The following is a 224,075-nucleotide window of genomic DNA, read 5'->3' on the forward strand; positions in this document are numbered from 1 at the left end:
GTGGTCTACGCCAGCCTGGGTGACGTTGCGCGTTCGCCGATCGGCTGGGTCGAATTCTGCGCCGACAATCCCGCCGAGTGCCGCGGCGGCAAGACGCAACCACGCGACATCGTGTTGTCGCAGACCGCCTGGCGCGACCTCGTGCGGGTCAACAAGTGGGTCAACGAATCCATCAAGCCGATGACCGACATGGATCATTGGGGCGTGATCGAGAAATGGTCGTTGCCGACAGACGGCTACGGCGACTGCGAGGACTACGTGCTCCTGAAACGCAAGATGCTGATGGACGCCGGCTGGCCGCGCGAGGCGCTGTTGATCACCGTGGTCCGCGACAAGAAGGGCGAAGGCCACGCGGTGCTGACGGTGAAGACCGACAAGGGCGAGTTCGTGCTCGACAATCAGAACGAGAGCATCGTCGCCTGGACGGAGACCGGCTACCGCTTCGTCAAGCGGCAATCGCAGAGCGATCCCAATGTGTGGGTCTCGCTCGGCGACAACCGCCCCGCAGTTTCAACCGCAAGCTCGCGCTGAGCGGCAACAAGGAATCGAGTTCGCGACCCGGTCACATCCCCACCCCTCCCCGTCCCAGACCGGTTCGCGCGCGGCCAGGCTTCCCCCAAAGCCTGGCCGCAACTTTTTGCGGGGGACGCGGTGACCGATCAGAAGAACCGATCGAGGAACGCCGCCGTCTCGTCCGAGATGCCGACGATCTTGTTGGTGGCCTGGCGATAGAACTTGAAATTGAGTTCGGTCTCGGGCCGGCCGTCGTCCCAATCCTTGAAGCGCTTGAGCGCGTCACGTCCCAGCGGCCGCTTCGCCAACGCAACACGCCTGACCGCGATGCTGACCCGCGGCGTTTGCCTGGCGATGCCAGGCTTGCGCGGCACCGGTTCGACGGAGGTCACCACCGCGCGGGCGATCAGGCCCGTGCCGCCCTCGCTCTCGCTCGCGAACACGATGTCACCGGCCGCGATCAGCTTGCCGCCGTACATGGTCTTCTGCGCGGTGAAGACGAACGCCTTCGCCCGCGGTTCGGAGATCTCGGTCTTGATCGCAAACGCCATCGCATGCCCTGCACCGGCACGCTCGGCCATCCGGCGCCCAGGCTTGACATCCTAGCATCCGCCCGATTGAATTGAATTCAATTCAACTCGCAGACGAACTGACGATGAGTGCAACGAGCCAGGGGACACGCGAGCGTCTGCTATCGGCAGCCCAAGAGGAGCTGATCGAAGGCCAAGGGCATCTCGAGATGCAGGCCGTCGCGCGACGGGCGCAGGTCTCGATCGGGCTCGCCTATCACCATTTCGGATCGAAAGCCGGCCTGATCGCCGCCGTGGTCGAAGACTTCTATGAACATCTCGATGAGGCGGCATTCGGCGGCGCCAAGCTGTCCGCCAGCAACTGGGCGGACCGGGAGAAGGCGCGGATCGGCGCCTATGTCGCGTTTCACTATGAGCACCCGTTCGCGCCGCTGGTGATCGGACCGCTGAGCCGGGCGCCCGAAGTGCTTGATGTCGAGACCGCCTTCACCAGCCGCCAGCTTGCAGCCGGTGCGCGCATGCTGGAGGCCGCGCAGCGCGACGGGATCGTACCCGGCAACCTCGACCCTCACCTCACCATCGCGCTGATGATCGGCGGCATCCGCCAGGCGTTGATCGGTGCGCTTACGGCCGACCGGCGACCGGATCCGGCAAGGCTGACCGGCAACATCTGGGCCTTCATGGCCGCGGCGCTGCGCCTGACTGCCAAGTCCCCGCCGGCGAAGCCGAAAGCCGCGCGGCGCGGCCGCTTCTAATGTTCAACTATAACCCCAAGGTCGGTGGCCATCTTGTTCAACCCGCATGATTTTCACACGCCGCAATCATCCTACAGCAAGCCGGATCTGCTGCGCTCGAGCACGGGCGGCTATTTCGGCCCCGGCAATGCGCAGCTGCCGGCGCCACCGATGCTGATGATGGACCGCATCACCGACATCGGCATCGACGGCGGCGCCTTCGGCAAGGGCCATGTCGCCGCCGAGCTGGACATTGCACCGGACCATTGGTTCTTCGCCTGTCACTTTGCCGGCGACCCCGTGATGCCCGGCTGCCTCGGTCTCGACGCGATGTGGCAGATCATCGGCTTCTGGCTCGGCTGGTCGGGCTCGCCGGGCAAAGGCCGCGCGCTTGGGGTCGGTGAGGTCAAGTTCAGGGGCCACATCACGCCGGACGTCAGGCTCGTGCGCTATGAGGTCGACATGCGTCAGGTCAGGCGCGGCCGGCTGGTGCTGGGCATCGCCGACGGCCGTGTGCTCGCCGACGGCGCTTGCGTCTATCTGGCGAAGGACATGAGGGTCGGCCTGATCGCGCCGACGGGCTGAGCCACGGACGCGTGCCGGACAGTCCCGTTTTGAGGCAGAAGCCCCGGAGTTTGCGGCGAGTTTTGCACTCCCCCCGCCACCTGCTTGAATCCCCGGGGGTTTTGCCCGCATCGCGGTTGTGCTATTCGAAACCTTTCAATTGATGTCCGGTTCTGGTCGCATGGTCGAACTTGCCCCCCGGAATGCACAAGCCAGCAGCCTGATCGGCGTGCAGCCGATCGCGATCGGTGCCGTGGCGCTGGTGCTCGTGCTGTTCGGGATCGGCTCGATCGCACTGTGGCGCGCCTTCAGCGGCACTGTGCCGGAGACCGACCGGATGGTCGCCGTCCGTCAATTGCAGGCGCGGACCGCACAGGTCTCCGAGGCCCTGGTGGAAAAGACCAAGGGCATGGAGGCGACCCAGCAGGAATCCATCGACCAGTTGCAGGAAGTGCAGGACCAACTGCTGGCCATGCGTAAGCAGTTCGCCGCACAGCAGGCCGACGCCAAGAAGCTCTCCGACCAGGTCGCCGCGCTGACCGAACAGGTCGAGGGCCTGCGCCAGTCGCTCGCGAGCGCGCAGGCTAATGAGCCGGCCGCCGAGCCCGAGCCGCGCAAGCGGTCGAAGGCCGCCCGGAGCGCCAACCGGAAGCGCCGCGGATCGCGCGGTTGAGGACCGATGGCAGCCGAGCGCCCCGTCACCGGCCCGGCCATCAAAAAGCGCCAAATCCCGAACAACATCAGGACCTAAGGTGGAACTTCCAGCTCCAGGCCTGCCGATGGCAGCCTCGCATGAGTGCCCGTTACCGTGAATTAATCCGGACTTTGTGAACTGGTTCACATATCCGACTTCGAATCCGAGTCATCTTTAATCACCGGATGGCGTGAGCCGATTTCAATATCCGGGGCTGGCAAGGTCGTTGACGGTATACTACGTCGACGGCCTTGTTTTTTGTGACCGTGAATCCCGGTCTCTGGACTGCCCATCCCGAAACGCGGCGTGCTCGGATGACGGCTCTGCACGCGCGACATCGCTGCAGCTGAAGTCGCAGCGATCCGTGTTGCCGCCTACTTGGTGCGGTCGCGCAGGACGCGATCGCTTCGCTGCCGCAGCCGTGCAAGCTTCGGCTCGAGCTCGTGGAGCATGTAGACGAATGCGACTGCGAGGCCCGAAACAACAACCATGAACAGCAATGTCAGATCAGGAATGGTCAGCATCTCTGATATCCTCTGAGGCCCGGCTCCAATCGTAGCCGGACCGTTTGTTTTCGCGACGCGTTCACACACAGACTGCTGCAATGCGCTGCAAGCCGCGTACCAATGCGCGACGGCCCCGACATCAAGACGCCGAGGCCGTGCCGATCATTCCAACACCATCAGCATGGCGATCCGATGGACCGGCCATGCATCAGCAGATGTCTCAGTTGCAAACCTGCACCGGTCGCACCTGCCAGCCATACGGCGTCAGCATGCGACGACGCACGACATAACAGCCGCCGTCACCGTAACCATCGCCGTAGCCATACCCGTCGTCGTAGCCGTAACCGGCGTAGTACGGGTTGCCGTAGTAGCCGTCATAGTAATCGTAGGCGCCGTAGCCCAGGCCGAAGCCGATCGCGGCCGCGGCGAACGGATAGCCCCAGCCGCGCCGATGCCAGCCTCCGCCGTGCCAGCCTCCACCATGCCAGCCGCCGCCGTGCCAACCGCCACCGATCGCGGCCGACCGGAAGCCACCGCCCGCGCCCATGGCGCGGAAGGCGCCGCCGCCACCGTGGAAGCCGCCAAAGCCGCCACCACCGTGGAAGCCACCACCGCCGTGGAAACCGCCACCACCAAAACCACCTCGAGCCGACGCGGCATCGACCGTGAACAGGCCGACCGTGGCCGTCGCCAGCAAGGCAATCATCGTTTTACGCAACATCACCCGTCACTCCTCTTTCCAAGGCTTTTCCTTGCAAGCCTCCTCCGCCGCGTCCCGCGCATGCTAACTCAATGTAGGACCGTGGCTTCGACCGCGCGCTCATGTCGCGCTCACTTCTGCGCGACCCGCGTTCATCAAGGCGCAGCCGTCAAAAGTTAGCAGCCGCGGCAGATGCCGTTGACCCGGCGATCGACCGTCCTGTTCTCGTCGGCGATCGCCTTGTCGAAGCTTTCGCTCGACGCCGCACCGGTGGTGACGCCCTCACCGGAGTTCAGCCGGCTGGACGGTTGAGCGGTGCTGGGCGGCGGTGATGCGAGTTGCGGCGACGTCGGGCCGGCTGACGAAGGGCTGCCGCTCCTGGTGCCGGTGCCTTGAGCAACGGTAATCGTGGGTGCCAGCAGAATCGCGATTGTCGCTGACGCGACGGTGACGGATAATTTGCGCATGGCAATTCTCCCTTGCGGACATCAACGGGTCCGCAAAACGCCGGTTCCCACAGGCGTTGGGGCAATACAGTTTGGGAGCAATGCAATTTGCGCAAGCTGATCGAGTTTGACGACGATACCGCCGACAAGCTGAAGCAGCTTGGGCGCGACCGGATGGCGACGCTGCAGGAGCTCGCGGACGAGGCCTTCGCCGACCTGCTCAAGAAGCACGGCATTCCGATCGACCTGAAGGATGCGCTGCGCAAGAGCGCAAGACTTCAGGAAGCAGCGAGACCGCGGGAGGCGGCAAAGCCAGGCCCCGCAACACCGAAGCGCGCACGCAGCCAGGGCCGGAAGCGCTGAGCCTTCAGCCGATCTTCTTCAGCCCGGCTTTGTACTGGGGGCCCCTGATCGCGTAGGACTTCGCCGGCCGCGACAACGCCTCCGCCTGTGCGGCGTCCAGCGTGCGCACCACGCGTGCGGGCGCGCCGATGATCAGGGAATTTTCCGGAAACTCCTTGCCCTCGGTGATGACGGAGCCGGCGCCGACGACACTGCCGCGCCTGATGCGCGCACCGTTCATCACGATCGATCCCATCCCGATCAGCACGCCGTCTTCCAGCGTGCAGCCGTGCACGATCGCATTGTGGCCGATCGTGACGTTGTTGCCGATGGTCAGGGGAAAGCCGGGATCGACATGCAGGGTCGAATTGTCCTGGACGTTGGAGCCTTCGCCGATCTCGATCCACTCATTGTCGCCGCGCAGCACGGCGCCGAACCAGACGCTCGCCGCGGATTTGAGGCGCACCTTGCCGATCACGACGGCATTGTCGGCGATGAAGTAGCTGCCGTCGGCGGGAAGATCGGGCCCCTGCCCGTCGAGTTCGTAGATCGCCATGGAGGTCTCCCTGGAGCGTTTTCGAGCGAAGTGGACACCGGTTCGCGTGAAGAAAACGCGTCGAAGCTCAGATCAGGGTGACCTTGGCACAGCGGACGATACCGTTTCAAGCAAGCACGGCCATGATCCGGACACGGATCAGGATCCGGCGCGGATCACCCGATCACGCCCGCAGCGCGCAGCGTCATCACGAAGAAGGTGCCCGACATCAGGCTCCAGAAGCCGGAGATGACGGTTGCCATCATCACGAACTCGAAACGGCGGCGCTCGATGCGCGCACCGCGCAGCGTGTTGCGCATGATGATGAAGGGTGCAGCGAAGACGAGAAACGGGACCGCGGCAAAGGTCCTCGGCGCCACGCCCTCCTGCAGCAGGCCGAAGCCGGCCGGACGCTCCGCCATCGCCTGATAACCGCTGGCCAGCGCGCCGGCGAGCGCGAAGCCGATGAAGAGCGAGAACAGGGAATTCAAGGTATCGGGCGACATCGGAACTTCCGCTACGCAACAGGCCACTCACCCTGCTTCGCAGAATTGGCGGCAGGCCGCCACATCATCCTTAAGGAAAGGTTAACCGGCAGCGCCCGGCGCGGCGTTTGCGCATGGCCATTCGCTCGGGGATTCCATTGGAATCGTACGGAAATTCCGCGTCACGTGGCATATTCGGCAGGTGATTCGGCCACTCCCGACCTGCTCTTTGCCTCGCTCATGACGCTTCTCTCGACTGCCCAGCATCTCGCCCGCGACACCCGCCGCAATCCGCGCGCGCATCTCGTTCCGATCATCGCCTCGGCGGTCATCGCGGCCGGTGCGATTGCGCTCGTCGCCTATCTGCTGTGGCCGACCTATACGACCGTCCCGCCGAGCGATCCGTCGCGGCTGCCGGTGAGCGTCGGCGGCACGCTGTTCAACGTGCCGACCATGGCGGTGCGCATGAAGATCCAGCGCCACTCCGGGCCGCAGGAGCGCGTCGATCTGAGCTTCCTCTATCCGTCGCTGGAGGCGCCAGCCGCGCCGAAGCACTACAGCGCCGATACGGTCGAGGACAAGGTGCAGCCGATCGACAGGATCTTCGTGTCGATCGCGGCACATCACGATTCACTCGCGCCGGACATGCGGCTGCGCACGATCTATCCGCGCTATCTCGACGACCGCGCGAACACCGATGACGGCCTGACGGCGCGCGCGTTCCGCGACGGCACGCCCTATGGCGGCGAGGACCTGTTCACCGCGACCGAGCCGCAGCTGATCGCGCGCTGTACGCGCGATACCTCGACGCCCGGCATGTGCCTGAGTGAGCAGCGCATCGAGGGCGCCGACCTGACCTTCCGCTTTCCACGCAGCTGGTTGGCGCAATGGCGTGACATCGCCACCGCGATGAACCGCCTCTCCGCGCAGATGCACAGCGCGAAGGGGTAACGCCGTCATTGCGCCGGAGCGACGCGCGCTCCGCGGGGTTCCCGGCAATGACGGCCTTAGGCCGTTCAGCCCTGCTCACCCAGATCTTCTTCCAGGATGGCCATCTGGAACTGGAACGAGCGATCATCGTCCTCGTCGTCGACGAACAGCACGCCGATGAACTCCTCACCGATATAAACCTCGGCCGAGTCGTCCTTCTTGGGCCGCGGCACCACGCGGATCTTGGGATTGCTGAACACGCGTTTGAGATACGCGTCGAGCTTCCTGACTTCCTGAACGTCCACAGCCGTCTCCAATCGGGTCGATGATTTTCGGCGGAGTTTTAGGACGAGACGGCAAAGATCGCCAGAGCCTTTTCAGGCTTTGGCGACGTGATGTTGCGCACACGAGCGCGGTACCGATCAGAAAGCGAGTGAAATCAAAGCCCGATCGCGTTGAGCATCTGATCCATGGTGCGCGACGGCTCGGCACAGCCGGCCTCGCCGACGATTTTCGCCGGCACGCCCGCGACCGTGACGTTGTGCGGCACGGGCTTGACCACGACGGAGCCCGCCGCGATCCGCGCGCAATGACCGATCTCGATATTGCCGAGGATCTTGGCGCCGGCGCCGATCAGCACGCCGTGGCGGATCTTCGGATGGCGATCCTCATTCTCCTTGCCGGTGCCGCCGAGCGTGACGCCATGCAGGATCGAGACATCGTCGTCGATGACAGCGGTCTCGCCGCAGACGAAACCGGTGGCGTGATCGAGGAAGATGCCGCGACCGATCCTGGCCGCCGGATTGATGTCGGTCTGGAACACCGCCGACGAGCGGCTCTGCAGGTAGAAGGCAAAATCCTTGCGGCCCTTCTGATAGAGCCAATGCGCGAGACGATGGGTCTGCAGCGCGTGGAAGCCCTTGAAGTAGAGCAAGGGATCGATGAAGCGCGAGGTCGCGGGATCGCGGTCATAGACGGCGACGAGATCGGCGCGGAAGGCGTTGCCGATATCGGGCTCATCGCGCAATGCCTCGCCATAGGTCTGGCGGATCAGGTCGCCCGACAGCGCGGCGTGGTCGAGCCGATCGGCAATGCGATGGACCACGGAATCTTCCAGGCGCTCATGATGCAGCACGGTCGCATAGATGAAGGATGCGAGCTCCGGCTCGCGGCGCAGGATGTCTTCCGCCTCGCCGCGGATTCGATCCCAGATCGGATCGAGTGCCGCCAGCTTGCTCCCCTGCGGATTGACCTGATGAACTGCCATAGCTGCTCTCGCAATTCGGTTGTTCTGATGTGCGTTATAGCACGGTGACCCCAGCGCGTCCCGGGACGGCTCGGTACGGTAAACCCCAGCCGAACGCCCCCCGCGCCGATGTCTAGGGGAATTGGTCGGGATTTTGCCGAAATCAAGCCGCGCTTCTGCAACTATTGGCGGATTTCGTCCCGAGTGTGGTTTTGGGCATGGTCGGCCCCAATAAAAGGGGGAAATACCATCAATACCCGGACGTTACGTGGGCGCCTGACCGATGCACGGTCGGTCTGGATCGCCACCATTGCCATTCCCCTCCTGCTGATCGCGCCTGCCTTCTGGAACGGCTATCCGCTGCTCCAATGGGATACCGGCGGCTATCTGGCGCGCTGGTACGAGGGCTATCTGGTGCCGAGCCGATCCACGGTGTTCGGCATCTACCTGCATGTCGGCGAGACATCGGGCTTCTGGCTCAACCTCGGCATCCAGACCCTGGCGACGCTGTGGATCCTGCAACTGACCCTGCGCATGCTCGAGCTCGCCCGGCCGGTCCGGCTGATCGCGATCAGCCTTGTGCTGATCGCCACCACCGCCCTGCCCTGGCTCGCCAGCATGCTGCTGACGGACATCTTTGCCGGCCTCTCGGTGCTCGCGCTCTTTATCCTCATCCTGCACGGCGACAGGATTTCGACCCTGGAGAAGGCGGTGCTGTTCGGATTCACAGCGTTTTCCGCCGCCACGCACAGCGCGACGCTCGCGGTGCTGCTCGGTCTGTGCTGCGTCGGCTGGATGCTGCGTCCGTGGCTCGGCCGCCGCGTCCCGGTCGCGGGGCTCATGCAAGGCAGCCTGACCATCGTCACCGCCGCCGTGATGCTGCTGGCGGCGAACTTCGCGCTGTCGGGTCAGCTTGCCTGGACACCCGGCGGCTATGGCGTCGCCTTCGGCCGCATGCTGCAGGATGGCATCGTCGCGCAATATCTGCGCGATCATTGCGCCAAGGAGAACCTGAAGCTCTGCCCCTATCGCGACGAGTTGCCGCCGACCGCCGACGACTTCCTGTGGGGTCACAGCATGTTCAACACGCTCGGCCGCTTTCAGGGACTGAATGACGAGATGGGCCACATCGTGGTGCGCTCGCTGGCCGAATATCCGACATGGCAGGCCAAAGCGGCGCTGACGGCAACCGCCGACCAGCTGTTGGATGTCGCGACCGGCGAAGGCTCCTCGGGCTGGATCCCGCATACCTACGGCATCATCGAGCGCTATGTTCCCAAGCAGGTCGCGCCGATGCGCGCCGCGCGGCAACAACAATGGGCCCTCGACTTCACCGCGATCAATCGCATCCACGTGCCGGTCGCGCTGGCCTCGATGCTGCTGGTCGTGATCCTGTTCGGCCGCGGACTGTGGCAGCGGCGGCTCGACGATTTGACGCTGCTGGCGGGCACGGTGACGCTCGCTCTGCTCGGCAATGCCGCCGTCTGTGGCGTGATCTCGGGACCGCACGACCGCTATGGCGCGCGCATGGTGTGGGTCGCGACCTTCGTGGTGTTGATCGCGGCGGCGCGCGCCTTCGCCAAGGACGATGCCGATGATGATGCCGACGAGCTATTGTCGTTGCGACAGGAAGTCGATGACGCCGGTCTTGTAGACCTTGTCACCGACCGCCCGCATGTGGTCGCGGTTCGGAATGTCGAGCACTTGCGAACCCGGAATGATCCGGCCGAGCGCTGACGCCGAGCCCGCGATCTCATCGTTGGTGCCGACCGCGATCAGAACCGGCACGCCGATGCCGGCGGCCTCCTCGCGCGTCATCAGGCGGCGCGAGCCGCGCAGGCAGGCGGCGAGCGCGCGGCGGTCGGAACGGGTCTGATCGGCGAAGGCGCGGAAGGTGCGGCCGACCGGATCGGTGACATCGTCGAGCGACGGCGCCTCCAGCGCCAGCGCGACGGCCTCGCCGGGACCGCCGCCCTCGATCAGCCCGATGCCGATGCCGCCGAGGATCGCCGAACGCACCCGCTCGGAATTCTCACGCGCCAGGATCGCCGTCATCCGCGAGCCCAGCGAATAGCCCATGATGTCGGCGCGCGCGATTCCGAGATGATCCATCAGCGCGATCACGTCGCTTGCCATGGTCGCGATCTCGTACTGCGCGGCATCGTAGCGCTTGGCGGATTCACCGTGGCCGCGATTGTCGAGCGCGATGACGCGCCGGCCGGCCTTGACGAGCTCCGACACCCAGGTCGGATAGATCCAGTTGACGTTCTTGCTCGACGCGAAGCCGTGCACGAGCACGATCGGCTCGCCCGCGCCTTCGTCGATATAGGCAATCTCAACATCGCCGTGGTGGAAACTCGGCATCTTCGATTCCGTTTTTTGGATTTGGATTTGGGATTTGCGATCGACCGGCGACCGCAAGCTTAGCGTGAAACCTAGCCTTGGGCGGGCATACTCGCCAGCGCGGCCTGCGCGGTCATCTGCCGCTTCAGGCGCAGCGCCTTGCTGCGTCTGAGCCACCATGCCGTGGCTCGCTCGGTGGTGGCCTTGATCGACGACAGGAAGCCGAACAGCGCGAGCAGCGCGCCGAACAGCCACATCGTGAGATTGAATGTGCCGGCCACGAGCAGCAGCGCGCCGCGGCCGAGCAGCTTGATGATCGCGCGGGTCTGGCCGCCCTTCACCTCGGCGATGCGGGCCGCGCGCGCGATCTCCTGCGGGTTCTCCGCGACCTTCAGCGTGTCCCGCGCGGCACGAACCCCGGCCGCCTCGCCGATGCGCCCGACGTCCTTGGCGACGCGCACCAGCGCACCGGCCTTCTCGGCGCGGAACGCCGCGCGGATCGCGGTTGCGGTTTCCGCCGGCCGCAGCACCGAGCCGGATGCGACCGCATCACGGAGCGCCGGCTGATCGACCACCTCGCGGGTCGAGCGCCCGGCCCATTCGATCATCCCCTCGCTCAGCCGTCCGGCCTTGCGCGTATCCTTGACCAGCGTCAGTCCGGCGCGCAGCGGCGCGGCGCCGCCGACCGACACATAGGTGGCCGCAGTCACGGCGAGCCCGGCGGCCGCAAGGCCAAGCACCAGTCGGTCGGTGTCCTCGCCCATCGCGAGGTGCTTACCCTCGCGCACGACGTCCCTGACGTCGCCGAACACGAACAGATCGCCGGCGACGGTGCCGGACAGGCTTGCGACATCGTCGGCATTGCCGGTCACGAGACCGGTGGCAAATCCCTTGGCGAAATGCGTGGTGGACGACTGCTCGGCGCGCGCATCGTCGACACGCTTTGTGAGTTCATCACCGAGCGCGATGTTCTTCTCGCTTGCGAGCGCGACAAAGCTGGTCGCAAGATCGGCATCTCCGGAGGCGAGTGCCGCCTCGATATTGTCCGATATCAACGCCGGGTTGTTGCGCAGGACGGAATTGAGCCTGAGCTCGGCGAGTGCAGCCGGATCGTTCCGCGCTGACAGCACCGTTCCGGCGTCCCGGGCGTGTGGCCAAATGGCCGCGCCCACGGCAGCGCTCGCTGCCAGGCCGGCCACCGCAAAACTGAGGCGCACCCCGTTCATTCCGCTAAAAACCTCTAGTTTTATTCGCCTTGTTCAGTTCGCTTGGAAATGGTGTGCCGTTTTTGCGACACAACGGCTCCGACCAAAGAAGGGCTTCTCTGGGACGACAAGATTGTGTCGAATTTGCATGAGCAAATGAGCCATCGGGGCTCTAGGAATCAACTGTTCCCGCCAGTATGGTGCGCGGCATTTCGCGATGCCGCATGCTGTTGATTGCGTCTGCCCATCGTTGCCACCAAGGTGAGAATATGTCCGACCACGTCGTCCCGCACTTCCATAACGATGCCGGTGTCACGGTGATCGAGATCGGGTCGCAGGAGTTCATGTGCGTGGGCGCCAACCCTCCGTTCGACCATCCGCACGTGTTCCTCGACCTCGGCAACGACAGCGAGATCATCTGCCCGTATTGCTCGACGCTCTATCGCTTCGCGTCCGACCTCGCTGCCGGCGAAGCGCGGCCGCCGGAATGCGTGCTGAAAGACAAGGTCGCCTGACCGCTCCGTGGCGCTGACGCGAACCGTCATCGTTGCCGGCGCCGGGATCGGAGGACTGACGGCGTCGCTGACCCTGGCGGCACAGGGCTTTCGCGTCGTCGTGCTGGAAAAGGCCGAGCGGCTCGAGGAAGCCGGCGCCGGCATCCAGCTCTCTCCCAATGCCAGCCGCATCCTGGTCGGACTCGGACTCAAGGAACCGCTGGCGCGGCGTGCGGTCACGCCGGAATCCGTCAACATCCTGAGCGCGCGGGCCGGTGGCGAGATTGCGCGGATGCCGCTCGGGCAGGCCGCCGAGTTCCGCGCCGGTGCCCCCTATTGGGTGATCCACCGCGCCGATCTGCAGGCCGCGTTGCAGGCCGCCGTCAACGACCATCCCGATATCGATCTGCGGCTCGGCTGCCAGTTCGAGGACGTGACCAAGCACGCCAAGGGGCTGACGGTGGTGCAGCGCCGCGGCAACGCACGGCAGGAGGAATTGGCGGTTGCGCTGATCGGCGCGGACGGCATCTGGTCGTCGGTCCGCGGACATTTGTTTCCGGATGTACAACCGCAATTCTCCGGCCTGATCGCCTGGCGCGGCACGCTGGACGCGACCGCCCTGCCGCGTGAATACACCGCGCCGCGCGTACAGCTGTGGATGGGGCCGGACGCACACCTCGTGGCCTATCCGATCTCGGCCGGACGGCAGGTCAACGTGGTCGCGATCGTGTCGGGCACCTGGAACCGGCCGGGCTGGAGCGCGCCCGGCGACGTCAACGAGATCAAGGGCGCGTTCGCCACCGCGCGCTGGCCCGCCACGGCGCGGATGCTGATCGGCGCGGTCGACGGCTGGCGCAAATGGGCGCTGTTCACCCTGCCCGACATCGGCCGCTGGAGCGAAGGCGCAGTGACGCTGATCGGCGACGCCGCGCATGCGATGCTGCCGTTTGCCGCGCAAGGCGCCGGCATGGCGATCGAGGATGCGGCCGTGCTCGCCAAGACCCTGGCCGACTGCACCGGCGAAAACACCGCAGGCATTCCCGCCGCATTGAAGCGCTACGCCGAGATGCGCCGCGGCCGCGTGCTGAAGGTGCAGCGCATGGCGCGGCAGCAGGGTCGCATCTATCATTTGAGCGGCCCCCTGGCGATCGCGCGCGATCTTGCGATCCGCGCCATCGGTCCGGAGCGCATGCTGGCGCGGCAGGACTGGATCTACGACTGGCGCGCCTGAGCCGAGCGCGGCTGCGCGCACAGCTACCGGTTCTTCCGGAATCGCTGACTTAGTGAACGAGGCCTCGCGGTGCGCGCGGGCCGCTTGCTGCCGGCGCAGGCACTGCGGGTGCGGCCGCCGCAGGCGTGTCCGGCGGGCTCTCATGGCACTTGTTGGCGCGCCAGGCCTGATCCGCCAGCCTCTGCTGGGCGTGGATCGAGATCAGCTCGTTGCGATAGACCATCTCGGAGACCACGGTACCGCCGACGCCGGTCTCCGCCTTGGCCATCAACTTTTCCTGAGCCGTCGCGCGGGCCGCGAGATTCGTGCGCTCGGTCTCGAGCTGCTTGCAATCATACAGATCGTATTTGGCGGGATCGGCGAATGCCGACGGCACGCTGTCGCCGATCTGCGCGCAGCCGGAAACGCCCGCGGCCGAGGCGAGCAGCGCAACGATGGCTGCCGCGCGCAACAGATTTGGGCGGCGTGGGAGACGAACAGACATTCAGCTTTCTTAGTCCGACAGGGTTGAGATTGCCTAAAGCAGCCGCCGGTGTCCGGATTGAGGCTCAATCGCGGCGGCGCGCTGCTTATCCCAATGCTCGGCCGCTGAAGCAAATGGAATTGCAGGCTGAAGGCTAAGCCTTTGAAAGCGCGCTGGTAGCAGCGGATCGCGGAGCGCGGGGCGCGGGGCTAAGCCACGGCGCATCTTTGTGTCCTGCCGAGCGCGCCCTGGTTTGTCCTTGCGATCCTGGGCTTCAAATCGTGGCCACCGGTCACCCCTCGCAACAACATCAAGCATCCCAGGATGGGAGATCGCGGCTCTGACATACCGTATCAAGGAGTTGAAGACGTGCGCCCTGCATCTTCGAAAGTTTGTTCTGATGCGTGCGCTCGGATCGGCATCAACGTCGTTCACTCAGCCGGCCCGCGACCGAAGGCGAGCAGCGGGCAGATATCTAAGCTGGCGGTTGCGTGGATTTCCTGACGACCAGCTCAGGAGGAAGTACGACGTGCCGGATCTCGGCCGACCCGCTCTGGAGCATATCGATCAGCATTCTGGCGGCGATCCGCCCCATCTCGCGGTGCTCGATGCGCACGGTGGTGAGCGGCGGCGAGACGACATCCACGAGTGGCATGTCGTTGTGGCCGACGAGCGAGACATCCTCCGGGCACCGCAGGTGCCGCTCCTTCAGGGCGTCCAGCGCACCGATCGCCAGCAGGTCGTTCGCGGCAACGATCGCAGTCACCCGATGCGGCCCGCCGACGAGATACGTCGCCGCCAGCGCGCCGCCTTCGCGCGTGTATCCCGCGGCTTCGCGTACGACACCGGTCAATCCGTGCCGCGCCATCGCGCGCGCGAAGCCATCACGCCGCAGCGCGCCGGTTGATGTCGACAGCGGCCCTGCGATATGCGCAATGCGGCGGTGTCCGATCTCGACGAGATGATCGACGGCAAGGCGCATTCCCATTTCGTCGTCCGAGACGACTGAGGAGACGCGATCGCGCGCTTCGGATCGGTTGACCAGGATCACGGGAACGCCGCGCCGGATACAGAAACCGACGAGTTCGTCATCCTGCGAAACCGTCGCCAGGATCAGACCGTCGACCCGCTGGCTGAGCAGTCGCTCGACAAAGGAGATCTGCTGCGACGATACATTCCCGGCGTCCGCGACGATCGGCGCGTAGCCTTCCGCGGAGAGAACCTCCGTAATGCCGCCAAGGATCGGAGCGAACACCGGATTGGTGATGTCGGGCAGCAGCACACCGACGAGATCGGATCGCCCCAGTCGCAGGTTGGCGGCCAGCCGGTTCGTTTGGTAGCCCAGCGCCTCCGCTTGGGCGGAGATCCTCTTGGCGACATCGTCCGCGACCAAATGCCGTTTCTTGGGATCGAGGGCCCGCGACACGGTCGATGGATGAACGCCAACGGCGTCCGCGATCTGCTTGATTGTCGTGACAGGTCGATTCACCCAGCGATTCCTGCTGCTTAGCTCGTTTGCAAAATGATCATAGCGGCTCCCTTGACTCGTTGCAATCGATTGCAATATCTCATGCAAACGATTGCAACCTGAACAACCGATTGGAAGCACACCGATGTCTCACGGCATTATCGAGAAGCTCGAGGACGTGACGCCGACCGTGTTGCGGGCGATGGCGTCGACCGACAATGCGCGGCTCCGAACGGTGATGGAAGCCTTCGTCAGGCACCTCCATGCCTTCGCCCGCGAGGTGAAACTCACCGAGGCGGAATACGATCTCGGCATCGATTTCCTGAATCGGATCGGACAGGCCACCCACGACAGCCACAACGAGGGCATCCTGTTCGCGGATGCGACCGGCTTCTCGACGCTGGTCTGCCTGCTGAACAACGGCAACGCCGGTGCGACCGAAACCGCGGCAGCATTGCTGGGCCCGTTCTGGCGGGCCAATTCTCCCAAAACAGAGAACGGAGCATCGATCGTTCGTTCTGCGACACCCGGCCCCGAACTCTTCGTCGCGTGCGAAGTCGTCGACATCGCGGGCAAGCCCCTCGCCAATGTCGAGGTCGACGTCTGGCAATCCTCGCCGGTCGGCCTCTACGAGAACCAGGACGAAACGCAGGCCGACATGAACCTGCGCGGCAAGTTCACCACCGACGCCGCGGGTCGGTTCTCATTCAGATCGGTCAAGCCCGCCGGCTATCCCGTGCCGACCGACGGCCCGGTTGGCGACATGCTGCGCGCCCAGAACAGGCATCCCTACCGGCCGGCACACATGCACTTCCTGGGCTTCAAGCCCGGCTACAAGACGCTGGTCACGCAGGTCTTCGTCGACCACGACGAACACCTGGACAGCGACGTGGTGTTCGGGGTGACGCGCGCGCTGGTCGGCGATTATCGCCGGCATGACGACGGCGATCCACCGGCGCCCGGGGTCCGCGCTCCCTGGTACGCGCTGAACTATCGCTTCACCATGGAAAATGGTGAAGCGATCCTCCCCAAGCCACCGATCAAGTGAGGCTGACGATGAATCAATCCATGAAGGACAAGGTCGTGCTCGTCGTGGGCGGGGCCGGCAGCATCGGAGCCGTGACCGCCAAGCGCTTCGCCGAACTCGGTGCCCGCATCGCAATCAGCCACCGCGACGCTCCGGACGAAGCCGCCGCCGCGGCAACGGTGGTGCAATCCTTGCCTGGAGATGGCCACGCCGCGTTGATCGCCGACGTCGCACAGACCGCAACACTGACGGCGCTGCGCGCCGAGATCGAGCGGCGCTTCGGCCGGCTCGACATCCTCGTCAACGCCGCCGGCTTTACCAAGCCGGTGCCTCACGCCGATCTCGACGCGCTGGACGACGACCTGATTGACCGGATGTTCGCGGTCAACTGGCGCGGACAATTTGCGGCGATCCGCACCTTCGCTCCGCTGCTGAAGGCATCCGGTGACGGCCTCGTCGTTTCGATATCATCGATCGCGGGCACCAACGGGATCGGTTCCTCGATTGCCTATTGTGCCGTCAAGGCCGGCATCGACGTGATGACGAAATCGCTGGCTCGCGTGCTGGCCCCCGAGGTGCGGGTGCTCGCGGTCGCACCCGGCGTGGTCGACACCGGCTTCGTTCCGGGGCGCGGCGCGGACTTCAATGCCAAGACCGCGACGACGACACCGCTGAAGCGGATTGCGACCGCAGAGGACATCGCCTCGGCCATTCTCGCCTGCGCAACCCAACTCGGCTTCGCGACCGGAACGACTTTCGTCGTCGACGGCGGCCGCTCGCTCTGAAGGAACAAGTCTATGCGATCTCCCCGCGAAAAGGTCATCATCACCTGCGCCGTCACCGGCAACCTGACGACACCCGAGCAGACCCCTCATCTTCCCATCACGCCGGCGCAGATCGCAGACGCCTGTCTCTACGCCGCCGATGCCGGCGCCGCCATCGTCCACATCCACGTTCGCGACCCGCTGACCGGCCGACCCTCGATGCTGCTCGACCACTATGTCGACGTCGTCGAGCGTATCCGCGCGCGCAACCCCGCGTTGATCCTCAACATTACGACCGGACCGGGCGGACGCTTTGTTCCATCCAGGGACGATCCGAAGGTGGCCGCCGAAGGCACGACGCTGACGGCGCCGGAGAAGCGGGTCGAGCACATCGCCGTGCTGCGACCGGACATCTGCACGCTCGATCTCAACACCATGAACTCCGGAGGCGAGGTCGTGATCAATACGCCGGCGAACGTTCGCCGGATGGCGAAAGTGATCGCAGACGCCGGCGTCAAGCCGGAGATCGAACTGTTCGATTCCGGCGACATCGCCCTGATGCGCGATCTGCTGGCCGACGGCTCCCTGCAAGGGCCGGTGCTGTGTTCCTTCGTGATGGGCGTTCGTTACGGCTTTCAGCCTGCCCCGGAAACCGTATTGTACGCGCGCGGCCTGCTGCCGTCGGACGCGGAGTTCACCGCGGTCGGCATCGGCAAGGCCGCATTCACAACGGTTGCACAATCCTATCTTGCGGGCGGTCACGTGCGGATCGGCCTGGAAGATGCGGTCTATCTCACGCGTGGCCAGCTCGCGACCTCCAACGCGGAAATGGTCACAAAGGCGCGCCGCATCGTCGAGGATCTCGGAGGCGCGATCGCGACGATCGAGGACAGCAGGCGGATCGTCGGCCTGCCCTCGCCCACGAAGACAATCAAGGCTTAGGAGCGAGCTATGAATGCCATCACCGGATCGGGGACCGATGTCGTGATCGAGGCGACCTGCGTGCGGCTCAATGCCAAGGCCGCCGATGCGGCGGCGATCGCGCCGTCCATCGAGAAACATTCGCTCACGCGGCAACCGCACGAAGTCGTGGTTGCGATCGAAGCTGCGGGCGTCAATCCGTCGGACGTCAAGGCCGCCACGGGATTGATGCCCTATGCGGTGTTCCCAAGAACTCCGGGCCGCGATTTTTCCGGGCGGGTGGTCGAAGGGCCGGACGCATTGATCGGAAAAGCCGTGTTCGGCTCGTCCGGCGATCTTGGAATCCGCCGCGACGGTACGCACGCCAGCCATGTCGTCGTCGAAGCCGCGGCCCTGGTCGAAAAGCCGGACGGCATTTCAATGGATGAGGCTGCAGGGATCGGCGTACCGTTCGTGACAGCCATCGAAGGCTTTCGGCGAGCCGGCGCGCCGAGACCCGGTGAACATGTCCTCGTCATGGGCGTCAACGGCAAAGTCGGGCAGGCTGCGGTCCAGCTTGCGACCTGGCAAGGCGCCAAGGTGATCGGCGTGGTGCGCAAGGACGAACCCTACGAAGGCCACGCCGACGCCCCGATCGAGATCATCAATTCCGCGACGGCCGACGTCGCGGAACGTGTGCGCGAACTGACCGGCGGCCACGGAGCCGATATCGTCTTCAATACGGTCGGTGATCCCTATTTCGACGATGCGCATCATTCGCTTGCAAAGGCCGGGCGGCAGATCCTGATTGCGACGACCAACCAGACGGTCAAATTCAACATCCTGGAATTCTATCGCGGACGGCACACGTATGTCGGCGTCGACACCCTCGCGTTTTCCACGATCGAAAGCGCAGAGCTGTTGCGCAGCGTGCTACCAGGGTTTTCCGGCGGCTTCCTGCGCCCCTATCCGATCATCCCGTCCTCGATCTACCCGCTTGCCGAGACGAAGGCGGCCTACACCGCCGTGATCGGATCATCGCGCAACCGCGTCGTACTGCGACCGGGAGCCTGATCATGAATGTCGTTCGCTTCGGCGAGGCGCCCGCCTACGCAAGCTCCCCGACCGCGGGCGCGATCGGGGAGCTCGGTCACGGATGGCTGCGTCACTTCTGCTTGTCGCCGACGCCCTTGGCGGCTTGCTCGATGACCTTTGCCACGGCCTCCGGCTTCGAGACATACACGGCGTGGCTGCCGGCCTGATCGACGGTCTTGGCACCGGCGCGCTTCGCCATCATCCGCTGCGCATCGACCGGGATCATCTTGTCGTTGGTCGCCACCAGGTACCAGCTCGGCTTGCTCTTCCAGGCCGGCGCGGTCACCTCGCCATTCAAGGCGGCGACACCCCAGGGCACCTGCGAGTCAGCCATGAATGCCGCGACATCGGGCTTCACATCGGCTGCGAACGCGGCGGCGAACTTCGCGTGATCGAGCGACAGGAAGCCGTCCTTCGGCGGCAGGATCGGCGGCACCGGCGCGCCGGGAGGAGGATTGGCGATCAGCTTGCCGACCGATTCACCCTGGTCGGGCGCGAACGCCGTGATGTAGACCAGCCCCGCGACCTTCGGATCGGTGCCCGCCTCGGTGACGACGACGCCGCCATAGGAATGACCGACCAGAATGACATTGCCGTCGGCGCCGGCGATGGCACGCTTGGTGACGGCGACGTCGTCCGCCAGCGAGGTGGTCGGGTTCTGGACGATGCTGACCTTGTAGCCATCCTTCTTCAGGACCTTGTAGACGCCTTCCCATCCCGAACCGTCGACGAAACCGCCGTGGACGAGGACGATCGACTTGACCGGGGCGGACTGGGCCTGGGCCGCGGGGATCGTTGCGGTGGCGAGGCCCAGCGACGCTGCGGCGGCGAGCAATTTGGTGACAACAGACATTGAAGTTCTCCTGGATGTTTATTTCGCGATAATCTTTATCGCGATAATCATCGTATAGCTGCCCTCGATTTGCTTGTCCAGATATTTTTTATCGCGATAATGATTTTTGTGGTATGCTGGAGAAACCACATCGAAAGGGCCCCTCCCATGCCGAATCCGGGACCAATTCCGCTGGATAGCCAGCTTTGCTTCTCGCTTTACGGGACGACCATTGCGATCAACCGTGCCTACAAGCCCCTGCTCGACGGCCTCGGCCTCACCTATCCGCAATACCTCGTTCTCAGCGTGCTTTGGGAAAAGGACGGACAGATGATTTCCGCGATCGCCGACCGGCTCGCCCTCGAGCCCAGCACCATCACGCCACTGGTCAAGCGGCTCGAAAGCGCCGGCTTCGTGGTGCGCCGGCGCAGTGTGGAGGATGAACGGCAGGTCGGCGTCCATCTGACCGACAGCGGCAAGGCGATGCAATCGCGCACCGGCTGCCTGACCGACACCTTGCTGGAGCGGTCCGGCCTGACGGTCGACGAAATCATCTCACTCAACAAGCGCGTCCAGGCGCTTCGCAACGCGTTGACGAAATCAGGAACGGGCTGACGGACAAACCGCGCCGTTCAGTCCTGCGATACGCTATCCCGGCGTTTGCCCGGCTGGCGACGAAGAGCTAGAAGATGCGCCCGCCGGGATTTTGTCCGGAACAGAACGAAGCCAGATTTGGAAAACCGCCGAGGGATTTTGGAAAACTTCTCGGTCTAGATTGCGAAAACTCAATAGAATCATGCGGACGTGGCGGAACTGGTAGACGCAAGGGACTTAAAATCCCTCGACGGCAACGTCATGTGGGTTCGAGTCCCACCGCCCGCACCAGCCTGTTGCGCACCGCTCTTACTTCTTGGCCTTAGCCTTTTTTGGCTTGGCCTTCTTTGCCTTCGTCTTCTTCGTCGTCTTGGCCTTGGTTTTCTTGGCCTTTGCGGCCTTAGCCGGCTTCCTCGCCTTCTTCGCCGATTTCTTGGCTGACGTCTTGGCGACCTTCTTGGCCGATTTCTTCGGAGCTTTCTTGGAGGTCTTCTTGACGGCTGTCTTCGTTGACGCCCCGGCAGCCGCGCTGGGCTGTTGCGCCGCGCCGCCACCGCCTCCGCTGCCCGTCGCGCGCGGCGGCACCGGCTCCTCCATCCAGAAATCCAGTTCCTGCTCCTTGCCGCCGCCCGGCTTCCAGCCGTCGAGCGAATAGATCTGATCCGGATTGCCGCCGCTGCCGAGATAGCCGCGCCAGGAATAGTGGTCGTAGACGCCGTTGATGTGCAGCGCATAGGCCTGGGCAAGCTGCTTGTTGCCGCGGATGATCACGAGATTCTCGTCATTCTTCTCGGAGGCGGCGACCGAGAAATTGTGCGATCCGGTGATGACGGCGCAATTGTCGGAGAACGGATCGATCACGATGGTCTTGGAGTGAACGATCGCAATCATTCCCGCGTTGCGGATCTGCTGGACGCTGAATTCGACGTCGGCCCATGAGGGTTCGTTGGTCGCGCTCACGCCATGCGGCAGCTGGACGTCGTCATGAAAGGATTGCTGCGGCGCGCCCGATTTGACGACCTCCCCGCCGACCGAAACGATGTTGCCGTTCTTGCTGGGCATCATGGTCGACACTACGCCGCGGACATAGATGTCGTTCTGCTGTGCGCGGTCCAGCAGGGAATCCAGCAGCGGCGATTGACCCGGCATGAACATCAGGAAGAGCGCGCCGCCCTTGGCGTTCTTGATCAGGTCCAGCACCGGCTTGAACTCGGCCTCGCCGTTGGTCGCGGCGAAGAAGACCGAAATGTTGCTGTCGCTGGTCGGACTGGAATTCGACGTCTTGAGCGCCGGCGGCATGGCATTGCCCGCGGCGACCAGCTTGCCCCACTGATCGAGGTAGCGCTTGGCGATCACCGCATTCTCGATGATCAGCACGTTGTTGAGCTGCGTGCACAGCCCGGTGGTGGTCCAGTTGGTGCTGCCGGTCAGCACGCGGATGGCGTTGCCATGCGCGTCGCTCTCGACCACGAACTTGTTGTGGACGCTGGGCGACGACCTGCCCGCATTCGACAGATCGCGATGCTTGACGGTCAGGCCGGCGCCGCTGAGCTCGCCCGCGATGTTCGGCTTGGTCGCACTGCCATTACCGAGCAGGACGTTGCCGCGGCTGCCGAACGGTTTCAGCGCGCCGACCAGCTCCTCGTCATTCATCTCGTAGATGGCGGCATGGACCTGGCTGCCGCGGAGATCGGCATCGTGCAGGAAGGCCAGGATCTCGTGCAGGGCGTCGCCTGAAAGGTAGCGGCGCGCCTGGTTGGCCGGGTCGGACAGGCCCTTGACGAAATTGCGCAGCGAGTCGTCTGAGGTATCGCCCTTCACGAAGCGGCTGACGATCTGCGACATCAGGGTGCCGCGGTTGAAATAGGCCGACAAGCCGCCGCCCGCATCGCCCGAAGCGACCGCCGGCGTCGTCCAGGCCGACACCGAGGCGGCATCGGGCGTGAACGTCCCGTTCGCGCCGCCCTTCATCGCGGTGACGCGATACGAGACATTCTCGGTGTCGACGACGCTGTGATCGGTCCAGATGCAGCGCCGGAACGGCGATTGCGTCGAGGAGATGCCGGCGTCCGCGACCGGCTTCTGGCCCGGCTTCGGCGGAATGCGGTTGGACAGCACGGTCGTCTGCTGCGTGATGTTGTTGCGCCGCTCGAGCTGGAAACCGACCCAGTCGTTGGACCAGGTGTCCGGCTGCCAGGCGATCAGGATATCATCGGCGTTCGCGTAGGCCTTGACATTGATGGTCATCACAATTTCCCCGAGGCTGGGTATCGGCCCGGCGGACAATACCGCGGTAACCTTGGGTAGTTTGTGAAATAGACGACAACTGTTCGTGCAAATCGGCGCGGCGCGCCGGCCTGGCGTCGAGCCTTACTCGAACGCCAGTCCGAGCCGCTTCTGCTTCTTCCATGCGATGCGGCACGGCCACCGCCGGCCGTCGGCGGCGAGGGTGAAGCGGTCGGGAAACCACAGCGGCGAGATCACTTCGATGCAGGCGCCCTGAGGCGAGAGATTCCGGACCGTGCAGGCGATCACTTCATTGCCGAACTCGATCGCTCCCGACTTGAGGACGCGGCGGCGTGCGCCGGCACGGCGCTGCTCGGTCGGCATTGGCTGTTGCGCGCTGGCCGGTGCGGGCCTGCTAAGGTCGTCGGCCATGGGCCCGTCACGGGTGGTACACAGACTGGCGGTCAGGTTACGATGCAATACTAACGGGAACCTTAAGGCCGCCGCTATCCAAATTGGTATGCCACGCGCCCGCCCACGGCTTGAGCAGGCAGCCGGGGCATCACGATGCCTGCATCACCTCATCGTGTTTTGCGGGTGTGGCAGGGTTCACATGCCGCGATCGCCGCGTGGTGTAGTGTCGTCGCATTGGAAATTCCGGCCGCACATTTCGCGGCCCTCAGATTTCGAGATCAATGAGTTGGAGATAGGCGATGACGATTGCGGATCGCAATCGGATTGCCGGTCGCAATCAGATTGTCGGCAATACCGCGCCCGATCATGGCGCTTCCGCCCTTGAGCACGGCGACGACGCGGCTCATTGCAGCAACGGGCTCAACGCACAGAGATTCTTCGATGCGACACCCAACGAGCGCGCGATCTACCGGCGCTGGATTCGCAGCGCGATCGTGCTGTGCGGATTGTTGGCGTTTGCCGCGGGAGCGATGGTCTGGATGAACGGCGACGGCGTCGGACAGACCCAGCTCACGAGCCTGTCGAGCACGAGCAACGCGAAATCAGGCCACTAGATTAGCCGCCGTCGCGGAGCGACGGCGCGAAACGAAAATGGCCGGGACAGGTCCCGGCCATTTGTGTTGCGTGAAGCCTGAAGCCTACTCGGACTTGTCGATATTCCAGAAGATCGGCGTTGCCGGACCATCGAGCACACCGGACAGCGACTTACGCCAGGCGCTCGGACCCTGATACTGACCGAGCGGAATGTAGATGACCTGCTCGTAGGCTTCCTTCTGGATATCGGCCGCGATCTTCTTCTGCTCGTCGAGCGACGGCGCGCGAACGAAGGCGTCCTTCAGCTTTTCGATCTTCGGATCGTCGGCCCAGCCGAACCATCCGCCATTCTTGCCCTGGCCGCCGATCGAGAGGTTGGCGATCGGGTTGGAGACGTCGGCACTGACCCAGTTGGTGAAGAACATGTTCCAGCCGCCATCCTTCGGCGCCTTCTGGCTGGCGCGGCGGGTCACCACGGTCTGCCAGTCGGTAGCCTGCAGGTCGACCTTGAAGCCGGCGTCGCGCAGTTGCTGGGCGACAACAACCGGCTGCGCCTTGAGCGTGGTGACGTCGCCCGGCGCCATGATGACGACGGGCGTGCCATCATAGCCGGACTCGGCAAGCGCCTTCTTGGCGGCCGCCATGTCGCCGCCCTTCAACAAGGTCTCGCCGCCGACCTCGGACGCGAACGGCGTATCGCAGATGAAGAAGGAGACGCAGGTCTTGTAATACTTGGGATTGCCGACCAGCGCGTCGAGCACCTGCTTCTGGTTGATCGCCATCAGCGCCGCCTGGCGAACCTTGATGTTGTCGAACGGCGGATAGAGGAAGTTCATGCGGCCGAGCGTCTGGAAGCCGAACTTGTTCAGCGTTTCGACCTTCAGGTCCTTGTCGCCTTCCAGGATCGACAACGTGTCGAACGACGGGTTCTCCAGGAAATCGATGTCGCCGGACTGCAGCGCGTTCATCGCCGTCTGCGCGTCGGCCATCGTCACCCACTCGACGCGGTCAACCTTCACGACCTTGCCGCCCGCGGTCCAGCTCGCCGGCTCCTTGCGCGGCACGTAGTCCGTGTTCTTGACATAGACCGCCTTCACGCCCGGCTGGAATTCGGCCTGAACGAATTTGAACGGACCCGAGCCGATCTGCTCCGGGATCGGCTTGTCGGGCGGGGTTTCGGCCAGCCGCTTCGGCATCATGAAGGCAACGCGCGACGACGGCTTGCCGATCGAATCCAGCACCAGGCCGTAGGGCTCCTTCAGCTTCAGCGTAATCGTCTTCGCATCGGTGGCCTCTAGGCTCGCCGTGAAGTCCATCAGCTTCTGGCCCATGCCGTCGACCTTGGCCCAGCGCTTCAGCGAAGCGACGCAATCTTCCGCGGTCACCGGCGTTCCATCGTGCCACTTCAGGCCGTCGCGCAGCGTGAACGTGTAAGTGAGCTTGTCATCGGACACCTTCCAGTCCGCCATCTGCGGCTGGATCTTGAAGTTGGAGTCGGTCGCGACCAGCGTGTCGTAGACCATGTAGCCATGGTCTCGCGTGATATAGGCGGTGGTCAGGATCGGATCGATGACGCGCAGATCCGAATGCATCACCGCGGTGATGGTCTTGCCCGCGGCCATGGCCTGCGGCGCAAAGGACAATTCCTGCGGCGCGAACGACAGCGCGAGCGCCGTCAACGCAGCCGCTAGCGTGCGGTGCTTCCAACGCGAGATAGGGAACATGCAATTTCTCCTGACGTGTAACTGGTCAAAGCCGGCTTATTCGTTATGCATGCGGTTCGTTATTTAAGCGAACTAACATGCTGTATGGCTTGTGAAATCGAGACTTGCATCAAGCGCAATGCGCGTCAATCGGTTTTGGGCAGGATCAAACGTATACGAACGAATGAGCGGCAGGTGCAGCGCATTTGACTTTACAAACTCGTCTTCCGAGCTTTTCGTACGGCACGCGAACGCGTATCGGCGCGCACAAACAACAAGAGAGAAAAGACATGAACCCCGCCAATCTTCCTTTTGATTCCGAAGCGATGCTGCAGGGGCTGCGCAGCTGGGTGGAATGCGAGAGCCCGACATGGGATGCGGCCGCAGTCGAGCGCATGCTCGACCTCGCGGCGCGCGAGATGGCGGTCATGGGTGCGACGATCGAACGCATCGCGGGACGCCAGGGCTTCGCCGGCTGCGTCCGTGCCCGTTTTCCCCATCCGAAACAAGGCCAGCCCGGCATCCTGATCGCCGGCCATCTGGACACCGTGCACCCGGTCGGCACCATCGAAAAGCTGGCGTGGCGGCGCGAGGGCAACAAGTGCTTCGGGCCCGGTATCTTCGACATGAAGGGCGGCAACTATCTGTCGATCGAGGCGATCCGGCAGTTGGCACGCGCGTCGTTTACGACGCCGCTGCCGATCACGGTGCTGTTCACGCCCGATGAAGAGGTCGGCACGCCGTCGACGCGCGACATCATCGAGGCGGAAGCCGCGCGCAACAAATACGTGCTGGTGCCCGAGCCCGGCCGGCCGAACAACGGCGTCGTCACCGGCCGCTACGCCATCGCGCGCTTCAATCTGGAAGCTGTCGGCAAGCCGAGCCATGCCGGCGCGACGTTGTCCTCCGGCCGTTCCGCGATCCGCGAAATGGCCCGGCAAATCATTGCCATCGACGGCATGACCACCGAAGACTGCACCTTCTCGGTCGGCATCGTGCATGGCGGGCAATGGGTCAATTGCGTCGCGACGACCTGCACCGGCGAAGCGCTCAGCATGGCCAAGCGCCAGGCCGATCTCGACCGCGGCGTCGAGCGCATGCTGGCGCTGTCGGGCACGGCAAATGACGTGACATTCAAGGTGACGCGCGGCGTCACTCGCCCGGTGTGGGAGCCGGATGCGGGCACCATGGCGCTCTATGAAAAGGCAAAGCGTCTCGCCGCCGATATGGGTCTTGATTTGCCGCACGGCAGCGCCGGCGGCGGCTCTGACGGCAACTTCACCGGCGCGATGGGTATCCCCACCCTCGATGGCCTCGGCGTACGGGGCGCCGACGCCCACACTTTGAACGAACATATCGAAGTCGAGAGCCTCGCCGAGCGCGGCCGCCTGATGGCGGCACTACTGGCGACGCTCGATTAACTCGATTTGCACTGCACAACACGTTGGCACTGCCGGACCGAAATTTAGCCTTGTCCAATTTTTTGGCTTCGCCTACGGTCCGGCCGTCCAACGCGACGATGCGGGAGAGATCGAAGCGACAACATTCGTGTTGTTGTTTCGGCGCCGACGGAGCAACCGCCCCGGAAACTCTCAGGCAAAAGGACTGTATCGTCAGGACGATCTGGAGAGAGACGGCATGGCCAAATGGAAACGGCCATGACGTCCACCGAAGGGGATAGTCTGCTTTTGGGCCGAGGCCCGATGCGGATCAAGCTCTCAGGTACCGTGACAGATGGGGCGTCGAAGCTGCCGGTTTCACCGGTGGTTCGGCGACTCTAACCCACGGGAGCCTGAAGACCACCATGCCCCACATCGCGATCATTGGCGCCGGCATCACCGGCGTGACGACGGCCTATGCCCTGCTCGAACGCGGCTACCGGGTGACTGTCCTCGACAGGCATCGCTACGCCGCAATGGAAACCTCATTCGCCAACGGCGGACAGCTTTCCGCCAGCAACGCGGAGGTGTGGAACAGCGCCGCGACCATTCTCAAGGGGCTGCGCTGGATGCTTCGAAGCGACGCGCCGCTGCTGATGAATCCGAAGCCGAGCTGGCACAAATATTCCTGGATCGGCGAGTTCGTCGGCCACATCGGCCGCTATCGCAGCAACACCATCGAGACCACGCGGCTCGCAATCGAAGCGCGCAAGCATCTGTTCTCGATCGCCCAGCGCGAGAATATCGCCTTCGATCTCGAACGCCGCGGCATTCTGCACGTCTATCACGACAAGGCCGGCTTCGAGGCGGGCCTGCGCGTCAACACGCTGCTGCAGCAAGGCGGGCTCGACCGCCGGCCGGTGACGGCGGACGAGATCCGCAGCATCGAGCCCGCGCTGCAGACGACCTGCTATGGCGGCTTCTTCACGCCGTCGGATGCCACCGGCGATATCCACAAGTTCACGCGCGGGCTGGCCGACGCCTGCATCCGCCGCGGCGCAAGCTTCGTCCATGAAGCCGACGTCGATGCGATCGCGCGCGGCGACGACGGCTTCCGCATCGGCTGGAACGACACCGCTTCGCACGATGCCGAGGTCGCAACGCGACACGAGTTGCAGGCGGACGGCATCGTGATTTGCGCCGGTGTCGCGAGCCGCCACTTCGCCGGCCTGCTCAATGACCGCGTCAACGTCTATCCGGTGAAGGGCTATTCGATCACCGTGCAGCTCGATGCGCCGCAAAGCCGGGACGCTGCGCCGACCGTCAGCCTGCTCGATGAAGCCGCGAAGATCGTCACCAGCCGGCTCGGCGCCGACCGCTTCCGCGTCGCCGGCACGGCCGAGTTCAACGGCTTCAACCTCGACATTCGCGCCGACCGCATCCAGCCGCTGGTGGATTGGGTGCGGCAGCATTTCCCCGGCGTCGACACGTCGAAAGTCGTGCCATGGGCCGGCCTGCGCCCGATGATGCCGAACATGATGCCGGTGGTGCGCGCCGGACGGATTCCGGGCGTGTTCTACAACACGGGCCATGGTCATCTCGGCTGGACGCTGTCGGCTGCGACGGCGCAGATGGTGGCAGGCGCGATCGATGACTGGCGCGACCTCGACACGCCTTCGATGGTGCCGTCGCAGGTCGATGCGACCGAGACCGCCCGCGCAGCTTTCCCCTAATTATCCGGCCGACGAGGAAGAATATGTGCGTATTTGCGTGTGGCCAAGTTGGAATTCGCTGAGAAACACCGCATGACAACGACTAGCGTCATATTGGGGAAAAGCGCTTCAGCTCGGGAGGGGACAATGCGCAGTGGGGTAGCGGGCACGCGTGAGACGCTGACCAAGCCGGATCAGATTGCCGCGGAGCTGTGCGCGGCCGTCGATCGAAACTTCGACGATCAGATCGCGTTCCTGTCACGCATGGTGCAGTTCCGCAGCTTGCGCGGACAGGAAGCGCCGCAACAAGCTTGGCTGGCCGAGCAATTCGCAAAGCGCCGCTACGACGTCGATACGTTCAGCCTTGCCGACGTCAACCTGATGAGTCATCCGAAGGCTGCACCGATGGACGGCATCGACCTTGCCGGATCGCAGCAGGTCGTTGCGACGCTCGACAGCAAAGGCAGCGGACGCAGCCTGATCCTGCAAGGTCATATCGACGTGGTGCCGGAGGGGCCCGCCGATCTTTGGGAACAACCGCCGTTCTCGGGCGCCGTGCACGACGGCTGGATGTTCGGGCGCGGCGCGCAAGACATGAAGGCCGGTGTCTCGGCAATGATCTTCGCGCTCGATGCGATCCGCGACGCCGGCTATGCCCCGGGCGGACGCGTCCATCTGCAAACCGTGACCGAGGAAGAGAGCACCGGCAACGGCGCGCTGTCGACCTTGATGCGCGGCTATCGCGCCGACGCCTGCCTGATTCCCGAACCGACCGGACACACGCTCACGCGCGCCCAGGTCGGCGCCGTCTGGTTTCGACTGCGCGTCCGCGGCACGCCGGTGCATGTCGCCTATTCGGAAGCCGGTACGAGCGCCATCCTGTCGGCGATGCATCTGGTGCGCGCATTCCAGGATTACACCAAGGCGCTCAATGCCCGGGCGCTCGACAACAGCTGGTTCCGCAGCGTCAAGAATCCGATCAAGTTCAACGTCGGGATCATCAAGGGCGGCGATTGGGCCAGTTCGACCGCGGCCTGGTGCGAGCTGGATTGCCGGCTTGGTCTCTTGCCGGGCGAAACACCCCAGCAGGCGATGCGCGGCATCGAGGAATGCCTGACGGAGGCGCACAAGGCCGACGACTTCCTGTCCGATAATCCGGCCGAGCTCGTGTGGAGCGGTTTTCAGGCAGACGCAGCGGTGTGCGAGCCTGGCAGCGAAGCGGAAGCAGCCCTGTCGGCAGCACATCATTCCATCTTCCAGGCTCCGATGCAGGAGCGCCTGTCCACCGCCGTCAACGACACCCGCTACTATTGCGTCGACTACGGCATCCCTGCCCTTTGCTATGGTCCGTACGGTATCGGCCCGCATGCGTTCAACGAACGTGTCGAGCTCGACAGCCTTCGCAAGACAACGCAGAGCATCGCACTGTTCGTCGCCAATTGGTGCGGCGTGGTGAAAGCGTGAATGGACTTGCCGTTTCAGGTCGGTGGCACATGGCGACATGTGCAATTCGAAATAGCAACTTCAGACCAAAGGAGGCCGCCAACGGCCTGAACCGCGCCTTGATATGACGTCTCCATTGGCACAGTATTTGCCTGCAAATTCATCACGTTCGCGCTAGCCTTGAGACAAGACGCAGAAGCGCATGAGACACATCACGGGGACACCATGAGTATGATGCGGCCCAGCCTTCGCTTCGCACCATCTGACGGCAGGAGATAGCAGCGATGATCGGCTATCTCCTCCGCCGCATCCTCGCCGCCATTCCCGTGATGGGCGTGGTGGCTCTGTTCGTGTTCCTGTTGCTGCGGCTGACGCCGGGTGACCCGGCCGCAATTCTTGCCGGCGACAATGCGACACCGGAACAGCTCGACCGTATACGCACCTCGCTCGGTCTCAACGAGCCGATCTACATCCAGTTTTATACCTGGGTCGCCAAGCTGCTGCACGGCGACCTCGGCGTCTCCCTGATCTCGAACAAGCCGATCCTCGAGATGATCGGCCCGCGCCTCGAGCCTTCGATTTCGGTCGCGCTGGCCACCATCGTCCTGTCGATCCTGGTGGCGGTGCCGCTCGGCGTGATCGCGGCGTGGAAGCACGGCACCTGGATCGACCGCTGCGTGATGGGGCTTTCGGTGCTCGGCTTCTCGGTGCCGGTGTTCGTGATCGGCTATGTGCTGATCCAGGTGTTTGCGATCGATCTGCGCTGGGTGCCCGTGCAGGGCTTCAAGAGCATCTCGGCTGGCTTCGGTCCGTTCTTCGAGCGCATCATCCTGCCGACCTGCACCCTCTCCTTCATCTATGTCGCGTTGATCGCACGCATGACGCGGGCCTCTATGCTCGACGTGCTGGGTGAGGATTACGTGCGCACCGCGCGCGCCAAGGGCATCGGCGAGACCGGCGTGCTGCTGCGTCATGCGCTGCGCAACGCCGCGGTCCCGGTCATCACCGTGATCGGTTCCGGTTTCGCGCTGCTGATCTCGGGCGTGGTCGTCACCGAGAGCGTGTTCAACCTGCCCGGCATCGGCCGCCTCACCGTCGATGCGGTGCTGGCGCGCGACTATCCGGTGATCCAGGCCATGATCCTTTTGACATCGGGTATCTATGTCGCGGTCAATCTCTTGATCGACCTCGCTTACACCCTGCTCGATCCTCGTATCCGGTACTGAGCAATGGCGATCGAAACCCTTCCCGAATCCTCTATCCCGGTCACCCGGCCGTTCCGCGTCAAGTTCGGCTTCCTGGCGTCGACGCCGATCATCGCGGTTGCAACGATCTGCCTCGTCCTGATCATCCTGATGGCGAGCTTCGCGCCGCTGATCGCGCCGCACGATCCGTTGTTGCTGACGCCGTCGCAGCGGCTGAAGCCGTCGAGCGCGCAATACCTGCTCGGCACCGACGCCTATGGACGCGACCTGCTGTCGCGCGTCATCTATGGCGCACGGATCTCGCTGTTGATCGGGCTCGGCGCCGCCGTCTGCTCGATCGCCATCGGGCTGCTGATCGGCCTCGTCGCCGGCTTCTTCCGCTGGGTCGATGCGGTGATGATGCGCGTGATGGACGGCTTGATGGCGATCCCCGCTATCCTGCTCGCGATCGCCGTGGTGTCGCTGTCCGGCGCCAGCATCTGGACCGTGATGGTCGCGATCACCATCCCCGAGATCCCGCGCGTGGCGCGGCTGGTGCGCTCGGTGGTGCTGACCGCGCGCGAGGAGCCCTATGTCGAGGCCGCGATCTCGCTGGGCTCAAGCCTGCCGAAGATCATGTGGCGGCATTTGATGCCGAACACGATCGCGCCGCTGATCGTGCAAGGCACCTATGTCTGCGCATCCGCGATCCTGACCGAGGCGATCCTGTCGTTCCTCGGCGCCGGCATCTCGCCGGAAACGCCGACCTGGGGCAACATCATGGCCGAGGGCCGTGCCTATTTCCAGGTCAAGCCGTCGCTGATCTTCTGGCCGGGGCTGCTGCTCTCGATCGCCATTCTCAGCGTCAACCTGATCGGCGACGCCGCGCGCGACGCGCTCGATCCCCGCATGAAACAGCGTGAGGGCAAGTGACGGCTTCAATACCAATTGAAGCCGTCATTCCGGGATGGTGCGTTAGCACCAGACCCGGAATCTCGAGATTCCGGGTTCGATGCCTCGCATCGCCCCGGAATGACGCAAGATGAAATCTGTCGCTATCACTCGCAACGCCGGTGGAACCAGCCTGATGACCAACGTCGTCCTCGACATCAACAATCTCGTCGTCGCTCTCGGCCGCAAGGCGGACGCGCACCGCATCATCGACGACCTGTCGCTGCAGGTGCGCGAGGGCGAGACGCTCTGCCTTGTCGGCGAAAGCGGCTCGGGCAAGTCGGTGACCTCTTTGACCACGATGGGCCTGCTGCAGAAGGGCACGCTGGTGCCGTCCGGCGGCAGCGTCAAACTGGTCGGCGAGGAACTGCTCACCGCGACCGACCGGCGGCTGCGCCAGCTGCGCGCGACGCGGATGGCGATGATCTTCCAGGAGCCAATGACCGCGCTCAATCCGGTGGTGCCAGTCGGCCGCCAGATCGACGAGGTGCTGCGCGCCCATACCGATCTCGACTCCCGCGCGCGGCGTCAGAAGATCCTGGCGATGATGGAGCATGTGCGGCTGCCCGATGTGGAGCGCATCTTCTCCTCCTACCCTCACCGCCTCTCGGGCGGACAGCGCCAGCGCATCATGATCGCGATGGCGCTGGTGCTGGAACCAAAGCTCCTGATCGCGGACGAGCCGACCACCGCGCTCGACGTCACCACCCAGAAGCAGATCCTCACGCTGATCCGCGACCTGCAACGCGATCACGGCACGGCGGTTCTGTTCATCACCCACGACATGGGCGTGGTGGCCGAGATCGCCGACCGCGTCGCGGTGATGCGGCACGGCCGGCTGGTCGAGACCGGCCAGCTGCAAGATGTGCTGCGCAACCCGACGATGGAATATACCCGCAACCTGCTGTCCGCGGTGCCGAGCCTCGTGCCGCGCGCGCCGCGGCCGGAGACGAAGGAGCCGGTGGTGCTGGAAGCCAACGAACTCAGCAAGGTCTACCGGGAGCGGTCGCTGTACGGCAAAGCCCGCGAGGTCGCCGCCGCCAGCAACGTCACGCTCACCCTGCGCAAGGGCCGCACGCTCGGCATCGTCGGCGAAAGCGGTTCCGGCAAATCGACGGTGGCGCGCTGCATCGTCCGCCTGATCGATCCGACCTCGGGCGGGGTGCGCCTCGCCGGCCGCGAGATCTCCGACCTGTCGCGCCGGCTGTTGCAGCCGCATCGCCAGAAGATCCAGATCATCTTCCAGGACCCCTACCGCTCGCTCAACCCGCGCGTCACCGTTGGCGAGAGCATCGCGGAAGGCCCGATCAATTACGGCATGCCGCGCAAGGATGCGCTGGCGCGGGCCCGCGAGCTGCTTGAGCTCGTCCATCTGCCGCCCGACGCGATTTCGCGCTATCCGCACCAGTTCTCCGGCGGTCAGCGCCAGCGCATCGCGATCGCGCGCGCGCTGGCGCTCGATCCCGACGTGCTGGTGGCGGATGAGGCGGTGTCCGCGCTCGACGTCTCGGTGCAGGCGCAGGTTCTCAATCTGCTCGACGAAATCCAGCGGCGGCTCGGCATCGCGCTGTTGTTCATCACGCACGATCTGCGCGTCGCCGCACAGATCTGCGACGACGTCGCCGTGATGCAACATGGCCGCGTCGTGGAACAGGGACCGGCGGCCGAGGTGCTGACCAATCCGCAACAGGCATACACCCGTGCGCTGCTCGAAGCAGCACCGGGGCGCGGGTGGGATTTTGCGAATTTCCGCCCGGTTTCGGAAGGCCTCGTGGCAACGGCCTAGGTCTTTAGACTTAACCTGACGACGTACCTTTGGGCCTTTCAATACGCCCATAGGGCATGCAAATCCGGAGGTGCTCCCCGGCTTGCGCTTGGCGCGACGACACGCTTAACGTCGCGCGCTAGGGCATGGCCTGGAAGGTGGACGCCGGTCTTCCCGAAAGAACACGCTCAAACCAACGAGATCGTGGCGCGAACCCGTTCCGATCGCACCGTGATCGAAGAAACGTATCGAGACCAACTTGATGACCCGCATTGCCGTTGGCGGCTTCCTGCACGAGACCAACACCTTCGCACCGACGAAGGCAACCTATGACGACTTCGTGCACGGCGGCGGCTGGCCGTCGATGACGCATGGCACTGAGGTGCTCAAGGTCATGCGCAAGATCAATGCGGGCCTCGCCGGCTTTGTCGAGGCGGCGGAAGCCAATGGCTGGGAGCTCGCCCCGACGGTCGCGGCCGGCGCAACTCCGTCGGCCCATGTCACGAAGGATGCCTTCGAGCGCATCGTGACGGAGATGGTCGACGGCATTGCCGCGGCCCGTCCGATCGACGGCGTCTATCTCGATCTGCACGGCGCGATGGTGACCGAGCACCTCGACGACGGCGAAGGCGAAATCCTTGCCCGCGTCCGCAAGGCGATCGGTCCGGATGTGCCGCTGGTCGCGAGCCTCGACCTGCACGCGAACGTCTCGCCCGAAATGATCGCGCATGCCGATGCGCTGATCGCCTACCGCACCTATCCGCATGTCGACATGGCCGACACCGGCCGCGCCTGCGCCAGGCATCTGGCCTTGCTGCTCAAATCCGGGCAGCGCCTCGCCAAGGCGTTCCGCCAAGTGCCGTTCCTGATCCCGATCAGCTGGCAATGCACCAACGACCAGCCGGCCAGGGGCATCTATCAAAAGGTCGTCGCGCTGGAGAGCGAGGCGGTGCCGACGCTTTCGTTTGCGTTCGGCTTCCCGGCCGCCGATTTCAGGGATTGTGGTCCGAGCGTGTTCGCCTATGGCCGGACCCAGGCTGATGCGGACGCCGCAGCCGACAATATCCTCGCGCTGGTCGAAGGCCATGAAGACGACTTCGACGGCCGCATCTATTTACCCGACGATGGCGTCCGCCATGCGATGGAACTGGCGCGCTTGGCGACCAAACCGATCGTCATCGCCGACACCCAGGACAATCCCGGCGCCGGCGGCAATTCCGACACCACGGGCATGCTGCGCGCGCTGGTGCGCAACGGCGCGAGTGCCGCCACCGGCGTGATCTGCGATCCGGCATCGGCGCAGGCTGCCCATGCGGCTGGCGTCGGGGCATCAGTCACGCTCGAGCTCGGCGGCAAATCAGGCATTCCCGGCGACACGCCGTACCGCGAGACCTTCGTCGTCGAACAACTCTCGGACGGCAAGTTCGTCGCGCCAGGGCCGTTTTACGGCGGCCGCGACATGGACATGGGGCCCTCGGCCTGTCTGCGGGTCGGCGACGTTCGTGTCGTCGTCGCCTCCTACAAGGCCCAGCTTGCCGACCAGGCGATGTACCGCTATGTCGGCATCGAGCCCACGACGCAGAAGATCCTGGTCAACAAGAGCTCGGTGCACTTCCGCGCCGATTTCGAGCCGATCGCCGGGAAGCTGCTGATCTGCGCCGCGCCCGGCCCGATGCCGGCCGATCCCGCGACGCTTCCTTGGAAACATTTGCGTCCCGGCATTCGTATCAAGCCTAACGGCCCCACTTTCACCCCCTCCTCCCCATCACGCACAAACGGATAGAGAGCCATGCCGACCATTGAGCGCATCGACAGTTTTGCCGACGAACTCACCGCCATCAGACGGGATCTGCATGCGCATCCCGAGATCGGCTTCGAGGAGGTCCGCACCTCAGGCATCGTCGCCGACAAGCTCACGAGCTGGGGCATCGAGGTGCATCGCGGCCTTGGCGGCACCGGCGTGGTCGGCGTGCTCAAGGGCAAGGGCAACAGCACCAAGAAGATCGGCCTGCGCGCCGACATGGACGCGCTGCCGATGGAAGAGAACACCAATCTGAAGTGGCGCTCCACCATCCCCGGCCGCTTCCACGGCTGCGGCCATGACGGCCACACCACGATGCTGCTCGGCACGGCGCGCTATCTCGCCGAGACCCGCAATTTCGACGGCACCGTGCATTTCATCTTCCAGCCGGCCGAGGAAGGTCTCGGCGGCGCCCGCGCCATGATCAAGGACGGCCTGTTCAAGCAGTTCCCCTGCGATGAGGTCTACGGCCTGCACAACGCGCCCGACCTTAACCATGGCGAGATCGCGATCCTGCCGGGCCCGGCAATGGCCGCAGCCGACTTCTTCGACATCAGGATCCAGGGCTACGGCGCGCATGGCGCGATGCCGGAGCGCTCCAAGGACGCGGTCGTGATCGCAATGACGCTCGGACAAGCGTTGCAGTCGATCGTCAGCCGCAACGTCGATCCGCTGCAGGCTGCGGTGCTGTCGATCACGCAGATCCATTCCGGGTCGGCGTACAACGTCATTCCCGGCGAAGCCTGGATGTGCGGCACGGTGCGCTGCTTCTCCGACGAAATTCGTGAGCTGATCCGCAAGCGCATGCGCGAAATCGCCGCCGGCTTTGCGGTGGCGTATGGCGCCGAAATCTCGGTCGAGATCCGCGACGGCTTTAGCGTCCTGGTGAACCAGGAAGAGCAGTCCCGCGTCGTCGAGGAAGTCGCGCGTACGGTTGTCGATCCGGCCAAGGTGATCACCCGCTCGACGCCCAAGATGGGCAGCGAAGACTTCGCCGACATGATGCAGGCCATTCCCGGCGCCTATTTCTGGGTCGGCCATGACGGTTCGGTGCCCGTGCACAATCCCGGTTACGTTCTCGACGACAAGATCCTGCCGATCGGCGCCAGCATGTTCGCCCGCATCATCGAGAAACGTATGCCGGCAGGTGCGCATGCATAAGCCGAAAGCGGACGCCATCACGTCGCTGCACGCTCTCTCGGCCGTCGACCTGCTCGCCGGCTACCGTGCCAAGCAGTTCTCGCCGTCCGAGGTGCTCGAGGAAATCATCTCCCAGGTCGCGACCTGGGAGCCGCACATCAAGGCGCTGTACCTGTACGACCCCGAAGGCGCGCGGAAGGTCGCGAAGGCTGCGACCGAGCGTTGGCAGCAGAGCGAGCCGGTCGGCACGCTCGACGGCGTGCCCGTCACCATCAAGGACAATGTCGCGACCAAGGGCCAGCCGGTGCCGCTGGGTGCGGCCAGCGTCAAGCTCGCGCCTGCGGAAAAGGATGCGCCGCCTGCCGCGCGGTTGCGCGAAGCCGGCTGCGTGATCTTCTCCAAGACCACGATGCCGGATTACGGCATGCTGTCGTCGGGGCTGTCGTCGTTCCATCCCCTCACCCGCAATCCCTGGGATGTCAGCAAGAACCCCGGCGGCTCGAGCGCAGGCGCCGGCGCGGCCGGTGCGGCCGGCTACGGGCCGCTGCATCTCGGCACCGACATCGGCGGCTCGGTGCGGCTGCCGGCCTCCTGGTGCGGCCTCGTCGCCCTGAAGCCAAGCCTCGGCCGCGTGCCGATCGATCCGCCCTATGTCGGCCGCGTCGCCGGGCCGATGACCCGCACCGTCGACGACGCCGCGCTGATGATGAGCGTGCTGTCGCGCCCTGATCGCCGCGACGGTATGAGCCTGCCGGCGCTCGAGGTGAACTGGAAGGCGCTGGAGAAGTCGCCGCGCAAGCTGCGCATCGGGCTGATGCTCGATGCCGGATCCGGCCAGAAGGTCGAGAAGGAGGTTCGCGAGGTCGTCGTCAAGGCGGCGAAGGCGTTCGAATCCGCCGGTGCCGTCATCACCGAGATCGACGGCATCCTGACGCCCGAGATGCTCGAGGGGCTCGACAATTTCTGGCGTGCACGGACCTGGGACGAACTGTCGAAGCTGTCGCAGGCCGACCGCGGCAAGACCCTGCCCTATATCCTCAACTGGGCCGAGGCCGGCGCAAAGCTCTCCGGCGTCGATGTGGTGCGCGGCTTCAACCAGACGATGGCGATCCGCGCCGCCGCCGCAAAACTGTTCTGCGACGTCGACTACGTGATCTCGCCGGTGTCGCCGGTCGTGAACTTCCCGGCGGAGTTCGCTGCACCACTGAACGACCCCGCAAAGCCGTTCGAGCACATCTGCTTTACCGTGCCGTGGAATATGTCGGAGAATCCGGCGCTGTCGATCAACGGCGGCTACGACAAGAAGGGCTTTCCGATCGGCGTCCAGATCATCGGCCGCCGCTTCGACGACATCGGCGTGCTCGGCATCGGCAAGGCGTTCGAAGGGCTGCGCGGCCCGCAGAAGCCGTGGCCCACGCCGCCGAAGAAGTAGCGCCTCAACGCAAGTCAGGATGCGCGGAACCACACCGCGCATCCCTCTTCTTCACAAGGGATGATTGCCGGGTTAACTGAATGGCGACGCGCGCCAGCGCCGTTCAGTCAAGAAAACCGAGAGGAAATCATCCCCATGGCGTATGAGACGATCAAGTACGAGGTCGCCGAGCAGATCCTGACCATCACGCTGAACCGGCCCGACAAGCTCAACGCCTTCAACGCCACGATGCAGCAGGAGCTGATCGACGCGTTCGACAAAGCCGACAAGGACGACGACGTCAGGGCCATTATCGTGACCGGCGAAGGCCGCGGCTTCTGCGCCGGCGCCGATCTGTCCTCCGGCGCCAACACCTTCGACCGCGATGCGCGTCGTGGTCCGGTCAAGCGTAATGCCGACGGCAGCGTCGACTACAGCGATCCGCAGGTGCGCGACGGCGGCGGCCAGGTGACGCTGCGCATCTTCAAGTGCCTGAAGCCTGTCATCGCCGCGGTGAACGGCCCGGCGGTCGGCATCGGCGTCACCATGCAGCTTGCGATGGATATCCGCATTGCGTCGGAAGCCGCGCGCTTCGGCTTCGTGTTCTCCCAGCGCGGCATCGTGCCGGAGGCCGCCTCGAGCTGGTTCCTGCCGCGCATCGTCGGCATCTCGCAGGCGCTGGAATGGTGCTACTCGGGCCGCGTGTTCCCGGCGCAGGAAGCGCTCGCCGGCCGGCTCGTCAGCAAGGTGGTGCCGCCGGCGGATCTGTTGCCGACCGCGCGTGCGCTCGCCAAGGAATTCGCGGCCAAGACCGCGCCGGTGTCGGTGGCGCTGATCCGCCAGATGATGTGGCGCATGATGGGCGCCGACGATCCGATGGAAGCGCACAAGGTCGACAGCCGCGGCATCTATGCCCGCGGCCGCTCCGAGGACGTCAAGGAAGGCGTGGTGTCGTTCCTGGAAAAGCGTCCCGCGCAGTTCAAGAACAAGGTGTCGTCGGACATGCCCGACTATTTTCCGTGGTGGCAAGAGCGCGACTATAAGTGAGCGAACGGCGTCCCGCGGCGTCCACACCTGACGGCGTCGTCCTGCTGCACGGCATCAGCAGGACGGCGCGCTCGTTTCGCAGGATGGAGCTGACGCTGCGCGATGCCGGCTTTGCCACCCTCAATCTCGACTATGACAGCCGGCGCAAAGGGCTCGATGCACTGGCCGAGGATATCCACCCCTCACTCGATCGCTTCGCGCAAAGCCTCGACGGCTCCGTGCATTTCGTCTGCCATTCGATGGGCGGCCTGCTGGCCCGCGTCTATCTGGCCAGATATCGCCCCGCGCGGCTCGGCCGCGTCGTGATGCTGGGCACGCCGAATGGCGGCAGCGAGATCGCGGACCGCCTGAAACACCTCGCAGCCTATCGCGCCTTCTTCGGTCCGGCCGGCCAGCAGCTCGTCACCCGCCGCGATGCCGCAACCAGCGCGCTGCTGCCGGCGATCGATTATCCCGCCGGCATCATCGCCGGCAACCGCTCGGTCTATCCGATCACGTCCATGGGCCTGCCGCGGCCACATGACGGCCGGGTGTCGGTCGCCAACACCCGGCTCGACGGCATGGCGGATCACATCGTGATCCGCACCTCGCATCCCTGGCTGGTGCGAAACCGGGAGGCGATCGTGCAGACGATTGTGTTTTTGCGGGAGGGCAAGTTCACACCGCACTAGCCGTCATTGCGAGGAGCGAAGCGACGAAGCAATCCATACCGCCCACACGGTGACTATGGATTACTTCGCGGAGCCTGCCATCGGGCGCGCGTTCGCGCGACCCGTTGGCTCGCAATGACGAACTACTGCATCATCAACGCCACGCGGCCGATCGCCTTGCGTTCGATCAAGAGCCGCATCGCCTTCGCATAGTCCTCCAGCGGCAGCCGGTGCGAGATATTGGGCCGCACCCGGCCGGCCTCGGCCCATTCGCTCAGCGCCTTGAACCTGACCTCGCCGAGCTCAGGGTCCTTCCGCACCGCCTCGCCGGCGCGGACGCCGAGCACGCTCGCGCCCTTGATCATCAACAGATTGGTGCGGGCAAGGCCGATGCCGCCGGTGAAGCCGACCACGAGAATGCGCGCGCCCCAGTTGATGCAGCGCATCGAGTTCTCGAACACCTCGCCGCCGACGGGATCGAACACGACGTCGGCGCCGCGGCCGTCGGTGAGACGCTTCACCGCATCGCGGAACGGTTCGCGCGCGTAGAGCACGAGATGATCCGCGCCACGTTCTTTCGCAACCGCGAGCTTCTCCTCGCTCGAGGCCGCCGCGATCACGGTTGCGCCGAGCAGCTTGCCGATCTCGACCGCGGCAAGCCCGACGCCGCCGCCGGCGCCGTGTACCAGCAGCACCTCGCCCGGCTTGATCTGCCCACGGTCGATCAGTGCGTGGTACGCGGTGCCGTGTGCGGCAAGGAAGGTCGCCCCTTCCGCATAGTCGAAGGTCGACGGCACCGGCACGAGCTGCGACGGTGCGACGACCGTCTCGTCGCAATAGGCGCCGAAGCGCATCTTGACGATCACCTTGTCGCCAACAGCGACACCGGCCGCGTCATTGACTTCGACGACATCGCCGGCGGCTTCCGAGCCCGGCGTGAACGGCAGCGGCGGCTTGAGCTGGTACTCGCCCGCGGCCATCAGGATGTCGGGGAAATTGATCCCGGCGGCGCGGATCGCGACCCGCACCTGTCCCGGCTGCAAAGCCACCGCGGCAAAATTCTCGAGCTGAAGGCGCTCGGGCGGGCCGAGCTCGCGGCAAACGACGGCTTTCGGCATCAGGCAGCTCTTGCCTTGAGGCGGGCCAAAGCCTCGCGGATCAGCGGCAATCGGTCGTTGCCGAAATACATATCGGTCTTGTCGAGATAGATCGTGGGCGAGCCGAAGCCGCCGCGCGCCATCACCTCCTCGGTGTTGGCCTTGAGCTGATCCTTGATCGCCTGGTCGCCGATACCGGCAAGGAATTGCGCCGGATCGATCCCGAGCCTGGTGCAGATTTCGGTCAGCACGGCATCCTGCGAGATGTCCTTGTCGTCACCCCAATAGGCCTCGAACACCGCACGCGCGAACGGCACCATCTTGTCGTTGCCGAGAAGGATGCAGCCGCGCATCGCCTTGACGCTGTTCACCGGAAACACGGTCGGCGGCATCTTGATCGCAAGACCCGCCGAGCGCGCCCAGTCTCCGAGATCCTTCTTCATGTAGCGTGCCTTCAGCGGCACCGGCGTCTCGCGCTGCGCGTAGACCGACGGATTGACGGTGTTGAAGATGCCGCCGACCAGGATCGGCCGCCAGCTGATCGGTGCGTCGAACTCCTTCGCCAGCGGCTGGATGTTGTGCCAGGCGAGATAGGTCCACGGGCTGGAACAGTCGAAGAAGAATTCGATCATGGCGTTTCCTTGTGTTGTGGTTCTCTTACTTTCGTCATTCCCCGGTGCGCGCCATTTGGCGCGAGCCCGGAATCCATACTCACGATGGTGGTTATGGATTCCGGGTTCGCGACTTCGTCGCGCCCCGGAATGACGCTCAATTATTTCCTCTCGACCAGCTCCTTCGCACGCTGGCCGAACATGTTCTTGCGTGATTCCTCGTCGAACGGCTCCTTGACGAATTTTCCGATCGCAAGCCCCGCCTGCACCTGCGGCCGGGCGCGCACGGTGGCGTACCAGCGCTTGATGTTCGGGAAATCGTCGAGGGTGAAGCCCTGCGCCTTGTGGGTCATGGTCCAGGGGAAGCAGGCGATGTCCGCGATCGAATAGTCATCGCCGGCGATATAGGCGCCGGTCTTGCCGAGCTGGCGGTCGAGCACGCCATAGAGCCGCGCGGTCTCGTCGCGATAGCGCTCGATCGCGTAGGGAATTTTCTCGGCCGCATAGAGCGCGAAATGACCGTGCTGACCGAGCATCGGCCCAAGGCCGCTCATCTGCCACATCACCCATTGGATGACGTTCGACCTCGCACGCAGCTCCCGGGACAGGAAACGGCCGGTCTTGTCGGCGAGATAAATCAGGATCGCGCCGGTCTCGAACACCGAGAACGGCCCGCCGCCGTCGGCAGGCGCATGGTCGACGATCGCGGGGATGCGGTTGTTCGGGCTGATCGCCAGGAATTCGGGCCGGAACTGCTCGCCGGCGCGGATGTTCACCGGGATCACCTGAAAGGGCAGCCCCAGTTCCTCCAGCATGATCGAGATCTTCCAGCCGTTCGGCGTCGGCGCGTAGTGCAGGTCGATCATCGGCGTCCACTTCCCCATCACAAAGACTTTTGTTGTTCTGTACGTCCACCTTAGGACATGGCACACAGGCGCTCAATCAGAACCCAGCGGGAGGCACCCATGCTGTTTCCAACCACGATCGCAGGCTCCCTGCCGAAGCCGGAATGGCTCGCCGAGCCGAACATGCTGTGGGCGCCGTGGAAATCCGAAGGCGCCGAACTCGCCCGCGCCAAGCGCGATGCCACGGTGCTTGCGGTCAAGCTGCAAGAGGATGCCGGCGTCGACATCGTCACCGAGGGCGAGCAGGCACGCCAGCACTTCGTGCACGGTTTTCTGGAGCGGATCGAAGGGATCGATTTCGCCCACAAGGTCGAGATGGGCATCCGCAAGGACCGCTACAAAGCAATGGTCCCGCAGGTGGTCGCGCCGCTGCAGCTCAAGGGCCGCGTCCATGAAGGCGAGGCGCGTGCCGCGCGCGCCCACACCAGGAACCGGCTGAAATTCACGCTGCCCGGTCCGATGACGATCATCGACACCATCGCCGACCAATATTATGGCGACCGCGTGAAGATGGCGTTCGCCTTCGCCGAGCTGTTGAACCAGGAGGCCAAGGCGTTGCAGGCCGACGGCGTCGACATGATCCAGTTCGACGAGCCTGCCTTCAACGTCTACATGGATCAGGTGCGCGACTGGGGCATCAAGGCGCTCGAGCGCGCCGCCGAGGGCCTCTCCTGCGCCACCGCCGTGCACATCTGCTACGGCTACGGCATCAAGGCCAACACCGACTGGAAGCAGACGCTCGGCGGCGAGTGGCGGCAATATGAAGAGACCTTCCCGGTGATCGACAAGAGCACGATCCAGCAGGTCGCGATCGAATGCCGCAATTCGAAGGTGCCGATCGAACTGCTCGCCGCGCTCCCCGGCAAAATCGTGCAGGCCGGCGTCATCGACGTCGCCAGCGACGAGATCGAGACCGCGGAGGATGTCGTCAAGGTGATCGAGGCCGTCGCGAAACACGTGCCGAAGGGCAACATCATCGCGACCACCAATTGCGGCATGGCGCCGATGCGGCGGGATATCGCCGAAGCCAAGCTGATCGCGCTCGGCGCCGGCGCAAAACTGGCACGGCAGCGACTGGCGTAAGGGCCGTGCCGGCGGCTCAGCCCAAAGCAGCCGCCGCGCTCGGATGCAGCACTGGCCGATAGCCGGCCTGAAACGCACGGACGGTCGACGGCGGCGTCAGCAGCATGGCGGGAGCGATGACGTCGGCCCGCTCGTAGCCGGCGAACGACCAGCGCAAGGTCTTGCCACCGGCAACGAGGTAGCTCTCGCCGTTCGCCTGCACCATCGCGCCGTCAGGTAGCGCGGCGAGCGGCAGCGGCAGCGGATGCAGCCGCTTCTTGCCGCGGTCGAGCCGCTCGGCATGCAGCACTGCATCCATCGCCTTGGCGCTGAGATCGCTCGTGCCGTTGCCGTCCTCCCACGCCGCGCGAAACCGCTTGGCGTCGTCGCGGCGGCAGTAGAAGCAGGGCCGGTGGCCGGCTGCGAATGCGGTCGCTTCATCGAGGAAGAACAGCTCGGTCCAGCTCTGCCGGCTCATCACCTCGCGTCGCCGTCCCCTGAACTCGCAGACGCAGGTGAGCCAGGCCGGGCTCGACCAGCGCTTGTTCAAAAGCGTCCGCGTCGCGGGATCGTGGATGATGCCGCGATTGCCGGTGAAGGTGCCGCGATGTTCTGACGCGACGATGTCGCCGGTGGGCGTGACGCGGTTTTGCAGGGGCATGCTTCTGACTTCCCCCTCGCCCCGCTCTTGCGGGGAGAGGGTCGGGGTGAGGGGCTATATCCGCAAAGATAGTGAGAGATGAACCCGTGGTGAATCCCCCTCACCCGGATCGCATTGCGCTACGCTCCGTGCGATCCGACCTCTCCCCGCACGCGGGGCGAGGTGACTAGCTACGCCGCCCCGTCGCGGATCGGCGGCTGGAACGACAGCGCGGTGTCCCAGGGAAAGAAGATCCAGGTGTCCTGCGACACCTCGGTGATGTAGGTGTCGACCAGCGGACGGCCCTTCGGCTTGGCGTAGACCGTTGCGAAATGCGCGTCGGGCAGCATCTCGCGCACCAGCTTGCCGGTCTTGCCGGTATCGACGAGGTCGTCGACGATCAAGAGCCCCTTGCCGGTGCCGCCGCCGAGCTTGGCGGTCTGCTCCGAAATGCCCTTGAGCACTTTCAGGTCGCCCTGCTTGTCGTGGTCGTAGCTTGCGACGCAGACCGTATCGATCACCCGCACGCCGAGCTCGCGCGCCACGATCGCCGCCGGCACCAGCCCGCCGCGGGTGATCGCGATCACCGCGTGGAACGGGCCGACCTCGTTGAGACGCCAGGTCAGCGCCCGGCAATCCCGATGGAATTGATCCCACGAGACCGGGAACGGCCTGCCGGCCCGATCCTGCGCATTCTGTTCAGAGTTTCGTTCAACCATGTCGCCTCAACCCGCCGGCTTCTTCTGCGCGGCCTGCACCAGCTTCAACATCTCCTTCACCGCGGCCATCGCGGCGGCGAGCTTCTCGGGATCGCGCGAGCGCACCACCAGATTGGTGTTCGGCTTCTGGTTCTCGTCCTGGAACGGATAGCTGCCGATGATGGTGTCGGGATTGGCTTCCGCGATCGCCCGCAGCGGGCCGCCGATGTCGCCTTCCCGCGCGTCGGCGCGGACCGAATCCGACAGCATCCGCACGCCGGATTTGAGGGTCGGCGCCACGATGTCCATCATCGCCTGCATGATGGTGGGGATGCCGGCCATCACGATGACGTTGCCGAGCTTGAAGCCCGGCGCCAGGATGGTCGCGCTCTGGATCAGCTCGGCGCCATCGGGCACCCGGGCCATCCGCAGCCGCGCCTCGTTGAGGTCCTGCTCGGTCCAGCGCTCCCTGAACCGCGCCACCACGTCGGGATGATGGTGGATCTCGACCCCGAACGCCTTCGCCACGCTGTCGGCGGTGATGTCGTCATGGGTCGGCCCGATGCCGCCGGTGGTGAACACGTAATTGTACCTATGCCGCAGCGCATCAAGGGCGGACACGATGTCGGCTTCGTCGTCGGCAACGACGCGGACCTCTTTCAGGTCGATGCCGATATTGGTCAGGTATTCGGCGATGAAGCCGATGTTCTTGTCCTTGGTCCGGCCGGACAGGATCTCGTCGCCGATCACCAATATCCCCGCCGTGACGATCTCGCTCATGGTCTCATTTCCTTAAACTTGATCCCCTGACATTGCCGTTCCAATGCCTTGATGTCACGGGGTTTTGCCGCCGAATTAAGCAGACCTCAGCCGGTTTTTCGGGCAGGCCTTCCGCCTCCCCCTTAGCAAATGCCAGAAGCCAATGCATATCGCGCTGGCCCGCCCCTTGCTACCATCCCATCAAGTCATGCACTGTGTCACATGGCTTGGGAGGGCAATCGGGATATATGGCAGTCGCGTTCGATGAGATGAACGGCCTCGGCGAGGATCTCCGCCCGGCCTACCAGGAGCTCTCCCGCTGGCTCAAAGAGACGCCGCCGGATGCGCTCGAATATCGGCGCCAGGAAGCGGAGCTGCTGTTCCGCCGGATCGGCATCACCTTCGCAGTCTACGGCGATTCCGAGGCCCAGGAACGGCTGATCCCGTTCGACGTCATTCCGCGGATCATGTCGGCGACCGAGTGGACGCTGCTGGAGAAGGGCCTCAAGCAGCGCGTGCTCGCGCTCAACATGTTCCTCAAGGACATCTATCACGGCCGCGACATCCTGCGCGCCAACATCATCCCCGAAGACCTGATCTTCCAGAACCCGGTGTTCCGGCCCGAAATGAACGGCCAGGACGTGCCGCACGATATCTACGTCCACATCGCCGGCATCGACATCATCCGCACCGATCCGGACAATTTCATCGTGCTGGAGGACAATGCGCGCACGCCGTCCGGCGTCTCCTACATGCTGGAAAACCGCGAGATCATGATGCGGCTGTTTCCGGACCTGTTCGCGCGGCACCGCGTCGCGCCGGTGGAGCGCTATCCGGACGAGCTGCTGTCGGCGCTGCGGTCGGTGGCGCCGCACAGCGCCTCGGCCGAGCCGACGGTCGCGCTGATGACGCCCGGCGTCTACAACTCGGCCTATTACGAGCACTCCTTCCTGGCCGACAAGCTCGGCATCGAGCTGGTCGAGGGGCGCGACCTCATCGTGAAGAACGACGAGGTGTTCATGCGCACCACCGAGGGGCTGAAGCGGGTCGACGTGATCTACCGCCGCGTTGACGACGACTTCCTCGATCCCCTCACCTTCCGTCCGGATTCCGCGCTCGGCGTCCCCGGGCTGATGTCGGCCTATGCGGCCGGCAACATCACGCTCGCCAACGCGGTCGGCACCGGCATCGCCGACGACAAGGCAATCTATTCCTACATGCCTGATATCGTGAAGTTCTACCTCAGCGAGGAGCCGATCCTGAAGAACGTGCAGACCTGGCGCTGCCGCGAACCGCAGGATCTGTCCTACGTGCTCGACAACCTCGCCGACCTCGTCGTCAAGGAGGTGCACGGCTCGGGCGGCTACGGCATGCTGATCGGCCCGGCCGCCACCAAGGCGACCATCGAGGCGTTCCGCGACAAGCTCAAGCGCGAGCCGGAGGGCTTCATCGCCCAGCCGACGCTGGCGCTGTCGACCTGCCCGACCTGCACCGACAAGGGCCTGGCACCGCGCCATGTCGACCTCCGCCCGTTCGTGCTGACCGGCTCCAGCCACACCACCATCGTGCCAGGCGGCCTGACCCGCGTCGCGCTGAAGGAAGGCTCGCTGGTGGTCAATTCGAGCCAGGGCGGCGGCACCAAGGACACCTGGATATTGAGCGAGTAGTTGAAGCATGCTGTCGCGCACCGCCGAAAACCTGTTCTGGCTGGCCCGTTATGTCGAACGCGCCGAGTATCTCGCCCGCACGATCGACGCCACGCTCCGCGTCACCGCATTGCCCGCGGCCTATGTCGGCAAGACCAATGAGTGGGATTCCGCGCTGCTCACCGCCGGTGTCGGCTCGGCCTTCTACGACCATTACGAAGAAGCCAACGAGCGGAACGTCGTCGAGTACCTGTCCTTCTCGTCGGAAAATCCGTCCTCGATCAAGAACTGCATCGAGGCTGCGCGGCTCAATTCGCGTTCGGTGCGCACCGCGCTGACGTCGGAGATGTGGGACACCATCAACTCATCGTGGATCGAGCTGCAGGCGGTCTGGAACAAGGGTCCCGCCAACCGCGAGGAGCTGGCGAAATTCCTGCGCTTCGTGCAGGAGACCTCGCTGCGCTTCGACGGCTCGGCCTACCGCACCATGCTGCGCAACGACGCCTACTGGTTCTCGCGGCTCGGCGTGCATCTCGAGCGCGCCGACAACACCGCCCGCATTCTCGACGTCAAGTATCACATGCTGCTGCCCGAGGAAGAGCATGTCGGCGGCCCGCTGGATTACTATCAATGGACCTCGATCCTGCGCTCGGTGTCGGCAACGACCGCCTATCACTGGGTATACCGCGAAACCCTGAAACCCTGGCTGATCGCCGACCTCCTGATCCTCAACGACACGCTGCCGCGGTCGCTTGCCAGCTGCTACAGCAACCTGGTGCGCAACCTGGACCAGATCGGCGTCGCCTATGGCCGCCAGGGCGCCGCCCAGCGCCACGCCCGCGGCATCAGGAACCGGCTCGAGCACAGCCATATGGACGATATCTTCCAGCACGGCGTGCACGAATTCATCCAGGAATTCCTTGCGGATAATTCGCGGCTGGGTGAGATCGTCGCCAAGCAATATTTGATCTGACTGCCACGGCGGGAAAAGTGCTCAAAATGTTGTCATGACCGGGTCGATCCCGGTCACCCATGTCTTGCTTTCGCGGCCGATTAGGAAGAAAGACGTGGATGCCCGGGGCATGATGTTCCTGCCCCAGAAGACCGACTGAATCCCGGTTGAACCATGCGCCTGCGGATAGCCCACACCACCACCTATCGCTACGAGCCGGCGGCCTCGGGCGTGATCCAGATTCTGCGGATGACGCCGGGCAGCCATGACGGCCAGTATGTCGCCGATTGGCAGATCGACGTCTCGACCGATTCCCGGCTCGACACCCACGAGGACGCGTTCGGCAACGTCACCCATGTGCTGACGCACGGCGCGATCACCGACCTCACCATCCATTGCGAAGGCCTGGTCGAGACCCAGGACACCGGCGGCGTGCTGAAAGGCACCGACGAGCGGTTTCCCCCGAGCCTGTTCCTGCGCCCCACGCCGCTGACCGATCTCAACCCGGCGATGACGAGTTTCGTGCGCGAGCTGCGCGCGGAAGCCGGCGCCGACGTGCTCGGCTTCCTGCACGCGGTGATGGTGCAGATCTACGAGCACATGACCTTCGACGAGGACCCGACCAACAGTGCCACCTCGGCCTCCGAGGCGTTCGCGCTGAAGCGCGGGGTCTGCCAGGACTACGCGCACATCCTGATCGCCTGCGCGCGCGCCGGCGGCGTTCCGGCGCGGTTCGTCTCCGGCCACTTCCTGCGCTCCGACGGCATGGTCAACCAGCAGGCCGGCCACGCCTGGGCCGAAGCCTTCGTGCCCGACCTCGGCTGGATCGGCTTCGACGCCGCCAACGGCATCTGCACCACCGACGCCCATGCCCGCGTCGCGATCGGCCTCGACTATCTCGGTGCCGCCCCGGTCCGCGGCACCCGCTATGGCGGCGGCAACGAGACCCTGTCGGTCGCGGTCAAGGTCGATCAGGCCGGCCGCCCCGGACAGTGGCAGAGCCAGACGCAGTCGTAGGCCCCGCTCTTTCCCCGTCGTTCCGGGGCTCGCGAAGCGAGAGCCCGGAATCCATCGTGCCACCAACTATGCGGAGTAATGGATTCCGGGTCGCGCCAAGAGGCGCGCCCTCAGGTGCGCAATTGCGCACCGGGGAATGACGGCGGCGAATTGGAGCATGCTATGATCGCTGCCGCAAACCGGATCAGCGAGAGAAACCATGGCAACCGTAAAACTGCTCTCCGACGACGAACTCTCGGCCGACGCCCGTGCCGTCTTCGACGACATCCGCAAGACGCGGAACTCGGACTTCATCAACAATTTCTGGCGCGCGCTCGCGCATGATCCGAAGACGCTGCGGCGAACCTGGGAGAGCATCAAGGAGGTGATGGCGCCGGGCGCGCTCGACCTGAAGGTCAAGGAGATGCTCTATGTTGCGGTCTCGGTGGCCCATGGCTGCAGCTACTGCATCCATTCGCACACCGCGAGCGCCCGCGCCAAGGGCATGACCGACGTCGAATATCAGGAAATGCTCGCGATCGTCGGCATGGCCGCCGAAACCAACCGGCTGGTCACCGCGCTCGGCGTGCCGGTGGATGAGGCGTTCCTCGTCGATGCACCGGCGGGACGAGGCCAGGAGCCGTAACGGCCCAGACCTCGCCTCTACGCATCCGTCACTTGTCCAGCCAGACATCCTCGAAGCGCAGATTGTTGTACTGGCTGTTGTCGTGTGGGTGAAAATTCCTCACATAGGGCTGCCAGCAATTGCCGGCCGATGAGTGCAGGATGACCGGCCGCGCCGCGTCGTCGACCAGCAGACGCTCGATGTCGAACACGATGTTGCGGCGCTTGTCCTTGTCGACCTCGCGCGACTGCGCAGCGAGCAGCTTGTCGACCTCGGCATTGCAATACTGGGTATAATTGCGCTCGGAGTTGCAGGAATAGTTCTCGACCAGATTGCCGTCGGGATCGTCGACGCTGACGCCGGTGACGTTGAGGCCGATCGTGTAATCCTTGCGTTGCAGCCGCGAGTACCAGCGCGGTGTGTCCAGGATATCGAGCTCAGCGACGATATAGATCTTCTTGAGCTGGTCGGCGAGGATCACCGCCGGGTCGCGATAGGTCGGCAGGTTGCGGGTCTGGATCTTGATCGACAGCGGCTTGGCGTCGCCGTAGCCGAGCTTCTGCATGATCGCCTGCGCGTCCGCGAGGTTCTTTTCGGTATCCGCGCCGTAGCCCATCAGCGTCGACAATGTCTCCGGCGGCATGCCCCACTCGCCTTCGGGCTTGGCCTGCATCGCGCCGCCGAGCCGGCCGGTGCCTTCGAACAGGATACTGTTGAACGCTTGGCGATCCAGCGCCAGCGACATCGCCTTGCGGATCTCCGGATTGTCGAACGGCGGATTGACCCGGTTGACGAGCAGGTTGATCTGCAGATTGGTCGAGGTCATCTCGCAGATCGCGTTCGGCGCCCGCGCCTTGACGTCCTTCATCAGGGGAATGCTGACGTCGGACGGAAAGGTGATGTCATAGTCGCCGGTCGCGAACGCCAGCATGCGCGTGGCGCGGCTGTCGATCGAGCGCACCGTGATCTCGTCGAGATACGGCCGGTCCTTCTTGAAATAATCGGGATTGCGCACGAGACGGATCGAATCCCCGCGCCGGAATTCGACGAACTTGAACGGTCCGGTGCCGATTGGCTTGGTGCGCATCACCTGCTGTGGCACATGGCAGGGATAGACCACCGAGAACGCGCTGGCGAGCAGCGCCAGCAGGCCGGGTTGCGGCTCGGTCAGCTCGAAGGTCGCTTCATCGTCGCCGTTGATGCTGATGTCCTTGAGTTTCGAGTACCAGACCTTGCGCGGATTGCGTTTGAAATCCTGGGTTTTGGAGTCCTGGGTTTTGGAGTCTTGGGTCTCGCTCTTGCCGATCAGCATCCGCCAGGTGCATTGCACGTCCTTGGCCGTGAACAGCTGGCCGTCATGCCACTTCACGCCGTGGTGCAGCTTGAAGGTGAGCTTCGTGTTGGTGGAATCCCACGACCAGCCCTCGGCGAGATCGGGGATCACAGTGTCGATGCTCTCGTGCACCTTGGCCGGATCGAACACCACGAGGTTGTTGAAGACCGCCGCGAACGGCATCACCGAGGCGATAGTCGATTCCTCAAGCAGCGAGGTCGAGGGCGGATTGTCGTTGTGATAGAGCCGCAAGGTGCCGCCCTTCTTCTGCGCCGATGCAGGGCTCGCAGCCATCACTGCTGCGCCCAATGCCACGATGCACCTGGCCAGTTTGAACGACATTCTCGCCTCCCGGAATTTCTTGTTCTTGTCGATTGCAGGCAGTCGACCACAACGCCAGGTGCCCCGCAATGAGACGGGGCGCAGATCATTGCCGGCTGCGTGCAACGCAGAACGAGGCCGGGGCGCGGAGCGGGATTTTCAGTCGGCCAGCGGTGGAAACAAGTCCTGACACGGACCGCCGCCGGCCCCTCTTGACCGGCCATCGCATGTCCCGTCACGGGGAATTAGGGTTGGATGCGACCTCGAAATTGGCTACACGTTTGGCGCCGAGAAACTCGGACCGTTTGAGGGCTGCAAATGACCTATTGCTGCGGAATTCTGGTGCGCGACGGCCTCGTCATGATCGCCGATACCCGCACCAATGCCGGGCTCGACAACGTCTCGACCTTCCGCAAGCTGCACATCTTCGAAAAGCCCGGCGACCGCATCATGGCGATCGCCAGCGCCGGGAATCTCGCGATCAGCCAGTCGGTGCTGTCGACCCTGACCGAGGGCATGGAAGACCCGCACACCGGCGAGCTCGAAACGCTGATGAACGCGCCGACCATGTTCCAGGCAGCGCAGCGGATCGGTCGCGCGATCCGGTCGGTGCATGCGACCGAGGGCGATGCGCTGCGTTCAGAAGATATCTCCTTCGACGTCTCGTTCCTGTTCGGCGGCCAGATCAAGGGCTCGCGGATGCGCCTGTTCATGGTCTACACCGCCGGCAACTTCATCGAATGCACCACCGACACGCCCTACTTGCAGATCGGCGAGCACAAATACGGCAAGCCGGTGCTCGACCGCGCCATGCATTACGATGTCGAGCTCTATGAGGCGCTCAAGACCGGTCTGATCTCGATGGATTCGACGATGCGCTCCAATCTCGGCGTCGGCCTGCCGATCGACGTGCTGGTGGTGCGCACGGATGCCTGCGAGGCCGACCTCAATCACCGGATCGAGGCCGGCGAGCCCTATTTCCACGATCTGCGCTCGCGCTGGTCGGCGGCGCTGCGCGCGGCGCACCAGAACATTCCACGCCCACCCTACAAGAACGAAACCGAAGCAAAAACCAAGTAAGAGGAAACTCGGATGACCGAAGCAACCAGCAAGATCGCGCTCGTCACCGGCGCCGGCACCGGCGTCGGCCGCGCAGCATCGCTCGCTTTGATGGACAAGGGCTACACCGTGGTGCTGGTCGGGCGCCGCCTGGAGATGCTGGAAGAGACCAGCAAGCTCGGCCCCGCCGGCAAGAGCCTGTGCGTCACCGCCGACATGGCCAACCCGGCCGCGATCGCCGCGCTGTTCGACAAGGTGAAGGCAACCTACGGCCGGCTCGACGTTCTCTTCAACAATGCCGGCATGGGCGCGCCGCCAGTAAATTTCGAAGACTTGGCCCTCGAGCAGTGGCAGGCCGTGGTCAACACCAACCTCACCGCACCGTTCCTGTGCACCCAGCACGCCTTCCGCATCATGAAGGACCAGACACCGCGCGGCGGCCGCATCATCAACAACGGCTCGATCTCGGCGCACGCACCGCGGCCGTTCTCGGCGGCCTACACCTCGACCAAGCACGCCATCACCGGCCTCACCAAAGCGTCCAACCTCGACGGCCGCATGTATGACATCGCGGTCGGCCAGGTCGACATCGGCAACGCCGCGACCCCGATGACCGACCGCATGGTCAACGGCCCCGGCGTGCTGCAGCCGGACGGCACCACCAAGCACGAGCCGCGCATGGATGCGAAGGCAGTCGGCGACGCCGTCGCCTACATGGCCGGCCTGCCGCTCGACGCCAACGTGCTGTTCATGACGGTGATGGCGACCAAGATGCCGTTCGTGGGCCGGGGGTGACTCTCGCGCCCGGGCGCAGCGCGGCATGTAATGACGCGCTGCTGAACCGGGGCCCAGGCTCGATCCGTCGTAACCATGAGATGGGTCCCGGCTCTGCGGCGCACCGCTCCGCGCTGCACCGCATCCGGGACACGAGACCGCGCGGCGGGCTTGTCCCGGCCATGCCGTTGCAGGGGCGCACGGCCAAAATATCGAAAACAACCCCATGCAAAGTAGCCGGCAGCTACCGGCGTTCGACACGGCAACTTGACACGTCGGGCAAATCAGCGATATTTTTCCATTATTCCGAAATCATGCAGGCGCCCTCACCCCCGGGCTATCACATCTGTTGCAGCCGCAGCCAATTCCGTCATTGCGAGGAGCGTCAGCGACGAAGCAATCCATATCTCCGCATGCGGTGGGATAGATTGCTTCGCTTCGCTCGCAATGACGGGCGCGAAAAGCGCCCTACTCCAGCTTCTCGACATCCCGCAGCGTCGGGAACAGCTTCATCCAGGTATGTTCGGCAGCATGGGCTTGATGGCAATCCATTCATAAACGGCTAGTTCGTAGCGTATGATTCGAGCCCCCAGTTTTGGAGGCGCTTACCGAGTGGAAGCGGACATCAGCCAGCCGACCATCGAAGATGACCCAAAGCGGTCAGTAGTCGGAAATGGGATGGGACCTATTACTGTCGCGGCTTCACCCCACTTCCAAGAATGGCAGGCATGGGGACCTGGAAGCCGTCCCCCCTTCGGAATAGCTGATCCATTCCTTCAGCGACGGCGATGTTGATTGCCGAGAGAGCAGCGCTGTCTTGTGCAAGAAGCAGGGCCCTTATCCGTACTCCCCCCTGCAACGGCAGATTGATCAATCCGGTCGCAGTTTTCAGCAGTAGCGTCTGAACCACAGTAGTTGCGGCGACATTGGAGAAGTCCGCTTGCGCAAGCGCGGCCTTCATATCCTCCGGATCGCCGAACTGGAAAAAATCGGGCCCGTGCGGCAGGGAAACGTCAACACGCCCGTGAGCTTTCACCGTCCGCAAGAGGAGACCGAAGCCATTGGCTGGTGAGGGTCGTTCCCAAACGCTAATCGCCACGCGGCCTCCGGGACGAAGAACTCGACGCATTTCCGCCAAAGCGCGATCCGGCCCGGGCACATGGAGTATGCCGTAACCGCAAACGACGGCATCGAACGTATTATCGTGATATGGTAGATCTTGCGCGTCCCCTTGGCGACAATCCATCGTCGGAACGTTCCGACGGGCCGCGGCAACCATGGCCTCCGAGAAGTCGATAGCGGATACCTTCGCACCGCGCTCGCTAGCAGCCAGCGCGAGCACGCCGTGTCCCGTGCAGACATCGAGCACGTCGCAACCGCCAATGACCCCAGCTGCGTCGAGCGTGACATCAACCGTCTGCGCGGTCAGCGGACCAAAGACAGCTTCGTAACCTTCGGACACCGCGTTCCACCCGCGTCGTTCAAAGTCTCGAAAAGCGTCCGGTTGGTTCGACACCTGAATTGGCATATCCCACCCCCTATCGGGGTTTCATTGTCGCGTTCAGAAAGAGCAGCGGCAGTTGAAGATATTGCCCGGCGAAACGTAGCAAACAGAAGCTGGCCCTCACAAGGAACAAATGACCGCTTGGTGCCCATCGCGGCACATTGCACTGCCGCACGAACTCGGTTGCTATGGGTGCAAAGCGGACATAGCGTCCAGTCGCATCAAGCCGCCAGCTTTGTGGGTACACAGCCTAGTAGCGCTGTCCCGCACGATGAAGATTTGAACGGTTACTCCGTGCAGTTTATTGGCGCGATGCAAACGCGCCCTACTCCAGCTTCTCGACATCCCGCAGCGTCGGGAACAGCTTCATCCAGAGCAGCGCGATCGCGACCGTCGCGACGCCACCGAGCACGGCCGATGGCACGGTGCCGAGCAGCGCCGCGGTGACGCCGCTCTCGAACTGGCCGAGCTGGTTCGAGGCGTTGATGAACAGGAAGTTCACCGCGCCGACGCGGCCGCGCATTTCGTCGGGGGTGGCGAGCTGCACCAGCGAGAAGCGGATCACGACGCTGACCGTGTCCGCAGCGCCGAGCACCGCGAGCGCCAGCGCCGACAGCCACATCCATTGCGACAGCGCGAACACGACAGTCGCGACGCCGAACACGATCACCGCCTGGAACATGCGCATGCCGACGCGGCGGTTGATGGTGTGCCGCGCGAGCACCATCGTCATCAAGAGCGCGCCGACCGCGGGCGCGGCACGCAGGATGCCGAGCCCAAGCGGGCCGGTTTGCAGGATATCGCGCGCGTAGATCGGCAGCAGCGCGGTGACGCCGCCGAACAGCACCGCGAACAGATCGAGCGAGATGGTGCCGAGGATCGCCGGATTGCTGCGAACGAAGGTGACGCCGGCATACAAATCATCCGACACCTCGCCGTTCTTCGCCGCCGCCTGCTGCAACCGGCCGATGCCGCCGGTCAGCAGCGCGCCGAACAGCCAGAACACCATCATGATGCCGTAGGGCGCGCTCGGCATCAGCGCATAGGCGAAGCCGCCCAGCGCGGGTCCGGTGATGGTCGCGACCTGGGCGGCGCCGCTCGAGATCGCGGTCGCCCGCTGCAGCGCGCCTTGCGGCGCGATCAGCGGCAACAGCGCGGCGGTCGCCGGGCTCTCGAACGCGCCGGCTATACCGAGCACGAAGGTCGCAGCGAAGATCTGGATCTCGGAGATGGTGCCGGCGAATGTGCTTCCGGCGAGAAACAATGCGGTCAGCGCTTCCGCCACCTGGCAGGCCTGCACCACGCGCTTGCGCTCGAAGCGATCGGCGGCGTGACCGGCAACGAACACCAAAAGCGCCGTCGGCAGGAACTGCACCAGGCCGACCATGCCGAGGTCGAACGCGCTGCCGGTCAGATCATAGACCTGCCAGCCGATCGCGACCGCGCCAATCTGGCTGGAGAAGCGCGACAGGCTGCGCGACGACAAGAAGAACAGGAACGGTCTGTGGCCGAGCAGATCGCGGGCGCCGGCCGGCGTGGTGGAGGACATGCATGATTGCGTGGCTGAGCCCCTGCAACTTGTCAATGGATTCGGGATCAACGCGCAACAGCATTGCGCTGCGCGAGGCCCCTGCCCATAATCGCCCGAGGGTTCTTGGGGGCGTGATGCTGCAGTTGCAATCGGCGTTCGGCGTGGTGGCGTTGCTGGTGATCGCCTGGGCGTTGAGCGAGAATCGCTTGAAGGTGTCACTGCGGCAGGCGGCGATCGGGCTCGTCGTCACCGTCGTGACTGCGCTGGTGCTGATCAAGGTGCCGCTGGTGACGCAGGCCTTCGGCGCGATCAACGATGCCGTCGGCGCCATCGCGGCGGCGACGCGCGCCGGCACCGCCTTCGTGTTCGGCTATGTCGGCGGCGGCCCCGCGCCGTTCGATCCCAAGGCACCGGGTTCGGACTTCATCCTCGCCTTCCAGGCGCTGCCGATCGTGCTCGTGATGAGCGTGCTGACGACGTTGTTGTTCTATTGGCGCGTGCTGCCGCCGGTGGTGCGCGGCATGGCCTGGATCCTCGAGCGCACGCTCGGCGTCGGCGGCGCGGTCGGGCTCTCGACCGCCGCCAATATCTTCCTCGGCATGGTGGAGGCGCCGCTGTTCATCCGCCCCTATCTTGCACAGCTAACGCGTTCCGAATTGTTTCTGGTGATGACCGGCGGCATGGCCGGGATCGCCGGCACCGTGCTGGTGCTGTACGCGACGCTGCTCGCGCCGCTGATATCAGATGCGGCCGCGCATTTCGTCATCGCCTCGGTGCTCGGCGCGCCGGCCGCGATCCTGGTGAGCCTGATCATGGTGCCGGAAACATCCGACAAGCGCACCGGCGGGTCGCTCGATGATCCCGATGTTCAGGTGTCGTCGACGATGGACGCCATCGTGAAGGGCACCGCCGCCGGGCTCGAGCTGCTGATGAACATCATCGCGATGCTGCTGGTGCTGGTCGCGCTGGTGTATCTCGCGAACGCGATCATCGGCCTGCTGCCGGAAGTCGGCGGTGCGAAGATCTCGCTGCAACGGCTGCTCGGCTACGTGATGGCGCCGGTGTGCTGGCTGATGGGCCTGCCGTGGCCGCAGGCGATCACGGCGGGAAGCCTGATGGGCACCAAGACCGTGCTGAACGAGCTGATCGCCTATGTCGACCTCTCGAAGCTCGGGCCCGACGCGCTCGATCCGCGCTCGCGGCTGATCATGCTCTACGCGATGTGCGGTTTTGCCAACTTCGCGAGCCTCGGCATCATGATCGGCGGCCTCGGCATCATGGCGCCCGAGCGGCGCGACGAGATCAACGCGCTCGGGCTGAAGTCGGTCGTATCAGGGACGCTGACGACGTGCCTGATGGGGGCGATCGTGGGGATGCTGACAGCGCCGTAGCCCGGATGGAGCGAGTCCACCTCGTCATGCCCGGGCTTGACCCGGGCATCCATCGATCAACCACGACTCTTGCGAAGCTGGATGGATGGCCGGGTCAAGCCCGGCCATGACGGCCCGTGGCTACGCCTTCAACTCCACCGTCTTGAACTCGGCCGGCAGGATCACTTCCAGCAGTTCGACGTCGTCGGAGTAGTCCAGGATCATGTGCCGGATGCGCGGCGGCTGGGTCCAGGCGCTGCCTTCCCTCATCAGCGTCTCGCCTTCGCCTTCCATGTAGGTCTTCACCCAGCCCTTGAGCACATAGACCATCTGGAATTCGACGTCGTGGAAGTGCAGCTTCGACACCTCGTCCGGATTGCACGGTCCCTGCAGCCGGATGACGTGGGCCTGCGCGAGACCATGGGATGCTGCGGCAATGCCGAGATCGCGGTACTTGGCATAGGCGCGCAGCCCGTCGGCCTTGAAATCCTCTTCGCGGTGGTGGCTGATGGCGACGCGCTGCTTCGGCCGTGCCTTGCTTGCCGCCTTGGTCGCTGCTTTCGGCGCGCTCTTCTTGGCCGCGGTGACGCGACCCTTGGACTTGATGGTCTTGCGCGCGGACGATTTCGCGGACGATTTCACCGACGATTTTTTGGCGCCGGCGCCGAGCCCCGACCATTTCTTCTTCACCGCGGTCTTGGCTGCGGATCTCGATGCCGTCTTCTTGGCCATTGTTCGCCTCCCGTCTTTTTGTGACGGGCGAACGCTAACACAAGTCGCGCCGCGCGAGGTGGGCAAAGGCACATGCCGCGCCGCGCCCCCTTGCCCTGCCCCCTTCAACGGATCAATGCAGCCGGAACACGCCGTCGACGGCGCGCAGTTCGGCCGGCTTGACCAGCTTGGAATGCGCCACCGTCACCGAGAACAGCGGGCCCTCGAGCTTTTCCTCCCAGAAGGCGAGGAAATCGCGCAGCGCCGGAAATTTCGGAAACAGGTCGTAGTTCTGCCAGACATAGGTTTGCAGCAACGAGGGATGGTCCGGCATCCGATACAGGATTTGCGCCGTCGTCAGTCCATACCCCAGCAACTGCTTCCGGAAATCGTCGGAAACAACCCCACCAACTCGCGAGACCATGCCAACCTCCTGTGACGGAGCGCATTCACATGGCGGCCGACCCCCGCCGGACCACCGGCAATGGATGCGCTCACATGATACAAATGTGACGCACGCGACTAACCCATCTCAAGCCTAAATGTTTAATAGGTTGTTGAAATTTCTTGCGTTAGCAGCAGCTTACCGCATCTGCTAATAGCCCCGGCGCCCCCGGGGCCGGCATTAAGGATGCCGAAATGATCTCGAAATGATCCTGGCAGCCGTCATTCGCGAGTGCCAATTTTTCTGCTAGAGCCACTTGCCCGCCGCCTAGGCTTGGCCTATCTCCTGCGCAGTCGGCTTGGCACTCGCCGGGCTGGACTGCTAAAATTCCAAAAATCTACAGAATCCGCAAACGTTTAGGAGGACTGCATGAAATTCCGTCCGCTTCACGACCGCGTCGTGGTCAAGCGTATCGACGCCGAAGAGAAGTCTGCTGGCGGCATCATCATTCCGGACAGTGCCAAGGAAAAGCCCTCGCAGGGCGAAGTGACCGCCGTCGGCCCGGGCGGCCGCGACGAAGCTGGCAAGCTGATCCCGATCGACCTCAAGGTCGGCGACCGCGTCCTGTTCGGCAAGTGGTCCGGCACCGAGGTCAAGATCGACGGTGAAGATCTGCTGATCATGAAGGAAAGCGACATCATGGGCGTGCTCGACGTCCCCGCTTCCAAGAAGAAGGCGGCCTAAGCGCCTCTTCCCTCCCAGGTAAACCTCTCAAGGAAAAATTCAGATGGCAGCTAAAGAAGTCAAATTCTCCGTCGATGCGCGCGACAAGATGCTGCGCGGCGTCGACATCCTCGCCAATGCGGTGAAGGTTACTCTCGGCCCGAAGGGCCGCAACGTCGTGCTCGAGAAGTCGTTCGGCGCTCCCCGCATCACCAAGGACGGCGTCACCGTCGCCAAGGAGATCGAGCTCGAGGACAAGTTCGAGAACATGGGCGCCCAGATGGTGCGCGAAGTCGCCTCCAAGTCCGCTGACGCGGCCGGCGACGGCACCACCACCGCCACCGTGCTCGCCCAGGCGATCGTGCGTGAAGGCGCCAAGTCGGTTGCCGCCGGCATGAACCCGATGGATCTGAAGCGCGGTATCGACCTCGCGGTCGAAGCCGTCGTTGCGGACCTCCAGAAGAACTCGAAGAAGGTCACCTCGAACGAGGAGATCGCCCAGGTCGGCACCATTTCGGCCAACGGCGATGCCGAGATCGGCAAGTTCCTGGCCGACGCCATGAAGAAGGTCGGCAACGAGGGCGTGATCACGGTCGAGGAAGCCAAGTCGCTCGAGACCGAACTCGACGTCGTCGAGGGCATGCAGTTCGATCGCGGCTACATCTCGCCCTACTTCGTCACCAACGCCGACAAGATGCGCGTTGAGATGGACGACGCCTACATCCTCATCAACGAGAAGAAGCTCTCCTCGCTGAACGAGCTGCTGCCGCTGCTCGAGGCCGTGGTGCAGACCGGCAAGCCGCTGGTCATCGTCGCTGAAGACGTCGAAGGCGAAGCGCTTGCCACCCTCGTCGTCAACCGCCTGCGCGGCGGCCTGAAGGTCGCGGCCGTCAAGGCTCCGGGCTTCGGCGATCGCCGCAAGGCCATGCTGCAGGACATCGCGATCCTGACCGGCGGCCAGGCCATCTCGGAAGACCTCGGCATCAAGCTCGAGAACGTCACGCTGCAGATGCTCGGTCGCGCCAAGAAGGTGATGATCGACAAGGAAAACACCACGATCGTCAACGGCGCCGGCAAGAAGGCCGACATCGACGCTCGCGTTGCCCAGATCAAGGCGCAGATCGAGGAGACCACCTCGGACTACGACCGTGAGAAGCTGCAGGAGCGTCTCGCCAAGCTCGCAGGCGGCGTCGCGGTGATCCGCGTCGGCGGCGCGACCGAAGTCGAGGTGAAGGAGCGCAAGGATCGCGTTGATGACGCGATGCATGCGACCCGCGCGGCTGTCGAGGAAGGCATCGTCCCGGGCGGCGGCGTCGCCCTGCTCCGTGCTTCCGAGCAGCTCAAGGGCCTGCGCACCAAGAACGACGACCAGAAGACCGGCGTCGAGATCGTGCGCAAGGCGCTGTCGGCTCCGGCTCGCCAGATCGCGATCAACGCCGGTGAAGACGGTTCGGTCATCGTCGGCAAGATCCTGGAGAACAAGGCCTACAATTACGGCTTCGACTCCCAGACCGGCGACTATGCCGACCTCGTCAAGAAGGGCATCATCGACCCGACCAAGGTCGTCCGTACCGCGATCCAGAACGCTGCCTCGGTTGCCGCGCTGCTGATCACCACGGAAGCGATGGTTGCCGAGCTGCCGAAGAAGAACGCCGGCGGCCCCGCAATGCCTCCGGGCGGCGGCATGGGCGGCATGGACTTCTAAGTCCAGCCTCTCGGGCAATTCACGAAATGCAAAACCCCGGCAGCGATGCCGGGGTTTTTGTTTGGGCAGCTGACCGAGCACTTGTTGCAGCGCGCTCAATGTGGGTGATCTGCGCGACCTCGCGCCGGAGAAGGCACGCTGCTGCTCACGGCAGCATTCACTTATGCACAGCACTCCCCATAAACCCATGTTCGTTCGGGTTGACATTCTCAAAAAAATTATCGGCGAGAGTCGCAAACCGAACCGACAGTCTCGGCCTCGTCCCGCACAGTAAGCTCGGGACAGGATCGAAGTTCACTCAAAAATCTGAATCGAGCACGGAGCGTCTGCTCCCGTGACGCGGGCAAGCGTTGCGGAGAATGCTTGCGCTTGAGCGGGAGGCTGTGCGGTGAACGAAAGCCAAATGAAAGTCACCGTGAAGGGCACGCGTCTCTTCGAGATGCCGTCGTCGAGCCACCCGTTCGACCAGACGGGCGTGACGAAAGCCCGCGAACCAGCCAGGAAACGATTTGCCGAGGTGCTTCGCCAAGCCGCCTGAAAAAGCGGCGTTCAACTCACATCGAGGATTCGTTTGAGGAGGAATCTGGCCGGTTGGAAAAAGCCCAGTGACGAGCATGCAGCCCCCACTGCCCAATGCTCTGTCAACCGCCGCAGGTGCGAGATGCCCCCCAACTACCCCGCACCGACCTGAGGCCAATCCAACCGGCCGGAGCTTTTCTGCAAGAGCAAAAATACAATATGGGAGGGAGGCTCACATGGGCATGGTCATGGTCAAATGTCCGCAAACCGGGCACGCGATCTCCACCGGGATCAAAACCGATCGCGAGAGCTTTCGACGCAGTACGGTGTTCTTCTCGCGCACCCCTTGCCCATTTTGCCGCGCCGATCACGCCTGGTTTGCTGGGGACGCCTGGGTCGACGAGCCGAGCATCCGCGTGCGGCGACGCCGCAGCGCCGGTTCACCGGCCTGAAACCGGCCACCACTCTTGATGATCGCGATGGAGGGACACCATGGCGCATGCGCAGAACTCAACGGAAACGTCTGCCTGGCTGCTGCAGGCCAAGGACTTTCTCCATGAAGCACGACGGCTGAAGCCGGGCCCCGAGCGCAATGAATTGCGCGAGACGGCGCACGTGCTGCGCGAGATTGCGAAGCTCGAGGCGGCATCCTCCTCCGCGCGGAAGCGTGATCGGCGGCCAGCAAGCTGATCGCGCCGGGAACGCGCTCACACGGTGTCGTCCGCCTCGATTTCCGAGATGCGGAGATCGTCGGCCGGAGCCATTCCTCGAGCTCGAGCCTTGTCACCCGAGAAGATCTCCTCGGCCTCGAGACGCATGATGCGATGGCATTCGCACGCCGCCGCCAATAGCCGCGCCCGGTCGATCTCGATCTGGCCTCGTTGATCCGACCTGATCGCACCGCGCTTGCGCAGATTACCCATCAGCAAGGTTACTGTTGTTCGTCGTACGCCGAGGATTTGCGACAGCGCGTGCTGGGTCAGCGGGAGAACGTCGCTGTCGACGCGGTCGCGAAGCTGAAGCAGCCAGCGCGCCATCCGCGCCTCGACCGGGTGGAGCGCGTTGCAAGCGGAGCCAAGCTGAAACTGGATCAGCATCGCTCTGACGTGCTTCTGGATTGCCTGCCGAATCCCCGGACTGCGGCCGAAAGCGGCATGAAAGCGCGCCGCCGGGACCCGCGAGGCGGTACCAGCCGCACGAACGACGGCGGTAATGCCTGACGGCGAGGCTCCGAGAACCGAAAGACTGCCCACGGCTCCTTCGCATCCGACCACACCGGTAGCGACCGTCCGCCCATCCGCCATGTCGATCATCAACAAGATCGCGCCGCTGTGAGGAAAGAAGACGTAGTCGATCTCGTCACCGGCGCGCGCCAGGACTGCATCCTGTTCGAGCGCAATGGTCTCAAGTTCGGGTCTCAGGAGATCCAGATCCGCCTGCGACAATGTCGCGAGAAGGCGATTACGAGTTCCACCGGAAATGCTCACCTGCGGGAACGTCAAGGGTCGCACAGCATACTCACTCAAACACAGGATCAAAAACAAATTCCAAACGCTTGACCGCAAGGCGGAATTCTCTGCGGCAGCGTCCTTAAAGTTAGATGCAAATGCGCCGCCGGACGCAATAGCAAAATGCGCATCGTCGGCACCGTAGAACTTCGGGAGCCCAAGGACTTCGGGAACCCAACAGTTCCAGCTTCGCACCGCAAGCGCTGCGCGCGACATCCGAGCCTGCTCTTTCACCACCTGCGCGGGCGCAGGAAGACGGACGCGGTGCGGCCGCTCCGCTGCGGCAACGGTCAAGACGCGCGCGAGTGGCGGTCCGGCCACCGATGCGCCTGCGTGAGCAATTCCTGCGCGTCCTTAATCTCGGCGAGATCGAGCGCCGCATCGAAGCCGGCGAGCACCGGCGCCAACAATTGAGATACCTCCTCTGCCCGGCCGCTGCGGCCGTAAAGACGTGCAAGTCCAAGCGCGCTGCGCAGTTCGAAAGTCTTCGTCTGTTGCCTTCGCGCAATCTCGAGGGCGCGGTGGAAGGCATCCTCGGCGCCGGAAATGTCGGGGGTGTCGCGACGCGACCGCAGCTTGCCCAATACACGGTACAGCTCGGCATCCAGCCAGTGCTGCCCGGACTGCTCCGTCGCGTCGATCAGCTCGTTGATGATGTCGAGCCCCGCCTCGACATGCCCTGCGTCCGCGTTCGCCACCGCGATATGCAGTCCCCAGAAGGGATCACAGAGGTAGCAGTCGTTCTCGTGAAGCAATGTCCAGCCGCGCTGCATCTCCGCGAGACCTGCCTCGAGGTCGCCGGCACGCCACTTTGCCAGGCCATTGAGATAGGTGCCGGCGGCGACATACAGCGGCATCGCGTGATCCTGCGCCAGTCCGAGGGCAAGGATCGTCTCGGTCTGCCGCAACCGGCTGCCGCACAGCCCGTCGAAAACGGCCTTGTGAACCAGCGCATTGGCACGCGCGAGCGCGCGCTGTTCTCCGGAGACGCTCACCGCCGCGCCCGCGAGCTGCCGGGCTCGATCGATCTCGCCACGCGGCCAGAGCACGAGCGCCAGAAATCTCATGATGACGAACGGCAGATCGAGCGTCGACGCCTTGAACGTTGCCGGATCCGGCTCGGTCGCATAGGCAGCGAACGCCTTCTCGAGATGGATGCCCGCGCTCAGATAGTCGCCCGCAAACCAGCAGGTCACTCCGCTGGTCCAGCCCGCGACGATCGTCGCCACCGGCGATTCCGGATGCCGTTCCGCCGCGCCCATGATCGCCTCCGCCAACTCCCGCATCGGCGCGAGCTCACCGTGGGTCAAGCAGGCGTTGAAGAGGCCAGACTGGATCGGCGCCAGTTCGATTGGATCGTCAATGTCAGAGGCGAACCGCCGGGCGCGCGTCCAGGCGGCCACCGTCTCGGGGGCGCTGTGCCCAAGACTGCCCCGCAGCGCGCGACCGTAGGCGATTTGCAGATGGAGCCGGCCGATCATCCGACCCGGCTCGTCGGGCAGTTCATCGGCGATGGCGACCGCCTTGCCGAGATGTGCGATCGCCTCGCAATAGGCCGAGCGCTTCAGCGCCTGCTGACCGGCCTTGCGCCACCACGCCAGCGCGGTCTGGCCGAGCCCCGCCTCGGTGAAATGATACGCAACGACTTCCGGCTCGATCTCGGCGATCTCGGCAAACTTGGCGCGCAGCACATCGCCGATCTGCTTGTGGAGCAATTGCCGGCGGCTCTTGAGCAAGCTCTCGTAAGCCGCTTCCTGGACCAATGCGTGCCTGAAGCTGTAGCTTGCATCCGGCGGCGTGCCCCGACGCAACAGCAACTCCGCCTCCTCGAGCTGGGCGAGCGCCGCGGCAAGCGTCAGATCATCGCGACCGGCCACGCTGCGTAGCAGCGCGTATGAGAACTCACGGCCGATCGCTGCGCCGATCTGCGCCACCTCCTTGACCGGCGCCAGGCGGTCGAGTCGGGCCATCAACGAGTCCTGCAGCGTCGCCGGGATCGCCAGCGGCGGCAGTGGATTGTCGAGGCGGTAGCGTCCGGCATTCTCGACGAGCAGCCCCGACTCCATGACCATCTTGGTCAGCTCCTCGACGAACAGTGGGACACCATCCGTCCGCTCGATGATCTGTGTCATCATCTCGCCGGGCAGCAACCGGCCGACGGTCACCTGCTCGATCAGGGCGCGGGTGTCCTGCCGGTCGAGCCGATCCAGCCGCAGCAGGCTGACATTGGCGAGCCCCGCCCACGGCGGTTCGAACTCGGGCCTGAACGTCATCAGCATAAGGATCGGCAGTCCCCTGATCCGGTCGACCGCGAGGTCGAGCAATTCGAGCGACGTGGCATCGGCCCAATGCATGTCTTCGCAGACGACAAGCACCGGCTGCTGCCGGGCAAGGCCCTCGAGCTGGTCGAGCAGCGCTGCGAATGTCTGGCGCCGCTGCTGCGCCGGGCTCAGGCCGAGCGGCGGATAGCGGTCACCGGTCGGGATCGACAGCAGCGCCGCGATCAGCGGCGTCACGCTGGGCACATGCTGCGTCCCGAGCGCCAGCATGGCCTCGAGCTTGTCCAGCTTCTGCTCCGGCACATCTTCCAGGCGGATGCCGGCGGCACGCTCGAGCTGGGCGACGAAGGGATGCAGCGCGCTGTTGGTATGATAGGGCGAGCATTGATAGCGCACCCGGCGGTACGTCGCGGGCACGAGGCTGTCGGAGAGCATCGCCACGATGCGGGATTTGCCGATACCCGCTTCGCCCGATATCAGCACCGCCTGGCCCTGGCCCTGCCACGCCAGTTGCTGGCGCGACAATGCAAATTCGATCTCCGCCTTGCGGCCGACAAAGCCGATCGAGCGCGCGGTCCGCACGGCCTCGAAACGGCTTTCCGATGCCGGCTCGCCTTCGACAGCCCACACCGCGATCGGCTCGGAGATACCCTTGACCTCGCGGCGACCGAGGTTGCGAAGCGTGAACAGATTGCCGAGCAGCCGGCGTGTCGAGGAGGCCACGACGACCACGCCCGGCTCCGCCAGGCTCTGCAGCCGCGCGGCGATGTTCGGCGCATCGCCGACCAGCGCCTGCTCCTCCGATGCACCGCCGGAGACGAGGTCGCCGACCACGACGAGCCCGCTCGCAATCGCGATCCGCACCGCGGCCCCCTCGTCCGCGCGGGTCTCGAGCTTGCCGATCGCGGCGATGACGTCGAGGCCGGCGCGCACTGCGCGCTCCGCATCGTCTTCATGCGCACGTGGGTAGCCGAAATATGCGAGGATCCCGTCGCCGATAAATCTGGCAACGACGCCATCATATGTCGCGATTACCCGCGCACAGGCTGCGCGATAGGCGCGGATCACCTCCCACATGTCCTCGGGATCGAGACGCGCCGACAAGGCCGTCGAGCCGACCAGGTCGCAGAACATCACGGTGAGATGGCGTCGCTCGGCATCGTGCGATGGAACCGGCGCAGCGATCAGTTCGGCTTGATTGAAATCGGCGATGGCACGCAGCATCTTGCGGCGATGGCCGAGCAGGACCCCGAGCCTGTCGAAGTCTTCATCCGTCAATTCGGGAAGAACACCAACATCGATGCCGTTCTCGGCAAAACGCAGCGCGTATTGCCCAAGCCCCAGCTTGTCGAGCCATTCCGCAATCTGCTGCATTGGCTTCACCGACGGGTTGACGGCTGGCCGAATGGACCACGGCGAACAGACGTTATCGCAATCTGTCTGTGCTGGCACCTTCTGTTTTGCGGCAAGTCCGCGCAGAGCAGGACACGCGAATTGTGCCACGGCGGTGCCCCGTTACAGCCGTATGCACGCGAACATTCGTACGCGTGCCGGCCGCCTCACTCCACCTTCGCCGCAACCGGCCCCTTGTCGGTCCAGTCCGGCGGCACGCCGGCGCTGTCGCCGACCATGCCGACGAGGCCCGGCGCGCGTCCGAACGCTTCGCAGGCGGGAAATTTCGGCGCGCCGCCGAGCAGGAAGCCGAGCCGCTGCATCGAGGGCATCGACGGCACGCCGCCGAACGGGGTTACGCCGGTGACCAGCATCTGGCTGAAATCGCCGCCGAACGATGCCGCGAGGCCGTACGCATCCCCCTCCTCCGACATCCGCCCGTTGTCGAAGGCATTGGCCGCACGGCCCCAGACCATCGCCGCCCTTTGCTGCCCGGCCGGATCGCGCGCCTCGGCTTCGAGCGACAGGCTGCCAAGCCCCACCGGAATGCGCGGAACGGGCACGGGAACGCCGGGCAACAGAATCGTTTTCGCCACCGACACTCCCTTGGAGACGCCGACCGCCGTCGGATCGGTCGGCACCGCATGCGTGATGACAGCGTGAACGGTCAGGTCGGCGGGCTCTGACGCAACCACGTAGAAGCGTTCGCTCAGGCCCGCACACAATGCACGGTCGGCCGCGTTGGTGACCAGCCTGCGCTGTGCGGCCGTGAAGGGCACTGACGTTCCGTCAGAGAACACGGTGGGCACAATCCTGATCGTCTTCGCCGCCAGCACCTCTTGCTTGCTCACCCGCAGCTTCGAACGGGTCAACATCCCGTCCGATTGCTCCATATTGTCGTAGGAGCGGAGTGAGCCGGCCTGATCCAGCGTCGCCGTCGCGCAGCCCGAGACCAAAAGACCGAGCAGGTTCGCCGCCGCAAAGCCGCGGAAGAGCGCCCCCCGCCCGCTTGAGAATCCATTTGCCTCCGGAAGCCATTTGATCCAACTCAGGCGTAAGCAGGTTGTCATTGGGGCACCGGCGACTTACACTAGGTGTAAATATTACACTTGGTGTAAATTTCGTGTTGGGCGGTTTTAAGGCGTGACCGCCGGCTCCTGATTTCATCCTGATGAGAGAAGCGGCTGATGCCCGACCCCCTCTCGAAACCGGAAGGCCTGCGCGAGCGCAATCGTCGGCAGACGCTTCAGCACATCGCCGAGGTCGGCATCGAGTTGTTTCTTGCCAAGGGCTACGACGCAACGACGCTGGACGAGATCGCGGCCGCGGCCGGCATCTCGCGCCGAACCTTCTTCTACTATTTCAAGAGCAAGGACGACATCCTGCTCGCGCATCTCGCCGGCTATGATGACGAGCTCAGGGCGTCAGTCCTGGGACACGCCGCTGCCGGTTCGCCGATCGACGTGGTCCGCGAAGCGCTGCTCGACGTCGCTGCCCGCTTCGAGACCTCTCGACTCATGGCGATCATTCGCCTGATCCGGCAGAGCGAGGCTTTGAGCGCCAGCAGGCACGGCAATAATCTGCGGCGCGAACAGGTGGTTTTCGAGGCACTCTGCGAGATATGGCCAGACAAGGAACGCCGCGAGCCGCTTCGTCTCGTCGCGATGGTCTCGATCGGAACGCTTCGTCTCGCCGTCGATAAATGGATCGAGCAGGGCCGCAAGCGCAAGCTCACGACATACGTCCAGGATGCCTTCGCGAAGCTGAAGGCCGAGATCTGAGCCCTCTCTCCCAGTCATTCCGGGGCTCGCGAAGCGAGAGCCCGGAATCCATAACCACAAATTTCAATTGGATATCCCCGGAAAGACATCCACCCACCCGGGATCATTTCGACAGTCGTGGTTATGGATTCCGGGCTCGCGACTTCGTCGCGCCCCGGAATGACGGAGGATAGGCCCGTCGCCCTGTCCCCACCTCATCCGCTGCGCGCGGCATCCTGGAAGCAGGCGCGCAGCCAGTCGATGGTGACGCGCGTTGCCGCATCGCGCTTGAGGTGGCTTTGCACCAGAAGCCAGACGTCGCGCCGCTTCGGCAGCAGCGTGGCGCGCAGACGGCGATCGGTCAGCAGGTCGACGCAACTGTGCTCCGGCAGCACACCGACTGCTTGATGCGACTGGATCAGCTTATGGATGATGCGGACATTGTCGGTGACGCAGCGCGCACGAAGCCGCTTTCCGCGCAGGAACTGCATTTCCGGAATCGCTCCGAGCTCATCGGGATAGGCGCATGTCACTGCTTCGCCCGCCGCCGTCGCGACCGGCTCGAAGAAATACAGCCTGACCTCGGCGAGCTTCGAGATCGCAAAATCGCCCTTGTCGGGCTTGCGCAGGCGGATCGCGAGATCGGCTTCCCAGCGTGAAAACTTGACGTTGTCGCTCGACGTCAGGAATTGCAGCGTCAGGCCCGGATTGGCGCGCAGCAATGCGCTGGTGCGCGGCGCCAGCACTTCCTCCGCGATCGCATTGGTGGAGGCGATGCGCAGCCGGCCGACCGGGCCGGGCAGGCTTTCGCCGATCCGGCCGATCTCCTCGGCATGCGCGGCCATCGCCTGGATGTGCGCGAGCACCACGTCGCACTGCCGGGTCGGCTTGCGGACGCCGTCGGCAGCCTCGAACAGCCGCAGCCCGAGCGCACGCTCGATCCGCGCCAGCCTGCGGCCGACGGTGGTTTCGTCGATCCGCAGCCGTGCGCTGGCGCCGGCATAGGTGCCCTCGTCCCTGACGGCCGCGATGATGCGAAGGTCGTCCCAGTTCATGGCGTCAGGCTACATCGCCTCCGGCTCGCCTGCAATAACGCAGCCACCGGCTGCAATATCCCTGCATAACGGCAGGCCGGTCCGCGGCTATATTTTCGCAAGACACATCCTCCGGAGTTCTCAGGACCATGACCGCAGCCAAAACGCTGATGCAGCTTGCCGGTATCGACCTCACCCCGCCCCGCCTCGGCGATGCCTGCCTGGTGTTGATCGATATCCAGAACGAATATCTCGCAGGTCCCCTGGCGCTGCCCGACGCCAGTCCCGCGATCGCGCGCGCCACCGCGTTGCTCGCCCGCGCGCGGGAGAGCGGCGCTGCGATCATCCACATCGCGCATAAGGGCGCGCCGGGAAGCCTATTCGATCGCAGCGCGGAGCGTGGCGCGATCGTCGCGCCGCTTAAGCCGCGCCCCGGCGAGATCGTGATCGAGAAGCAATTGCCGAACGCATTCGCCGGCACTGAGCTCAACGCGCAGCTCGCCGCGACCGGCCGCAAGGAGCTCGTGCTCGCCGGCTTCATGACCCATATGTGCGTGAGCTCGACCGCCCGCGCGGCGCTCGATCTCGGCTTCCGCACCACCATCGATGCCGACAGCTGCGCCACCCGCGACCTGCCGGACGGTGTCGGCGGCACGATCGCGGCAAAACTCATTCACGACGTCGCCCTCGCCGAATTGTCCGACCGCTTCGCGATCATCGCCCGCGGCAACGCCCTCGCCTGAGATCACGATCATGCTCCAGCTCTATTTCTGGCCGATGGCCTGCTCGCTCGCCAGCCGGATCGCGCTGATGGAGGCCGGCATCGACGCGCGCTATCACATGGTGCATCTCTGGACCAAGAAGGTGCTGGAGGACGACGGTGACTTCCGCGCCGTCGCGCCGAAGGGCGCAGTGCCGGTGCTGGTGCTCGAAAACGGCGAGCGGCTGACGGAGAGCGCGGCGGTGCTGCAATATATCGCGGACCTCAAGCCCGAGCTCGGCCTCGCGCCACCGCCAGGCCATCCGGACCGCTACCGCCTGCAGGAATGGCTGAGCTTCATCGGCACCGAGATCCACAAGGGATTTTTGTTTCCGACCTTCTGGTACAAGGACGACGCATCGCTCGCCAAGCCGCGTGCCAGGATCGGACAGACCTTGTCGGTGCCATCGGCGCATCTTGCCGACCGCGAATTTCTGGTCGGTAACCGCTTCACTGTAGCCGACGCGCATCTCGCCTGGGCACTGCTGTTGCTTCGCGCCGCCGATGTCGATGTGGCGCAATGGCCGCCGCTGGCCGCCTATCTCGGACGCATCCAGGCGCGGCCGCAGGTCAAGGCCGCGATCGGCACCGAGATGCAACTATGGAAGAGCGTCGCTGCGTGATCGCCGCGCATGCCGGGCGGCATTACTGGAACGCGACCTCGGCGAAGCTGCGCAGCTTGCGCGAATGCAGGCGCTCGGATTCCTGCTGCTTGAGCCGCTCCAGCGCCTTCAGCCCGATCTGAAGATGCTGGCCGACGCGCTGGCGATAGAATTCGCTCGCCATGCCCGCCAGCTTGATCTCGCCGTGCAGCGGCTTGTCGGAGACGCACAGCAGCGTGCCGTAGGGCACGCGGAAGCGATAGCCGTTGGCGGCGATCGTCGCCGATTCCATGTCGAGCGCGATGGAGCGCGATTGCGACATCCGCCGGATCACCTGCGGCCCGCTGATTTCCCAATTGCGGTTGTCGACGCTCGCGACCGTGCCGGTGCGCATCAAGCGCTTGAGCTCGAAGCCGGATAGCCCGGTCACCTCGCCGACCGCCTCCTCCAGCGCGACCTGCATCTCGGCGAGCGCCGGGATCGGCACCCAGAGCGGCAGCTCGTGATCGAGCACGTGATCCTCGCGGACATAGCCATGGGCCAGCACGTAGTCGCCGAGCCGCTGCGTGTTGCGTAAGCCGGCGCAATGCCCGATCATCAGCCAGGCATGCGGCCGCAGCACCGCGACGTGATCGGTGATGTTGCGCGCGTTCGATGGACCGATCCCGATATTGATCAGGGTGATGCCGCGATAGCCGGGCTCGACGAGATGAAACGCCGGCATCTGCGGAACGCGATCCGAGGCCGTCCCGACAGTGCCGCCGCCCGCCAGCGCGTTGTGGGTGATCACATTGCCGGGCGCGACGAACGCCTCCAGGCCTTCCTCGCCCGCGGCGAGACGCTGCAGGCTCGATTGCGCAAAGGCGTCGACATAGAACTGGTAGTTGGTGAAGATCACGAAATTCTGGAAGTGCTCGGGATCGGTGCCGGTGTAGTGATAGAGCCGGCGCAGCGAGTAATCGACCCGCGCGGCACGGAACAAGGCCAGCGGCTCTGGCGTGCCCGGTGTCAGTTCAAACGTCCCGTCCGCGATCGCATCGTCCATCGCCGCAAGATCGGGCGTATCGAACACGTCGCGCAGCGATCGTGTGAAGGCCGAACTGTCGGCGATGGTCAGCGCCGCCTCGATATTGATGTCGCGCCGGTAGGCAAAATGGATCGGAATCGGCTCGCTGGACTCGCCGACCTCGACTGCCACGCCATGGTTCTTGATCAGGAGCCCGATCTGCTCGGTGAGGTAGGTCCGGAAAATGTCCGGCCGGGTGATGCTGGTCTCGTGGACACCGGGTCCCGCGACAAAACCGTAGGCGAGACGGGAATCGAGCCGGGCGTGCGATGAGGTCGTGATGCGGACGAACGGGTAATGCGCCCGCACCCGCGTCGTGCACGGCACCCCGTTGACATAGGCCTCGAAGCGACTGCGCAGGAAGCCGGTGTTGCGCTCGTAGATCTCCTCGAGACGGGCAACGGCGGCCGCGGCATCGACGAACGCTTCGGTCGTGATCGGCGGCGGGGTTTCGATAGGAGGCGTGGGAGACATATTCGCTTTGCACCCGATCCGTTGCCGAGTTGGGACTCGCCCTGGATCAGCACAGTATAGCGACAATGGCCTCCAGTTCCAGATCGACGCCGGTCGCGCCAGGCCGCCCTATTCCGGCGCGCGCGGCGGCAGCGCGCAGATTTCGGACCGGGTCAGGAACCGGCGTTCGCGCCCATTGTCGAGCGAGAACATGCCGCCGCGGCCGGGAACGACGTCGATGATCAGATCGGTGTGCTTCCAAACGTCGTATTGTGCGCCGCTGATGTAGAACGGCGCCCCGCCGATCTCGCCGAGCTTGACGTCATGATCGCCGATCAGGAAGTCGCCTTGCGGATAGCACATCGGCGACGAACCGTCGCAGCAGCCGCCGGACTGGTGAAACAGCACCGGCCCATGATCGGCGATGATCTCGGCAATCAGCTCCAGCGCAGCCGGCGTCGCGGTCACCTTGTCAGCCATCTCGGCCTCCGTGATGGAGGCTCCGGCGGGACACCCCGCCGAAGCCTGTCGCCTTCATCCCCCTGAACGCGGGGGGCGGCCGGGATATCAGAAGAAGCCGAGCTTCTTCGGGCTGTAGCTCACCAGCATGTTCTTGGTCTGCTGGTAGTGGTCGAGCATCATCTTGTGGTTCTCGCGGCCGACACCGGACTGCTTGTAGCCGCCGAACGCCGCATGCGCCGGATAGGCGTGGTAGCAATTGGTCCAGACCCGGCCGGCCTGGATGGCGCGGCCGAACCGGTAGCAGCGATTGACGTCGCGGCTCCAGATGCCGGCACCGAGGCCGTAGAGCGTGTCGTTGGCGATCGAGAGCGCGTCCTCGTCGTTCTTGAAGGTGGTCACGGACACCACGGGCCCGAAGATCTCCTCCTGGAAGATGCGCATCTTGTTGTGGCCCTTGAACACGGTCGGCTTGACATAGTAGCCGCCCGAGAGCCCACCGCCGAGATTGTTGCGCTCGCCGCCGGTCAGCACCTCGGCACCTTCCTTCCTGCCGATGTCGATGTAGGAGAGGATCTTCTCGAGCTGCTCGGAGGACGCCTGCGCGCCGATCATCGTGGTCGGATCGAGCGGGCTGCCTTGCGTGATCGCTTCGACGCGCTTCAGCGCGCGCTGCATGAAGCGGTCATAGATCGATTCGTGGATCAGCGCCCGGCTCGGGCAGGTGCAGACCTCGCCCTGATTGAGCGCGAACATCACGAAGCCTTCGATCGCCTTGTCGAAGAAATCGTCGTCTTCCTCCAGAACATCCTTGAAGAAGATGTTGGGCGATTTGCCGCCGAGTTCGAGCGTCACCGGGATCAGATTCTGCGAGGCATACTGCATGATCAGCCGGCCGGTCGTGGTCTCGCCGGTGAAGGCGATCTTGGCGATCCGGTTCGACGAGGCCAAGGGCTTGCCGGCCTCGAGACCGAAACCGTTGACGACGTTCAGCACGCCCTTTGGCAGCAGGTCGCCGATCAGCTCGAGCAACACCATGATCGAGGCCGGGGTCTGCTCGGCCGGCTTGAGGACGACGCAGTTGCCGGCGGCGAGCGCCGGTGCAAGCTTCCACACCGCCATCAGGATCGGGAAATTCCAGGGAATGATCTGGCCGACCACGCCGAGCGGCTCGTGGAAGTGATAGGCGATCGTGTCATGGTCGATCTCCGAGATCGAACCCTCTTGTCCGCGGATTGCGCTGGCGAAGTAACGGAAGTGATCGATCGCCAGCGGCATGTCGGCGGCCATCGTCTCGCGGATCGGCTTGCCGTTGTCCCAGGTCTCGGCAGTGGCAAGCTTTTCGAGATTGGCCTCCATCCGGTCGGCGATCCTGTTGAGGATCAACGAGCGCTCGGCGACACTGGTCTTGCCCCAGGCGTCCTTGGCTGCGTGCGCTGCATCGAGCGCCGCCTCGATATCCGACGCGTCGGAGCGCGGGATCTCGCAGACCGGAAGGCCGGTCACCGGCGAGATGTTCTCAAAATACTTTCCGGAATGGGGCTCACGCCATTCGCCGCCGATGAAATTGCCGTAGCGCTTGGCGAACGGCGCCTTGAGCACGGACTGCATGTCAACCTTGTTCATGTGTTCCTCCGTTGGCACGCCGATGCACACGGCGTTGGCCGGGACGCTCGGTCAAATCAGGCGGACAGAACAGGGGCCCGCCCCAAGGGCCGCAGGGGAACTGTCGCAAATCTGAGACAGAGTGCGCCGCAAATTGGCACAGGCGCGCCAGCGCTGCGGACGCCGGTTCTAGGCCTCTCGGATATGCTCTAGCGATGCAGGCCGAGCTGCTTGAGCTTGCGGTGCAATGTGGCGCGGGACATGTCGAGATCCTTGGCGGCCTTCGACACGTTGCCGCCGGCACGCGCCAGCGCGCGCTGCAACGCTGCACGTTCCGCGGCAGCAAGACCGCCGTCGTCGCTCCTCTCGCCGATCAGATCGGCCGCCGGCAATGGCCGCGCCAGCGATGCCGCGTTGAGGCCGAGCGCGCGGCGCGCGGCGCGCGTTGCACCGATCACGAGATCGTCGCGATCGACCGCGAGCAGCGAGTTGACGGCGCGCTCGCTTCGCGGTGTCAGCAGAATTCGCGCATCGGGAAACGCCCGGCGAAAATTCTCGGCTTCGATCGCGCGCGCGGCGTCCGTCACCGTTGTCGCGATCAGCCGGGAAAATCCGTCGGTCAGGTCCGCCCGGCAGGACGACACATCGAGCGCGGCGGCAAGCTCGCCATGCTCATCGAAGATCGGCGCGGTGGTGCAGAACAGGGCTGAATTGCGGGTGAAGAAGTGCTGCTCGCGGTCGATCGACAGCGGGCGCTTCTCGACGATGCAGGTGCCGATGCCGTTGGTCCCCTCGTACTTCTCGCTCCAGACTGCACCGGTCCAGAGCCCCCAGGCGTCGAACGTCGCATCATCGGCGCCCGCGCCGCGCCGGTCGACGACGACGCCGTCGCGGTCCGCGAGCAGCACCGAACAGCCGACCCCGCCCACCGCAAGGAACAGCCGGTCGAGCGTGCTCTGGGCGACTTTCAGGAATTCGCCGAGGCGCAGCTGTGCGGCGGCGATCTCAGCCTGGCCGAGACGATGGGAAGGCAGGCGGCTCGCCGGATCGAGCGCATGCAGATGGCCGGAACGACGCCACGACGCCGACAGGTCGGATGGCGCCCCGCCTCCGGCCAGCACGTCGAGAACCTTGTCCGTGTGCATGACACCTGGCGACCGGCTCATGCTTCCCTCCCCTGCTCCCCGGGGTCTGTGACCCTCGGGAGCGCGGCGCTGCCAGCCCTGGCACCCTTGTATTTCGCAGGATATAGCGCTCCCAGCGGCCTTTCAAGGGATGGCCACCGCGACCTTCGGACAGGAACCGGCGATGCGTCGGTAGACCCGCCACGCACCCGGCCGCCGCTTCGGCGGCGGGCGGCGCGGCACCCCTAGCGGACAACCGTGCCCATGCGCTCGGTCCTCATCACACCGTCTGGCGATCGTGAGAAATAGATCAGGCCGGCCCGCCCGATCATGTTCTCGAGCGGAATAGTGCCGACGGCAGGCATGCGACTATCCGAGGAATTGTCGCGATTGTCGCCCAGCATGAAGAAGTGACCGGCGGGAACGGTGAAGACGTTCGTGTTATCGAAATACCCGTGATCGGTGCAATCGAGCGTTTCGTAGCTCACGCCGTTCGGCAACGTCTCGTGCCAGCGCCGCGCCCGGCCTTCTCCACTCGACCCGCAGGGGTCGTCGCCGACGAAATCCAGCATCCGCTCGCGCGCCACGGCCGTCCCGTTGATGATGAGCTGCCCAACTCGCATCTGAATGCGGTCACCAGGCAGCCCGACAACGCGCTTGATGTAGTCGACGCGATCATCCTTCGGCAGCCGGAACACCACCACGTCGCCGCGCGCCGGGGATGATCCGAAGATGCGCCCCTCAAACAGCCTGGGCGAGAACGGAATGGAGTAGTGCGTGTAGCCGTAAGCGAATTTCGAGACGAACAGATTGTCGCCGACCCGCAGGGTGGGCATCATCGAACTGGCGGGGATACTGAAGGGCTGAAACAGGAAGGTGCGAAACAGCGGCGGAGACAGGATCGGGCCCGCGACGATCACGAGCAGCGCGACCAGCAGGATCTTGCCCCACGGCCACCGGCGGCGGCCGGCCTCTTGCACGAGTGTCATACGCCTGCCCTGCGCTCGAATTCACGTCGCCGTAGGTAGCTCACGACGTGGGGCGGGCCAAGGGGGCAAGCGCCCCCTCCGGCAGAATGCGCTTACTGAACCCTCGCCAAGACCGCGAGGCGGCGGATGCCCTTGTTACGGTAGGCATCGAGGAACGCGTAATAGTCCTTGAACGAGACGCAACCGTTGGAGTCGCCGTTCGGGCCGAGCATGAAAGTGTGCGCGAGCAGGCCGTCGCGGTTGAAGATCTTGCCCTCGCCGCCGATCGGATTGAGCCGCAGCGCCGGCACGCCGTGGAACAGCGCCTCGCGCGGCTTGAGTTCGTAGATGTGCGGCGGCGTCACGCCGACCATCTTCATATGCGAGGATCTGGGATCGTCGAGCCGGGAGCCGAGGCCGGAATGCGCCTCGAGCCGCGTGCCGTCCGGCAAATACACGGTCTTGGCCGAGATGTCGTACACCGCGGTCTGGCGGTCATAGGGCGGCGAGCCGCCGAGCATCGGGTTCTGGTCCAGCGTCGAGGGAATGCTGCCGGTGACATTGGCATCGGCCGAGGCGAAGGAGAGCAGCCCGCCGCTCGACTCGCGCTTGCCCCACAGCTTCTCGACCATGGTCTGCCGCTCGCTCGATGCGATCGACAGCACCGCGGCCTTGGCGCGCGCGGCCATGTCACGGACGCCACCGGATTTGGTCGCCTGCTTCGCCTCGGGCGCCTTCTCGGCGGGCTTCGACTCAACCGTCGCAGCGGGATCGTTGAGCGCCACCTTCAGATTGGCGGCGGCTTGCTTCTTGGCGGTCTCGACCGATTTCGGCGCCGGCAACGGCTTCGATGTCTCGGCGAGCTCTGCTGTCGCCACCGCCCTCGCCGCTACGGCGACCTTGGGTTCAGCGGCCTGCTTGATCGGGTCGATCTGCGGTGCGGCGTCGGCCACGACGCTCGACGCGACGCCATCGGGCGCGGCGGCCGCAAACCGATCGTTAAACATAAGCGACGGAGTTGGCGCCTCCGACTTCGCGACCTGGGTCTTGGCGGGCGCCGCCGGCGCGGGCGTCAAGGACGCGAACACCTCGTTGAACGCGGGTGCGGGTCGCGCGGCAACCGCGACGGGCCGCTTCACCGCCGGCGCTTCAAACGACGCATTGCCGACCGACGGATAGACGCTCGCCGCAAAGATGTTGGCATAGACGGTCCAGGCGCAGCCAAGCACCAGCCCCGCCACCGCGGCGCTGCCGAGGAAATGCTGTGGGAGGATTTTTCGGGAGGTTTTCTTGCGGCTTGGGGCCCCAAGAACATACGCACTCGCACTCGTACCCATACGCCCGGCGCTCAAAACAGGTCCACCTTTGTCCCTCACTCGACGCATCGTCGAACGGTGTTCGGCTCAACGTCGCGCGGGGGCACAGACGGCCATTAAGGCGACTTTTAGTTAAATGCGACTTAACCGGATGCGATCCCCTGCAACGCGGGAAGTGCCTGTGGCGTAGGGCTTTTTTAAGATGGCATTGGACCGCCAAAACGGCTTTTTTGTCCCATGATGGGACATTCCGGCACGCGGTTCCGCTACCGCATGCCGAGATAAATCCTAGGGAGAATTTCCTTGCCGACGGCCCCGTAATCGCGCGGGGATCGAGCAAAATCCATCTCTCAATAGCTGAGCTTCGGATACCAGTCCGCGCCGCGCCCCTCGCGCGTGGTGTCGAGCAGGGTCCAGAGCGGATCCAGGTCCGGCGCGCCGCGTGGGTCCTGGCCGGGATCGACCGTCCCGGCGCCCATTTCGCCGGCCCAGAAATGCCGGATCACACCGCTCTGGCGCGTGAAGACATTGTAGCCGGGCACGTCGCTGTCATCCTCGCTGACGTAGTCGCGCGTGTAATCGCCCGACGCATCCGAATAGACCTTGTGACGCGTCCAGCCGCGCGCCTTCTTCGCCTCGATCAGCCGCGCGATCGGCGAGCGCGCTACGAACACCAACGAGACGCGCTGCTCGATGTCGGGCAGCTTCTCCTCCCATGTGCCCATGAACGACGTGCACATCGGACACGGCTTCTCGCGCTGCGGGCCGAACATGTAGCTGTAGATGATGAGCGTCTGCTTGTTACCGAACAGATCGGCGAGCGAGGCCGCGCCGGGCTCGCCGGTGAACTCATAGGCCCTGGTCACCTCGCCGCCCGGCGGCAAGGCGCGACGCAGCTCGGCGACGCGCGCGATGTGCCGCCGTAGCTCGATCTCCTCGACGAGCAGTGCCTGGCGCGCCCGGCGATATTCGGCGCTCTCATTCGGAAAGCGCCTGGCATTGGTGCTGGCGAGTTCGGCGGCGGGCTTGAGGACGGAACTGGTCATGGTTGGAACCTCGCGTGGTTGACGGGCTCCCTGGAAGACGAACCGGAACCGGTCGATCCGACATCAACGGCGACGGCTTTATTGCAGTTCCGGCGGCGGCGAACGGTCGAAGACCTCGCCCTTTGCGCCATCCAGCAGATCGAGCGCGTAGGTCTCGATCACCAATGGCCCACGCATGCGTTTTATCTCGGCCACGGTTTCGACATGGGCGAAATTGTCGCGCATCGAGGTCGGCATCGCCTGCTCGACCTCATGCACATACAGCAGCTTGCCGGCCAGCTGCGCCGGGCTCGGCTCAGGCATGTTGACCCAGCGAATGCGCTGGCCTTGTTGCGCGACGCAGGTGCCCTTGGGGAGATAGAAGGCCAGCCAGCCGGTGGTGCCGTAGTCCGGCGCCAGCACGCAGCTCGCGCCGGACCGCGCGCGCACCGCCTCAATCTCGCCGGCGAGTTCCTGCCAGCCGACGCCGACGCTGCGCACGGTGGCGTCGCGGCGGTAGCCCGAGAGCATGCCGGTGTTGGCCTGCACGATCAGCAGCGCGAACAACACGACCCCCGTGGGCGCGGCCCAGCGGCGGCAGAAATCGATCGTGCGCTGCTCGCGCGGCGCCCACTGCACCTGGATCGCCGCGACCGCGGCCGCCACCGCAAACGCCGGATAGACCGGCGCGAACCAGTTGGCCTCGACCCGCGCATGCAGCGCGTGCCAGGTGAAGTAGACCACGATGGTCCAGAACATCGTGTTGACCAGCACGCGCGCGGGCATCGCGCCGGCGCGGCGCCGGTAGAGCGCGTAGAGGCCCATCACACCGAGGATGAAGACCAAGGGCGTCGCGAACGCCAACTGCGTCGGGATCAGCTCGGCGATGTAGTTCGGGCGGAAGTCCTCGATCCGGGCGCGGCCCATCTGTTTGATGAACGACACCCAGTGGTGATCGGCATTCCAGAGCACGACCGGCGCAAACAGGCCGGCCGCAACCAGGCCGCCGAGATAGAGCCACGGCGAGAGATACCAGCGCCGCAGCTTCGGCACGACAGCAAGCCAGATCAGGATCGCGGGTCCAAAGAACAGCGCCGTGTATTTCGACAGCAGCGCCAGGCCCGCGCTGACGCCGACCGCAAGCCACCAGGCGCCGCGGCCGCTCTCCAGCACCTTTGCAAGCGAATACAGCAGGAAGCTCGCGGCAACCAGCAGCGGCGCATCCGGCGTCACGATCAGCGTGCCGACGGCGGCCATCAGTGTGACATTGAGCAGGATCGTTGCGCTGGCGGCGATGCGCCGGCCGCCGAACAGGATCTCGGTTGCCCGATAGATCGCCCAGCTCATCGGCAACGCGAGCAGGATCGACGCCACCCGCACGCCGAACGGCGTATCGCCCGCGATCATGGTGCCGAGCCGGATCACGACCGCCACCATCGGCGGATGGTCGTAATAGCCGCCGGCGAGCGCCTTCGACCACATCCAGTAATAGGCTTCGTCGAAGGTCAGCGGCGTCCATGCGGCTGCGGCCAGCCGCAACACGACCAGCGCGCACACCGCAAGAGCGGTGTTCCGGGCCAGCCGCGCCTCGTTCGCGTTCATGCCACCGTCATCGCTTGCGCCAGACGAACAGCCCGGACATCGCGTAGTTCCACACCACGCCCATCAGCGCGCCGGCCGCGCCCGCAAGCCACCAGATCGGCTCCTGGTCGTAGACCGAGAACGCGACGCCGACATTGGCCAGCAGGCCGACGCTGCAGACCAGATAGAACAGCAGCAGGCCGCGCAGGATGCCAAAGCCCTTCAGCCGCTGGTCGCGATAGGTCAGGAAATTGTTGAGGATGAAGTTGCTGGTCATGGCAACGATCGCGCCGGTGGCCTGGGCCTCCGGGAATGGCGCCTTGAACAGTTCCAGCGCGATGAACAGCACGCTGAGATGCACCAGCAGGCCGAGCCCGCCGACCGCTGCGAACAGAATGAAGCGCAGCGAGATCACGTCGTTGGTCAGCTTCGCCAGCACCAGGCCAAGGAAGTCGAGCGCGACCATCGAGTCAAGCTTGCTCTCGCCATGCTGGCGGGCACCGAATGTGTACGGAATTTCGACCGCGCGCAGCTTGCCTTCCGCCGTCGCCACGACATCGAGCAGGATCTTGAAGCCCTGGGTCGACAGCTGCGGCGCAAGCTGCTCGAAACGGTCGCGGCGGATCATGAAGAAGCCGCTCATCGGGTCGGCGATCTCGACTTTCAACGAGCGGCGCGCGATCTCGGTGGCAAAGGCGCTGGCGCCGGCGCGCTGCTTGTTGAATCCTTCGGTCTTGTAGCCTTCGATATAGCGGCTGCCGACCACGAGCTCGGCTTCGCCGCTCTGCAGCAGGGCGAACATCTTCGGGAGCTGGGTCTCGTCATGCTGGAGGTCGGCATCCATGACCGCGGCATAGGGCGCGCTCGAGGCCAGGATGCCCTCGATGCAGGCGCCGGACAGACCGCGCCGGCCGATCCGGCGGATGCAGCGCACCCGGGAATCCTTCCGCGCCAGGGCGCGCACCACGTCCCAGGTACCGTCGGGCGAATTGTCATCGACGAAGATGACCTCCCAGGACACGTCCTTCAGGGTCGCGTCGAGCCGGCGGTACAGCACCGTGACATTGTCGCGTTCGTTGAAGGTCGGGACGACCACCGAAAGCTGCGGCAAACTTGCTGCCTGCGAGGAGGTTTCGGGGCCTAGTTTGATGGCGTCATTCATGAGCGCCAGCGTATAGCCGCAGCCTCCCCCGCTGCCAAGGCGGGCCGGCCCAAACGCTGTCTCGGAAAGCGGGAAAACGGGGCAAAATAGCTCTGAAAATGCCAACGACCACGAACAAGGGGCGCGCGTACATCCGGCGCAGCCAAACAATGTCGTGGTCGTCCCGGCGCCGGAGCCCTTAAGCTGCAACGTCGCCGTTGGACGCTAGATGGGAAGGCCCCAGGCGGTCCGCAAGGGGCGGCCTGCAAGGGCGGGTCTGCAAAGGGTTGGCGCTAGTTGTTGGGGACTTCCCGGATCACCGGGCCGCGCGGGGCCGCCGGCGCGGCCTCAGCGGCGGGAGCCGCCTGCGGCTGCGCTGCCGCGGGCTGGCTCGGGTTACGGAGCTGGCTCGGCGACGGCCCGTAGATGAACGCAGCCGCCAGCGCGACGGCTGCGACCACCGCGCCCAAGAAGCCTGCCGTCGATTGTGATCTCATGCCGATCATCCCCTTGCCTGCGCGGATTGATATCAAAAATCGGCCGGCCGCAACAGGATTCGGGAACCTATTTCGCCGCGGCCCTGCGGCGGGTGAAGGCGGTCACGATGTCCTTCTGCGCCAGATCGATCGCGCGGTTGGCCGTCGTCAGATTGGCGTCGGCATCCTGCTTCGGAAACTGCAGCGACAGGAAGTCGATCAGCGACACCCGGAAATTCTGCCGCTCCGAGGGACAGACATTGGCGATCAGCGAGCTGAACTCCTGGTCGGACAGCGCCTTGTTGCTGTCGCGGGGATATTCGCGGGCGAGACAATTCCAGTAGGCGTCGCGGCCGGTGATCGCGAGCTTGTGCGCATCGTCGACCTCGTCGGCCATTGCAGCGGACGATATCGCAGCGGGCGATATGGCAGCGGAGGACGTGATCAGGAGGGCGGCCGCAACCAGCATGCGCATTGTTGTTCTCCATTTTGGCGCATCGTAGCGAAGAGCGACAACGACGATAAGCACCCCTGCGCCAATCTGGCAAACTGGCCAATCACGATTATTTTGACTACTCTCGATCCCCGTTCCCCCTCCTCGCGATGAGTGCAGTCGTGGCCAAAGCTCCCACCAAGGCGACCAAGACAGACGCAGGCAACATCTATATCGGCATCGGCGGCTGGACCTTCGAGCCGTGGCGCGGGGTGTTCTATCCCGAGAAGCTCACGCAGGCGAAGGAGCTGTCCTACGCCGCCTCCAAGCTGACCTCGATCGAGATCAACGGCACCTATTACGGATCGCAGAAACCGGAGAGCTTTCGCAAATGGGCCAGCGAAGTCCCTGATGGATTCATCTTCTCGCTGAAGGGGCCGCGCTTCGCGACCAACCGCCGCGTGCTCGCCGAGGCCGGCGATTCGGTGAAGCGGTTCTATGATTCGGGCGTGCTGGAGCTGAAGGACCGGCTCGGCCCGGTGCTGTGGCAGTTCGCGCCGACCAAGAAATTCGACGGCGCCGATTTCGGCAAGTTCCTCGAGCTGTTGCCGCGCAAGCTCGACGGCCGCGCGCTGCGCCATGTCGTCGAGGTGCGGCACGACAGCTTTTGCGTGCCCGAGTTCATCGCCCTCATTCGCGAGCACCAGGTGCCGGTGGTGTTCGCCGAGCACGGCAAGTATCCGGCGATTGCCGACGTCGCCAGCGATTTCGTCTATGCCCGGTTGCAGAAGGGCAATGACGAACTGAAGACCTGCTATCCGCCGAAGCAGCTCGATGCCTGGGCCAAGCGGTTTCAGGACTGGGCCGGCGGCAGCGAGCCGGACGACCTGCCGCGGGTCGACAAATCAGCGCCGAAGAAGGCGCCGCGCGACGTGTTCGCCTACGTGATCCACGAGGGCAAGATCCGCGCGCCGGCGGGCGCGATGGAATTGATCGAACGGGTGAAGTGAGGGAGAGGGCCGATGGCGAAGGCGAAAAAGCTGTTCACCATCGGCTACGAGCAGACGCCGTCCAAGGCCGTGCTCGATGAGCTCGAGCATGCCGGCGTCAAGCTGCTGGTCGATGTCCGCGCGGTAGCCTCCTCGCGCCGCCCCGGCTTCTCCAAGAGCCAGCTCGCCGCGGGCCTCGACGAGCGCGGCATCGGCTACGTCCACCTCCGCGGCCTCGGCACGCCGAAGAGCGGCCGGGAGGCGGCGCGCAGCGGGCAATATGCGCTGCTGCACAAGGTCTATTCGGCGCACCTCAAGACGGTGCAGGCCAAGGAGGAGCGCGACGAGCTGTCGGCGCTGGTGAAGAAGTCCGGCCCGGTCTGCATCCTCTGCTACGAGCGCGACCACGAACATTGTCACCGCCGCTGGATCGCCGAGATCATCGAGGACCGCGACGGCGTCAAGATCGAGAATCTCACCGCGCCGCAGGTTTAGCCTTTCCCCTCCAGGCGCAACGTCCCCTCCATCATCTGCACGCAGGCCCCGCCGACATGTGCGGATAGGACTGCGCCATCCTGCTTGCGCACGCGGGTCAGCAGCAGGCTCGGCCGGCCCATGTCAAAGCCCTGGCCGACCGTCAGCTTCAGGGTGCCGTCGCGCAACGAATCGAGCGCGGCAAGCAGCGCGGCCGCGGCGACCGTTGCGCTGCCCGTGGCCGGATCCTCGATCAGGCCGCTTGATCCCGGAAAGAACATCCGCGCCTGCAGATCGCAAGGCGCCTCCGCAACGGGGACGTCGCGCGTGTAGAAGTACGCAGAGAATGCGCCGTCACGCGGGAAGAAGCGGCCGAACGCCGCCGCATCCGGTTTTGCCCGCCGCACCGCATCGCGCGATGCGACCTCAAAGACCAGGAACGGCGTTCCGACGCCGACCACCTGCGGTGCCTGGCGATCCGTCCTGACGTCGTCTGCGGTGAGCGAGATCAGGCTCGCGACCTCGGCGGCGGAGAATTGCGACAGGCGCGACAGCGGCTGCGGCGCGGTCAGTTCAGTGGCAACGACCCTGCCGCCCTCTCGCGCGATATCGACCGGGACCAACCCCGCCTTCTCCTCGAAGATCAGACGTGGCTTCGGCTCGTTCGCAAGCTGTGCCAGCACGAAGGCGGTGCCGACATTGGGATGGCCGGCAAACGGCAGTTCTCTGACCGGCGTGAAGATGCGAACCTGGGCGTCGTTGGCCTTGTCCTGCGGCGGCAGCACGAAGGTCGTCTCGGAATAGTTGAACTCGGTCGCGATCGCCTGCATCTCTTCGCTCGACAGCCCTTCGGCGTCGAGCACCACGGCGAGCGGGTTGCCGCCGAAGGTGCGGTCGGTGAAAACGTCGACGGTGATATAGTGGCGCTGCATCTTGCGTGTCCTTGTGCCGGTCATTCCGATGGCGTCATCGTAACACAGCAGCAACGACGCCCTTCAGAGCACTCGGTACAATCGCGCTCCTTGTTTGAGCATGATCTTCTCGGAAAACCGCTTCACACTTTTCCGGATCATGCTTTAGAAGCGAAACAACTCGCGCGGCGATGCGAGCACGCGGGCGCGCTCATCAGCGTCGACGATGAGCTCGTCGAGGAATTTGCGGTTCTTCGCGTAGCTCTGCGTCGCCTCGAATTGGGTGTGCGGCCAGTCGCTGCCCCACAGTAGCCGGTCGACGCCGAAAGCCGTGCGCAGCAACGGATAAGCCTGCTTCGCGAACGTCTCGCCAGCGGCGCCGTTGCGATAGGGTGCGGAGATCTTGACCCAGACATTTCGCGTCGCGCCAAGCTTGAGGACCGACTGGAATCCGGGATCGTCGATGCCGAGCTTCGGATCGGGCAAGGCGAAATGATCGAGCACGACTTTCACGCCCTGGTCGAGCAGCGTTGGCGCGAGCGTCGCGAGATCGCCGGCGTTGCGCTGGATCTCGACCTGCCAGTCGAGCGTCCTGATCTGTGCCAGCAGCGCCGTCCACTCCGGCGACGTCAGATCAGGCAGCTTCTGGCCGACCAGATTGAGACGGATGCCGGCGACGCCGGCACGGTCGAGCGCGCGCAGCTCGTCGGCGGCAACGGCAACGTCGACCACGGCGATGCCGCGCAGCCGGCCATTGGTCGCCTTCAGGCATTCGACGAGATAAGAATTGTCGGTGCCGAGAAAGCTCGGCTGCACCAACACGCCGTTGGTGATGCCGTTCTGGTCGAGCTGCTGCAGATAGAGCGCGAGCGGCGCGTCGTAGTCGGGCGCGTAGCGTCGGCCGGCCGCGAGCTTCAGCCCGCGATGGAAGACGTGGGCGTGGGTATCGATCGCGAGTTTCGGCACCTCAGCCCTCACCTTGCTCGCCAATCCGCCTGCCGACAGCGCGGCAACCACTCCCGCGGCGAATTTTCGCCGCGTCAACCCAGGTTCGTACGATGTCATGATTATTCCTCGTCATCACGCGCGCGTGGCGGCGGCCTGCTCGAAAACCTTGCCGCGGGTTTCCGGCAGCATCAGCACCGCGACCAGCACCAGCGAATAGGCGAACGCCGCGTCGATCCCGATCGCAGCGCCAAGGCCGATGTGATCGCTGAGGTAGCCGACCAGGAAGGGAAACGCCGCGGAGACGATGCGGCCGAAATTGTAGCAGAAGCCGACGCCGGTGCCGCGCACGCCGGCCGGATAGAGCTCGCTGAACAGCGCCGCCATGCTGGCGGGAATGCCCGCCGAGAAGAAGCCGAGCGGAAAGCCGAGCACCAGCATCTGCGAATTCGAGAGCGGCGCGAAGATGTAGACCAGCACCGTCACGACGCAGGCAGCGGCGAACAGCGTCACATTGGCGCGCCGCCCGATGCGGTCGCTGATGATCCCCGAGACCACGCAGCCGCAGAAGAAGGCGACGATGATGACGGCGAGATAGGCGCTGGAGCCGAGCACCGAGAGATGCCGCACCTCGCGCAGGAAGGTCGGCAGGAATGTCGTCAGCGCCGCATAGCCGCCATGGGCGCCGATGCCGAACAGACCGCCGATCAAGGTCGAGCGCAGCACGTCGCGGTGAAAGATTCCGGCGAGCGTCGCGAAGAACGGCGGCTCGGCCTCGCGCGCTGCGGCGCGCGGCGGCTCCTTCAGCCCGCGGCGGATATACAGGATCAGCAGCGCCGGGATCAGGCCGACCGCGAACAGGATGCGCCAGGCGATCTCGGCGGGCGCATAGGTGAAGACCAAAGCCGACAGCAGCACGGCCGCACCCCAGCCGACCGCCCAGGCGCTCTGCACGGCGCCGAGCGCCTTGCCGCGATGCTCGGCGCGAATGATCTCGGCCATCAGCACCGCACCGCACGCCCATTCGGCACCGAAGCCGATGCCCTGGATCGCCTTCAGGACCACGAGCTGGCTGTAGCTCATCGCGAAGGCCGAGGCGAAGGTCGCGAGCGCAAAGGTCGCGACCGTGATCTGCAACGCCTGCACCCGCCCGAAACGGTCGCCGAGCGCGCCGCCGAGCCAGCCGCCGAACGCGCCGAAGAACAGCGTGACCGAGCCGAGCAGACCGGCGTCGGCCTTGCTGATCCCGAAGGCCGTGATCAGCGCTGGAATCGCGAGGCTGAACATCTGGACGTCGAGTGCATCCAACCCCCAGCCGCCGAAGCTTGCCCAGAAGGTGCGCCGTTCGAGCGGCGAGCATTCGCTGTACCAGTTTGCCATTTCTTCTCCCTGTGAATTGTTATGTTGTTGTGTTTGGTTACCGCGCTATCTGATCTCGGCGTGGTAGCGGAAGCGATCCGCCGGCCCGCGCGAGCGGCGCCATTCGATCGGCCGCCGCTCCAGATCGAACGCCAGGCGCTCGATCACGATCAGCGGCGCATTGGCCTCCAATCGCAGCAGGCGCGATTGCATCTCGGTCGCGATCTCGACGGTGAGGATTTCATCGGCGGAGACCACGACCTGGCCGCAGCGGTCCTCATAGAGCGGATACAAGAGATCGCCGAACTCGGAGGTCGCGAGCGCGAGCAGCGCCTCGAAGCGCGACCTCTCGAGCCAGATCTCCTCGGCCAATAGCGGCACGTCGTCGATCAGCCGCAGGCGCGACAGGCTGATGACGGGTTCGCCGACGCCGATGCGCAGCGCCGAGGCGACGGCCGAAGTCGCCGGCATCGCCTTGCGCCGCAGGATACGGCTTTGCGGCACGCGGCGCTCGCCGCTCTCGGACTGGAAGCGGAAGAAGCGGAACAGCGACGAATTGAACCGCGCGCGGCGCACGAAGGTGCCGCGGCCCTGCTGACGCTCCAGCACGCCGTCGCTGACGAGCTGATCGATCGCCTTGCGCACGGTGCCGATCGCGACGCCGTAATGCGCGCCGAGCTCGGCCTCGGAGGGGATCAGGTCCCCGGGACGCCATTCATTGCGATTGATGCGCGCCGCGAGGTCGTCGCGGAGACGCTGGTAGCGCGGGAGGCGGTCGTCGAGAGCTGAATTCATATAGTCATCTATATGAGTATAGGAGGCCGCGTCAATCGCTACCTTATTACCTCAAGCCTGAATGCTGGGCCCTACCCCAATTGCCAGACCGCCACCGGGTGCTCGTAACCCCGCACCGGGACCTCGCCGCGCGACACGGCGTCCTTGCATTCGTCGCCGAGCGCCTCGCGCACCGCGGACGAGATCAGGAATTGCGAGCCGAGCTCCTTGTTGAGCGCTTCGAGCCGGGCGGCAAAATTCACGGTGTCGCCGATCACGGTGTATTCCTTGCGCCGCGGCGAGCCGATATTACCGGCCACGACCTCGCCGATATGGATGCCGATGCCGATGCGCAGCGGCCAGCTCGACGACGCATTGGTGCGCTCGTTGGCGGCCAGCATCTCGCGCGCGGCGGCGACCGCCTGATGCGCGGCGTCGCCGGCCTCGAACGGCGCGCCGAACAGCGCGAGAAAGCCGTCGCCGAGAAACTTGTTCACGATGCCGCCATGGCGATCGAGGATATCGACCAGCACGGCAAAGGCGCCGTCGAGCCGGTCGACCACCTCCTGCGGCGAGCGTGAGCGCGCGCCCGCGGTGAAGCTGCGGAAATCGACGAACATCACGGCGACACGGCGGATGTCGCTCGCGGTAGAGGCCCCCTCCGCCATCAGGCGTTCGACCACCTGCGGCGAGACGTGCTGGCCGAACAGATTGGTGATGCGGTCGCGCGCGGTGGCGGCGGCGATGCTGGCCGCGAACTGCCGCCGCAGCTGCAGGCCGACCGCGCCGGCCAGCACGCCGCAGATCAGGATGATCGTGCTGCGCGCGGCGTGATAATAGATGCCCTGATCGGCCGCGACGCCAGCAGCCGCATGGAAGAACACCGCCATGTAGAACAGCTCGGTCGCGGCGACGACGCCGGTAAAGGTCGAGAGCCAGAAATCGAGCCGCAGCGTCGAGAGGATGATGAACACGAAATAGACCAGAGGGGCGACGAAGCCGAGCGCCTCCTGGCGGCCCATGCTGTCGATATGCAGCGCCAGCACGACGGTCGGCAACGAGGTCTCGACCAGTACGCCGACGTAGCGCCGGATCACCGGCAGGTCGCGGCCCTTGCGCCTGTACCAGCTGATCGCACTGTGCACCCAGATTTCGAACAGGATCAGCGGAACGGTGACATAGAAAATGTAGATCGGGTTGAGGTTGCCGTGCCAGACCCGGCTGACCGCCTCGGGCGCGAACAGATACACCAGCAGGCTGATCGCCCCCAGCACGATGGTCGTGCCGATCAGCACCTTGATGCGGAGCAGCTCGGTGGTCATCACCTCGCGCATCAAGGCGTGGTGGAAATCGGCGGATACCGTCGTGCTTGCCGCCGCGCTATCAATATCCGAAGATTCCGCCATTTCCCCGCCCCGGTCATTCCGGGGCGCGAAGCGAACCCGGAATCTCGAGATTCCGGGTTCGATGCTTCGCATCGCCCCGGAATGACGATCATTGATGGCATCCATCATAGCCTCAATCGAGCGTACGGCGGAAGCGCGTCACGGCAACCGTCATGGCGAACAGCATCAGGGCGGCCAGCGCGATGGTGTCGTATTGCAGGTTCGGCATCCCGGCGCCCTTCAGCATGATGGCGCGGACGATGCGGACGAAATGGGTCAGCGGCAGCCCCTCGCCGATATACTGCGCCCAGACCGGCATGCCCGCGAACGGAAACATGAAGCCGGACAGCAGGATGCTCGGCAGGAAGAACATCATCGAGAGCTGCATCGCCTGCAGCTGGTTCTGTACGATGGTCGAGAAGGTGTAGCCGATCGACAGGTTGGTGGTGATGAACAGCGTGGTGAGCAGCGCCAGCAGCGTCAGACTGCCGAGCACCGGCACGCCGAACAGCAAGATACCGATGGCGATGATCAGGGTAGCCTGGATGAAGCCGACCAGCACATAGGGGATGATCTTGCCGAACATCACCTCGACCGGCTTGATCGGCATCGACAGCAGGCTCTCCATGGTGCCGCGCTCGATCTCGCGCGTCACCGAGAGCGCGGTGAAGATCAGCATCGTCATGGTCAGGATGGTCCCGACCAGGCCGGGCACGATGTTGAGGCGCGAATCCGCCGCCGGATTGTAGCGGGCATGGGCGCGGATCTCGAACGGCATGTCCGGGGGATCGCCGATGTGCAGATCGTGCGCCAGAGCCGATTGCACCAGCGGCCCGAGCGTACCGAGTGCCGAACCCGCCGCGGTGGGGTCGGTGGCATCGGCCGCGACCAGCAGCGCCGGCCGGTCGCCGCGCCGCACCGCGCGCTCGAAGCCGCGCGGGATCTCGACGCCGAACAGCACCTTGCCGGACTGCAGGAGTTCGTCGAATTCCTCGACGGTGTGGACCTCACGGACAAAATGGAAATAGGCGGTGTTCTCCATCGCCTTCAGGATCGAACGCCCGAGGTCGGTGTCCTCCTGGGTCAGCACCGCGGTCGGCAGGTTGCGCGGCGTGGTGTTGATGGCGTAGCCGAACAGCGTGAGCTGCATCACCGGCAGCATGATGATCATGGCGAACGAGACGCGGTCGCGACGGAGCTGGATGAACTCCTTGACCAGCATCGCATAGCTGCGCCGCCAGAAGCCGAACGCCGGCTCCCTCTCTTCATCTTTCCGGATCGTATCCGTCGCACTCATGGCGGTTATCCTTGGAAGTTGTCCTTGGAGCGCCCCATCAGATCGATGAAGACGTCTTCGAGCGACGGCTCGCTCGGCTGCCAGTGCCACTTCGAATTGCCGCGGTAGGGCGCGATGGCAGCCTCGAGCGCCGCCTTGTCGCGGCCGGAGACATGCAGGCTGGTGCCGAACGGCGCCACCATGTCGACGCCGGGCTTGCCTGACAGTTCGGCCATCAGCCCGTTGAAATCCTCGCCCGTCACCGTCCAGGTCGACAGCGCGGAGGCCGCGATCACCTCGTCCACCGTGCCGTGCGCCAGCAGATGACCGTAGGCGATATAGGCGATCTCATGACAGCGTTCGGCCTCGTCCATGTAATGGGTCGAGACCAGCACGGTGAGACCCTCGGCCGCGAGCGCGTGGATCTCGTTCCAGAAATCGCGCCGCGCCTTGGGATCGACGCCGGCGGTCGGCTCGTCCAGCAGCAGCAATTGCGGATTGGGCAGCGTGCAGGCGCCGAGCGCCAGCCGCTGCTTCCAGCCGCCGGAGAGATTGGCGGCGAGCTGCTCCTCGCGGCCCTTCAACCCGATCCGCGCGATCATGTCGGCCGCGGCGCCCCGCGCGTCCGGCATGCCATAGAGCCGCGCCACGAACTCCAGGTTCTCGCGCACCGACAGGTCCTGGTAGAGGCTGAAGCGCTGCGTCATGTAGCCGACCTTGCGCTTGATCTTGTCGGCATCGCGCCGGATGTCGTAGCCGAGGCAGGTGCCCTCGCCGCTGTCGGGTGTCAGCAGACCGCACAGGATGCGGATGGTGGTGGTCTTGCCGCTGCCGTTGGGGCCGAGGAAGCCGTAGATCGAGCCGCGCTTGACCTGCATCGACAGGTCATGGACCACCTCGCGCCCATTGAACGATTTGGTCAGCCCCTTCACATCGATCGCGATACGCGATCCGTCGGGCTGCGCGCTGGTGGGGCCGCTGTTCATCGGCGCTCCGCGACCGGCGTCTTGGGATTGAGGTAGATGCTGATCGGCTGGCCGACGCGCAGCACATCGGGCCGGCTCGGCCGCGCCTGGATCAGATAGACCAGCTTGTTGCGCTCATCGAGGCTGTAAATGACGGGCGGCGTGTACTCCGCCGTGGTGGCGATGAAGTAGATCTTCGCCGTGAGATCGGCCGCGCAATTGTCGCAGGTCACCCTCACCTCGTCGCCGAGCGCGAGCTTCGGCAGCTCGGTCTCCGGCACGAAGAACCGCAGCTTCATGTTGCCGGGCGGCATGATCGACAGCACCGGCCGCTGCGCCTGCACCATCTCGCCCTCGCGGAAATAGATCTGCTGGATCGCGCCCGCGATCGGCGCGAAGCCCTTGCGGCGGTCGAGCCGGGTCTGCGAGGTGACGACGCGCGCTTCCGCGACGCGCAGCGCCGAGACGGCGGAATCCAGATTAGCCTGGGTGCCGGCGCCGGTGCCGCGCAGCGAGGCCGCACGGTCATAGCTCTGCTGCGCGTTCGCCAAGGTCGCGTTGTTCTGGTTGAGATCGGCGCGCTGCAGATCGTCGTCGACCGAATAGAGCATATCGCCGGGCTTGACCTCGTCGCCCTCGCGCACGTTGAGCTTGATGACGCGGCCGGATTCATCCGGGCTGACGAAGATCATGTCGGCCTCGACCCAGCCCTGGAAGCCGGGGTCGCGTATCTCCTTGCAGCCGGCCAGCGCAGCCGCCAGCGCGACGACCGTCATCAGCTTCATCATGCGCGACGCGGTCATGTCTTCCTCCGTTCGCCGAAGATCAGATCGAGATGCACCTTGAACATCGCGAGCCCGTCGAGCGGCGCGTGGCGGGCAAACAGGCTCTGCCAGATCACCGCGACGATCGCAGGCGCGACGACCAGCTGCGGGAAATCCCCGAGCTCGCGGTGCCTGATCTCGCCGCGCGTGATCGCGAGCTGCACCAGCGCCTTCATGCCGGTCAGGCCCTTCGACACCACCTCGCGGAAATAGAAATCGGCGATCGCCGGAAAGCGCGGCCCTTCGGACACGATCAGGCGGATGATGTCGCCGCGCCGGGTCGCCACGACCTCGTGCATGAAGGTCTCGGCAAATCCCTCCACCGCGTCGCGCACCGGACCGGTGATGGTGGGCAGCGCGGTCAGGCGGCCGATCAGCGGCACCAGCGCGGTGCGGATCAGCTCCTCGAACATCGATTCCTTGTCCTTGAAGTAGAGATAGAGCGTACCCTTGGCGACGCCGGCGCGCTTGGCGACGTCGTCGAGCCGCGCCGCCGCAAAACCGCGCGCGATGAACTCGTCCATCGCCGCCTCGATGATCGCCGCGCGCCGCTCGGCGGATTTCCCGGCGCGGCTCGCAGCCGGCTTCGCCTCAGGCAAGGGTGCCGAGGCCACCTTCGGGATCCTCGCCGCGGCAGGGCGGATCGTGGTCCGGCGTTTGGCGGGCTGGGTGCGGGTCGTCTTTTCGGTGCGCTTTGTCATAGGCGCATTATGACTGACTGGTCAGTCATTGTCAATTCGATCAAGGAAAGCGCGCGGCGGCGCCGAGTGTTCCTGTCGTGGCGGCGATCTCCGATGCGGACATACGCCCGCGATTTCGGGGCCTAAACCCCGAGCTTTCTGGCTGTTTTCGCTTATCTGACGATTGAAGGGCGCAGGGACAAGCCGGGCACCGATCACCCCATGGGTGTCGCCCCTCTCGTCATTCCGGGGCGTGCGAAGCACGAGCCCGGAATCCATCAAGCGGCATAACTTCTGGACGAATGGATTCCGGGCTCGATGCTGCGCGTCGCCCCGGAATGACGACAGGGAGAGACGGCAGGCTAACAGAAACTCATCATCTCACCGCGCGGATAAGATCGATGGGTTCCGCTGCGCTCTACCCCATCCTACGCACTATCACCGGCACATTCGTGCGACCTTGGCCTGGGGCCTTGCTTGCGGACGCATAGCGAAGCTTCACTCAGCGGGTTATCGTGAGAAAGAAATCGGGATCGGGTCGATGTCTTTGGACAAGGTGGACGTTATTGATGCGATCAGCACCGCCAGGGACGGCTCAGCGATTTTCCTGACGATTATCGATGGCTGGGACTGGTCGGATGAGTTGCAGCACTTGTTGGCCCTGCAAGCCAAGTTCAACGCCTATTTCGATTTTGTTCAAAGCGGTCAGATCTATGAGGTTCGACCGGAGGCGTTGCGAAAGAATATCTGGATCAACCTTCTGACGCGGCACCCCCTTACGGAAAAGGCGCAGCAATTCCTGGCGATTGCAGAAAAAGCCGCGGCGCAGCTCAATGTAAAGATCGAACATCGCATCTTGCCGCCAAACGCATCAGGCTCTGCGGCCTCTCCCCCCTGAAATATCTACTTGCGGGATGAGCCAATGGAACACGGCGGCGTACCGCGCTAGGTATGAAACTTCAGCCCATCGAGGATCTTGTCGACCACCTTGCGCTCGGCGCGAAAGGCAAGACCGACCAGGTTGAGGTCGGCGCGCACCACCGCCCTCACCACCTCGCGGTTGGCGGCGTCATGCGTGGTCTTGAACATGTCCTCGGTGTAGAGCGCAGGCCGCACGTCGCGCGCCAGTGCGCGATCCAGCGCGCGTGACAGCTGCGCACGGTCGGCGCCGTAGATCAGGATCGGCTGGCCGATCAGGGACAGATATTTCGTCCCCGAGCCGTCCTCGTAATTCTCGCCGATACATTCGGGAAAGGAAGCTGCGATGCCACCGGCGAGAAACGACGCCACGTTGAGCTTCTGCCAGACTTCCAGGTCAGTGCGGATCACGACCGCGATCTTGGTGTCGAACTGCATAGGACTAAATCTATCCGCAGGTTGGCGACAAACACCAGTTCTGACGGTGCATCCCTCATCTGCCCGCCGGGCGCTGACCTTAGTTTCTCTTTGAGACCCCGGGACTGCCCTGCCCGACCTGAACCTGCCATTCCGGGCTCGCGACAGGCGATCGGATCAGGCAAGTTCGCCGGCAAGTATCTCGCCAAGGCCTTGACCTACCGCGCACAGGCCCATGCGCAGACCGGCGATCTCAACCGCTAGGCCTGAGGCCTGTACCCCGGACGGATAGCCGTAGTCAGGTCCTGCGCAGCGGAGTAGGCTTCGGGCGTTCGATTACCATCAGCATATTTCGGGGCATTGCATCATGATCAGCAAGGCCGATGTTGTTGTTATTGGTTCGGGCGGATTGGGCGCTGCCACAGCCTATTACTTGAGCAAGCGTGGAGGTCTCAGCGTCGCCCTTGTCGACAAGCATGAGATCGGATCGCAAACCTCGCCCCGCGCTGCAGGCATGGTGAGCTGCGTGCGCAAGAGCGACTTGATGATTGGCCTCATCAAGGACGCATGCCGCAAGATCGAGGCGTTCACGGAAGAAACCGGTCAGCCGCTCGACTGGGTGCATTCGGGCAGCCTGAAGATCGCACGTCGGCCGCAGGACGCCGAAGTGATCGAGGACGACTTTGCGCGCGGACGCCGCGTGGACCTCGATGTCGAGCTGATCTCGCCGGAGCAGGCGGGCCGCCTCAATCCGTTTTTGCAGCCGGCGGGTATTGTCGCCGCGATGCGGATCGGCGACGACCGCTATTTCGATCCGGCGCAGGTGGCCGTCGGTTTCGCCAGGGCCGCGGCTGCCCACGGTGCAACCTTGCTGCCGAAGACCGACGTACGCGCCGTCAACATCATCGGCGGCAACGTGATCGGCGTGACCACGGCGAGCGGTGTCATTGAAAGCTCAGTCGTTGTCGATGCCGCCGGCGCGTGGACGCGGCAGGTCGCGGAAGCAAGCGGAATTCGCGTGCCGCTGGTGCCGACCCGGCAGCAATTGATCGTCACCGAGCCCTTGGACGGCGCGCGTGCCGATTTGCCGATGATCCGCATCATGGATGCCGCGGTGTATACGCGACCGTGTCAGGGCGGCTTCCTGTGGGGCGTCTACGAGGAAACGCCGCGCTTCTTCGATATGCAATCGCTTGGGGCTGACTTCGACGTCAAGGACATGCCGCTCGACATCGACGTGCTTCATGCAGCCGCCGATGAGGTGAAGGACCAGCTCCCGTTCCTGCAAACCGCCAAGGTGCGGGAATTTCGCGGTGGCATTCCGACGATGACCGCCGACGGCCATCATATTCTTGGCCCAGCCGCCGGCGCGACCGGCTTCTATTTTGCAAGCGGATGCAACGTCGCCGGTCTGTCGATCTCGCCGACCGTCGGCGAGGCGCTTGCCGCCTGGATCGTGGACGGCAAGCCGCCGGTCGATCTATCGCCGATGTCGGTCACGCGGTTCAAAGACCAATCGTGGTCCGAATCTCAACTACAAAGCGACGCCGCCTGGCAATATCGGCACTTCTACGGCGCCGTCTGAACGCGGCTCGGGGTCGCGGGCCATCGGCGCGCTTTGCCCAGCCAAGCGGACCTTGCGGATGGACGAGCCCTATCCCTTGGCGTCGCAGGCCCAGGCGCGGATCACGCATTCCTTGCCGCCGTAGTCGTAGCACTTCTTGGTCGCGGCATTGAGCGAACTCGAGATCTTCGGCGCCACCGCGTAACCATGCGCGCCGCAGGGATTCTTCATGTCGATCGCGAGCGCGGCACAGGCGCGCTTCATCGTGACGGCGGTGCAATCGCCCTTGCACTGCTTCAGCGCCGCGGCGCGCGCCGCGCCTTCCGCCGGATAGTCGTAGGCCTGGCCATACGCCCCGCATCTGCCGACCGCGAACGCGCCGGCCGCGTGAGCCTTGGGGACGAAGGTTTCCACGGAGAAACGCGTGGCACCGAGCAGCAATGTCAGGACGAGAATCGTCAGCGCGCGGCGCTGCGCGGCGGCGGTCGAAATGATCAAGCGGAAATCCCCCAAAGTCCGGCGCGGACTCTACAAAGGGGTCGTTTCCAGATGGTGAATGACGGGTTGAAGGGCGCAACTCCAACCACGCGTCGTCCCGGCGAAGGCCGGGACCCATAACCACCGCCTTGTGTAATCGAATTCGCTGGGGCCCCAGCGTCGCACAACAAGTGCATCCTGTGGTTATGGGTCCCCGCTCGCGCTTCGCTTGGCCGGGACGACGGCGGATGGAGCTAGCCGCGCCTTGCGGCTTCCAGCGCCTGCGGCGTGTCGATGTCGAGGAAGGCGCTGTTGCCTTCGACCGGGACCTCGGCGACCACTTCGACATGCTTGGCGATCAGATGACGGGCGCCGATGTCGCCGTCGAGCGTCATCAATTCCCTGAAGAAACGCCGCGACCACAAGACCGGATTGCCACGGCGGCCCTCGCAGACGGGGATCGCGATCAGGTGGCCGCGGTCAGGTGCAAAGGCTTCGATCAGGCGATCGATCAACTTCGCATCGATCAGCGGCATGTCGCCGAGGCAGACGACCGCGCCGTCGGCGCTGTCGGAGACCGCCGAGATGCCGGCCTTCACCGAGCTGGCGAGCCCGCCGGCAAAATCCGGATTGCGGACGAACTTGACCTTGAGTCCATCAAGCGCCTGCTCGACCAGATCGGCCTGATGCCCGGTGACGACGATCACCTCCGAGGCCTTCGAGGCCAGCGCCTGCTCGGCGACGATGCGCGCAAGCTTCTTGCCGTCGAGTTCGGCGAGCAGCTTGTTCGGGCCGCTCATCCGGGTCGAGCGTCCGGCGGCGAGCACAATCGCCGCGACACGGCGGTTGCCTTCGGTGTCGGGGACGGTGCGCGGTTGCGGCCGCGTCACGATCTCCATCAACAAACCGCCGACGCCCATGCCGGTGAGATCCGACCGCCTCACCTTGATGCCGGCGAGCAGCCGCATCAGCACCCAGTCAAAACCGTTCTCGACCGGCGAGCGCGCGCAGCCCGGCGCACCCAGCACCGGCACGCCGCCGGCGCTGCCGATCAGGAGAAGATTGCCGGGATCGACCGGCATGCCGAAATGCTCGATCGCGCCGCCGATCTCGGTGATCGCGGCCGGAATGACGTCGCGGCGGTCGGCGATCGCGGATGCGCCGAACACGATGACGAGCTCGGCCCCCAAGCCGAGCAATTCCTTGATCGAAGCCGCAAGCACGGTCTCGTCATGCGGCACCCGGCGCTCGGCGATGATGGTGGCACCGGCCGGCGCGAGCCGCTCGGCGGTCACGCGCAGCGTCTTGTCGATCACCTTCGGCGCGAGGCCCGGCAGCAGCGTCGAGACCACGCCGACCTTCCGGATCACGTAAGGCGCGATCCGCAGCGTACCCTTGCCGGCCTCCGCAACGGCGGCGTCGCGCAGCCGGCCCTCGACGCCGAACGGGATCAGCTTGACGGTCGCAATCATCTCGCCTTCGACCACCGGCTTGTAAGCCGCGAGGGTGGCGAAGGTGATGGCCTCGTCGACGCCGTTGATGCGGTCGACCGCGGCGCGATCGACCACCAGCACGCCGGGACGCCCCGCGAACAGATTGGCGCGGCCGGTGAAGGCGCGCTCGACATTGACGCCCTCGCCCGCCACCGCCTGCGCGATGCTGGCGGCAGCTGTGTCCTCGGAGACGTCGCCCTCCTCCAGCCGCACCACGACGACGTCCTTGACGCCGGCCTTGGTCAGTGCCTCGACCTCGTCAGGGCCGATCGTGGTGCCCTTCTTGAGCACCAGCGCGCCCTGGCGGAGCGTATGCACGGTGACGCCGCCAATCGCGTCGGCCGGACTGGCGGGACCGAACTTCATGCCGCTTCTTCTTTTTCTTTGGGAGGCAAGCGTAGCTGCGCGGTGATCTCGGCCATGATCGCGACCGCGATCTCCGACGGTGACACCGCGCCGATGTCGAGCCCGATCGGCGCATGGATGCGCGCGATGTCGCTGTCCTTGGCGCCCTGTGCGCGCAGCCGCTCGGCCCGCTTGGCGTGGGTCTTCCGCGAGCCGAGCGCGCCGATATAGAAGCAGTCGCGGTCGAAGGCGTGCAGCAGCGCCGGATCGTCGATCTTGGGATCATGCGTCACCGCGACGAACGCCGTGTAGTGATCGACGTTGAGCGGCGGCAGCGCGACGTCGGGCCATTCGGCGACCAGCGGCACGTCGGGGAAACGCTCCGGGCTTGCAAATGCCGTGCGCGGATCGACCACCGTGACGTCGTAGTCGAGCGAGCGTGCCAGCGGTGCCAGGGCCTGGCTGATATGGACCGCGCCGATGATCACGAGCTTTGCGGTCGGCGCGTAGACGTTGAGGAACAGTTTTTTGCCGGCGGCCTCGACATTGCCGCTCTTACCCATCCTGAGCTGCTTGGCGAGCTCGGCGCGCAGCGGATCGGCGGCGATGTCCGCAGCCTTGACCAGGCGCTGCTCGCCATTGGCGGTGTCGGTGACGATGATGACCGGACGGCGCGCGGCGCGCTCGGCGTTGAGCTCCTTGAGGGTTTCGAATTTCACGGCTAACCGACCTTCTCGACGAACACGCGGATGGTGCCACCGCAGGACAGGCCGACATTCCAGGCCGTCTCGTCCGCGACACCGAATTCGAGCATTTTTGGCTGGCCGCTCGCGATCACGTCGAGCGCCTCGGTGACGACCGCGCCCTCGACGCAGCCGCCGGAGACCGAGCCCAGGAACGTGCCGTCGTCATTGATGACGAGGCTCGAGCCGGCCGGGCGCGGTGCCGAGCCCCAGGTCTCGACCACGGTGGCGAGCGCCACGCCATGGCCCTGTTTCTGCCAGGTCTCAGCGGCCTGAAGGATGTCTTCGTCGCGGTTCAGCATGGTGGCCTCCTGCTATCGGGTCAGGCTTCTTAGGCTACAGAGCGGATCAGGCTGCGGTGGTGCGCCGGCGGCGGGGATGACAGCGCCCCGATCAAGCCCTTGATAGACGTCAAGTTATGCACCGGGCGAAATTCGTCAACGTGGGGCAGCATCATTTTGATGCCCTGGGCCTTGGCCTCGAAGCCGGAATAGCGCAGCAGCGGGTTGAGCCAGATCAGGCGGCGGCAGGAGCGGTGCAAACGGTCCATCTCGAAGGCCAGTTTGGCATCGGCCTCGCGTTCTAGTCCATCGGATATAAGGAGGACGATGGCGCCCTGCCCGAGCACCCGGCGGGCCCAGAGCTGGTTGAAGGTATGCAGCGAGGTCGCGATCCGCGTCCCGCCGGCCCAGTCCTCGACCGAGGACGTGCAGCTCGCCAGCGCCTCGTCGGGGTCGCGCGCCCGTAACGCCCGCGTCACATTGGTCAGGCGGGTGCCGAACAGGAACACCGAGACTCGCTTGCGGTAGTCGGTGATGGCATGCAGGAAGTGCAGGAACAGGCGCGTGTATTCGCTCATCGAACCGGAGATATCGAGCAGCGCCACGATCGGCGCCGGCTTCTCGATCCGGCCGAGCTTCCTGATATCGATGATCTCGCCGCCGGTGCGCAGCGAGTTGCGCACGGTGCGGCGCATGTCGAGGCGCAAGCCCCGCGCATCCGGCTGGTAGCGGCGGGTCACGAGCTCGGCCTGCGGCAGCCGCATCCTGGCGATCTCGCGCGTCACCTCGGCAATCTCGGCCGCGGTCATCTGCGCAAAATCCTTCTTCTGCAGCACCTCCTTGTCGGAGACCGAGAGCTTCAGCTCCTGCTCCTGGGCCTGCGGCCGCTCCTCGCTCTTCGCCGGCTGCGCCATCGCCTCCTGGACGCGACGCGAAGCCGGCGGCGGCTTCTTCTTGGCGTGGTCGGGCAGCGGGACCGAATCCAGCATGCTCTTCCACTCCTCGGCGGCGCGGAAGAACAGCTCGAAGGCCTGGCGGAAGATCAGCGCATGCTCATGGCGCTTGACGAAGATCGCCTCCAGCGTGGCGTAGAAGTCCAGGCGATGGCCGACCTCGATCAGCTGCAGCGCGTCGAGCGCATCGATCACCGAGCCCGGCCCGACGGGAAGCCCGGCCGCCCGCAGCGCGCGGGCAAAGCCGATCACGTTGTCGGCCATGTGGCCCGTCGGAGGCGCGAGGTGATTGATCGGCATCGAACTATCCACTCCCGTCATTCCGGGGATCGCGAAGCGAGAGCCCGGAATCCATAACCACGATCGTGAGTATGGATTCCGGGCTCGCGCCCTCCAAGTCGGTTGTTGCCGACTTGGACACTTAAGTCTGCCGAACTCGGGTAAACCCGAGTTCGGATGGCGCGCCCCGGAATGACGAACGATGTTGTAACGCGCGCGACCCAGCTAGTCGCTCGTGGCTTCCTTCAATGTCTTCTGCAACGCATCGCCCTGCATGCGCGCGATGTCGTCCTGGTACTTGAGCAGCGCGCCCAGCGTGTCGCCGACCACCTGCGGCGTCAGCGAGCGGGCATCGAGCTCGGACAGCGCGGTGGCCCAGTCGATGGTCTCGGCGACGCCCGGCGACTTGTAGAAATCCTGGTTGCGCAGCGCCTGCACGAAGCGCACCACCTGCTGCGACAGTTTTGCGGAAATGTTCGGCACCCGCGACTTGACGATCGCGAGCTCGCGGTCGGCCGTGGGATAATCCACCCAGTGATAGAGGCAGCGCCGCTTCAGCGCGTCATGAATCTCGCGGGTGCGGTTCGAGGTGATGATGACGATCGGCGGCGCCGGCGCCTTCACGGTGCCGAGCTCGGGGATCGTGACCTGAAAGTCGCTGAGGATTTCCAAGAGGTACGCCTCGAACGCCTCGTCGGCGCGATCGAGCTCGTCGATCAGCAGCACCGGGGGACCTGCAACGTCGGGCTCGAGCGCCTGCAGCAGCGGCCGCTTGATCAGGAAGCGCTCGGCGAAGATGTCGCTGGCGAGCTGGTCGCGATCGGTGTCGCCGGAGGCTTCCGCAAGCCGGATCGCGATCATCTGCGCCGCGCTGCTCCACTCATAGACGGCGGAGGCAACGTCGAGACCTTCATAGCATTGCAGGCGGATCAGCTTGCGCCCGAGCGCCGCCGACAAGACCTTGGCGATCTCGGTCTTGCCGACGCCGGCCTCGCCTTCGAGGAACAGCGGCCGGCCCATGCGCAGCGCGAGATAGGTCACGGTCGCGAGCGACCGTTCGGCGAGATAGCCGCGCGACGTCAAGAGCTGCTCGAGCGCATCGACGGAAGTGGGTAACGCCGATGCACTCATGGAACAGCCAGTCTTCGAACAGGGGTTAGCAATGTCACGCGTTAGATCTAGTCCTTGGGATCCGGTTCGGATCTAGTCCCTCGTCTAGTCCCTTGGATCTAGTCCTTGGCGTTGGCGGCTTCCACCGCCCTGCGCGTCAGAACGCCGATCAGATGCGCGCGGTATTCCGCACTGCCGTGCAGGTCGCTGTTCAGCCCGTCGGGGGGAACCGCGATGCCGTCGAGCACCTTGTGCGAGAAGCGCTTCTTCAGGGCCTCCTCGAACGCGGTGACGCGGAACACGCCGTCCGAGCCCGCACCGGTGACCGCGACACGCACGTCGGACGGACGCTTGGCCACGAACACACCGACCAACGCATAGCGCGAGGCCTGGTTGCGAAATTTCACATAGGCCGCCTTCTTCGGCAGCGGGAACATCACCTTGGTGATGATCTCGTCGGCCTCGAGCGCAGTCGTGAACAGGCCCTGGAAATACTCCTCGGCCTTGAGGCGGCGCTTGTTGGTGACGATGGTGGCGCCCAGCGCCAGCACCGCGGCCGGATAGTCGGCGGTCGGGTCGTTGTTGGCGAGCGAGCCGCCGATGGTGCCGCGGTGGCGCACGGCAGGATCGCCGATCATGCCGGCCAGCTCGGCCAGCGCCGGGATCGCCTCGCCCACGACCGCGGAGTTCGCGACCTCGGCGTGCTTGGCGGTGGCGCCGATCACCAGCGAGCGGCCCTTCATCTCGATCGTGTCGAGACCTTCGATATGGGAGAGGTCGACCAGATGCGGCGGGCTCGCGAGCCGCTGCTTCATGACCGGCACCAGCGTGTGGCCGCCGGCGATCAACTTGGCGTCCTCGTTCTTCACCAGGAGGTTGGCCGCCTGCCGCACGGTCCCGGGACGATGATATTTGAATTCGTACATTGGAATGTCCTGATCGCTTGTCGCGACGAATTGCTGATTAGGCGAGGTCCGATTTGGCCATCGCCTTGGCGCCGGCTGCGATCGAAGCAACGATGTTCTGGTAGCCGGTGCAGCGGCACAGATTGCCTTCCAGCTCTTCGCGGATCACCTCGTCGGAGAGGTCGTGGCCCTTGCGATGGACGAGGTCGACCGCGGTCATGATCATGCCTGGCGTGCAGAAGCCGCACTGCAGGCCGTGATGCTCGCGGAAGGCCTCCTGCATCGGATGCAGCGGCGCGCCATCCGCCGCCAGCCCCTCGATGGTCTTGACCTCATGACCGTCGGCCATCACCGCAAGCGTCGTGCAGGACTTCACCGCCTTGCCGTCCAGATGCACGACGCAGGCGCCGCACTGCGAGGTGTCACAGCCGACATGGGTACCTGTCAGCCGCAGGTTTTCGCGCAGAAACTGGACCAGAAGGGTACGGGGGTCGACGTTCGCGTTCACGGGGTTGCCGTTCACGATCATTGAAATCTTGGCCATCAGCACTCTCTTATCTGCCCCACCGCATATCGGCGAAGCAGGCGGTTTAAAATCATTCCAGACGGCATAATATGGGCGCGCCCCGCGATGGGCAACCTTTCGAGCCACCCATCCAGGACATAACGGCACGGCACGGCGGGGCCTGAATGAGCCGGCCCGCCTGCAGGCTTAACCCTGCACCGCTTTGGCGAAATTTGCAAAAAATTCGTCCGCCAGCTTCTTGGCGGCGCCGTTGATCAGGCGCTGGCCGAGCTGGGCGAGCTTGCCGCCGATCTGCGCCTCTACGTTGTAGCTCAAAAGCGTGCCGCCATCCTTGTCGGCAAGGCCGACGGTGGCGCCGCCCTTGGCGAAGCCGGCGACCCCGCCCTCGCCTTCGCCTGAAATCTTGTAGCCGTTCGGCGGATCGAGATCGCTCAAGGTGACCTTGCCCTTGAAGCGGGCGGAGACCGGGCCGACCTTCATCTTGGCGGTGGCGCGGAAGCCGCCCTCGTCGGTCTTCTCCAGCTCTTCGCAGCCGGGAATGCAGGCCTTCAGCACTTCGGGATCGTTGAGCTTGTCCCACACAGCCTGGCGCGGCGCTGCAAGCTGGACTTCGCCGGTCATTGTCATGGCCATGGGGGACCTCCTCGATCGCAAGAAACCTTTGCCCCCAAGTAAAGCAGCCGGGGCGCAAAGGAAAGGCCACCTTCGGAGGATGAGCGATGCATATTCGCAACCGCAGCAAGACGCGTCCGCCGTTCACAAAATCGCGCAATCGGCGCTGCCGAAATTGGCGGCAGCGGCGGGCCATTGGCAGGAGCGCGCGACAGTGGTTAGGTCGCGCGCCATGAGCACAGCCCTCTCCCCCCTGCTTGCGCCGATGCTGTCGAGCGCCGCGATGCGCGCGGTGTGCGACGACGCCGCCACCCTGCAAAACATGCTGGATTTCGAGGCCGCGCTGGCCCGCGCCGAAGTGGCCTGCGGCGTGATTCCCGCAGCCACCGCCGGATCGATCGCCGCGGCCTGCAAGGCCGAATCATTCGACGTCGCCGCGCTGGCCGATGCCGCGACGCGATCCGGCAATCTGGCGATCCCGCTGGTGAAGGCCCTGACCGCCAACGTCGCCAAAAAGGACGCCGAGGCGGCGCGCTACGTGCATTGGGGCGCGACCAGCCAGGACGTCATCGACACCGCGACCATGCTGTCGCTGCGCGCCGGCATCGACGTCCTGCTGGCCGATCTCGATCGCGCCGTTGCGGGTTTTGCCAGCCTTGCCCTTGCCCATCGCAACACCGCGGTGGTGGCGCGGACCTGGCTGCAGCATGCGCTGCCGATGCCGTTCGGTCTGAAGCTCGCCGAATATGCCGCGGCCCTGCATCGCTCCCGCAAGCGCTTGCTGCGCCTGCGCCACGACACGCTGGCCGTGCAATTCGGCGGTGCTGCCGGCACGCTCGCCGCGCTCGGCGACAAAGGCCTCGCGGTCGCCGAAGCGCTTGCGAAGGAGCTCGACCTGCCCCTGCCGGATGCGCCCTGGCACACCCACCGCGACCGCATCGCGGAGGCCGCGTCGGTGTTCGCGATCCTCGCCGGCAGCTGCGGCAAGATCGCGCGCGACGTCTCGCTGATGATGCAGACCGATGTTGGCGAAGCCTTCGAGCCCGCGGGCGCCGGCCGCGGCGGCTCCTCCACCATGCCGCACAAGCGCAATCCGGTCGCCGCCGCGAGCGCGCTGGGGGCTGCGACCATGGCGCCGAACCTCACTGCTACGATCCTCGCCGCGCAGGTGCAGGACCATGAGCGCAGCGCCGGCCCGTGGCACGCGGAATGGCCGACATTGCCGACCTTGATGCTGGTGACCTCCGGCGCCCTCGCCGCGACAGTCGATCTCGCCGAAGGCCTCGAGGTCGATGCGGCGCGGATGCGCGTCAATCTCGATGCGACCCATGGCTTGATCATGGCGGAAGCCGTCACCTTTGCGCTGGCCGAAACGATCGGCAAGAGCGACGCCCATCATCTGATCGAGGCCGCCAGCAAGAAAGCGGTCGCGGAGAAGAAGCATCTGCGCGACGTGCTGTCGGCGGATGCCAAGGTCACCGCGCATCTCGATGCCAAGCGGATCGCGGACCTGTTCGAGCCGATGGCCTATCAGGGCGCCTCGCAGGCGCTGATCGACCGCCTGCTGGCTTCACCGGACGAGAAATAGCGAAGGTGTCATTGCCGGGCTTGACCCGGCAATCCATCATCGCAAAGAGACTCATTCTCGATGGATGCGCGGATCATATGATGAGAAGACGCGCTTCGCGCTTTCGCCCGCGCATGACAAGGAGTGCAAGATGCCGATGATCAACGCCGACGGATGCCTGCTCAACGTCCAGGTGGACGGCCGCGACGGCGGGCCGACCTTGATGCTGTCGAACTCGCTCGGGTGCACCCTGCAGATGTGGGAGCCGCAGATACGGGCGCTGACGCAGATGTTCCGCGTCATCCGCTACGATCGCAGAGGCCACGGCAAATCCGGCGTGCCGGCGGGCCCCTACTCGATGGAGCGGTTCGGCCGCGACGTGCTTGCGATCCTCGACGACCTCAACATCGAGAAGGTGCACTGGTGCGGCCTGTCGATGGGCGGCATGGTCGGGCAATGGTTAGGGGCCAACGCGCCTGACAGATTCGGCAAGATCATCCTCGCCAACACCGCCTGCTACTATCCCGATCCGACCAACTGGCTGAACCGCATCAAGGCGGTGAAGCAAGGCGGCATCGCGGCCATCGCCGACGCCGTGATCGCGGGCTGGCTGACCGCCGACTTCCGCGAGCGCGAGCCGGAGACCGCCGCACGCATGAAGGCGATGCTGCTGGCCTCTCCCGTCGAGGGCTATCTCGCCTGCTGCGAAGCGCTGTCGACGCTCGACCAGCGCGCGCTGCTGCCCCGGATCAAGAGCCCGACCCTGGTGATCGCGGGAAAGCAGGACATGGCGACACCGGTGTCGGCGGGTGAGATGATCCGCGGCGGCATTCCCGGCGCCAGCATGACGCTGCTCGATGCCGCGCACATCTCCAATGTCGAGCAATCGCACGCCTTCACCGAAGCCGTGGTCGGCTTCCTGACGCAACGTTAGCAACGAACGTCATTGCGAGCGCAGCAACGCGGAAGCTGCGTAGCCCGGATGAAGCGAAGCGAAATCCGGGACAGGTCTTTGCGGCGGACACTGAAACCCCGGATTGCGCTGCGCTCCATCCGGGCTACGATTTCACAAGGAGACATCCATGGACGACAACCAGCGCCGCGACGACGGCATGACGCAGCGCCGCAAGGTGCTGGGCAATGAATGGGTCGACAAGTCGATCAAGAACCGCAACGCGTTCAACACCGACTTCCAGGACCTGATCACGCGCTATGCGTGGGGCGACATCTGGACCCGGCCGCATTTCGACCACCGCACGCGCCGCGTGCTCGTGATCGGCACCATGGTCGCGCTCGGCCAGTGGGACGAATTCCGCCTGCATGTGCGCGCAGCGCTCAGCGAAGGCGGCTTCACGCCCGAGGACATCAAGGAGATCCTGCTGCAGCAGGCGATCTATTGCGGCGTGCCCGCCGCCAATCACGCCGTCAAGGAAGCCGGCGCGATCATTGCGGAATTAGGGCTGCTGAAGGGATAGCTCGCTTGCCGGTGCGCTGTTCTCGGCGACCGGCGCCTTGGTAGCGGACGACTCGGCAGTTCGCTTCGGCGAGGTCTCGAGCAGCATCACGATCGCGGTGCCGAGCAGCATCAGAAGCTCGGCCGCATGCATGCGCAACGCTTCGATCTCGCCGACCTTGGATGCCATCATCATGCTGGCGAAGCTCAGCACGCTGCCGAGGCAGAGCGCCACCGCCAGCGCCTCGTCGGCGCCGCTGCTGGTCTTGCGCAACGGCGAAAAGGCCGTCATCGCGAGGAAGACCGCGAAGAACGCCACCACGGTGATCCGCGCCAGCGCCAGCAGCCAAGCCAGCCGCACCGTCGCCATCTTGGCGAGGTGCAGGTGGTCGCTGGCGTAGAACGCGATCGATACGCTCGGCCGCTCATAGAGGCCGTGGATCGGCGACACCATGATGCTGAAGGCGATGATGGTCCAGACCGGAATGAAATAGGCCGCAAGCAGCGCGCCGTTGAAGGAACTGATCCGCCAGTTGCTCGACATTGCCGCTTCCCGCTTCTCTCCGGCGCCTTTTGGATCGGCGACGGTTCAGGCTGCGAGGTAACGCCGATCGATTGCCGGCAGCAATTTAAACCCTTTGTTAAGGTTAAGCGCGGTGCGATGGTTCCGGATCGATGCGATCGGGCCCGGCCAGCAGCTGCGCCGGCCGGGATAAAGGGGGTAAAATGAGCGAAAGCACCCGCATTTTCGTCGCAACGCCCTGCTTCGGCGGCGACCTGAAGATGGCCTATGTGCTGTCCGCCCTGAAGCTTCAGGCCGTGGCCACTGCCCGGGGCATCGACATCCAGTTCCACCTGATAGGAAACGAATCGCTGATCGTGCGCGCCAGGAACGAGCTGGCCCACCAATTCCTCGTATCCGGCGCCAGCCATCTGCTGTTCATCGACGCCGATATCGGGTTCGAACCCGAATCCGTGTTCCGGCTGCTGGATTGCGACGCCGAGGTTTCGGCCGCAGCCTACCCGCTCAAGCACATCGATTGGGCAAAGGTGCAGCGGGCTGCGGAAGCCAAGCGCAAGAACCTCGCGTCTTCCTCGCTGGACTATGTCGTCACATGGGAGGGCGACCAGCTCACGGCTCGCGGCGATGGCTTCGCCAAGGTCCGATATGCCGGAACCGGCTTCCTGATGATGAAGCGATCCGCCCTCGTCAGGCTGTGCGACGCCCATCCCGAGCTCAAATATCGGGCCAACCACAAGAGCAACGACTTGAACACCGGCGACCTGGTTCGCGCCGACCTCGACCGCATCTCGCTGTTCGAATGCATGATCGACAAGACGACCGGCGAGTATCTGTCCGAAGATTACGCCTTCTGCCGGCGCTGGATCGACCTCGGCGGCGAAATCTGGCTGGACCTGCGAAGCGAGCTCACGCATTTCGGTTCTTATGCCTTTCGCGGCCGCTTCGCCGATCAATTGGCCTGAACAGAAAGCAGAAACAAATGAGCTGACAGAGGGGCTTCGCCATTCGGCGAGAGCCTCTTGTTGCATCTGCTCATTTGCCCGGAATGAGCGCTCCGGATTGGGCTTCTGGCCCTGCCGGTGCGGATCCTGCTGCTCCCCGGGCTTCTGACCGCCGTCGTGGCTCGGCCAGCACGGGTTCTGGCGCGATCATTGCAAGGCAACGAGGTGTCGACCCTGTGACATCGGAACCGCACCCGCCGAAGTAGTTATGTACAAGCCCTCTCTGCTGCTGCCACGCTGTTGCCGCCGCCGGGGTCCCACTGTTAGAAAATACCACGACGCGACGGATCAGGCTGCCGGGGGCCCTCGGCGCGTCACCCCTCGAGTTACGGCAGCGCATGGATTATTTCGCCCAGCAACTGATCAACGGCCTCGTGCTCGGTTCGATCTACGGCCTGATCGCCATCGGCTACACGATGGTCTACGGCATCGTCGGCATGATCAACTTCGCCCATGGCGACATCTTCATGATCGGCGGCTTCATCGCGCTGATCTCGTTTTTGGTGCTGGTGTCGCTCGGCCTCACCGCGATCCCCCTGATCCTTCTGATCGTGCTGCTGGTCTCGATGGCGATCACCGCGCTCTATGGCTGGACCATCGAGCGCATCGCCTACCGGCCGTTGCGGCATTCGTTCCGCCTGGCGCCGATGCTGTCGGCGATCGGCATGTCGTTCGTGCTGACCAACTTCTCGCAGGTGTCGCAGGGCGCGCGCGTCAAGCCGGTGCCGCCGATCATCACCGGCGGCTACACGCTGCATGAGGGCGCGCAAGGCTTCGCCGTGCAGCTCTCCAACGTCCAGATCATGGTCGTGCTCGCCACCATCGTGGTGCTGGCGCTGTTCACCTGGCTGGTGTCGCGCACCCGGCTCGGGCGCGACATGCGCGCCTGCGAGCAGGACCAGACCATGGCCGCACTGCTCGGCGTCGACGTCGACCGCACCATCTCGATGACCTTCGTGATCGGTGCCGCGCTCGCCGCCGTCGCCGGCATGATGTACCTGCTGTATTACGGCCTGGTCGACTTCTTCATGGGCTTCGTCGCCGGCATCAAGGCGTTCACCGCCGCCGTGCTCGGCGGCATCGGCTCGCTGCCGGGCGCGATGCTCGGCGGGCTTGCGATCGGCCTGATCGAGACGTTCTGGTCGGCCTATTTCTCGGTGGAATACAAGGACGTCGCCGCGTTCTCGATCCTGATCGTGGTGCTGATCTTCATGCCGACCGGCCTGCTTGGCCGTCCCGAAGTCGAAAAAGTCTGACAGGCACTTCGTGAGCGCGACCTCAGCCCGCCCATCGCCCGCCGCGCAGCCCTCGGGCAGCGCCTTCATTCTCAAGAAAGCCCTGATCAGCGCATTGGTTGCGCTGGTGCTGTTCTCGCTGATGATCGGCGTGCGCACCGAGGCCGGACCGCAAGGCGGCCTGATCTACTGGACGCGGTTCGGCGACCTCGCCGCCCTCGTCGGCACCGTGTTCGGCGGCAGCATCATCGTCGAGCTGCTGCGGCAATGGTGGGGACCGGTCGACAAGGACAGCATCGTGCCGAAGCCGGTGCAATCGGCGATCTCGTTCGCCGGGCGATGGCTGGCGCCCGCGCTCCTGGTGTTCGCGTTCCTCGTGCCGGTCATCTTCTACAACCAGCGCTACATTCTCGATCTGTCGATCCTGGTCCTGACCTATGTGATGCTGGGATGGGGCTTGAACGTCGTGGTCGGGCTCGCCGGCCTGCTCGACCTCGGCTATGTCGCGTTCTATGCGGTGGGCGCCTATTCCTACGCGTTGCTCGCGACCAATTTCGGATTGTCGTTCTGGGTCTGCCTGCCGCTCGCCGGCATCCTGGCGGCGTTCTGGGGCGTGCTGCTCGGCTTCCCTGTGCTGCGGCTGCGCGGCGACTATCTGGCGATCGTGACGCTCGCCTTCGGCGAGATCATCCGCCTCGTCATCATCAACTGGCAGAGCCTGACCGGCGGGCCCAACGGTGTCTCGGGGATTCCCCGCCCGACCATGTTCGGCATTCCGCTGACGCCGGGCGACGATGGGCTCGCCGCCAGGCTCGGCATCGAGTTCTCGCCGACCCACCGCCTCGTCTTCCTGTTCTATCTGATCCTGGCGATGGCGCTGCTGACCAACTGGGTGACGATCCGGCTGCGGCGGCTGCCGATCGGCCGCGCCTGGGAGGCGTTGCGCGAGGACGAGGTCGCCTGCCGCGCGCTCGGCATCAACACCACGACCACCAAGCTGACGGCGTTCGCGACCGGTGCGATGTTCGGCGGCTTCGCCGGCGCGTTCTTCGCCACACGGCAGGGCTTCATCAGCCCGGAATCCTTCACCTTCCAGGAATCGGCGCTGGTGCTGGCGATCGTCGTGCTCGGCGGCATGGGCTCGCAGCTCGGCGTCGCGCTGGCCGCGCTCGCCATGATCGGCGGCTTCGAGCTGTTTCGTGGTTTCGATCAATATCGCATGCTGGTGTTCGGCATCGCGATGGTGCTGTTGATGATCTGGCGGCCGCGCGGGCTGATCGGCCATCGCGCGCCGACCGTGTTCCTGGAGCGCAACCAGGCGATCTCCTCCGACCTCGTCAAGGAGGGCCACGGATGAGCGGCGACCATATCCTCACCGTCGACCGCCTGATGATGCGCTTCGGCGGCATCGTCGCGGTCAACGAGCTCTCCTTCGCGGCCGAGCGGCGCAAGATCACCGCGCTGATCGGGCCGAACGGCGCCGGCAAGACCACCGTCTTCAACTGCATCACCGGCTTCTACCGGCCGAGCGGCGGCGCGATCCGCCTCGCCCATGATGACGGCCGCACCATCCAGCTCGAGCGGCTGAACGATTTCCGCATCTCCAAGCAGGCCAAGGTGGCGCGCACCTTCCAGAACATCCGGCTGTTTCCCGGCATGACCGCGCTGGAAAATCTGATGGTGGCCCAGCACAACGCGCTGATGCGCGCCTCGGGCCTGACCGTGCTCGGCCTGCTCGGCCTGCCGTCCTGGCGCGAGGCCGAGCAGCGCGCCATCGAGCTGGCGCGGACCTGGCTCAACCGCGTCGGCCTGCTCGACCGCGCCGACGATGCCGCCGGCAATCTGCCCTATGGCGACCAGCGCAGGCTCGAGATCGCGCGCGCGATGTGCACCGAGCCGGCGCTGCTGTGTCTCGACGAGCCGGCGGCCGGATTGAACGCACGCGAGAGCGGCGGGCTCAACGAGCTCTTGCTGTCGATCCGCAACGAACAGGGCACCTCGATCCTCTTGATCGAGCATGACATGTCGGTGGTGATGGAGATCTCCGATCACGTCGTGGTCATGGACTACGGCGTCAAGATCGCCGAGGGCACGCCGCAAGCGGTGCGCGACGACCCCAAGGTGATCGCCGCCTATCTCGGCGCCGACGAGGAAGAGGCGATCGCCGTGATGGAGAGCGGCACGTGAGCGCGGCAGCGGCAACCACACCCCTGCTCGCGGTGCGTGGCGTGCGTGCGGCGTACGGCAAGATCGAGGCGCTGAAGGGCGTCGACATCGAGATCAATCGCGGGGAGATCGTCGCCCTGATCGGCGCCAATGGCGCCGGCAAGTCGACGCTGATGATGACGATCTTCGGCCGACCGCGCGCCCGCGCCGGCACCATCGAATTCGACGGCCATGACATCACCGGCGTGTCGACCCACGAGATCGCGCGGCTGCGCATCGCGCAATCGCCCGAGGGCCGGCGGATCTTTCCGCGCATGAGCGTCGCCGAAAACCTGCAGATGGGCGCCGACGCCACCGAATGCAGCGAGGCCGAACGCGAGGCCGGGCTGGAGCGCGTGTTCGCGCTGTTTCCGCGGCTGAAGGAGCGCGTCGCACAACGCGGCGGCACGCTGTCGGGCGGCGAGCAGCAGATGCTCGCGATCGGCCGCGCCCTGATGAGCCGGCCGCGCCTGCTGATGCTGGACGAGCCCTCGCTCGGCCTCGCGCCGCTGATCGCGCGCCAGATCTTCGACGCCATCCGCACGCTGAACCGGCAGGATGGCCTCACCGTGCTGATCGTCGAGCAGAACGCCAACCATGCGCTGAAGCTCGCCCATCGCGGCTACGTCATGGTCAACGGCCTGATCACGCTGGCCGGAACCGGCGCCGAATTGCTGCAGCGCCCGGAAATCCGCGCCGCCTATCTGGAAGGCGGCCGCCGCGGCTAGCTCAGCCCTGAGCGCCGCCCCTTGCAGCAGGATGTGGCTGATGCAGCGTCGATTTGCCTGAAAATTGCCGGTGACTTCGCCGCGAAATCAGCCGAGAATGCCGGCGGTTTTGGGGCTCGGCGTGCCGGGCCCTTCCGCAAGAGGCAACGACCACGAGGGACGTCTCATGAAATCACTGAAGCTGATCGGCCTGGCACTGGGCGCGTCGTTCGCATTATCGGCGAGCGCGTTCGCGCAAGACATCACCATCGCAGTCGCGGGCCCGATGACGGGCTCCGAATCCGCTTTTGGCCGGCAGATGAAGAACGGCGCCGAGCAGGCAGTCGCCGACATCAACGCCGCTGGCGGCGTGCTCGGCAAGAAGCTCGCGCTGGAGGCCGACGACGATGCCTGCGATCCGAAGCAGGCGCGCTCGATCGCTGAAAAGATCGGCTCCGCGAAGATCCCGTTCGTGGCCGGCCACTTCTGCTCGTCGTCGTCGATCCCGGCTTCCGAAGCCTATGCCGACGCCAACGTGCTGCAGATCACCCCGGCCTCGACCAACCCGCTGTTCACGGAGCGCAAGCTCTGGAACGTGGCGCGCGTCTGCGGCCGTGACGACCAGCAGGGCCTGGTCGCCGCCGACTACATCATGAAGAACTTCAAAGGCAAGAACGTCGCGATCCTGAACGACAAGACCACCTACGGCAAAGGCCTCGCCGACGAGACCAAGAAGGCGCTGAACAAGGCCGGCTTCCAGGAGAAGATGTTCGAGTCCTACAACAAGGGCGACAAGGACTTCAACTCGATCGTCTCGCGCCTGAAGCGCGACAATATCGATCTGGTCTATGTCGGCGGCTATCATCAGGAAGCCGGCCTGATCCTGCGCCAGATGCGCGACCAGGGCCTGCAGACCGTGCTGATGGCGGGCGATGCCATGAACGACAAGGAGTTCGCCTCGATCACCGGCCCCGCCGCCGAAGGCACGCTGTTCACCTTCGGCCCCGATCCGCGCAACAAGCCGACCGCGAAGGCGATCGTCGAGAAGTTCAAGGCCAAGAACATCGATCCCGAAGGCTACACGCTCTACACCTACGCCGCGATGCAGGTGTGGACGCAGGCCGTCGCCAAGGCCGGCAGCACCGACGCCAAGAAGGTGATGGACACCATCAAGGCCGGCGACTGGGACACCGTGCTCGGCAAGATGGGCTTCGACGCCAAGGGCGACATCAAGGCGATCGACTACGTCGTCTACAAGTGGGACGCCAAGGGCAACTACACCGAGATCAATCCGAAGGGCTCCTGAGCCTCTCGCGCCCGACCTGATCAGAGATACGAAACGCCCCGGCTCGCCGGGGCGTTTTGCTTATCCGCCGCGGCTGCTATACCGGATCGATCGGACAGCAGGCGGACGGACTCGATCGTGAAAAACCTTCTCACCGATATTGCCGGCGTCAGCGTCGGCCACGCCGACGACGCCGTGATCGCCTCCGGCGTCACCGCCATCTTGTTCGAGCGGCCGGCGGTGGCCTCGATCGATGTCCGCGGCGGCGGCCCGGGCACCCGCGAGGACGCGCTGCTGTCCCCGCACAATGTCGTCGAGGCGATCGACGCCATCACGCTGTCCGGCGGCTCCGCGCTCGGGCTTGACGCGGCCGGCGGCGTGCAGGCCTGGCTCGCCGAGCGCGGCCGCGGCTTTCGCATCCGCGATGCGGTGATCCCGATCGTGCCGGGCGCGATCTGCTTTGATCTGCTCAACGGCGGCAACAAGGCGTGGGGACGCTTTCCGCCCTATCGCGATCTCGGCTATGCGGCAGCGAATGCCGCCTCCGACAATTTCGAGCTCGGCAGCGTCGGCGCCGGCATGGGCGCGACCACCGCCACCCTCAAGGGCGGCCTCGGCTCGGCGTCTGATGTGACCGACGACGGCATCAAGGTCGCGGCGCTTGCGGTGGTCAACGCGGTCGGCAGCGTCACGGTCGGCAGCGGCCCGTGGTTCTGGGCGGCGCCGTTCGAGGTCAACGATGAATTCGGCGGGCGCGGCCTGCCGCCCGCGTTCACGCCGGACATGCTGAAGCTGCGGCTGAAGGGCGGCGCGGACGCCACCGCCGCCGAGAACACCACGCTCGTCGTTGTCGTGACCGATGCGCAGCTGACCAAGCCACAAGCGAAGCGCCTTGCGATGATCGCGCAGACCGGCATGGCGCGCGCGATCTATCCGGTGCACGCCCCGCTCGATGGCGACGTGGTGTTCGCCGCGGCAACCGGCGCCAAGCCGGTCGATCCGCTGTTCGGGCTGACCAAGCTCGGCGGGATCGCCGCCAACACGGTGGCACGCGCGATCGCACGCGGCGTCCATTCAGCCACCGCCCTGCCCTTCCCCGGCGCGCTGCCGAGCTGGCGGGACAAATTCGGTTAGGGCCGCGAAGGCAGTGCGCTCCCTCGCCCCGTTCTTACGGGGAGAGGGTTGGGGTGAGGGGCTGCCGCCGCATCAACGGCGATAGATGCACTCGCGGAGACTCCCCCTCACCCGGAACGCATCTCACGATGCGTTCCGGCCTCTCCCCGCACGCGGGGCGAGGCGGGGACTGCCTGCTCTATTTAATGCGAAGTGTGTCGCGCTAAGCGCTGACCGACAGCGACGACGAGGCCTGGGCCGAGATCGCCTGCGACTGGCGCTGGATCAGCTGCTCGATGAAATTGTAGGACGAGGTCGCGTTGCTGCCGGCGGAGGACGAGTTCGCGCTGCTGGTGGTCGACGACGTCGCTGCCGACGTCATCGACACCTTGGAGCCGTCGGCATAGGTCGTGGTCGTCGTGGTCGAACCGTCGCTGTTGGTCACCGAGGTCGAGGTCGCGCCGTTCAGCGCCTGCATCAACGGATCGGAGCTCGATCCGCCCGAGCCGCTGCTGGCGCCGGATCCGTCAGTCGAGCCGCCGGCCGCGTGGTAATGGTGATGACCGCCGCTCTTATGGCCCTGCAACGCCTGCGACATCTCGTCGAGGCTGACGCTGCCGTCGCCATTGGCATCGAGCTTGGAGAACACGTCGTCGGCCTGCGCGAGGTTGGTGCCGCCGGCGCCGAGCGCCTTCTCAAATTCCGCTTTGGTGATCTGGCCGTTGCCGTCGGCGTCGATCTGCGAGAACAGGTCCTTCAGCGCGTCCGACCGGCTGGTCGGGGTCGCACTGGTCGAGGCCGTGGTCTGCGACTGGCTCTGCGCGTCGAGCAGCGCGCTCATGGTCAGCGGCGAAATCTGCGGGGTGCTGCTGCTGCCCGAGCTGGTAGCCGTGCTGCTGCTGGTCGATGTCGAGGTATCGGTCGAGGCCGAGAACAGCCCGGTCGACTGATTTCCCTGCGTGGAGCTGCCGGTCTGGGTCGTCGACTTCGACGACATCAGCGAGCTCAAAAGATCGATGGCGGATGACGCAGCGCCAATGGCAAATAACATGGCAATACTCCAACAAGGCCGCGCATGGCGGCTCAAACGCTTGCCGCAAGGCGCAGCAAGCGGCGTGCCATGGCAAAAACCCAATAAAACCAGGCCTTGGCGCATCGATGCGGGTTCCGCGCACCCGGCAAGAGCTGCCGTCGGCGGCAGAATTTTCCGGCTCCGAGGCGCGGTCCGCTCGCATTGCCCGCCACGCGTCCGCGTGTTAGGCGGGATCACCCGTCGCCCCCTGAAGCCTTTCGGAACTGCGCTATGACTCAGTCATTCACCCCGCGTCCCCTCGTCATCGCTCCGTCGATCCTGGCGTCGGATTTCTCAAAGCTCGGCGAGGAGGTCCGCGCCGTCGACCAGGCCGGCGCCGACTGGATCCATCTCGACGTGATGGACGGACACTTTGTTCCCAACATCTCGTATGGCCCCGACGTCATCAAGGCGATGCGGCCGCACACCAAGAAGATCTTCGACGCCCATCTCATGATCTCGCCCTGCGATCCCTATCTCGAGGCGTTCGCCAAAGCGGGCTGCGACCACATCACGGTGCATGCCGAGGCCGGCCCGCATTTGCATCGCTCGCTGCAGGCGATCCGCGCGCTCGGCAAGAAAGCCGGCGTCTCGCTCAATCCGGCAACGCCCGTGAGCGCGATCGAATATGTGCTCGACCTGATCGACCTGGTGCTGGTGATGTCGGTCAATCCCGGCTTCGGCGGCCAGGCCTTCATCCGCTCGGCGATCGGCAAGATCTCCGACGTCAGGGCGATGACAGCGGGCCGCCCGATCGACATCGAGGTCGATGGCGGGGTTGCGCCCGATGTTGCGGGCCAGCTCGCCGCCGCCGGCGCCAATGCCTTCGTCGCGGGCTCTGCCGTCTTCAAGGGCGGCACCGTCGAGGCCTACAAGACCAACATCGCCGCGATCCGCCATGCGGCGGCCGAGGCGCGCGGCGAAGCGATCTAGCCGACTAAGGATTAGAACAACGCGGGCGGCGTCGCAGCGGCATCCGCCGTGTCGTCGCCCGCCTCCGTCGCCGGCACCAGCCGCGACGGCCGCACCACAGTCACCGTGCACGGCGCTTCGCCTGCGACCTTGGCCGAGACGCTGCCGAGCAGCGCACGCCGCACCGAGTTCTGCCGCGCGCCGATGATGATGTGGTCGACCAGATTGACCGCGGCGAATTCCAGGATGGCGGCGGCGGGATCGATCGCCTCGAGCACATGCACGGTCAGCCGCCCCTCCTCGAGCCTGAACGGCCGCGCCCAATGCTGGAGCGCCACCAGGCGGTCGACATGCTTGTTCTGACCCTGCTCGTCATGGGTGCGGTCGATCGCGAGGCGATTGAGCTTCAGCACATTGACGCAAGCGAGCCGCGCCGACGGCGACGTCGACAGCACCTGCTCGGCGGTGACGCGGATGGTCTCGTTCAGCGTCTCGGTCCCCTCGCCGAGATCGAGCGCAACGGCAACGATCGGGCTCGATGCGAGCTGCGCCGCGACATCAGACCTCGGCTGCGGTGGCGCCGCGCCGAGATTGAAGCGGCGGCGCCACACCGTGCCGAGCGGATCGCGATTGAGCCGTTGCGCCCGCGCCGTCAGCTTCACCTGCTCGGGATGGCCGAGATCGAAGGCGAGCTGCGCCGCAGTCGGATAGCGCGCCACTGGGTCGATCTCCAGACAGCGCAGCACGATCTCCTGCAACCAAAGCGGATAGTCGGGCTTCAGCTTGCGCGGCGGAATGGGATCGCGCCACAGCCGCCGGCGCATGCCGCGCAGGGTTTCGGTCTCGCCGAACGGACGGACCCCCGTGGTGAAGAAATACAGCAGCACGCCGAGAGAAAACAGATCGCTGCGCGGATCGTCGCGCACGCCGAGCAGGCGCTCCGGCGCCATATAGGGCGCGGTGCCGTAAGGCAGCCGGAACTCCTCCTGCAGCAAATCGGGCAGATGCTGGTGATGCGAGAGGCCGAAATCGATCAGCACCGCTTCGCCGCGCTCGCGGAACATGATGCTGCTCGGCTTGATGTCGTGATGGATGACGTTCTGCCGGTGCAGGCTTGCGAGCGCGGTCGCGACCTTGCCGCCGATCACCCTCACCTCCTCATACGGCAGCGGCAGGGCGTCGATCCGCTTGTAGAGCGTCTGGCCGGGGATGCGCTCCATCACCAGATAGGCCTGGCGCTCGAAATCGCCGGTGCCGAAACAGGCCGGCACGTGGGGCCCCGACAGTCGCGGCAGGATCATCTGCTCCATCTCGAAGCTGACGATGGCGGCCGGATCCTCGCCCTCCGAGGTGAGCGGCACCTTCATCAAAAGCGGCACGGTGATGCCCGGATGGGTGACGGTCCACAGCGTCGCCATGCCGCCGCGGTGCACGCGCTCACCGATGGTGAAGCCATCGATCTCGGCGCCCGGCTGCATCGTCAGCGCCGCCATCGGCATTACCTGCCAATCGAAAGACGATCGGCGAGCCAGAGCGGCAGGCCGTTGGCCTTGATCCGCGCGGCGGCAGTCGCGACGTCATAGGGCACGCGGTGATAGGTGATCTCGCGGCTTGCGGTCTCGAACATCGCAAACGAAGCCGCGGGATCGCCGTCGCGCGGCTGGCCGACCGAGCCGAGCACGGCGAGCCAGCGCCGCCCCGTCAACAATTGCACCGCGACGCCCGCGGTCGGAACGAAGCTCGTCATCTTCGCGGTCGAGGACATCGAGTAGAGGCCCGGACGATGGATATGGCCGCAGAAGGTGATCTGCAATTCGGTTGCCATCATGCTGCGCGCGGCATCAGCGGTGTCACGGACGTAGCGCCACTTCACGGGGTCGGATGCCTCGGAATGCACGTAGAGCCGGTTGTCCTCTTCCCGTGACATCGGAAGCTCGGCGAGGAACTGCTTCTGCTCGCCACTGAGCCGGCCGCGAGTCCAGTCGATCGCGGCCTGCGCGTCGGCATTCATGCTGTCGCTCGGCACGCCGATCGCATTGTCATGGTTGCCGCGCACCGCGATCGCGCCCTTCGCGACGAGGTCCATCACCGTGTCGACGGCCCATTCCGGATCGGCGCCATAGCCGACGATATCGCCGAGGCAGATCAGCCGCTCGGCGCCGCGCGCACGCGCGGCATCCAGGCAGGCCGCGAAGGCCTGCCGGTTGGCATGAATATCGGCAAAGAGTGCAAGCCGCATCGTGGTCCGTACCGCTGATCCGTGCCCGATATCAAGCACACGCGGCCCCGGGCTCGCAATCGGGCCAAAGGCATCAGATGGTCAGAGGATGTTGGAAGAAAGGTCGGTTAGTGCTTGCACACCTGCACGCCCCGCAGCAGCAGGGCGATCAGGGCGTCGATCCGCGACGGGCATTCGGGCTTGGCCCATTCCTCGGCATGCGCCGGGTGATGGTAGCGGACGGTTGCGTCGAACACGGCCCGCGCGGTCGTCTTCACATTGTCGACCTCGAACACGCCCTGCGCGACACCATCTGACAGGATCTTCGCGATCAGATCGACCTGCTTGTCCTTGTAGGCTTCCACCACCTCACGCGCGCCCTGGGCGAGCGCGAGATAGGTCGCGAACATCTCGGGATCGTCGCACACCTTCTTCTGCTTGATCGTAAAGGCGGTGCGCAGCCATTTCTCCAGCCGCTCCGGCGCAGGGCCATCGCCGGCTGCGAGCTTGCACAGCGGCTCGTTGGCGCGGTCGAGCCAGCGTTTGGCGACCGCGTCACGGAGCGAAGCTTTGCTCGGGAAATGGCGGTACACGCTGCCGTGGCTGACATCCAGCGCGCGGGCAACGTCGACAACGGTGGCCTTGGCGAGCCCGAAGCGCCTCAAGACATCCTCGGTTGCTTCGAGGATCCGCTCGGGTGTCAAAACCACCGCCTCGTTCATGCGTTTACCGTCTGGTTATCGCTGTCCTGCCCGCGGCTGAACTTGGCGGCCTGGGCTGCCAAATGGCGGGCGACGCGAAGGTTGAGCCACTGTTGAATCTGGGCGGTCAATTGAAAGATTTCTATCGTCATGGAGGTAGTCCTTCGAGGTAGTCAAATTAAGTACGGCTCCCCCGGCCAAACGCCGGAACAGCCACTGGGCGCCCTCCTCCCTTGGGCTGTTGAATATATACACCATCCCGCTGACAGATTTCAATATCTGTCAGACAAACTTTGCGAGATGACAGCTATGCGATCCGGACGGGCCCGCCGGGCCGTGCGGCCGGCCGTATGGCGCGCTACACCGTTCCGTGAGCAGCGGCGCGATCTGCCGGCCCGGTGCCTATGTCTCGCTACGGCACCCCCGGGAGAGCCCCGTATGGATCGTCCAATGACCTTCAAGGAGATCGCCAAGATCACCGCGGGCGCGGTGGTCTCGCTCGTCATCGTCGGGTGGCTGATGGTTCTCGCGATCGCATTCCTGACGGTGCTCTGAGGCCGCCTCACAGCACGGAACCGGACTCCGGAATCGAAAGGGGCCGCTTCACGCAGCGGCCCCTTTGCCGGGAAAATGGCTTGGGGATGAAATCTAGCCCCGGTTATCCACAGACTACACGGTTCAGGGAATTGAGGAATTCCGGTTGACTACTGTCCACCCCGCTGACCGATTATTGGCGATCCCTATTTTTATGCCATTCGCCGGGTGCTCGCCCCCTATTGCTGCGCGTCCTTGGGCGGCATCCGGGGCGGTGGCAGCGGCGTGAAGACCGATCCTTGCGCGCCGGCCGGCGGAGGCACGAAGGTCCCGGTCGTGGAGTCGCCGCCGGTGGTTTCCAGAATCGTCTTCGGGGTGATGTACTCCCTGACGAAATCCATGATGGTCCCGTCGCCGCCGCCGAAATCGGCTGCCCGTCCGCCCTGCGGATGCCCGGCCTTGATCTCGTTGTCGGCGGTGTGGGTCTGCTCGGCCAACGCGTCGCTGTAGGGAATCCGGAAGGCGCGCGGCACCGCGCTCGGCCGGTTGTCTTCATCGATCTCCTCAACCCAGAGATAGATCGAGCCCGGATCGCCCTCCAGCGAATGCGGCTCCACGATCCGCGTCGACAGCAGCTTGAAATTCGTCGGCAGCTTTTCCGCGGAGGCCCAGCCGAGCAGGCCGCGCATGCCGCCGAAGCTGACGAAATAGAACGCGCTGGTCACGACGATCACGACAGCCTTCAGCGACCAGTGCAGCCGCGCATAGACCAGCACGATCAGCAGCAGCGCGCCGACTGCCGCGTAGGCCACCGCAAGCGTGAGGATCACTGACTGCAAGCTAATCATTGCGGAGCACCCTCACGCCGGATTTCGGGACGCCGGTGTTCGGATCGAGGTCGGCGCCGTTGCGCCAGCTGCTGCGGAAGGTTTCCAGCAGCGATTTCGGCCGCCGGTCGACGTTGATCACCTTGCCCTCGGCATCGAGACGAAACCTGACCGCAGTCTTCTCGTCGCCGGTGTGGTCGACGGTTAGCTTGTCGTCGAAGATCACCTGCGCCGTTGGATTGAGCTTCTGCACCTTCACATTGGCCTGTACCGGCTCGCCGGTCGTCGCCTGGAAATGCGAGACGTTGACGGTGTATTCGCCGGCGACGATGCCGCGCAAGGTGACGATCTCCTCGCGGATCGGTGACGCAATCTTCTTGCCGTTGACCACGATGAAGTCGTTGGCGCCGCCGCGATCGTCGCGATCGAGTGTCAGGAAGCCGGCCTCGCGATGCCGGTACCAGGCGATGTTGCCGGCCGGGTCCTGCACGAACAGGTCGAGATCATCGGGATGGTTGTCCGGCCAGTCCATCGTGATGATGAACTCGGCCTTGGAGTCGATCTTGCCTTCCTTGGAATCCGGCGACACCGAAAGCAGCGCGAGGAAGAACAGGAAGGCGATCACCTGCAGCGCCTTGAACAGCATGACACCGAGCGGATCAAACGGCTCCTCGCGCGGATAGAGCCCGAACTCGTCCATCATGGCGACGTTCCGAGGCGACGCTCCAACGCCGGGGTGACGTGCGTCTCGGTCAGCACCACCGCGTCGGAGAACACCCGCTGGGTCGCAGAATCCAGCATGTAGTACTGGATCCGGACCAGAATCGATCCGATCAGACCGGCCAGCGTCGTGTACATCGCGACCGCCATGCCGTCGCTCATCAGGCCCATCGACGATTTCATCGCGACCTTGTCGGCGGCATCGAGGGAGGCGATCGGCGCCAGCATGATGATGAAGCCGATGATGGTGCCGAGCAGGCCGAGCTTCATCAGCGTGTCGGAGACGAAGGCGCCAAATCCGTTGGAGCCGCGCAGGCGGTCGGCCAGCGTCCGCAGCAGCAGGGTCTGGTCGATGCGGCCCTTGGCTTGCGCATCGGCCTTCTGCACCAAGCTCTTGATGTGATCGGTGACGAGGCCACCGGGCAGGCCGCGCGCATCCGATGCCAGCACCTTGGCACCATCGGGCGCGGCGAGGATCGCGCGGCAGCCGCGCGCGACCTCCCCTTCCCGCGCAATCGCCCGCGTCCGCCAGAAGCAATGGATGCAGGTGACGATGTAGAGCACGGCGATGACGCTGGATATGTAGGTGCGATCGGAATTGACCATCAGGCGGATCAGCCCGTAGCGCCACAGCAGGAAGGCGGCGAACACCGAAAGGCCGGTGAAGATCATCCAGAGCAGCAGGACGCTGCGCTCCGCCGCATCCGTGCCGGCCGATGCGGCGGCGCCGACCTTGGCATTCATGCTGCGTGAGCTCCCTGTGACGATTGTTCCATGAGGCCCCGCGACGGCCTCGCCTCCCGTTAGAGCAGAGCCTGTGGGCGCCGTCCAAAGACATCTGCCCAAGTTTCGTCGGGCAAATTTCCCGACCTGCATCGCTGGGCATGCTTGCACTTGCCGGGAACGGGGTTGCTGTTACGCTTCGCCCCTCCTTCTGGATCGTGCTCCGGCTGTGGAGTGATCGCATGCGCCTCGTGCTTCAACTGGTCGCCCGCCTGCTCGTCATCGTCGCGCTGTGCCTCGGCGCGGCCACCGTCTGGGCCACGATCGATGCCTATCGCAGCGTCGATCGCGCCACGTCGGCGTCCGCCGAACGGGTCTCGCAGGCGCTCGAAGCGCTGTATTGGCGCGAATTGCTGCTGCGCAGCAACCGGATGCGCGAGCAACTGCTGCCGGCGCCGGACTGGCGCACCATCGAAACCATGGGACTGATCGCGCCGGGGATCTGCGTGCAGTTCGAACCGGCCGGCGCCTTCGAGAAGCCGCTCTGCGGCCAGAGCAAGGGGATCGGCAAGGCGCCGCCGCGCTGGTTCGCGGCAACCGTGCAGACCGTGCTCGGCGATCATGCCACCGTCGAGCGGCCGATCAGCGCCCGCACTGCCACCGCCGGAACCGTCCACGCTATCTCCGATCCGGACGCCGCGATCGCGCTCGCCTGGCAGCACATCCTCGACAACATCCATGTCGCGCTGCTGATGGCGCTCGCCATCGCGCTGCTGGCCTCGCTCGCGATCGCGCACACGCTGGCGCCCGCCCACTCGATCGTGTCGGCGCTGCGGCGCATGGCCGAAGGCGAGTACCGCACGCCGCTGCCCCGCGTCCGCTCGATGGATCTCGCGATGATCGGACGCGCTGTCGGCGATCTCGGCGACCGCCTCGCGCAGGCCGAGGAGGAGCGCACGATGCTGACGCGGCGGCTACTCGAAATCCGCAGCGACGAACGCCGCGCGCTGGCCCGCGAGTTGCACGACGAGTTCGGCCAAAATCTCACCGCGATCCTGGCCTTCGCCACCACGATCGAGGCAAGTGCCGGCGACAAATACGCCGCCGGCACCGAAATTGCGCAGGATGCGCGGATGATCTCGCAGGCGACGCGCCGCATCATCGCCTGCCTGCGCGATACGTTGAACCGGCTGCGCCATCCGCCGGCCGAAGAGCTCGGGCTGGAGGCAAGCCTGGTCGATCTCGTCGACAGCTGTCGATCGCGCACGACGCAGCCGATGATCCAGCTCGATCTGCAGGGCGACCTCGCCGACATCAGCGGCACGGTCGCCGCGACCGCCTATCGCATCGCGCAGGAGTGCCTGACCAATGCGCTGCGTCACAGCTCAGCGCGCGAGATCGTGCTGCGGATCGAGCGGCGCACCGGAGCCGAGAACGCGCTCTTGGTGCGGGTCGAGGACGACGGCGGCGGCGATGCGGTCAAGGTCGCGCAGTCCGCGGGCTTCGGCCTCACTGGCGTCAGCGAGCGCGTGGCAGCGCTCGGCGGTTCGCTGTCGATCGCGGCCGCCCGCCGCGGCCTCTCGGTCGCCGCCACGATTCCACTCGCCGCCTGAGATGACGACCGTGTCGACGACAACTGTAAAGACTCGCGACATCTCGATCCTGCTGGTGGACGATCATCCCGTCGTCCGCCAGGGCTACCGGCGCGTGCTCGAGCATCAAGACGATTTTCGCGTCGTCGCCGAGGCCGACAACGCCGCCAATGCCTATCGCGCGTTCAAGTCGCACCAGCCCGATGTGGTGGTGATGGACATCTCTATGCCCGGCGCGAGCGGACTGGAAGCGATCCGCAACATTCGCGCGCGCGATGCCGACGCCCGGATCCTAGTGTTCAGCATGCACAGCGAGGCCGCACAGGTGAAGGCGGCGTTCGGCGCCGGTGCCTCTGGCTTCGTCACCAAGGGCAGCGAGCCGGCCGAACTGATCGCAGCGATCCGCCAGGTGGCGCGCGGCGAGCATGCGATGAGCGACGACGTCGCCCGGGTGCTCGCGCTGGAGAGCCTGGTGCCGTCCAAATCGGCGCTCGACCAGCTCGGCGAGCGGGAGATCGAGATCCTCCGGCAGTTCGCGGCAGGCCACACCAAGGAACAGATCGCTGTAAACCTCAACCTCAGCACCAAGACCGTGCAGAACTACCACTATCTGATCAAGGCCAAGACCGGCATGCGGACCGATGCCCAGCTGGTCCGCCTGGCCGTCGAATGCGGGCTGGCCAACCTCTAGCCATCTCGTAGCCCGGGTGAGCACAGCAACACCCGGGATCGGCCCGCGAGGCCCCGGATATCGCTTGCGCTCATCCGGGCTACGGCGGCCGCGCCGGCTATTTTGGCCGGTTTTCCGCACTATATTCTCCTTGTGAGCGGCCCCGCCCCGCTCGAATCGGAGCTCGCGATGATCCCCCGTTATACCCGCCCGGAAATGGCTTCGATCTGGGAGCCGCAGACGCGTTTCAAGATCTGGTTCGAGATCGAGGCGCATGCCGCCGACGCGCTGGCCGAGCTCGGCGTGATCCCCAAGGAAGCCGCTAGGACGATCTGGGCCAAGGGCAAGGACGCCACCTTCGACGTCGCGCGGATCGACGAGATCGAGCGTGAGACCAAGCACGACGTCATCGCCTTCCTGACCCATCTCGCCGAGATCGTCGGCCCCGAGGCGCGCTTCGTGCACCAGGGCATGACTTCCTCCGACGTGCTCGACACCTGCCTCAACGTCCAGCTCAAGCGCGCCGCCGACCTCTTGATCGCCGATCTCGACAGGGTGCTGGCGGCGCTGAAGATGCGCGCCTTCGAGCACAAGATGACGCCGACCATCGGCCGCTCCCACGGCATCCATGCCGAGCCGGTCACGTTCGGCCTCAAGCTCGCCTATGCCCATGCCGAGTTCGCGCGCGCTCGCGCCCGCCTGGTCGCCGCGCGCGACGAGATCTCGACCTGCGCGATCTCGGGCTCGGTCGGCACCTTTGCCCAGATCGACCCGCGGGTCGAAGAGCACGTCGCGAAGGCGATGGGCCTGCGGCCGGAGCCGGTCTCGACGCAAGTGATCCCGCGCGACCGCCACGCAATGTATTTTGCCACCCTCGGCGTGATCGCCGCTTCGGTCGAGCGGCTTGCGGTGGAAGTGCGCCATTTGCAGCGCACCGAGGTGCTGGAAGCGGAGGAGTTCTTCTCCGAGGGCCAGAAGGGCTCGTCGTCGATGCCGCACAAGCGCAATCCGGTGCTGTCGGAGAACCTCTCCGGCCTGGCGCGCATGGTGCGCGCCTATGTGACGCCGGCGCTGGAAAACGTCGTGCTGTGGCACGAGCGCGACATCTCGCACTCCTCGGCCGAGCGCATGATGGCCCCCGACGCCACCGTGACGCTCGACTTCGCGCTGGTCCGGCTCGCCGGCCTGATCGAGAAGCTGCTGGTCTATCCGCAGAACATGCAGAAGAACCTCGACCGGCTCGGCGGCCTCGTGCATTCGCAGCGCGTGTTGATCGCGTTGACCCAGAAGGGCGCCAGCCGCGAGGACGCCTACAAATTCGTGCAGCGCAACGCGATGCCGGTCTGGCGCGGCGAAGGCGACTTCCAGACGCTGCTGAAGAACGACCCCGACGTGAAGAAATACCTGACGGACGCCGAGATCGAGGAGAAGTTCGACCTCGGCTATCACCTCAAGCACGTCGACACGATCTTCCAGCGGGTGTTCGGCGAAGCGTGAACACTCCGTAGCCTGGATGGAGCGCAAGCGAAATCCGGGGATCTTGCCGCGGATGCAGACCCCGGATTGCGCTGCGCTCCATCCGGGCTACGGGCTGGATTCCACAGTTCGCAGTTGCGAATTGCGGCTCGAATCGCCCCGGAATGACGGTCGCTTTCGCGTGACAAGCCGGCGGGTTACGCTACGCTGACCCGCCCTACACGGTTCACTACAAAGCTCACAAGAAACGGACGCTCCACATGCCCATCGTCAATCGCGTTGCCGCCCTCTCGGATGAAATGGCCGCCTGGCGCCATGACTTCCACGAGAACCCCGAACTGCTCTACGAGGTCCACCGCACCGCCGGCATCGTCGCCGACAGACTGCGCGAGTTCGGCTGCGACGAGGTGGTGACGGGGATCGGGCGCACCGGCGTGGTCGGCGTGATCCGCGGCCGCAAGTCCGGTTCGGGCAAGACCATCGGGCTGCGCGCCGACATGGACGCGCTGCCGATCGCCGAGGCCTCGGGCGTCGCCTACGCCTCCAAGGTCCCCGGCAAGATGCACGCCTGCGGCCACGACGGCCACACCGCTATGCTGCTGGGCGCCGCGAAATATCTCACCGAGACCCGCAATTTCGACGGCACCGCGGTCGTGATCTTCCAGCCCGCCGAGGAAGGCGGCGCCGGCGGCAAGGCGATGGTCGACGATGGGCTGATGACCCGCTGGGGCATCCAGGAGGTCTATGGCCTGCACAACATGCCCGGCCTGCCCGAGGGCTATTTCGCGACCACGCCCGGCCCGATGCTGGCCTCGTCGGACACCTTGAAGATCGTCGTCCACGGCAAGGGAGGCCACGCCGGCGCCGCCCCGCACGAGGCGGTCGACAGCGTGCTGATCGGCGCCCAGATCATCAATGCGCTGCAATCGATCGTGTCGCGCAATGTCGATCCGCTGAAATCCGCGGTCATCTCGATCACCATGTTCGAGGCCGGCGCCGCGTTCAACGTGATCCCGGAGACCGTCACGCTGGGCGGCACCGTGCGCACGCTCGATCCCGGCGTGCGCGATCTGGTCGAGCGCCGGATCGGCGAGGTCGCCTCCAACATCGCCAAGGCCTATGGCGGATCGGCGGAGACGGACTATGGGCGCATGTATCCGGTGACGCTGAACCACGCGCGCGAGGCCGGCATCGCCGCCGAGGTCGCCCGCGATGTGGCGGGCGCCGAGCGCGTCAACGACAATCTGGTGCCGGTGATGGGCGCCGAGGATTTCGCGTTCATGCTGGAGGCGCGCCCCGGCGCGTTCGTCTTCCTCGGCATGGGCGACGGCCCGATGTGCCACCACCCGGCCTACAAGTTCAACGACAACATCCTCGGCCACGGCGCATCGTACTGGGTACGGCTGGTCGAGAAGCAGATGCCGGCGGGTTAGCACCGCTTGCGCAATCGATGAACGGCGAACGATCCGGCCGCGATCCATCGCGGCCGGATCATTTACGTCAACGCGGTTGCTGTTGCGTGGTGCAGTGAATGCCGCCACCACCGGCCGCGATGCCGTCGATGTTGAGCTGGATGATCTCCCGGTCCGCAAACAGCTCGCGCAGGATATCGCGCGCGTTGCGGTCCGCGGTCGCGTCGCCGAACTCGGGCGCGATGACGGCGCCGTTGCAGACGTAGAAATTGATGTAGCCGGCGGCGAAGTCCTTGCTGCCGTGCTTTGGACGCACCGTCGACGGGCCCTGCAACACCACGACATCCAGACGCCGGCCCTTCGCATCGACAGCGCCGCGCAGGATATCGAGCTGTCGCCTGGTCACCGCGTGATCGAACGACGACGGGTCTAGTTCCAGGCCAGCCACGACCACACCGGGACCGGCAAAGCGTGCGTAGAAGTCGGTATGGCCGTCGGTGATGTCCTTGCCGGCGATGCCGGGCAGCCAGATGATCTTTTCCAGCCCGAGCAGGCGAGACAATTCGGCCTCGCATTTGTCCTTCGACACACCCGGATTGCGATTTGGGTTGAGGACGCAGCTCTCGGTGATGATCGCCGTCCCCTCACCGTCGACTTCGATCCCGCCGCCTTCCAGTACCAGACCCGCCTTGATGAACGTCGCCTTCGCGGCACGCGCGACATGCGCGGCGACCTCGGCATCGAGCGCATGGCGTTGCTTGTTGCCCCAGCCGTTGAAGTTGAAACCGACCGCGCCAAGCTGTCCCGACGGGTCCCTCACAAACACCGGTCCGGTGTCGCGCATCCACACGTCGTCGACCGGTTGCACGACGAGGCTGACCGCTGGGCCGCAGAGCCGCGCGGCAATCTCGCGGTCCTCCTCGCGCACCAGCATGTTGACGCGTTCATAGGCCGCGATCGCCTTGGCAATGTTGGCGAGATTTTCCCGCGCCACCGGAAGCAGCCTGCCGCCCCAGATCGCCGCGCTGGCGCCGAAGGCCATCCAGGTCGCGGCATGCGGCGTGCCCTCGTCCGGCATCCGCCAGTTCACATTGTCCCGCGCAAGATCGTCCACGAGCGTCCTGGCCGCGATGGCCCTCCCGGATTGACCGCCAGACTAGCGCCGGCGCCGGTGCGATGCCATCACCTGGCAGTCAAGACTCGGCAGTCATCCGCTCGTCCTCGGCGTCGCCGCCCGCGCCGCCTCTTGGGCGCCGTCGACCTCGCCCGCCCCCATCATCCGCGCGGCGACCCGGTCGCGCTTGACGAAATGATGGAAGGCGACCGCCGCGAGGTGCAGCACGATCAGCGCGAGCAGGACGTAGGCGAAGAAGATGTGACGGTGCTCAAAGGCATCCGCCGCCGCCTTGTCCGGCGAGGTGATCTGGGGAACGTGGAACAGGCCGAAGAAGCTCGAATAGTCCTGGTCGCGGGATCCGGAATGCGCCCAGCCCAGCATCGCGACCAGGATGGTGACGGCATAGAGCGCGCCATGGCTGACGCGGGCGGCGATCCGCTGCCAGCTGGGCACGTCGGGCGGCAGCGCCGGCGTCGGGTTGACGCCGCGCCAGAGCAGCCGCAGCACGGTCAGCAGCAGCACCATGTAGCCGATATCGGCATGGATCGACCGGTAGAAGAACTTGTCCGCCCGCGCCGGGAAGTGGTTCATCCACCAGCCATAGGCCAGCATGCCGATGATGGCGATGCCCAGCACCCAGTGGAACGCACGGGCGAGCGAGCCCCAGCTTGCGGTGGTATTGCGGATCATGGTCGAATCGCCCCGTTTGGATTTCGCACGTCGCAGCAATAGCTTGCCGTGATACTTGCAGGGATAGGTCAAGACCATATGAAATTCCCGCCTTCACCGCCTTTTGTCGGCCGCAGAGGCCGGGTAGCCAAAAACAACTGAATGGTAACCCTGCCTCGGATAGACTTTTCACCGTGTCCACTCCCCCGACCATCCTCGTCTTCGATTCCGGCCTCGGCGGCCTCACCGTGCTGCGCGAGATCGTCCGCGCCCGGCCTGACGCGCACTATGTCTATGTCGCCGACGACGCTTTCTTCCCCTATGGCCACCACACCGAGGACGAGATCATCGCCCGGGTGGTGCCGCTGGTCGGCGAGCTGATCGAGGCCCATGCGCCCGACCTCGTCGTGATCGCCTGCAACACGGCATCCACCCTTGTCATGTCGCATCTGCGCGACGCCTACCGCCTGCCCTTCGTCGGCACGGTGCCGGCGATCAAGCCGGCCTGCGCCTCGTCGAAAACCAGGCGCGTCTCGGTGCTCGGCACCAGAGGCACCGTGAAGCGCGAATATACCCGCAAGCTGATCTCGGATTTCGCGCAGGGCTGCGAAGTGACCCTGGTCGGCTCCGGCGAGCTGGCTTCGCTCGCCGAGGCCGCCCTGAGCGGCCAGATCGTGCGCGACGAGGACATTGCCGCCGAGCTGGCGCCCTGCTTTGTCGGCGATGGCGCCAATGACCCTGCCCGCACCGACACCGTTGTGCTCGCCTGCACGCATTATCCGCTGCTGCTGGAACGGCTGACCAGGCTCGCGCCCTGGCCGGTCGACTGGATCGATCCGGCGCCCGCGATCGCCCGCCGCGTCGCCGATTTGCTCGGTCCTGCCGGCAAGGAGAGCGACGAGGCCGGCGCCGAGATGATCTTCACCTCAAAGCGCCCGCACAGACTGACCGAAGCGCTGACGCCCTTCTTCGGCGGCCGTGTCCCGGCCTGATCCTTTTCGCCGTCACCATGTGCTGCTAGCTTCCCCTCGCCTCATCGAGGGAGCACCGCATTGACCTCAGCACCGCTGACGCCGCTCAACCGCCTGCGCCAGGCGTGGCGCGACAAGCGCCCGACCTTCGGCGCGATCGCGACCATTCCAAGCATCCAGACCGTGCAGATCATGGCGCAGTCGCTGGACTGGATCATCGTCGATCTCGAGCACGGCCCGATCGACCTCGGCACCGCGCATGCGATGATCGTGGCGACCTCAGGCACGCCTTGCGTGCCGATGGTGCGGATCGCCGCCAACGAGCCGCACCTCGCCAAGGCGCCGATGGACATCGGCGCGCTCGGCATCAACTTCCCGATGATCTGCAATCGCGTCGACGCCGAGAAGGCCGCGCGCAGCGTACGCTATCCGCCGAAGGGCGACCGGCTCTGGGGCCCGTTCCATGCGCCGTTCCGCTGGGGCGTCTCGATGAACGACTACATGGCGACCGCCGACGACGACATGATCTGCATGATCACGATCGAGCATGTCGATGCAGTGAACAGGATCGACGAGATCATGGCGACACCAGGCATCGACCTAGCGGTGATCGGGCCCGGCGATCTCGCCACCTCGATCAACAAGCGCGGCCTTCCCGACGATCCCGAAGTGGTTGCGCTGATGCAGCGCGCCGAACAAGGCATCCTGAAGAGCGGCGTGCCGATCGGCGGCGTCGCGCGCACCGCCGAGCAGGCCAATGCGATGATCGAGCGCGGCTACCTCGCGCTTGCGCTCGGCTTCGACTGGTCGCTGTTCCAGCGCGGCATCGCCGCCGCGTTCGCCGGGATCAAGCGGTAGCGTCTTTTTTCTTGAGCATGATCTTTTCGGAAAACCGTTACACACTTTTCCGGATCATGCTCTAGATCGTCGCGAGATAAAGGCTCGGATCGAAATATTGCGTGGCCGGCGTCGCGGCCGCGAGCGGCGCCTCGGTCGTGAAGAAATCGCTGACCTGCTGCAGCCATCTCGCCACCGTGCCGTCGGCATAGAGCCGCTTCCACTCTCGCGACGAGAACATCTTCTGCGCCGCCAGCGCCTCCTCGATATCGGCGATCGACGCCTGCGGATAATGGTTCTTCTGCAGCGTACCGGCCACGGCCTTGCCGTTGCGCAGCATGTGGTCGTTGGCGTCGGCCCAGCCGCGGATGATCCGGGCGAAGACGTCGCGGTTGGCGGCGAAATAGTCCTGCCGGGCGACCCAGCCCCCAACGACGGCGGATTGCGGATAGTAGGCGGATGCGTCGACCAGCTTGACGGCGCCGGGGACCTTTTCGCGCACCGTGATATTGAACGGAACCCACAGCGCGACGGCAGACACCTCGCCTGCGATGAATGCGTCCACCGCCGTGGACATGTTGCTGTTGACGATCTCGACATCAATTGCCGCGAGGCCGTTGGCGCGCAGCGCACGATCGAGGAAGATGTGGGCCGTGGTCATCCTGGCGGTCGCAATGCGCTTGCCGCGAAGGTCGGCGAATGTCGTCACGCCCTTGTCCGGCCGCACCCAGAGCTGCGCGGTCGCGATCTCGATATCGTTGACAAGAAACGCGGTGTAACCGCCGCGCGGCAGCAGGCTCGAGATGACGCCGCCCGCCGAGAGCACGTCGAGCTTGCCGGCAGTCATCGCCTGCACCACCTCAAAACCGGTGTTGAACTCGACCAGATCGAAATCGATCCCTTCCTTGTCGAACGAGCCGCGATCGAGGCCGGTGAGAATTTGGCCGTCGACGGCGACGACATGGAGATAGCCGAGCCGCAGCCGGGCTCGCTCTCGCGCGATCGCTGGCGTCCCGAGCGCGGCTGCACTCAGCGCCGCGCCGATGCCTCCGCCGAGGATACGTCGCCGGCTGATCTTGCGGGACGGCAGGCAGGCCTCGATCGGCATCTCAGTGCACCGCATGATCGAGCAGCGTTTGCTGAACGGCATCGCGCAGCCGTTCGGCATGGTATTGCGCGACGCCGTCTCCGGGATATTCGGCCAAGAAGTCGGCAATGTGCAGCAGCGCCGTGGCGGGTTCCCCGCCGCGGATCGCAGCGTAGACGGCCTCCCAGAATGCGCAGAACGCCAGCTTGGAATCACCGCGCGCGCCGCAGAGCTCATAGACCGTGATCGCCTCGGCAAAGCCCTTCGGCCGGATCTGGTCGACGCTGCGGAACGCGAATTTGTGCTCGGCGCGCGCCCGCACGGCCGCGCTGACCAGGACTTGCGTGCCGTAGTTCTTGTTGAGCCCTTCGAGCCGCGAGGCCAGATTGATGGTGGCGCCGAGCGCGGTGTAGTTCATGCGGTCGGCGGAGCCGACATTGCCGACCACGGCGTCACCGAGATGCAGGCCGAACCGCGTGGTGTAGGCCGGCCAGCCCTCGCTGCGGAACGCCCGGTTGAGCTCGGCGTTGCGCTGCAGGCAGTCCAGCACCGCCTCGCAGGCATGAATGACGTGATCGTCGTCGTCGTCCGGCGCATTCCACAGCGCCATCACGGCATCGCCAATGAATTTGTCGATGGTGCCATGGTGCTTCATGATCGCCTCCGACATCGCGGCGAAATAGCGCGAGGTGAAGATCATCACCTGCGACGGATCCGCCTTCTCCGTCTTCGCGGTGAAGTCGGCGACGTCGGTGAACAGCACCGTGACCTCGCGCCTGACGCCGCCGAGCTGCAACGAGGCCCCGGACGCCATCAGCTGACGCACGATCGGCTGCGGAATGAAGCTGGAGAAGTTGCGCACGACGGTGCGCATCGTGAACACCGAACGGCCGAGCTCGTCGATCTCGTCGATGGCCGATTGCATGCGCGGCCGGTCGGCGAGCTGAAAGCGCTGGATCTCGTCGGTCTGCCGCACCAGTTCGCGCAGCGACCGGGCGAGCAGCGAGCCGAGCCAGAACGCGAACGGCAGCATCGCGATCACAAAGCCGAGCGCGACGGCGAACAGCGCGCGCCGCTCCGAGATGATCCTGGCAAAGAATTCATCGAGCGGGGCGATCACCGCGAGGCGGATGTTGGCAGCCCCCGCCGTCTCGATGCGGTGAAAGGCTGCGACCAGCGTCCGCCCGTCGGCGTCGGTGAAGAACTGCTGTGCGCTGCCATCGCTGCGCCAGGACGCAATCGCCGCGGACAGGCCGGGAAGCTTGAGGGCGTCGATGCGGGGCAGCGCGTCGCGGCGCTCAGCCATCAGATCGCGCATCTCGGGATGGCCGACGATGCGGTCGGCGTCGTTGAACAGGAACGCCAGCCCGGATTTGCCGAGCTTTTGCCGACTCAGCATCTCCTCGAGCCGATTGAGCAGGAGATCGGCAGCCACCACCCCGCGGCGCCCCTCCTTGAGCGGGATGCGCAGCGTGTAACCGGGCTCGCCGGTCGCATAGAACACATAGGGCCCGGTGAGCAGCGTCTTGCGATCCTTGAAGGCCTCGACATACCAGGGACGCTGCCGCGGGTCGTAGCTGTCAGGTCCTGCGACCTGCGCGACCTGGATCAGGTTTTCCGACAGGAACAGCGTCACCGGCGCTGCCGCGGCCGCCCCCGTGCGGGCGATCACGACCACGCGGTAGACGGCGTCGGCGTCGACATTCAGCGCCGCACGGAATTGCGGCTTGGCGCGATCGATGACGTCCATCTCCAGGAACGAGCCGTCTTCGTATCCGACATAGAGATTGAAGATCTGCGGATTGTTGCGCAGCATCGAGGCGAGCAGGCCGTAGAGCCGGCCGTTGTCGGCGATGTCGGCTTCCTGGATCGCCGGAAGCCCCGCCAGAATCTCGAGATTGTCGCGCACATTCTTGAACTGCGCGTCGATGCGGTCGGCGCCGAGTTGCCCGACCTTGTCGATGAAGGTGCTCGCGGCCATCTGCGTGATCGAGGAGACCCGCCTGAAGCTCAGATAGACCAGCGTCAAGCCAACGACCAGCACAGCGGCGATGAACACCGTGATGATCGAGGTGCGGAAACCGATCCGAACCGGCCGCCGGCTGGTCGCGCGCGCATCACTCATCGGGTCTGTCGTTCACCTCCTCTAATATTTCCGCACGATCGGCTTCGCCGAGGCAGGCTCCGGCGCGGCCGGCGAGATCGCGAAGGTGACCCAGGTGTTCCAGCCTTCGGGACGGTTCTCGGCCGCGAACTCCTTGTAGCCCTTGATGTTGAGATAGCCCTGCATGTCACCCACCGGGAACATGAAGCCGACCTGCGGACCGACGCCGGCGATGCGCGAGCGGAAGCCCCCAAGCGTGGCCCCCGGCCCCATGTCGTCGGAGATTTGCTGCATGACATAGCCGACGAGGCCGAGTTGGACATTCGGCGTGAAGAAGTGCGACGCACCCCAGTCGAAATGGAAGTCGACGCCGCTCTGATACTGCGTGTCGGGATTCTTGAAGTTGTAGGTGAAGCCGACGACGCCGGAGAATTCATTGCCGCTGTGCGGATTGAAGTAAGTGTAGCCGCCGCCAAAATCCATCGCGCCATGCCCGATGCCGATATTGGCGAGACGCGCGGGATCATACGCCCCGACCGGGATGTCGCCAGTCGCATAGAGCAGGATGTTGTTGACGCCCTTGTTCCACTTTAACGTGACCTGCGGAATGACGTCGCCGATATCGGTCAGCGCCTCGGAGCGCGACAGGTTGATGGTGTTGCCAAGCGGGCCGGTCAGGGACGCGGCGACCGAGGCATTGTTGCGTCCACCAAAGGCGAGCAAGCTGACCGAGCCGACGGCACCGAGGCCGGGCACCGCAAAAGTGTAGGTCGGCCCGAAAATCGCCAGGTCGCCCTGCCCGCCAATGCCGAGATCGATGCGCCCGCCGCGCGGAAAGCGTGCGCCGGCGGCGGAGGAGACCTCGGTATGGTAGTAGACCGTCGCCCACGACCAACCCGGCGTTCCCGGCACCGCGGCGAGGCTGCCGAAATTGCCCGGCAGCCAGAAACTGATGCCGCCTTCATCGGCGACCGCGGCACGCGGAGCCGCAAGCAAGGCGAACGCGCAGGCAACACCGAGTGCAGCTGACTTACGATGGTTGGTGATGCTCATGGTGCCTCCCAGATCTGCAAAACGCGATAGTCATTGCGCACCAAACCCATGTCAGCTCGCCGGCTGCGGCCGGACCGTGTCGTTCCAGCCCTTGGGCTTCACGCTTATTGGGTCACCTCGAAGCTCTTCTGCATCTTCTCGACTATTTGGTCGATGCTGAAGCTCGATGGTCGCTGGCTCGGAGGATAATCCTTGAAGGTCGCGAGGAATTCGCCCACAACCTTTGGGGCCGCGATGAATATGCCCGCTCCGTCCGACATGAGCCAGTCGTAGTAGGTGTTCGACGTGATGTCGGCGCGCTCGTAGGGGTCCGACCGCAGGTCGAAGATTTTCGGGGTGCGCAGTTTGGTGAACGGCTCGGCCCAGATTCGTAATGTGCCCTGCGCACGCTGCTCCTCGAACACGACCTTCCAATTCTCGTAGCGCAAGGCCACGACGTCGCCATCGTCGTTGAAGTAGACGAACTCCTTGCGCGCGCCGCGCTCCTGCTGGCCCAAGAGGTACGGAAGCTGGTTATAGCCGTCGAGATGAACCTTGAACGCTTTGCTACCGGCCTGATGGCCCTTGAGCAACTTGTCCTTGATATCCGGGTCGCCGGCGGCGGCCAGCAGGGTCGGCAGCCAGTCGAGCCCACTGATTGTCTCGTTCGAGATTGAGCCAGGTTGAATTCGTCCTGGCCAGCGGATCATACACGGCACGCGAAACGCGCCCTCCCAGTTGGTGGCCTTTTCGCTGCGGAACGGCGTCGTCCCGGCATCCGGCCAGGAGTTCTGATGCGGACCATTGTCCGTGGTGTAGATCACAATGGTGTCGTTGCTGATGCCGAGATCGTCAACCGCCTTGAGAACAGTTCCGATCGTCGCATCGTTCTCGATCATGCCGTCGGCGTATTCGGTCCTGGCCGTCAGTCCCGGCGGGCCACGATGGGATTCCCGCACATGGGTGCGGAAATGCATCCGGGTGGTATTGAACCAGCAGAAGAACGGCGTGTTGGCCCGGGCCTGACGTTGCATGAAATCGATGGCGGCGGCGGAGGTTTCGTCGTCGATCGTTTCCATCCGTTTCTTGGTGAGCGGGCCGGTGTCCTCGATGGTCTGCTTGCCGACCTTGCCCCAGCGCGGATGTTCGGTCGGATCGTCACGATCCGACGCCTTGCAGCGCAGCACGCCCCGCGGGCCGATCGCCTGCCGGACAGCGGGATCGGCCGGGTAAAAGCGGTTCTCCGGGTCCTCCTCGGCATTGAGGTGGTAGAGATTGCCGAAGAATTCGTCGAAGCCATGTACCGTCGGCAGATACTCGTTGCGGTCGCCGAGGTGGTTTTTGCCGAACTGACCGGTGGCGTAGCCGAGCGGCTTCAGGAGTTCGGCGATCGTCGCGTCTCTCGCCTGCAGACCCACGGTCGCGGCCGGGAGGCCCACCTTCGAGAGACCCGTGCGCAGCGTACATTGGCCGGTGATAAATGAGGAGCGCCCCGCCGTGCAGCTCTGTTCGGCATAATAGTCGGTGAACATCATGCCTTCCTTGGCGACGCGATCGATGTTCGGCGTGCGATATCCCATCAGCCCGAACGAATAGGCGCTGATGTTGGTCTGGCCGATATCATCGCCGAAGATCACGAGGATATTCGGCTTGCGCCCCGAGGGAGCCGCAGCGGCCGGACTTGCTGCCGGCGCCGGGGCGGCCTTCTGCGCCTGCGCCAACGCGTTGGAGGTCAACGTCGCCGCGGCCACCAGGGTCGATGTCCCCAGCAACAAATTGCGGCGATCGATCGCCTGGCTTTTGCCGTTCTGTTTGTTGTCGTCGGCTTCGTTGCTCATGACCAACTCCTTACATTGCGAAGGCCTTCATTTCGGCGGGTGAGAAATGGCAACAGATGACCGCACCACGCACCTGAACCCGACATGGCTGGTCGAGGTATCGACCGGCTCGGCGTGACGGGCGGCGGGGCGATAGCGGCGGCAATAGTTCGGCGCGCAGAGATGCGAGCCGCCCTTCAGCACCTTGCGCGGAATCCTGATTGCGGGCTGGCCGTCGTCGTAGCTCGCATCCTCGCGGCCGCCGCGCGGGTTCTGCGGGACGCAACAGGGTTTTGCAGCGTCGGCCTCGTGGCGGGCCGACCACCAGTCGGCGGTCCACTCCCAGACATTGCCGATCATGTCGTAGACGCCATAACCATTCGGCGGGAATGCGATCACCGGCGAGGTTCGGTCAAAACCGTCCTCGCAGAGATTCTGCAGCGGGAAGTTGCCCTGCCAGATGTTGGCCATGTGCTTGCCGCCCGGCGTCAGGGCATTGCCCCAGGCATATTCCTCGCCTTCGAGCCCGCCGCGCGCCGCGAACTCCCATTCCGCTTCCGTCGCAAGCTCCTTGCCGGCCCATTTGGCGTAGGCGAGCGCGTCGGCATAGGCGACGTGGACGACCGGATGGCTGCCGAGCACGTTGATGTTGCTGCGCGCGCCGTACGGGCGGCGCCAGTTCGCACCGCGCAGGAAGGTCCACCACTGGCTCCAATCGCGCAGCGTGTGGACCCGGCGCGGCGGCGAAAACACCAGCGAGCCGGCGTAGAGCATATGCGGCAGCGCACCCGGATATTGCGCGGGATCGGGTGGCTGCTCGGCGACGGTGATGTGACCGGTCTCCTGCACGAAGTCACGAAACTGGGCGTTGGTGACCGGCGTGCGGTCGATCCAGAAGCCATCGACCGACGCCCGGTGCGCCGGCGCTTCCTCGGGATAATGATGGTCCGAGCCCATGCGGAACGTGCCGCCGGGAATCCAGACCATGTCGTCGGTCTCGACGCGGTCGTTCGGCTCTGATTCAGCGGAGGCGATCTCTGCCCGGACCATGGCGATGCACCTCGCGCACTAGCGTGGGCAATAGTCCCGGAAGCCCTGCAATCTCGATGGGGCGAAGATACCAATGAGTGCTACGCGGAAGATCTTGCTGAAGATCGCAGCCTTGTAGATCACGGACTTGGGTTCCTGGTGATCAAACGTCGTGCTCGATAGCATTGTCGCGCCCTTCCATTTTTTGATGCTGCACTTCTTCGGCAGCGTTGATTACGTCAGGCCCTCTTCCCCTTCTCTCCTCGCCGTCATCTATGCGCGCGTCCGCACGCGCTCGCTGCTGCGGCGCGTGATCCGTCCCGCCGGACGTTGTCACGAGCTGTTTCGCTTTGAGAACAAACGATAGCGCAACGCGCCAAGCGTGTGATGTGCATTTTGTGCCAATCGCAACCCCAAGGCGTGCAGCCTTAATGAAGGATGTCGCAATTCCATCAATCCAATGTCGTCGTCAGATTTGGTTTTTCGAGAACACAAGTGAAAATCCGCTCGTTTGCAGATCCGCGCCAACGAGCTCGCGATCGAGATCAAACCAATAGAGGCACGATGTCGCAGGGCACGCGGTGCCTGACTTCATCGGCTCAGTCGATCGATCGCGCTGCCTTTGGAAGCGTGGATTCGTCGCGGCATTCACCGGGATCGAGCCTAGACGCGAAGCCACCGGCTTCGTCCAGGCAGCTGCCGGTGAGCAAGCGCCTATCAGGTCAAGAAACCGGTGTTCAAAGCCGGGCATCGGACCTGCGGTGGAACACCGCAACTGCCTGAACAGCGTGTAAGCCCCGCGTAAGGATGACCGCGTCCAATTCAATGAACAGCCGGCGGACTTATCCGAACGTCGCAAGCACAGATCACACTTCGCCGGCTTTCCGCCGCGATTCCGCGCTGCTAGAGTTTCGCGCCTTGGGGAGGAAAATGCATGTTCAGGAAGTTGCTGCTTGGTCTCACCGTGATTGCGTTTGCCGGTACCGGCGCTGCCTTTGCGCAGCAGAGCGGCATCAAGCGAACGCCGCTGCAGAAGGTCGATTTCCCGGCGGGCTACAATACGGTCACGGCGATTGCCGAGGTTCCAGCCGGGGGTGCGTCGGGTCGTCACAGCCATCCCGGCGCCGAAACCGGCTATGTGCTCGAGGGCGAGCTGGAACTTGTGATCGACGGCAAGCCGCCGTTGAAGCTGAAGGCAGGCGATTCCTACCAGATCCCGGAAGGTGCGGTGCACGATGCCAAAACTTCCGGCGACAAACCGCTCAAGGTGCTAGGGGTCTACGTGGTCAAGGCCGGCGAGCCCTTGGCCAAACCGGCGCCGTGAGCCGAACCTGTTGGCCTCCGACCCGTTGGTTCATGTTGGCTTCAGGTACGGCGAGCAACTATTCGAGCTCGCCGGGCTTTTGATTTTTGCCTGATTGCAGGGATACGAACCAAACAGATGCGCGGTAAATTTCGTCGGATTTCATTGCCGCGCCGTCTCGTCGCCGATCTGATGTACGCGTCGGCCGGCGTGCCGTTCGTCTCCCTGACGCGCTCGCTGAACGTCCGTGCGGTGGTCGAGGCCCGCGCGCGCGCCGCGCAGGCGCCGGGCTGGGCTGCCATCTTCGTCAAGGCGTTCGCGCTGGTCGCCAAAACCGAGCCGACACTGCGCACGCTGCACGTCAAATGGCCCTGGCCCTGTCTCTACGAGCTGCCGTGCAGCGTCGGCATGGTGGCCATTGCGCGCGTTGAGAAGGGCGAGGAATGCGTGCTGTTCGAACGCGTCCGGGGCGCCGACGAGATGGCACTTGGCGATGTCGACGCGCTGATCCGGCGCGCCAAGACCGCGCCGCTCCACGAAATCCCCTCCTTCCGCAAGATACTCTGTGTAACGCGCCTGCCGTTTCCGCTGCGCCGCCTGGCATGGGCGATCGGGATGAATTTCGGCCGGCAGCGCGCCAATTTCTGCGGCAGCTTCGGCGTCACCTCGGTCGCGGCCTATGGCCCGGGCGAATTGCACGCGCTGAGCCCCGGGCCATTCGTGCTGAGCTATGGCGTGATCAAGCCGGACCACACGATCGATGTGGTGCTGCGCTGGGACCATCTGGTCTGCGACGCCGCCCTGATCGCCAAAACCCTGACCCGGCTCGAGCAGGTGCTCAGCTGCGAGATCGCCACGGAAATGGGCGCGACCCGGCCGCAAGCGGACGCCCGGCCGGTCCGGGTCGCCGGAACCCGGCTTTGAGCGGCGAAAGGGACCGATTTTGACGCCGATTCGGGCCAAATCGGCCCGCGTTTTGTTTGACAGAGCCGGACTTTCTCCTTAAGACCACCTTGCTCGCGGGCCGGTTTCGGCCCGCGATGCGTTTCGCGACCCGTGGTTCTCCCCGAGCTTTCGAGGCGGACCTGTCGGTACGGGCCTTTTGGCCGGTACACAGGAGGGCGCGTCTCCTCAAACCTGAAACTGACAAAACGCCGGGCGCTTCGTGCGACGGCTATCAAAGAGGACGCGATGACAAAGCGCAGTGAGGCGAAGTACAAGATCGATCGCCGCATGGGCCAGAATATCTGGGGCCGCCCGAAGAGCCCCGTGAATCGCCGCGAATACGGCCCCGGCCAGCACGGCCAGCGCCGCAAGGGCAAGCTCTCCGACTTCGGCGTGCAGCTCCGCGCCAAGCAGAAGCTGAAGGGCTACTACGCCAACATTTCCGAGCGCCAGTTCCACGGCATCTATGTCGAGGCCAGCCGCCTGAAGGGCGACACCGGCGAGAACCTGATCGGCCTGCTCGAGCGCCGTCTCGACACCGTGGTCTATCGCGCCAAGTTCGTCGCCACGATGTTCGCCGCGCGCCAGTTCATCAACCACGGCCATGTCAAGGTGAACGGCCGCAAGGTCAACATCGGCAGCTACAAGCTGAAGGTCGGCGACACCATCGAGGTCAAGGAAGCCTCCAAGCAGCTCACCCCGGTGCTGGAAGCCGCCCAGCTGCCCGAGCGCGACCTGCCCGACTTCCTCGAAGTCGATCATGGCAAGATGACCGCGAAGTTCGTCCGCATCCCGGCGCTCGGCGACGTGCCGTTCCCGGTGCAGATGGAGCCGCATCTGATCGTCGAATTCTATTCGCGCTGATCACGGCACGCATGCGAGATCCGAAAGGCCCCGGTTTTGCCGGGGCCTTTTTGTTTGGGCGTGAGGCGACTATTATACCGGGGCTTGCATGCGCACGACTTGGCAGATCGCTGCCCACAGAGGTTCTTGCCGATGACCCGGTTACTCGAACAGGCGTTCGACACAGTCTCAAATTTGCCTGACACGGAGCAGGACGAGCTCGCGCGCATCATGCTGCAGCTCGCCGGCGTCGACCAACCGCCGCTCCAGCTGACTCCGGAGGAGGACGCCGATCTGGCCGAGGCCGACGCCGAGATTGCGCGCGGCGAATTGGCAACGGCCGAGGAAGTTCGTGCGATGTGGACCAAGCACGGGCTGTGAACGTCCGCTACACGCAACGCGCACTTGTTCAGATTGATCGAGCGCTGTCCTATGTCGAGGCACGATCGCCTCAAGGGGCAATCCACATTCGCGACCGCATCCTGGACCTTGTCGCGCTGCTGCAGGAACAACCCCGCGCGGGGCGCGCGACAAGCCGTCCAGGCGTCCGCCGGACGCCTGCCACGCCATATCCTTACCTGATCGACTATCGCGTGACGCCGACCGAGATTATCATTATGCGGTTTCGTCACGCTGCACGGAGACCAATACGCTAGCAGCGAATCCGCCCACCCAGCGCGGAGCGATGAGGAAAGCATGCACTACACCCCTGCCCGGCCCGATCCCAAAGCGCCCGCCGTCCGCATCAACCTGTTGTCGGACACGCAGACGAAACCGACGCCCGGGATGCGCGAGGCGATAGCAAAGGCGGAGGTCGGCGACGAGCAGGTCGGTGACGATCCGACCACCAATGAGCTCAACGCCCGCGTCGCCGATCTGCTCGGCAAGGAAGCCGCCGTCTTCATGCCGTCGGGCACGATGTGCAACGTCGCGGCGACGCTGGCCTATTGCCGCCCCGGCGACGAGATCCTGGCGCACGCGACCGCGCATATCATCGCCCGCGAGGGCGGCGCGCATGCCGCGCTCGGCGGCTTCCAGATCACGCAGCTGCCGGGCGATGACGGCCAGTTCACGCCTGACACCTTCCGCGCCGCGCTGCATCCGCGCACCCGCTATCAGCCGCCGCAGGTGCTGGTCAGCGTCGAGCAGACCGCCAATATCGGCGGCGGCACGATCTGGAAGAAGGCGGCGCTGGATGAGGTCGTGCGCATCGCCAAGGAGCATGGGCTTGTGACCCACATGGACGGCGCGCGCCTCCTGAACGCGACCGTCGCCTCAGGCATCTCGCCGCGCGACATGACGGCGGGCTGGGATTCCGCCTGGATCGATTTCTCCAAAGGCCTCGGCGCGCCGATCGGCGGCGTGATCGCCGGCACCCGCGGATTCATCGACGACGTCTGGCGCTGGAAGCAGCGGCTCGGCGGCTCGATGCGGCAGTCCGGCGTCTGTGCCGCCGCCTGCATCTACGCGCTCGATCACCATGTCGACCGGCTCGCCGACGACCACGCCAATGCGCGGGCGCTGGCGCGCGGGCTGGCGCAGATCAACGGCATCGCGGTGCAGGCGCCTGAGACCAACCTCGTGTTCTTCAGGCCCGACGGCGCCGGCGTGTCAGGCGACAAGATGGTCGCCGAGCTGCGCAAGCGCGGGGTCACGCTCGCGATGATGGACGGCCGGATCAGGGCCTGCACGCATCTCGACGTCACGGCCGCGATGATCGAGGAAGCGATCGGGCACGTCAGGGACATCGTGCGCGGGGCGTAGTATCCCACCCGTCATTGCGAGCGAAGCGAAGCAATCCATCTGTCCGCGTACGCGGAGCGATGGATTGCTTCGTCGCTATCGCTCCTCGCAATGACGAGTGACAGCCTTGTCTCAAATCACCGCCCCATCGCCCGGTAGATCAGCGTCTTCAGCTCCTGCTGGATCCGGCCGCGCTGTGACGGCGTCTGCACCATGAAGATCCCGAACAGATCGTCGGCGGGGTCGATGAAGAAGAACGTGCCGCCGACGCCGTCCCAGCGATATTCGCCGAGCGGCCAGGACGTGTTTTCCGGCACCGAGGTGCGGACCGCGAAACCGAGGCCGAAGCCGGAGTTCGGCCCCGGATAATAGTTCTTGTCGCGCACGACACCGGTTTCGGGACCGATGTGATCGGACGCCATCAGCGCGATGGTTTCCGGTCTCAGAAAGCGCTTCCCCCCATAGCTGCCGCCGTTCAACAGCATCTGCGAGAAGCGCGCATAGTCGCCGACGGTGCCGACCATGCCGCCGCCGCCGGACTCCCAGCGCAGCGGCTTGCGCGGATCGCGAACCTCGGCCACGGGACTGATGACGCGATCCTTCGGCATCGGCTCGGCGATCAGCGGCCATTTCGCCCGGTCGGCAACATAGAATGCGGTCTCGTTCATCCCGAGCGGACCGAGCAGCCGCTCCTTCTCGACCTGAAACAGGGATTTCCCAGTGATCACCTCGATGATGCGGCCGAGTACGTCGGTGGAATGGCCGTAATCCCATTGCGTGCCGGGTTGCTCGGCGAGCGGCAGCGCTGCGAGCCGCGCAGTGAATTCGGCATTGTCGGGATCGTTGTCGAACAGGCCGGCGTCGGCGTAGGTCTTGTTCACGACGCCGCCGCCGTAATAGCCGTAGGGCAGTCCTGCCGTATGGCGCATCAGGTCTTCGATCGTCACCGGACGCTTGAGCGGCTCCAGCGTCATCGTCGCCTTGCCCTCATCGCCGCGCTTTTCGACGCCGACCTTCATGTCGGCAAAGGCCGGTATGTATTTCGACACGGGATCGCTGAGCGCAAGCCTGCCCTCCTCCACCAGCATCATCGCGATGACTGACGTGATCGGCTTCGACATCGAATACAGACGGAAGATGGTATCGGCGCTCATCGAGAATTCGGTTGCGACGTCGCGAACCCCGAAATTCTGGTAGTAGACCGGCTTGCCGTGCTGCTGCAGCAGCAGGATCGCGCCGGGGATCTTCCCGGTCGCGACCTCGTTCCTGACATAGTCGGAGACCTTGGCGAGGCCTTCCGCCGAGAAGCTGTGCGCCACCGGCCCCGCCGAGCCGGCCTGCGCCGCCGTAGCAACGGACGCGAGCACGAGTGCCGCGACGAACGCGCGGCACCCGCGCATATCAGTTCTCCATGGCTTCATAGACGAGCTGCTTCAACGTCCGCTGGATGCGCTGACGCTCGGTCGGCGTCTGCTCCAGGAGGATGAAGAAGAAGTCCTGCTTGCGGTCGATGATGTAATAGCAGCCGCTGGCGCCATCCCATTTCAGTTCACCGAGATCGCCGGGCGGCGGCGGCTTGGCATTGCCCGGATCGGTGCGCACCGCGATGCCGAGCCCGAAGCCGAAGCCGTCGCCGGGGAAATAGAACACGTCGCGCGCAACGCCGGAGGCTGGGCCGACACGATCGGTCGTCAATTCCTTGAACGTCTCGGGCTTCAGGATGGTCTTGCCGTCGAGGGTGCCGCCGTTGAGCAGCATCTGGGCGAAGCGCGAATAATCCGCCATGGTCGAGACCATGCCGCCGCTGGCGGACTCCCATTTCTTGACCTTGGTCGGATCGTTGATCCGGCCGACGCGGAAGTCGCTGTCGTTCGGCATCGGCTCGGCCATCAGCTTCTGCTTCTCGGGATCGGTCACGAAGAAGCCGGTGTCCTTCATGCCGAGCGGGTCAAGCAGCTTCTTGCGTTCGATCGTCGAGAATTTCTCGCCGGTGGCCACCTCCATCACGCGGGCCAGCACGTCGGTGGAATGGCCGTATTGCCAGAGCGCGCCGGGCTGGTTGTGCAGCGGCAGTTTGGCGATCCGCTCGGCGAATTCGGCGAGATCGAAATCTCCGCCGTAGATATTGGCGTCCTTGTAGGCCTTGCGGACCAGGCTATCACCATAGAACCCGTAGGTGATGCCGGACGTGTGCGTCATCAGATCGAGGATCGTCATCGGGCGCTGTGGCGGCACCAGTTCGAGCGTCTTGGTGCCGTCCTCGGCCTTCTTCTCGACGCCGACCTTCACATTGGCAAAGGACGGGATGTATTTCGAGACGGGATCATCGAGCTTGTACTTGCCCTCCTCCAGAAGCTGCATCGAGACCACGGCGGTGATCGACTTGGACATCGAGGCCAGGCGGAAGATGGTCTGGTCTGATATCGGCGCCTTGCTGACCACGTCCTGCACGCCGAAGGCCTCGCGATACACCGGCTTGCCGTGCTGCTGGATCAGGACGATGGCGCCGGGAATTTTTCCGGTCGCGACCTCGTTCTTGAAGAACTCGCTGATCTTGGCGAGCTTGTCGGGGTTGAAATGCGCGCCCGCCGGAATCTCGTAGGTGCCCTCGGTGTGTGCGTACGCCAACGATGCCGCCAGCAACACCGCGGCGGCTGCGGCGGCGCGCGTCAAACGAAATGAATGCATTTGAACTATCCCTCCCCGGAAATCACGAGGAAGTGTAGCGGCGGTATCATCAAGCACAAGGGCTCCCAAAGGCGGCCAAAGCGGCCTCGTGCAATTCGGCGCTAGGGGCGGAGAAGCAGCAGAAGATCACGTGCTCGACACTGGGGGCAGTGGCCAGCGTGTCGACGACGGTCCTTACGGCGACCTGGGCCGCGCGATCCGCGGGGAAACGATAGATGCCAGTCGAGATTGCGGGGAAAGCGACCGAGGCAAGGCCGTGCTTTTCGCAGAGCTCCAGCGAGCGGCGATAGCAAGATGCAAGCAGACTGTCCTCGTCGAGCTTGCCGCCATTCCACACCGGGCCGACCGTATGGATGACGTGCCTGGCAGGCAGCCGATACCCTTTGGTGATCTTGGCCTGGCCAGTCTGGCAACCGTGAAGCATACGGCATTCGGCGACCAGATCCGGTCCCGCCGCGCGGTGGATCGCGCCGTCGACGCCGCCGCCGCCAAGCAGCGACGAATTGGCCGCGTTGACGATGGCGTCAACGCGCAGGGTCGTGATGTCGGTAACGATGACTTCGAGCCGCGCCTTGCCGATCTGGCGCGCCGTCAAGGTCAGGCAGCCACGTCGACCGGGATGCCCTTGTCGGCAAACAGCTGCTGCAATTCACCGGCCTGGAACATCTCGCGGATGATGTCGCAACCGCCGACGAACTCGCCCTTCACATAGAGCTGCGGAATCGTCGGCCAGTTCGAATAGACCTTGATGCCGTCGCGCAGCTCGGCCGATTCGAGAACGTTGAGGCCCTTGTAGCCGACACCGATGTGGTCGAGGATTTGCACGACCTGACCGGAAAACCCGCACTGCGGGAATTGCGGCGTGCCCTTCATGAACAGCACGACGTCGTTCGACTTCACTTCGTTGTCGATGAATTGCTCGATGCTCATTTTCGCTTCCTTCGGGGGCGGCGCTCTCAAGCCTTGTGGGCCGGCCCACCCTTCTAACCCGTGACTGGCTATATATGTAGCTCAAACCATTGTGCATCCAAAGCAAAATGGCGGAAATCTGGCATGCGGCGGGGGCCGGACGGCACCGCAAAAAGGGCCGGGATTATCTGACGGGCCCAATATCATCATGGGGGAGGCTTTTTTCCCGTAACGGAGCCCCTATCTAGGACGAACTGTCCGTCTGGAACCAGATTACCGAAGCAACGTTCTCCCCTTGAATCGGAGACCATCGTTGACGAAACCAGCCTCTGCCGCGGCCGCCATTCCCGGCACCTCCCCGTCACTGTCCTCCGAATCCGGCTCGCTCGCGCAGCGGCTGGTGGACGCCTATCGCGCGGTCCGCGACGAGACCGAGCGCCGGGTCGCGCCGCTGTCGGCGGAAGACCAGCTGATCCAGTCGATGCCAGATGCGAGCCCCGCCAAGTGGCACCGTGCCCATACGACCTGGTTCTTCGAGCAGTTTCTGCTCGGGGAGCACGTCAAGGGCTACACGCCCTTCCATCCCGACTACGCCTATCTGTTCAATTCGTATTACGTCAGCGCCGGTCCCCGGCACGCCCGCCACCAGCGCGGCCATCTGACCCGCCCGACATCAGACGAAGTCACCGCCTATCGCCGCCATGTCGACGCCGAGGTGGTGAAATTCTTCCAGACCGCCCCGACAGAACAGCTCGCGGCGCTGGTGCCGCTGGTCGAGGTCGGCCTCAATCACGAGCAGCAGCATCAGGAGCTGATGTACACCGACATCCTGCATGCCTTCGCGCAGAACCCGATCCCGCCGGCCTACGATCCGACGTGGCGCTTCCCTGCATCGCAGCGCGGGCCCGAGGAATGGGTAACGCTCAACGAGGGCATTCACAGCGTCGGCCACGCCGACGACAGCTTCCATTTCGACAATGAGAAGCCCGCGCATCGTGCGCTGGTCGGCCCTGTGAAGCTCGCCAAGAACCTGGTCACCAATGCCGACTGGCTCGCCTTCATCAAGGACGGCGGCTACTCCACCGCCACGCTGTGGCTGATGGACGGCTTCGGCACTGTGACCAACGAGGGCTGGCAGGCGCCGGGCCATTGGCGCGAGGTCGACGGCGAATGGAAGATCATGACGCTCGGCGGTCTGCAGCCGATCGATCCGCAGGCTCCGGTTTGCCATGTCAGCTACTACGAAGCCGACGCCTTCGCCCGCTGGGCCGGCAAGCATCTGCCGACCGAGATGGAGTGGGAGGTCGCGGCGCGCGCCGGCCTGCTCAACGACGCCCACGGCATCGTCTGGCAATGGACCCGCAGCGCCTATTCGCCCTACCCGGGCTACCGCGCGATCGAAGGCGCGCTCGGCGAATACAACGGCAAGTTCATGGTCAACCAGCTCGTGCTGCGCGGCTCGTCGCTGGCGACGCCGGCCGGTCACAGCCGTGTCACCTACCGTAACTTCTTCTATCCGCACCATCGCTGGCAATTCACGGGGTTACGCCTCGCCGACTATGCCTGATTGAGTCCTGTCGACATCGATGACGCGTCGGTAAGCGCGTTCGGGAGAGTATCATGAATGTGCATGCCGCCGCTTTGGCCAAAGCGTATCCGTTCGACGAAGCGACCTCGGCGTTTGCCGGCGATGTGATGGGCGATCTCGCCCGTCACCCGAAACGGCTGTCGCCGAAATATTTCTACGACGCCACCGGCTCGGAGCTGTTCGAGCAGATCACGGTGCTGCCGGAATATTATCCGACGCGCACCGAGCTCGGCATCCTGCGCGACCGCGGCAGCGAGATCGCCGCGATCATTCCGAACGGCGCAGCGCTGGTCGAGTTCGGCGCCGGCGCGACCACCAAGGTGCGCCTCTTGCTCGAGACTAGCGAATTCGCAGCCTACGTGCCGGTCGATATTTCCGGCGATTTCCTCAAGGCCCAGGCCGACGGGCTGCGCCGGGATTTCCCCGGTCTTGGCATCTATCCGGTCGCGGCCGATTTCACCACGCCGTTCGTGCTGCCCGAGGCGGTCTCCGACATGCCGAAGGTCGGCTTCTTCCCGGGCTCGACGCTCGGCAATTTCGAGCCAAGCGAGGCCTTGGCCTTCCTGCGCAGCGCCCGCAAGATCCTCGGCCATGGCGCGCAGATGATCATCGGCGTCGACCTCGAGAAGGACGAGCGCGTGCTGTACGATGCCTATAACGACGCGGCCGGCGTCACCGCCCGCTTCAACCTCAATGTGCTGGTTCGCATCAACCGCGAGCTCGGCGGCAATTTCGACCTGTCGGGCTTCACCCATCGCTCGATCTACAACCGCGACCGCCACCGCATCGAGATGCACCTGATCAGCCGCAAGGCGCAGACCGTGCGCATCCTCGGCAACACCTTCGCGTTCCGTCCCGGCGAGAGCATCCACACCGAGAACAGCTACAAATACTCGCTCGAGCGATTCACCGCGCTCGCTCGCAGCGCGGGCTGGACGGTGCGCGACAGCTGGACCGACGCCAACACCATGTTCTCGGTGCACGCGTTGGTCGCGGACTAGCATCCCAGCCAAGGGGACGTGACATGGGCCGGCGTGCGCTGCAGATCGCAACAGTGCTGCTCGCCCTAGTCCCGATCCTGACCGGCATCATCACCATGCTCGGCGTGAGCGATCCGCTGTACGCCTCGTCGGGCGTTCCGGCGCTGCCGGTGCTCGACAGCAATCTGCGTTTCTTCGGCGGGGTCTGGCTCGGTCTCGGCCTCGCTCTGCTCTGGCTGGTGCCGCGGATCGAAAGCGAGAGCGTGCTGTTCCGCGTGGTCTGGGGCGGCATCTTCCTCGGCGGCATCGGCCGGCTGCTGTCGATGGTGATGGTTGGCCTGCCGCCGCTGCCCTTCGTGGGCTTCACCGCGCTCGAGGTGATCGGCGCCCCACTGTTCGTCTGGTGGCAGCACCGCGTGGCCACGGCCGGTCGCAGGTAGCGACCCGCGCTATTCTTCCTCCCCGCTCGACCGCAGCGAGATCGATTCCCACGCCGCGACCACGATCATGATCGCGGTGGTGACCATCGAAAGCACCAGCGGCGACATCTCGCGAGCAAAATAGGCCGTGATCGCCAGTGCCACGATGCCGACGCCATGCGAGAGCTGCAGGAAATTGCGGATCACATATTTGAACAGGATGGTCCCGACCAGGAACAGCGCCGGGCCGCCGACCGAGCTCACGATCGTCTTCAGATCAGATTGGCCGCTCGGATGCTTCAGCACCAGTTCGTCGGCGACTGCGGTGAGGATGATGCCGCCGACGATCGGCATGTGCAGATAGGTGTAGGCGATCCGCGCCACGCGGCCGGATTCCTCTGACCTGGAGATCATGTCCGCACCGGCCTCGGCGCCCTTGTGGAAATAGATCCACCACATCGCGATGCTGCCGACCAGCGCCGAGATGAACGCGGCGACATTCTCCGGCGTCCAGGTCAGCTCGGCAAAGGTCGCGCCGTCGACCACGATCGCCTCGCCGAGCGCAATGATGATGAACCCTGCACAGCGCTCGGCCATGTGGCCGCCCTCGACCGACCAGGCCTCCATCGAGGAAAAGCCGAGCCCAGGGGTCCAGAACCGCAGAGCCGGCGCGACGTACTCGATGACCAGCGCCGCGATCCAGAGCCACATCCGCGTCTCGTGCTCGGCAAAGCCGCCGAGAATCCAGAGCACGGCCGAGCAGGACAGCCAGGTCAGGATACGGATCGCGTTGTGGCGCACCGCGGTTCGCTGCCGCGGCGTCGCCAGCAGCCAGAATGCGGTGCGGCCGACCTGCATCGCTGCGTAGGTCCCGGCAAACCACAGCCCGCGGCCCTCGAAGGCGGTCGGTATCGAGGTCGACAGCAACAGCCCGCCCAGCATCAGGACGAACAGCAGCAGGCGGACCGGCGTCAGGTCGGGATCGAGCCAGTTGGTGACCCAGGTGGTGTAGACCCACACCCACCACACTGCGAGGAACAGCACCGTGACCTGCACCGCGCCGAGCGGGGTGAAGTGGTGCAGCAGCGTGTGCGACAGCTGCGTGACGGCGAACACGAAGACGAGGTCAAAGAACAGCTCGGCATTGGTGACGCGGCTGTGCTGGTTCGGCACGATGACGCGAAACATCGCGCCGCGCGGATTGTCTGCCATCGCTTGGGGCCCCCGCCCGGTTGCCGGGGACTAGCCTTCCGGCACGCCGGTCTGCAAGGCCAGCGCGTGCAGCACGCCGCCCATCTGGCCCTTCAGCGACTGGTAGACGATCTGGTGCTGCTGCACGCGGGACTTGCCGCGGAATGACTCGGAAACGACAGTGGCCGCGTAGTGGTCGCCGTCGCCGGCCAGATCACGGATCGTCACCTCGGCATCAGGGATCGCTGCCTTGATCATCGATTCGATATCACGGGCGTCCATCGGCATCCCAGTCCACCTCCGTCAGGTCATTCGAATCAGGGCCGATTCGGCCAGGAAAACTAAGAAGAAACCTAAGCTAAAACCTGGCGCTTGAGGTCTTCTAGGTCATTCCGGGGCACACTATATTCCCATTCCCAGCGATTTAAACCTGCATCAATCGGTCACAAGCCATCACGCCGAAATGACCAGAAGAGGCGCAGAATCATGAAGCTCCCCGGCCCCGACCATCCGATCACGATCACGCCCAATGCCAAGCGCGTCCGCATCACCGCCGACGGCGTCGTCATCGCCGAGACCACCCATGCGCTGACCTTGAAGGAAGCGAGCTATCCGGCCGTGCAATACGTCCCACGGCAGGACGCCAACATGGAGCTGTTGACCCGCACCGAGCGGACCACGCATTGCCCCTATAAGGGGGATGCGAACTATTTCAGCATCAAGGCCAACGGCAAGACGCTGGACAATGCGATCTGGACCTATGAAGAGCCCTTTCCGGCCATGACCGAGATCGCCGGCCACCTCGCCTTCTATCCGGACAAGGTGAAGATCGAGGAAGTCGCCTAGACCATCGCGCCTGCCGCGACCGCCGGGCCTCGCCCGGCGGTTTTGGCTCGTGCCACGCAGGCTGAAAACGGAAATGCCCGGGCGAGGCCCGGGCATGACGACGGGAGTGTTCGGCCGGATCGCCGCTAGACCCTGAATATCGTGAGCCCAAGGATCAGCAGCACCAGGAAGATCACGACGAACACGTAGAAGAGGAAGCGCGCAATGTCGGCGGAGGCGGCGGAAATGCCGGTGAAGCCGAGCAGGCCCGCGATGATCGAGACGACAAGAAAGATCAGCGCCCATTTCAGCAGTGTCATTGCTCGCTCCACAAACCGCGCGCTCAGCGCGTCCGCCCGACAACGCCCGCCACCCACCCCGGTTCCAGAACGAAACAGATCCACCGAAATGACCGACCTCGACACCACGGAATCGGGACGATTGGGCCTTGCTGAATCGGGTTCCCGATTGCAACATCCGGGTGCAGACCCGGCGGGGGGCACCATGAAATCGATTGCTCACGCGGCTCCGGCCGTCGACGTTCAGGCAGCACCGAAGCTCCACAAGCGCAACGTCGCCCTCGACCGTGCACGCACCTTCCTGACGCTGGTGGTGCTGCTGCATCATGCGGTGATCCCCTACACCCATTTCGGGCACACCGACCCGACGTCCTGGATCGGCTTCGACTGCGTGGTGCTCGCCACCGACAGCTTCTTCATGGCGATGTTCTTCTTCCTGTCGGGGCTGTTCGTCTGGCCCGGACTCGGCCACAAGCCGTGGCTGATCTTCCTGCGCGACCGGCTGCTGCGGCTCGGCCTGCCCTTCGTGATCTGCGCATTCACCGTGATTCCGATCGCCTATTACGCGATCGCGCTGCGTGCGACGCCGGACCTGACCTTCTCCGAATTCTGGTGGAAGACCATGATTTTCGGGCCCTGGCCGAGCGGCCCGATCTGGTTCGTCTGGGTCTTGATGACCTTCGACGTGACGGCGAGCGTGCTGTACCGGGTGTCGTCGCGCCTGCTCGAGCCGATCAACCGCCTGTCGATCAAGGGATTTGAACGTCCCTCGAAGTTCTGGCTGTTCCTCGTCGTGGTCAGTGCCGCCGCCTATCTGCCGATGCTGGTCCATTACGGCCAGAACTACTGGTTCGAACTTGGACCGTTCTCGGTGCAGGCGAGCCGGGTGCTGCTGTATGCGTCCTATTTCTTCATTGGTGCGGGGATCGGGGCGGCAAACCTCGAGGGCGGCCTGCTCAGCGCAAACGGACGGTTGACCGAGCGGCGCTGGTTCTGGACCGGCATCACGCTGATCCCCTACTGCTTGATGTGGGTGATGATCTACATCAAGCGCGGGATCATCGGTAACCCCGACCCGCTGCCGGGCTGGTATCTCGCGTCCTACGGCACCTTCTACGTGCTGTTCAGCGCCTCGATCCTGTTTGCGATCCTGGCCTATTTCCTGCAATCGAAGGCGCCGGGACCGACGCTGCTCGACCGCATGCAGGGCGACGCCTACGGCATGTTCCTGGTGCACTATCCGATCGTGCTGTGGCTGCAATACTGGCTGTTCGATATGGAATTGCCGGCGATCGCCAAGGCCGCGATCGCGTTCTTCGCCACCGTGGCGCTGAGCTGGGCCGCCACCGCCGTGCTGCGCAAGCTGCCGGGCGCCAAGTACGTGCTGTAGCATCGGTTATGATGCGTCGTCGCATCATGACCTCGCGGCCGACAAGTTGCGCACAACCTGCCATTGGTCACATGCCGCGACGTGATTCTCAGCTATGCTGGCCGGACTGCTGACCTCAAGGAGAGTCCTGGGATGAACGACCCTCAAGTTGGATGGATCGCCGCAATCATCGTCGGCGGATTGGCCGGCTGGCTCGCCGAGATGTTCATGAAGACCGGCACCGGCATCTTCATGAATATCATCCTCGGCATCGTCGGCGCCGCGCTGGCGAACTGGCTATTGGGTCTGCTCGGCGTATCGCTCGGCGGCGGATGGATCGGCTATCTCGTCGCCGGCTTCATCGGCGCAGTGATTATCATCTTTGCCTGGCGCGCGATCCGCGGCGCAACCTAGCGCTTGATCCGGAAGGATCGCGCCTGGACATAAGGCAATAACGCGATGATGGGTTCATCGCGCTATTGAGATCTTGTTCGCTCGACGCTTGCAGCGCCTGATCCATCCGGATCAGGCGGCAGTGCCGTGCATGTAGTTCGGCAGCCAGTGCTCGAAGGCACGGGACAGGCTTTCGATCGTCACCGGCGGCTCGCCGGCGACCGCAATCGCCTCGCCACCGGTGGTGCCGATGCGCGCACAAGGCACGCCGGCGCCCTTCATCTTGGCCAGCACCAGGCCCGCGTCGGCCGCAGGCACGGTGACGATGTAGCGGGCCTGATCCTCGCCGTACCAATAGGCATGCGGCACGATCGAGGATGGCGCCGCCAAGAGCTGCGCGCCGATGCCGCTTGCGATCGCCATCTCGGCGAGCGCGATCAGCAGCCCGCCGTCGGATACGTCATGGACCGCGCTCGCGGTGCCGGCGCGGATCATGCCACGCACCACGTCGCCGTTGCGCTTCTCGGTGGCGAGATCGACCGGCGGCGGAGCGCCCTCCTCGCGGCCGCAGACATCGCGCAAGTAAACCGACTGGCCGAGCCAGCCCTGGGTCTCGCCGACCAGCAGGATCGCCTCGCCCGCCGCCTTGAACGCCAGCGTCGCCGACTTGGTGAAGTCGTCGAGCACGCCGACGCCGCCGATCGAGGGCGTCGGCAGGATGCCGCGGCCGTTGGTCTCGTTGTAGAGCGAGACGTTGCCGGACACGACCGGGAAATCCAGCGCACGGCAGGCTTCCGAAATGCCCTTCAGGCAGCCGACGAACTGGCCCATGATCTCGGGCCGCTCCGGATTGCCGAAGTTGAGATTGTCGGTGATGGCGAGCGGCCGGCCGCCCACCGCGGTGATGTTGCGCCAGGCTTCCACGACCGCCTGCTTGCCGCCCTCGAACGGATCGGCCTCGCAATAGCGCGGCGTGACGTCGACGGTGAGCGCGAGCCCCTTCGGCCCGTCCTCGACGCGAACCACCGCGGCATCGCCGCCGGGGCGCTGCATGGTATTGCCCAGGATGACGTGGTCGTACTGCTCCCACACCCAGCGCTTCGAACACAGTTCGGGCGTGCCGATCAGCTTGGTGAGCGCCTCTGTGACCCCGAGCGGCGGCTTGACGTCCTGCCCGCGGATCACCGGCAGCGCAGTTGATGCGACGTGCGGGCGGTCATAGACCGGCGCCTCGTCGCCGAGCTCCTTGATCGGCAGATCGGCCATCACGTCGCCGCCATGCTTGACGACGAAGCGCTTGCTCGGCGTGGTGTAGCCGACGATGGCGAAATCGAGCCCCCATTTGCGGAAGATTGCCTCGGCCTCTTTCTCCTTCTCGGGCTTGAGCACCATGAGCATGCGCTCCTGGCTCTCCGAGAGCATCATCTCATAGGCGCTCATGCCGGTCTCGCGGGTCGGCACCGCGTCGAGATCGAGGTCGACGCCGAGATCGCCCTTGGCGCCCATCTCGACCGCCGAGCAGGTCAGGCCGGCCGCGCCCATGTCCTGGATCGCGACCACGCAATCGGCTGCCATGATCTCGAGGCAGGCTTCCAAAAGCAGCTTCTCGGCGAAGGGATCGCCGACCTGCACGGTCGGGCGCTTCTCCTCGGAGGCGTCGTCGAATTCGGCCGACGCCATCGAGGCGCCGTGGATGCCGTCGCGGCCGGTCTTGGAGCCGAGATAGACGATCGGCATGTTCACGCCGGAGGCCGCCGCGTAGAAGATCTTGTCGGCGTCGGCGAGGCCGACCGCCATCGCGTTGACCAGGATGTTGCCGTCATAACGGGTGTGGAAGCGCACCTGGCCGCCGACCGTCGGCACGCCGAACGAATTGCCGTAACCGCCGACGCCCGCGACCACGCCGGATACCAGATGCCGGGTCTTGGGATGCTCAGGGGCGCCGAAGCTCAGCGCATTCAGGCAGGCGATCGGGCGTGCGCCCATGGTGAAGACGTCGCGCAGGATGCCGCCGACGCCGGTGGTCGCGCCCTGGTACGGCTCGATGTAGCTCGGGTGATTGTGGCTCTCCATCTTGAAGACCACGGCCTGGCCGTCGCCGATATCGATCACGCCGGCATTCTCGCCGGGGCCCTGGATCACCCAGGGGGCCTTGGTGGGCAGCCCGCGCAGATGGATCCGCGACGACTTGTACGAGCAATGCTCGTTCCACATCGCCGAGAAGATGCCGAGCTCGGTGAAGGTCGGAACCCGCCCGATCAGCTTCAGGATGCGCTCATACTCGTCCGGCTTCAGCCCGTGGGCGGCGACCAGTTCGGGGGTGATCTGGGGTTCGTTCTTGGGCTCGTTCTTGGGCGCGGTCATGGGACCCTTATTAGGTAGATCGAACGGGGGCGAAAAGGCCTTTTACGGCCCATTTCCGGCCTGTCCAGAGCTTTGCGGCGGTTGGACGGCGGGCTGAAGGAGTCGCATACCGGATGGAACCGGATCTAAAGACAAGAAATCCAATTTGAAGGCCTTTTCCCGTCTACGAGGTATCCGAGCGGGAATTCCGCCATCACCCAACGACGCTTCAGAACCGAGCCCGAGTTGGCGGCGGCTTATCTTGACTGCCGCCAGCCCGATAACCGATAGTAGATGATCATATCACCCAAAGCTTTTGCGTGTATTCGATATTCATTTCAGGGCGGGCTCAAACGATGGACCACTTAGCACGTCTCGCGAATTTGCTGCGGGCATAGAGTCGCACAGAACTACCACCTCTTTTTGGATCGCCGCATCGCAGAACTAGGTAGCGGTGATCTCGTGGCCATAGTCAGGTCTTGTGGCGAAGTAACTACGCAAATTGCTCGTCGGAAGGCCAACAAGGAGATCAGCGATAACAGAATCGTCGACGAATGCGCAAAGGCAATGCGGGCTACGACCGAACTAGCGCGACGCAAATTGAAAGAGGCTGGGATTGAAATCTGACAACGATCCGCCTTCCCTCGAAGAGTAGAAACGTCCCATTGATCTTGCGCACTTTGGGGCTCGCGTCCGCGGATCGGATTCGAGTCTCGGGACGCTAGAAGCTGAAGGCCAGATTTCGTGAACGAGCTCGCCAAGACCGCACTCACTACGGCATTCAACCGCCGCCCCGACCTGCACGTCGAAACCGAGGGCGAATTCGCCGGCTGGCGAACCTGGACCCGGGACAGTTTCGAGACCCATACCGGCCCTTTCTACCACCGCATGGACGAGAACGGCCGCATCGCCTGCGCGTTCCGGGTCGGCCCGAAGCACCTCAACGGCTCCGGCAACGTCCATGGCGGCTGCCTCATGACCTTCGCGGATTACTGCCTGTTCGCGCTCGCCTCCCCGGTGCTCCAGGGCCCCGGGGTCACGGTCTCGTTCGCCTCGGAATTCCTCGATGCGGCCCGCGAGGGTGACCTGATCGAATGCACCGGCGAGGTCACCCGCGCCGGCGGGTCGCTGATCTTCGTGCGCGGCATGCTGACATCGGCCGAGCGGCCGCTGTTCAGCTTCTCCGGCACCATCAAGCGGACGAAGCGCAAGGCGCCGGCGGCGACGACAGCGTAAAGCGCGCCAGAGGCCGTTCCGATTGAATCGGAGCGGGCTCCAGATTTTTCGTTGACGCGGTTTTCTTTACGCGAACCGCTACCCACCTCGCTCGAAAACACTCCGCGTCTGTGGACGCACGCCGTCATCCAGCCGTTACATCGCCGCGGGTTGAATCGAAGGCACAGCGCTAGCGCGTTGTGTTCACGCGCGTTCTTTGCGTGACGCCATGCACACGCCGGCTGTGACACGACGACATGCTGTCGTTGCGTCGTCGCGCGCGCGTCACATGCTCGTCAGCCAAGCCCCCGAAGATTGCTGAACGGTTTCTGTTTGTGCATTCGCGCAGCGAGGTTGGGGCATTCTCATGAAATTGAAGACGTTTGTTTCGGTCACGTCGGTGATGTCGCTTGTCGCATCGCTGGCGTGCGTTGCAACGCCAGTGCGCGCCGGCCAGGACGGCGACAATGGCGATCGCGGCGCCGGCGAGTCCCGCGGTCACGATCAGGATCAGGACCATGACGGCGAGCATCATGGCCGCAAGCCGCGCGTGGTGATGATCTCGCTCGATGGTGCCAAGCCCGATTTCATCCAGAAATTCATCGAGGAAGGCGCGCTGCCGCGCGACGGTGGCCTCGCCCGGCTCAGCCGGCGCGGCGCAGTGGCGCTGCGGAACGTGACGGCGTCACCGTCGCTCACCGCGGTCTCGCACATCGCGATCGCGACCGGTTCGACGGCGGTCCATAACGACATCCCCTCCAACACGTTCGAGCCGATCGTCGGCCCGATCTCCAGCAGCATCAGCGGCTTCGCGGCACCGATCGGCGGCTACAACGAAAGCCCGCTCGGGCCGTCGGCGCACCCGACGGCACAGCCCCTCTGGGTGCAGCTGCGCCAGCAGGGCAAGAAGGTCATCACCGCAACGTGGCCCGGTGGCGACGGCGCCGACATCTCGATCAACAAGACCGTGGTGCAGCCGGCCCAGCCGACCCGCGTCACCGACTTCACGGTGCCGTTCGGCGCATTCGGCGGCATCGGTGCCCAGGGCTTCTCGCTGTCGCGCAGCGACTTCACGACCGATCCGGGCATCGTCGCGGCGCTGCAGGCCGCCGGCCATTTCTCGTTCAGCCCGGTGCTGGTGACCTCGGCGCCGATCGAGACGTTCTCGTGTTCCGCGGCGGCGACCGCGACCTGCACCAATGCCGCGACGCTCGACGTCAAATATTCGATCCGCGTCGCCGCCATCGACACCACCAACGACCGCAAGGTGAACTACGACACGCTGGTGTTCTTCGATGCGAACAGCGGCATCACCGCAGGACCGTTCCACGCACCGTCGACCGGGCCGGCCTACGTCAAGTTGGGCGGCGAGAACGCACCGTTCTTCTTCGAGGGCAGCGGCGCGAAGGTCGGCGCCGCCTACTTCGTCTCGGCGCTCTCGCCGGACCTCTCGGTGGTGCGCTTCGCCCGCTACGGCGCCAACTTCATCCCGCGCAACACGCCGGTGCTGGCCGACGTCGACGACATCAACAACAATATCGGGTTCTGGCGCCCGCAGGCCGACTTCCGCATTCCGGAGCGCCTGAGCCCGGGCTTCACCAATTTCCCCGATGTCGAGATCGAGACGATGTACGAGGACATGGTGAAGACCTTCGTGCGCTACCAGGCCAATATCGGCGAGCGCGCGATCAAGACCCATCCGGACGCCGATCTCGTCATGGTCTATATCGAGCAGCCCGACGGCTCCGAGCACCAGTTCCTGCTGACCGATCCGCGCCAGGGCACCAGCCCGACCGACCCGAATTCGATCGGCGCCAACCAGGATCCCGCCAAGGTCAAGCGCTACGCCTCCTACATCCGCTTCGCCTACCAGACGGCCGACAGGGCGGTGAAGCAGATTGCCGATGCGGCGGGCCGTGACAGCAACGTCGTCGTGGTGTCGGACCACGGCTTCGCGCCGTTCCACACCTCGGTCAACCTCACCAACATCCTGCGCAACGCAGGCATCGACACCAGCAAGGTCGGGGTCCGCACCTCCGGCCCTGCCGCCGACATCTACGTCAACCTGCAGAACCGCGAGCTCGGCGGCACCGTCGATCTGGCGACCTACCGGGCCCTGGTGGCGCAGATCACCGACGCGGTGAGGAACGCGGTCGACCCCAATGCGCGCTTCAACTACTCGCTCAAGGAGCAGCGCATCTTCACCGTCGTCGAGACCCGGCCGCTGCAATGCGACGCCGGTACCGGACAGTGCACCAGCAAGACGGTCGGCCAGGACTATGGCGACGTGTTCGCGCTGATGGCGCCCGGCTACAATTTCGACGGCGTGCAGAACCCCGGCGTCGCGCGCCAGGGCGACGCGCCGTTCAATTCGGCGACCACCGCGCTGTCGATGCCGAATTTCTACGGCGCCCACGGTCACGATCCCGAGCTTCCGGTGATGAGCGCGACGTTCATCGCGGCGGGGCCGCAGATCCGCAAGGACACCGTGGTGCGGCACATGCGCAATATCGACGTGGCGCCGACTATCATGCGGCTCCTCGGCACCACACCGCACCAGGTCGATGGCGAGGTGCTGAGCGAGGTCCTGCGCTAGGATCTCGGGCAAACGTCACGCGATGGACGCCAGGCCGGCGTCCATCGTTGTTTCCTCCATATCCGGCCTACGGCGACCCCGTCGCCGTCCCCAGCAACTGCCGAAGCGGATTGAGCGGGCCGACGGGGATCAATTCGAAGCTCATCAGATGCGCCTGCCCAAGTGGCAATTTCTCCAGCATCTCGTGAGCCGCCGCGGTGTCGGTCATGTTCAGGATGAAGACCACGCCGGGACGTCCCTGCAGCGAGAACCACTGGTCGATCTTGCCATCCAAATGGAGCTTGACGGTCTCGCGGACCTCGCTCGGCAGAATCGCGCGCGCGGCCGCCGGATCAACGCCCGGGTTCAGGGTCCCGATGGCAAGGATGTGCGTGGTCGGTATCGGGGGCGCCGTGGACTGGGCGCGAGCGACGCCCGCCGCCATCAAGCAGATGACCACTGCGGCGAAGCCGCAAACGAGAGCGTTCTTCATGCTGTGCTCCTTGTCTGTCGTTCGCAGAATGCGGTGCCGTCCGGACTGCTCCCTGCGCTTCGCAAGGAACGGCTGCGCCGGCACCATGCTAGTTCGAATTCGCTGCGGACGCGTGTGATTTAGGCCCTTGAACGGTGTTGTGATCGTTTCCAAACGCCCTAGCCTTGCGGCGCGGCGCCGCGCTACATTGTACCCGTCGCGCGCCAATGCGCGGGGGAGCCAATCAAGGTGCCGAAGAGCACAGCCAGAGCATGATCCGGAAAAGTGTGAAGCGGTTTTCCGAAAAGAACATGCTCAAACAAAGAGCTAAGACGGACGGCGTGACGGCTCCCGCGATCACGCCGATCCTGCCCACCGCGCCGGGTGCGCGCGGCTGGCGCGACTATGCGCTGCTGCTGGCGCTGGCCTGCTGCTGGAGCTCGACCTATCCACTGACCAAGATCGGGCTCGGCTCGATCCCGCCGGTCACCTTCATCTCGGCGCGCTCGCTGGTCGCAGCCACCTTCCTGCTCGTGGTGCTGCGGATTCGCGGCATCCGTATCCCGACCGACATCAAGGCGTGGAAGCTGTTCGCCTTCCAGCAGACCATCAACTCGACGATCCCGTTCCTGGTGATCACCTGGGCGCAGCTCTACGTTCCGGCGTCCAACACCGTGGTGCTGGCCTCGACGACGCCGATCTTCGCCTTCCTGATCACCTGGACAATCACGCGGCACGAGCCGGCCTCGCCGCTCAAATTCGTCGGCGCGATCCTCGGCCTCGCCGGCACGATCGCGATCATCGGCCTCGACGCGCTCTCGGGCTTCGGCAAGGAGATTGTCGCCGAGATCGCGATCCTGCTCGCCACCGTCTCGTTCGCCTGCGCCACGATCTTCGGGCTTCGCCTCTCCGACTATGACCCGATGGTGGTCGCCGCCGGCTCGCTGCTGTTCGGCGGCACCGTGCTGCTGCCGGTCGCCCTGATCGTCGACCATCCCTGGACGCTGCACCCGACGCCGCAGGCGCTGGTCGCCACCGTCGTGATGGGCATCTTCTCGAGCGCGTTCGGCCTGATGCTGTTCTATATGTGCCTGACGCGGCTCGGCACGCTCACCACGAACGCGCAAGGCTATTTGCGAATTCCGATCGGCGTCGCGTTGTCGGTGATCCTGCTCGGGGAATCCGTGCCGTCGAACCTGGCGCTCGGCCTATTGCTGGTCATGGCCGGGGTCGCCGCGATGACGGTGCCGGCCGAGGCCTATAAGCGCGCGCTGAGCCGATTGCGAAACCGCTAGCCGGGGTCGCAGCTCGGCGATCGACAGCCACAACGCGCAAACGAATACCGAGGCGCCAATCTAGTCCTGATCCGAGCAAATCACGCCCCGAAGCGCCAGTGTCCGGCGGAGCGTTTCCAGTGAACCATTCGTCTCGTGGCGAGAGATAAAATATTGCCCGCTCTTGAGCGCTGCCAGAGCACTAGGAAAGGCGCGTATCGGCCCCCAATTCTTGGCCGATCCCTCAAGGTAATAGTCAAACTCGTGCTCGCCTGCCGGGTGATGATCGTAGATCAACGGGCACTTCTTGAACCATCGCAGAAACGACCTGCGCAGGCGATCGAGGTCAGGAAACTGGCTTAACGGCACAGGACAGAAGCGGACTTCGCCAACGGTCCACAATACCCCCCGGCGCACCTGCGGCACATGCACGGTGACAACCGGCGAACGTTCAGAGTCGATGCTGCCGTCGGAGTTGAGGTGCCACTCGCCGAGACGAGAGAAGTTGAGCGTTACGCCCCAGTCGAACACTTGTTCATTGTGCGACAGGTCCTGATCCCGAAGCCATTGTAGCGCGCTGCAAGGTGCCCCCGGAGCTTCAACAAACATGGAATAGGCTGGGACACTTTTTTTCATCGGCATGGATACGCGGCAAAAATGGCTCACGCCGACAATTGCTTCTCGGCGATCGAGAGCCACTCGGCCTGCGCATCGCGCAGATATTTCGGCGCCCGCCGCATCTGGATCAAGAGCTCGTTGAACACGATGCGCGCTTCGCCGGTGCGGCCGACCAGTTGCAACAACAGGCCATAGCGGACCCGCGCCTCGGCTCCCGGAAAATACTGCGACACCGCCTGGTATTCCTCCAGCGCCTCGTCGAGCCGGCCGATCTCGGCGAGTGAACGGGCATAGAGCAGATGTCCCTCGGCGGACTCGAAATCCGGCCAGCGCTCGCGCAAGGCGTCGAGCGTCGCCAGTGCCTCGGCCGGTAGCTTGCGGGCGAACTGGGCCTGCGCCTTGGCCAACGCGTAGGCCGGATCGTCGCCCTGCGGCAGCCGCAGGACGTGGTCGTAGTGGTTCTCCGCCTCCTCGAAGCGCCCGATGGTCTGGCATTCCGCGGCCAGCGCGGCGCGGTTGGCGATCGTGTCGGATGTCGCGAGCCGGTCGGACAGTTCGCGATACCGTTTCTCCGGATCGATACGGTTGGCGACGCGCTTGCGCGCCTGCGCGGCGGCCGGTCCGCCCCACCATTCCGGAACGAGCTCGACGACGATGTAGGCGAGCGCGCCGATCAGCGGCACCATCAGGATGATGAAAGCCCATGGCTGCAAACGCCCGGTGCGCGAGGCGTGATAGATCAGCGTGATATCGAGCAGCAATACGATTAGTGCAACGGGCATCACAGATCCCAGCGAGCCGGAAAGACCATCCAAATCGCCTTCGTCATACCGTGCCCTGCACGCTGCGACAATCCCCGGTTGCTATGCCGGCAGCGCTAGCGTGAAGAGTTTGTGAAACGGATGCGACTGTCCCTGCATTGGTCGCAGACGAACGGATCAGGTTCATGATCCGCACGTCGCGATAGCACTCCGGACTGCTGATCGCGACCGCCTAATTCGCTTCACAGCGCGCTTTGCGCTCCTCTTCGGCGCGCTTCGCAAGCTCTGATCTCGCCTGCTTTTCCTCCGCCGAAAGCACCTCCTCGATAACCTTCGTCTCTTGTGCGGGTCCATCGTAGGCGCTGGCGAAGTCGACGAGCGGTACGGTCAGGCCGATCGGCGCATTGGCCCTATCGAAGGCTGCCAAAGCCAGTGTATGCGCTTGCTTGAGCCGATCGACCAATTCTGCTCCGGCGTCGTAATCGGCCATGCAACCATTGGCAAAGCAATTCGTGTAGGGCCGCTCAATCGCTTGCCCCTGATCAATGATGATCCGAACGCCACGTTCCACCTTCACCCGGGTTGGCAGGGTGACGCGCAACGTCTTCCTGGAATCTCCGGTGCGCGCGATGAGTGCAGCTGCGACAACCGGTCCACAGTCTACGTCATCTACCTTCGATCGACCTTCTCGCCCGACAAAGCAGGCGTCGCCCAGGCAGAACTTTGTCCAGGGAGTAAAAGTGATTGCAGGTAATTTCGCCTGTTCGGCCGCCACCGGTGCGGCTACGAGCCAGGCAAGCGCCATGCTGGCGCAGCAGCGCAACACCACAGGGCACATAGCCGCCCCTCCCCCAGCAGACCTGAACTCAGGCTTGCCGCGGACTGTGTCCGCATGAGGGCGTTGCACGTCGCGGAAATGCTATTTCTTGTCGTCCGCCAGCAGCGCGCGGTACTTCGCGACGTCGCGGGTCACGAGCTGCTGCAGCACTTCGGGTGCGAGCTCGTCGGCATCGGGCGCAACGGTCGACAGCTCGACGAAGCGCTTCTTCACCGCCTCGCTCGCAACCGCGGTGCGCGCGGCGGCGTTGAGCTTGGCGATGATCTCGCCCGGCGTGCCCTTGGGTGCGAACAGGCCGTTCCAGCCCTGCGCCTCGAACTCGGCCAGGCCGGCCTCGGCCGAGGTCGGCAATTCCGGCAGCGAGGCGAGCCGCACGGTCGAGCCGACCACGACCGCCTTCACCAGTTTGTCGTCGATCGCCTGCGACACCGAGGCGGCGGCATCGCAGACGCCGTCGATCTGGCTGCCGATCGCGTCCGTCAGCGCGAGCGCCGCGCCGCGATAGCCGACCAGCTGCACGTCGATCCCGGCGGCATGCACGAAGCTCTTGCAGATCAAATAGTTCGACGAGCCGACGCCGGCATGGCCGAGATTGACCTTGCCAGGATTCTTCTTCGCGTTGTCGATGAATTCCTTGAGGTCCTTGGCCGGGAAATCCTTGCGCAGCGCGACGATGCCGAAGGTTTTCGCGACCACGGCGATCGGCGCGAAGGAATCAGGCGTGAACGACAGTTTTGGATAGATCGTGTAGGTCGCAGCATTGGTGCCGGCGTTGCCGATCGCGATCGTGTAGCCGTCCGGCTCGGCACGCGCGGCGCGAGTCAACGCGGTCGAGCCGCCGGCGCCGCCGACATTCTCGATGATGATGGTCTGGCCGAGCGCGGCGCTCATCTGGTCGGCCACTGCGCGGGCGATCACGTCCGAGGTGCCGCCGGCCGCGAACGGCACGATCATCGTGATCGGACGCTTGGGGAAATCCTGGGCGTTGGCTGCCGTCGCGAAAACGAGTGCCGCGGCCGCGGCAAGGCACCACCGCCACAGCATTTCCGTTACGCCGCCTTTTCGTGATGCTGGACCAGGCCTGCGAACAGGCCGCGGCCATCGGTGCAGCCCATGATCTCTTCGACATGGTTTTCCGGATGCGGCATCATGCCGAGCACATTGCCGCGCTCGTTGACGATGCCGGCGATCGAATGCGCGGCGCCGTTGAAGTTGGAGGCCTCATCGACCTCGCCCTCGGCCGAGCAGTAGCGGTACAGCACCCGCCCGTCGCCCTCGAGCCGCTTCAGCGTCTCCTCGTCGGCCTCGTAATTGCCCTCGCCATGGGCGACCGGCACGCGGATCACCTGGCCGGCATTGTAGCCGCGGGTGAACGGCGTGTCGGAGCGTTCGATTCGCATATGCACGTCGCGGCAGACGAATTTCAGCCCGGCATTGCGCATCAGCACGCCCGGCAACAGCCCGGACTCGCAGAGGATCTGGAAGCCGTTGCAAACGCCGAGCACCAGCCCGCCCGAGGCGGCGAAGTCGCGCACCGCGTCCATGACAGGCGCGCGGGCCGCGATCGCGCCACAGCGCAGATAGTCGCCATAGGAGAAGCCGCCGGGCACCACCACGAGGTCGGTGCCTTTGGGCAGCGCCGTCTCGGCGTGCCAGACCATCGCGGTCTCATTGCCGGATGCAAGCTTGAGCGCGCGCGCCATGTCGCGCTCGCGGTTGATGCCGGGGAAGACGAGGACGGCTGATTTCATTGCATCACCTGGTTTTGGGTGCCAGCACGAGCTTAACTGCGGCGGCAAACTTCGCGTAATTGTCGTTGCTGGCCTTTTCGTCACGCGCCGAGCTGATCAGGCTGGCGGAGCCCTGTCCGGCAAGCAGCAAGCCGCTGACCTGATACTCGCTTGCGCCGTTGGCTGTCACGGTCAGGCGCCGTGCCTTGAACATGCGCGGCCCCGCGGTGCCCTTGTCGCCATCAACGCCGAGCAGCGTAATGCGCTGCCCCGGCGTCCGCTGCTCCAGCGCCTTGATGATCTGCTCCTGCCCCTCGCGGAACTGGTCGAGCGTCATCTGTTTTCCGCCGGTATAATACCGGTAGCTCACCTTGGAGCCCGCACCGCAGGACGACTGCGCGCAGCGGAACATATGCACATCGGAGCCGCGGCGCTCGTAGCTCCATCCGCTGACCGTGAACGGCGGCGGCTGCGTCGTCGCGGCAGGCGCTGCCGGTGCCGGTTGAGCCGAAGCCCCGCCGATACCAGCTGCCGTCAGCAAGCCAACCACGAGCGCCCGGACGAAGATTTGGTCTCTGCGAGCAGAGGTGGGAGCGGCTGTTATCATTTGGCGCGCTCGCTAGCTCAGAACCTCGACCCGATAGTTCTCGATCACGGTATTGGCCAGCAGCTTGTCGGCGGCGGCCTTCAGCGCCGCCTCCGCCTTGGTCTTGTCGGTCGCAGCAAGCTCGATGTCGAACACCTTGCCCTGGCGAACGCTGGCGACGCCGTCGACGCCGAGCGATTTCAGCGCGCCCTCGATCGCCTTGCCCTGCGGATCGAGGATGCCCGACTTCAATGTCACAGTTACACGTGCCTTCACGGTCGCCCCTTAAGCTTAGCTCTTCACCAGCACCGGGCCGCTGCCGGCCGGCCGCTCGTTCTCGATCAGGATGCCGAGCCGCTTCGCGACCTCGGTGTAGGCCTCAAGCAGGCCACCGAGATCCCGGCGGAAACGGTCCTTGTCGAGCTTCTCGTTCGACTTGATGTCCCACAGACGGCAGGAGTCCGGCGAGATCTCGTCGGCGACGATGATCCGCATCATCTCGTTCTCGAACAGCCGCCCGCACTCCATCTTGAAGTCGACGAGGCGGATGCCGATGCCGAGGAAGAGACCGGTCAGGAAGTCGTTGACGCGGATGGCGAGCGCCATGATGTCGTCGATCTCCTGCGGCGTGGCCCAGCCGAAGGCGGTGATGTGCTCTTCCGACACCATGGGGTCGTTGAGCTGGTCGTTCTTGTAATAGAACTCGATGATCGAGCGCGGCAGCTGGGTGCCCTCCTCGATCCCGAGCCGCTGCGACAGCGAGCCGGCGGCGACGTTCCGCACCACCACCTCGAGCGGCACGATCTCGACCTCGCGAATCAGCTGCTCGCGCATGTTGAGGCGGCGGATGAAGTGGGTCGGCACCCCGATGTCGTTGAGGTGCTGAAACAGGTACTCCGAAATCCGGTTGTTGAGGACGCCCTTGCCCTCGATCACCTGGTGTTTCTTGGCGTTGAACGCGGTCGCGTCGTCCTTGAAGTGCTGGATCAGGGTTCCCGGCTCGGGGCCTTCGTAAAGCACCTTGGCCTTGCCTTCATAAATACGGCGTCGACGGCTCATTGGGATGTACCGTGTTTTGTTGAAATCCATGGATTTGGGTGCTCCGGATGACTTGGGGTTACGACCCACGACGGAGCTGCCGCGGAGGCCTGGAACCTGGGCAATCCAACTGGAAACAGAACAAGAACCATGCCTGTTGGCAACCTATCCGATTGGCCCTTCCAGCACAATCGATAGTGCCCCCTTCAGGGCACTTATACCGCCCTATCAAAAGGGCCCGATTCCGCCTGTTTTGCCTGCGGCTTAACGGCTCGTTGTCTTGCCGATTCCTCCCACTTATCTAGGCAGGCATCGGGGCTGCCGCAACGAGCATCGGCCCGCCATCCAGCAGGGAAATGGAACTTCCGCATGAACGAATTCAACAAGCGCGAGGAAGGTTTCGAGAAGAAGTTCGCCCTCGACGAGGAGCAGAAGTTCAAGGCCGAAGCGCGCCGGAACAAGCTTCTCGGCCTCTGGGCCGCCGAGAAGCTCGGGATCACGGGCGATGCGGCCGGCGCCTATGCCAAGGAAGTGGTGGCCGCCGACTTCGAGGAAGCCGGCGACAATGACGTCCTGCACAAGGTTCTAAGGGACCTCACCGCCAAGGGCCAGGCCACGACCGAGCGCGATGTCCGCGCCAAGATGGACGAACTGCTGGCGGTGGCTGCGGCACAGGTGAAGGCGGGAACCTAGGTTCTCGCGCCGCCTGAGCTCCAATTCGACTTTTTACCCGCGCCGGACACCGTTCCGGCGCGACGTGTTTGCGCCCCTCACTTTGCTGAAGTCGGCACGGATGATCTCGAGCAGGCGGTGCGACGCGGCGCTGAGGAAGCCGCGGTGCCGTGTCACGGCGACGACCTCATGACTTGCGGTGAGATTGCCGACGCGGATCGCCGCGATCGTCCCGGCGCGCAGCTCCTCCGCCGCGTTGCTTCGTGACAGCAGGGCGATCCCGAGCCCGGCCTCGACCAGCCGCTTCTGCGCCGTGAGGCTGTCGACCGGCGTCCAGGCGACCTCGCCGAGCCCGTGCGTCAGGAACAGGGCGAACACGTGCGAAGCGGTGATCTCGCGCCGTCCGGGCACCTCGGGAAAGGCGATCCAGCGCTCGTCCCTGAGATCGGCGAGCCTGCCGACCCGGCGTCCCGCCAGCGGATGGTCCGGCGCGCAGACCACCCCGAGCGGCTCGGCGAACAGCACCTCGCAATCGAGGTCGCCCGAGCGGTCGCGGTCGTAGCGCAGCCCGATCGTCGCCTCGCCGCGCCGGATCAGATCGCTGACCTCGGCACTGGTCGCGGTACGCAGCGTCAGCGCGACATCCGGATGCCGGCGGGCAAAGCGCTTCAGCACCTTCGAGAGCCGCTCGCCCGCAAGCGTGCCGGTCACCGCCAGCGCCACCGGACCGGAATTGTCGCGCAGCAGCGCGCGCACCGCATTCTCGGCATCCTGCGCCGCCGCCACCGCGCGTTCGGCATAGGGCACCAACACCCGCCCCGCATCGCTCAATCTGGTCTTGCCGGCGATCCGCTCGAACAACGGCACGCCGAGCTCCTGCTCGAGCAGCGCGATGCGCCGGGAGATCGCCGGCTGCGAGCGGTGCAGCGTCTTCGCGGCATTGGAGATTCCACCGCGGCGATGCACCACCAGGAACGTGTTGAGCGCGTCGCTGTCCATCCCTCACCTCATGCAAAAAACTGATGTTATTGAGAGAAATAACAAATTTGTCTGATGGCCGAAACCGCCCTATCGCTGGGCCAGTCGCTTTTTCAACCATCAGGAGTTCACATGCGCACCCAGGCAGACAAGGCAGCACGGTTTCGCGAGCTGCATCAGCGCCCCGGCGCCTTCATCATCCCGAATCCCTGGGATGCCGGCACGGCGAAGCTGCTCGCGGCGATGGGTTTCGAGGCGCTCGCGACCACCAGCCTCGGGCTCGCCAACACGCTCGGCAGCGCGACCGTCAGCCTCGATGCCATCATCGAGAACTGCCGGGTGATCGCCGATGCCACCGACCTGCCCGTCAATGCCGATCTGGAGAATTGCGGCGCGGATGATCCGAGGACCGCGGCAAAGGCGATCACCCGCGCCGCCGAAGCCGGCGTCGTCGGCGGCTCGATCGAGGATTCGACCGGCAATCCGCAGCATCCGATCTACGACTTCTCGCTCGCGGTGGAGCGGGTTCAGGCCGCCGTCGAAGCCGCGCGGGCGCTGCCGTTCCCATTCACGCTGACCGCCCGCGCGGAGAACTTCCTGCACGGCCGCAAGGATCTAGACGACACGATCAAGCGGCTGCAGGCGTTCGAGGCCGCCGGCGCCGACGTGCTGTATTCGCCTGGCCTGTACGACATCGGCACCATCAAGACCGTGGTCTCGGCCGTGAAGCGGCCGTTCAATCTCGTAATGGGCTTTGCCGATCCGACCCTGACCGTCGAGCAACTCTCCGCCGCCGGCGTCAAGCGCATCAGCGTCGGCGGCGCGATGGAGCGTCACGCGCTGGCCGCGTTCCTGCGCTGTGCCCGCGAGATGAAGGACCAGGGCGCATTCACCTTCGTCCGCGAAATGGCGCCGGTAAAGGAGGTGCGCGAGGCGTTTGCTGCCGCGAAAGGCGCGTAGCGCGTGGGACGCCGGGGAAGGCCAGCGCCGCCCCGGGATTAGCCTGAGGCGGCGTATCCACTGATCTGGTATGGTAGTGCCAACACCGCAAGTCCGGCCAAGGCGCTATCAGACCTGACGATTCGTGACAGGTCGCGACTTGCAGGCAGCCTCAGGCAATGCCAAGAGAGCGGGATCATGTCCCAGGATCACATTTCCAACGTTCTCGCTGAACGTTATGCCTCACCCGCCATGCGCGCCATCTGGAGTGGCGAGGGCAAGGTTCGCCTCGAACGCGACTACTGGATCGCGGTGCTGAAGGGCCAGCGCGATCTCGGGATTCCGGTTCCGGACGGCGTGATCGAAAGCTACGAGCGCGTCAAGGACCAGATCAACCTGGCCTCCATCATGCAGCGCGAGCGCGTCACCCGCCACGACGTCAAGGCGCGCATCGAGGAATTCTGCGATCTGGCCGGCCATGAGCACCTGCACAAGGGCATGACCAGCCGCGACCTCACGGAAAACGTGGAGCAATTGCAGGTCTACCGCGCGTTGCAGCTGGTCGAGACCAAGAGCATCGCTGCGCTGATTCGGTTTGCGAAGCGCGCCCAGCAATTGCGCGACATCCCGTTCACCGCGCGCACCCACAACGTGGCCGCGCAAGTCACGACGCTCGGCAAGCGCATCGCCATGTCAGGCGAAGAGATGCTGCTGGCGCATCAGAGCCTGGTCAATGTGCTGCAGACCTACCCCGCGCGCGGCCTGAAGGGCGCAGTCGGCACCCGTCTCGACCAGATCACCCTGTTCAACGGCGATGCTGGCAAGGCGCGCGCGCTCGAGGAACGCATCCTCGTTCACCTCGGTCTGCCGAAAGCGCTCGACGCCGTCGGCCAGGTGTATCCCCGCAGCCTCGACTTCCGTGCCGTCAGCGTGCTCACCGAGCTCGCCAGCGGTCCTGGCAACTTCGCCAAGACCATCCGCCTGATGGCGGGCCATGAACTCGCCAGCGAAGGTTTTGCCAAGGGCCAGGTCGGCTCCTCGGCCATGCCGCACAAGATGAACAGCCGCTCCTGCGAGCGCATCAACGGCCTGCATGTGATCCTGAAGGGCTATCTTGCGATGGCCGCCGGGCTCGCCGGCGATCAGTGGAACGAGGGTGACGTCTCCTGCTCGGTGGTCCGCCGCGTCATGCTGCCCGATGCCTTCCTCGCCACCGACGGCCTGCTCGAGACCTTGCTCACCGTGCTCGATCAGATGGAGGTGTTCGAAGCCGTCGTCGCGACTGAGCTCAACCGCTATTTGCCCTTCCTGCTGACCACCACGGTGATGATGGAAGCGGTCAAGAAGGGCGCCGGCCGTGAAGGCGCCCACGAGGCGATCAAGGAGCACGCCGTCGCGGCCATTGGCGACCTGCGCACCGGCAAGATCGTACAGAACGACCTGCTGCAGCGTCTCGCCGCCGACCAACGGCTTGGCTTGAGCGAAGCCGAATTGCAGCTCGTGCTCGCGCAGGGTCGCGCCAACTCCGGCGACGCCGGCGCCCAGGTCGATTATTTCGCCCAGCAAGTCGAAGCGCTGGCCCGCGCCAAGCCGGAAGCCGCGAGCTACGCGCCGGGCACGATCCTGTAGCGGATGGTGAGTAGCGAATAGCGAATGGACAAGAATCCATTCGCTACTCGCGATCCGCCCTTCGCGTCCGTCACTCTTCCTTGAAGCCGTATTCCGGCACGTTGCCGCTGGCGCCATAATATTTGTAGGGCAGGAACTTGCCCGACATCGTGATCTTGACGCGATCGCCCTTCGGATTCGCGACACGTTCCATCGCCATGTCGAAGTCGATCGCCGACATGATACCGTCGCCGAATTCTTCCTCGATCAGCGCCTTCCACGCCGGGCCGTTGACCATCACCATCTCGTAGAAGCGGTAGATCAGGGGATCGGTCGGCGGCATCGGCGTGCCGGCGCCGCGCATCGGCACCTCGTTGAGCATCGCGGTCTCGGCCTTCGACAGCCCGAACAGCTCGCCGGCATTGGCCGCCTGCGGTTTTGTCAGCTTCATCTGGCCGAGGATCGCGCCCACGATCAGCACTTCGGAATAGCCGCCGATCTTCTCGCAGATATGCTTCCAGCTCCAGCCCTTCTCGCGCTTGATGTCGAGCAGCTTTTCGGTGAGGTCTTCGCGTTTCATGGGGTTTCCTCCTTCGGTTCAGCGCGCAACGCTCTGCGCGGGATTGGGTTCAACGACGCGCGGCGGCGAGACGATCACCGGCTCGCCGACACCGGGCCGCACCGTCGGCACGCGGCGCGGATCGTGACCGGTCACGTCGGCCGCAAAGCTCTTGCTGCGGCTGACCAGGAAATCGACGATATGGTTGCGCAGCGCATAGTAGTAGGGATGACGGTGCAGGTCGATGCGGCCGCGCTCCTTCGGCAGCGGGTTCTCGACGATCTCGGCCAGCACCGCGCCGGGCCCGTTGGTCATCAGGAAGATCTTGTCGGCGAGGAAGATCGCCTCATCCACGTCGTGGGTGATCATGAAGGTGGTCTGCCCGGTCTCCAGGCAGATGCGCCGCACCTCGTCCTGCAGCGTGCCGCGGGTCAGCGCGTCCAGCGCCGAGAACGGCTCGTCCATCAGCATGATCTTCGGCGTGATCGACAGCGCCCGCGCAATGCCGACGCGCTGCTTCATGCCGCCCGACAGCTCCGACGGATGCTTGTGCTCAGAGCCGGTCAGCCCGACGAGATCGATGAATTTCTGCGCGTGGGCCCTGACCCGGGCGCGGTCCCATTTGCGCCATTTCGAGCTCACGGCATAGCCGACATTGCCTGATACCGTGCGCCACGGCAGCAGCGCATGGCTCTGGAAGATCACGGCGCGGTCGAGGCTGGTGCCCTCGATGCCCTGCCCGTCGACGATGACAGTCCCCTCGCTCGGCTCGTCGAGCCCGGCGAGGATGTTCAGCACCGTGGTCTTGCCGCAGCCGGAATGGCCGATCACGCAGCCGAACTCGCCGCGCGCCATCGACAGCCAGAAGTCCTCGAATACCGTGGTGACGCCGCCGCCGGCGCCGGGATAACGCCGGGCGATTCCCTCGATGGAGATGAACTTGTCGGTCATCGCTACTCCGGAAACGTCACCATGCGCGTGAAGCGCGCCAGCACCTGGTCGAGCAGCATGCCGACGAGGCCGATCAGAAGGATCGCGATGATCACATTGGTGATCGACAGATTATTCCACTCGTTCCAGACGAAATAGCCAATGCCGGTGCCGCCGACGAGCATCTCCGCGGCAACGATCACGAGCCAGGCGATCCCGATCGAGATCCGCATGCCCGTGAGGATCGTCGGCGCCGCCGCCGGCAGGATCACGGTGAAGGCGCGCCTGATGGTGCCGACCTCGAGCGTCCGCGCGACGTTGATCCACTCCTTGCGCACGCCGGCGACGCCGAACGCGGTGTTGAGCAGCATCGGCCACACCGAGCAGATGAAGATCACGAAGATGGCCGAGATCGAGGAATCCTTGATGGTGTAGAGCGCGAGCGGCATCCAGGCCAGCGGCGAAATCGGCTTCAGCAGCTGGATGAAGGGATCGAGCGCCCTGCTGATCAAAGGCGACATCCCGATCATGAAGCCGAGCGGGATCGCAACGATGACCGCAATGAGATAGCCGAGCCCGACGCGCCCGATCGAATAGGCGAGCTGGATGCCGAGCCCCTTGTCGTTCGGCCCGTTGTCGTAGAACGGCCGCTTCAGATGCTCCCACAGCTTGGCGCCGACATCGAGCGGCCCGGGCATCGCCGACTTGCCCTGCGTCGCGGTCAGCCCCATCAGCTTGGCGTATTCGGGGCTCATATTGGCAGTTGCGCCCGTGCCGCGGGTGGCAAGGTGCCAGGCGCCGAGGAAGGCCGCGAGCAGCGCAAGCGAGACGATGGCGGCGCGGAGACGGAGGGAGAGCGTCATGTGCGCTCCCTCCCCACGTCGTCCCTGCGAAAGCAGGGACCCATAACCACCGGCCCCAATTGCTGCGCTGAGTGTCTCCCAGCGCGCCGAACCGAGAGAGCGCGGCGTATGGATCCCTGCGTTCGCAGGGACGACGGCGTGGATAGAATTTCGCCTCTCACGATGACTTCCTGATCTTGAAACTCGCGAGATAATCGTCGGGCTTGGCCGGATCGAAAATCTTGCCCATCACCGAGAACGACTTGTACGAGCTCGTCGGCGGCGCAAGCCCCATCTCGGCCATCACCTTTTTCGTGTCGGTGGCGAGATAGACCTGCTCGGCGACCGCCTTGTAGTCGACGTCGCCCTTGATCTGGCCCCAGCGCTTCATCTGCGTCAGCATCCACACCGCAAAGGACTGCCAGGGGAACGGATCGAAGTCGACGCGCTTGGGGTCGGTCTTCACGCCGCCGAGGCCGTCGGCATAGGTGCCGGTCAGGACCTGCTCCAGCACCGTCACAGGCGCATTGATGTAGTTGGCCGGCGCGATCGCCTCCGCGATCTGCTTGCGGTTCTCGGCCTTCGCAGCAAAGCCGGTGGCGTCCACGATCGCGCGGGTCAGCGCCGCGAAGGAGTTCGGCGCCGTCGTGATGAATTCGCGGCTGGCGGCAAAGCTGCAGCAGGGATGGCCGTCCCAGATCTCCTTGGACAGGATGTGCAGGAAGCCGACACCGTCATAGATCGCGCGCTGGCAGATGTTGTCGGGCGCGAGGAAGCCGTCGATGTTGTCGGCGCGCAGATTGGCGACCATTTCCGGCGGCGGCACCGAGCGGAGCTGCACGTCGGTATCCGGATCGAGCCCGTGCTCGGCGAGATAATAGCGCAGCAGATAATTGTGCATCGAGTAGTCGAACGGAATGGCGAACTTCATGCCCTTCCAATCTTTCGGATCGCGCCTGTCCTTGTGCTTGATGGCAAGCGTGATGCCCTGCCCGTTGATGTTCTCGATCGCGGGCACGGTGAAGGGTATCGCGTTGGCGCCAAGCCCGAGCGAGATCGCGATCGGCATCGGCGCCAGCATGTGGGCGGCGTCGTATTCCTTGTTGATGGTCTTGTCGCGAATGACGGCCCAGCCGGCGGTCTTCACCACCTCGACGTTGAGGCCCTGCTTGGCATAGAAGCCGAGCGGCGCCGCCATGATGATCGGGGTGGCGCAGGTGATCGGGATGAAGCCGACCTTCAAGTCCTTCTTCTCGGGTGGTCCGGCGTCGGCGAACGCCTCCGTCGCCGTCTTCAGCGGGAAGAACTGCGACAGCGCGGCGAGCGCGGTCGCGGCGCCAACCGATTTCAGGAAGGCGCGGCGCGCGACGTCCTGCGGAAACACGGCCCGCATCACCGCCGACGCGACGATACCCTCGTAACGCTTCTCCTCACTGATGTCGGCGACCGGCTCGCAGCGCAGCGTGCGCGCGGCATGCGCATGCTCGGCGACTGAGCGATGCCGGCCACAGGCGCAGCCCGATCGGATGAGCGCGTGATCGGCGTCGAAGGGATCGTCTGACGTGGACATGCTGCGCCCCATTGTCGCACCGAGGCGCGGAGAGCTCCGCGATCCCGTGCATTGATCGGCGTCCGGCCGCGTTTTGCGCCGCCGAACGCCAACAAACATGCAGGTTCTATGCCGCCTTGTCCGTGACGACGGCCGCGGTCGGCAGACCCTCGTCGATCGGCAGCGCCGGGTCGCGCGACCACTCGTTCCAGGAGCCGAAGTACATCCGCACGTCCTTCACGCCGGCGTTCTTCAGCGCCAGGAAGGTGTTCGAGGCGCGCGCGCCCTTGAAGCAGTAGAGATAGACCGGCGTGGTCTGCGAGATACCGACGGTGGCGCATTCCGCCAGGATCTCGTCCTTCGACTTGAAGCGCGGACCCTCGCCGGTCGGCTTCATCATCCGGTACCATTCCAGCCAGACGGCGCCGGGGATGCGGCCCTTGCGCGGGCAGAAATCCTTGCCGTAGGGCGAGGAGCTTTCGCCGATCCACTCGTCGACGTCGCGCACATCGAGGATCGCGACGCCGGGCTTGCCGACCGCCGCCAGCATCGCCTTGGCGTCGATCATGATGTCGCCGGCCTCCGGCACGATCGCAAAGGAGGCCTTTGGCGGCACCGCAACGTCGGTGGTGACCGGCAGATCGGCGGCTTTCCAGGCGTCGAAGCCGCCATGCAGCACCTTCACCTTGGGATAGCCGAGCATCGTCAGCAGGTAGTAGCCGCGGCAGGACTGGCCGAAGCCGGAATTCATCGACTGCTCGTAGATCACGGCGGTCTCCTTGCCGGAGAGACCGGCGGCGCCGAACGCGTCGGCGAACTTGGTCTTCAGTTCGTGGATTCCTTCCGGCGTCGAGGTCGCAAGGAACGTGAAGACGTCATGCACATTGACGGCACCGGGCAAATGGCCGGCCGCATAGGCATCCGGATTCCGCGTGTCGATGATGACACATGGTTCTTTCTTGACGAGCTCGGCAAGTTCGCCGGCGGTGATCAGAACGTCCGTCATGGCTCTCTCCTGTTTGTGGTTGCAGTTGTGGTGGTCCCGAACTCTCCTCACCCGTCCGCCAGCATCTTGCGCAGCTGCTTGGTGGCAGGTGTGACGATGGCGACGAAATAGGCCTCGCGCAGCCTGCGCTGGGCGCGGTGGCTCATCAGATAGCCGCGCGCGCCGCAATGGAGCATCGCCGCATGCGCGACCGCGACGCTGGCATCGCCGATCCGCAGGCGCAGCGCGACGACGCGGCGCCAATAGCTGTCATCGGTGTTGTAGGGATCGCTTGCCAGCGTCATCGCCTCCTTCTCGAACTCGGCATAGAGCTCGCGGAATTGCAGCGGCTGCTGCGGCAGATAGCGGTTGACGTGACCGAGCGGTGCATGGACCTCGTCCATGATGTTGATGCAATCCTTCATCAGCCCGAGGCCCATGCCGGCCTGCAGCAGGATGAAGCCGGCGCGGATCTTCTTGACGAACGGCGCAGCCGGCTCGGCGAGGATCAGCTCGTCCGGCACGAACACGTCGCGGAACTGGACGCCGTAGGTGCCGGTGCCGTCCATCGCCAGGAACGGCTTGCACGGCGTCAGCGTGATCGCGGGATCGGAGCAATCGGCAAGAAACATCACGGTGCTGCCCGGCTCGCCCTTGCTGCCCTCGTCCTCGCGCTCGAAGATCGTGCCGAAATAATGGTCGGGGCCGAGATTGGACACCCAGGGCAGCGCACCGCGCACGATGTAGCCGCCATCGACCTTGCGGCCCTTCAGCTTCAGCCGCTCGATGCCGAAGAAGCTCTTCATCGGGTTGGAAAGCCCGGTGCCGCCGAGCGCACGCCCGCTGGAGAAGCAGTTGCCGAAGCGCGCTGCGAGCTTCATGTTGGTGGAGTTGGCGACGTACCAGACCAGCGTGTTCTGGCACCACGCCATGAAGGCGGTGGCGCCGCAGACCTCGCCGAGCGCGGCCATCGACTGGATCGCCCAACGCAGGTCGGCCGGCCCTTCCTGCGGCACGTGGCTGCTCCACGCCCCGACCTTGCCGAGCCGGCGCAGGAATTCGCCGGGATAGACCGAGCCGGCATCGATCGCGGACGCGAGCGGTGCCAGCTCCTGACGGGCGAGGCGCGCGACCTCGTCCGTGATGGTCGGTGCGGGATCTTGAGCTGCGACCCGCGATAAAGCCAGTGAACCCATGGTTGGTCTCCGCACCTGGAATTGCCGATCGAGCCTTACGCGCTGACCTCGAGATTGACGGGGCGGGTGAAGGTGTTGGCGACCGGCGACCACTTCTTCACATGCGCCACCAGCGCGTCGATCTCGTCTTGCGCGACGCCCTCGCATTCCATGTCGACCTTGACGCGGACATCGGTGAAGCCGACCGGCTTCTCGCTGACGTCGCCGGTGCCCCACACCGCGGTGATGTTGAGATCGCCCTCCAATTCCAACTCAAGCTTGTTGACGATCCAGCCGCGATGCACCGCGTTGGCGTGCAGGCCGACCGCAAGGCAGGAGCCGAGCGCGGCGAGCGAGGCCTCGGAGGGATTGGGCGCGGTGTCGTCACCGAGCAGGCCCGGCGGCTCGTCGACGATGTAGGGCGCGAGGTTGCGGATGTAGTTGGCGTGACGGAACTTGCCCTCGGCCACCGTCCTGCACTTCAAGGTCTTGATGACCTTCGGGTTGGCCTTGCCGTTGGCAATCAGCTGCTCGAGCCCGCCTCTGTCGATCGGCGCGAGGCAGCCGGTCAGTGCGGTTTTTTGAGCGACAGCGGTCATCAGTTTTCTCCCTGGGAGCGATGGATTGGGTAAGGATACCGAACGGTCTGTTTCCTGCACGAAGCGTGCCAGTCCGCCGCCAAATCAAAAGGCGAAATCCCGCAGACGCTTAGCTGCGCCTGCCTGCGGATTGATCAGGGCGCGGCTGCTCAAACGCGGTGCATCTGCCGCGCCGCAGCGATTATTTTGAGCGCAGGACGGCGCACATGCCCGCCCCCGTGAAGATGCGGCTTGATGATTTCGCCGCGCTCCGATTTACTGCCGCGCATGGTCAAATCGCTTGCGAAGAAAAAACCTGCCGCCGCGTTCGCCGCCGGCGACGACGAATCCGCGCGCGGCCGCCTGCTCAGCGCGGCGACGCATCTGTTCTGCAAGAACGGCATCAACGCCACCGGCATCGATGCGATCATCGACGAGGCCGGAACCGCCAAGACCACGCTCTACAAATTGTTCGGCTCGAAGACCAACCTGGTGCATGCCGTGCTGGAAAGCGAAGGCAAGCAGTGGCGTGAGTGGTTCATCGGCGCGATCGAGGCCGGCGGCGGCGATCCGCAGACCAAGCTGGCGCGGATCTTCCCTGCGCTGAAGAGCTGGTTCGCCGAGGAACGCTTCTACGGCTGCCCCTTCATCAACGCGGTCGCCGAGCACGACAAGGACGCCAAGCAGTTCCGCAACATTGCGCTGAAGCACAAGAAGGTGGTGCTGGCGCATATCGAGAAGCTCGCCGGCGAGATGGGCGCGAGCGAACCGGCCGTGCTCGCGCACCAGCTCGCGCTGTTGATCGACGGCGCCATCGTCGCCGCCATGGTGTCGTGCGATCCCGGTGTCGCCGACACCGCGGGCCTCGCCGCAAGCAATCTGTTCGCGCCGGCCAAGCTGAAGAAGGCGAAGCGCACGGGCCGCACGGACGAACTCATGGCAGTCTAGGCGCCGCGATCGAGCGACGCCCCCGATCACCTCGTTGCCCGCCTTGATCGGCACGCCCGCCCGACCATGAGCCGCCTGCCGAACGGATCGTCGCGACCAACGGTCGCAGCACAGCCGCCGGCATCGGTATTCGGCGGCGCGATCGCCCGCCGGATTTACCGGTCGTCAATCACACCGTGCGATCCGCCGCGGCCTTAAACGCCTGTTAGCTCCGGCCGGGTCAGTTGCCACGTGAAAGTACGGGGCAAGAACAATGCAGTCCGAAAAAGGACGATACAGCCAGCCGCGCTGGGGCGTGACGCGCTGGCTCGCCGATGCGGGTCCGGGCGTGCCCGACGACATCCGCTCGGCGCTGATCGGGGATCTCTATGGCTCGCTGCCGGTGTTCGCGGCCGGCGCGGTCAATACGGTCGCCGTCGCGGCCGTGATTGCGATCCGCGAACCGACCGCGCCGTTCATCGCCTGGGTCATCCTCGAACTCGCCATCTGCCTCTCGCGACTGACGGTGCTCGTGGCTGCGCATCGCGCGGCACGCGAAGGGCGGCCGACGCCGACCGATCCGCACCTCGTCCTTGCGGTCGCCTGGAGCGCCAGCGTCGGCTTCGGCATCCTGATCAGCCTTGCAAGCGGCGACTGGGTGGTTGCGATGCTGGCCTCGCTGTCGGCAGCGGCGATGGTCGGCGGCATCTGCTTCCGCAACTTCAGCGCGCCGCGCCTTGCCGGAACCATGATCCTGCTCAGCCTCGGCCCGATCGTGCCTGGCGCAGCGCTGGCCGGCGAGCCGCTGCTGTTCATCGTGTTCCTGCAAGTGCCGATGTATCTCGCGGCGATGTCGGTCGCGGCCTTCCGCCTCAACAAGATGCTGATCGCAACCATGCGCGCCGAGCGCGAGAACGGCCATCTTGCCCATCACGACACCCTCACCGGCCTGCGCAATCGCGCCGGTTTCGTCGCCGCGCTGAACACGAAGCTGGCGGCTCCGGCCGGACATGGCAGGCCGTTCGCGCTGCTGTTCCTCGACCTCGACAGTTTCAAGCCGATCAACGACACCTATGGCCACGCGGCCGGCGACCAGGTGCTGATGCTGGCCGCCGAGCGGCTGCGGCGCGCTCTGCCCGAGACCGCGGTGATCGCGCGGCTCGGCGGCGACGAATTCGTGGTGCTGGCGAACGGCGTCACCGCGGAGCAGGCGCTCGGGATCGGCCATCGCATCATCCAGGCTGTCACGATGCCCTACCGGCTCGCCGACGGCATCTTCGCAAAGGTCGGCGTCAGCGTCGGTGTCGCCGTATCGCCCGAGCACGGCACCGAGGCCGAGGAGCTCCTGGCCGTTGCCGATGCCGCGCTCTATGAAGCCAAATCCGACGGCAAGGCACAATGCCGCCTGGCCTCCGTCGCCACCAATGTTGCGGCGCTGCGCCGGCTGACGAATATGGACCCCACGCCGGCGCTCGATCGCGGCGCCGCCTGAGACGACGTCCGGCAGGAACGCCGCGCTACAGATCGAAATTCGTCGGCAGCATCACGACGTCGCGGATGGTCATGCCGCGCGGCCGGGTCAGCATGAACATCACGACCTCGGCAACCTCGCTCGCCTCCAGCAGGCTGCCCGAAGCCTTGGCCTCCTCGAGCTTCTCCGCCGGCCAGTCCGCGAGCAGCGCGCTGATCACGGGGCCGGGCGAGATCGAGCCAACGCGGATACCGTGCTTGAACACCTGGCGCCGCACCGTCTGGACGAAGCAGTTGATGGCCCATTTCGACGAGGCATAGACCGGCTCCCACGGCGTCGGAAAATGCGCGGCGAGCGAGCTCGTGACGATGATGTCGCCGGTCCCGCGCGCGATCATGTGCGGCAGCACGTCGTGCACATTCTTCATCACGACGTTGACGTTGAGGTTCAGCATCCGATCGATCGCGCCGGTATCGGCATCGACGAGGTCGCCGCCAACATAGATCCCCGCATTGGCGTGCAGGATGTCGAGCCGGCCGGCCTTCTCTAGGATTTTTGGCAGCAGGCTCGCGCAGGCCTTCGGATCGAGCAGGTCGATGACCAGCGGGATCACCGCATCGCCGTGCCTGCCGGCGAGCGCGTGCAGCGCGGCCGCGTCGCGGTCGACCATCACCACGCGCGCGCCCGCGGCCAGCATTGCCTCGCTGCTCGCAAGTCCAATGCCTGACGCCGCCCCGGTCACGGCCGCGACCTTGCCTTCCAATTGCGTCGCCATCGTCTCCACCTTTGTCAGTGCGGCACGCATGGCAACACATCACGGTCGCGATGTCAGCTCCCCATGCGATGCACGACGCTGTCCGTTGCATGTCCTGTCACATGCGGAGCATCGGCGGCCGCGTGGCGAAGCGGCGACGCAGCCATTTTGCCGCCGGCCCCGCCGGCCGCTGCTTGTGCCAGACGACTTCGAGCGCGACGGGATGCGCGCCCTCGTCGAATTCCAATTCGGGAACCGCAAGCTCTTCGGCAATCTGCGAACTCGCCATGATGTGGCCCGGGATCAGCGCCCAGCCGACGCCCTGCTTGAGGATCTGCAGGATCACCCAATGGCTCTCGACCCACCACACCTCCGCTGCGACACGCAGCCGGTGCCGCTCGGTGCCTTCATTGCGCACCGTGACCATGATCTGGCGATGCCGCTTCAGCTCCTCCCAGTCCACCCGGCCATGCGCCAGCGGATGGTTCTTGCCGCAGACGAGCTGCAGCGGCACCCAGCCGATGGTCTTGAAGCCGAGTTCGGGCGGCAGATGCTCCTGCCGCCACATCACGCCGACATCGGCCTTGCCGTCGAGCACGAGACGGCTGACGTCCTCCATGATCGGAAACAGCAGCTCCACTTCAACATGGGGAAAGCGCTTGGCGAATTCCGCAAACAGCTCGCCGACCGCGCTCTCCGGATAGAGCTCGTCGATCGCCGCCACCAGGCGCTTCTCGACATGGGCCTCGAAACTGCTGGCGACCCCGATCAGATGCTCGCGGCGGTCGAGGATCAATCTTGCTTCCGGCAACAGCCGCGCCCCCGCTTCGGTCAGCACCGGGTTGCGGCCGGTCCGGTCGAACAGCGCAATCCCGAGGTCCGTCTCCAGATTGGCGACGTGGGTGCTGACGGCCGATTGCGCTTTCTTCAGCAGCCGTGCCGCACCGGAGAACGAGCCCTGCTCGGCCGCCGCCACGAAGGATTCGAGCTGGTCCATGGAAACGGCCATCTATCTCTTTTCCAGATATTATCTAACTTTGTAATCCCACAATATCAGATAGAAACCCCGTCGCAACGGCGAGAGCGTTTTCAAGCGAAGTGGATACCGGTTCGCATGAAGAAAACGCGTCAAAACAAGAATCAAGAAAGGGTTTCAAAATGTCTATGCGTTCCTTCTCCGACCGGATCAGGCACGCAGTCCTGTTCGAACTGATCGGTATCGCCATCTTCACGCCGGCAGCCGCATGGCTGTTCAATCAGCCGGTGGCCCATATGGGCGTCATCGGCGTCGTCTCGGCGACGGTGGCGACGATCTGGAACTTGCTGTTCAACCTCGGCTTCGACCACGCGTTGGTTCGCGTCACCGGTCGTGTCATCAAGACGATGCCGATCCGTGTCGCGCACGCGATGCTGTTCGAGGCCGGCCTGATCGTGCTGCTGATCCCGTTCGTCGCCTGGTATCTCGGCATCTCGCCGTGGGCCGCGCTGATGATGGATATCTCGATCGTCGCGTTCTATCTGGTCTACGCGTTCGTCTTCAACATCGCTTACGACCGCGTGTTTCCGGTGCGCGAGCTCAGCGCGCACGGTCGCACGGCAAGCCGAGCCCTGCCGGCCTGATCGGTATTCGGCGCGGCGCCTCGGATCATGTGATCTGCGCGCCGCGCCGGACCCTGACACCACAGCAATATTCCTGATGGTAGCGACTGCGCACAAGTTCCGCTGCGCCGCGCTCATACACTGGTTTGATCCGGCTTGAGCGCTGTGGAATGCTTCGGGCCGACATGCCCGTCAGAGGCTGCCAAAACGGCCAACAATGCCAAAGCGGCCAACAAGAAGAAGCGGAGGACTACAATGCCAGGGAATCGTTCCCCCCACCTCACCCGCCGCCATCTCGTCAAAGGCGCTGCCGCCACCTCGGCCACGCTGCTGCTCGGCAAGCCCGCCATTGCCAAGGGCAAGACCGAGATCGTGATCGGCAACATCGACGCCTATTCGGGACCGGCTGCGGTCTATTCGTCGATCGGCCGCACGCCCGGCGGCTATTTCAAGATGATCAACGAGCAAGGCGGCATCAACGGCCGCATGATCAAGTACATCACCTATGACGACGCCTACAGCCCGGCCAAGACGGTGGAACAGGCGCGCAAGCTGGTCGAAGGCGACGAGATCGACGTGCTGTTTGCGCCGCTCGGTGCGCCGACCAATGCGGCGATCATGAAGTACATGAACCAGAAGAAGGTCCCGCACCTCTTCATCGCCTCGGGCGCCACCAAGTTCGGCGACTACAAGAACTTCCCCTACACCATGGGTTTCCAGCCCTGCTACCAGATCGAGGGCCGGGCCTTCGCGCAACACGTCCTGTCGACACAGAATGATCCCAAGATCGGCATCGTCTACCAGAACGACGATTTCGGACGCGACGTGCTGAAGGGTTTCAAGGACGGACTCGGCGGCAAGACCTCCGCGATCGTCGCCGAGCTGTCCTATGAGACCGCGGATCCGACCATCGACAGCCAGGTGGTCCGCTGCAAATCCGCGGGCGCCAACGTGTTCATGAGCATGACCACGCCGAAATTTGCCGCGCAGGGCATCAAGAAGATCGCCGAGCTCGGCTGGCAGCCGGCGCATTACATCGGAAACAACGCTTCCTCCGCCGGCTCGACATTGAAGGCCGCGGGCTTCGACGTGTCCAAGGGGATCATTTCCAGCGCCTATCTGAAGGATCCCGTCGACGCCGCCTGGGACAGCGATCCCGCCATTCAGAAATGGCGCGCCTTCCTCGACAAATACGATCCGGCGGCGGCCAAGAACGACATCTACGCCGTCACCGGCTATCTCACCAGTCAGATCCTGGTTCAGGTGCTCAAGCAATGCGGCAACGACGTCTCGCCCGAAAACATCATCAAGCAGGCGGCGAATTTAAGGGATGTCGAATCCGACATGCTGCTGCCGGGCATCAAGATCAACACCTCGCCGACCGACTACTATCCGCTCGAGCAACTGCAACTGACGCGCTTCAGCGGCGAACGCTACGAGCCAATGGGCCCCGTGATTGACGGCGGCATCTCGAAGGCGTGATCGTCCACCGCGTTCCGCGGAAACCAACGCCGCGTGCGCGAGCCGTCTCGCGGTTGCCATCGGCCGCTCATCGGCCGATGATGCGCGAAACGGAGCCGAACCAACCGGGAGGAAGTGAATGCGCGGACGCCGTGTGCTGATGGAATCGTTCGTGTCGCACGGCGTGCGTCATATCTTCGGCAATCCCGGCACGACCGAAACGCCGCTGCTCGACAGCCTGCCGGCATTTCCGCAACTCGAATACATCATGGCGCTGCATGAAGGCGTCGCCGTCAGCGCCGCCAGCTTCTATGCGCAGGCATCGGGACGCGTCACCGTCGCCAATTTGCACGTCGCTCCCGGTCTTGGCAACGGCATCGGCTCGCTCTATGGCGCGCTGAAAGCAAATTCGCCCGTGGTCGTGACGGCGGGTCAGCAGGACACGCGCATGCGGCTCAACAATCCGCTGCTCGGCCACGACCTCGTTGCGATGGCGGCGCCTGTGACGAAGTGGAGCGTTCAGATCGAGCGCGCCGACGAGATCGCCCCGATCATGCGCCGCGCGTTCAAGGTGGCGACCGATGCGCCGCAGGGGCCGGTGTTCGTATCGCTCCCGATCGACGTCCTGGAACAGGAGACCGCGGTCGATGCATCGACACCGGACAATCTATGGCGGTCGACACGCCCCGATCCGGCAGGCATCGAGGCGCTGCTTGCGCTGCTGCTGAAGGCGAAGAATCCGGCCATCATCGCCGGCGACGACGTGGCGCGGTCGGGCGGCGAGCAAGCACTGGTGGCACTGGCAGAAGCGATCGGCGCCACCGTGTGGTTCGAAGGGCTGCGGCATCACGCGCCCTTTCCGACCAACCATCCGAGCTATCGTCAGTCGCTCCCCGGCGACGCCCGGCAGGTGCGCAAGGCGCTCGGCGATACCGATCTCGTGCTGCTGATCGGCGGCCCGTTCTTCGAGGACATCTGGTTTGCGCCTGATGGCCACATTCCCGACGGCGCGTCCCTGCTCCAGATCGAAGCCTCAACCGAGCGTCTCGCCCTCAACAACCGGCTCGATGCCGGCATTGTCGGCGACATCGCGGTCAGCATCAGTGCATTGACGGACGCGTTGCGCGCCAAGGCGAGCGCGGACTTCAGGCACGCCGCGCAAAACCGCAACGCTGCGCTGGCCGAACTACAGGCGAGAGAGAAGGAAGCCTATCGCGCGCGCGTCGAGAAGAGCTGGAACCGCGAGCCGAGCTCGATGCCGCGCGTCACCGCGGAACTGCGTCGCGGCCTGCCTGATGATGTGGTCATCGTCGATGAGAGCATCACCGCGAGCCTCGATCTCGCCCGCGCCTTCGACTATCGCGGCTTCGGCGATTATTTCGGCGGCCGCGGCGGCGGCATCGGCCAGGGTCTTGCCGGCGCGATCGGCGTCAAGGTCGCGATGCCGGACCGTCCGGTTGTCGCGATCTCCGGCGACGGCTCGGCGATGTACGCGATCCAGGCGCTGTGGACTGCCGCGCACCACAAGCTTGCGATCGTGTTCGTGGTGCTCGCAAACCGCGAGTACCGCATCCTCAAGCACAATGTGGACGTCTGGCGACAGAATTTCGAGGCCGGCACCCAGCATCCCTATCAGAACATGGATATCACCGGTCCCGCGCTCGACTTCGTGCATCTCGCGGCCGGCATGGGCGTCGAGGCCGTCAAAGTCGAGAAGGCGGACGACATCGCCGGCGCAGTCGCAAACGCTATAGCGGCGCAGCGGCCTTACCTCGTCGAGATCGCGATCGAAGGCAAGCGCTAGAGGAGCTTCTGATGGCAGGCATTCTGGACGGCAAGGCCGCATTGGTGACGGGCGGCGGCTCCGGCATCGGCCGGGCAACGGCAATTGCCATGGCGCGCGAAGGCGCGCGCGTGGCGGTGTCCGACCTCTCGAAGGATGGCATCGAACAGACCGTCGCGCTCATCAATGCGGCGGGCGGCCAGTCGATCGCGATCCAGGGCGACGTCACCGACGAGGCCGATGTCGCCAACATGGTGGCCCGCACGGTGGCGGCGTTTGGGCGCATCGATTGCGCGTTCAACAATGCCGGCGTGGCCGGGCGCTCCGTCGGCCCGCCCGGCCAGCGCATCCATGAGCTCACGCAGCCCTCCGTGGCGAAGATGTTTTCGGTGAATCTGATGGGCGTGTTCCTGTGCCTGAAATACGAGGTCGCGCAGATGCTGAAGCAGGGCGGCGGCGGTGCGATCGTCAACACCGCCTCGATCGCCGGGCTAGTCGGCCTTGCCACGTCGGCCCACTACGTCGCGGCCAAGCACGGTGTCGTCGGGCTGACCAAGTCTGCTGCGATCGAATACGCCCAGGACGGCATCCGCGTGAACTGCGTCAATCCCGGATACATCAAGACGCCGATGACCAAGGAGACGATGGACGAACGTTACGACGAAATCATCGCCAAGGTGCCCGCGCGTCGCCTGGGCGTGCCCGAGGAAATTGCGGAGGCCGTGGTCTGGATGTGCTCGGACAAGGCGTCCTTCATGACCGGCGCATCGCAAGTGGTCGACGGCGGCTACAGCGCCGCCTGAGCTGCGCTTCAGCAGGGCGCGGCTTCGGCTTTCAGGCTATTCCTTTGGCGGCACCGTGCGCAAATAGGCGACGATGGCGTCGAGATCGGCAGTCGACACGGTGGCGTAATAATGGAAGCCCATCGGCGGATTGAGCTTGCTGCCGTCCCTGCTGACGCCCTGCGTGATCGCGCGCTTGATCTCGTCGTCCGTCCAGCCGCCAATGCCTTTGGTCTTGCTGGAGCTGATGTTCCGCGAAACCGAGACGCCCCAAGGTCCATGAAACTTGCCGCCGCCAGCGCCCATGCTGGTTGCATATTCTCGCCCTTGCGGACCCATCGGCGTGTGGCACTCCATGCAGTGCGCAATCGTGGCGAGGTAAAATCCTTGCTGCACCTTGTCGCCCAACATCGCTTCGGTGTACGGGCCTTCACCGCCCGGGGGAACAGGATGTCCTTGTGCCATCTTGTAGACCGGCTCCGGCACCGCATTCCTGATCGGCTTGATCGTGCGCAGATAAGCGATCACCGCTTCGAGGTCGCGATCGGTCATGATCTCGTAGAAGCCGCTCGGCATGATCATGGCGACCCGCGCGCCGTTGCGCTTGATGCCCTTGCGCAGCAGTTGTCTGAGTTCGGCGTCGGTGTAATTGCCGATGCCGGTTTCCGTGTCTTGGGTGATGTTCGGGGCCGTGACCTTGAACGGTGGCTCATCCCATGACAGGCCGCCGGAAAACGCCTTGTCGCTGATCTCCCCTGAGGGTCCCTTCGGCGTATGGCAATTGCCGCAGGTCAGGATGCCATTGACGAGGTAATCACCGCGCGCGACCAATTCCGATTCTGCGCTGACCGGGCCGGTCAATAGCACGCCGATAACGAGCGCTAACGATCCGATGCGGATCATGACGACGCCTCCAATCAATTAAGTATGGCGATAGAACTCTGATCGATTTCTGGCTTCAAAAACGTAGGTCAGCGAAATGTGCGCACCGATGTTCAACGGTGCGAAGGCCATGTGCAAATTAGGTAGCCCGCCCGCAAGAAAAGCCGCGCGCGGATCGATGGTGCGATCGCCGCCCCTCTTTTTGGCACATCCGATTGCTGGAGGGGTGGCCAGACAAAATCTAGCAGATTTCATGCGCTTGAGAAGGCAGCATGTGTCGTCCCTGCGAAAGCAGGGACCCATAACCACGAATGGTCATTGTTGCGCGATTGTAGAACGACGAGTCCCGTTCACAATTCGGGCCGCGGAGCATGGGTCCCTGCTTTGGCAGGGACGACGCGCGGAGAGAGTCGTGCCTCGAACTCACTCTTGCCGAGCAGACAGAACGACGGCCAGGCTCACCGCTCCTGCTGCAAACTCCCCTCCAGCCGCGCCAGCTCGCCGTCGAGGTCGCGCTCGACATCGGCCACCTGCATGTCGACCACCCGATAGTCGCGCGCCTCGAGCCAGGCTCTGCGCTTGGCGCGGTCGGCGGCGATGGCGTCGTTCTCGTTCGGATTGACCAACTCGATCGCGAGCCGGTGCACGAAGGAGACGAAGTCGGGGATGTGGCGGCCGACCGGGGTCTGGCGCTTGAACTGGCCGGCGAAGCGGCGATCCCGCGTCAGTGCTTGCCACAGGATCCGCTCGGCGTCGGTCGGGTTGCGGCGGAGCAGCCGGGCGAGCCCGCGCACCGTGCTGGAATTGTCGGCGGCGGCGCCGCCCCCTCCCTGCTCGGCGAGCAGCGCCCGCAGACGCGTGGCCTGGGCGCCGTCGAGCACGCCGCCCTTGGCCGGACCCTTGCGGCCCTCGGCGATCGCCATCACCACCCCGTGCAGCGTGTGCATGTCCTGCTTGGTCGGCTCCATCCGGGTGAAGATGTTGCGCAGGTTCACCAGCATGGTGTCGCGCTTCTCCGCCGGCCGCAGGAACTCGACCTTGTCGAGCTCGGCGACGAGGTTGTCGAAGAACGCCTGCATCTGGTGCTGGGAGGCCGGTTCGGACCGCTCCGGCATCGCGAACGGCAGCTCGCCCGCGGTCGAGAGCTTGAACCACTCGTAGCCCATCAAGAGCACCGCCTGCGCGAGGTTGAGCGAGGCGAAGCCCGGATTGACCGGAAAGGTGATGATGCGGTTGGCGAGCGCGACCTCCTCATTGGTCAGGCCGGAGCGCTCCCGCCCGAACAGGATGCCGGCCCCGCCGCCGGAGGCGACATGGCTGACGATCGCGTTTGCCGCGCCTTCCGGCCCGACCACCGGCTTGGCCTGGTCGTGGGCGCGGGCGGTCGTGGCAAACACCAGCGTGAGATCGGCGATCGCCTGCTCGACGGTGTCGAACAGCTCGACGGAACCGATGATGTGGTCGGCCCCGGCGGCCGCGCGCTGCGCGGCGACATTCGGCCAGCCGTCACGCGGATTGACGATGCGCATCCGGGTCAGCGCGAAGTTACCCATCGCGCGCGCGGCCATGCCGATGTTCTCGCCAAGCTGCGGCTCGACCAGGATGACGACGGGACCGGCAAGGTCGTGCCCTGCCTTGGTCTTGTCGGTGCCGGACATCTCACTTCACTTTCTGATTCAACGTCTGAAGATTTTGAATCAGCTTCCGAAGCGGCTGATTCAAACTCTCATGCAGGGCGGCGCAACCAGCTTTGCACCGGTTTTGCGCGGGACCATTTTCTCCAAGGAGATAACAGGGTTAGCGGCGTTTGCGAATCCTCAATCGGAATCCCAATCGCACGGCGCGAAGACTGCCGCTTGCGCGCGCTTGGCCTTCGGATAGGCTATCAACCACAATCAAAGCGAAGCTGTAAAGGCACGCTTGAGACGCCGCTTGAACGGCGAGGCACTTGGGTCGAAGCACTTGGGGGGGACGATTATGCGGGGCAGATGGACGCTGGCGATTGTGGGCGTGGTCTTGATCGTGGCGGGGGGCCTGCTCGCCTACCTCACGCAGACTGCAGGCGGCATCCGGATCGAGGATGTCAGGTTCAAGGGCGCCAAGGGCAACACCATGAGCGCCCTGCTCTACATCCCGCCGAACGCGACGCCGCAGATCCCGGCGCCCGGTATCCTCGCCGTCCACGGCTACATCAACTCGCGCGAGACCCAGGACGGCTTCGCCATCGAGTTCGCCCGCCGCGGCTATGTGGTGCTGGCGCTCGACCAGACCGGCCACGGCTATAGCGACCCGCCCTCCTTCGCCAACGGTTTTGGCGGACCTGACGGCCTTGCCTATCTCCGCAGCCTGCCGTTCGTCGACAAGGAGAATATCGGGCTCGAGGGCCATTCGATGGGTGGCTGGACCGTGCTGGCGGCCGCCACCGCCATGCCCAACGACTACAAGTCGATGGTGCTGGAGGGCTCGTCCACCGGCAAGCCGTTCGCCGCCGAGGGCACCGCGAGCTGGCCGCGCAACACCGCGCTGGTGTTCGCCCAGTACGAGGAGTTCTCCACCCTGATGTGGGGTGTCGACCTCGCCCGCGACGTCACCAAGAGCCCGAAACTCTGGGCGCTGTTCGGCACGCAAGGCGCGGTCGAGCCCGGCAAGGTCTATGGCGATCCGGCCAACGGCACCGCCCGGGTGCTGTACACCCCGGCGATGACCCATCCGGCCGAGCACATCTCGCATGAGGCGATCGGCTACAGCCTCGACTGGTTCGCCAAGACGTTGAAAGGCGGCACCCCTCGTCCGGTCGACGACCAGATCTGGTTCCGCAAGGAGATCGGCACCCTGATCGCGCTGATCGGCTTCGTGGCGCTCCTGATCGGGACGTTCGACTGGCTGCTGGAGGCACCGATGTTCTCCCGCCTGCGGCTGCCGGCGGTGGCCGACGGCACCATGCCGCCGCACGCGGCTGCGAGCGGCCGGCGCTGGACCACGGCATTCATCCTGTCTGCCTTCATCCCGGCGCTGACTTATTACCCGGCCTTTGCTTTGGGCGGCACCTTGGTGACCCCGAGCGCGTTCCTGCCGCAGGGCATCACCAACCAGATCCTGGTCTGGGCCATCATCAACGGCCTGATCACGCTGGCCCTGATGTGGTTCGCCCCGAAGCGCGCCAGCCGGGCCGGCCTCGTCGGTCAATCCGTCGTGATCGCATTGGCCTCGGTTGCGGTAGGCTACGCCGCGCTCTGGCTCGCCGACCTCGCCTTCAAGGTCGACTTCAGGTTCTGGATCGTCGCACTCAAATTGATGAGCGCGAAGCAATTCCTCATCTTCCTGATCTATCTGATTCCGTTCACGGCGTTTTTCGTGGTGGCGCTGCACGTGCTGCACCGGAATTTCTCGACCATGGGCGCCCCGCGCGGAGCGCTCTACCTGACCAATATCCTGGCGCTGACGCTCGGTTTCATCGTGTTGCTGGTGCTGCAATACGGCACGCTGTGGCTGACGGGTAAGCTGTTCAACCCGATCCCGGACCCGGGATTTGTGCCGCTCTCGACCATCGTCGCGATCCAGTTCGTGCCGCTTCTGGCGATCGTCGGCGTGATCGCCACCTTCACCTGGCGGCGGACCGGATCGAGCCTGCCGGGGGCCCTGATCGCGGGCCTGTTCGTGACCTGGTACATCGTGGCCGGCACCGCGACGCAGGTCCCGTTCTAGAGGGGTTCAGGCGCTGAAAGCCCGCCCAGGACAAGGAGCGAGAGCCGCCGTCAGAATGGCGGTTCTCGGTGAAAAGATGGGCTGAAAGTGCATAACCGGTGCGCTTCCGCCCGTCCCCGGGCGGTGCTATAGCGCAGGCGTATTCCACCCCCACCGTCAAAAGCGCGCCGTTCCCAAGAGGGCCTCCCCGTCATGGCAAAAATCAAGGTATCCAACCCCGTCGTCGAGCTCGATGGCGACGAGATGACCCGGATCATCTGGCAGTACATCAAGGACAAGCTGATCAACCCGTTCCTGGATGTCGAACTGCTCTATTTCGATCTGGGCATGGAATACCGCGATGAGACCAATGACCAGGTGACCATCGACGCCGCCGAAGCCATCAAGAAGGTCGGCGTCGGCGTCAAATGCGCCACCATCACCCCCGACGAGGCCCGGGTGAAGGAGTTCGGCCTGAAGCAGATGTGGAAGTCGCCGAACGGCACCATCCGCAACATCCTCGGCGGCGTGATCTTCCGCGAACCGATCATCTGCAAGAACGTGCCGCGCCTGGTTCCCGGCTGGACCAAGCCGATCATCATCGGCCGCCACGCCTATGGCGACCAGTACCGCGCCACCGACATCAAGTTCCCCGGCAAGGGCACGCTGTCGCTGAAGTTCGTCGGCGAGGACGGCACCGTGATCGAGCGGGAAGTGTTCAAGGCGCCCGGCGCCGGCGTTGCGATGGAGATGTACAATCTCGACGACTCCATCATCGATTTCGCCCGCGCCTCGCTCAACTATGGCCTGCTGCGCAACTACCCGGTCTACCTCTCGACCAAGAACACGATCCTCAAGGTCTATGACGGCCGCTTCAAGGACATCTTCCAGGACATCTACGACCGCGAGTTCAAGAAGGAATTCGAGGCCAAGGGCCTGACCTACGAGCACCGCCTGATCGACGACATGGTGGCCTCGGCGCTGAAATGGTCCGGCGGCTATGTCTGGGCCTGCAAGAACTATGACGGCGACGTGCAGTCCGACACCGTGGCCCAGGGCTACGGCTCGCTCGGCCTGATGACCTCGGTGCTGCTCACCCCGGACGGCAAGACGGTGGAAGCCGAAGCCGCCCACGGCACGGTGACCCGCCATTACCGCGAGCACCAGAAGGGCAAGGAGACCTCGACCAACTCGATCGCGTCGATCTTCGCCTGGACCCGTGGCCTCGCCCACCGCGCCAAGCTCGACAACAACGAGGCGCTGGCGAAGTTCGCCACCACCCTGGAGAAGGTCTGCGTCGCGACCGTCGAAGAGGGCTACATGACCAAGGACCTCGCACTCCTGGTCGGCGCCGACCAGCGCTGGCTCTCCACCACCGGCTTCCTCGACAAGGTCGCCGAGAATCTCGGAAAGGCGATGGCGGCCTAACGGCCGCCTGTTGCCGAACACAACAGCGAGCGTGACCATGTCCCTACTCGGCCGGGTAACGCTCGCATCCTTGTTGCTGACCGGATCGGCGGCGCTCGCCGCCGATCCGCTGCCCGCCCCCGTTGCGGCGCCCGACGAGACCGCGGTCCTCACCGCCCATGCCGAGGGCGTCCAGGTCTATGAGTGCAAGCCGGTCACCGACGGCAAGCTCGCCTGGTCGTTCCGTGAACCCGTCGCCACCCTGATCGCCGGTGGCCGCACCGTCGGCCGGCATTATGCAGGGCCGAACTGGGAGCATGTCGACGGCAGCGCCGTGACCGCCCGCACCGCCGGCACCGCCCCCGGGGCGACGCCAGCGGACATTCCCTGGCTGAAGCTCGAGGTGATCTCCCACCGCGGCAACGGCCTGCTCTCGAGCGTTGCCACCGTGCAGCGGATCAACACCTCGGGCGGCGAGCTCAGCGGCGCCTGCGACAAATCAGGCGCACTGAAGAGCGCGGCGTATTCGGCGGATTACGTGTTCCTGCGCCGCGACTAATCGCGGATACCGCCGTCGGTCTCGTGCGGCGCCTGAGCAATCTCGCTGGCGGCAAGGTCGCCACCGGCCGCGAGCGGATCAGCGAGCCGCGCCTCCGCCGTCTCCCTGACATGCGCGGCGAGCGCCGGCATCCGTTCGATCAGGGCATGGAAGTCCTGCGCGTCGAGCAACAGCAGCTTGGTCTTCCGCATCGCCGTCACCGTGCCGGATCGGCTGGTCCGGCGCAGCAGCGCGATCTCGCCGAAGAACGTGCCGTCGCCGAGCCGCACCCGCTGGCTCGGCAGGTCGATCTCGACCTCGCCGGCGGTGATGAAATACATCGACGACGCCGCATCGCCGCGCCGCACCAGCACCTCGCCGGCCTCGATGGTCTGCGACCGCAGCAGGCGCATGATGTCGGCAATGTCAGCGGCGTTGAGATGCGAGAACAGCGGCACCCGCGCCAGCATGCCCCAGGTCACGACGAAGTCGCGGCGCCGCACCTCGTCGGCGAACGCGGTCGAGACGATCGCGACAGGTAATGCGATCATCGCAAAGCCGACCACGATCGCAACCACGGTGACCATCCGCCCCAACGGCGTCACCGGAACGACGTCACCGTAACCGACAGTGCCGAGCGTTACGATCGCCCACCACATCGCCTGCGGCATGGTGCCGAACTTGTCCGGCTGTACCTTGTGCTCGATGGCATAGAGCAGCGAGGCGAACAGCAGCACCGCGCCGGTCAGGATCACGACGCAGCCGAACAGCGTGCGCCGCTCGGCATGCAGCGCCGCCAGCAGCGAGCGCATCGCAGTCGAATACCGCACCAGCTTGAGGAACGGCAGCATGCCGAACAGCACCAGCGCGGTCTTGTCACCAATCGCAAGCGCGATGGCCGACGGCAGGAAGGCGAGCAGGTCGATCACGCCGAGCGCCGAGCAGGCGTATTCGAGCCGCGCCTGCAGCGGCGTCATGTCACGCAGCGAGCGGCCGACCACACTCCAGAGCCGCGCGGCATATTCCAGCGCGAACGCGACGACCGCGGCGATCTCGATCGCCGTGAACAGCCACCAGAACTGGGCATCGATCTCCGGTACCGACGCCAGAATCGCCGCCAGCACATCGACGGTGATGATCGCGACGACGAGCCGGACGAAGCGCGAGCCGACCGAATATGGCAGGTGGTCCTGCTCGAGCAGCTCGTAGAGACGCTCCCGTAGTCCGGGATCGCTGATCGTGGGCTTGAGCGGAGCCGTCGCCACGATCAGCCTCTCCCTCAGGCGCCGGCCATCGCTTGCTCGATCGCCGACAGCGCGGCGTCGGCCTTGGCTCCGTCGGGCCCGCCGGCCTGCGCCATGTCGGGCCGGCCGCCGCCGCCCTTGCCGCCGAGCACCTCGGAGCCCTTGCGCACCAGCTCGACCGCGTTGAAGCGCGAGGTCAGGTCGGCGGTGACGCCGACCACGATGCCGGCCTTGCCGTCCTCGGTCACGCCGACGATCGCAACCACGCCGGAGCCGATCTGCTTCTTGCCGTCGTCGACCAGGCTCTTCAGGTCCTTGGTCTCGACGCCCTCGACCGCGCGCGCCAGCAGCTTGACGTTGCCGACCTCGCGCACGCCCGAGGCGGCGCCGTTCGACGACGCTCCGCCGCCCATCGCGAGCTTCTTGCGGGCATCCGACAGGTCGCGCTCGAGCTTCTTGCGCTCCTCCATCAGGGCTGCGATGCGCGCCGGCACGTCCTCGATCGAGGTGCGCAGCTCGGCCGCCGCGGTCTTCGCCAGCGTCATGGTGTCGTTGGCGTGCTTGCGCGCATGATGTCCGGTCAGCGCCTCGATGCGGCGCACGCCGGAGGCGACCGCGCTCTCGCTGGTCACCGAAATCAAGCCGATGTCGCCGGTGCGGCGAACGTGGGTGCCGCCGCAGAGCTCGACCGACCAGCCGAGCGCGTTCTGTCCGTGATCGCGGGCGCTCTTGCCCATCGAGACGACGCGAACCTCGTCGCCGTACTTCTCGCCGAACAGTGCGCGTGCACCGGCCTCGCGGGCGTCGTCGACACCCATGACCCGGGTCGTCACCTCGTCATTCTCCAGCACGACATCGTTGGCGATGTCCTCGACCCGGGCGAGCTCTTCCGGCGTGATCGGTTTCGGATGCACGAAATCGAAGCGCAGGCGATCGGGCGCGACCAGCGAGCCGCGCTGCGCGATGTGATCGCCGAGCACCTGGCGCAGCGCCTCGTGCAACAAATGCGTGGCCGAGTGGTTGGCGCGGATCGACGAACGCCTGGCGTGATCGACCTCGAGCTGCAGCGCAGTGCCGACGTTCAGCGTGCCCTGCTCCACCGTGCCGACATGCACGAACAGATCGCCGGCCTTCTTCTGCATGTCGGTGACGCGGAATTTGACGCCCTCGCCCGTGAGGACGCCGACGTCGCCGACCTGACCACCGGACTCCGCATAGAACGGCGTCTGGTTCAGCACGATCGCGCCGCTCTCGCCCGCCTTGAGGCCGTCGACCTCGGCGCCGTCCTTGACCAGCGCCGTGACCACGCCTTCCGCGCTCTCGGTCTCATAGCCGAGGAATTCGGTCGCGCCGAGCTTCTCGCGCAACGGGAACCAGATCGTCTCGGTGGCCGCCTCACCGGAGCCTGCCCATGAGGCACGCGCCTTCTCGCGCTGGCGGTTCATCGCGTCAGTGAACGAGGCCTGGTCGACGCTGATGCCGCGCGACTTCAGCGCATCCTGCGTCAGGTCCAGCGGGAAGCCATAGGTGTCGTACAGCGTGAACGCGGTGTCGCCGTCGAACATGTCGCCCTTCTTGAGGCCGGCGCTCTTCTCGTCGAGGATCGATAGTCCCCGTACCAGCGTCTTGCGGAAGCGGGTCTCTTCCAGCTGCAGCGTCTCCTCGATCAGCTTCTCCGCGCGCACCAGGTCCGGATAGGCCTGGCCCATCTCGCGGACCAGCGCCCAGACCAGGCGATGCATCAGCGGCTCGCTCGCGCCCAAGAGCTGTGCGTGGCGCATCGCGCGGCGCATGATCCGGCGCAGCACATAGCCGCGGCCCTCGTTCGACGGCAGCACGCCGTCGGCAATCAGGAACGCCGAAGAGCGCAGATGGTCGGCCATCACCCGGTACGACGCAACGTTCTGCTCGTTCGGCCCATGGCCGAGGGCCGAAGCGGCCGCATCGATCAAATGGCGGAACAGATCGGTCTCGAACACGCTCTCGACGCCCTGCAGGATGCAGGCCATGCGCTCTAGCCCCATGCCGGTGTCGATCGAGGGACGCGGCAGCGCCACGCGCTCCTCCTTCGTCACCTGCTCGTACTGCATGAACACCAGATTCCAGAATTCGAGGAAGCGATCGCCGTCCTCCTCGGGGCTACCAGGAGGTCCGCCCCAGATGTGCTCGCCGCGATCGATGAAGATCTCGGAGCACGGACCGCACGGGCCGGTATCGCCCATCGCCCAGAAATTGTCCGAGGTCGGGATGCGGATGATGCGATCATCCGAGAAGCCCGCGATCTTCTTCCAGTAGCCGGCCGCCTCGTCGTCGGTGTGATAGACGGTGACGAGCAGCTTGTCCTTCTTCAGCCCGAAATCCTTGGTAATCAGATTCCAGGCGAGCTCGATCGCGCGCTCTTTGAAGTAGTCGCCGAACGAGAAGTTGCCGAGCATCTCGAAGAAGGTGAGATGGCGCGCGGTATAGCCGACATTGTCGAGGTCGTTATGCTTGCCGCCGGCGCGGACGCACTTCTGCGACGTCGTGGCGCGCTGATAGCCGCGCTTCTCGACACCGGTGAAGACGTTCTTGAACTGCACCATGCCGGCATTGGTGAACATCAGGGTCGGGTCGTTGCGCGGAACCAGCGGCGACGACGCCACGATCTCGTGGCCGTTCTCCTTGAAGAAGTTCAGAAATGTCGACCTGATGTCGTTGACGCTGCTCATGTTCATCCAATCGAAAAAGGGGCCGGCCAGCCGCAAAAAGGCGTCATTTTCCGGCCGAACGCTTTTAGACATTGCCAGCTGCGGTGTCCAGAAACTGTGCAGGCGGATCATGGGCTTGCCGCGGCAGCACAAAGCCCATTGGATAGTTGTTGCAGCTGCGTTGACAGTCTTGGTGGCGCCGTGTTTTCTACCTACCTGTTACCCCGTCACGTCGGGAGAGACCGGCCTTACCGCCGGCGCCGAAGGAGCAACCGCCCCGGAAACTCTCAGGCAAAAGGACCGCGTGACGTCTGACATCTGGAAAGAGGCGCTGGGGTTCTCCCCGACGCGCCCGCCGACGGGATAATACTCTCAGGCACAGCGACAGATGGGGCTTTCTGCAGGTTTCTCAAGGGGAAATAGGTCCCCTGCGGGAACCGCGAGGGCCCTGTGATGTCTGCGCGCGAAACTTCCCCGCTGAAACAGACCCCGCTGCACGCGCTGCATCTGGCGCGTGGGGCCAGGATGGTGCCGTTCGCCGGCTACGACATGCCGGTGCAATACACCGCCGGCGTGCTCAAGGAGCATCTGCACACCCGCAAGGACGCCGGCCTGTTCGATGTGTCCCACATGGGACAGCTCGTGCTGAAGGCCAAATCCGGCAAGGTCGGCGACGCGGCGCTGGCGCTGGAAAAACTGGTGCCGCAGGACATCGTCGGCATCGCGCCGGGACGGCAGCGCTACGCGCAATTCACCAACGACGACGGCGGCCTGCTCGACGACCTGATGGTGGCGAATTTCGGCGATCACCTGTTCCTGGTGGTCAACGCCGCCTGCAAGGCCGAGGACGAGGCGCATCTGCGGGCGCATCTCTCCGATGCCTGCGAGATCGTGTCGCTGGCCGACCGCGCGCTGATCGCGCTGCAGGGTCCGAAGGCTGAATCGGCGCTGGCGAAACTTTGTGCAGACGTCAGTTCGATGAAATTCATGGACGCCGGTCCGCGCCGCCTCAATGACATCGACTGCTTCGTCTCGCGCTCCGGCTATACCGGCGAGGACGGGTTTGAGATTTCCGTGCCCGCAGACAAGGCGGAGGCCCTGGTCACCGCACTGTTGGCCAATCCTGATGTACTTCCGATCGGGCTCGGTGCGCGCGACAGCCTGCGACTCGAGGCCGGGCTTTGCCTCTATGGCCATGACATCGACACCACGACGACGCCGGTCGAAGGCGCGCTGGAATGGTCGGTGCAGAAGGTTCGCCGCAGCGGCGGCGCCCGCGCCGGCGGTTTTCCGGGCGCCGACAAGATCCTCGCACAACTCGCACAAGGCGCTTCCCGCCGCCGTGTCGGCCTGAAGCCCGACGGCCGCGCGCCGGTCCGCGAAGGCGCCGTGCTGTTTGCCGATCCGACCTCGACCGAGCCAATCGGCAAGGTGACCTCGGGCGGTTTCGGCCCGAGCCTCAATGCGCCGGTTGCAATGGGCTATCTGCCGACATCCCTTTCCGCACTCGACACCACCGTTTTCGCCGAAGTGCGCGGTCAGCGGCTACCGCTGAAGGTCGCCGCCACGCCCTTCGTTCCCAATACCTACAAACGCTAAACGCCAAAGGATCGATCCCTATGACGACGCTGTACACGTCCGACCACGAATGGCTCCGTATCGAGGGCGACGTCGCCACGATCGGGATCACCGATTACGCGCAGTCGCAGCTCGGCGACGTCGTGTTCGTCGAACTGCCCAAGGTCGGCCGCAGCCTGAAGAAGGCCGAGGCCGCCGCGGTCGTCGAATCCGTCAAGGCCGCCTCGGACGTGTACGCGCCGATCACCGGCGAGGTGGTCGAGGTCAACGAGGCGCTCGCCGCCGAGCCCGCGCTGGTCAATTCGGATGCCGGCGGCAAGGCCTGGTTCTTCAAGCTGAAGATAGCCGACAAGGGCGAACTCGGCGGCCTGATGGATGAGGCCGCCTACGCCGCGCACACCGCCTGAGGATCACCCCAAGGATTAGCCCATGAACGCGCCCTTCAAGCCGATCAACGAAGCCGCCACCGATTTCGTCCGCCGACACATCGGACCATCCCCGCGCGACATCAACGCGATGCTGGAGACGGTCGGCGCCGCGAGCCTGCAGGCGCTGATGAATGAGACGCTGCCGGCGTCGATCCTTCAGAAGGCGCCGCTCGATCTCGGCCGGGCGCTGAGCGAAACCGAAGCGCTCGCGCATATGAGCGAGCTCGCCGCGCAGAACCAGGTGTTCACCTCGCTGATCGGCCAGGGCTATTCCGGCACCATCCTGCCCGCGGTGATCCAGCGCAACATCCTGGAGAACCCGGCCTGGTACACCGCCTATACGCCGTACCAGCCGGAGATCAGCCAGGGCCGGCTCGAAGCCCTGTTCAACTTCCAGACCATGATCTGCGATCTCACCGGGCTCGACGTCGCCAACGCCTCGCTGCTCGACGAGGCGACCGCGGCCGCCGAAGCTATGGCGCTCGCCGAGCGCCACTCGCAGGTGAAGGCGAAGGTGTTCTTCGTCGACAAAGAAGTTCATCCGCAGACACTGGCGGTGATGCGCACGCGCGCCGCGCCGCTGGGCTGGGCGCTGGTGGTGGGCGATCCCCTGACCGAGCTCGACAAGGCCGACGTGCTCGGCGCACTGCTGCAATATCCGGGCACGACGGGCGCGGTGCGCGACCTCCGGCCGGCGATCGCATCGCTGCGCGCCAAGGGTGCGCTTGCGATCGTCGCCGCGGACCTGCTGTCGCTGGCCCTGCTGACCTCGCCCGGCGAGCTCGGTGCCGACATCGCGATCGGCTCGGCGCAACGCTTCGGCGTGCCGATGGGTTATGGCGGACCGCATGCCGCCTACATGGCGGTGCGCGACACGCTGAAGCGCTCGCTGCCCGGCCGCATCGTCGGCCTTTCGGTGGATTCGCGCGGTGCACCGGCCTATCGCCTCGCGCTGCAGACCCGCGAGCAGCATATCCGCCGCGAGAAGGCGACCTCCAACATCTGCACCGCGCAGGTGCTGCTCGCCGTGATCGCCTCGATGTATGCGGTGTATCACGGCCCCGAAGGCCTGACCCATATCGCACGCGGCGTGCATCGCCGCGCCACCGTGCTCGCCGCGGGCCTGCGCAAGCTCGGCTTTGCGCCGACCAGCGAGGCATTCTTCGACACCGTGACGGTCGAGGCCGGAAGCAAGCAGATCGAGATCGTCTCCCGCGCGCAGGCGGAGCGGATCAATCTCCGGATCGGTGCGACCACGCTCGGCATCGCGCTCGACGAGACCACGACGCCGGAGACCGTCGAGGCGGTGTGGCGCGTGTTCGGCGGCAAGCTCAGCTTTGCCGAGATCGAGGCGGCCGCGCGCGAGGCGCTGCCGAAGGAGCTGCGCCGCACCAGCGCCTTCCTCACCCACCCGGTGTTCAACACCCACCGCTCGGAGACTGAGCTGCTGCGCTACATGCGCAAGCTCAGCGATCGCGACCTCGCGCTCGACCGCGCGATGATCCCGCTCGGCTCCTGCACGATGAAGCTCAACGCCACCACCGAGATGATCCCGCTGACCTGGCCGGCGTTCGGCAATCTGCATCCGTTCGCTCCCGCGGATCAGGCCAAGGGCTACCACGCGCTGTTCAAGCGGCTCGAGCAGTGGCTGTGCGACATCACCGGCTATGACGCGATCTCGCTGCAGCCGAACTCCGGCGCACAGGGCGAATATGCCGGACTCCTTGCGATCCGGGGTTATCATCTCGCGCGCGGCGAGCCGCATCGCAAGGTCTGCCTGATCCCCTCCTCCGCGCACGGCACCAATCCGGCCTCGGCCGCGATGGTCGGCATGGACGTCGTGGTGGTGGCCTGCGACGCGCGCGGCGACGTCGACGTCAACGATCTCCGCGCCAAGGCGGAGAAGCATTCGGCCAATCTTGCCGCTGTGATGATCACCTATCCGTCGACCCACGGCGTGTTCGAGGAGCATATCAGCGAGATCTGCGACGTCGTGCATGCACATGGCGGCCAGGTCTATCTCGACGGCGCCAACATGAACGCGCAGGTCGGGCTGTCGCGGCCCGGCGATTACGGCGCTGACGTCAGCCATCTCAATCTGCACAAGACCTTCTGCATCCCGCATGGCGGCGGCGGCCCCGGCATGGGCCCGATCGGCGTGAAGGCGCATCTTGCGCCCTATCTGCCCGGTCATCCCGCAACTGACGGTGCGACGGCGCACGCCATCGGCCCGGTGTCGGCCGCGCCGTTCGGCTCGGCGTCGATCCTGACCATCTCCTACATCTACATCCTGATGATGGGCGGCGAAGGGCTGACGCGGGCGACCGAGGTTGCGATCCTCAATGCCAACTACATCGCCGCACGGCTGCAGCCGCACTTCCCGGTGCTGTACCGCAACGAGCGCGGCCGCGTCGCGCATGAGTGCATCGTCGACCCGCGGGCGCTGAAGACGACCAGCGGTGTCACCGTGGACGATATCGCCAAGCGGCTGATCGACTACGGCTTCCACGCGCCGACCATGAGCTTCCCGGTGGCGGGCACGCTGATGATCGAGCCGACGGAATCGGAATCGAAGTTCGAGATCGACCGCTTCTGCGATGCCATGATCGCGATCCGGGGCGAGATCGCGGAGATCGAGAAGGGCCGTTGGAAGGTCGAGGCCTCGCCGCTGCGCCACGCGCCGCACACCGTCCACGACATCGCCGATGATGCCTGGAACCGGGCCTACAGCCGCGCCGAGGGCTGCTTCCCGGCGGGCGTGTCGCGCTCCGACAAATACTGGAGCCCGGTCGGCCGCGTCGACAATGTCTACGGCGACCGCAATCTGGTGTGCTCGTGCCCGCCGATCGAGGATTACGCGCAGGCGGCGGAGTAGTCGGGCGACGTGTCTCGGGACGCGCTTGCGTTGCCCGGATATCAAGGCGCAGGTTGAGCCCTCCGGCTCAACCTGTCATCTACAGCGAAAAGAATTCGGCGTTTCGCTCGTCCGCGACCTGCACCGGTCGAAGCGGACGCGAGACCAACGATAGCAAGGGCTGCCTGCGGCAGGAGGAAACATGCGCGAGGCATTCTGGTTTCATTTCCCGTTTCGCGTTCGCTACTCCGAGGTCGACGCCCAGGCCGTGGTGTTCAACGCCCATTACCTGACCTATTTCGACACCGCGATCACAGAGTATTTCCGCGCGCTCGGCTACGACTATCTCGGCGAGGTCGCGCGGACCGGCATCGACTTTCACACCGTGAAATCGGTGGTCGAATACAAGGCGCCGATCCGGTTCGACGAGGACATCGAGGTCTGCGTGCGGGTCGCCAAGATCGGCCGTTCCTCGATCGTGCTCACGCTCGCGATCTTCGCCAAGGGCTCCGACGACCTGCGCGCCACCGGCGAGATCATCTGGGTCGCGACCGACCAGAAGACCCATCAATCGGTCGCGGTGACCGAAGACCTGCGCGCGCTGGTCGCGAGCCGCGAAAAGGCGCTGGCGTAACGCGGCGCCTGCCGGCGTCACGTGCTTCAAGCTCACAGGGCGATCAAGGTGCGGCTTCCGGCGTCCCAGCGCCACAGCCGGTCGTTGGTCAATTCGGTGCCACCCCACCAGCGATGGATCGGATTGTAGTCGCTAAAGTCGCCGGAGCCGGCGACGATCGCCTGGCCGAGGCCGGTCAGCGCGAGACGGCTTCGCTTGTAGCGTTGGTGACGGTCGGGATCCTCGTGCATGTCAAGATCGAACGGCCCCTCGTCGAGGCCCGAGATGGCAGGCACCGGACAGTGAGCCAGCCCGTCCAGCAGGGCCCCCGTCTCCCAATAACCGAAAGTCCGCCGACGATTGGGTTTCTCGTGCCCGGGAAACAGATCGTACGGATGGACCTGTCCCGCTGACGGCAGCTCCAGCATTCGCATTTCCGTTGCGCCGAGCCCGGAGCCACGCGAGGGGAGCTCTTCTAGGAGCGCGACGACTGAATTGCGCAATTGCGGAAGCGCGCGCAGATCCCGAGTCAGCAGATTGAACCAGCTTTCCGGCGTTGAAGCGCGCCAAGCGGTCCACGCGTCGCTCGCGGTTTCGAGATGATGGCCACGGATGGGCGCGAGGCGCGACTGCCAGGCGGCCAATTCGGTCGGCCGCTGCTCGCCGACGCCCTGATCCGTCTGCAGTACCGCAAGCCTGGATGTGAGGTCCGCATACGGGCGCAGATAATCCAGCAGCCAGATCAATTGCAGTTGTGAGTTCGGATCGGGATCGACCCAAAGATCGACGGCATCGAAGCGCTCGCAAAATTCGACCAATCCAAGACCCTGACGATGTGCGTCCTCGAGCAATCCGCCGGTGAGATTGTCCAGCCAGTGAGCCCCGGCGCGGTGCGAAGCCGCGCGCGGCGAGCACAAGGCATCCAGTTCGCTTGATGCCGGCAATCTTCCGCAAACGAACCGCAGCTCGACGCCAACAACGCAATCGGCAAGCCGTGCGACCTTCAGCGCGCCAGCGCCGCTATCAGTGAATGTGAGGATGAGTCGGCTCATAACAGCTCATTCGCGATCACGGGATTCATCGGTCCAACTTGCTGAACGACACATTGTGAGCCTCCGGCTTCGATCCAATGCGTAGACCTATGGAGCGACCAGGGTGCGGCTCTCGGCATCCCAGCGCCACAGCCGGTCATTGGTCAGCTCGGCGCCGCCCCACCAGCGATGGATCGAATTGTACTGGCTGAAGTCGAGCTCGCGATCCGACACTTCGCGGCCGAAATCGGTGAGCGACAGCCGACTGTACAGGAGCCGTTCTCGTCGGGCCTTCACATCGTCTGGCCCCTCGATCTCGGCGGGGAATCCGGTCAGGACCGGCGATGGACAATAAGCGAGCCGGTCCAGGATCAGCTCCGCTTCCTGAAAATCGAACACGCCGCGTTCTCTGTTCAACTCGCTTGAAAGGACTTGTGGCCTTGCCTCGCCTTCGGCGACGAGATCCAGCATCCACAACTCGGACGCGGCGAGGCCGGTTTCCTGCCCGGGAAGCTCTTCAAGCAGCGCAATGAGGGCCGCGCGCAACTGCGGTATCGCCGACAGATCCTGCATGAGAAAGTCGAAACAAGGCTCGGGCGTCGGAGCACAATAGGCATTCCAGGCGCGACTGGCCAATTCCAACCGATCATCGGTTACCGCAAGTGCCGGCAATCGCCATTTCGCCGAGCTCTCGCTTCGGTATATGCCGATCTCGACATCGGTCTGGACCAGACTGAGCTTCGCTACGACATGCCGGTGCGGACGGAGCACGTCGAGCAACCAGACCAGCACCAGCTGGTCGTTCGGCCGGGGATCAGCCCATAGCTCGACGCTGTCGCAACGCTCGCAGAGCTCGACAAGACCGACGTCCCGACCGATCGAGCCAGTCCATCTCGAACTGGCGAAGTCGAGCCAGTGCGTGTCGAAATGGACATGCTTTTCGGAACGCGCTTCCAGGAGGGTCGCGAGCTCAGCTGATGAGGGCATTTTCCCCCAAACGAAGCGCGGTCTCAAACCGACGACGATATCGGCCCTTCGCGCCTGTCTCAGGCGGTAGCTCGCGAGATCGCTTGTCGCAAGGATCAAACTTGTCACGATGCGCGAGGCTCCCACTACGTGCTATGGCCAGTCACCGCCGGACTCCAGCGCCAGAGGTTGTCGTTGGTGAGGTGCGTGCCGCCCCACCAGCGATTGATCGGATTGTGATCGCTGAAGTCCGCCTTGTAGGCGAGCACCGCCTTGCCAAACTCTGTCACCGACAAGCGGCTTCGCCGGAAGGCCTCCAGGCGACCTTTCGCATTGTTCGGGTCGATAGAGCGCAAGCCATCGTTGAGCCCAGCGATCACCGGCTGCGGTCCATGCGCAAGGCCCTCGAGCAGCCTGCCGATTTCCATGTCGTTGAAGACGCCGCGCTGGCGAAGCCGCGGAGGTAGAATAGCGCGTTGGTCCCCATGAATCCCGCCGCGATCAGCTCCAGCAGTCGCATCTCGGTCGCGCCTAGTCCCGATCTGCTCCATGGCAGCTCACGAAGCAGATCAAGCAGCGCCGGCCTCAGCAAGGGAAACGCACTCAGGTTGCGGTGCACCACATCGAAACACGTCTGCGGAGTTGTCGCCCGATACGCCTGCCAGCACATGCTTGCGGTCTCGATATCCACAGCTCGGATGCTAGCCAGCGGGACCTCGTTCCAACCGCGCCATGCCGGGTCCATCGTTAGCAGGCTGAAGCCGACGAGACGCAATTTCAGCTTTGCTAACATGTCCGGCTGAGCATGAAACTGGTCGAGCACCCAGATCAACTGCAGCTGATCGTTTGGATCAGGGTCAAACCACAATTCGATGATGTCGAACGACTGGCAATAATCGTTGAACGCGAGGTCCTTCCAAGTCGCGCGCTTCGCGGACGGGGAAATCCAATCCGACCAATGATTCCCCGGCTTCTGGCCCGCTCGCACGCCGAAATAGGCCGCCAGCTCTTGTGACGAAGGCAGCACGCCCCAGGCGAAGCGAAATGAAAGCGGAAGCACCGCGTCGCCCAGACCTGCGCGTTTCAGGTCGAGCCCGGATGGATTACCCAAGATCAGGCGCTTCACCGCTTCAACTCACCGAACACCGGCTACAAAACCAAACGGGCGCCGAAGACGTCGGCAACTCAACGTCCTCAGCGCCCGCTTGCAGCGAAATGATTTGATCGTTCGAGCATGATCTTTTCGGAAAACCGCTTCGCACTTTTCCGGATCATGCTTGAGGCTTACTCCTCGGCGGGCTCTTCGCCCTCGGCGTCGCGCTCGGGCGTACCGGCAAGGATCTGCTCGGCGATCAGGCCGGAGTTCTGGCGGATCGCAGCTTCGATCTTGGCGGTGATGTCGGGATTCGCCTTCAGGAACGCCTTGGAGTTCTCGCGTCCCTGGCCGAGCCGCTGGCTGTCATAGGAGAACCAGGCGCCCGACTTCTCGACGATGCCGGCCTTGACGCCGAGGTCGAGGATTTCGCCCATCTTGGAGACGCCCTCGCCGTACATGATGTCGAACTCGACCTGCTTGAACGGCGGTGCCAGCTTGTTCTTCACCACCTTGACGCGGGTGGTGTTGCCGACCACCTCGTCGCGCTCCTTGATCGCGCCGATGCGGCGGATGTCGAGACGGACGGAAGCATAAAATTTCAGCGCGTTGCCGCCGGTCGTGGTCTCCGGCGAGCCGTACATCACGCCGATCTTCATGCGGATCTGGTTGATGAAGATCACCATGGTGTGGGATTTGTTGATCGAGGCGGTGAGCTTGCGCAGTGCCTGGCTCATCAGGCGCGCCTGCAGGCCCGGCAGCGCATCGCCCATCTCGCCCTCGAGCTCGGCCTTCGGCACCAGCGCCGCAACCGAATCGATCACCAGCACGTCGACCGCACCGGAACGCACCAGTGTGTCGCAAATCTCCAGCGCCTGCTCGCCGGTGTCGGGCTGCGAGATCAGGAGTTCGTCGATGTTGACGCCGAGCTTGCGCGCATAGACCGGGTCGAGCGCGTGTTCGGCGTCGATGAAGGCGCAGATGCCGCCCTTCTTCTGGCCTTCCGCCACGGTGTGCAGCGCCAGCGTGGTCTTGCCCGACGATTCCGGCCCGTAGATCTCGACGACACGTCCCTTCGGCAGACCGCCGACGCCGAGCGCAATGTCGAGCCCCAGCGATCCCGAGGACACCGTCTCGACATCCATCGAACGGTCGTTCTTGCCGAGCTTCATCACCGAGCCCTTGCCGAACTGACGCTCGATCTGGGAGAGCGCGGCTGAGAGGGCCTTGGACTTGTCCATGGAGGATCCTTCGACGATACGCAGTGCAGTAGCGGACATTTGGGATGTGCTCCTTATGGCGGGGATTCGCTAGCGGGAAAACGGGCGATGCGATCAGGCGGAACGCGTTTGTTGATAGGAACCTCGTACCACGTTTGTTCTGTGTTCGCAATATGTTCTTTTCGGCGTGTCAGCGTGGTCCGCGTTTAAGCCCCTGTGTCTTAGTTTGAATTCTAGAGTGTCCTGATTCCGATTAAGCGAACGGAAACCATAGCTTAGCCAATGTTCTCAGTAGGACTACCGAGAAGGCCTATTCACCGTTCTGGGCTTATAAATTTCGATTGGACGCCATCCGTTCCTTGCTCGGGGTCGTCCCGCTCGGCGGATTTAGAGGCGGACGGAAAGGACCTGCGACCGACGAATGCCAGGAGAGCGCCGGGGATAGCGAGTGGTAGGGCGTATACCAAGAAAGTTGCCTCAGTCCCGATGCATTCCGCGTCGCCAGTGCACGAGCTAAGAACCGACAAATATATTGCCGAAGATACGAATCCGAGCGCTCCCATTAGCGCGGTTGCCCCAACGTAGAACGCCGTCATTCTGGCGATTGTCATCTAATTCTAGCCTTAGAGGCCGCCTCCTCGCTCGCGAATCGAACGGCCCGCTTCCGCGTAGCGTCAGCACCATCGGCGACGGCAACGCGGTGAGGCGCCGAGGCAACGCGGTCCGGATTGATCGCCGTGATAGCCAATTTGGGACATGTCCCGTGGCACAAATTGTATAGGCTTCCAGCTATCAGGATTTTGCACACCGTCCTGGGGCTAGGGCCAGCGCCGTCCGCAAGCATTTCAAGCGGGCGGCGTTGTGCTGTCAGGCATCAGCCCAAATGAAACCGGGCGGATCCGAGTGCGCCGACGGGAGCCGTTGTCGAAGCGTCTGGCCTGCGGCGCGGCGCGATCCGTAGTTCTCCGGGGCAGAACAAAGTTCCGCGAGCAGGCGCCGCGACCTTCGTCTCGGCTGCATCGGATAATCAACGAGTCGCCGAAGGATTTGGCGACGCCGGATCACCATTGGCACAATCTGCATACTACCTTGGTACCCCTCCTGACGCCCAAAAAAACTACGTAGCGTTCACGGGAAGACTCGGGTTCCGGCAGTGTTCGTAACATTGACTTGTCCGGCCGACGCACCGATTGCGCATCGCGAGGCAAGGCGACGCTGCCGGCGAACGGATCCACTTCGGGATCCGCAACGACGCCCAAACGGGCGCGACGATTCACTCCATCCTTTGACGGGTGTTAATCATTAGTACAACCTTTGATTTAAATATCGACGACCGCCATTCATTCGCGGAACCGTTCCAGATGATTCACAAGGGCGTCGAATTCAGCGTCACGCAGCTCATGCCCGGCGTCTGGAAATGGCGTTTCCAGATCGGCGATCGGGTCTTTACGGGCAAGACCGAAGCCAAACTCGACCTGTTAGCGATCCGCCGCGTGCAGCTGCGGATCGACCGCGAGCTGAACAATCTCGGGCTCGGACGGACCCGCGGACACCGCGATCAGGATTGAGGCGCAGCCTGTCCGGCAAGCCGGCAAGGCTTCAGTCCGCGCTTGCCAGCCGCCGCATCGTGAACTCGATGTCGCCGCCGGGCAGCTCGCGCCAGCTCTCGACCGCGCTCATATAGGCGGCCTTCGGGTAGCGCTTGAGAAAGTCGCGCGCCCGCAGGCGGGCCTGGTCGCGCGGCAGGCTGAAGGTCTCGCGCAGATAGCCGTCATCCGGCTTGCGCCGTGCGGCCATCCGGCTGGCGAGATCGCGCGGACGAAACACCATTGCCGCAACTCCGGAATAGAGCCCCGTTCCGATTGAATCGGAACCGGGCTCTAGATTCTAGTTTTGACGCGTTTTCTTCCCGCGAACCGGTATCCACTTCGCTCGAAAACGCTCCAACTGACGACGCCCCCAATATAGGGGGACGCCGGCAAAATCCGAGTCTGCAGGAAGCGGACGAAGCCGCCCCGAACGGGGCTTACTGGCTGCGCTGCGCGGAGCCTCCGGGCTGCGCGGAGCTTCCGGTCTTGGTCTTCGGCTTGGCGGGAGGATGGGCCGCCGCCTTGGGCGGCGCATCGCTGCGCACCGCGCCCCAGGGATCGGCCGATCCCTTGGCATCCGGAATCTTGCTCAGCGAGTTCTTGTAGGCCCGGTCGTTGATCGCATCCTGATCCTTCTCATCTTGGGTCTTGGTCTTGACCTCAGGCATCAGATTGACGTTCGGCATTTGCGCATAGGCCGGTGCCGACAGCAGCACCGCAACCGCAACTGCGCCCAAAACTCTCATAAGAACGCTCCCTGCATTTTCGTCAGCGGTATATCACCCCAAGAAAGCCGCCGCCAAGCGCGCCCGCCCCTGCCCTAGAGGTGGTCTGACTTGCAGGATTTCGGCGACTGCGTCCAGTCGTCCCAGATCGGCCCGCATCGCGTGCAACTGCCGAGCGCAAGCCCGATCGCGATCACGCCGCCCAGCAATACCAACCTGCGGAACATGGACGCCCCCACCACTGACGAGGGGCATTTGGGCGCCAAAACTGGGGCATTTTCAAGCCGGGCACGGTGCTTGCAACGCCGCGCGAGCGCGTCGGACAGCAGCGCCGGCGCGCCCGAGCACAACGCCGGCGCAACGTCCGCGCGATGGTTTGACCGGGCGGCCCCCCAAACTACACTGCGCAACAAAGCAGAAAAGGAATCGACGACATGACTTTGGCGATGAGCTGGGACGAATGGACGCGGCACGACGGAACGGCGCTCGCCGAGCGCGTCCGGAACGGCGAGCTGACGCCGCGGGAGCTGGCGGCGCAGGCTGCCGCCGCCGCAGCCAAGGTCGATCCCGCGCTCTCCGGCATGGTCGAGCTGTTCGACGACGTGATCGCCGATCCCGCGCGCGACGGCGCCGATCTCAACGGGCCGTTCGCCGGCCTGCCCTTCCTGATGAAGGATCTCGGCCCCACGCTGAAGGGCCGGCTGCAGGAGATGGGCTCGCTGATGATGCGCGGCAACCGCGCCACGGCCGACACCTTCCTGACGACGAAGCTGCGCAAGGCCGGCCTCAATCTGATCGGCCGCACCACCACGCCGGAGTTCGGGGTCTGCAGTTCGGCCGAGAACCCCGCGGTCTATGTCACGCGCAATCCCTGGAACACCGACTACACCACCTGCGGCTCGTCGGCCGGCAGCGCGGCGATGGTTGCCGCCGGCGCGGTGCCGATCGCGCATGCGACCGACGGCGGCGGCTCGATCCGGATTCCCGCCGGCGTCAACGGCAATATCGGGCTGAAAGTGTCGCGCGGCGTGTTCTCGCTCGCACCGCATCTGTCCGATCTCACCGGCCTCGTCTCGATCCAGGGCTGCCAGTCGCGCTCGGTGCGCGACACCGCAGCCTTTGTCGATAGTTGCCGTGGCCCGGCGCCCGGCGAGTTCATGCCGTTCTGGACACCGCCGGAGCCTTATACCGCGATGATCGCGCGCGACCCCGGCCGGCTCAGAATCGCGCTGTCCCACACCTGGGGCGATTATCGCGCGACGCCGCACATCGCAGCCGAGCTCGAGCGGGTCGGACGTTTCCTCGAGAGCCTCGGCCATCAGGTCGATTACGCACTGCCGGCGATCGACTACGCGGAAGCGTTCGCGGCGCAGACCACCTGCTACATCAGCAATTTCGCCGTCGTGATCGGCAACATGCTCGCGGCGCGCGGACTGACGCGGCCGCCTTCGGACCTGATCGAGCCGATCAATATCCGGATCTGGGAGCATGGCCGCGACTTCAGCTTCGCCGACCGCGCCCGCATGCAGGCGGTGTTCAACACCACGGCGCGCGGCTTCGGCGCCTTCTTCGCGGATTGGGACATCATCCTGACGCCGATCACGGCGCTGCCGACGCCGAAGATCGGCACCACGGAATATCTCACCATCAGCGACAACCCGTCGGTGCTGGACTGGTTCGGCAATCTCTGGCGCAACTTCGCCTTCACGCCGCTCGCCAATCTCTGCGGCATCCCGGCGATCTCGCTGCCGCTCGCGACCAACGAGCACGGCCTGCCGCTCGGCATCCAGGCGATCGGCAAGCAGGCCGATGACGGCCTCTTGCTGCAACTCGCCGCCCAGATCGAACGGGCGATCGACGGCAAGTGGAATGACGGCAAGCGGCCTGGCGTGCATGTCACGCGCAACTAGGCAATAAATCAGCAAGCAAGAACATCAGCGGAGGGAACGGAACGTCATGCAGCAGGCCGGTGAATTCGGGATCGACGACGCGAAACGCGTGCTCGGCGACGTCTTTGCGCCATGGGTGCAGGATCTCAATCTGTCGATCGAGCAGTTCGACATCGCGCCGCCCGCCGGCAGCGATGCCGACTGGCAGCCCGGCGCCATCCTGCGCATGCCGTTCTCGGAGCGGTTGTGCCGCAATGGCGGCATCGTCTGCGGCCAGGCCCTGATGGCGTTCGCCGACACCGCGATGGTGCTGGCCAATCTCGCGGCCAACAAAGGCTATCGTCCGATGACGACGGTCGACCAGACCACGCATTTCATGCGCGCGGTGACCGCGTCCGATGTGCTGGCCGACGCCCGCGTGGTCAGGCTCGGCCGCACCATGAGCTTCGGCCGCGTCACGCTATCCTCCGCCACCGACAACAAGCCGGTGGCGATGGTGTCGAGCGCGTTCGCGATGCTGCCTGGATAACTACTTGCCGAGCACCGCCTCGGCGGCGTTGACGATGCTGATGGTCGGATTCTTTCCGCAATAGGTGCCGAACTTCTTGGCGTTCTCGACGAACACGTCGGTGTCGATGATCGCCTCGTCCGAGTCGCCCTTGTACCAGCCATCCATCCAGACCAGCACCATCTTGATGGTGTCGTCGCCGCCTTCGACGAACTGCTTGCAGGTCATGGTCGAGAGATCGAGCACGGTGGCGTTGGCCGGCGCGGACGACAGCGCGAGTGCAGCGGCAAGCATGATCGAGGCAGTGATCTTCATCGCAATCTCCTTGGGCAATGATCTGAAAATGAACAGGCGCCGGAAGCCCGGCGCGTCCGCTCGCGACCTCGTAAGCGAAGCGTCGCGGCGAACGCAAGCATGACATCGCGCGCGCCTATCCGCACGTCGTTTCGGTGCACGGATTGAGAATTCGTGTTTCTGATTTGTGACGGCGCCGCGCTGAAACGTGATGAGATCAGGGTGTGTACTCAAAAATCCAGTGTATGCGGGCGAGGATAGCGAAGCCCGTGTCGCTCTCAAAAGCCGACATCGGCGATGCTTTGGGGAATGTCCGCCCAGGGCCAGAAGCGGACCTTATCGCAAAGCCGCGTCACTCATCACCGGCTTGCAGCGGATGTAATTGATCGGGAAAATTGGCGTCAAGTTCTCGCCAAAGAACGTCGTCGACAAGAACTTCGTCATGCCCCCTATACTCCTTGTTGCCATCACGCCACCATTCTTCACACCAAATGAATGGCTCTCCCAACAAACGGTCTCTCAGTCTCCACTTGTGGAAATTTTGCGTCAAACCAAAGCGCTCCACTCCGTCGGCCTGCGGACCAAATGGCCTTGACGGCGTTTCGTACCACGACACGCGCTGAGCACGACCAAGGATGTTGACGAAATAGTAAGCACTATCGAACTTGAGAGTTGCGGCGATTGCCGGTTTCGCACGGCACGCCACGGGAATGAACTCGACTTGGCCTAGGGCCCAATCATCGATCACCGCGCGCGCTCGCTCAGAGAAAATGAAGTCGCCCCTGGACATGTGAAACATATCAGGCAGTCTGGCGGAGGCAGCTTCGAAGGTGAGAGACTTCGGAAAATAAGACGCTGGGATAGGAAGGTTCTGACGAATAAATTGCGTCGATCCCGTGACCATCACCGATGCATCATCGAGATCAAAGATTGTTCCGTTAAAGTGTATCGGATCGAATTTGTAGACCATGGCGCGCCCCAATAACCCCCGAGCTTACTTGCTGCTCGGCACGCAATGTCCGCTTTGGGCCAAAAACTGACTTCTATCCGCGCCGGCCTCAGGTCTGCTTGGGGCCAGAAGTGGAAATCGAGCATTCATTGTTCACGTTGGAAAATCCGAACGCGTTCGTTTCCAACCCACTTGCCAACGAATTCAACATCCCCCTTATCAGTGCTCGCAAACTGACCTGTGATGTAGAAGTGCCGTTTTTCTACGACCAGTAGTGAATTCCGAGAGACTTTGCCGCCGCACATCCAGCCGCCGATATTGACGACAAAGGTCTGCCCTTCGGAGACACCCTGTACGGCTTCGATGACCCGTACTTTCACAAGTGGTGTGGTTCCCCAAGCATCGCCTTCCGCCCATCGTGGGGGCAGGAGTTCGATGGGCTCGATAACTGCGACCACGGATTGTGTGAGTGCAGAGGAAGGCAATCGATCCAGAAACGTCTGGGGATACTCTACTCCAGATGAGCACGCATCAGCTGGCCGAACCATAGCCAATGTTATCAGCAGGCAGAAAAGAAGGTGTTGCCTCATGATAGTTCGATGATACTCGTGCGCTATCACTATTGCCAGCCGTATGGGCCGATAGCGCGAGACAGTAATGTCAGCTAAGGGTCAAAAGCTGGCGAGCCCACATAGGTTCGCTATGGGTCAAAGCAAACACGCTGCGACTCTCATGCTGGCAACAGCGGAACACGCCGCTTCATGGGTCCCGATGTTCGAGGAATTCCTTCACCGGCCCGATGAAGGGGTGCGCGAACTGGCCGAGCATGCCGCCGGGGATCGGCTTCACCGTTCCGTATTTGACCGGCCAGCGGTCTTTGGGCAGGTGCCAGGTTCTGCCCAGCATATCGAACAGCGGCGTGTGTGCCGCGTAGTTCTTGTCGATGGCCTCGGCGTCCGAGGCGTGGTGCCAGTGATGGAATTGCGGCGTGACGATCACGTACCGCAGCCAGCCGACATCCATCTTGATGTTTGAATGGATCAGCACCGATTGCACAGAGATGAAAATGAGATAGGCGAAGATCGTGTCCTGCGGGAAGCCGAGCAGGACGATCGGCACCAGCACCAGGGCGCGCGTTGCCAACGGCTCGAAGAAATGGAGGCGCGATCCCGAGAGCCAGTCCATGTGTTCGGGCGAATGATGAACCGCATGGATTCGCCACAACCACGGCACCTCGTGATAGGCGCGGTGGGAGATGTATTCGACTGCATCGGCCGCCAGGATCACCAGCACGAAGCGGACGATCGCCGGCAGGGCGACGACATGCGCTTGCAGTGACGGGCTGATCGCCCAGGCGAAATAGTCATGGGCAAAATGTGTCGAGACCACCAGGAAGACGCCGATCAGCAGGTGGTTGACTCCGAAATAGGCGAGATCGAGCCTCCAGCCGGGGCTGAGCGGCCCTTGCTCCGGCCGCACCCGTGGGAAGACCCACTCGAGCAGCACGAATGCTGCGCCGGTGAAGAATAGATCGAGCACCAGCCAGTCGAGGCCGAGATAGAAGCGCGGCTGCAGAAAATCTGGTGTCGGCACGTAGGGCCCGCCAAGCAGCGTGGCGAAAAAAAGCGCGCTGAGGCCGATCGTAGCGGGCACCCGCGGGCCGCCAAGCACGATCCCGATGACGCCGAGCCAGGCACCGACGACCATGGCGATCGCGAGGGTGAGGCGGAGCAGCTCGACGTCGTAATGGACGCGCAGCTCAGGCGTCGTGAGAAAGGCGGGGTAGCGCAGGCATAGCACCGCAGCGACGCTGAGCACGCCGATCGCGGCGCAGAGAGAACTGCCGATGCGCCCTTCGCCGATACGCGGCCTCGAACTTTCTTGAGCCATCAACGGTCTCCCGACAAAGATTCTGAAGCGCGTCAGCATAGGCGCGCGAGAGTTTAGTTAAATTCAACGTCTAGGATACATAGATGGCCGATAAGAGTTAAAATTGCCAGAAGTCGAAGTCCGCTTTGGGTCAAATGCGGCGGTCGAGGATCGTTGATGAGAAGTCCGGACTGCACACAATACCGGACCAATCAGAGGCGGCGAAGAACCTGAATTCATCGCGCCTTGGCGCAGCGAGGCGGCGCCCGCACCATTTCGGAATATTAGAAAAATATCCCTGAGTTGCCCGACGTGTCAAGCTGCCTTTCGAACGCCGGCAGCCGCCGGCTACTTTGCATGGGGTTGTTTTCGATATTTTGGAGGCGCGCGCCCGCAGGGAGCACCTAAGCGGATCGCGAGCGACGACTCTGCCGCCAGCGCCACAACAGCGCGATGAGGACCACGAGCACGAGTCCGGCGGCGACAGCCTTGGCGGCGAACCGCCCGCCGGGCCAGTCGATCAGGCGAGTCCACAACGATGCCCCCTCGCCCTGGCGCGGCAGGCGAAATGCCACCACGCTGTCGCCGATCGATGTGCCGCCCTCGGAATGGCCGCCAGAGCCGATCACGACATACTGCTCGCCCTTCCAGAGATAGGTCATCGGATTGGCGACGCCCGGCACCGGAAGCCGGCCGAGCCATAACTGGCGGCCCGACTTGACATCGAACGCGCGCAGATAGGCATCCATCGCGCCGGTGAACACCAGTCCGCCCGCGGTGATCGCGACGCCGCTGAGCAGCGGCGTGCCGGTATTGAGCGCGATGCCGAGCGGCGCGAGATCCTCGCTGGTGCCGACCGACGAATGCCAAAGGATCTTGCCGGCCTTGAGGTCGACCGCCACCGTCTCGCCCCACGGCGGCTTGTTGCAGGGCGACCCAACCTCGGTACTCGCCAGCGCCCGCGACATCGCAAACGGCGCGCCCTGCTGCTGGCCGAAATCGTGACCGGGCGGCGGATTGAAGCCCTTGGCCTGATCGCGCGGAATCAACGTGATGACATGCGCCGCGTGACTGACATTGGCGAACAGGATCTGGTTGACGGGATCAAAGGCCGCGCTGCCCCAGTTCACACCGCCGCCGGTCATCGGATAAATGATCGTGCCCTGCGTCGACGGCGGCGTGTAAAGCCCCTCATTGCGGGATTGCGCGAGCAGCTTCTCGCACGCCGCGCTCCCGATGCCCGGCAGCAGGCCGCCGACATCGTCGGCCGTCATCCGCTGCGTCAGCAGCGGCGGCACATGGGTCGGGAACGGCTGTGTCGGCGACAGTGTCTCGCCCTCGGCGCCGTTCTGCGGCACCGCGCGCTCCTCGACCGGCCACACCGGCTTGCCGGTGTCGCGATCGAGCACGAACACGAAGCCCTGCTTGGTCGGCTGGATCACGACGTCGCGCATGCCGTTGCCGGTGTCGATCCGCGCCAGCGTCGGCTGTGCCGGCAGATCATAGTCCCAGACGTCGTGATGCACGGTCTGGAATGCCCATGCGAGCTCCCCGCTCTCGATGCGCAGCGCGACGACGGAATTGGCGTGCTCGTCATTGCCGGGGCGCCTGCCGCCCCAGAAATCGGGGCTGGGCGATGTCGTCGGCAGGAACACCAGGCCGCGCTCCTCGTCCACCGACATCGGTGCCCAGACGTTGCTGTGGCCGGCCTCGACGCTGTCATGCACGAGCGGATCGAAGGTCCAGCGCGGCTGGCCGGTCCGTGCATCGAAGGCGCGCACCACGCCGACCGGCGCATCGACCCGCCGGTTGTCGCCGATCGCGGATCCGACCACGACCACACCGCGTCCCGTCACCGGCGCCGACGTGATCTGAAACTCGCCCGGCCATTCCAGCTTCATGCCGGCGTCGATCTTGATCTCGCCATTGTTGCCGAAATCAGCGCAGGGTTTGCCGGTCCTGGCATCGAGCGCGATCAGGCGCGTGTCATTGGTGCCGGTGAAGATGCGCGACTTGCAGGCCGCACCATCCGCCGCGCGATCGTCGGTCCAGTGCGCGACGCCGCGGCAGACAAAGCGATTGGCCGGCCGCTGCGCCATGCTGATCTTCGGATCGAAACGCCATTTCTGCGCACCGGTGCCGGGATCGAGCGCGATCACCTCGTTGAACGGCGTGCAGAAGATCAGGCTGTCCTCGACGAACAGCGGCGTCACCTCGAACTTGGTGCGCTTCATGACCTCGGGCGGACGCGCGTCGAGATCGCCGGTGCGGAATTCCCAGCCGCGCACCAGCGTGCCGACATTGTCCGATGTGATCTGCGTCAGCGGGGAGAAGCGCTGTCCACCACGGTCACCGCCCCAATACTCCCAGGCGAGCGCAGGTTGAGCACACAGCAGCAGCGCGACGAGCAGGCAAAACAGCGACCGCATTGCGTCCTCCCGCGAGATGCGACCATCAAACGCCGCATCTCATGCGGGGAAACCCTTTACGCGATTGGCGCGTCAGTATCCACCCCTGCGATAGCCGCCGCCATAATGGCCGCGATAACCACCGCCGCCGATGCCAATCCCGATTCCGATCGGCGGGCCGACCGGCTCGTAAACCACGGCTGGAGGCGGCCGGCGCACCACCACGACGTCGTCCTCGACCACGACGCGCGGCGGGCGCTTGCCGGCGCGACGCGGCGGATCCGGATCGGCACGCTTCTTCACCGGCGCTGCGGCCTTCTGCTGCTCCGGCGGCGGCGCGGTGTTGCAGGGACAAGTCGGCGCCGCCAGCGCGACGTTGGTCGCGGGCACACTGAGCGCGAGCGCCGCCGTCGGATCGGGACGGTAGCGCAGCCGTTCGATCATCTTGCGCGCGGTGGCCGTGAGATCGCTGTCGGGGTAGAGCACGAGGAAGCTGCGATAGGCCGCCGCCGTGTTGGCGAGAATGGCGTCGTTCCAGGCCACCATGCGGCGATGCCGATCGAGCCAGTCGCGCGCCTGCAGGCCGCGCGGCGTGCCGGCGAAGATCGCGGCGAAGGCTTCATAGGCTTCATCGGTGCCGTCGACCACCATCAGTTCGTTGGCAACCTCGATCGGCTTGCCCTGCAAGTCGCGTTTCCACTCGTCGACGCTGCGTTTGGTCGCGGCCGGCGCCGGCGCGGCCGCGGGCGAGGCTGACGTACCTGCCATGAAGCGGAAGTCGTCGGTCAGCGACGAGGAGTCCCACGGGGTCTGGCGGCCGTCGGTCGCCTTGTTCACTGCAAGGCGAACGCGCTTGAACGTGACCTCGATCGGAATCCCCGGTTCCTTCGCCGAAGCCAGCAGCGCGGTCGTATAGGGACTGTTGGCGCCGCTGCCGTCCTCGGCCTCGGCACCCGGTGACGTCGAGAACGAGACGAAGGTGCCGGGCGCGCCGATCTTGGCATCGACGATGGCAAGCCCATGCCCGGCAGTCTTGCTGAGTTCCGGGAAGGGATTGTTGCGGCAAGCATCGAGCAGCACGATGCGCATCCGGCTCGGCACCGAGGTCAGCGTGTTCAGGATGTCGTTGAGACGAACCGCCTGGATTGGGATATCAGCCTCGCGCTTCGGATCGACATCGACCGGCACCAGATAGTTCTCGCCATCGATCTGCAGGCCATGCCCGGCATAGAACACCAGCGCCACGGTGTCGGCGCCCTTCGCCGCCACCTGGCCGGCGAAGTCGCTGATCCTTGCGCGCATCTCATCCTGGGACAGGTCCGATGCCGTCGTCACCGCAAAGCCGGCATCGGTCAGCATTTGTGACATCGCCCTGGCGTCGTTGGCCGGATTGGGCAGCGCGGGCACCGACTTGTAGGCGGACTGCCCGATCACCAGCGCCAGACGGCTTTCCGCCAGTGCCGGCACGGCGCCGAACAGGATCGCAGCCGGAACGATCAGGCTGAGGAGGGAACGGCGAAGCATGGCGGCCTCCGACAATGACATCGGAGATGGGTCGATAGCCGTCAGGTGAAGGTTCATGCCGTGCGGCAATCTGCTGCCGCCGGCACCGGTTCTCACGCCCGAATTGTCGCAGGGATCGGATGGGCCCGGCTATTTCGGCTTCTTGGCTGGATCGGCGGCCGGCTTGGTGACGCCCCAGGGATCGTATTTCTCCTTGGGCTCCGGGATACGATCAAGTGCGGCCTTGTAGGCCTTCTCGTCGATCTGGGGCTTCTTCTCCGTCTTCCGTTCGTCGCCCCCGCCGCCTCGCCGGCTCTGGGCCAAAGTCGGTGTCGCGATCAGCGCCAGAATGACGGCAGCAACCGTGAAGCTTTTCATGTCAGTCTCTCTCCCCCCCGCAGCCGCAGAAACATCCGGCAACACCTCTACCCCAAACATAGCTTGTCGCTCGACATTTGTTGATCGACAAAGCGCCGCGCGATGCGGATTCAGCCCCACCAGGGGGGCGCAATGTGGGCGGCGGCACATTAAATTAGTTCGATGGGACAGGGACAGGTACAAGTGGCGGCGCTGCTGGCCGGCGCCGCCTTGATGTTGAGCGGCTGCGGGCTGGCGGACAGCCACGCGGTATGGCCCGACATGTTGAAGGTCAAGGCCACCGAGCCGGCGCCGCTCGAAACGCCTCCGGACGTCAAGCGGCTGGTGGCCGGCAAGCTGGATTCGGTGTTCACCGCCGGCTCGCAGCCGGCCCATGTGCGGGTCTCCGCTCCGCTGCACGACCCGCGCGGCACCGGCTGGACCGCCTGCGTGCGCGCCGAACTGACTTCGGTGATCGGCAAGCCGCTCGGGACGCAGACCTATCGCGTCTTCATCAATGACGGCGCGATCTTCGATCGCCGGCAGGTGGAGGCTGACGACAATTGCGTGACCGAGACCTACGAGCCGGTCGAGAGCTCCGTCACGGCCGACGCGCAACGGAGCCCCAAACCCTAGCTATCAGCCCGCCCTCCGCGATCTTGCCGAGTTCGATGGCTGCAAAGCCAATGCGATCCACTCCGCAATTCTCGACGCCGTAGGCGAACGCGCGCCGTTGCCGAAGCCCTCAGAACTTCATCGTCACCCCGGTGTAGACCGTCTGTTCGGTGCAGCTCTTGTTGCTCGTACCGTTGGCAAAGAAGCAGATGCCGTTGGCGGCGTTGCTGCCGTCAAGGCCGAACTTGTTGTGCCAGTAACGGTACGCCACGAAGGCCTCCACGAAATGCGCGTATTTCGCGCCCCAAAGCGCCTTGCTGGCGTCAAAGCTCAACCGGACCGGCTCGGCATTGATCTCCGTCTTGGTGTTCCAGCTCGACGGAAGCGTGTAGCCACCATAGGCGCCGTTGCCCTTTGGTCCGTAGATGCCGACATGTCCGCTCACGGAGAAGTAGCGCAGGCCCTCCGGCAGGAAGTCGAGCGCGCTGCCGTAATCGATCTCCACCGCCCAGGTCGGATCGTAATGCAGATTGCCATCGATCGTTCCGGTGAAGCCGGCCGGCATCAGGCCCTTGTAAGGCGGCACGCCGTATAATCCGACGCCGTACGGACTGTTGCCGGCGTTGTTCGGAACCGCATAGGCCGAATGATTCCACTCCTGATAATACAGCGGAGCGATCGTCAGGTAGCTCTTGAACGGCAAGTCGAACGCAAATTGCAGACCGGCGACGATCGCTTCCTTGGCCGGCGCCGCATAGCCCAGCGTCGTCCGTCCGTCGGCGCCGATTTCGAAGGACACGTTGCGCAGCGCCCCTGCCCTGAACGCCGTGGTGTTGAACACTTCGTTGAACCCGACCGTGCTGCGCAGCGAGGCGTTGATCTCCATGTTGCCTGAACAGGGCGCGGTGGCGCCAAAGGCCGGATGGCTGTAGACCGCCGAACAGGGCGAAGCCGGATCCCGGTGATCGGACTTCAGCAGTTCGGCATAGAGACGGTTGGTGCCATAGGCCCAGCTATCGGTGTGGGTGAAGGCGTAGACCTGCTTGACGGTCCTTGCGGTTTCGCCGGGAGCCGTCGCGCTCGGCAGCACACCATAGGTAAAGCTGTTGTCGACGCTGGTGAAGAACGGCGTGCCGAACGGCGACAGGGCCGGCGTTCCCGGTACCGGCGCCCCCAGCTTCACGGTCATGCCGTAGTAGATGCCATTGCTCGAGCAACTGCCGTTGTAGACGCCCTTGGTGATGCAGGACGTGTCATAGGCCTCGGCATAGCCGCCGATGTTCTTCTCATATCGCCAGGCGGCCCAGACGTCGACGAGGTGCGCGTAGCTCGCGCCCCAGAACAGCTTGCCGGCGTCGAGTGTCAGGCGGACCGGCTCGAGCGCGTAACCGGTGGTCCGGTTGCTGAGCGGGCTTCTCGGATAAGGGCCGTAGCCGCCATTGCCGTCCGCACCGCGGATCGCCGCGCGTCCGCTGATCGAGAAATATTGCAGGGTCTCGGGCAGGAAGCCGAGATCCATGTAGTAGTTGAAATCGAGCCCCCAGGTCGGCGAGAAATGCATCACGCCGTCGGGAAGGCCGGGATAAGGCGGCGGCATCGACACAGGCCCGCCGAAGCTCGGAGGCATGAGCTGGGCGCCGTGCTGCATCCGCTGGAAGTACATCGGGCTGACGTTGAAATAGCCCTTGTACGGCAGGCTGAAGCCGAACTGCAGACCGGCAAGCACATCATAGTTGCTGGATGCGGTGAAGATGTTCGAGAGCGAGGCGTCCGCCCCGACGAGGAACGAGATGTTGGTCAGCGGGCCGACGGAGAACGCATTGGTGTCGAACAGTTCGTTCCAGCCGAATGTGCTGCGGATCGACGCCGAAGCCGCCACACCGCCGGCGCAGAGTCCGGTCGGCGCAAGCACGGACCCGAGACACGGCGCGGTTGCCGCCCCGTGATCGTATTTCGAGGTCAACAGCGAGAAGCTGTTGCTGCCATAGGCCCAGGTGTCATAGTGCGTGTACGCGAGCGTCGAGCTCTGCGAGTTCTTGGCGTATCCGGGAACGCCTCCTGAGAACTGCGAAACCGTGACACGGTTGTCGTTGACCAGGAAGAACGGTTTTTCAGCCGGCGGCGGCGCCTTCAGCGTCACGGCCTTCTTCGGCATCTCGCGCGCCGGATCGGTCGTTTGATCGGCGGCCTGCGCCGCTACCAGCATGCAGAACAGCCCGGCCACTGCGCCGGGGAGTACACCCTTCCGCATCATCCCTGCCCCCTTGTCGTTATTGTTATTGATCCGCCCCTGTCGATCCCTTCGGATCGTTGAATGCTCTAGCCGGCCGCCTCCCGGACCGGCGGCAAGCGCCAGCGTCCCGCCAGCATCTCCTGACGCGGAAGGTAGCAGCGCATGATCAGGCTGAACGGTCCGCGCTTCGGCGCCGGCAGCCAGTTGGCGGTTCGATCCCCGCCCGGATCGCCGCGCCCGATCCAGATGGTGATCGATCCGTCGGCATTGCGCCGAAGGCCGTCCGTGCGATCGCCGATGGCGTAGCGCGCCAGCGGGTTGTCGGTGAGGAACAACTGATTGTCGTCGGCGACTTCGTACATCGTCAGCGACCAGAAACCGTTCAACGGCAGTCTGGCGGGCAGGTGAAGCTGATAGTCGGCCAGACCGTCGAAGAAGCCGTTCTCCAGATTTCCCGCGGCGCGCATGTACATCGCCTCGGCGACCGGCAGCGCTCCGATACCCCACAGGGCCACGGCGGCGCGATAGCGATAGTCCTGATCGAAATTGCCGAGGTTGGCGCGCGGATAGCTCCAGCCGTCAATGAATTCCAATCGTCTGCCGCCGGACATCAGTGCCGCCCGCGCTGCGGCGACACCCTGGGCAACCGCCTCCGCGGCTGCCGGCGACGGCAGCCGGAGCGCGGCTGCGATCCGACGCAGAATGGCGGTATCGGTCGCCGGGGGCCGGTCCGACGCCATCAAGCCCTGAATGCTCGCGAACAGCGCCGGCGCCGCCGCGTTGCGCTCCGCATGGTCGTTGGGCCGGCTCCCTGACGGGCCTTCCAGTTTGAAGCCATCCTGAACCCGGCGTGCGGCTGCGAGATCCGCGGCGCCATCGACCAATGTCCTGATCAGCAGCCACGCATGCGGGGTCGCGACACGGACGACATCGGGGCCCGATCCGGTCTGGTCCGGTCCGATGATCGTGAACGTGCCGCCGGCATTGCCGATCGTGCGGGTGCCGAGCACCGCATTGTTGTTGGTGTACATGTCCATCAGCGCGGCGGAGAAATAGCGGTCTCCCGTCGGCGGGATCGTCAGCCGGACGGCGCCCTGCGTCAGATCGAGCCATGCGATCGAATACAGCGTGTCGTTGTTCGGCGTCGTGACCCAGCGCGCCCTGTGATCGATCAGGTCGCGCTGATGCGACAGCGTGTTCTGTAAACCGGTGCGGCCAAGTGAGTTGCGGCGAACCGCGGCCATCTCGATCAGGGGTAACGCATAGACGAAGGCCTCGCCCGCCGCAGCGGCCAGGCTGGCTTCCTCCGGGATCGGCTGGGATATTGGTGCGCTGGCAGATGTCCGCGGCAAATCCCTGGGCGTCATTTTTCTTCTCCAGCTTGGGCTATCGAGACGGGCTCATGTCAGCGCGACGGCGAGGCTCTGGACGCGCTCGGGCGTGGTCCGATAGCGGCCAAGCGACAGGAACAGCATCACGGGGACGATCTGCACGGCCGACAACAGCAGCAACGGCAGAACCACGCTATCGCTCAATGTCGAAAGCCAGACGAACGCGACCGGGCCGATCGCCGCGCCGATGCAGAACGCAA

At 64.7% G+C, this 224,075-nt stretch carries 224 protein-coding genes, 1 tRNA gene, 1 pseudogene and 3 riboswitches (2 of these 229 cut by a window edge); of the genes and pseudogenes, 101 read left to right on the forward strand and 125 right to left on the reverse strand.

Going from position 1 to position 224,075, the window contains the following annotated elements; translation table 11 throughout:
• A protein-coding gene (locus ACOIX3_RS25145; protein WP_420964734.1) for a transglutaminase-like cysteine peptidase crosses the window boundary here: on the forward strand, positions 1-531 show its 3' portion. The gene continues 84 nt to the left of window position 1, outside the view; 531 of the gene's 615 nt are visible here — the last part of the coding sequence; the start codon falls outside the window, past its left edge; the stop codon is at positions 529-531.
• 128 nt (positions 532-659) lie between these two features.
• Here the strand turns inward: ACOIX3_RS25145 and ACOIX3_RS25150 are convergent, their stop codons facing one another.
• Entirely contained in the window at positions 660-1,094 is a 435-nt protein-coding gene (locus ACOIX3_RS25150) for a hypothetical protein (RefSeq protein WP_420964735.1), read from the reverse strand.
• A 74-nt stretch (positions 1,095-1,168) separates the two neighbouring features.
• On the opposite strand from ACOIX3_RS25150, the gene ACOIX3_RS25155 reads away from it, so the two are divergent.
• The 3 genes from ACOIX3_RS25155 to ACOIX3_RS25165 all read left to right on the forward strand — a co-directional run bounded on the left by ACOIX3_RS25155 (position 1,169) and on the right by ACOIX3_RS25165 (position 3,014).
• A complete protein-coding gene (locus ACOIX3_RS25155) occupies positions 1,169-1,798 on the forward strand; it encodes a TetR/AcrR family transcriptional regulator (RefSeq protein ID WP_420964736.1) in 630 nt (209 codons plus the stop codon).
• Between the two features lie 33 nt (positions 1,799-1,831).
• Positions 1,832-2,362, forward strand: a complete 531-nt coding sequence (gene fabA, locus ACOIX3_RS25160; RefSeq protein WP_298373307.1) for a bifunctional 3-hydroxydecanoyl-ACP dehydratase/trans-2-decenoyl-ACP isomerase — start codon at positions 1,832-1,834, stop codon at positions 2,360-2,362.
• A 160-nt stretch (positions 2,363-2,522) separates the two neighbouring features.
• A complete protein-coding gene (locus ACOIX3_RS25165) occupies positions 2,523-3,014 on the forward strand; it encodes a hypothetical protein (protein WP_420964737.1) in 492 nt (163 codons plus the stop codon).
• A 395-nt stretch (positions 3,015-3,409) separates the two neighbouring features.
• On the opposite strand, the gene ACOIX3_RS25170 is transcribed toward ACOIX3_RS25165, so the two are convergent.
• The 3 genes from ACOIX3_RS25170 to ACOIX3_RS25180 all read right to left on the reverse strand — a co-directional run bounded on the left by ACOIX3_RS25170 (position 3,410) and on the right by ACOIX3_RS25180 (position 4,708).
• Positions 3,410-3,559: a hypothetical protein gene (locus ACOIX3_RS25170; RefSeq protein ID WP_298373313.1), complete on the reverse strand. Its 150-nt coding sequence runs from the start codon at positions 3,557-3,559 to the stop codon at positions 3,410-3,412.
• A gap of 202 nt (positions 3,560-3,761) precedes the next feature.
• A complete protein-coding gene (locus tag ACOIX3_RS25175; RefSeq protein WP_298373316.1) occupies positions 3,762-4,262 on the reverse strand; it encodes a hypothetical protein in 501 nt (166 codons plus the stop codon).
• A gap of 155 nt (positions 4,263-4,417) precedes the next feature.
• Positions 4,418-4,708 (reverse strand): hypothetical protein, encoded by a 291-nt coding sequence (locus ACOIX3_RS25180; RefSeq protein WP_420964738.1) that lies wholly within the window; start codon positions 4,706-4,708, stop codon positions 4,418-4,420.
• Between the two features lie 87 nt (positions 4,709-4,795).
• Here ACOIX3_RS25180 and ACOIX3_RS25185 point away from each other — a divergent pair, with 87 nt between their 5' ends.
• Complete coding sequence (locus tag ACOIX3_RS25185; RefSeq protein WP_420964739.1) at positions 4,796-5,050, forward strand: hypothetical protein; 255 nt, start codon at positions 4,796-4,798, stop codon at positions 5,048-5,050.
• 4 nt (positions 5,051-5,054) lie between these two features.
• Here ACOIX3_RS25185 and ACOIX3_RS25190 read toward each other — a convergent pair whose 3' ends face one another.
• Positions 5,055-5,585, reverse strand: a complete 531-nt coding sequence (locus tag ACOIX3_RS25190; protein WP_092115174.1) for a gamma carbonic anhydrase family protein — start codon at positions 5,583-5,585, stop codon at positions 5,055-5,057.
• Positions 5,586-5,740: 155 nt separating this feature from the next.
• Positions 5,741-6,070, reverse strand: a complete 330-nt coding sequence (locus tag ACOIX3_RS25195; protein ID WP_092115175.1) for a DUF6949 family protein — start codon at positions 6,068-6,070, stop codon at positions 5,741-5,743.
• A gap of 219 nt (positions 6,071-6,289) precedes the next feature.
• Here ACOIX3_RS25195 and ACOIX3_RS25200 point away from each other — a divergent pair, with 219 nt between their 5' ends.
• Positions 6,290-7,000 carry a hypothetical protein gene (locus ACOIX3_RS25200; RefSeq protein WP_420964740.1) on the forward strand — a complete coding sequence of 237 codons (711 nt, stop codon included), beginning with the start codon at positions 6,290-6,292 and terminating at the stop codon, positions 6,998-7,000.
• A gap of 65 nt (positions 7,001-7,065) precedes the next feature.
• On the opposite strand, the gene ACOIX3_RS25205 is transcribed toward ACOIX3_RS25200, so the two are convergent.
• Positions 7,066-7,284, reverse strand: coding sequence for a DUF3126 family protein (locus ACOIX3_RS25205; protein ID WP_050406403.1), 219 nt, complete (start codon positions 7,282-7,284; stop codon positions 7,066-7,068).
• A 134-nt stretch (positions 7,285-7,418) separates the two neighbouring features.
• The gene (cysE, locus tag ACOIX3_RS25210) at positions 7,419-8,246 is read right to left on the reverse strand and encodes a serine O-acetyltransferase (protein ID WP_212309873.1); all 828 of its coding nucleotides are present in this window, start codon (positions 8,244-8,246) and stop codon (positions 7,419-7,421) included.
• A 183-nt stretch (positions 8,247-8,429) separates the two neighbouring features.
• Here cysE and ACOIX3_RS25215 point away from each other — a divergent pair.
• Positions 8,430-9,821 (forward strand): annotated as a pseudogene (locus ACOIX3_RS25215) (hypothetical protein); the annotation flags it as partial.
• A 15-nt stretch (positions 9,822-9,836) separates the two neighbouring features.
• Here the strand turns inward: ACOIX3_RS25215 and ACOIX3_RS25220 are convergent.
• Positions 9,837-10,589, reverse strand: coding sequence for an alpha/beta fold hydrolase (locus ACOIX3_RS25220; protein WP_420964741.1), 753 nt, complete (start codon positions 10,587-10,589; stop codon positions 9,837-9,839).
• Between the two features lie 71 nt (positions 10,590-10,660).
• A complete protein-coding gene (locus tag ACOIX3_RS25225; RefSeq protein ID WP_420964742.1) occupies positions 10,661-11,794 on the reverse strand; it encodes a hypothetical protein in 1,134 nt (377 codons plus the stop codon).
• Between the two features lie 248 nt (positions 11,795-12,042).
• Between ACOIX3_RS25225 and ACOIX3_RS25230 the strand changes: the two genes are divergently transcribed.
• Entirely contained in the window at positions 12,043-12,288 is a 246-nt protein-coding gene (locus ACOIX3_RS25230) for a zinc-finger domain-containing protein (protein WP_298373342.1), read from the forward strand.
• Between the two features lie 7 nt (positions 12,289-12,295).
• Complete coding sequence (locus tag ACOIX3_RS25235; protein WP_420964743.1) at positions 12,296-13,498, forward strand: FAD-dependent monooxygenase; 1,203 nt, start codon at positions 12,296-12,298, stop codon at positions 13,496-13,498.
• Between the two features lie 49 nt (positions 13,499-13,547).
• Here ACOIX3_RS25235 and ACOIX3_RS25240 read toward each other — a convergent pair whose 3' ends face one another.
• Positions 13,548-13,982: a twin-arginine translocation pathway signal gene (locus tag ACOIX3_RS25240; protein WP_420964744.1), complete on the reverse strand. Its 435-nt coding sequence runs from the start codon at positions 13,980-13,982 to the stop codon at positions 13,548-13,550.
• 454 nt (positions 13,983-14,436) lie between these two features.
• Positions 14,437-15,450 (reverse strand): LacI family DNA-binding transcriptional regulator, encoded by a 1,014-nt coding sequence (locus ACOIX3_RS25245; protein ID WP_420964745.1) that lies wholly within the window; start codon positions 15,448-15,450, stop codon positions 14,437-14,439.
• Positions 15,451-15,574: 124 nt separating this feature from the next.
• Here ACOIX3_RS25245 and ACOIX3_RS25250 point away from each other — a divergent pair, with 124 nt between their 5' ends.
• The 4 genes from ACOIX3_RS25250 to ACOIX3_RS25265 are packed head-to-tail and all read left to right on the forward strand — an operon-like array spanning position 15,575 to position 19,194.
• Positions 15,575-16,477 carry a dioxygenase gene (locus ACOIX3_RS25250; protein ID WP_420964746.1) on the forward strand — a complete coding sequence of 301 codons (903 nt, stop codon included), beginning with the start codon at positions 15,575-15,577 and terminating at the stop codon, positions 16,475-16,477.
• A gap of 8 nt (positions 16,478-16,485) precedes the next feature.
• Complete coding sequence (locus ACOIX3_RS25255) at positions 16,486-17,241, forward strand: SDR family NAD(P)-dependent oxidoreductase (RefSeq protein ID WP_420964747.1); 756 nt, start codon at positions 16,486-16,488, stop codon at positions 17,239-17,241.
• A 12-nt stretch (positions 17,242-17,253) separates the two neighbouring features.
• The gene (locus ACOIX3_RS25260) at positions 17,254-18,162 is read left to right on the forward strand and encodes a 3-keto-5-aminohexanoate cleavage protein (protein ID WP_420964748.1); all 909 of its coding nucleotides are present in this window, start codon (positions 17,254-17,256) and stop codon (positions 18,160-18,162) included.
• Positions 18,163-18,171: 9 nt separating this feature from the next.
• Positions 18,172-19,194: a quinone oxidoreductase family protein gene (locus tag ACOIX3_RS25265; RefSeq protein WP_420964749.1), complete on the forward strand. Its 1,023-nt coding sequence runs from the start codon at positions 18,172-18,174 to the stop codon at positions 19,192-19,194.
• A gap of 91 nt (positions 19,195-19,285) precedes the next feature.
• Here ACOIX3_RS25265 and ACOIX3_RS25270 read toward each other — a convergent pair whose 3' ends face one another.
• Positions 19,286-20,068: an alpha/beta hydrolase gene (locus tag ACOIX3_RS25270; protein ID WP_420964750.1), complete on the reverse strand. Its 783-nt coding sequence runs from the start codon at positions 20,066-20,068 to the stop codon at positions 19,286-19,288.
• A 147-nt stretch (positions 20,069-20,215) separates the two neighbouring features.
• Here ACOIX3_RS25270 and ACOIX3_RS25275 point away from each other — a divergent pair, with 147 nt between their 5' ends.
• Positions 20,216-20,662 (forward strand): MarR family winged helix-turn-helix transcriptional regulator, encoded by a 447-nt coding sequence (locus ACOIX3_RS25275; protein WP_420964751.1) that lies wholly within the window; start codon positions 20,216-20,218, stop codon positions 20,660-20,662.
• Between the two features lie 183 nt (positions 20,663-20,845).
• Positions 20,846-20,932, forward strand: a tRNA-Leu gene (locus ACOIX3_RS25280).
• Between the two features lie 18 nt (positions 20,933-20,950).
• Here the strand turns inward: ACOIX3_RS25280 and ACOIX3_RS25285 are convergent.
• Complete coding sequence (locus ACOIX3_RS25285; protein ID WP_420964752.1) at positions 20,951-22,888, reverse strand: phospholipase D-like domain-containing protein; 1,938 nt, start codon at positions 22,886-22,888, stop codon at positions 20,951-20,953.
• A gap of 123 nt (positions 22,889-23,011) precedes the next feature.
• Positions 23,012-23,299 (reverse strand): PilZ domain-containing protein, encoded by a 288-nt coding sequence (locus ACOIX3_RS25290; protein ID WP_420964753.1) that lies wholly within the window; start codon positions 23,297-23,299, stop codon positions 23,012-23,014.
• Between the two features lie 281 nt (positions 23,300-23,580).
• Here ACOIX3_RS25290 and ACOIX3_RS25295 point away from each other — a divergent pair, with 281 nt between their 5' ends.
• Complete coding sequence (locus tag ACOIX3_RS25295; RefSeq protein ID WP_420964754.1) at positions 23,581-23,895, forward strand: hypothetical protein; 315 nt, start codon at positions 23,581-23,583, stop codon at positions 23,893-23,895.
• An 84-nt stretch (positions 23,896-23,979) separates the two neighbouring features.
• Here ACOIX3_RS25295 and ACOIX3_RS25300 read toward each other — a convergent pair whose 3' ends face one another.
• On the reverse strand, positions 23,980-25,599 hold the full coding sequence (locus tag ACOIX3_RS25300; RefSeq protein WP_420964755.1) for an ABC transporter substrate-binding protein: 1,620 nt from the start codon (positions 25,597-25,599) through the stop codon (positions 23,980-23,982).
• Between the two features lie 269 nt (positions 25,600-25,868).
• Between ACOIX3_RS25300 and ACOIX3_RS25305 the strand changes: the two genes are divergently transcribed.
• From ACOIX3_RS25305 to ACOIX3_RS25355, 11 genes are all read left to right on the forward strand, one after another.
• Positions 25,869-26,999: a M20/M25/M40 family metallo-hydrolase gene (locus ACOIX3_RS25305; protein WP_420964756.1), complete on the forward strand. Its 1,131-nt coding sequence runs from the start codon at positions 25,869-25,871 to the stop codon at positions 26,997-26,999.
• 91 nt (positions 27,000-27,090) lie between these two features.
• A riboswitch (glycine riboswitch) is annotated at positions 27,091-27,196 on the forward strand.
• A 3-nt stretch (positions 27,197-27,199) separates the two neighbouring features.
• A riboswitch (glycine riboswitch) is annotated at positions 27,200-27,314 on the forward strand.
• A gap of 68 nt (positions 27,315-27,382) precedes the next feature.
• Positions 27,383-28,690: a D-amino acid dehydrogenase gene (locus tag ACOIX3_RS25310; RefSeq protein WP_420964757.1), complete on the forward strand. Its 1,308-nt coding sequence runs from the start codon at positions 27,383-27,385 to the stop codon at positions 28,688-28,690.
• Between the two features lie 126 nt (positions 28,691-28,816).
• Positions 28,817-30,133, forward strand: a complete 1,317-nt coding sequence (locus ACOIX3_RS25315) for an ArgE/DapE family deacylase (protein ID WP_420964758.1) — start codon at positions 28,817-28,819, stop codon at positions 30,131-30,133.
• Positions 30,134-30,396: 263 nt separating this feature from the next.
• Positions 30,397-31,338 (forward strand): ABC transporter permease, encoded by a 942-nt coding sequence (locus ACOIX3_RS25320; protein ID WP_212309890.1) that lies wholly within the window; start codon positions 30,397-30,399, stop codon positions 31,336-31,338.
• 3 nt (positions 31,339-31,341) lie between these two features.
• Complete coding sequence (locus ACOIX3_RS25325) at positions 31,342-32,229, forward strand: ABC transporter permease (protein ID WP_420964759.1); 888 nt, start codon at positions 31,342-31,344, stop codon at positions 32,227-32,229.
• Between the two features lie 154 nt (positions 32,230-32,383).
• A complete protein-coding gene (locus ACOIX3_RS25330; protein ID WP_420964760.1) occupies positions 32,384-34,033 on the forward strand; it encodes an ABC transporter ATP-binding protein in 1,650 nt (549 codons plus the stop codon).
• 241 nt (positions 34,034-34,274) lie between these two features.
• Positions 34,275-35,795 (forward strand): M81 family metallopeptidase, encoded by a 1,521-nt coding sequence (locus ACOIX3_RS25335; RefSeq protein ID WP_420964762.1) that lies wholly within the window; start codon positions 34,275-34,277, stop codon positions 35,793-35,795.
• Between the two features lie 6 nt (positions 35,796-35,801).
• Entirely contained in the window at positions 35,802-36,974 is a 1,173-nt protein-coding gene (locus ACOIX3_RS25340) for a M20 aminoacylase family protein (RefSeq protein ID WP_420964763.1), read from the forward strand.
• Positions 36,967-38,385 carry an amidase gene (locus tag ACOIX3_RS25345; protein ID WP_420964764.1) on the forward strand — a complete coding sequence of 473 codons (1,419 nt, stop codon included), beginning with the start codon at positions 36,967-36,969 and terminating at the stop codon, positions 38,383-38,385. The genes ACOIX3_RS25340 and ACOIX3_RS25345 overlap by 8 nt, the downstream gene beginning before the upstream one ends.
• Before the next feature lie 135 nt (positions 38,386-38,520).
• Positions 38,521-39,411, forward strand: a complete 891-nt coding sequence (locus ACOIX3_RS25350; RefSeq protein WP_194460566.1) for a crotonase/enoyl-CoA hydratase family protein — start codon at positions 38,521-38,523, stop codon at positions 39,409-39,411.
• The gene (locus ACOIX3_RS25355; RefSeq protein WP_420964765.1) at positions 39,408-40,082 is read left to right on the forward strand and encodes an esterase/lipase family protein; all 675 of its coding nucleotides are present in this window, start codon (positions 39,408-39,410) and stop codon (positions 40,080-40,082) included. Before ACOIX3_RS25350 ends, ACOIX3_RS25355 begins: the two co-directional genes overlap by 4 nt.
• A gap of 122 nt (positions 40,083-40,204) precedes the next feature.
• Here ACOIX3_RS25355 and ACOIX3_RS25360 read toward each other — a convergent pair whose 3' ends face one another.
• The 3 genes from ACOIX3_RS25360 to ACOIX3_RS25370 all read right to left on the reverse strand — a co-directional run bounded on the left by ACOIX3_RS25360 (position 40,205) and on the right by ACOIX3_RS25370 (position 42,635).
• Positions 40,205-41,179 (reverse strand): NADPH:quinone oxidoreductase family protein, encoded by a 975-nt coding sequence (locus ACOIX3_RS25360; protein ID WP_420964767.1) that lies wholly within the window; start codon positions 41,177-41,179, stop codon positions 40,205-40,207.
• Positions 41,179-41,790: a 2-hydroxychromene-2-carboxylate isomerase gene (locus ACOIX3_RS25365; RefSeq protein ID WP_420964769.1), complete on the reverse strand. Its 612-nt coding sequence runs from the start codon at positions 41,788-41,790 to the stop codon at positions 41,179-41,181. The genes ACOIX3_RS25360 and ACOIX3_RS25365 overlap by 1 nt, the downstream gene beginning before the upstream one ends.
• A 140-nt stretch (positions 41,791-41,930) precedes the next feature.
• Entirely contained in the window at positions 41,931-42,635 is a 705-nt protein-coding gene (locus ACOIX3_RS25370) for a glutathione binding-like protein (protein WP_420971790.1), read from the reverse strand.
• A 99-nt stretch (positions 42,636-42,734) separates the two neighbouring features.
• Here ACOIX3_RS25370 and ACOIX3_RS25375 point away from each other — a divergent pair, with 99 nt between their 5' ends.
• Positions 42,735-43,757, forward strand: coding sequence for a methionine synthase (locus tag ACOIX3_RS25375; protein ID WP_420964770.1), 1,023 nt, complete (start codon positions 42,735-42,737; stop codon positions 43,755-43,757).
• 16 nt (positions 43,758-43,773) lie between these two features.
• Here the strand turns inward: ACOIX3_RS25375 and ACOIX3_RS25380 are convergent, their stop codons facing one another.
• The 3 genes from ACOIX3_RS25380 to ACOIX3_RS25390 form a co-directional block, all read right to left on the reverse strand.
• Positions 43,774-44,397, reverse strand: a complete 624-nt coding sequence (locus ACOIX3_RS25380) for a hypothetical protein (RefSeq protein WP_420964771.1) — start codon at positions 44,395-44,397, stop codon at positions 43,774-43,776.
• Between the two features lie 170 nt (positions 44,398-44,567).
• A complete protein-coding gene (gpt, locus tag ACOIX3_RS25385) occupies positions 44,568-45,095 on the reverse strand; it encodes a xanthine phosphoribosyltransferase (protein ID WP_420964772.1) in 528 nt (175 codons plus the stop codon).
• A 6-nt stretch (positions 45,096-45,101) separates the two neighbouring features.
• Positions 45,102-45,854 (reverse strand): competence/damage-inducible protein A, encoded by a 753-nt coding sequence (locus ACOIX3_RS25390; protein ID WP_420964773.1) that lies wholly within the window; start codon positions 45,852-45,854, stop codon positions 45,102-45,104.
• A gap of 227 nt (positions 45,855-46,081) precedes the next feature.
• On the opposite strand from ACOIX3_RS25390, the gene ACOIX3_RS25395 reads away from it, so the two are divergent.
• The 4 genes from ACOIX3_RS25395 (at position 46,082) to ACOIX3_RS25410 (ending at position 50,073) form a co-directional block, all read left to right on the forward strand.
• Positions 46,082-47,500, forward strand: coding sequence for a circularly permuted type 2 ATP-grasp protein (locus ACOIX3_RS25395; RefSeq protein ID WP_163161604.1), 1,419 nt, complete (start codon positions 46,082-46,084; stop codon positions 47,498-47,500).
• A 7-nt stretch (positions 47,501-47,507) separates the two neighbouring features.
• Entirely contained in the window at positions 47,508-48,452 is a 945-nt protein-coding gene (locus tag ACOIX3_RS25400; RefSeq protein WP_420964774.1) for an alpha-E domain-containing protein, read from the forward strand.
• A gap of 153 nt (positions 48,453-48,605) precedes the next feature.
• On the forward strand, positions 48,606-49,448 hold the full coding sequence (locus tag ACOIX3_RS25405; RefSeq protein WP_420964775.1) for a transglutaminase family protein: 843 nt from the start codon (positions 48,606-48,608) through the stop codon (positions 49,446-49,448).
• Between the two features lie 199 nt (positions 49,449-49,647).
• Positions 49,648-50,073, forward strand: a complete 426-nt coding sequence (locus tag ACOIX3_RS25410) for a carboxymuconolactone decarboxylase family protein (RefSeq protein WP_420964776.1) — start codon at positions 49,648-49,650, stop codon at positions 50,071-50,073.
• 28 nt (positions 50,074-50,101) lie between these two features.
• On the opposite strand, the gene ACOIX3_RS25415 is transcribed toward ACOIX3_RS25410, so the two are convergent.
• The gene (locus ACOIX3_RS25415) at positions 50,102-51,727 is read right to left on the reverse strand and encodes an ABC transporter substrate-binding protein (RefSeq protein WP_420964777.1); all 1,626 of its coding nucleotides are present in this window, start codon (positions 51,725-51,727) and stop codon (positions 50,102-50,104) included.
• 297 nt (positions 51,728-52,024) lie between these two features.
• Here ACOIX3_RS25415 and ACOIX3_RS25420 point away from each other — a divergent pair, with 297 nt between their 5' ends.
• Together ACOIX3_RS25420 and ACOIX3_RS25425 are read left to right on the forward strand one after the other, a co-directional pair.
• A complete protein-coding gene (locus tag ACOIX3_RS25420; protein ID WP_050406373.1) occupies positions 52,025-52,786 on the forward strand; it encodes a proteasome-type protease in 762 nt (253 codons plus the stop codon).
• Between the two features lie 12 nt (positions 52,787-52,798).
• The gene (locus ACOIX3_RS25425; RefSeq protein ID WP_420964778.1) at positions 52,799-53,560 is read left to right on the forward strand and encodes an SDR family oxidoreductase; all 762 of its coding nucleotides are present in this window, start codon (positions 52,799-52,801) and stop codon (positions 53,558-53,560) included.
• A gap of 667 nt (positions 53,561-54,227) precedes the next feature.
• Here the strand turns inward: ACOIX3_RS25425 and ACOIX3_RS25430 are convergent.
• Together ACOIX3_RS25430 and ACOIX3_RS25435 are read right to left on the reverse strand one after the other, a co-directional pair.
• Positions 54,228-55,067, reverse strand: a complete 840-nt coding sequence (locus ACOIX3_RS25430; RefSeq protein ID WP_420964779.1) for a class I SAM-dependent methyltransferase — start codon at positions 55,065-55,067, stop codon at positions 54,228-54,230.
• A gap of 301 nt (positions 55,068-55,368) precedes the next feature.
• Positions 55,369-56,592, reverse strand: coding sequence for an MFS transporter (locus ACOIX3_RS25435; RefSeq protein WP_420964780.1), 1,224 nt, complete (start codon positions 56,590-56,592; stop codon positions 55,369-55,371).
• Between the two features lie 116 nt (positions 56,593-56,708).
• Between ACOIX3_RS25435 and ACOIX3_RS25440 the strand changes: the two genes are divergently transcribed.
• Positions 56,709-57,965, forward strand: a complete 1,257-nt coding sequence (locus tag ACOIX3_RS25440; protein WP_420964782.1) for a NupC/NupG family nucleoside CNT transporter — start codon at positions 56,709-56,711, stop codon at positions 57,963-57,965.
• A gap of 120 nt (positions 57,966-58,085) precedes the next feature.
• Here ACOIX3_RS25440 and ACOIX3_RS25445 read toward each other — a convergent pair whose 3' ends face one another.
• Together ACOIX3_RS25445 and ACOIX3_RS25450 are read right to left on the reverse strand one after the other, a co-directional pair.
• On the reverse strand, positions 58,086-58,676 hold the full coding sequence (locus ACOIX3_RS25445) for a cupin domain-containing protein (protein ID WP_420964783.1): 591 nt from the start codon (positions 58,674-58,676) through the stop codon (positions 58,086-58,088).
• A gap of 112 nt (positions 58,677-58,788) precedes the next feature.
• Positions 58,789-59,079, reverse strand: coding sequence for an usg protein (locus ACOIX3_RS25450; protein ID WP_212309910.1), 291 nt, complete (start codon positions 59,077-59,079; stop codon positions 58,789-58,791).
• A gap of 390 nt (positions 59,080-59,469) precedes the next feature.
• Here ACOIX3_RS25450 and ACOIX3_RS25455 point away from each other — a divergent pair, with 390 nt between their 5' ends.
• The 5 genes from ACOIX3_RS25455 (at position 59,470) to ACOIX3_RS25475 (ending at position 62,677) form a co-directional block, all read left to right on the forward strand.
• Positions 59,470-59,784, forward strand: a complete 315-nt coding sequence (locus ACOIX3_RS25455; protein WP_223976313.1) for a co-chaperone GroES — start codon at positions 59,470-59,472, stop codon at positions 59,782-59,784.
• A 43-nt stretch (positions 59,785-59,827) separates the two neighbouring features.
• Positions 59,828-61,468, forward strand: a complete 1,641-nt coding sequence (gene groL, locus ACOIX3_RS25460) for a chaperonin GroEL (protein WP_342728235.1) — start codon at positions 59,828-59,830, stop codon at positions 61,466-61,468.
• 388 nt (positions 61,469-61,856) lie between these two features.
• A complete protein-coding gene (locus tag ACOIX3_RS25465; protein ID WP_420964784.1) occupies positions 61,857-62,006 on the forward strand; it encodes a hypothetical protein in 150 nt (49 codons plus the stop codon).
• 217 nt (positions 62,007-62,223) lie between these two features.
• On the forward strand, positions 62,224-62,439 hold the full coding sequence (locus ACOIX3_RS25470) for a hypothetical protein (protein ID WP_076858594.1): 216 nt from the start codon (positions 62,224-62,226) through the stop codon (positions 62,437-62,439).
• A 40-nt stretch (positions 62,440-62,479) separates the two neighbouring features.
• On the forward strand, positions 62,480-62,677 hold the full coding sequence (locus tag ACOIX3_RS25475; protein ID WP_342728233.1) for a hypothetical protein: 198 nt from the start codon (positions 62,480-62,482) through the stop codon (positions 62,675-62,677).
• Between the two features lie 17 nt (positions 62,678-62,694).
• Here ACOIX3_RS25475 and ACOIX3_RS25480 read toward each other — a convergent pair whose 3' ends face one another.
• The 3 genes from ACOIX3_RS25480 to ACOIX3_RS25490 all read right to left on the reverse strand — a co-directional run bounded on the left by ACOIX3_RS25480 (position 62,695) and on the right by ACOIX3_RS25490 (position 68,041).
• Complete coding sequence (locus ACOIX3_RS25480; protein ID WP_420964785.1) at positions 62,695-63,789, reverse strand: Crp/Fnr family transcriptional regulator; 1,095 nt, start codon at positions 63,787-63,789, stop codon at positions 62,695-62,697.
• Complete coding sequence (locus tag ACOIX3_RS25485; RefSeq protein WP_420964786.1) at positions 63,786-67,148, reverse strand: adenylate/guanylate cyclase domain-containing protein; 3,363 nt, start codon at positions 67,146-67,148, stop codon at positions 63,786-63,788. Before ACOIX3_RS25485 ends, ACOIX3_RS25480 begins: the two co-directional genes overlap by 4 nt.
• Before the next feature lie 185 nt (positions 67,149-67,333).
• Complete coding sequence (locus ACOIX3_RS25490; protein WP_420964787.1) at positions 67,334-68,041, reverse strand: DUF3313 domain-containing protein; 708 nt, start codon at positions 68,039-68,041, stop codon at positions 67,334-67,336.
• A gap of 312 nt (positions 68,042-68,353) precedes the next feature.
• On the opposite strand from ACOIX3_RS25490, the gene ACOIX3_RS25495 reads away from it, so the two are divergent.
• A complete protein-coding gene (locus ACOIX3_RS25495; protein WP_420964788.1) occupies positions 68,354-68,947 on the forward strand; it encodes a TetR/AcrR family transcriptional regulator in 594 nt (197 codons plus the stop codon).
• Between the two features lie 194 nt (positions 68,948-69,141).
• Here ACOIX3_RS25495 and ACOIX3_RS25500 read toward each other — a convergent pair whose 3' ends face one another.
• Complete coding sequence (locus tag ACOIX3_RS25500) at positions 69,142-69,981, reverse strand: LysR family transcriptional regulator (protein WP_420964789.1); 840 nt, start codon at positions 69,979-69,981, stop codon at positions 69,142-69,144.
• A gap of 128 nt (positions 69,982-70,109) precedes the next feature.
• On the opposite strand from ACOIX3_RS25500, the gene ACOIX3_RS25505 reads away from it, so the two are divergent.
• The gene (locus tag ACOIX3_RS25505) at positions 70,110-70,703 is read left to right on the forward strand and encodes a cysteine hydrolase family protein (protein ID WP_420964790.1); all 594 of its coding nucleotides are present in this window, start codon (positions 70,110-70,112) and stop codon (positions 70,701-70,703) included.
• Between the two features lie 10 nt (positions 70,704-70,713).
• Complete coding sequence (locus ACOIX3_RS25510) at positions 70,714-71,343, forward strand: glutathione binding-like protein (RefSeq protein ID WP_420964791.1); 630 nt, start codon at positions 70,714-70,716, stop codon at positions 71,341-71,343.
• Between the two features lie 22 nt (positions 71,344-71,365).
• On the opposite strand, the gene ACOIX3_RS25515 is transcribed toward ACOIX3_RS25510, so the two are convergent.
• The 11 genes from ACOIX3_RS25515 to ACOIX3_RS25565 form a co-directional block, all read right to left on the reverse strand.
• Complete coding sequence (locus ACOIX3_RS25515; protein ID WP_420964792.1) at positions 71,366-72,862, reverse strand: AMP nucleosidase; 1,497 nt, start codon at positions 72,860-72,862, stop codon at positions 71,366-71,368.
• 108 nt (positions 72,863-72,970) lie between these two features.
• Entirely contained in the window at positions 72,971-73,321 is a 351-nt protein-coding gene (locus ACOIX3_RS25520; RefSeq protein WP_420964793.1) for a DUF779 domain-containing protein, read from the reverse strand.
• An 87-nt stretch (positions 73,322-73,408) separates the two neighbouring features.
• Positions 73,409-74,926 (reverse strand): aldehyde dehydrogenase, encoded by a 1,518-nt coding sequence (gene adh, locus ACOIX3_RS25525; protein WP_420964794.1) that lies wholly within the window; start codon positions 74,924-74,926, stop codon positions 73,409-73,411.
• A gap of 188 nt (positions 74,927-75,114) precedes the next feature.
• Positions 75,115-76,071: a GAF domain-containing protein gene (locus tag ACOIX3_RS25530; RefSeq protein ID WP_420964795.1), complete on the reverse strand. Its 957-nt coding sequence runs from the start codon at positions 76,069-76,071 to the stop codon at positions 75,115-75,117.
• Positions 76,072-76,274: 203 nt separating this feature from the next.
• The gene (lepB, locus tag ACOIX3_RS25535; RefSeq protein WP_420964796.1) at positions 76,275-77,018 is read right to left on the reverse strand and encodes a signal peptidase I; all 744 of its coding nucleotides are present in this window, start codon (positions 77,016-77,018) and stop codon (positions 76,275-76,277) included.
• A 92-nt stretch (positions 77,019-77,110) separates the two neighbouring features.
• Positions 77,111-78,238 carry a tlde1 domain-containing protein gene (locus tag ACOIX3_RS25540; RefSeq protein ID WP_420964797.1) on the reverse strand — a complete coding sequence of 376 codons (1,128 nt, stop codon included), beginning with the start codon at positions 78,236-78,238 and terminating at the stop codon, positions 77,111-77,113.
• 425 nt (positions 78,239-78,663) lie between these two features.
• Positions 78,664-79,359, reverse strand: a complete 696-nt coding sequence (locus ACOIX3_RS25545; RefSeq protein WP_420964798.1) for a DUF899 family protein — start codon at positions 79,357-79,359, stop codon at positions 78,664-78,666.
• A gap of 78 nt (positions 79,360-79,437) precedes the next feature.
• Entirely contained in the window at positions 79,438-80,940 is a 1,503-nt protein-coding gene (locus ACOIX3_RS25550; RefSeq protein WP_420964799.1) for a glycosyltransferase family 39 protein, read from the reverse strand.
• A gap of 7 nt (positions 80,941-80,947) precedes the next feature.
• Positions 80,948-82,081: a glycosyltransferase gene (locus ACOIX3_RS25555; RefSeq protein ID WP_420964800.1), complete on the reverse strand. Its 1,134-nt coding sequence runs from the start codon at positions 82,079-82,081 to the stop codon at positions 80,948-80,950.
• A gap of 272 nt (positions 82,082-82,353) precedes the next feature.
• Entirely contained in the window at positions 82,354-82,557 is a 204-nt protein-coding gene (locus ACOIX3_RS25560) for a hypothetical protein (protein WP_420964801.1), read from the reverse strand.
• A 67-nt stretch (positions 82,558-82,624) separates the two neighbouring features.
• Complete coding sequence (locus ACOIX3_RS25565; protein ID WP_420964802.1) at positions 82,625-83,011, reverse strand: hypothetical protein; 387 nt, start codon at positions 83,009-83,011, stop codon at positions 82,625-82,627.
• A 140-nt stretch (positions 83,012-83,151) separates the two neighbouring features.
• Here ACOIX3_RS25565 and ACOIX3_RS25570 point away from each other — a divergent pair, with 140 nt between their 5' ends.
• The gene (locus ACOIX3_RS25570; protein ID WP_420964803.1) at positions 83,152-83,979 is read left to right on the forward strand and encodes a DUF72 domain-containing protein; all 828 of its coding nucleotides are present in this window, start codon (positions 83,152-83,154) and stop codon (positions 83,977-83,979) included.
• Positions 83,980-83,991: 12 nt separating this feature from the next.
• Positions 83,992-84,453 (forward strand): DUF488 family protein, encoded by a 462-nt coding sequence (locus ACOIX3_RS25575; RefSeq protein ID WP_420964804.1) that lies wholly within the window; start codon positions 83,992-83,994, stop codon positions 84,451-84,453.
• Here the strand turns inward: ACOIX3_RS25575 and ACOIX3_RS25580 are convergent.
• The 9 genes from ACOIX3_RS25580 to ACOIX3_RS25620 all read right to left on the reverse strand — a co-directional run bounded on the left by ACOIX3_RS25580 (position 84,450) and on the right by ACOIX3_RS25620 (position 93,572).
• Complete coding sequence (locus ACOIX3_RS25580; protein WP_420964805.1) at positions 84,450-85,364, reverse strand: PhzF family phenazine biosynthesis protein; 915 nt, start codon at positions 85,362-85,364, stop codon at positions 84,450-84,452. The two genes, ACOIX3_RS25575 and ACOIX3_RS25580, sit on opposite strands and share 4 nt — an antisense overlap.
• A gap of 144 nt (positions 85,365-85,508) precedes the next feature.
• Positions 85,509-86,408: an amidohydrolase family protein gene (locus ACOIX3_RS25585; protein WP_420964806.1), complete on the reverse strand. Its 900-nt coding sequence runs from the start codon at positions 86,406-86,408 to the stop codon at positions 85,509-85,511.
• Positions 86,409-86,423: 15 nt separating this feature from the next.
• On the reverse strand, positions 86,424-87,668 hold the full coding sequence (locus ACOIX3_RS25590) for an MFS transporter (protein ID WP_420964807.1): 1,245 nt from the start codon (positions 87,666-87,668) through the stop codon (positions 86,424-86,426).
• Positions 87,669-87,713: 45 nt separating this feature from the next.
• Entirely contained in the window at positions 87,714-88,442 is a 729-nt protein-coding gene (locus ACOIX3_RS25595) for a GntR family transcriptional regulator (RefSeq protein ID WP_223976249.1), read from the reverse strand.
• A 71-nt stretch (positions 88,443-88,513) separates the two neighbouring features.
• Complete coding sequence (locus ACOIX3_RS25600; protein WP_420964808.1) at positions 88,514-89,827, reverse strand: adenylate/guanylate cyclase domain-containing protein; 1,314 nt, start codon at positions 89,825-89,827, stop codon at positions 88,514-88,516.
• 112 nt (positions 89,828-89,939) lie between these two features.
• Complete coding sequence (locus ACOIX3_RS25605) at positions 89,940-91,103, reverse strand: ABC transporter permease (RefSeq protein ID WP_420964809.1); 1,164 nt, start codon at positions 91,101-91,103, stop codon at positions 89,940-89,942.
• A gap of 5 nt (positions 91,104-91,108) precedes the next feature.
• Entirely contained in the window at positions 91,109-92,068 is a 960-nt protein-coding gene (locus tag ACOIX3_RS25610) for an ABC transporter ATP-binding protein (protein ID WP_420964810.1), read from the reverse strand.
• Positions 92,065-92,850, reverse strand: a complete 786-nt coding sequence (locus ACOIX3_RS25615; RefSeq protein ID WP_420964811.1) for an HlyD family secretion protein — start codon at positions 92,848-92,850, stop codon at positions 92,065-92,067. Before ACOIX3_RS25615 ends, ACOIX3_RS25610 begins: the two co-directional genes overlap by 4 nt.
• Positions 92,847-93,572 (reverse strand): TetR/AcrR family transcriptional regulator, encoded by a 726-nt coding sequence (locus tag ACOIX3_RS25620; RefSeq protein ID WP_420964812.1) that lies wholly within the window; start codon positions 93,570-93,572, stop codon positions 92,847-92,849. Before ACOIX3_RS25620 ends, ACOIX3_RS25615 begins: the two co-directional genes overlap by 4 nt.
• Positions 93,573-94,092: 520 nt before the next feature.
• Here ACOIX3_RS25620 and ACOIX3_RS25625 point away from each other — a divergent pair.
• Positions 94,093-94,449, forward strand: coding sequence for a DUF6572 domain-containing protein (locus ACOIX3_RS25625; protein ID WP_420964813.1), 357 nt, complete (start codon positions 94,093-94,095; stop codon positions 94,447-94,449).
• 47 nt (positions 94,450-94,496) lie between these two features.
• On the opposite strand, the gene ACOIX3_RS25630 is transcribed toward ACOIX3_RS25625, so the two are convergent.
• A complete protein-coding gene (locus ACOIX3_RS25630; protein ID WP_420964814.1) occupies positions 94,497-94,907 on the reverse strand; it encodes a DUF2000 family protein in 411 nt (136 codons plus the stop codon).
• A 346-nt stretch (positions 94,908-95,253) separates the two neighbouring features.
• Here ACOIX3_RS25630 and ACOIX3_RS25635 point away from each other — a divergent pair, with 346 nt between their 5' ends.
• Complete coding sequence (locus ACOIX3_RS25635; protein ID WP_420964815.1) at positions 95,254-96,471, forward strand: NAD(P)/FAD-dependent oxidoreductase; 1,218 nt, start codon at positions 95,254-95,256, stop codon at positions 96,469-96,471.
• A gap of 69 nt (positions 96,472-96,540) precedes the next feature.
• Here the strand turns inward: ACOIX3_RS25635 and ACOIX3_RS25640 are convergent, their stop codons facing one another.
• The 9 genes from ACOIX3_RS25640 to ACOIX3_RS25680 form a co-directional block, all read right to left on the reverse strand.
• A complete protein-coding gene (locus tag ACOIX3_RS25640) occupies positions 96,541-96,891 on the reverse strand; it encodes a DUF4189 domain-containing protein (RefSeq protein WP_420971791.1) in 351 nt (116 codons plus the stop codon).
• A gap of 290 nt (positions 96,892-97,181) precedes the next feature.
• Positions 97,182-98,786, reverse strand: coding sequence for an NTP transferase domain-containing protein (locus ACOIX3_RS25645; protein ID WP_420964816.1), 1,605 nt, complete (start codon positions 98,784-98,786; stop codon positions 97,182-97,184).
• Entirely contained in the window at positions 98,783-99,484 is a 702-nt protein-coding gene (locus ACOIX3_RS25650) for an XdhC family protein (RefSeq protein ID WP_420964817.1), read from the reverse strand. Before ACOIX3_RS25650 ends, ACOIX3_RS25645 begins: the two co-directional genes overlap by 4 nt.
• Before the next feature lie 2 nt (positions 99,485-99,486).
• The gene (locus ACOIX3_RS25655) at positions 99,487-99,810 is read right to left on the reverse strand and encodes an XdhC family protein (RefSeq protein WP_021077800.1); all 324 of its coding nucleotides are present in this window, start codon (positions 99,808-99,810) and stop codon (positions 99,487-99,489) included.
• Positions 99,811-99,839: 29 nt separating this feature from the next.
• The gene (locus tag ACOIX3_RS25660) at positions 99,840-101,042 is read right to left on the reverse strand and encodes a vWA domain-containing protein (RefSeq protein WP_375775489.1); all 1,203 of its coding nucleotides are present in this window, start codon (positions 101,040-101,042) and stop codon (positions 99,840-99,842) included.
• A gap of 204 nt (positions 101,043-101,246) precedes the next feature.
• Positions 101,247-102,152 (reverse strand): AAA family ATPase, encoded by a 906-nt coding sequence (locus ACOIX3_RS25665; protein WP_223976218.1) that lies wholly within the window; start codon positions 102,150-102,152, stop codon positions 101,247-101,249.
• 98 nt (positions 102,153-102,250) lie between these two features.
• Positions 102,251-103,057 (reverse strand): FAD binding domain-containing protein, encoded by an 807-nt coding sequence (locus tag ACOIX3_RS25670; RefSeq protein ID WP_420964818.1) that lies wholly within the window; start codon positions 103,055-103,057, stop codon positions 102,251-102,253.
• A gap of 37 nt (positions 103,058-103,094) precedes the next feature.
• The gene (locus ACOIX3_RS25675) at positions 103,095-103,580 is read right to left on the reverse strand and encodes a (2Fe-2S)-binding protein (RefSeq protein ID WP_021077804.1); all 486 of its coding nucleotides are present in this window, start codon (positions 103,578-103,580) and stop codon (positions 103,095-103,097) included.
• 168 nt (positions 103,581-103,748) lie between these two features.
• Complete coding sequence (locus ACOIX3_RS25680; RefSeq protein WP_016840413.1) at positions 103,749-104,195, reverse strand: SRPBCC family protein; 447 nt, start codon at positions 104,193-104,195, stop codon at positions 103,749-103,751.
• Between the two features lie 211 nt (positions 104,196-104,406).
• Between ACOIX3_RS25680 and ACOIX3_RS25685 the strand changes: the two genes are divergently transcribed.
• The 3 genes from ACOIX3_RS25685 to ACOIX3_RS25695 all read left to right on the forward strand — a co-directional run bounded on the left by ACOIX3_RS25685 (position 104,407) and on the right by ACOIX3_RS25695 (position 107,216).
• Positions 104,407-105,762: a 3-carboxy-cis,cis-muconate cycloisomerase gene (locus ACOIX3_RS25685; protein ID WP_420964819.1), complete on the forward strand. Its 1,356-nt coding sequence runs from the start codon at positions 104,407-104,409 to the stop codon at positions 105,760-105,762.
• 130 nt (positions 105,763-105,892) lie between these two features.
• Complete coding sequence (gene pcaD, locus ACOIX3_RS25690) at positions 105,893-106,675, forward strand: 3-oxoadipate enol-lactonase (protein WP_420964820.1); 783 nt, start codon at positions 105,893-105,895, stop codon at positions 106,673-106,675.
• 148 nt (positions 106,676-106,823) lie between these two features.
• Positions 106,824-107,216, forward strand: coding sequence for a carboxymuconolactone decarboxylase family protein (locus ACOIX3_RS25695; RefSeq protein ID WP_173637433.1), 393 nt, complete (start codon positions 106,824-106,826; stop codon positions 107,214-107,216).
• Here the strand turns inward: ACOIX3_RS25695 and ACOIX3_RS25700 are convergent.
• Entirely contained in the window at positions 107,196-107,738 is a 543-nt protein-coding gene (locus ACOIX3_RS25700; protein ID WP_420964821.1) for a hypothetical protein, read from the reverse strand. The genes ACOIX3_RS25695 and ACOIX3_RS25700 overlap by 21 nt on opposite strands.
• Before the next feature lie 182 nt (positions 107,739-107,920).
• Here ACOIX3_RS25700 and ACOIX3_RS25705 point away from each other — a divergent pair, with 182 nt between their 5' ends.
• The 7 genes from ACOIX3_RS25705 to ACOIX3_RS25735 all read left to right on the forward strand — a co-directional run bounded on the left by ACOIX3_RS25705 (position 107,921) and on the right by ACOIX3_RS25735 (position 115,284).
• Complete coding sequence (locus ACOIX3_RS25705; RefSeq protein ID WP_420964822.1) at positions 107,921-108,679, forward strand: hypothetical protein; 759 nt, start codon at positions 107,921-107,923, stop codon at positions 108,677-108,679.
• Positions 108,680-109,056: 377 nt separating this feature from the next.
• Positions 109,057-109,974 carry an ABC transporter permease subunit gene (locus ACOIX3_RS25710; RefSeq protein ID WP_176530347.1) on the forward strand — a complete coding sequence of 306 codons (918 nt, stop codon included), beginning with the start codon at positions 109,057-109,059 and terminating at the stop codon, positions 109,972-109,974.
• 10 nt (positions 109,975-109,984) lie between these two features.
• The gene (gene livM / locus ACOIX3_RS25715; RefSeq protein WP_420964823.1) at positions 109,985-111,310 is read left to right on the forward strand and encodes a high-affinity branched-chain amino acid ABC transporter permease LivM; all 1,326 of its coding nucleotides are present in this window, start codon (positions 109,985-109,987) and stop codon (positions 111,308-111,310) included.
• Complete coding sequence (locus tag ACOIX3_RS25720) at positions 111,307-112,140, forward strand: ABC transporter ATP-binding protein (protein ID WP_420964824.1); 834 nt, start codon at positions 111,307-111,309, stop codon at positions 112,138-112,140. The genes livM and ACOIX3_RS25720 overlap by 4 nt, the downstream gene beginning before the upstream one ends.
• Positions 112,137-112,886 carry an ABC transporter ATP-binding protein gene (locus ACOIX3_RS25725; RefSeq protein ID WP_420964825.1) on the forward strand — a complete coding sequence of 250 codons (750 nt, stop codon included), beginning with the start codon at positions 112,137-112,139 and terminating at the stop codon, positions 112,884-112,886. The genes ACOIX3_RS25720 and ACOIX3_RS25725 overlap by 4 nt, the downstream gene beginning before the upstream one ends.
• A gap of 166 nt (positions 112,887-113,052) precedes the next feature.
• Complete coding sequence (locus ACOIX3_RS25730; RefSeq protein WP_212309946.1) at positions 113,053-114,171, forward strand: branched-chain amino acid ABC transporter substrate-binding protein; 1,119 nt, start codon at positions 113,053-113,055, stop codon at positions 114,169-114,171.
• Positions 114,172-114,288: 117 nt separating this feature from the next.
• A complete protein-coding gene (locus tag ACOIX3_RS25735; RefSeq protein ID WP_420964826.1) occupies positions 114,289-115,284 on the forward strand; it encodes a P1 family peptidase in 996 nt (331 codons plus the stop codon).
• A 202-nt stretch (positions 115,285-115,486) separates the two neighbouring features.
• Here ACOIX3_RS25735 and ACOIX3_RS25740 read toward each other — a convergent pair whose 3' ends face one another.
• Positions 115,487-116,314, reverse strand: a complete 828-nt coding sequence (locus ACOIX3_RS25740; protein ID WP_420964827.1) for an EF-hand domain-containing protein — start codon at positions 116,312-116,314, stop codon at positions 115,487-115,489.
• Positions 116,315-116,566: 252 nt separating this feature from the next.
• On the opposite strand from ACOIX3_RS25740, the gene rpe reads away from it, so the two are divergent.
• Positions 116,567-117,268, forward strand: a complete 702-nt coding sequence (rpe, locus tag ACOIX3_RS25745) for a ribulose-phosphate 3-epimerase (protein WP_212309949.1) — start codon at positions 116,567-116,569, stop codon at positions 117,266-117,268.
• An 11-nt stretch (positions 117,269-117,279) separates the two neighbouring features.
• On the opposite strand, the gene ACOIX3_RS25750 is transcribed toward rpe, so the two are convergent.
• From ACOIX3_RS25750 to ACOIX3_RS25780, 7 genes are all read right to left on the reverse strand, one after another.
• Positions 117,280-118,740: a serine/threonine protein kinase gene (locus ACOIX3_RS25750; protein WP_420964828.1), complete on the reverse strand. Its 1,461-nt coding sequence runs from the start codon at positions 118,738-118,740 to the stop codon at positions 117,280-117,282.
• Between the two features lie 5 nt (positions 118,741-118,745).
• Entirely contained in the window at positions 118,746-119,486 is a 741-nt protein-coding gene (locus tag ACOIX3_RS25755) for a metallophosphoesterase family protein (RefSeq protein ID WP_420964829.1), read from the reverse strand.
• Positions 119,487-119,593: 107 nt separating this feature from the next.
• Positions 119,594-120,187, reverse strand: coding sequence for a TetR family transcriptional regulator (locus tag ACOIX3_RS25760; RefSeq protein WP_223976189.1), 594 nt, complete (start codon positions 120,185-120,187; stop codon positions 119,594-119,596).
• Positions 120,184-120,318, reverse strand: coding sequence for a hypothetical protein (locus tag ACOIX3_RS25765; RefSeq protein WP_256375171.1), 135 nt, complete (start codon positions 120,316-120,318; stop codon positions 120,184-120,186). Before ACOIX3_RS25765 ends, ACOIX3_RS25760 begins: the two co-directional genes overlap by 4 nt.
• 621 nt (positions 120,319-120,939) lie before the next feature.
• On the reverse strand, positions 120,940-121,548 hold the full coding sequence (locus ACOIX3_RS25770) for a hypothetical protein (protein ID WP_420964830.1): 609 nt from the start codon (positions 121,546-121,548) through the stop codon (positions 120,940-120,942).
• Entirely contained in the window at positions 121,541-122,230 is a 690-nt protein-coding gene (locus tag ACOIX3_RS25775) for a hypothetical protein (protein WP_420964831.1), read from the reverse strand. Before ACOIX3_RS25775 ends, ACOIX3_RS25770 begins: the two co-directional genes overlap by 8 nt.
• On the reverse strand, positions 122,227-122,991 hold the full coding sequence (locus tag ACOIX3_RS25780; RefSeq protein ID WP_420964832.1) for a MotA/TolQ/ExbB proton channel family protein: 765 nt from the start codon (positions 122,989-122,991) through the stop codon (positions 122,227-122,229). The genes ACOIX3_RS25775 and ACOIX3_RS25780 overlap by 4 nt, the downstream gene beginning before the upstream one ends.
• A 221-nt stretch (positions 122,992-123,212) precedes the next feature.
• Between ACOIX3_RS25780 and ACOIX3_RS25785 the strand changes: the two genes are divergently transcribed.
• The 4 genes from ACOIX3_RS25785 (at position 123,213) to ACOIX3_RS25800 (ending at position 128,141) form a co-directional block, all read left to right on the forward strand.
• Positions 123,213-124,583 carry a sensor histidine kinase gene (locus ACOIX3_RS25785; protein ID WP_420964833.1) on the forward strand — a complete coding sequence of 457 codons (1,371 nt, stop codon included), beginning with the start codon at positions 123,213-123,215 and terminating at the stop codon, positions 124,581-124,583.
• A 1-nt stretch (position 124,584) separates the two neighbouring features.
• Positions 124,585-125,253, forward strand: a complete 669-nt coding sequence (locus ACOIX3_RS25790) for a response regulator (protein WP_420964834.1) — start codon at positions 124,585-124,587, stop codon at positions 125,251-125,253.
• 168 nt (positions 125,254-125,421) lie between these two features.
• The gene (purB, locus tag ACOIX3_RS25795) at positions 125,422-126,729 is read left to right on the forward strand and encodes an adenylosuccinate lyase (RefSeq protein WP_420964835.1); all 1,308 of its coding nucleotides are present in this window, start codon (positions 125,422-125,424) and stop codon (positions 126,727-126,729) included.
• Positions 126,730-126,968: 239 nt separating this feature from the next.
• Positions 126,969-128,141 carry a M20 aminoacylase family protein gene (locus tag ACOIX3_RS25800; protein ID WP_420964836.1) on the forward strand — a complete coding sequence of 391 codons (1,173 nt, stop codon included), beginning with the start codon at positions 126,969-126,971 and terminating at the stop codon, positions 128,139-128,141.
• Between the two features lie 67 nt (positions 128,142-128,208).
• On the opposite strand, the gene ACOIX3_RS25805 is transcribed toward ACOIX3_RS25800, so the two are convergent.
• Together ACOIX3_RS25805 and ACOIX3_RS25810 are read right to left on the reverse strand one after the other, a co-directional pair.
• Positions 128,209-129,234 (reverse strand): agmatine deiminase family protein, encoded by a 1,026-nt coding sequence (locus ACOIX3_RS25805; protein ID WP_420964837.1) that lies wholly within the window; start codon positions 129,232-129,234, stop codon positions 128,209-128,211.
• A gap of 93 nt (positions 129,235-129,327) precedes the next feature.
• Complete coding sequence (locus ACOIX3_RS25810; protein WP_420964838.1) at positions 129,328-129,927, reverse strand: cytochrome b; 600 nt, start codon at positions 129,925-129,927, stop codon at positions 129,328-129,330.
• Between the two features lie 173 nt (positions 129,928-130,100).
• Here ACOIX3_RS25810 and murI point away from each other — a divergent pair, with 173 nt between their 5' ends.
• Positions 130,101-130,898 (forward strand): glutamate racemase, encoded by a 798-nt coding sequence (murI, locus tag ACOIX3_RS25815; protein ID WP_420964839.1) that lies wholly within the window; start codon positions 130,101-130,103, stop codon positions 130,896-130,898.
• Between the two features lie 60 nt (positions 130,899-130,958).
• Entirely contained in the window at positions 130,959-131,735 is a 777-nt protein-coding gene (locus ACOIX3_RS25820) for an HpcH/HpaI aldolase family protein (RefSeq protein WP_420964840.1), read from the forward strand.
• A 61-nt stretch (positions 131,736-131,796) separates the two neighbouring features.
• On the opposite strand, the gene ACOIX3_RS25825 is transcribed toward ACOIX3_RS25820, so the two are convergent.
• From ACOIX3_RS25825 to ACOIX3_RS25845, 5 genes are all read right to left on the reverse strand, one after another.
• Positions 131,797-132,822 carry an ABC transporter substrate-binding protein gene (locus tag ACOIX3_RS25825; protein ID WP_420964841.1) on the reverse strand — a complete coding sequence of 342 codons (1,026 nt, stop codon included), beginning with the start codon at positions 132,820-132,822 and terminating at the stop codon, positions 131,797-131,799.
• A 1-nt stretch (position 132,823) separates the two neighbouring features.
• On the reverse strand, positions 132,824-134,926 hold the full coding sequence (locus tag ACOIX3_RS25830; protein ID WP_420964842.1) for an adenylate/guanylate cyclase domain-containing protein: 2,103 nt from the start codon (positions 134,924-134,926) through the stop codon (positions 132,824-132,826).
• 21 nt (positions 134,927-134,947) lie between these two features.
• A complete protein-coding gene (locus ACOIX3_RS25835) occupies positions 134,948-135,958 on the reverse strand; it encodes a SphA family protein (RefSeq protein ID WP_420964843.1) in 1,011 nt (336 codons plus the stop codon).
• Between the two features lie 104 nt (positions 135,959-136,062).
• Positions 136,063-137,775 (reverse strand): arylsulfatase, encoded by a 1,713-nt coding sequence (locus ACOIX3_RS25840; protein ID WP_420964844.1) that lies wholly within the window; start codon positions 137,773-137,775, stop codon positions 136,063-136,065.
• Positions 137,776-137,802: 27 nt separating this feature from the next.
• Entirely contained in the window at positions 137,803-138,804 is a 1,002-nt protein-coding gene (locus ACOIX3_RS25845; protein WP_420964845.1) for a formylglycine-generating enzyme family protein, read from the reverse strand.
• A 151-nt stretch (positions 138,805-138,955) separates the two neighbouring features.
• Here ACOIX3_RS25845 and ACOIX3_RS25850 point away from each other — a divergent pair, with 151 nt between their 5' ends.
• The 7 genes from ACOIX3_RS25850 (at position 138,956) to ACOIX3_RS25880 (ending at position 143,638) form a co-directional block, all read left to right on the forward strand.
• On the forward strand, positions 138,956-139,150 hold the full coding sequence (locus ACOIX3_RS25850) for a hypothetical protein (RefSeq protein ID WP_420964846.1): 195 nt from the start codon (positions 138,956-138,958) through the stop codon (positions 139,148-139,150).
• A gap of 567 nt (positions 139,151-139,717) precedes the next feature.
• Entirely contained in the window at positions 139,718-140,107 is a 390-nt protein-coding gene (locus tag ACOIX3_RS25855; RefSeq protein WP_420964847.1) for a cupin domain-containing protein, read from the forward strand.
• A 117-nt stretch (positions 140,108-140,224) separates the two neighbouring features.
• Positions 140,225-141,010 (forward strand): acyltransferase, encoded by a 786-nt coding sequence (locus ACOIX3_RS25860; protein WP_420964848.1) that lies wholly within the window; start codon positions 140,225-140,227, stop codon positions 141,008-141,010.
• 267 nt (positions 141,011-141,277) lie between these two features.
• Positions 141,278-141,895 carry a 30S ribosomal protein S4 gene (gene rpsD, locus ACOIX3_RS25865; protein ID WP_092115295.1) on the forward strand — a complete coding sequence of 206 codons (618 nt, stop codon included), beginning with the start codon at positions 141,278-141,280 and terminating at the stop codon, positions 141,893-141,895.
• A 132-nt stretch (positions 141,896-142,027) separates the two neighbouring features.
• Complete coding sequence (locus ACOIX3_RS25870) at positions 142,028-142,255, forward strand: hypothetical protein (protein ID WP_212309964.1); 228 nt, start codon at positions 142,028-142,030, stop codon at positions 142,253-142,255.
• Positions 142,252-142,530 (forward strand): type II toxin-antitoxin system RelE/ParE family toxin, encoded by a 279-nt coding sequence (locus tag ACOIX3_RS25875; RefSeq protein ID WP_420964849.1) that lies wholly within the window; start codon positions 142,252-142,254, stop codon positions 142,528-142,530. Before ACOIX3_RS25870 ends, ACOIX3_RS25875 begins: the two co-directional genes overlap by 4 nt.
• 40 nt (positions 142,531-142,570) lie before the next feature.
• On the forward strand, positions 142,571-143,638 hold the full coding sequence (locus tag ACOIX3_RS25880; RefSeq protein WP_420964850.1) for a threonine aldolase family protein: 1,068 nt from the start codon (positions 142,571-142,573) through the stop codon (positions 143,636-143,638).
• Between the two features lie 116 nt (positions 143,639-143,754).
• Here the strand turns inward: ACOIX3_RS25880 and ACOIX3_RS25885 are convergent, their stop codons facing one another.
• Genes ACOIX3_RS25885 through grxD form a run of 4 tightly spaced genes read right to left on the reverse strand, consistent with a single transcriptional unit; the run spans position 143,755 to position 147,235 of the window.
• Positions 143,755-145,017: a serine hydrolase domain-containing protein gene (locus tag ACOIX3_RS25885; RefSeq protein WP_420964851.1), complete on the reverse strand. Its 1,263-nt coding sequence runs from the start codon at positions 145,015-145,017 to the stop codon at positions 143,755-143,757.
• Position 145,018: 1 nt separating this feature from the next.
• A complete protein-coding gene (locus ACOIX3_RS25890; RefSeq protein ID WP_420964852.1) occupies positions 145,019-146,305 on the reverse strand; it encodes a serine hydrolase domain-containing protein in 1,287 nt (428 codons plus the stop codon).
• 49 nt (positions 146,306-146,354) lie between these two features.
• Positions 146,355-146,900: an O-acetyl-ADP-ribose deacetylase gene (locus ACOIX3_RS25895; protein WP_420964853.1), complete on the reverse strand. Its 546-nt coding sequence runs from the start codon at positions 146,898-146,900 to the stop codon at positions 146,355-146,357.
• Positions 146,901-146,902: 2 nt separating this feature from the next.
• Positions 146,903-147,235, reverse strand: coding sequence for a Grx4 family monothiol glutaredoxin (gene grxD / locus ACOIX3_RS25900; protein ID WP_028336765.1), 333 nt, complete (start codon positions 147,233-147,235; stop codon positions 146,903-146,905).
• A 292-nt stretch (positions 147,236-147,527) separates the two neighbouring features.
• On the opposite strand from grxD, the gene egtB reads away from it, so the two are divergent.
• The 3 genes from egtB to ACOIX3_RS25915 are packed head-to-tail and all read left to right on the forward strand — an operon-like array spanning position 147,528 to position 150,222.
• Positions 147,528-148,781: an ergothioneine biosynthesis protein EgtB gene (egtB, locus tag ACOIX3_RS25905; RefSeq protein ID WP_420964854.1), complete on the forward strand. Its 1,254-nt coding sequence runs from the start codon at positions 147,528-147,530 to the stop codon at positions 148,779-148,781.
• A 53-nt stretch (positions 148,782-148,834) separates the two neighbouring features.
• Positions 148,835-149,803, forward strand: a complete 969-nt coding sequence (gene egtD / locus ACOIX3_RS25910) for an L-histidine N(alpha)-methyltransferase (RefSeq protein WP_420964855.1) — start codon at positions 148,835-148,837, stop codon at positions 149,801-149,803.
• Between the two features lie 23 nt (positions 149,804-149,826).
• Positions 149,827-150,222: a DUF4345 domain-containing protein gene (locus ACOIX3_RS25915; protein WP_420964856.1), complete on the forward strand. Its 396-nt coding sequence runs from the start codon at positions 149,827-149,829 to the stop codon at positions 150,220-150,222.
• 9 nt (positions 150,223-150,231) lie between these two features.
• Here the strand turns inward: ACOIX3_RS25915 and ACOIX3_RS25920 are convergent, their stop codons facing one another.
• Both ACOIX3_RS25920 and ACOIX3_RS25925 read right to left on the reverse strand, forming a co-directional pair.
• Positions 150,232-151,413, reverse strand: a complete 1,182-nt coding sequence (locus ACOIX3_RS25920) for a low temperature requirement protein A (protein WP_420964857.1) — start codon at positions 151,411-151,413, stop codon at positions 150,232-150,234.
• A 30-nt stretch (positions 151,414-151,443) separates the two neighbouring features.
• The gene (locus tag ACOIX3_RS25925; protein WP_021077843.1) at positions 151,444-151,680 is read right to left on the reverse strand and encodes a BolA family protein; all 237 of its coding nucleotides are present in this window, start codon (positions 151,678-151,680) and stop codon (positions 151,444-151,446) included.
• A 198-nt stretch (positions 151,681-151,878) separates the two neighbouring features.
• On the opposite strand from ACOIX3_RS25925, the gene ACOIX3_RS25930 reads away from it, so the two are divergent.
• A complete protein-coding gene (locus tag ACOIX3_RS25930) occupies positions 151,879-152,238 on the forward strand; it encodes a DUF427 domain-containing protein (protein WP_420964858.1) in 360 nt (119 codons plus the stop codon).
• A gap of 125 nt (positions 152,239-152,363) precedes the next feature.
• Here ACOIX3_RS25930 and ACOIX3_RS25935 read toward each other — a convergent pair whose 3' ends face one another.
• Complete coding sequence (locus tag ACOIX3_RS25935) at positions 152,364-152,537, reverse strand: DUF1328 domain-containing protein (protein WP_074128140.1); 174 nt, start codon at positions 152,535-152,537, stop codon at positions 152,364-152,366.
• A 184-nt stretch (positions 152,538-152,721) separates the two neighbouring features.
• On the opposite strand from ACOIX3_RS25935, the gene ACOIX3_RS25940 reads away from it, so the two are divergent.
• Positions 152,722-153,906 (forward strand): acyltransferase family protein, encoded by a 1,185-nt coding sequence (locus ACOIX3_RS25940; protein WP_420964860.1) that lies wholly within the window; start codon positions 152,722-152,724, stop codon positions 153,904-153,906.
• A gap of 132 nt (positions 153,907-154,038) precedes the next feature.
• The gene (locus tag ACOIX3_RS25945; protein ID WP_223976144.1) at positions 154,039-154,299 is read left to right on the forward strand and encodes a GlsB/YeaQ/YmgE family stress response membrane protein; all 261 of its coding nucleotides are present in this window, start codon (positions 154,039-154,041) and stop codon (positions 154,297-154,299) included.
• A 111-nt stretch (positions 154,300-154,410) separates the two neighbouring features.
• Here the strand turns inward: ACOIX3_RS25945 and purL are convergent, their stop codons facing one another.
• Positions 154,411-156,642, reverse strand: coding sequence for a phosphoribosylformylglycinamidine synthase subunit PurL (gene purL / locus ACOIX3_RS25950; RefSeq protein WP_420964861.1), 2,232 nt, complete (start codon positions 156,640-156,642; stop codon positions 154,411-154,413).
• 723 nt (positions 156,643-157,365) lie between these two features.
• On the opposite strand from purL, the gene ACOIX3_RS25955 reads away from it, so the two are divergent.
• Both ACOIX3_RS25955 and ACOIX3_RS25960 read left to right on the forward strand, forming a co-directional pair.
• Entirely contained in the window at positions 157,366-157,857 is a 492-nt protein-coding gene (locus tag ACOIX3_RS25955; protein WP_420964862.1) for a PaaI family thioesterase, read from the forward strand.
• A 346-nt stretch (positions 157,858-158,203) separates the two neighbouring features.
• Complete coding sequence (locus ACOIX3_RS25960) at positions 158,204-160,432, forward strand: alkaline phosphatase family protein (RefSeq protein WP_420964863.1); 2,229 nt, start codon at positions 158,204-158,206, stop codon at positions 160,430-160,432.
• Between the two features lie 67 nt (positions 160,433-160,499).
• On the opposite strand, the gene ACOIX3_RS25965 is transcribed toward ACOIX3_RS25960, so the two are convergent.
• Positions 160,500-160,904 (reverse strand): hypothetical protein, encoded by a 405-nt coding sequence (locus tag ACOIX3_RS25965; RefSeq protein WP_420964864.1) that lies wholly within the window; start codon positions 160,902-160,904, stop codon positions 160,500-160,502.
• A gap of 290 nt (positions 160,905-161,194) precedes the next feature.
• On the opposite strand from ACOIX3_RS25965, the gene ACOIX3_RS25970 reads away from it, so the two are divergent.
• A complete protein-coding gene (locus ACOIX3_RS25970; protein ID WP_420964865.1) occupies positions 161,195-162,178 on the forward strand; it encodes a DMT family transporter in 984 nt (327 codons plus the stop codon).
• A gap of 60 nt (positions 162,179-162,238) precedes the next feature.
• Here ACOIX3_RS25970 and ACOIX3_RS25975 read toward each other — a convergent pair whose 3' ends face one another.
• From ACOIX3_RS25975 to purC, 8 genes are all read right to left on the reverse strand, one after another.
• The gene (locus ACOIX3_RS25975) at positions 162,239-162,856 is read right to left on the reverse strand and encodes a hypothetical protein (RefSeq protein ID WP_420964866.1); all 618 of its coding nucleotides are present in this window, start codon (positions 162,854-162,856) and stop codon (positions 162,239-162,241) included.
• On the reverse strand, positions 162,820-163,557 hold the full coding sequence (locus tag ACOIX3_RS25980) for a tetratricopeptide repeat protein (RefSeq protein WP_420964868.1): 738 nt from the start codon (positions 163,555-163,557) through the stop codon (positions 162,820-162,822). Before ACOIX3_RS25980 ends, ACOIX3_RS25975 begins: the two co-directional genes overlap by 37 nt.
• Positions 163,558-163,768: 211 nt before the next feature.
• A complete protein-coding gene (locus ACOIX3_RS25985; protein ID WP_420964870.1) occupies positions 163,769-164,374 on the reverse strand; it encodes an invasion associated locus B family protein in 606 nt (201 codons plus the stop codon).
• Positions 164,375-164,455: 81 nt separating this feature from the next.
• Positions 164,456-165,418 carry a tripartite tricarboxylate transporter substrate-binding protein gene (locus ACOIX3_RS25990; protein WP_420964871.1) on the reverse strand — a complete coding sequence of 321 codons (963 nt, stop codon included), beginning with the start codon at positions 165,416-165,418 and terminating at the stop codon, positions 164,456-164,458.
• Between the two features lie 5 nt (positions 165,419-165,423).
• On the reverse strand, positions 165,424-166,125 hold the full coding sequence (purQ, locus tag ACOIX3_RS25995) for a phosphoribosylformylglycinamidine synthase subunit PurQ (protein ID WP_420964872.1): 702 nt from the start codon (positions 166,123-166,125) through the stop codon (positions 165,424-165,426).
• Positions 166,126-166,129: 4 nt separating this feature from the next.
• Positions 166,130-166,645 (reverse strand): hypothetical protein, encoded by a 516-nt coding sequence (locus ACOIX3_RS26000; protein ID WP_420964873.1) that lies wholly within the window; start codon positions 166,643-166,645, stop codon positions 166,130-166,132.
• A 78-nt stretch (positions 166,646-166,723) separates the two neighbouring features.
• The gene (gene purS, locus ACOIX3_RS26005) at positions 166,724-166,966 is read right to left on the reverse strand and encodes a phosphoribosylformylglycinamidine synthase subunit PurS (RefSeq protein ID WP_420964874.1); all 243 of its coding nucleotides are present in this window, start codon (positions 166,964-166,966) and stop codon (positions 166,724-166,726) included.
• A gap of 15 nt (positions 166,967-166,981) precedes the next feature.
• Positions 166,982-167,749 (reverse strand): phosphoribosylaminoimidazolesuccinocarboxamide synthase, encoded by a 768-nt coding sequence (gene purC, locus ACOIX3_RS26010; RefSeq protein ID WP_016843454.1) that lies wholly within the window; start codon positions 167,747-167,749, stop codon positions 166,982-166,984.
• 348 nt (positions 167,750-168,097) lie between these two features.
• Here purC and ACOIX3_RS26015 point away from each other — a divergent pair, with 348 nt between their 5' ends.
• Positions 168,098-168,421: a DUF1476 domain-containing protein gene (locus ACOIX3_RS26015; RefSeq protein ID WP_420964875.1), complete on the forward strand. Its 324-nt coding sequence runs from the start codon at positions 168,098-168,100 to the stop codon at positions 168,419-168,421.
• A gap of 33 nt (positions 168,422-168,454) precedes the next feature.
• Here ACOIX3_RS26015 and ACOIX3_RS26020 read toward each other — a convergent pair whose 3' ends face one another.
• Positions 168,455-169,399, reverse strand: coding sequence for a LysR family transcriptional regulator (locus tag ACOIX3_RS26020; protein ID WP_420964877.1), 945 nt, complete (start codon positions 169,397-169,399; stop codon positions 168,455-168,457).
• A 111-nt stretch (positions 169,400-169,510) separates the two neighbouring features.
• Between ACOIX3_RS26020 and ACOIX3_RS26025 the strand changes: the two genes are divergently transcribed.
• A complete protein-coding gene (locus ACOIX3_RS26025) occupies positions 169,511-170,338 on the forward strand; it encodes an isocitrate lyase/PEP mutase family protein (protein ID WP_420964878.1) in 828 nt (275 codons plus the stop codon).
• Between the two features lie 174 nt (positions 170,339-170,512).
• On the forward strand, positions 170,513-171,946 hold the full coding sequence (gene purB, locus ACOIX3_RS26030; RefSeq protein WP_420971792.1) for an adenylosuccinate lyase: 1,434 nt from the start codon (positions 170,513-170,515) through the stop codon (positions 171,944-171,946).
• Positions 171,947-172,016: 70 nt separating this feature from the next.
• Here the strand turns inward: purB (ACOIX3_RS26030) and cynS are convergent, their stop codons facing one another.
• From cynS to ACOIX3_RS26065, 7 genes are all read right to left on the reverse strand, one after another.
• Entirely contained in the window at positions 172,017-172,505 is a 489-nt protein-coding gene (gene cynS / locus ACOIX3_RS26035) for a cyanase (protein ID WP_092115321.1), read from the reverse strand.
• A gap of 18 nt (positions 172,506-172,523) precedes the next feature.
• Entirely contained in the window at positions 172,524-173,435 is a 912-nt protein-coding gene (locus ACOIX3_RS26040; protein ID WP_420964879.1) for an ABC transporter ATP-binding protein, read from the reverse strand.
• A gap of 2 nt (positions 173,436-173,437) precedes the next feature.
• Positions 173,438-174,277: a nitrate ABC transporter permease gene (gene ntrB, locus ACOIX3_RS26045; RefSeq protein ID WP_420964880.1), complete on the reverse strand. Its 840-nt coding sequence runs from the start codon at positions 174,275-174,277 to the stop codon at positions 173,438-173,440.
• 157 nt (positions 174,278-174,434) lie between these two features.
• On the reverse strand, positions 174,435-175,826 hold the full coding sequence (locus ACOIX3_RS26050) for a CmpA/NrtA family ABC transporter substrate-binding protein (protein ID WP_420964881.1): 1,392 nt from the start codon (positions 175,824-175,826) through the stop codon (positions 174,435-174,437).
• 106 nt (positions 175,827-175,932) lie between these two features.
• Entirely contained in the window at positions 175,933-176,811 is an 879-nt protein-coding gene (locus ACOIX3_RS26055) for a sulfurtransferase (RefSeq protein WP_420964882.1), read from the reverse strand.
• Positions 176,812-176,858: 47 nt separating this feature from the next.
• A complete protein-coding gene (locus ACOIX3_RS26060; protein WP_342728137.1) occupies positions 176,859-177,986 on the reverse strand; it encodes an acyl-CoA dehydrogenase family protein in 1,128 nt (375 codons plus the stop codon).
• Positions 177,987-178,021: 35 nt separating this feature from the next.
• Complete coding sequence (locus ACOIX3_RS26065; RefSeq protein ID WP_050402025.1) at positions 178,022-178,564, reverse strand: OsmC family protein; 543 nt, start codon at positions 178,562-178,564, stop codon at positions 178,022-178,024.
• 267 nt (positions 178,565-178,831) lie between these two features.
• Here ACOIX3_RS26065 and ACOIX3_RS26070 point away from each other — a divergent pair, with 267 nt between their 5' ends.
• Together ACOIX3_RS26070 and ACOIX3_RS26075 are read left to right on the forward strand one after the other, a co-directional pair.
• Positions 178,832-179,491: a TetR/AcrR family transcriptional regulator gene (locus ACOIX3_RS26070; protein ID WP_420971793.1), complete on the forward strand. Its 660-nt coding sequence runs from the start codon at positions 178,832-178,834 to the stop codon at positions 179,489-179,491.
• 253 nt (positions 179,492-179,744) lie between these two features.
• Positions 179,745-180,962, forward strand: a complete 1,218-nt coding sequence (locus ACOIX3_RS26075) for a diguanylate cyclase domain-containing protein (protein ID WP_420964883.1) — start codon at positions 179,745-179,747, stop codon at positions 180,960-180,962.
• 25 nt (positions 180,963-180,987) lie between these two features.
• Here ACOIX3_RS26075 and ACOIX3_RS26080 read toward each other — a convergent pair whose 3' ends face one another.
• A complete protein-coding gene (locus tag ACOIX3_RS26080; RefSeq protein ID WP_420964884.1) occupies positions 180,988-181,716 on the reverse strand; it encodes an SDR family oxidoreductase in 729 nt (242 codons plus the stop codon).
• A 97-nt stretch (positions 181,717-181,813) separates the two neighbouring features.
• Positions 181,814-182,704: a LysR family transcriptional regulator gene (locus ACOIX3_RS26085; protein ID WP_420964885.1), complete on the reverse strand. Its 891-nt coding sequence runs from the start codon at positions 182,702-182,704 to the stop codon at positions 181,814-181,816.
• 149 nt (positions 182,705-182,853) lie between these two features.
• Between ACOIX3_RS26085 and ACOIX3_RS26090 the strand changes: the two genes are divergently transcribed.
• The 4 genes from ACOIX3_RS26090 to ACOIX3_RS26105 all read left to right on the forward strand — a co-directional run bounded on the left by ACOIX3_RS26090 (position 182,854) and on the right by ACOIX3_RS26105 (position 187,341).
• Positions 182,854-183,315, forward strand: coding sequence for a PACE efflux transporter (locus ACOIX3_RS26090; protein WP_420964886.1), 462 nt, complete (start codon positions 182,854-182,856; stop codon positions 183,313-183,315).
• Positions 183,316-183,549: 234 nt separating this feature from the next.
• Positions 183,550-184,776 carry an ABC transporter substrate-binding protein gene (locus tag ACOIX3_RS26095; protein ID WP_420964887.1) on the forward strand — a complete coding sequence of 409 codons (1,227 nt, stop codon included), beginning with the start codon at positions 183,550-183,552 and terminating at the stop codon, positions 184,774-184,776.
• Between the two features lie 118 nt (positions 184,777-184,894).
• Complete coding sequence (locus ACOIX3_RS26100) at positions 184,895-186,559, forward strand: thiamine pyrophosphate-binding protein (protein WP_420964888.1); 1,665 nt, start codon at positions 184,895-184,897, stop codon at positions 186,557-186,559.
• 11 nt (positions 186,560-186,570) lie between these two features.
• Positions 186,571-187,341, forward strand: a complete 771-nt coding sequence (locus ACOIX3_RS26105; protein WP_420964889.1) for an SDR family NAD(P)-dependent oxidoreductase — start codon at positions 186,571-186,573, stop codon at positions 187,339-187,341.
• A 36-nt stretch (positions 187,342-187,377) separates the two neighbouring features.
• On the opposite strand, the gene ACOIX3_RS26110 is transcribed toward ACOIX3_RS26105, so the two are convergent.
• Positions 187,378-188,223 carry a c-type cytochrome gene (locus ACOIX3_RS26110; protein ID WP_420964890.1) on the reverse strand — a complete coding sequence of 282 codons (846 nt, stop codon included), beginning with the start codon at positions 188,221-188,223 and terminating at the stop codon, positions 187,378-187,380.
• Between the two features lie 437 nt (positions 188,224-188,660).
• A complete protein-coding gene (locus tag ACOIX3_RS26115; protein ID WP_420964891.1) occupies positions 188,661-189,860 on the reverse strand; it encodes a TrmJ/YjtD family RNA methyltransferase in 1,200 nt (399 codons plus the stop codon).
• 319 nt (positions 189,861-190,179) lie between these two features.
• Between ACOIX3_RS26115 and ACOIX3_RS26120 the strand changes: the two genes are divergently transcribed.
• The 3 genes from ACOIX3_RS26120 to ACOIX3_RS26130 all read left to right on the forward strand — a co-directional run bounded on the left by ACOIX3_RS26120 (position 190,180) and on the right by ACOIX3_RS26130 (position 193,852).
• The gene (locus ACOIX3_RS26120; protein ID WP_420964892.1) at positions 190,180-191,907 is read left to right on the forward strand and encodes an alpha/beta hydrolase family protein; all 1,728 of its coding nucleotides are present in this window, start codon (positions 190,180-190,182) and stop codon (positions 191,905-191,907) included.
• A 192-nt stretch (positions 191,908-192,099) separates the two neighbouring features.
• Positions 192,100-193,314 (forward strand): NADP-dependent isocitrate dehydrogenase, encoded by a 1,215-nt coding sequence (locus tag ACOIX3_RS26125; RefSeq protein WP_194460453.1) that lies wholly within the window; start codon positions 192,100-192,102, stop codon positions 193,312-193,314.
• 37 nt (positions 193,315-193,351) lie between these two features.
• A complete protein-coding gene (locus ACOIX3_RS26130; RefSeq protein WP_420964894.1) occupies positions 193,352-193,852 on the forward strand; it encodes a DUF3455 domain-containing protein in 501 nt (166 codons plus the stop codon).
• Here ACOIX3_RS26130 and ACOIX3_RS26135 read toward each other — a convergent pair.
• Positions 193,849-195,099: a cyclic nucleotide-gated ion channel gene (locus ACOIX3_RS26135; protein ID WP_420971794.1), complete on the reverse strand. Its 1,251-nt coding sequence runs from the start codon at positions 195,097-195,099 to the stop codon at positions 193,849-193,851. The two genes, ACOIX3_RS26130 and ACOIX3_RS26135, sit on opposite strands and share 4 nt — an antisense overlap.
• 11 nt (positions 195,100-195,110) lie before the next feature.
• Positions 195,111-197,783 carry an alanine--tRNA ligase gene (gene alaS, locus ACOIX3_RS26140; protein WP_420964895.1) on the reverse strand — a complete coding sequence of 891 codons (2,673 nt, stop codon included), beginning with the start codon at positions 197,781-197,783 and terminating at the stop codon, positions 195,111-195,113.
• Between the two features lie 201 nt (positions 197,784-197,984).
• Positions 197,985-198,075: riboswitch (glycine riboswitch) on the forward strand.
• A 140-nt stretch (positions 198,076-198,215) separates the two neighbouring features.
• On the opposite strand from alaS, the gene gcvT reads away from it, so the two are divergent.
• The 4 genes from gcvT to ACOIX3_RS26160 all read left to right on the forward strand — a co-directional run bounded on the left by gcvT (position 198,216) and on the right by ACOIX3_RS26160 (position 203,256).
• Entirely contained in the window at positions 198,216-199,361 is a 1,146-nt protein-coding gene (gcvT, locus tag ACOIX3_RS26145) for a glycine cleavage system aminomethyltransferase GcvT (RefSeq protein WP_420964897.1), read from the forward strand.
• 20 nt (positions 199,362-199,381) lie between these two features.
• A complete protein-coding gene (gene gcvH, locus ACOIX3_RS26150; protein ID WP_076858703.1) occupies positions 199,382-199,747 on the forward strand; it encodes a glycine cleavage system protein GcvH in 366 nt (121 codons plus the stop codon).
• Positions 199,748-199,769: 22 nt separating this feature from the next.
• Positions 199,770-202,643 carry an aminomethyl-transferring glycine dehydrogenase gene (gene gcvP / locus ACOIX3_RS26155; protein ID WP_420964898.1) on the forward strand — a complete coding sequence of 958 codons (2,874 nt, stop codon included), beginning with the start codon at positions 199,770-199,772 and terminating at the stop codon, positions 202,641-202,643.
• Between the two features lie 181 nt (positions 202,644-202,824).
• Positions 202,825-203,256, forward strand: a complete 432-nt coding sequence (locus ACOIX3_RS26160; RefSeq protein WP_420964900.1) for an acyl-CoA thioesterase — start codon at positions 202,825-202,827, stop codon at positions 203,254-203,256.
• Positions 203,257-203,288: 32 nt separating this feature from the next.
• Here ACOIX3_RS26160 and ACOIX3_RS26165 read toward each other — a convergent pair whose 3' ends face one another.
• The 5 genes from ACOIX3_RS26165 to recA all read right to left on the reverse strand — a co-directional run bounded on the left by ACOIX3_RS26165 (position 203,289) and on the right by recA (position 207,605).
• Positions 203,289-204,179: a hypothetical protein gene (locus ACOIX3_RS26165; RefSeq protein ID WP_420964901.1), complete on the reverse strand. Its 891-nt coding sequence runs from the start codon at positions 204,177-204,179 to the stop codon at positions 203,289-203,291.
• A 195-nt stretch (positions 204,180-204,374) separates the two neighbouring features.
• Entirely contained in the window at positions 204,375-205,361 is a 987-nt protein-coding gene (locus ACOIX3_RS26170) for a hypothetical protein (protein WP_420971795.1), read from the reverse strand.
• Positions 205,362-205,378: 17 nt separating this feature from the next.
• Positions 205,379-205,612: a hypothetical protein gene (locus ACOIX3_RS26175; protein WP_420964902.1), complete on the reverse strand. Its 234-nt coding sequence runs from the start codon at positions 205,610-205,612 to the stop codon at positions 205,379-205,381.
• Entirely contained in the window at positions 205,609-206,358 is a 750-nt protein-coding gene (locus tag ACOIX3_RS26180) for a hypothetical protein (RefSeq protein ID WP_420964903.1), read from the reverse strand. Before ACOIX3_RS26180 ends, ACOIX3_RS26175 begins: the two co-directional genes overlap by 4 nt.
• A gap of 158 nt (positions 206,359-206,516) precedes the next feature.
• A complete protein-coding gene (gene recA, locus ACOIX3_RS26185; RefSeq protein WP_212310002.1) occupies positions 206,517-207,605 on the reverse strand; it encodes a recombinase RecA in 1,089 nt (362 codons plus the stop codon).
• Between the two features lie 1,301 nt (positions 207,606-208,906).
• Here recA and ACOIX3_RS26190 point away from each other — a divergent pair.
• Positions 208,907-209,113, forward strand: a complete 207-nt coding sequence (locus ACOIX3_RS26190) for a hypothetical protein (RefSeq protein WP_092115349.1) — start codon at positions 208,907-208,909, stop codon at positions 209,111-209,113.
• Positions 209,114-209,144: 31 nt separating this feature from the next.
• On the opposite strand, the gene ACOIX3_RS26195 is transcribed toward ACOIX3_RS26190, so the two are convergent.
• Positions 209,145-209,375 (reverse strand): hypothetical protein, encoded by a 231-nt coding sequence (locus ACOIX3_RS26195; RefSeq protein ID WP_097676056.1) that lies wholly within the window; start codon positions 209,373-209,375, stop codon positions 209,145-209,147.
• 196 nt (positions 209,376-209,571) lie between these two features.
• Positions 209,572-209,880, reverse strand: coding sequence for a hypothetical protein (locus ACOIX3_RS26200; protein WP_420964904.1), 309 nt, complete (start codon positions 209,878-209,880; stop codon positions 209,572-209,574).
• Between the two features lie 90 nt (positions 209,881-209,970).
• Between ACOIX3_RS26200 and ACOIX3_RS26205 the strand changes: the two genes are divergently transcribed.
• Genes ACOIX3_RS26205 through ACOIX3_RS26215 form a run of 3 tightly spaced genes read left to right on the forward strand, consistent with a single transcriptional unit; the run spans position 209,971 to position 212,277 of the window.
• Entirely contained in the window at positions 209,971-210,297 is a 327-nt protein-coding gene (locus ACOIX3_RS26205) for a hypothetical protein (RefSeq protein WP_420964905.1), read from the forward strand.
• Complete coding sequence (locus tag ACOIX3_RS26210) at positions 210,294-211,769, forward strand: amidase (protein ID WP_420964906.1); 1,476 nt, start codon at positions 210,294-210,296, stop codon at positions 211,767-211,769. Before ACOIX3_RS26205 ends, ACOIX3_RS26210 begins: the two co-directional genes overlap by 4 nt.
• Positions 211,770-211,815: 46 nt before the next feature.
• Entirely contained in the window at positions 211,816-212,277 is a 462-nt protein-coding gene (locus ACOIX3_RS26215) for a PaaI family thioesterase (RefSeq protein WP_420964907.1), read from the forward strand.
• Here the strand turns inward: ACOIX3_RS26215 and ACOIX3_RS26220 are convergent, their stop codons facing one another.
• From ACOIX3_RS26220 to ACOIX3_RS26250, 7 genes are all read right to left on the reverse strand, one after another.
• Complete coding sequence (locus ACOIX3_RS26220; protein WP_223970317.1) at positions 212,278-212,571, reverse strand: HdeA/HdeB family chaperone; 294 nt, start codon at positions 212,569-212,571, stop codon at positions 212,278-212,280.
• Positions 212,572-212,902: 331 nt separating this feature from the next.
• Positions 212,903-213,520, reverse strand: a complete 618-nt coding sequence (locus tag ACOIX3_RS26225) for a hypothetical protein (RefSeq protein ID WP_420964908.1) — start codon at positions 213,518-213,520, stop codon at positions 212,903-212,905.
• A 125-nt stretch (positions 213,521-213,645) separates the two neighbouring features.
• Positions 213,646-214,089, reverse strand: coding sequence for a hypothetical protein (locus ACOIX3_RS26230; RefSeq protein ID WP_420964909.1), 444 nt, complete (start codon positions 214,087-214,089; stop codon positions 213,646-213,648).
• A gap of 169 nt (positions 214,090-214,258) precedes the next feature.
• Entirely contained in the window at positions 214,259-215,428 is a 1,170-nt protein-coding gene (locus tag ACOIX3_RS26235; protein ID WP_420964910.1) for a sterol desaturase family protein, read from the reverse strand.
• A 344-nt stretch (positions 215,429-215,772) separates the two neighbouring features.
• Positions 215,773-217,797, reverse strand: coding sequence for a pyrroloquinoline quinone-dependent dehydrogenase (locus tag ACOIX3_RS26240; protein WP_420964911.1), 2,025 nt, complete (start codon positions 217,795-217,797; stop codon positions 215,773-215,775).
• A 72-nt stretch (positions 217,798-217,869) separates the two neighbouring features.
• Positions 217,870-219,300 carry a caspase family protein gene (locus ACOIX3_RS26245; protein ID WP_420964912.1) on the reverse strand — a complete coding sequence of 477 codons (1,431 nt, stop codon included), beginning with the start codon at positions 219,298-219,300 and terminating at the stop codon, positions 217,870-217,872.
• A 129-nt stretch (positions 219,301-219,429) separates the two neighbouring features.
• Positions 219,430-219,657: a hypothetical protein gene (locus ACOIX3_RS26250; protein ID WP_420964913.1), complete on the reverse strand. Its 228-nt coding sequence runs from the start codon at positions 219,655-219,657 to the stop codon at positions 219,430-219,432.
• A gap of 183 nt (positions 219,658-219,840) precedes the next feature.
• On the opposite strand from ACOIX3_RS26250, the gene ACOIX3_RS26255 reads away from it, so the two are divergent.
• Entirely contained in the window at positions 219,841-220,272 is a 432-nt protein-coding gene (locus ACOIX3_RS26255; protein ID WP_420964914.1) for a hypothetical protein, read from the forward strand.
• A gap of 109 nt (positions 220,273-220,381) precedes the next feature.
• Here ACOIX3_RS26255 and ACOIX3_RS26260 read toward each other — a convergent pair whose 3' ends face one another.
• From ACOIX3_RS26260 to ACOIX3_RS26270, 3 genes are all read right to left on the reverse strand, one after another.
• Positions 220,382-222,505: a hypothetical protein gene (locus tag ACOIX3_RS26260; protein ID WP_420964915.1), complete on the reverse strand. Its 2,124-nt coding sequence runs from the start codon at positions 222,503-222,505 to the stop codon at positions 220,382-220,384.
• A 65-nt stretch (positions 222,506-222,570) separates the two neighbouring features.
• Entirely contained in the window at positions 222,571-223,851 is a 1,281-nt protein-coding gene (locus ACOIX3_RS26265; RefSeq protein ID WP_420964916.1) for a DUF1254 domain-containing protein, read from the reverse strand.
• Positions 223,852-223,884: 33 nt separating this feature from the next.
• On the reverse strand, positions 223,885-224,075 hold the end of the coding sequence (locus tag ACOIX3_RS26270) for an MFS transporter (protein ID WP_420964917.1). Its footprint extends 1,078 nt past the window's final position; only the last 191 of its 1,269 coding nucleotides appear in the window; its start codon lies off the right edge, out of view; the stop codon is at positions 223,885-223,887.

This window comes from Bradyrhizobium sp. B120 (assembly GCF_049075665.1).
In the GTDB taxonomy this organism is placed as follows: domain Bacteria; phylum Pseudomonadota; class Alphaproteobacteria; order Rhizobiales; family Xanthobacteraceae; genus Bradyrhizobium.

Excerpts from the sequence above, each read along its gene's own strand:
- ACOIX3_RS26085 (WP_420964885.1), bottom strand. The coding sequence starts at position 182,704 with ATGGCCGTTTCCATGGACCAGCTCGAATCCTTCGTGGCGGCGGCCGAG.
- ACOIX3_RS25855 (WP_420964847.1), top strand. The coding sequence starts at position 139,718 with ATGTTCAGGAAGTTGCTGCTTGGTCTCACCGTGATTGCGTTTGCCGGT.
- ACOIX3_RS25635 (WP_420964815.1), top strand. The coding sequence starts at position 95,254 with ATGATCAGCAAGGCCGATGTTGTTGTTATTGGTTCGGGCGGATTGGGC.
- ACOIX3_RS25330 (WP_420964760.1), top strand. The coding sequence starts at position 32,384 with ATGACCAACGTCGTCCTCGACATCAACAATCTCGTCGTCGCTCTCGGC.
- ACOIX3_RS25695 (WP_173637433.1), top strand. The coding sequence starts at position 106,824 with ATGGACGACAACCAGCGCCGCGACGACGGCATGACGCAGCGCCGCAAG.
- gcvH (WP_076858703.1), top strand. The coding sequence starts at position 199,382 with ATGACGACGCTGTACACGTCCGACCACGAATGGCTCCGTATCGAGGGC.
- ACOIX3_RS25730 (WP_212309946.1), top strand. The coding sequence starts at position 113,053 with ATGAAATCACTGAAGCTGATCGGCCTGGCACTGGGCGCGTCGTTCGCA.
- ACOIX3_RS26200 (WP_420964904.1), bottom strand. The coding sequence starts at position 209,880 with ATGAGAGTTTTGGGCGCAGTTGCGGTTGCGGTGCTGCTGTCGGCACCG.
- ACOIX3_RS25720 (WP_420964824.1), top strand. The coding sequence starts at position 111,307 with ATGAGCGGCGACCATATCCTCACCGTCGACCGCCTGATGATGCGCTTC.
- ACOIX3_RS26105 (WP_420964889.1), top strand. The coding sequence starts at position 186,571 with ATGGCAGGCATTCTGGACGGCAAGGCCGCATTGGTGACGGGCGGCGGC.
- ACOIX3_RS25360 (WP_420964767.1), bottom strand. The coding sequence starts at position 41,179 with ATGCCGAAAGCCGTCGTTTGCCGCGAGCTCGGCCCGCCCGAGCGCCTT.
- ACOIX3_RS26090 (WP_420964886.1), top strand. The coding sequence starts at position 182,854 with ATGTCTATGCGTTCCTTCTCCGACCGGATCAGGCACGCAGTCCTGTTC.
- ACOIX3_RS26015 (WP_420964875.1), top strand. The coding sequence starts at position 168,098 with ATGAACGAATTCAACAAGCGCGAGGAAGGTTTCGAGAAGAAGTTCGCC.
- ACOIX3_RS25860 (WP_420964848.1), top strand. The coding sequence starts at position 140,225 with ATGCGCGGTAAATTTCGTCGGATTTCATTGCCGCGCCGTCTCGTCGCC.
- ACOIX3_RS25365 (WP_420964769.1), bottom strand. The coding sequence starts at position 41,790 with ATGATCGAATTCTTCTTCGACTGTTCCAGCCCGTGGACCTATCTCGCC.
- ACOIX3_RS25985 (WP_420964870.1), bottom strand. The coding sequence starts at position 164,374 with ATGTGCCCTGTGGTGTTGCGCTGCTGCGCCAGCATGGCGCTTGCCTGG.
- ACOIX3_RS26235 (WP_420964910.1), bottom strand. The coding sequence starts at position 215,428 with ATGCTGACGCGCTTCAGAATCTTTGTCGGGAGACCGTTGATGGCTCAA.
- ACOIX3_RS26080 (WP_420964884.1), bottom strand. The coding sequence starts at position 181,716 with ATGGCGACGCAATTGGAAGGCAAGGTCGCGGCCGTGACCGGGGCGGCG.
- ACOIX3_RS26195 (WP_097676056.1), bottom strand. The coding sequence starts at position 209,375 with ATGGTGTTTCGTCCGCGCGATCTCGCCAGCCGGATGGCCGCACGGCGC.
- ACOIX3_RS26245 (WP_420964912.1), bottom strand. The coding sequence starts at position 219,300 with ATGCTTCGCCGTTCCCTCCTCAGCCTGATCGTTCCGGCTGCGATCCTG.
- ACOIX3_RS25395 (WP_163161604.1), top strand. The coding sequence starts at position 46,082 with ATGGCAGTCGCGTTCGATGAGATGAACGGCCTCGGCGAGGATCTCCGC.
- ACOIX3_RS25420 (WP_050406373.1), top strand. The coding sequence starts at position 52,025 with ATGACCTATTGCTGCGGAATTCTGGTGCGCGACGGCCTCGTCATGATC.
- groL (WP_342728235.1), top strand. The coding sequence starts at position 59,828 with ATGGCAGCTAAAGAAGTCAAATTCTCCGTCGATGCGCGCGACAAGATG.
- ACOIX3_RS25545 (WP_420964798.1), bottom strand. The coding sequence starts at position 79,359 with ATGACCAGTTCCGTCCTCAAGCCCGCCGCCGAACTCGCCAGCACCAAT.
- ACOIX3_RS25665 (WP_223976218.1), bottom strand. The coding sequence starts at position 102,152 with ATGAGTGCATCGGCGTTACCCACTTCCGTCGATGCGCTCGAGCAGCTC.
- ACOIX3_RS25520 (WP_420964793.1), bottom strand. The coding sequence starts at position 73,321 with ATGGCTGACAAGGTGACCGCGACGCCGGCTGCGCTGGAGCTGATTGCC.
- ACOIX3_RS25270 (WP_420964750.1), bottom strand. The coding sequence starts at position 20,068 with ATGTCTGTTGTCACCAAATTGCTCGCCGCCGCAGCGTCGCTGGGCCTC.
- ACOIX3_RS26210 (WP_420964906.1), top strand. The coding sequence starts at position 210,294 with ATGACTTTGGCGATGAGCTGGGACGAATGGACGCGGCACGACGGAACG.
- ACOIX3_RS25755 (WP_420964829.1), bottom strand. The coding sequence starts at position 119,486 with ATGCGGCTTGCACTCTTTGCCGATATTCATGCCAACCGGCAGGCCTTC.
- ACOIX3_RS25845 (WP_420964845.1), bottom strand. The coding sequence starts at position 138,804 with ATGGTCCGGGCAGAGATCGCCTCCGCTGAATCAGAGCCGAACGACCGC.
- ACOIX3_RS25590 (WP_420964807.1), bottom strand. The coding sequence starts at position 87,668 with ATGGCAAACTGGTACAGCGAATGCTCGCCGCTCGAACGGCGCACCTTC.
- ACOIX3_RS25375 (WP_420964770.1), top strand. The coding sequence starts at position 42,735 with ATGCTGTTTCCAACCACGATCGCAGGCTCCCTGCCGAAGCCGGAATGG.
- ACOIX3_RS25240 (WP_420964744.1), bottom strand. The coding sequence starts at position 13,982 with ATGTCTGTTCGTCTCCCACGCCGCCCAAATCTGTTGCGCGCGGCAGCC.
- adh (WP_420964794.1), bottom strand. The coding sequence starts at position 74,926 with ATGAACAAGGTTGACATGCAGTCCGTGCTCAAGGCGCCGTTCGCCAAG.
- ACOIX3_RS26075 (WP_420964883.1), top strand. The coding sequence starts at position 179,745 with ATGCAGTCCGAAAAAGGACGATACAGCCAGCCGCGCTGGGGCGTGACG.
- ACOIX3_RS25400 (WP_420964774.1), top strand. The coding sequence starts at position 47,508 with ATGCTGTCGCGCACCGCCGAAAACCTGTTCTGGCTGGCCCGTTATGTC.
- ACOIX3_RS25440 (WP_420964782.1), top strand. The coding sequence starts at position 56,709 with ATGCTGCAGTTGCAATCGGCGTTCGGCGTGGTGGCGTTGCTGGTGATC.
- ACOIX3_RS25425 (WP_420964778.1), top strand. The coding sequence starts at position 52,799 with ATGACCGAAGCAACCAGCAAGATCGCGCTCGTCACCGGCGCCGGCACC.
- ACOIX3_RS25580 (WP_420964805.1), bottom strand. The coding sequence starts at position 85,364 with ATGCAGCGCCACTATATCACCGTCGACGTTTTCACCGACCGCACCTTC.
- ACOIX3_RS25155 (WP_420964736.1), top strand. The coding sequence starts at position 1,169 with ATGAGTGCAACGAGCCAGGGGACACGCGAGCGTCTGCTATCGGCAGCC.
- ACOIX3_RS25785 (WP_420964833.1), top strand. The coding sequence starts at position 123,213 with ATGCGCCTCGTGCTTCAACTGGTCGCCCGCCTGCTCGTCATCGTCGCG.
- ACOIX3_RS25960 (WP_420964863.1), top strand. The coding sequence starts at position 158,204 with ATGAAATTGAAGACGTTTGTTTCGGTCACGTCGGTGATGTCGCTTGTC.
- ACOIX3_RS26240 (WP_420964911.1), bottom strand. The coding sequence starts at position 217,797 with ATGCGGTCGCTGTTTTGCCTGCTCGTCGCGCTGCTGCTGTGTGCTCAA.
- ACOIX3_RS25530 (WP_420964795.1), bottom strand. The coding sequence starts at position 76,071 with ATGAGCCGGTCGCCAGGTGTCATGCACACGGACAAGGTTCTCGACGTG.
- purL (WP_420964861.1), bottom strand. The coding sequence starts at position 156,642 with ATGACCGCGCCCAAGAACGAGCCCAAGAACGAACCCCAGATCACCCCC.
- ACOIX3_RS25750 (WP_420964828.1), bottom strand. The coding sequence starts at position 118,740 with ATGGCGGCGCTGACGATGCAGCCGGGCGCCGAGATCGATGGCTTCACC.
- ACOIX3_RS25930 (WP_420964858.1), top strand. The coding sequence starts at position 151,879 with ATGAAGCTCCCCGGCCCCGACCATCCGATCACGATCACGCCCAATGCC.
- ACOIX3_RS26100 (WP_420964888.1), top strand. The coding sequence starts at position 184,895 with ATGCGCGGACGCCGTGTGCTGATGGAATCGTTCGTGTCGCACGGCGTG.
- ACOIX3_RS25615 (WP_420964811.1), bottom strand. The coding sequence starts at position 92,850 with ATGACCGCGTCGCGCATGATGAAGCTGATGACGGTCGTCGCGCTGGCG.
- ACOIX3_RS25800 (WP_420964836.1), top strand. The coding sequence starts at position 126,969 with ATGCCCATCGTCAATCGCGTTGCCGCCCTCTCGGATGAAATGGCCGCC.
- ACOIX3_RS25295 (WP_420964754.1), top strand. The coding sequence starts at position 23,581 with ATGACGATTGCGGATCGCAATCGGATTGCCGGTCGCAATCAGATTGTC.
- cynS (WP_092115321.1), bottom strand. The coding sequence starts at position 172,505 with ATGAAACGCGAAGACCTCACCGAAAAGCTGCTCGACATCAAGCGCGAG.
- cysE (WP_212309873.1), bottom strand. The coding sequence starts at position 8,246 with ATGGCAGTTCATCAGGTCAATCCGCAGGGGAGCAAGCTGGCGGCACTC.
- ACOIX3_RS25555 (WP_420964800.1), bottom strand. The coding sequence starts at position 82,081 with ATGAATGACGCCATCAAACTAGGCCCCGAAACCTCCTCGCAGGCAGCA.
- ACOIX3_RS25620 (WP_420964812.1), bottom strand. The coding sequence starts at position 93,572 with ATGACAAAGCGCACCGAAAAGACGACCCGCACCCAGCCCGCCAAACGC.
- ACOIX3_RS25390 (WP_420964773.1), bottom strand. The coding sequence starts at position 45,854 with ATGAGCGAGATCGTCACGGCGGGGATATTGGTGATCGGCGACGAGATC.
- gcvT (WP_420964897.1), top strand. The coding sequence starts at position 198,216 with ATGTCTGCGCGCGAAACTTCCCCGCTGAAACAGACCCCGCTGCACGCG.
- ACOIX3_RS25300 (WP_420964755.1), bottom strand. The coding sequence starts at position 25,599 with ATGTTCCCTATCTCGCGTTGGAAGCACCGCACGCTAGCGGCTGCGTTG.
- ACOIX3_RS25455 (WP_223976313.1), top strand. The coding sequence starts at position 59,470 with ATGAAATTCCGTCCGCTTCACGACCGCGTCGTGGTCAAGCGTATCGAC.
- ACOIX3_RS25605 (WP_420964809.1), bottom strand. The coding sequence starts at position 91,103 with ATGAGTGCGACGGATACGATCCGGAAAGATGAAGAGAGGGAGCCGGCG.
- ACOIX3_RS25345 (WP_420964764.1), top strand. The coding sequence starts at position 36,967 with ATGCATAAGCCGAAAGCGGACGCCATCACGTCGCTGCACGCTCTCTCG.
- ACOIX3_RS26160 (WP_420964900.1), top strand. The coding sequence starts at position 202,825 with ATGCGCGAGGCATTCTGGTTTCATTTCCCGTTTCGCGTTCGCTACTCC.
- ACOIX3_RS25170 (WP_298373313.1), bottom strand. The coding sequence starts at position 3,559 with ATGCTGACCATTCCTGATCTGACATTGCTGTTCATGGTTGTTGTTTCG.
- ACOIX3_RS25320 (WP_212309890.1), top strand. The coding sequence starts at position 30,397 with ATGATCGGCTATCTCCTCCGCCGCATCCTCGCCGCCATTCCCGTGATG.
- ACOIX3_RS25180 (WP_420964738.1), bottom strand. The coding sequence starts at position 4,708 with ATGCGCAAATTATCCGTCACCGTCGCGTCAGCGACAATCGCGATTCTG.
- ACOIX3_RS25945 (WP_223976144.1), top strand. The coding sequence starts at position 154,039 with ATGAACGACCCTCAAGTTGGATGGATCGCCGCAATCATCGTCGGCGGA.
- ACOIX3_RS26225 (WP_420964908.1), bottom strand. The coding sequence starts at position 213,520 with ATGGTCTACAAATTCGATCCGATACACTTTAACGGAACAATCTTTGAT.
- ACOIX3_RS25585 (WP_420964806.1), bottom strand. The coding sequence starts at position 86,408 with ATGACATCGTACGAACCTGGGTTGACGCGGCGAAAATTCGCCGCGGGA.
- ACOIX3_RS25265 (WP_420964749.1), top strand. The coding sequence starts at position 18,172 with ATGAATGCCATCACCGGATCGGGGACCGATGTCGTGATCGAGGCGACC.
- ACOIX3_RS25760 (WP_223976189.1), bottom strand. The coding sequence starts at position 120,187 with ATGAACGAGGCGGTGGTTTTGACACCCGAGCGGATCCTCGAAGCAACC.
- ACOIX3_RS26130 (WP_420964894.1), top strand. The coding sequence starts at position 193,352 with ATGTCCCTACTCGGCCGGGTAACGCTCGCATCCTTGTTGCTGACCGGA.
- recA (WP_212310002.1), bottom strand. The coding sequence starts at position 207,605 with ATGTCCGCTACTGCACTGCGTATCGTCGAAGGATCCTCCATGGACAAG.
- ACOIX3_RS25790 (WP_420964834.1), top strand. The coding sequence starts at position 124,585 with ATGACGACCGTGTCGACGACAACTGTAAAGACTCGCGACATCTCGATC.
- ACOIX3_RS25350 (WP_194460566.1), top strand. The coding sequence starts at position 38,521 with ATGGCGTATGAGACGATCAAGTACGAGGTCGCCGAGCAGATCCTGACC.
- ACOIX3_RS25825 (WP_420964841.1), bottom strand. The coding sequence starts at position 132,822 with ATGCCGATCGAGGCCTGCCTGCCGTCCCGCAAGATCAGCCGGCGACGT.
- ACOIX3_RS25175 (WP_298373316.1), bottom strand. The coding sequence starts at position 4,262 with ATGTTGCGTAAAACGATGATTGCCTTGCTGGCGACGGCCACGGTCGGC.
- ACOIX3_RS26190 (WP_092115349.1), top strand. The coding sequence starts at position 208,907 with ATGATTCACAAGGGCGTCGAATTCAGCGTCACGCAGCTCATGCCCGGC.
- ACOIX3_RS25305 (WP_420964756.1), top strand. The coding sequence starts at position 25,869 with ATGAACCCCGCCAATCTTCCTTTTGATTCCGAAGCGATGCTGCAGGGG.
- ACOIX3_RS25260 (WP_420964748.1), top strand. The coding sequence starts at position 17,254 with ATGCGATCTCCCCGCGAAAAGGTCATCATCACCTGCGCCGTCACCGGC.
- ACOIX3_RS26065 (WP_050402025.1), bottom strand. The coding sequence starts at position 178,564 with ATGACCGCTGTCGCTCAAAAAACCGCACTGACCGGCTGCCTCGCGCCG.
- ACOIX3_RS25275 (WP_420964751.1), top strand. The coding sequence starts at position 20,216 with ATGCCGAATCCGGGACCAATTCCGCTGGATAGCCAGCTTTGCTTCTCG.
- ACOIX3_RS25740 (WP_420964827.1), bottom strand. The coding sequence starts at position 116,314 with ATGTTATTTGCCATTGGCGCTGCGTCATCCGCCATCGATCTTTTGAGC.
- ACOIX3_RS25190 (WP_092115174.1), bottom strand. The coding sequence starts at position 5,585 with ATGGCGATCTACGAACTCGACGGGCAGGGGCCCGATCTTCCCGCCGAC.
- rpsD (WP_092115295.1), top strand. The coding sequence starts at position 141,278 with ATGACAAAGCGCAGTGAGGCGAAGTACAAGATCGATCGCCGCATGGGC.
- ACOIX3_RS25550 (WP_420964799.1), bottom strand. The coding sequence starts at position 80,940 with ATGAACGCGAACGAGGCGCGGCTGGCCCGGAACACCGCTCTTGCGGTG.
- ACOIX3_RS25370 (WP_420971790.1), bottom strand. The coding sequence starts at position 42,635 with ATGATCGACCTGCACTACGCGCCGACGCCGAACGGCTGGAAGATCTCG.
- ACOIX3_RS26020 (WP_420964877.1), bottom strand. The coding sequence starts at position 169,399 with ATGGACAGCGACGCGCTCAACACGTTCCTGGTGGTGCATCGCCGCGGT.
- ACOIX3_RS26115 (WP_420964891.1), bottom strand. The coding sequence starts at position 189,860 with ATGTCCGGCACCGACAAGACCAAGGCAGGGCACGACCTTGCCGGTCCC.
- ACOIX3_RS26230 (WP_420964909.1), bottom strand. The coding sequence starts at position 214,089 with ATGAGGCAACACCTTCTTTTCTGCCTGCTGATAACATTGGCTATGGTT.
- ACOIX3_RS25405 (WP_420964775.1), top strand. The coding sequence starts at position 48,606 with ATGCGCCTGCGGATAGCCCACACCACCACCTATCGCTACGAGCCGGCG.
- ACOIX3_RS26110 (WP_420964890.1), bottom strand. The coding sequence starts at position 188,223 with ATGATCCGCATCGGATCGTTAGCGCTCGTTATCGGCGTGCTATTGACC.
- ACOIX3_RS25200 (WP_420964740.1), top strand. The coding sequence starts at position 6,290 with ATGACGCTTCTCTCGACTGCCCAGCATCTCGCCCGCGACACCCGCCGC.
- gcvP (WP_420964898.1), top strand. The coding sequence starts at position 199,770 with ATGAACGCGCCCTTCAAGCCGATCAACGAAGCCGCCACCGATTTCGTC.
- ACOIX3_RS26215 (WP_420964907.1), top strand. The coding sequence starts at position 211,816 with ATGCAGCAGGCCGGTGAATTCGGGATCGACGACGCGAAACGCGTGCTC.
- grxD (WP_028336765.1), bottom strand. The coding sequence starts at position 147,235 with ATGAGCATCGAGCAATTCATCGACAACGAAGTGAAGTCGAACGACGTC.
- purQ (WP_420964872.1), bottom strand. The coding sequence starts at position 166,125 with ATGAAATCAGCCGTCCTCGTCTTCCCCGGCATCAACCGCGAGCGCGAC.
- ACOIX3_RS25810 (WP_420964838.1), bottom strand. The coding sequence starts at position 129,927 with ATGATCCGCAATACCACCGCAAGCTGGGGCTCGCTCGCCCGTGCGTTC.
- ACOIX3_RS26095 (WP_420964887.1), top strand. The coding sequence starts at position 183,550 with ATGCCAGGGAATCGTTCCCCCCACCTCACCCGCCGCCATCTCGTCAAA.
- ACOIX3_RS25490 (WP_420964787.1), bottom strand. The coding sequence starts at position 68,041 with ATGTTGACCCGTTCGAAGCTGCGGGTGAGCAAGCAAGAGGTGCTGGCG.
- ACOIX3_RS25680 (WP_016840413.1), bottom strand. The coding sequence starts at position 104,195 with ATGGCCATGACAATGACCGGCGAAGTCCAGCTTGCAGCGCCGCGCCAG.
- pcaD (WP_420964820.1), top strand. The coding sequence starts at position 105,893 with ATGCCGATGATCAACGCCGACGGATGCCTGCTCAACGTCCAGGTGGAC.
- ACOIX3_RS25485 (WP_420964786.1), bottom strand. The coding sequence starts at position 67,148 with ATGCAGCAGATTGCGGAATGGCTCGACAAGCTGGGGCTTGGGCAATAC.
- ACOIX3_RS25470 (WP_076858594.1), top strand. The coding sequence starts at position 62,224 with ATGGGCATGGTCATGGTCAAATGTCCGCAAACCGGGCACGCGATCTCC.
- ACOIX3_RS25250 (WP_420964746.1), top strand. The coding sequence starts at position 15,575 with ATGTCTCACGGCATTATCGAGAAGCTCGAGGACGTGACGCCGACCGTG.
- alaS (WP_420964895.1), bottom strand. The coding sequence starts at position 197,783 with ATGAGCAGCGTCAACGACATCAGGTCGACATTTCTGAACTTCTTCAAG.
- ACOIX3_RS25775 (WP_420964831.1), bottom strand. The coding sequence starts at position 122,230 with ATGATGGACGAGTTCGGGCTCTATCCGCGCGAGGAGCCGTTTGATCCG.
- egtD (WP_420964855.1), top strand. The coding sequence starts at position 148,835 with ATGAATGTGCATGCCGCCGCTTTGGCCAAAGCGTATCCGTTCGACGAA.
- ACOIX3_RS25935 (WP_074128140.1), bottom strand. The coding sequence starts at position 152,537 with ATGACACTGCTGAAATGGGCGCTGATCTTTCTTGTCGTCTCGATCATC.
- ACOIX3_RS25435 (WP_420964780.1), bottom strand. The coding sequence starts at position 56,592 with ATGTCCTCCACCACGCCGGCCGGCGCCCGCGATCTGCTCGGCCACAGA.
- ACOIX3_RS25515 (WP_420964792.1), bottom strand. The coding sequence starts at position 72,862 with ATGTCTCCCACGCCTCCTATCGAAACCCCGCCGCCGATCACGACCGAA.
- ACOIX3_RS25595 (WP_223976249.1), bottom strand. The coding sequence starts at position 88,442 with ATGAATTCAGCTCTCGACGACCGCCTCCCGCGCTACCAGCGTCTCCGC.
- ACOIX3_RS25920 (WP_420964857.1), bottom strand. The coding sequence starts at position 151,413 with ATGGCAGACAATCCGCGCGGCGCGATGTTTCGCGTCATCGTGCCGAAC.
- ACOIX3_RS25575 (WP_420964804.1), top strand. The coding sequence starts at position 83,992 with ATGGCGAAGGCGAAAAAGCTGTTCACCATCGGCTACGAGCAGACGCCG.
- ACOIX3_RS25475 (WP_342728233.1), top strand. The coding sequence starts at position 62,480 with ATGGCGCATGCGCAGAACTCAACGGAAACGTCTGCCTGGCTGCTGCAG.
- purC (WP_016843454.1), bottom strand. The coding sequence starts at position 167,749 with ATGAGCCGTCGACGCCGTATTTATGAAGGCAAGGCCAAGGTGCTTTAC.
- gpt (WP_420964772.1), bottom strand. The coding sequence starts at position 45,095 with ATGGTTGAACGAAACTCTGAACAGAATGCGCAGGATCGGGCCGGCAGG.
- lepB (WP_420964796.1), bottom strand. The coding sequence starts at position 77,018 with ATGACACTCGTGCAAGAGGCCGGCCGCCGCCGGTGGCCGTGGGGCAAG.
- ACOIX3_RS25645 (WP_420964816.1), bottom strand. The coding sequence starts at position 98,786 with ATGAAGTTCGGTCCCGCCAGTCCGGCCGACGCGATTGGCGGCGTCACC.
- ACOIX3_RS25445 (WP_420964783.1), bottom strand. The coding sequence starts at position 58,676 with ATGGCCAAGAAGACGGCATCGAGATCCGCAGCCAAGACCGCGGTGAAG.
- ACOIX3_RS25495 (WP_420964788.1), top strand. The coding sequence starts at position 68,354 with ATGCCCGACCCCCTCTCGAAACCGGAAGGCCTGCGCGAGCGCAATCGT.
- ACOIX3_RS25225 (WP_420964742.1), bottom strand. The coding sequence starts at position 11,794 with ATGAACGGGGTGCGCCTCAGTTTTGCGGTGGCCGGCCTGGCAGCGAGC.
- ACOIX3_RS25655 (WP_021077800.1), bottom strand. The coding sequence starts at position 99,810 with ATGCTGAACCGCGACGAAGACATCCTTCAGGCCGCTGAGACCTGGCAG.
- ACOIX3_RS25500 (WP_420964789.1), bottom strand. The coding sequence starts at position 69,981 with ATGAACTGGGACGACCTTCGCATCATCGCGGCCGTCAGGGACGAGGGC.
- ACOIX3_RS26220 (WP_223970317.1), bottom strand. The coding sequence starts at position 212,571 with ATGAAGATCACTGCCTCGATCATGCTTGCCGCTGCACTCGCGCTGTCG.
- ACOIX3_RS25165 (WP_420964737.1), top strand. The coding sequence starts at position 2,523 with ATGGTCGAACTTGCCCCCCGGAATGCACAAGCCAGCAGCCTGATCGGC.
- ACOIX3_RS25700 (WP_420964821.1), bottom strand. The coding sequence starts at position 107,738 with ATGTCGAGCAACTGGCGGATCAGTTCCTTCAACGGCGCGCTGCTTGCG.
- ACOIX3_RS26120 (WP_420964892.1), top strand. The coding sequence starts at position 190,180 with ATGCGGGGCAGATGGACGCTGGCGATTGTGGGCGTGGTCTTGATCGTG.
- ACOIX3_RS25940 (WP_420964860.1), top strand. The coding sequence starts at position 152,722 with ATGAAATCGATTGCTCACGCGGCTCCGGCCGTCGACGTTCAGGCAGCA.
- ACOIX3_RS25670 (WP_420964818.1), bottom strand. The coding sequence starts at position 103,057 with ATGTACGAATTCAAATATCATCGTCCCGGGACCGTGCGGCAGGCGGCC.
- ACOIX3_RS25220 (WP_420964741.1), bottom strand. The coding sequence starts at position 10,589 with ATGCCGAGTTTCCACCACGGCGATGTTGAGATTGCCTATATCGACGAA.
- ACOIX3_RS25710 (WP_176530347.1), top strand. The coding sequence starts at position 109,057 with ATGGATTATTTCGCCCAGCAACTGATCAACGGCCTCGTGCTCGGTTCG.
- ACOIX3_RS26250 (WP_420964913.1), bottom strand. The coding sequence starts at position 219,657 with ATGAAAAGCTTCACGGTTGCTGCCGTCATTCTGGCGCTGATCGCGACA.
- ACOIX3_RS26025 (WP_420964878.1), top strand. The coding sequence starts at position 169,511 with ATGCGCACCCAGGCAGACAAGGCAGCACGGTTTCGCGAGCTGCATCAG.
- ACOIX3_RS25610 (WP_420964810.1), bottom strand. The coding sequence starts at position 92,068 with ATGAACAGCGGCCCCACCAGCGCGCAGCCCGACGGATCGCGTATCGCG.
- ACOIX3_RS25980 (WP_420964868.1), bottom strand. The coding sequence starts at position 163,557 with ATGCCCGTTGCACTAATCGTATTGCTGCTCGATATCACGCTGATCTAT.
- ACOIX3_RS25885 (WP_420964851.1), bottom strand. The coding sequence starts at position 145,017 with ATGCGCGGGTGCCGCGCGTTCGTCGCGGCACTCGTGCTCGCGTCCGTT.
- ACOIX3_RS25510 (WP_420964791.1), top strand. The coding sequence starts at position 70,714 with ATGCTCCAGCTCTATTTCTGGCCGATGGCCTGCTCGCTCGCCAGCCGG.
- ACOIX3_RS25430 (WP_420964779.1), bottom strand. The coding sequence starts at position 55,067 with ATGCCAATTCAGGTGTCGAACCAACCGGACGCTTTTCGAGACTTTGAA.
- ACOIX3_RS25770 (WP_420964830.1), bottom strand. The coding sequence starts at position 121,548 with ATGATTAGCTTGCAGTCAGTGATCCTCACGCTTGCGGTGGCCTACGCG.
- ACOIX3_RS25410 (WP_420964776.1), top strand. The coding sequence starts at position 49,648 with ATGGCAACCGTAAAACTGCTCTCCGACGACGAACTCTCGGCCGACGCC.
- ACOIX3_RS25925 (WP_021077843.1), bottom strand. The coding sequence starts at position 151,680 with ATGCCGATGGACGCCCGTGATATCGAATCGATGATCAAGGCAGCGATC.
- purB (WP_420964835.1), top strand. The coding sequence starts at position 125,422 with ATGATCCCCCGTTATACCCGCCCGGAAATGGCTTCGATCTGGGAGCCG.
- ACOIX3_RS26125 (WP_194460453.1), top strand. The coding sequence starts at position 192,100 with ATGGCAAAAATCAAGGTATCCAACCCCGTCGTCGAGCTCGATGGCGAC.
- ACOIX3_RS25290 (WP_420964753.1), bottom strand. The coding sequence starts at position 23,299 with ATGGCCGACGACCTTAGCAGGCCCGCACCGGCCAGCGCGCAACAGCCA.
- ACOIX3_RS25870 (WP_212309964.1), top strand. The coding sequence starts at position 142,028 with ATGACCCGGTTACTCGAACAGGCGTTCGACACAGTCTCAAATTTGCCT.
- ACOIX3_RS25880 (WP_420964850.1), top strand. The coding sequence starts at position 142,571 with ATGCACTACACCCCTGCCCGGCCCGATCCCAAAGCGCCCGCCGTCCGC.
- ACOIX3_RS25835 (WP_420964843.1), bottom strand. The coding sequence starts at position 135,958 with ATGAGCATCACCAACCATCGTAAGTCAGCTGCACTCGGTGTTGCCTGC.
- ACOIX3_RS25970 (WP_420964865.1), top strand. The coding sequence starts at position 161,195 with ATGCTCAAACAAAGAGCTAAGACGGACGGCGTGACGGCTCCCGCGATC.
- ACOIX3_RS26050 (WP_420964881.1), bottom strand. The coding sequence starts at position 175,826 with ATGTCCACGTCAGACGATCCCTTCGACGCCGATCACGCGCTCATCCGA.
- ACOIX3_RS25335 (WP_420964762.1), top strand. The coding sequence starts at position 34,275 with ATGACCCGCATTGCCGTTGGCGGCTTCCTGCACGAGACCAACACCTTC.
- ACOIX3_RS26060 (WP_342728137.1), bottom strand. The coding sequence starts at position 177,986 with ATGGGTTCACTGGCTTTATCGCGGGTCGCAGCTCAAGATCCCGCACCG.
- ACOIX3_RS26055 (WP_420964882.1), bottom strand. The coding sequence starts at position 176,811 with ATGACGGACGTTCTGATCACCGCCGGCGAACTTGCCGAGCTCGTCAAG.
- ACOIX3_RS25915 (WP_420964856.1), top strand. The coding sequence starts at position 149,827 with ATGGGCCGGCGTGCGCTGCAGATCGCAACAGTGCTGCTCGCCCTAGTC.
- ACOIX3_RS25285 (WP_420964752.1), bottom strand. The coding sequence starts at position 22,888 with ATGACCATCAATGTCAAGGCCTACGCGAACGCCGATGATATCCTGATC.
- ACOIX3_RS25965 (WP_420964864.1), bottom strand. The coding sequence starts at position 160,904 with ATGAAGAACGCTCTCGTTTGCGGCTTCGCCGCAGTGGTCATCTGCTTG.
- ACOIX3_RS25780 (WP_420964832.1), bottom strand. The coding sequence starts at position 122,991 with ATGAATGCCAAGGTCGGCGCCGCCGCATCGGCCGGCACGGATGCGGCG.
- ACOIX3_RS25255 (WP_420964747.1), top strand. The coding sequence starts at position 16,486 with ATGAATCAATCCATGAAGGACAAGGTCGTGCTCGTCGTGGGCGGGGCC.
- ACOIX3_RS26070 (WP_420971793.1), top strand. The coding sequence starts at position 178,832 with ATGGTCAAATCGCTTGCGAAGAAAAAACCTGCCGCCGCGTTCGCCGCC.
- ACOIX3_RS25890 (WP_420964852.1), bottom strand. The coding sequence starts at position 146,305 with ATGCATTCATTTCGTTTGACGCGCGCCGCCGCAGCCGCCGCGGTGTTG.
- ACOIX3_RS25660 (WP_375775489.1), bottom strand. The coding sequence starts at position 101,042 with ATGCCGATCAATCACCTCGCGCCTCCGACGGGCCACATGGCCGACAAC.
- ACOIX3_RS25505 (WP_420964790.1), top strand. The coding sequence starts at position 70,110 with ATGACCGCAGCCAAAACGCTGATGCAGCTTGCCGGTATCGACCTCACC.
- ACOIX3_RS25230 (WP_298373342.1), top strand. The coding sequence starts at position 12,043 with ATGTCCGACCACGTCGTCCCGCACTTCCATAACGATGCCGGTGTCACG.
- ACOIX3_RS25625 (WP_420964813.1), top strand. The coding sequence starts at position 94,093 with ATGTCTTTGGACAAGGTGGACGTTATTGATGCGATCAGCACCGCCAGG.
- ACOIX3_RS25450 (WP_212309910.1), bottom strand. The coding sequence starts at position 59,079 with ATGGTCTCGCGAGTTGGTGGGGTTGTTTCCGACGATTTCCGGAAGCAG.
- ACOIX3_RS25195 (WP_092115175.1), bottom strand. The coding sequence starts at position 6,070 with ATGTCGCCCGATACCTTGAATTCCCTGTTCTCGCTCTTCATCGGCTTC.
- ACOIX3_RS26040 (WP_420964879.1), bottom strand. The coding sequence starts at position 173,435 with ATGACCGACAAGTTCATCTCCATCGAGGGAATCGCCCGGCGTTATCCC.
- ACOIX3_RS25150 (WP_420964735.1), bottom strand. The coding sequence starts at position 1,094 with ATGGCCGAGCGTGCCGGTGCAGGGCATGCGATGGCGTTTGCGATCAAG.
- ACOIX3_RS25705 (WP_420964822.1), top strand. The coding sequence starts at position 107,921 with ATGAGCGAAAGCACCCGCATTTTCGTCGCAACGCCCTGCTTCGGCGGC.
- ACOIX3_RS25830 (WP_420964842.1), bottom strand. The coding sequence starts at position 134,926 with ATGAGTGATGCGCGCGCGACCAGCCGGCGGCCGGTTCGGATCGGTTTC.
- rpe (WP_212309949.1), top strand. The coding sequence starts at position 116,567 with ATGACTCAGTCATTCACCCCGCGTCCCCTCGTCATCGCTCCGTCGATC.
- ACOIX3_RS25840 (WP_420964844.1), bottom strand. The coding sequence starts at position 137,775 with ATGAGCAACGAAGCCGACGACAACAAACAGAACGGCAAAAGCCAGGCG.
- ACOIX3_RS25675 (WP_021077804.1), bottom strand. The coding sequence starts at position 103,580 with ATGGCCAAGATTTCAATGATCGTGAACGGCAACCCCGTGAACGCGAAC.
- ACOIX3_RS25340 (WP_420964763.1), top strand. The coding sequence starts at position 35,802 with ATGCCGACCATTGAGCGCATCGACAGTTTTGCCGACGAACTCACCGCC.
- ACOIX3_RS25685 (WP_420964819.1), top strand. The coding sequence starts at position 104,407 with ATGAGCACAGCCCTCTCCCCCCTGCTTGCGCCGATGCTGTCGAGCGCC.
- ACOIX3_RS25630 (WP_420964814.1), bottom strand. The coding sequence starts at position 94,907 with ATGCAGTTCGACACCAAGATCGCGGTCGTGATCCGCACTGACCTGGAA.
- ACOIX3_RS25765 (WP_256375171.1), bottom strand. The coding sequence starts at position 120,318 with ATGACGATAGAAATCTTTCAATTGACCGCCCAGATTCAACAGTGGCTC.
- ACOIX3_RS25415 (WP_420964777.1), bottom strand. The coding sequence starts at position 51,727 with ATGTCGTTCAAACTGGCCAGGTGCATCGTGGCATTGGGCGCAGCAGTG.
- ACOIX3_RS26260 (WP_420964915.1), bottom strand. The coding sequence starts at position 222,505 with ATGATGCGGAAGGGTGTACTCCCCGGCGCAGTGGCCGGGCTGTTCTGC.
- ACOIX3_RS25560 (WP_420964801.1), bottom strand. The coding sequence starts at position 82,557 with ATGAGATCACAATCGACGGCAGGCTTCTTGGGCGCGGTGGTCGCAGCC.
- ACOIX3_RS25310 (WP_420964757.1), top strand. The coding sequence starts at position 27,383 with ATGCCCCACATCGCGATCATTGGCGCCGGCATCACCGGCGTGACGACG.
- ACOIX3_RS26265 (WP_420964916.1), bottom strand. The coding sequence starts at position 223,851 with ATGACGCCCAGGGATTTGCCGCGGACATCTGCCAGCGCACCAATATCC.
- ntrB (WP_420964880.1), bottom strand. The coding sequence starts at position 174,277 with ATGACGCTCTCCCTCCGTCTCCGCGCCGCCATCGTCTCGCTTGCGCTG.
- ACOIX3_RS25325 (WP_420964759.1), top strand. The coding sequence starts at position 31,342 with ATGGCGATCGAAACCCTTCCCGAATCCTCTATCCCGGTCACCCGGCCG.
- ACOIX3_RS25380 (WP_420964771.1), bottom strand. The coding sequence starts at position 44,397 with ATGCCCCTGCAAAACCGCGTCACGCCCACCGGCGACATCGTCGCGTCA.
- ACOIX3_RS25600 (WP_420964808.1), bottom strand. The coding sequence starts at position 89,827 with ATGGCGGAATCTTCGGATATTGATAGCGCGGCGGCAAGCACGACGGTA.
- ACOIX3_RS25990 (WP_420964871.1), bottom strand. The coding sequence starts at position 165,418 with ATGCTGTGGCGGTGGTGCCTTGCCGCGGCCGCGGCACTCGTTTTCGCG.
- ACOIX3_RS25315 (WP_420964758.1), top strand. The coding sequence starts at position 28,817 with ATGCGCAGTGGGGTAGCGGGCACGCGTGAGACGCTGACCAAGCCGGAT.
- ACOIX3_RS25565 (WP_420964802.1), bottom strand. The coding sequence starts at position 83,011 with ATGCGCATGCTGGTTGCGGCCGCCCTCCTGATCACGTCCTCCGCTGCC.